The organism is Candidatus Flexifilum breve, from assembly GCF_016713355.1.
On record NZ_JADJPI010000039.1, the window covers coordinates 57,672 to 288,357 of the forward strand.

The window sequence follows — 230,686 nt, forward strand, 5'->3', positions numbered from 1 at the left end:
CACACCGCTCTCTGCGCCCTCTAGATTTTGGATACGAAGAATTTTTTGAGGAAACTTATTCTGACATGCATAGAAAGTCATTGACCGGGCAGCTCGGGCTGATCTCCATTTTGCTGCTGTTGATCATCATCTTCTCACTGCTTTCGCCGAACTTCCGCACCCTCAACAACCTCCGGAGCGTCCTGTCGAATTATTCGCACATTGCGATCATGGCGGTGGGCGTCGCCTTCCCCATCATCCTCGGCGAAATTGACTTGAGTGTCGGCGCGATTATGGGTCTGGTCGGCATGGTGCTGTTCAACCTGCTGCTCATTCATCAGCTCCCCGCGCCGCTGGCCATCGGAATTGGGCTGGGGATCGGGCTGGTCAACGGGCTGCTCATCAACCGCTTCAAGCTGCAAGCGTTCATCGCGACGCTCGCCACGCTGGTGGCCTATCGCGGCATCACCTACGGCATCTCCGGTCGGCAGTTGTTCCCCGAAACGACCGTGCAGGCGATCACCGACCCGCTTTATCTCGCGATTGACACCAAAATCGGCGTGCTCCCGTATGCCTTCATCTACCTGATCCTGCTCGTCGCAGTCACGCATGTGCTGCTGCACAATACCAAGCTCGGCATGCACATTTACGCGACCGGCGGCAACGAAACCGCCGCCCAACTGTCGGGGATCAACGTGCGCCGCGTGCGTCTGTTCGCCTATGCAGTCTCCGGACTGTGCAGCGCCCTCGCCGCGCTGATCATGACCTCGCGTATGCGCTCAACGCAGGAGAGCCTCGGCCTCTCGTTCGAACTCTCGGCGATCACTGCGGTCATCATCGGCGGCGTATCGCTGCGCGGCGGCATCGGAACGACGCTGGGCCCGGCACTCGGCGCATTTCTCGCGGGCACGCTCTATACCGGGTTGACCATGGTCGGCGTGACGACCTACGCCCAGCCCGTGATCGTCGGCATTGTGCTGCTGATCGCCGTCGCCTATGACAAGCTGTTAGCCACGCGTCAGCGCCAGCGCCAGCTAGAGCGAGGGGCGCAGCATGGCTGAGGTCAAACTGCAGGCGCAGGGACTGCATAAACGCTATGGCGCGATTCAAGTCTTAAGCGACATCAACCTCACGCTGTACGCCGGGCAAACGCATGCGCTGGTCGGCAGTAACGGCGCGGGCAAATCCACATTCGTCAAGATTCTCACGGGCGCGGTCGCGCCGGACAGCGGCAGTGTCATGCTCGACGGGCGCGCGCTGCCGCTCGGCGATCCGCAGGCCGCGCTCAAGGCGGGGATCGCCTGCATTTACCAGCATCCTCACCTGATCCCTGAACTCTCGGTGATGGATAACATCGTCATGGGACACCACCCGACGCGCAGATTCGGCTGGTTGGATCGGAAAGCCCAACGTAAAGCGGTAGGGGAACTGCTCGACAAGCACGATTTGCAGCTCAACCTCGAAACCCCGGTCGGGCTCTTGAGCTCGGTGCAGCAAAAAGAGGTGGAAATTGCCAAAGCGCTGTCGCTCGACGCGTCGGTTATCCTGATGGACGAGCCGACCGCCGCCCTCAGCCGCGCCGAAGTCGACAAGCTGTTTCGGTCGATCGATCAACTGTGCCAGCGTGGGGTCGCCGTGCTCTATATTTCGCACATTCTGGACGAAATCTTCCACATCGCGCAGCAGGTGACCGTCCTGCGCGATGGTCAGGTGAAGCTCTCGGCGGCCACCGCCAAGCTGACTAAAGCGAAACTGGTCGACGCGATGCTCGGACGCGAACTGATCGCCGTCGGGCAGCAGGCCGAAGCGCATGCCACCGCCAGCCGCCCGGTCGCCCTGGAATGCCGCGCTTTACACAAGCACAACGTCTTTTCCGACATCAATTTCAGCCTGCACAGCGGCGAAATCCTGTGCATTACCGGGCTGATCGGCGCGAAGCGCACCGAATTAATGCGCGCGATCTTCGGCGTTGACCCGGCGGACAGCGGCGAGATCCGCGTGTGGGATAAGCCCGTGCGCATTCGGCATCCGCTGGACGCGATTCGGCTCGGGATCGGCTTCGTCCCCGAAGATCGGCATCGCGACGGGCTGTTCCTCGATCTGTCGATTGGCGTGAACGCGATCATGTCGTCGCTCAAGCGCGTGACCAAGGCCGGGCTGCTCCTGCCGGGGACAATGCAGCGCCTCGTGCGCCAGCAAATCGCCAAGATGGAGATCATGCCGCCGCTGCCGCGGTATCCGGTGAAGCATCTGAGCGGGGGCAATCAACAGAAGGTGCAGTTGGGGCGCTGGCTGCTCGGGGATACCAAGATCCTCATCCTCGACGAGCCGACCATCGGCATCGACGTGGGCACCAAGGCGACGATTTATCGCCTGCTGCGCGAACTCGCGACCCAAGGCACGGCGGTGATCGTCGTGTCGTCGGATATGGAAGAAGTGCTGACGGTCGCGGATCGGATACTGGTCATGGCAAGTGGGCGCATCGTGGCGACCTTCGGGCGGCAGGACGTGACGCAGAGTCAGATTCTGGCAGCGGTCAGCGGTGAGGTGAGCTAGACGATGGATATCTCCACCCGCTCACTGACCTTCACCCCGGAACGCAAAGCCCGCCTCACCGACCTGGTGCGGCAGATCATCGGCAACTATGGCCTGCTGCTGATCATGCTGCTGCTGATGCTCGGCTTTTCGGTGTTCTACCCGGTCTTCTGGAGCCTGAGCAACCAGATCAACATCGTGTTCGCCGCCTCGCTCATCGGCATTATGGCGGTCTTCTCAACCTTCGTGATTCTGACCGGGGGCATCGACATCTCAGTCGGCTCGACCGTCGCCGTGTCCGGATTGGTCGCGGCCCTGCTCCTCGAAACAGGTCAGCCGCTGCAGACCGCGCTCCTCGGCGGTATCGGGGTGAGCGCCATCGTCGGGCTGGTCAACGGGGTCGCCATCGCTTATCTGGGTCTGCCGCCGATTGTCGTCACACTCGGCGCGCTTTCGATTGTGCGCGGAACCGGCCTCCTGATCGGTGGCAGCACGCTCCATCTCATCCGCGAACCCGCCGAGTTTCTGTTCATTGGCGGCGGGCGCATCGGTGGACTCCCCTTTCCGATTTTCATCTTCACCGCCGCGGCACTGCTCATGCTCTTCGTGCAGACGCGCACACACTTCGGCCTCTCGATCTATGCGGTCGGCGAGAACGAGCGCGCCGCGTCACTGTGCGGTTTACCGGTGCGTTTGGTCAAGCTGCTGGTCTACTTGTTGTCGAGTGTGGGCGCAGGCATCGCCGGGATTGTGCTGGCGGCGCAGGTCTCCACGGCGTCAGCCAACTACGGCAACGCGCTGGAACTCGACGTGATCGCGGCGATTGTCGTCGGCGGGACGAGTTTGCGCGGCGGGCGCGGATCGGTACATCGCTCGGTGTTCGGCGCGCTCTTGATCGCCGCGGTTAACAACGGCTTGAGCATTTTGAACGTTTCCACCGATCAACAGCTCATCGCCAAAGGCGTGATCATCGTCGCGGCGATTGTGCTGAATAACCGTCTGCAAAAGTGGTCAGAGACGCTTTAGGCTGCCGCACGATGGGATAAACCGCGTCCACCACCCCTAACAGGGGTAGGTTTTTCATGCTTCCCAATGGAACATGGGTTCCTTCGCCAAAGAACCGGTAGGGACGAGGCATGCCTCGTCCTATTTTTCTCAGGAGAGAGGAATCCACCCGTCATGTGTTCCCATAACTGGAGGAAGTCGAAGCCTTACGCGAAGCGGTTCTGGTTCGATTTTCGACCGAGGACGAGGCATGCCTCGTCCCTACAGTTAAAAACCTACCCCTGTTAGGTCCACCACCCCCGGCGCCTCCCCGAATTCAGGGAGAGGAGACAGAAAAGGCCGTTTTCTCCCCTCTCCCCGCTTGCGTGGGAGAGGGGTTGGGGGTGAGGCTGAGCGTTTCACGCATGGTGAGCTCGACTCAGCTCCACACCCTACTTGAGCGTGATTTTGAACGTGAAGGCGTGCACGCACGGCGGCGTCGATGGGGTGGCGATGTGCAGACCATCATCCGCTTGCGACCACGTCAGGCTTTCATCGGAGCCAAGCATGGTGATCGATAGAATCTGCTCGGCGGCGAGCGCGGATCCGGTTCGCAGCGACTGAATCACTGCGCTGTCGCCCGGCCAGCCGAGAGCGATGGCGTAGAGCGCGCCGTCACGAGCGGTGAAGCGAACATCCTGCGCGGTGAACGGTTTGTCCTCGTGTTCGCGCATGTGCCCACCGACGGTCGTGGGACCTTCACCAAAGGTGTGCCAGTGGCGCGTCCCGTAGATCGCCTCCCCGTTGATGTGCAGCCACTCCCCCAGTCCGAGTAAGCGCTCGCTGGCTTCCGCCGGGATCGTCCCATCCGGTTTGGGGCCGACGTTCAGCAGCAGATTGCCGTTCTTGCTGACAATATCGACCAGATCATGCACGAGGGTGGCCACCGACTTGAAGTGGTCATCCGCCACGTAGCACCACGACTTGTAGCTGACCGAGGTATCCGTCTGCCAGTAATCCGGGCGGATGGCGCTGAGCTTGCCGCGTTCCACATCGAGGAGCGCCGTGCCCACTGGGAACGCCTCCAGCTTGTACTGAAGCACAGGATCAGTCACATGGTTGTAGTAGTAGGCGGCGAACTTCTGCAGATACGGCTCAAAGACCGCCTGCTCAATCCACCAGTCGAACCAGAAGACCTGCGGCTGATACTTGTCGACCAATTCGCAGCAGCGCGCCAGCCATTCGTCGAGGAACTTGGCATTCGGGCGCGGACGCCAGTCCTGGCTCGTCCACTCCGCGGAGGTAAACGACGCATTCGGCGAGGCTTCGACCGCTGGCCCGTAGAAGGCGTCATACCGCGGATCTTGCACATCTGACGGGAACTTCTGCCCGCCATCGAAGAACCACCAGTGTTCAGCGCGGTGATTGGACACGCCGAAAGTCAGACCGTGGCGGCGCGCCGCGGCTGCCAGCTCCGCGACGACATCACGCTTCGGCCCCATCTGGGCGGCGTTCCACTCCGAAAACGCGGTGTCATACATCGCGAAGCCGTCGTGATGCTCGGCGACGGGCACGACATACTGCGCTCCCGCCCGCTTGAACAGATCAATCCACGCCTCGGGGTCGAAGTTTTCCGCCGTGAACATGGGGATGAAGTCTTTGTACCCGAACTGTGTATGCTCGCCCCACGCTGCCACATGATGCTGAAATTCCGCGCTGCCCTGTTGGTACATATTGCGGGCATACCATTCGTTGGCGAAGCCCGGCACCGAATACACACCCCAGTGGATGAAGATGCCCAATTTGGCTTCTTTAAACCACGGCGGCACTGCATACTGTGCGAGCGATTCCCAAGTGGGTTCAAACCGTGCATCGGCTGTCATGCTTTCCCTTTCACAAGTTGACTCAAGGTAGATGGCATCATCACTTGAACGTCGGTTATGGATGACTGTCGAGTCTGCATTTTGTCGCCCCTCTCCGCTGGCGTAGGTGAGATGCTCGGGAAGCAGGGGTGCAGGCCCAGACACACGTCGCTGTTCCATAACGCCCCTAGATTTAAGCGGATTTCGCGCCCGGCGCAAACAATCGGTTTGCGAGCCCCACCTCAAGACGATTCTCGCGTAGGGACGAGCTGAGCCCATGAGCCAGCCGCAGCTTGCTCACGATCAGCTACCAGTGTTTTGAACGAGCACCGCTGCCGGGTAAAATCGGAGCTCTCACTTCAGCCAAGGCCAGCGAGGATCAACATGCAGCGAATTGGCATCATCGGCGCAGGCGATTTTGGCATCCAGCATGCCCGCGCGCTCCAACAGGTCGCCGGGGCGGAACTGGTCGCGGCATCCCGGACGAATGAAACCGCGCTGGCCGACTTCGTAGCCGAATTCGGCGGACGCGGCTATGTCAATTACCGCGACCTGCTGGCCGATCCACGGGTGGACGCGGTGGTGATCGCTACACCGCACCATCACCACACCGAGATCGCGCTGGCGGCGGCGCGCGCGGGCAAGCACATCCTGCTCGAAAAGCCGATGGCGCCCACGCTGGCCGAATGCGACGCGATCATCGATGCGGCAGCGCAGGCGCGCGTCAAGCTGATGCTCGGGCACGTCAACCGCTTCACCCATCCGTACCGCATCGCCCAAGCGCTCATCGCGAGCGGCGAAGTAGGCGACGTTATTCACGGCCTCGCGACCATGCAGAAATTCTGGTTCGAGCCGAACCGCCGCGACTGGCATTTGGACCGGGCGCGGGGCGGCGGCGTGTGGCTGACCGTTGGCATTCACCCGCTGGATCGGCTGACATGGCTGATCGACAGCCCCATCAGTGCGGTGAGCGCGCGCTTCGGCACGCACTATCACGCCGATATGGCGGCGGATGACACGGGGATGGTCTTCGTACGGTACGCCAACGGCGCGGCGGGCACGATTGTCAGCACTGGCTATTCGGTCGGCGCGCCCAAGCACAGCACCGAACTGACCTGCACCAAAGGGATGCTCAACATCGATTACGCGACGGGCGTGCAGATTGGGCGCGAGGATCGCTGGCAGCTCGTGCCGGACTCCGTGCCGACGGGCAGTTGGATGGTCGAAGGGATCGCCAACGAATGGCGCGACTTCCTCCACGCGATCGCCACGGATACCGAACCGTCGGTTTCGGGCCCGGTGGCGCGGGCGATCATGCAGGCGGTGTTCGCGGCGGAAGCGTCATCCGCGGCCGGTCGCGAAATTCAGATCAGCGAGTTCACCGGATGAACACGTCTGACTACAGCGCCCACTGGGAACTAGCCGATTTCGACTGTCTGCACCTGTATTCCCGGACGCTTGACCTGCCGTCAACCGACTGGCGCGGCGGCTTCACGGTCGCGTTCTGGTTCTGGGCAGATAACACAGAGCGCACGCAGGTGATCCTCGAACACGCCGACGCGCCGCAAGCCTATCACCGCTGGGAGATCGTCCTGCGCGACGACTTCATCCACTTTCAGCACCCGGAATTGGATATGAGCGTCGCGTTCCGCGTGCTGGGCGACCGCTGGCACCACTTCGCCGTGAGCATCGATCCGTTGGGCGTCGTGCGCGCCGCGCTGGACGGGCAGATTGACACCTCGACGCTGGTCTTTCAACTCGACCCCTACACACGCATGGAGCGGCTGCGCGCGGGCGGCACCACCGATCCGGCGGGCGGGCACTGGGATCACACCTTTGGGCGCAATGGCAGCGGTCTGCTGGACGATGTGCGCGTGTATGCGCGCCCGCTGCTGGAAGCCGAGCTCGCCGATCTCGGCACACCCCCGGCGCAGGTGCTGTGGGCGACCATTGAAGCATCGGCGCTAACGGGCGAGGCTCCGTTCACGGTCCAGTTCGGCGCGCGGATCTCCACGGATCAAGCCACGCTGCTGTGGGACTTCGGCGACGGCGACCGGGCGACCGGGGCGGCTGTCACGCATACCTATACCTACGCGGGGGACTACAGCGTGCGCCTGTGGGTGATCGCGCCGGATCACAGTCAAACTACCGCCGAGCAGGTGGTTCATGTGACCGGGCAGGCGCATCCGCTGCGCTTTGTGCCCGTGTTCGTCAACGGGACGGAAGGCTATGCCTGCTACCGCATTCCGAGCATCGTCCGCGCGCTGAATGGCGATCTGCTGGCGTTTGCCGAAGCGCGGCTCGAATCGTGCAGCGACTCGACCGGGACGATTCAGATTGTCGGCAAGCGCAGCGCCAATGAGGGCGCGACCTGGTCGCCGCTGACCGTGGTCGCGGCGGTCGATGGCTATGTCAATATGAACGCCTCCCCGGTCGTCGGTGAAGTTCACGGGACGGGCAAAGTGGTGCTCGTGTTCCGGGCGGCCAGCCATTCCGAATGGGACATCGCGCGCGGAGTCGGGCTGAGCCGCGCTATGTGCGTGACCAGCGACGATCACGGCGTGACGTGGAGCGCCCCGCGGGACATCACAGCCGAGGTGCATAAGCCGTATCAACCCGACTATGCGGACGTGTGTCCCGCCGCCGCGCTGCCCGAAAACCAAGCGCACGACTGGCGCATCCAGATTCCGGCGCAGGGGCATGCGCTTCAACTCACACGCACGCCCCAGACTCGTGGACGCTTGTTTTTCGCGGGGAGCCTCACGCGCGGTGATCGGAGCGTGTTCGAGGCAGAGAATTACGCGTTCTGGAGCGACGATCTCGGCGCGACGTGGCAGATCGGCGGCATCATCCCGCGGCTCGGACTGAACGAAGCGATTGCTGCCGAGCTGGAGGACGGCGGCGTGCTGATCAACACGCGCTCGTACACCAACGGCGTATCCGACGGGCGGCGGGCGGTGACGCGCGCGCACTTCGACGCCGACGGCGCGATCCACTTTGGGGAGACGATACTCGATCAGACGCTGATCGACCCGGCGGTACAGGCGACCCTGCTGCGCTATTCGTGGAGCGATCACGGCGGCAAAAGTCGGCTGCTGTTCGCCAACCCCGCGCATGAACGCGCGCGCGTCAACCTGACCGTGCGCCTGAGCTATGACGAAGGCCACACCTGGACGTACAGCAAAGTCATTGAGCGCGGCGCATCCGCCTACAGCGATCTGGTAGTGACACGGAGCGGCGAAATCGGCGTGCTGTTTGAGCGCGGCAACACGGGCGGTCTGCATTTTGTGCGCTGCACGCTCGGCTGGCTCACCGACGAGGCGGACAGCGGCTAACCTCACCCTGCTTGCTGTGCAAGCGCTGAAGAGGCGGTCATTCAATCGAGGCACGAGGCCCTCTCGTTAGCGGGCGAGGCAAGCCGGTAAATGCGCAAAATACCGTGGAAATGGGTTACACGCTCTCCGTAGGGATGATTGCAGACGCGGACCACACACGCCCGGAGGGACACTCTCCGTGGAGGGCCCCAAACCCCCCTTCCCCTTCCCTTCTCCTCATTTCGGGGAGGGGCCGGGGGTGGGGTCAGTTACAGTGCCGCAAGTTCCGCGAAGTCGGTTTGATCCAGCGCGCGGCGCAGGGCGGCTTTGCCCTCGGCCGTCAGGGCGATAGCAGGCAGACGCGGCTCGCCGCAGTCTACGCCGATGATCCGCAGCGTTTCGCGCAGCGCCCCGTTGAAGCCGACCGAATACAGCGCCTTGGTCACAAGATTGGCCTTCTCCTGCATCGACTGGGCGGCGGCATAGTCCCCACGCCCGACCGCCTCGAAGATCGCGCGGTACGCGCCGGGAATGTAGTTGAGCGTCGAGCCGATGAAGCCGTGCACGCCCATCATGCGCGCGTAGACCGCCTGCTCGTCCATGCCCGAGAACGTGATCCAGCGCCCCGCGTTCATGTCCATGATGAGACGCATCTCGTACATGTTCGAACCCGTGTACTTGACGCCGTGCAGGTTAGGCACGTCGAGCAGTTCCTGCAGCACCGCGACCGGATTGATCGCCGGGTTGAGGATGTAGGAGAAAAACGGCGTTTCCGGCACAGCCGCGGCCAAACCTTTGTAATAGGCGACGACCGAGGCATGCGTGTTGTACATGGGCGGCATGATGCTGGCGATGCCCGCCGCGCCGTGATCGACGGCGTGCCGCGCCAGCAGTTTCGCTTCGTTAAGCGACATCGACGCGATATGCATGATCACGGGAATGCGCCCGTTGACCCGCTTGAGCACGGTTTCCGCCAGTAGTTGGCGTTCGGCAGCGGTCATGTAGATGCCCTCGCCGGTCGTGCCGCCAACATACAGCCCGTCGACACCTTTGCCGATCAAATACTCGACCAGCGCCTCGACGCCCGGCACGCTCACGCCGCCGTCGGCGGTGCTGGCCGTCACCAGCGCCGGATAAATCCCGCGAAATTCGGTCATGTGGAATCCCCTGTCTGGAAGTGAATATGGCCGGACGCGCCAATCGCATCCGTGCTGCCCGCGGCGGGCGTGCCGTCGAGCTGTTCGCGCAGGTAGTGCAGTTCGCTGCGGATGCCGCGCGCGGTGAACAGCGCGTCGCCGCGGTAGCTGATGAACGTGAAGCCGCGCCGTGCCCAACGCAGCGCCCAATCGACCGAACCGCTGATGAAGTGCATGCCCACGGCGATCTGGTGCGCTTGGCAGGTATCGATGATGTGTTCGACCGTCTGCTCAAACAGCGGATGCTCGTACTGTTCCGCGATGCCGTGCGACACGGTCAGGTCATGCGGGCCGATCAGGATCGCATCCACGCCCGGCACCTTGAGGATATCGGGTAAATTCCGCACCCCGGTCGGGCTTTCGATCATGATGATCAGGTTGACATCCGGGTTATAGTTTTCCAGATAGGTTTTTGTTTCGGGGTTGGGGAATTCGCCGCGTTCGACGGCTGCAGTCAGCGCCGCGCCTTTGAGCGGACGATACTTGATCGCGCCGACGATGGCGCGCACCTGCTCAACCGTTTCCACATACGGCACGATCACGCCGTGCGCCCCAGCATCCACGACCATCGCCGCCCGCGCCGCCGAAATCTCGGGAATGCGCACGAGCGGCGCGACCCCATTCCCCGCGTAGGCTTGAATCGCCCAGGCGATCGTTTCGCGGTTCACGGGGGCGTGTTCGCTCTCCAGCCACACGTAATCGAGTCCCACATCGGCAAAAAACTTGGGAAAGCGCGGCTGACCGTAGCCTTCCATGCAAATTCCGTACACGCGCTCTCCGGCGTGCAGTTTGGCGCGTAGTTCTCTTCCGCGCATGTTGCAATGTCCTCTGATCAGATGACCATGCGCGGATCCACTGCATCGCGCACGCCATCGCCAATAAAGTTGACTGACAGCACCGTGATCACCAGCATGATCGCGGGGGGAATCCACATCCACGGCATGTTCCGCAGAATGTCGAGGTTGCGGGCGGCTTCGAGCATGTTCCCCCAGCTCGGCGTCGGCGGGGGCACGCCCAGCCCAAGGAAACTCAGCCCGGCTTCGGTGAGAATCGCCGAACCGATGGCGAACGTCACCAGCGCGACCAGCGACCCGAACACGTTGGGCAGAATGTGTACGATGATGATGCGGCGGTCGCGGTAGCCGAGCGCGCGGCAGGCCAGAATGTACTCCTGCTCGCGGATGGACATGACCTGACTGCGCACGATGCGCGCCGTGCCCGTCCAGCTCAACCCGCCGATGATGAACACAATCGTCCACACGGTGCGCGGCAGCATGGCCGCCAGCGTGAGCATGATGATGATGCTCGGAAAGGTCATGAACACGTCGGTGATGCGCATAATCACCATGTCGACCCACCCACGATAGTAGCCGGAGATCGCGCCCAGCACCGTGCCGATCAACGTGGCGACGAGCGTCGCGCCGAAGCCGACCACGAGCGAGACCTGCCCGCCGTTGAGCAAGCGGCTCCACACGTCGCGCCCCACGCCATCCGTACCGAGCCAGTGCAGGTCGCTTGGGGGCGACGCCCGCGCCCGGAGATCAATCGCGTCGTAGCGGTAGCGTTCGATGAGCGGCGCGGCGATGGTCAGCAGCACGATGACGATCAGCACGATCAAAGCAACCACCGCCGGGCGGTTGCGCAAAAAGCGGCGCAGCGCGCGCTTATCGTCCCGGTGTTCGAGTTTGGCGCGATCTTCGTCAGTGACGAGGACGGCAATGGGCTGGCGGGTTTGGTCAGTCATAGCGAATCCTCGGGTCAGCGACGGCGTAGGCGAGATCGGTTACGAGATTGGCCACGAGCACGACCAGCGCGATCACGAGGTTCATGCCCATGAGCAGCGGCACATCGCGCCCATTGACGGCTTCGAGATACAGCGTACCCATCCCCGGCCAACTGAAGATCGTCTCGGTGAAGACCGCGCCGACCACCAGCGTGGGCAGGCTCAGACCGAACAGCGTGATCACGGGGAGCAGCGCATTGGGGAAGCCGTGTCCCCACGTGATGCGGTTTTCGCGCATACCTTTGCCGCGCGCGGTGCGCACATAGTCGGCGCGGATGACTTCGAGCATGGCGAAGCGGGTATAGCGCATGAAATTGGCAATCGGCGCAAGGCTCAACACGGCAGTGGGCAGCGCCAGATAATGCAGCGTCGTGAGCAGCGTCGGTTCGCGGTCCACCGGGCGCATGCCGCCCGCCGGGAACCACCCGAGTTTGATGGCGAAGACATACAGCACGATGATCCCGGCGACGAACGGCGGAATTGAGATGCCGAAGAACGAGACGCCCGTCAGCAGAAAATCCCACACAGAGTACTGGCGCAGCGCCGTGAACACGCCGAGCGCTACCCCAAGCGTCGCGCCGATGATCAGCGCCGTGCCCGCCAGCAGCACCGTCGCGCTCAGGCGTTGGACAATCGTCGCCGCGACGGGCTGACCGTTGGTATAGCGGTAGCCGAAGTCGCCTTGCAGCACGTTCCCCAGCCAGTTGACGTAGCGCACGGTCAGCGGTTGATCGAGCCCGAAACGCGCGCGAATGGCCGCTTCGGATTCATCGGTCATGTTGAGTTCGGGACGGATGAAATAGTCGGTGATGTCGCCCGGCGCGAGTTCGATCAGGCCGAAGATGATGATCGTGATGCTGATGAAGACGGGAATGCCGATCAGTACCCGGCGCAGAATATACTTTTGCATAACCCAAGCCCTCGGTTGGAACGGGCGGCGCGGATCAGGCCCGGGCGGGGGGGAAAGGCGGGGCCCCTTTGGAGACGGCGGCCGCAAGGAAGGCCCCCCCAAAACCGCTTTTCTGGGGGGGCCGCGTTTCGCCGCGCCCGCACCCCGCACCACCCGGTTTGTCACCCCCCCCCGGGGGGGACGGGGGGGGGGGGGGGGGGGGGGGGGGGGGTACTCCGGACGCCCGTGCCCCGCCGGAGCGGGGCACGGACAAACTCATCGTGATACGAACGTTATTCGCCGACCGACCACAGTTCAGCGTGATCGTTGTAGGGGCCGCCCGCCGGCGCGGGGAACCAGTAGAAGTCTTGCAGGCTGCTGGAAGCGACGCCGAAGCGGATCGCCGTCCACATGTAGCCTTCGGTCGCGTTGGCGTTCTGGTACGCGCAGATGTCCTGCAGCAGACCGACATAGGCTTCCGGGTCGCCTTCCACGCGCGCCTGCGCGAGCAGGGCGGTGAGTTCCGGGTATTCCGTGCCGCTCAGCGGCGCGCCGTCAGTCGTCGGCTGGCCGCCGACTTCGTAGAACGGGAAGGGGAAGTTGGCCATGCCTGCGGCGATCCCACGGTAGGAGATCGTCCAGCCTTCGCCGGTGTAGAAGTAGCTGTTGTAGGTGGGCACGTCCTGCTTGATCGGCGTGATGGTGATGCCGACATCGGCGAGGAACGCCTGAATCGCCGCCAGCGCGTCCGAGTGGAACTGGCTGTCGTAGTAGGTCACAACTTCAACGGGCTGGCTGGCATCAAAGCCCGCTTCGCCGAGGAGCTGACGCGCCATGTCGGGGTTGTAGGCGTAGTCGTTGAGACCTTCCGGGTACATGTTCGGGAACGCGCCGATGCACGGCACGACCTGCGCCGTCCCGCGCAGCACGGTTTCGGCAATCGCCTGACGGTCGATGGCATACAGGAAAGCCTGACGCACGCGGGCATCCGCAAAGCGCGCATCACGTTCGTTGAAGATCATGTAGTTGGTGACACCGGACGGGCCGGAGAACACCTGATAGCTCTCGTTACCTTCAAAGCCGAGCGCCACATCGCCGCTGGCATAGCTGAACTGGATTTCGCCCGCTTCCAACGCGAGGATCGCCGACGTTTCATCCGCGAAATAGCGGTTGATCAGCCGGTCGAGCTTGGGCTGGCCGCGCCAGTAGTTGGGGTTGGCCACCAGCGACCAGAATTGATCGCGCTGGAATTCTTCGTGCATGAACGGGCCAGTGCCGATCGCGTCGGTGAAGAACCATTCGGTCGTCTGGTAGTCGGCGGGGGCGAGGTCGGCCAGCGCGTGTTCCGGCAGAATCCACAGCAGCATCAGGTTGTAGGGCAAACGCGGATTCGCGGCGGTGAGCACGAATTCGACCGTGAGGTCATCGACCGCGCGCACTTCCGAGACCGTCGTCGGCGAAAGCTGGCTGAAGCCGGAGAACTGCGTCGCGGCGTCCGGGTTCACGGCGAGGTTGTACGAGAAGACGACATCGGCGGCGGTGAAGGGTTCGCCGTCATGCCAGGTCACGCCGTCGCGGAGGTTGAACGTCCACACGGTGTAATCGTCATTCGACGACCAGTCGGTGGCGAGTTCCGGTTCCGGCGCGCTGATGTCGCTATTCCACACCACCAGCGTCGACCAGATCTTCGACAGCCACGTGCGGCCAGCCGTATCCATATAGGGGCGCACACCCGGCGCGCCGCCGGGGCCAATATCAAACGCACCGATGAGCGTGTTACCGCTCGTGTCCTGCGCGAGGCTGACGGTCAACGGGATCGCCAGAACAAGCAAAAGGGCGACCAACACTAACTTCTTCCAAAGATTCATTGCTGCCTCCAAAACGTAAATAAAGCGTATGTTCAATCGATAAGGAGCCGACCTAGTGCGCCGCTCCTTCGATACACAAAATTTCCGGGATCAGCCGTTCCGCGACCGCGCGCACTCGCCCAGCCTCCGTCTCGTCGATCCAGCGATAGGGTAAGCGCAGCCGTGAACCGATATGCGCCCATCCGCCAATCACCGACAGGAACTTGTCGAGCGCGCCGTTCGGGTAGTGCTGCTCCGTGATGTACGGGATGATCTCGGCTTCCCAGAACTGCAGAATGCGGCGCTCAATATCCAGCGCCGCCGGAAGGTCAACGCGCATGAGGTCGTACCAGCGCTGCGCGCCGACCGGATGCAGACAGGCGACGTTGGAATACGCGCCCGCTCCACCCCGGCTGTAGCCAGTCGCCAGCAGATGCCCCGGCACGAACACCGAGAGATCACGCATATGGGCGCGCATCTCAGCGTACCACGCTTCATCGCCCGCGGGCACTTTGACGCCGACCAGCGCCGGAACCGCCCGTTTGAGCATGCCAAACTGCGCGGGTGTCAGGCGGCGTTTGGCGTGCGGCGGGTTGTACAGCACCAGCGGAATCGGATCAGCAGCAGCGGCGAACAACTGCAAGCACGTGATCATCTCGGCGTCCTGCACTGGAAACCAGTCGGGCAGAATCACCTGAAAGGCGCTCGGCTGGAAGGCTCGTGAGCGGCGAATGCGGTCGAGCGAAATCTGCATGCTCATATGGCTCGCGCCGATTTGGAACGGCAGCCCCGCCGCATTGCAGCGCGCCGCGACCAACTCGTGGATGCGGTCGAATTCAGCTTCCGTCTGCGTGTGGAATTCGCCCGCCGTGCCGTTGGTATACAGCCCGTTGACGCCCGCCGCGGTCAGGTAGACGACTTCCTCATCCAGTCGCGCATAGTCGATGCTCTCGTCGGCGTTGATCGGCAGCATGAGCGTGCACCAGTTGCCGACGATTTCGGAAGCGGTGAGCGGTTTCATGGGGCTTGCTCCTCCGCGTGCGCGGCCTTCATCAGGCGCAGGCGCTCTTTGATATCGCCGTAATGCGAGTTGAGCGCGCGGCGCACGGTATCGGCATCGCCTGTCCGCAGCGCATCAACAATCGCGGCGTGCGCGGCGGCGGTGCGCAGCGGGTTGCTGTCGGCAATATTGACCGTCCCCAACGCTTTGCGCAGCGTGCTCCAGAAAATATCTTGCAGTTGGAGCAGAATGGTATTGCCGAGCGGGCGGAAGAGTTCCATATGAAAAGCGCGGTCTTCTTCCACCAACGACTCGCCCTGTTCGGCGCGGCGGCGCATCTGCCCGACAATCGCATCGAGCGTCGCCAGTCGTTCGGGAGTCACATGTGGCAGGGCGAGATCGACCATGCCGCTTTCCAGCACTTCGCGCACTTGCAGCATGTCTTCCAGTTCGTTCAGGTCGAAGAGCACGCCGTAGGAGAGATTTTCGAGCAGCGGCTGCAGGGTAAAGCCTTTGACGTACAGGCCGCTCCCCCGCCGCACATCGAGGATGCCGAGAGAGGCGAGGGACTGCACGGCTTCGCGCACCGAGTTGCGGCTGACACCTAACTGCTGGCTGAGGGCATTTTCGGACGGCAGCTTCGCGCCGTCCTGCAAATGATTATCCAGAATGTACTGTTTGATCGCCTCCTGCACCTGATCATTGATCTGCGGCACAGCTTTAAGGCGCTGTAAGGGTTTTTGCACAGTCTAAACCTACATCCAAAACATATTTTGTTTCAGTATAGGCCAACTTGTAGGATATGTACACCGGATTTGTATAGTTTTGACCAACCCTCCCTCAGATTTGCCGTGCCAGCAGTCCCGCGCCGATCACGCCTTCGTGATTGCGGAGCGCGGCGGGCAAAATGGGCGTCTCGACCAGCGGCGGATAGACCTGCGCGCGAAAGGCGGCGCGCACGCTGTCGAAGTACAAAGCGCCGATGCGGGCAACGCCACCACCGATCACCACGACCGACGGACTCAGCACGTTGACCATGCTCGCCACACCGTAACCAAGCCATGCCCCGACGACGCGGATCGCCATCAGCGCGGCGGGATCTCCGGCCTGCGCGGCGGCGACGACCTGCTCGCCCGTGTTCAGCGGTGTGCGGCGGCGCGCTCATTGTATTCGGTGACGAGACAGCCCCCGCTGGCATAAGCTTCGAGACAGCCGTGCCGTCCACACGGACATAAGCGCCCGTCCCGTTCGACGGCAATGTGGCCGAGTTCAAGGCCGCTGCGGTCGTCGGCGTGATAGATCTTGCCATCCACGACGTAACCCCCGCCGATGCCCGTGCCGACCGTGACGCCGAGCACGGAGCGATAACCCCGCCCCGCGCCGATCAACGCTTCGGCGAGCGTCGCCGCCTGGCCATCGTTCTCCACCGCGACCGGGAGACCAAAACGCGCCGCCAGCGTGCCCCTGACATCCGTGCCGACCCAGTCGGGAATGGAGGCGGTCGCAAAACGAATCACACCCTGACGATCCACCACGCCACCCGTCGAGACGCCGATCGCGCTGGCGTTGGGAGCCGCTTGCAGCGCGCGTTCGACCGCGTCGCCAATGCGCTGCATGACCTGTGCGCCACCTGCTGCGGCCTCGGTCGGTACGCGTTCCTCGTAGATCAGCTCGGTTTCATTCGCCAGCGCGCCCACGGCGATCTTCGTACCGCCCACGTCCACGCCGATCACGACGCCGGACTGCGCCCGGTGATAGCTTTTCAGCGCCGTCACATACTGCTCGGTGATCCAGCGCGGCTTGGTGATCATGGAGCCGCACACGACCGCGAAACCACCCAGTTCCAGCACATGCCGCGCATGTTCCGGCGAGGCGATCCGCCCTTCGGCGATCACCGGGACACTGAGCGCCGTCGCCAGCCGCGCCAGTAGATCAAAATCCGGCTCGTCTTGCGCGGGGCTGTAGGCCGTGTAGCCGGAGAGTGTGGTCGCGACGATGTCCGCGCCCGCTTCGGCGGCGGCGATCCCCTCGTCATAGGTGGCAATGTCCGCCATGACCGCGACGCCAAGTTCCGCGCGGATGCGCCGGATGAGTTCGGCGGCAGGCAAGCGCCCCTCTTCCGCGCCGCGCCGTGTCGCGTCCACGGCGATGATGTCTGCGCCCGCCGCGACGATGGCGCGCGCCGCGTCGACGCTCGGCGTGATGCGAATGCCGAAGCCGGGTAAATCCTGCTTGTCGATACCGATCAACGGCAGGTCGGACAGCCGCTTGATCGCCGTGATGTCGGCGACCCCGTTGGCGCGCAGCCCCACCGCCCCGCCGATCTGCGCGGCCAGCGCCATGTGCGCCATCGCGTCGCTGCCGTACAAACCGTCGCCTGTACCTGCCTGACACGAGACGATCAGCCCGCCGCGCAGCCTGGCTACTACTGGATGCATATTTCCTCCTTGTGAGCGCACCTATGCGCAGTCCAGAAACTCCCGTTCAGCCGCCGACTCTAGCACGAGTTGCGCGTTTTGAAAGTACGCTCGCACCTCTGTGATTGTTCAATGATTACGCAGACCGCAGATCTACCCCTCCGCAAATCGGTCGACGTCCGCCTGAACTTAATGCCCGCCGATCCATGTGATCGGCTATACTAAAATCGGACTCAGGGGGATAGCAAACACATGCTCCGCATCTTCATCAACTATCGACGGCAGGACAGCGAAGGCTACGCGGGACGCCTGTTTGACCATCTGCTGCACCATCTGGAACGCGAGCAGGTGTTCATCGACGTGGACGATATTCCAGCCGGTGCCGATTTTGTCGACGCACTGGAAAAGGCGGTCGCCACCTGTGATGTGCTGCTCGCCGTAATCGGCCCGCAGTGGGCGACGATCACCGACGAGAGCGGCGCGCGGCGGATCCAGCAGTGGAACGACTTCGTGCGCATCGAAATCGCCAGCGCGCTGCGGCTAGGCAAATTCGTCGTGCCCGTGCTGGTTGGGCGTGCCCCCATGCCCGCTCCCGGTGACCTCCCTGACGATTTGCAGGCCTTAGCCCGCCGCAACGCGATTGCGCTCGGGCACCACAGTTTTGCCCGCGACGTCGAAAAGCTGGTCACGGCGATCAAAGAGGCCGTGCCCGCCAACGAGTCGTTTAAGCCGCGCCCCAATTCCGAGACGCTGCGCCAGAAAGACGAAGCGCTGCGCGCCGTCCGCGCCGAGGTGATCAACGCGCAGGCCTCGCCGCTGTATGCCTGCCGCATGGAAAACGGCTATTTTCCCGTCTTCGGCGAGGGCAACGCCGACGCAAATCTCATGTTCATCGGCGAAGCGCCCGGCAAGAACGAAGGTCGACAGGGACGTCCGTTCATCGGCCCGTCCGGCTCGGTGCTCGACGATATGCTCGCCGGGATCAATTTGAAGCGCGCCGACGTGTTCGTGACCAATCTACTGCTCGACTGCCCGCCGACCAAGCGCGAACCGACGCCCGAAGAGATCGCGTTCTACGTACCCTTCGTGGATCGCATCATCGACATCGTGCAGCCCGCCGTGATTGCGCCGCTCGGGCGCTTTGCGACCAGCTATATCCTCAAGAAGCTCGGCTTAAGCGAACACAAGGGCAAGATCGGCGAACTGCATGGGCGCTTGATCCGTGCCGCCATGCCCTACGGCGACATCCATGTTGTACCGCTCTATCACCCGGCGGTGGTGCTCTACAGCGCCAGCCAAAAAGAACTGCTGCGCAAGGATTTCGACAAGCTCAAAGTCTTCGTGTAGGTCAGAGGTGTTGGCAGGCGGGTGTTGGTTCTGATTTGAACCGAAGATGAAATCTCAGGGCAGGTAGTCATAGGCCTTAGGCCCTGAGCGCACACCCGCAGACGCGCTGGAGAGCGTGTCGGACGAAGCATGAGCGTATTTCACATTTGGTGAAAATCCTTAACCTCACCCTGCTTGCATGGGAGAAGAGGAGGCTTGGCAGGCACTGTTGGCTCCCCTCCCCGAATTCGATTCACGTCACGACACTTTTAAAGGTCGGGGAATCGGGGGCAAGATAGAACTCGAGATTTTGGGGGCGGGAGGAAATAAAACGGGCAACGAGTGCGTCCAAGCCGAAACGAAAGAGACTGAGGCGTTTTTGGCGGACGCTGAGGGAATAGAGGAAGTAGACTTGAGTGCCTTGGGTGAGCAACCAGAGGCAGGCACAAGCGAGCACGAGGAGCAGGCGGGCGGTCTGGCTCGGTAACCAGAAGCGCGAACGCTGCCAGTGACAGCCAGCGCTCTTCAAGTCACGAAAGCTGGCCTCATGATGAAAGCGGACCGCGTAGAGCTGTGGGGCGAAGTGCCTAAGCCGCGATCCGCCAGCACGACCGCGACCTGGTCGGCTGGGAGCAGGTGGACGAGTAACTGTTGCATGAGGGTGACTTGGCCTGCTTCCGCATAGTCTGTCGACCAGTAGGCACGCCAGACTAAGGGGATCGCGCACGCATAATAGGCGCCCCTCCATCATCACGCTCACGTGCTGGCTCAGTTTGGTCTCGTCGAGCAACACCAGTAACGGGGCTTTCCCGCACAAACACATCACCCTCCGCCTCGCCTCTAGACTCCGCTACAGTTTGAATATTGCGAGGCCGTCTTCCCTCAACCGACACACTCTAGGAACGCGCTTCTGCGTGTCCCTACAAAGACTCGATTGGTAAGAGTGTCGTCCTCAACCTCTAGGAGAGTGTGGGGAGTGAGGTTGGATGCAATTCCGCTTATTTCGGCAGCTTGCCGAACGCGCCGAGCGCCCGCCCCATAAACCGATGGAAGCCATCCGACGGCCGCCCGAACATCAGCGGGCACGCGCCCGCGATGACGCTCATCTTGTGCTCGACGGCATAATCGACCGCGCTCTGCGACACGCTCGTCCCCATACTGTGAATGCCGTTGTGCATCCACACGCGGGTGACGCCTGCATCGACACAGTCGCGTACAACCTGTTCGGCAGCCGCTTCCGGCGTCGCGATGACGATGCCGCCGACTTTGTCCGGAATATCCTTCACGCTGTGATAGCAGCGATCCCCTTCAACCTGATCCGCGTTCGGGTTAATCGCGTAGACGTGATAGCCCGACTCACGCAGTCGCTTATAGATGGCGTTCGCCGCGCCCGGTGACTTTTCGTTGCGCGACACCCCCGCGACGGCAATGTTCTCCTGCGCCAGAAAATCCGCCACTTTTTCCTTGAGATTGGCAGCCACAGTCTTCCCCCTTTTGTGAAACCCTTCTCAATGCGTTGTGATCTTATACGCAGAATGGGCCGCGCGGGTTGTCACCAGATCAGGGTGATTTTGGACGGAGAGGAGGATTGAACTGCAACCTCACCGTGTGGCTCACTGCCCCCCCCGGGGGGCGGGGGGGGGGGTTTCGAGAACCTACTTTAGTAGGTCAGCACCGACCGTCCCAACAGCTCGTCAATCTGGCGCATTTGGTCGGGCGCGAGCGGGCCGAAGCGCAGCGCGCCCGCGTTGTCGTCCACCTGCGTGACCGTGCGAATGCCCGGAATCGGCACAGTGACCGGACTGCGCGCCCAGATCCACGCCAGCGCGCCCTGCGCTAGGGTACGTCCGCCGCTCGTCAGAATGGCGCGCAAGTCCTCCAACCGATCAAACGCCGGGTTGAGGATGTTCTGCACTGCCCACGGATCGGTGCGCACATCATTGGGCGCGAACACCGTGTCTTTGGTGTATTTGCCGGTCAGGGCGCCGCGTGCCAGCGGCGAGCGGTTGACGCTGGCCAGCTTGAGCGTCTCGCACAGCGCGAGCATCTCTGGCGCATCGAGCACCACATTGAGATCGTGCTGCACGGCGACGCAGTGTTCCCCGGCGGCGAAGGCGCGCGCATTCTCGACCGAGTCGGTGCTCCAGCCGTAGTAGCGGATTTTCCCCTCGCGCACGAGCGCTTCCAACACGTCGAGCAGCGCGGGCGCGTGCTCCTTGGGGAAGTCCCACACATGCAGTTGATACAGGTCGATGGTATCCATTGCCAGATTGCGCAGGCTGCGTTCGCAAGCTGCCCGCACATTGGCGATGATCTGCTCCGCCGTCTCGAAGCGGATGGCGTGCTTGGCCGTTTCATCCACGTTGAAGCCGAACTTGGTGGCGATCACCACCTCGTCACGCTTGCTCGCCAGCGCCTTCCCGACGATGCGTTCGCTGTGCCCCGTGCCATAGGTCGCCGCCGTGTCGAAGAAGTTGATACCGCTGGCCAGCGCGTGCTGCACCGCGCGGATCGACTCGTTGTCGTCCACTTCGCCCCAACCCGCCTGAATGTCGAGGAACTGCCACGGGCCACCAATCGCCCAGCAGCCCATGCCCAGCGGCGAGACTTCAATGCCCGAATGTCCCAAAAGTCGCTTGTTCATCGTGCGCCTTTCTCGTGTAACTGATACAGACGCAACTCTACAACTTCGAGTACACTCTAAGTCAAGAGATCAATTTGGGAACGAGGTCAAAGATCATCCGATGGACATGATCAACGAAGTCGAGTTGCTCACGATTAGTCAGGTAGCGGACATCACCGGGCTCAGCGTGCACACCCTGCGCTATTACGAACGGGTCGGCTTGATCCACGCCATTGACCGCGCGGACAACACGCACCGCCGCTATTCCCGCGACGATATCGGCTGGATCGAGTTTTTGATGAAGCTGCGGGCGACGGGCATGACGATCACCGACATGCAGACGTATGCCGAACTCCAACGCGGCGGCGACGCGACCCTGCCGGAGCGCGTCGAGATGCTCAAGCAGCTGCAGCGCGACGTGGAGACGCACATCGCCGAATTGAACGCGCATCTGGGGTTAATTCGCTACAAGATCGAGTTTTACGGGGGCATCATCGCGGAGCATGGACTCGAGCCGCGGTGTGAGTAACCTCACCCCGTTTCGCTCCGCTCAACTGCCCCTCTCCATAGGGCGAGGGGCAAAAGCGTGTCAGTCTTTGTCCCTCTCCCCCCGGAGAGGGACGGCTTGCGCAGCAAGCAGGGTGAGGTTGCCGTTTATCTTTATCTTTAGAAGAACAGTTTCGCCAGCTTGAGCGCGCCCTGATTCCACGGCACGCGATGCGACACGCCTGACTGCCCTTCGAACTGGTGCAGATTGTCGAGATACCACTTGTAGTTGCGGATCAGCGCGTCCTTGTTGGAGTACTTCGGCTTATAACCGAGCTGCTTCTCCGCCTTTTCGATGCTCACGAACGAGTCTTTGCTGGCGGTCTCGTAGACCCACGCATACAGCGGTGACAGCTTGAGCGCTTCCAGCACCTTAAGCGCCAGAATCACCGGGCCAGCCGGGAACGGCACGATCTTCTTCTTGAAGCCCGCGTAATCCAGCACTGCCTGATAGTCCTCGCGCATGGTGGTGAAGTCTTTCGCGCCGATGTTAAACGTATCGTTGACCACGTTCTTGTCGAGCGTCATCGTCAGGTAGATGGCGTCGCACAGGTCTTCCACATCCAGCAGTTGATAGCGATTGTTGCCGCTGCCGATCATGGGGAAGCCGCGCCCGCTCTTCGCCCAGTCATAGAACAGCGCGAACACGCCGAGGCGTTCCGGCCCGATGAACGATTTCGGGCGGATGATCGGCACGACCAAGCCCTTCGCGCGGTAGCTTTCGCACACCTTCTCCGCGTCGATCTTCGCTTTGCCGTACGGCCCCACACCGACCATTTTGTCGGTTTCGAAGAGCGGGTGATGATCCGGCACGCCGTAGACCGCCGTCGACGAAATCTGAATCACACGCTCGACGCCGTGCTTGAGCGCGGATTCGAGGATGTTGCGGGTGCCATCGATGTCGGTCGAGAAGATGTCGGCTTCGCTGTACAGTGGGAGCGCCGCCGCCGTGTGCACAACCATGTTGACGCCCTGCATGGCGCGGTCCACCGCCGCCGTGTCGCGGATATCGCCCTTGATCTCGGTGATCTGGTCGCGTTCGGGATAGGTGAAATCAGCGATGTCCAGCGACACGACCTTGTAGCCGCGCGCCAGCAAATAGCGCGTCAGATTGATCCCCAGAAACCCGGCGCCGCCTGTGATGAGTACTGTTTGTGTCATGGTTACCTCGAAAGGAGTTGTCAGTTCACAGTCGTCAGTAGACAGTAAAAACCTGTCTTGACGATGACCTGTAAACTGTCGACTGTGAACTCAATATCGTTCCCACCCCGCGCCTTCGTGACCGAAGCGGAAGACGGTCGGGTGGCAGATTTCTGCGAGAATTTCCAGCGACTCCGCCAATCGTGGCGACGGTCGGCTGAAAAATTGATCAGCATCGGTAATGTACACCTGTTTGTCGCGAATAGCCCGTAAGGTTGCCCAACCGGGCTGCCTGGTCAGCGCGGGCAGGGCGGCGCGCGCCTCATCCAGCGAGTACCCGCACGCCACAATGACAATGCGATCCGGGTCGGCGGCCCACAGGTCATCCCAGTCGATCCAGAAGCTCGGCAGCCCGGCGCGTCCGAACAGGGTGACGCCACCTGCCATGGTGATCAGCTCGGGAACCCAGTTGCCGCAAATCATCAGCGGATCGACCCACTGGAGCGCCGCGACCGTCGGCTTGGGCTGAATCTCCGCCGCGCGGGTGTAAATATCTTTCAGGCGCGCGTCCGTTTGGAGCATGAGCGCCGCGCCGCGTTCCGGCACGCCGAGCACCCCGCTCACCCGTGTGATGTTCGCCAGCACAGCCGAAACTTCGTTTTGCTCAAGATTGATGAGCTGCGGCGCCGGTTTGAACGCGTCTGCCAACGCCATCTGAAGGGTATCTTCGCTGCCGGGCACCACCGTCGTCATGATCACATCGGGCGTCAGCGCCCGAGCCTGTTCCAGATCGACCAGATACACCGACGACAAATGGGTGTGCAGGGAAAACGGGGCATCCCTGGCGAGCGCGGCGGTCTTGGGCTGCGTGACCGCGGGCAAGCTCAGCACGGACTCCGGGTGATCACACCCGTGCGAGCGCCCAACTAACTGATCGCCGCAACCGAGCGCGCACACGATCTCAGTTGCTGCCGGAGTGAGCGTGAGGATGCGCATTTCGCCTCGCTGCCTATACCGACGATTCCGCGGTAGTGTAGTCCATCGGACGCGCGGCGGTCAAGATGAACCTGACTAGGCGGCGATGAACAAAGTGACCCCACCCCCGGCCCCTCCCCGAATTCAGGGAGGGGAGCCAACACCGCTCGCCGAACCGCATTTAGTTTTCGTAGAGACGCGATAAATCGCGTCCGCTGGCGAGCGGAAAGACTTTAAGGGGGTCTTTTAAACACCTTCAAGTCTCGCCCCTCATCGAATTCAGGAAGGGAGACGGAAAGAGACTGTTTACGCCCCTCTCCTCTAGGCGAGGGGTCGGGGGTGAGGATGTCTTACAACCGCACGACCTCCCAGAATTCGGTCAGGTCATTGAGCAGATAATCGGGGTTGCACGCGGCGATCTCCTGCGGCGACGGGCCGTACCCGGTCTTCACGCCGACCATCGTCGCGTTGATGACGCGCGCGCATGACGCATCCGCCGCCGTATCGCCGATCACCCACACATCGCGCGGAGCAAACCGATGTCCGGTCAGCTCCTCGGCGCGGGCGACCGCCAGTTCGGGCAGGTGATCGCGCTGCATGCGCTCGTTGCCATACGCGCCGACCACGAAATCCGCCGGGTCATAGCCCGCCGCCGCCAGCTTGACGCCCGCGCCCCGCTGCACATTCCCGGTGACGAGACCAAGCACCACATCGTCGCGCTGGCGCAGACGTTCGATCAGTTCCAACCCGCCGGGGCACGGCGCGACCGGATAATCGCCGATGATGTGCAGGATGTGCCGCCCCATCACCATATCGTAATTGGGCATGTGCCCGGCGATTTCATGCTCGCTTTTGCCGAGCGTTTCGACCAGCGTCAGCCAGTCGGTTTTGCCGCCAAAGGTGTGCGTATCCAGCGTGCCGGACGTGCCGAAGACTTCCAGCATGGCGAGGCGCGTCGCTTCACGCCCCGCGCCGCCCGTCCAGACCAGCGTGCCATCAATGTCAAAGAGGAGGAGTTTCATGGTGAGCTATCAGTTTACAGTTCACAGTTGACAGTTAAAACCAACCGACGGGCAGGCTGTGACACCAGTCGTTGGGGTCTTTACTGTAAACTGACAACTGTGAACTGACAACTTCTTTCCTTTCTACCAGCCCCATGTGCCGGGCGCGCCCTTAAACGGCCCCACCACATCGGAGGTGATCCACCCGCCGTAAAAGTCACCGGGCTGCGCCATGACGACTTCGCCGTTCACCGTGCATTCGTCGACGCGGGAGGCGTAGAACGCAATGTGATGGCGAATCGCTTCGTACCCGGGGCGCGGGTTCGCATAGCCCCACGCGGCATTCTCGCTCTCACGCTCACCCACCACCAGCGACCAGTAGGTCGCGCCGCCTTTGAATTCGCACACGGTCTGCAGCGGCGTGCGCCGCAAATACTCCATGCGGATATCGGCTTGCGGCAGGTAGTAGGTCGGCGGATGGCTGGTTTCGAGTACGCGATACGCGGCCTGCGTCTCGGCGATCACGATGCCGCCGAAGCTGACGCGGATCAGCTTAGTCGTCGGTTCGACGCGCGGCGGACGGGGATAATCCCACACCGATTCTTGTCCGGGCTGCGGAATTTGTCGTTGGGTTGGCATACGCTAAAGCTCGTTTTCATCTACTCCAGGTTGACAACTCCATTGTAGCGAAGCGGCCGCAGGCAGAATAGAGCCTGCACAGGCCAGACATGCCGTTACTGCGTTCTTTAAGGTTCGATTTAATCGGCATTTATACTTCACTCAAACGAAGCTCATATTTGCCACCTATTCTTATGCCCAGTGCATGGTACTACGGTAACGGTTGAGAACAGCTTTTAACGGTATTTAAGGAGTCAAGACATGCGTAAGTGGTTTATGTTGGTGGCGGTGATGGCAGTACTGGCGCTGGCGGTTGTGCCCGCGTTCGCGCAGAGCAACACGATTGTCGATATTGCGGTGGCGGATGGGCGCTTTGATACGCTCGTCGCGGCGGTGACGGCGGCGGGTCTGGCCGACACGCTGGCGAGCCCCGGCCCGTTCACGGTCTTCGCGCCGACGGATGCGGCGTTCGCGGCGCTCGGTGCGGACACGATCAACGCTCTACTCGCGGATCCGACAGGCGCGCTGACGGACATTCTGCTCTACCATGTGGTCGCGGGTGAAGTTCCGGCTTCGGCAGTCGTCGGTTTGACGAGCGCGGCCACGGTCAACGGCGCGTCGGTTAAGATTGCCGTGGAAGATGGCGGCGTCGTGCTGGATCGCTTCGCCAACGTGATCATCACCGACATTCAGGCGAGCAATGGCATCATCCACGTCATCGACGCGGTTATCCTGCCCCCGTCCTCGATTGACAGCGGCGCGCGTCTGCGTCAGATCACCGAAACCACGTGGGTTCAGGGCGGCGCGCTCGGCGATGGCATCACGGGTACGCAGTTGGCCGCTGGCCAGACCTTCTTCGTGACCGACTACGCGAATGGCGCGCTGCGTCTGCGCGACATCCCCGGTTGGGTGATTGCCGCCGATACGCAGGTCGTTCCGCTCAACTTCGGTCAGTAAGCTCAATTCCAATTCCACAACGCAGCGTTAAAAGTCGGGGCAGCAGTGCCCCGACTTTTTTGTGTGTTACTCGGCGTGCGTCGACGAACTCCAGGCGGCTTCCGTGTACTGCGCGGCAAAGGCGTCCGACGGTGGCACGATCTGAATGACGTCGATCAGCACGCCGTTCGGGTCGACGGTCGCAAAGTGTCGCTGACCGAACTCCTCGGTGATCAGCGCCCGCGCTAGGGGCAAGCCCGCCTGCTCGATGAGGCGCGCGTATTCCGCATCGACATCTGCTACTTCAAAGTTGAGCAGCAGCCCGGCCACCGGGGTCTGATACGCGCTGACGACGGTGGCATGATCGTGGGCCACAAACGCCAACTCATACCGTCCATCTGCCGATTTCAAACTGACGTACCAATCCGCCTCAAAGGTCACCTGAAAACCAAAGTGGGTCGTGTAGAAGTCCCGCGACTCGCGAAGCTGGCGGCTCATCAGCACGGGGTAAAAACTGTTGAGTTGCATCGGTTTCGCTCCTTGCGCTAAGATACATACATTGTGTATGTTTCTTACCCACATAATACATACAATCTGTATGTATGTCAACAAGGAAAGGCTCAAGGATGGTGACCAAAGCCGAGCAGCGCGCCGCAACCACCGCCCGCTTGATCGAAGTTGCGCGCGAACAGTTCACGACTCACGGGTACGCGGACGCCCCCACCGAGGACATCGTTCGGATCGCTGGCGTCACGCGGGGCGCGCTCTATCATCACTTTGGGAGTAAAGAGGGCTTATTTCACGCGGTGCTGGATGCGGTGCAGCACGATGTCGGGGAACGCGTCGAAGCCGCGGCGGGGCAGGTTGAGGGGACATGGGAGCAGTTGATCGCCGGGTGCGCGGCCTTCCTCGAAGCCAGCCGCGACCCGCAGGTACAGCGGATCATGTTGATCGATGCGCCCGCCGTGCTCGGTTGGGCGGCCTGGCGGGAACTCGACGCGCAGTACAGCATGAAGTCACTGGGTGAGGCGCTGGCGGCGCTGCAAGCGCAGGGGGAACTCGCGCCGCTCTCACTGGATGCGCTCACGCATCTGCTCTCCGGCGCGATGAATGAGGCGGCGTTATGGATCGCCCAGTCCGATCAACCCGCCGCGCTCGACGAAGCGGTGGCGGCGCTCCGCCACCTGCTCGCAGCACTGCGCCGTTAACTGCTCAACCGGGAGTCGCCGGGCGCAACCTGAATCACCGCGCCCCACGGCTGATAACGGCTGGCGAAGATATAGCGGTCAATCTCATTGCCGCTCGAGTCATTGATGATGCGCGTCACCTGCACATACGAGCCTTCCGCCGCCCAGTCGACCTGCAGTTCTTGTCCCGCGCCGAGGTCGCTGTTGGCGACGTACTGGGTCGCGGCAGGCGGCTGCACTTCGCTGACCTCCGTGCCTGCTTTGACCACCTGTCGACCGGGATTGGTGCTGTAGAAGCGGAATTCCACCATGTTGCTGCCGGGGTAAATCTGCGTTTCGATCAGCAGATGATAGGGGGTATCGTTGCGGAAGGTGAAATCGAGTTCACCGTAAGTTTCGCCCGCCGCGCGGTCCGGGATGTAGATCGCCGCGTCCATGCCCACGCCTTCGCCGCCAATCTCGTAGTAGCCGACGCGGTAGCCGTGCGCATGCCGCTCCTCGATCTGATAGCCGCCGTAGAAGGCCGCGCGGAAGGCCGTCGTACTCACCTGACACACGCCGCCGCCCACGCCGCGCACCGTACGGTCGCCGACGATCACAAAGCCTTCGACAAAGCCCGACTCGGGACTGATATCGCCGACGTAGCGATTGAACGAGAAGAGTTCGCCGGGGGCGATCACGAGGCCGTCGAAGCGCGAGGCCGCGAGGATGATGTTTTCGATGCGCGCCCGCGATGAACCGGTGTAATACGACTGCCCGGTCGAGACGAGCTGCGTGATGCCGAGTTCCGCCGCCGTGGTGTTGTTGCCGTAGCGCGGCGCTTCCTCATGGAAAGCCAGGCTGATCGTCCGGTTGCCCGAGCTGAAAATCGCGTCATGCAGGCGCTGGAGCGTGCCGTCCACATCAAGTGTGCGCCCATTAACCCCGGAGCGAATGACATCTAACTGCCCTGTCGAGACGTTGAAGTGGTAGCGCGCATCCTGCGGCTGGCTGATGAGACCGCGCGCGAGTTCCTCAAGGTACGGGCGGAAGGCGGCGACATCCACCTCGACGTCGTACGTCAGCAGCCCATTCGCATCCGCTACCGTATCGATGCGCAGCAGATTCTGGATCTGCGCGACGGTCGCCGTCCACGGGCCGAGCGCGCTGCCGTCCGCGGCGGTGGCGGTGAGCGTCACCGGGCCGGACAGCGCGATCTGTGCCCGGGTAGCCGCGGTTTCAGCGTCCAATGAGACGGGCACGGTCTCGTTGACCACCAGCGGAATCTCGCCGCCCGCGTCGAAATTCAGCACCGCGGCGTCGAGCCGATAGAGTGTCGAGCGCACATCGACCGCCTTCCCGGTTTCACCGGGCGTCGCGCTGATATTCGCGCCGTCAATGTGCAGCACCGCATCGCGCGCCGGGCGGTTGATCTCGGTGGCAATGCGGGCGACCTGCTGCGCGGCGGCATTCTGATCATAGCGAATGATCGGGGTGATCGTTTCACCGTTCAGCCAGTTGAACGCCTGATCGATCAGATTCACGGCGAAATTCCCGCCTCGCCCCGCCGAATACGCCTCGCCCACAGTCGCTTCCACGTCGAAATACACGCCAAGTTCGCCCGCGCGCGCCTGCCAGAACTGATCGCCATAGCGGAACGTGAACACGGCCTGCTCATCGTAAGTGAAACGGCCATCGAGCGCTTCCCGCGCCTGTTCCGGCGTCATCCCGCCGAGACTCACGCCGTAGGAATATACGCCGGGGTAGATGCGCCCCTGAAACGCGATCTCAAAGGCGACGATCAAGCCTACCACGGCGATGAACAACAAAATCGCGCCGCTGATGAACAGGATCGGCAGGCGAATCAGCCACGGATTGACGACCGGGGCCTCGTCGGGGTACGTGTCTACGCGATTCACGCGGAAATCTCCGTTATGGGACAACTTGCGCCTATTGTAGCAAAGATTCACGGCGTCCCTAAGCTAAAGTTTGCTGAAGGATTAGCCGCTGGGGGTGGGTCGGGGATCAACCTCACCCCCGCCCCTCTCCGGGCGAGAGAGGGGGGGTGAGGGAAGCCGCACCGGTGAAGTAGACCCTAACACGGGGGGGGGGGGGGAACAGGAGCGTCCATGTGCACACCCTGATCAGCAAACGACTTGTCGTGACAAAACAGGGGGCGACGAGGTTACTCGTCCTCGTGATCGCCGTTCACGCTGATCGGCGCGATTTCGACGGCATCCGTCCGCAGGGGTTCGAAGCGGGCGCGATATTCTTCGAGCTGCTGCTCTAGATCTACACGCGCCAGCGTCACCGTTTGATCCTTCTCGTGCAGCAAATCGCGCGGGACGCCGATCTGCTTGCTCACGAGGTAGTCGACCAGCGCATCGCTGAATGTACGACTGCTGGCCTGATCACCGTACACTTCTTTCACCTCACGCAGGTGATCGACCATCCACAGGTACAGATCGCCTTCCGTGCGCTTGGGCATATAGCGCATCATGTCGTACTTGCGAATCAGCGTGACAGCCGGGCGGTACACGTTGTCGTACCAGTCCGCCGCCGCTTCGTCGAGCGTGACCGGCTGACCGTCATGCCGCTCCTTGACCGCGCCATGCAGATAGATGTGCCCGAGCAAGTCGTCATAGCGCGACGTTTCGCTCAGCTCCATCGACTGGTGATGCGGGCGCGTGTACGGCAGGCGCGTGATATCCAGGAACTCCGCATACGCAGTTAGTTCGTCCAATTCCTGTTCAGAAATGCCCGGTTTGAGCGAAATCGACGTGGGCAGCTCAGTCACATGGGCTTGAATGTAGGTCGCACCCAACTGCTTCGCCACCGAGACGCGATGATTGCCATCGCGCACAAAGTACACATCGCCAACTTTGTACAGTTCGATGGGCGGCAACCCCATCATCCCGCTGGCGACCGCATACACGCGGCTCCAGCGTTCCTGCATCTTGTTTTTGCGGGGGAGAAACTTCGCCGTGAAGTCTTTGTATCGTCCAACGCTCCCCACCACCTGGTCCACCGGGACTTCTTGCAGCCCCTTATAGTATTCTTCGCGCAAGCGCAAACGCGCCCGAATTTCGTCAAAACTGAGCAGTTCGGCAGATTGCCCGCGCAGCAGCGCGAGCATGTCTTCCCAAAAGGCACCCATACGGGCGCTTTGAAACTTACTCACGCCTTCGAGAAAGTCGATCTCATTGATGTCATCCGGCATGGGCGAGAGCCTCCTTGTCGCTTCAGCCGTCGGTTCGTACTGTACAGGACTCTGTTTCGATCTACAATACGAACTCTACACAAGCATTGTACATGACAAATGGTGCATTTCTGTACAAGAGTGCTTAAGGTTAAGTAGCCGAGCTTAGAGTGTAATGAGTAACGTGGTTTATGGTGGCTGAAAACGCTCCCAAAACGCCTGTCTGACCGCGCTGCTCGTCGTTGTCGACTAAGGAGAGATGTTGTTGAACCGCATGATTGTGACGAATGATGATGGCGTCCAAGCGCCCGGCATTCTGGCACTGGCCACGGCCATGCGCCAGCTTGGCTCGGTGCAGGTGATCGCGCCATCCGTGAATCAGAGCGCCAGCGGCCACAAGAAGACGCTGTTTCAGGATATTCCCGCGAACGAGGTCGTGCTGGCCGACAAAACCAGCGCGATTGCCGTGGGCGGCTCACCCGCCGACTGCATCGCCATCGCCGCGCTCGGTCTGGTGGAATGGCCGCCGCGCGTGGTCGTCTCCGGCATCAACCGCGGCGCGAATATGGGGCAGGATGTCACCTACAGCGGCACGGTGACTGCCGCGCTCGAAGCGGCGATTCAGGGCGTGCCCGCCGTCGCCGTGTCGCTGGCCCAGCGGGATGCCGACCGGGTCGAAGATTACGCGGAAGCGGCGCGGATCGCCGTGATGGTGGTGCGCAAGGTGCTGGAGAAGGGTCTGCCGCCGCTGACAATCCTCAACCTGAACATTCCGCCGGTCAGCCCGGTCAAGGGGCTGCGCCTGACGCGGCAGGGCGTGCGCATCTACGCCGACGAACTGGCACGCGAGAACAACATCTATCGCATTGTTGGGCCGGAACCGGGCGGCAATTACGAGGAAGAAGGCACGGACCTGTGGGCGGTCAACAAGGGCTATGCCAGCCTCACGCCGATTCACCTTGACCTGACGGCGCATCGCTTTCTGGCCGATCTCGCGGCCTGGGACATCACGACAGACTAAACGGGTTGAGATTGCACCATCTTTATTTGTAGGCACACGCTTCTGCGTGTCCACGGACAGCGGACGCGATAAATCGCGTCCCTACGAAAACGAACTCACCTAGCCAGTGATGTTGGCTCCCCTCCCCGAATTTGAGGAGGGGCCGGGGGTGGGATCGATTATAAACAAAAACGCACTTACGCTTTAGTTTATTTGCCAAAAGGATCGCGCCATGTTCATCGAACGCCCCTATGCTCAACTCTACAGTGTCGCCTTTGGAAACAGCCCACGCACGCTCCTCGCCATTGGCGGATGGGCGGGCAGTTGGGAAGTGTGGACCGATACACTCGCCGATCTCAGCCCCACGTGGCGCACCATCGCTTATGATCATCGCGGCGCGGGCGCGAGCTCATGCGCGGTCGAATCGATCACGCTCGACAACCTCGTCGGCGACTTGTTCGCGATCATGGATGCCTATGGCCTTGACCGCTGCGTGCTGGCCGCGGAATCCGCGGGCGCGGTGACGGCGCTGCTCGCCGCGCTCCAGCACCCGGAGCGCGTGCAGGCGCTAGTGTTGGTCGATGGCCTATACTATCAGCCAAGTGATAGCAATTCACCGTTCGTCATGGGGCTGAAAACTCAGTTTGAGGCGACCATCGGCGCGTTTGTCGACAACTGCGTCACCGAGGCGCATGGCGCGATCTGGCGGCGCTGGGGACGGCAGATTCTCATGCGCTCAGAACCGGCGGCGGCGCTGCGCCTGTACGAATGCGCGCAGGAAGTCGATTTGCGTTCCCGACTGCGCAGCATCCAGACACCCACGCTGATCCTGCATGGCCGCGACGACCGGATTGTGCCGCTGGCCAGTTCGGAATGGCTGGCAATTCAGATGCCGAACAGCCATCTCGAAGTCATCGACGGGGCGGGACATGTGCCGACCGTGACGCGCCCGCACATTGTCGCCGACGCGATTAACCGCTATTTCGGGTAGGCTCGCGCGGATGCAGGGATTTGGGAAGGTTTTGGAGAACAGGCGTGCCCAGCGCCTGGCATCAACTGCATCTGGGGCGCGGGGGGGGGGCCGGGCCGCCCCCCCCCGCCCAGGGGGGGGCGGGAGGGCGGCGGGGGTTTGGGCGCGTTTGAATGCGGTTCGCAGCGCCATCGGCAGGGGCGGCGAAACTCTACCGCGTGGATTGACGCTCCCAGGGCGGCTTCTGTACTTGCTGACCTTTAGCATCAGCCAGCACGGGGGCAGTCGTACGTAATCTGCCCCCGCTTCCCCGCAATTACGGCTCGAACAATTTCCACAGGCGATTGGTGACCGCGCGCGTCTGCATGGCCCAACGGATCGCGATCAACGCGAGGATGAACACCAGCAGCACCACGCCCCATTCCCACGATGTGAGCGGCTTGAACGCGATGATATCCGGGAAGACGTAGGGCGCGATGATCGTCAGCGCGCAGGAAACCACGCCGTAGATGAACAGGCGCGGACGCTGCACAATGGTGCGCGGCTCAAACAGGTCGATGCCGTGCGTGTGCCACATCACGATCAGCCCGTAGAGCGTGAGGAAAACAAGCATCGTGCTGCGCGCTTCGAGTAGATCCTTCGAATTGCTCAGGTAGGTGAACGCGTAGACCGCCGCCATCGCCACCGCGCCAATCGAGCCGACCGTCACGACATAGTCGAGCACATCCCGGCGAAATTCCTTCATGTAGATCGGCTTGAGCACGCGCAGCGCCATGAACCCGGCGGGCAGGTTGATCACGCCGAAGGTCAGCCAACTAATCTGGATCGGGTTAATTGGGAACGGTAGCCCCATGAAGCCCGCGAAGATGAAGAAGATCATGCTGTAGAAGTTCTTCACGAGGAAGATGCGGCTCGTGCCGAAGATCGTCTGCGTGATGATGCGCCCTTCGTGGAAGGCGCGCGGCAGCGTCGTCATGGCGTTGTTGAGCAGCACGATATCCGCGACATCCTTGCTGATCTGAGCGCCGTCGTTCATGGCGATGGCCATGTGCGCCTCTTTGAGCGCGGGCACATCGTTGACGCCGTCGCCGACCATCGCGACGTATTCACCCTGCCGCTTGAGCGCGGCGATCAGCTTCTTCTTGGTATCCGGTTCGATGCGCGCGAACAGATCGCCTTCGGTGACCGCCGCTTCCAGTTCGGAGTCGGTCATCGCGTCCAACTGATCGCCCGTGAAGGCCTTGCGGATGGTCATCCCGGCTTCCCGCGCGATCTCCTTGACCGTTTCGAGGTTGTCGCCCGAAATGACCTTGAGCGCCACGCCTTCCTTGCGGAAATCTTCGAGCGTGGTCTGGATGTCCTCGCGGATTTCGTCGCTGAGCACGACCAGCGCCAGCGGTTCGCGGTCTTCCGATAAGCGTCCATCGGTCATCGGGTGCGTAGTCCGCGCCAGCGCCAGCACGCGCATGCCCTGCGTGGCTAACTGCGTCGCCTGTTCGAGCGCCCCCGCGTCGCGCAGCCGCAGCACGCGTTCGGGCGCGCCCATGATCAGCGTTTCGCTGGCAAATTCAATCGCGCCCCATTTGCGCGCCGACGTGAACGGGATCTCACGCGTTTTGACGAGTTCCGGCAGGAGCGGCACATCCCCGTTGAGGTGGTGCGCGACCGCTGCCGCCGTTCGGTTGAGATGCGACAGATTCGCGGTGTACAGCCGCAGGCGCTTGTCGATCTCCGCGCCGGAGAGGTTCGCCAGCGGCTGCACATGATGCACGCGCAGCTTATTCTTGGTGAGCGTGCCCGTCTTGTCGAAGCACAACGTGGTCACGTTGGCCATCGATTCGACGGCGTTGACGCGCTGCACCAGCGTCTGGAAGCGGCTGATGCTCACCGCGCCGATGGTCAGCGCGAGGATGGCGCTCAACATCAACCCCTGCGGGACGATGCTGGCGACGAACACCACCGCGTTGCGGAACGTCTCCAGATTGATCAGCGGTTGGGCTTGCAGCGTCCCCGCGATGAACAGCATGGGTGTCACCACCACCATGATCACCACAGAGATTTGCACGATATAGGAGAGGCGCTGCTGCGTGGGCGTGAGCACCATGCGGTAGGCTTTGGCCGTGCTGCTCAGGCGGTTGATCGTGCTGTCACGCCCGACCTGCGTCGCCTGCATCAGGCCGCTGCCCGCGATACAGAACGAGCCGGAAAAGACCTTGTCGTCTTTATCTTTGAGCACCGCATCCGATTCGCCCGTGAGCTGCGACTCGTCCATTTCGAGCGCGTCGCTCGATAGCACCACACCATCCACGACGAGACGGTCGCCCGGCTCAATTGGCAGCACGTCATCTTTGACGACCTTGCGGATGGGGACGGTGATCAGTTGGCCGTCACGCCACACACGCACTTCATGCGCCGCCAGCGCCGCGAGCTGATCCAGCTTGCGTTTGGCGCTGATCTCCTGAAACATGCCCAAAAAGGAGTTGGTGACCACGCTGAACCCGGCGAAAAACACGGTTGCGTAGTCGCGGAACACGAGCACGACGAGCAGCAGCGAAAATAAGACGATGTTGAAAACATTAAAGACATTATCCCGGACGATCTCGAAATACGAGCGCCCGACGCGCGCTTTAAAATCATTGCTTTCGCCCCGTTTGATGCGTTCTGCAACTTCAGGGGCGGTCAAACCGCGTGGCTGTAGCGACAAGTCCCCGCCTTTCCGTACCGATAAGTCCCGGCTATTGTACAGGAAATCGGCGCGCGCAATCAAACTTCCGCCTTGACGGTGGGGGCGAAAAGACTATAATTTTGAGTAGTTGAGACGGACTCCTAGCTCAATTGGCAGAGCAAATGACTCTTAATCAGCGGGTTCAGGGTTCGAGTCCCTGGGGGTTCACAAAAGCGACCACACGATTGTGTGGTCGCTTTTTTTTGTTTCTACGCCGAAAACCTCGTCCAGAATCCCTATTTGACACGATTAATTAGGCGCGTTAGGATCATAAATGCCTGTCGCGGGGGCGGCAACCCCTACAGGCTCTCCGACAAGCAGGGTCAGAGCAGCATGGATTCTATACCCATTCGCCGCACCTACAAATATCGTTTGTATTCCTCCAAGCGCGACAAGCATTTGCACGATCAGATCAACATCGCGGGCTTGATCTGGAATCACGCCTTAGCCCTGCAAAAACGCTACTATCGCCTCACCGGCAAGTACATCTTTGTCGAGCGCATGCGCGCCCACACGGGCAAACTGCGCATGAAAACCCAGCGCTTCGCCCACTGGAAACTGCTCGGTTCGCAAACGGTGCAGGATGTGTGCAACCGCCTCGACAAAGCTTATCAGCGGTTTTTCACGCGGCTCGCTAGCAGTCCACCCCACTTCAAAAAGGTGAAAAGCTACCGCTCCTTCACACTGACGCAGTACGGTTGGAAGCTGATCACCTCCAATCAGAATCAAGTTAAGCCGAACGGCAAGTACACCCGTGAACGCGGCGTGATCAAAATCGGCGACCGGACCTACAAGTTTGTGCAGCACCGCCCGCTGGGTGGCGAGATCAAGACCGTGACGGTCAAACGGGATGCAATGAACCGCCTGTGGCTGTGTTTCAGCGTGATCGAACGCATTGTGCTGCCCGACGGAGTCGGCTCGAGTCGCATCGGCGGCTTCGACTTCGGGCTGCGCACGTTCCTCACGGATGAGCAAGGGCGCGCGTGGATGCATCCTGAATTCTTTCGGCAGGCTTTAGGCCGGGTGCGCCGCTTGAACCGCAGTCTAGAGCGCAAGCAGGCGGACAGTCAGAATCGCAAAGTGGCGAAATGGCTGCTGGCGCGGGCGCATGAGCGGGTGGCGGATAAGCGGCAGGATTTTCATTTCAAGCTGGCGCACGCCCTGTGTGACGACTATGACGTGCTGGTGTTCGAGGATTTGAACCTGCGCGGCATGACAGCGCAGTGGGGACGCAAGGTAAATGATCTGGCGTTTGGCAAGTTCCTATACATTATGGAGCATGTCGCCAGAAAGCGCGGTAAGCAGGTCATCTACAGCGCGCGTTACGAACGCACGACGGGCAAATGCTCACAGTGCGGCCACGTACAAACCCTGACCCTAGATGATCGAACGTTTCACTGCGGTGCGTGTGATCTGGTCATTGACCGCGATCACAATGCGGCGCGGAATATTTTGCGCGCCGGGGCATCGGCGCATACTGGTTTAGGCGTAGTAAGACCCGCTTCGGCGGGCGGCGCTGCTTGACGCCAGCGGCTCTACCTGAAACGGTTGGGGCGTATGTCACTCAGCATGTTGAGGGTTGAGCGTATGTCACTCAATGGGTTCAGGATTAGAGGATATGTCACTCAGCGGGTTCAGGGTGCCTACAGGAACCACAAGAAAATCGTTACGAAGAACCCGCCTTCTGGCGGGTTTTTGCTTCTATTTTCACTATTCCGCTCGTGCCAGCCACGCGCGGACGTTGGCCTCATGGTCATCGTGGAAGTGTTCGAAGAACTCCCCCGGCGGGAAGCGCACGCCGCCGATCCGCACGCGGTAGTAGGCGTTGCCCGCCGCATCGTGATCCGCCTCAATCGGCACATCGGCGGGGAGGCGTTCGAGGACGGCGATCACCTGCTGCATCGTCTGGCGCGCTTCGTCGAGCACAGCCTGCGCCGCGCGCCCGTGATACGCCTCGAAAATCCACGCGTTGATCTCATCGCCAGCTTGAAGATGCGCCGGCCACGGTGGCGGCGGTTCGGGGTCGCCGCGCTGCGCGGCCTGCATGTACGCCGCCAACCGCCGATTCCAGCCGGTCATGTGGGCGACGAGGTCTTTCATCGACCACGGCCCGTTCACGCCCGGCTGCTCCATGCGTTCAACGCCAACCTGGGTCAGTAAGGCTTCCCACTGCTGCTGCTCGGTTTGCAGCCAGTGCACAAGCTCAGCTTTGTTCATGCCGTCCCCCCCAGCGTCGTCTACTCGTAATAGTCCGGTGCTTGCTTCAATCCCGCCCACTGCGCCATGTCATGACCGAAAATCACCAGCCCGATCTGCTCCCGGTCGACCAGATCCAGCAGTTTGAGCATGCTGGCGCGACCCGCTTCGCCGTTCGTATCGGTGCCCTCCTCCGGTTCGCCCCGGGTGAAGGCCCCGCCAAAGGGCACCGCGTCAATCGTCAATAAAATCGCGCCTGTTTTGGGCAGCCGCACCAGCACCGATTGATGTCCCGGCACATGGCCGCTCGTCTCAAACAGTTCCAGCCCCGGCAGCAATTCCGTGTCCCCGTCCACCAGCCGAATGCGTTCCAGCGGCTGATCCCATTGGGAGCGCAGCGCCGCAAAGCGCGGATTGGTCGCCGCGTCGGCATGATGCGCCCGCTGCACCACATACTGCGCCTTGGTGAAAGCCGCGTGTCGCCCGGCATGGTCGATATCATAGTGCGTCGAAATAACCGTCTGGATATCGTCCGGCTGTAAACCGAGGCGCGCCAACTGCTGGATCACGTCCTGACCGTTCACGAAATCTGCTTCATCCTCCGGCAGCACCTCGGGCAGCCCCGTGTCAATCAGAATGTTCTGGCCGTCCCCCGTTTGCACCAGATAGCACACAATCGGAATGTCATATTCCGGCATCGATCCCACCTGCATCAGATACAGACGCTGTGCGGCATTTTGGCTCATCTTACCCACCTTAAAACTAGACCAACCCTTGGATTACGACCCGGTAGGACTGCGCGACGCTGACCGCCTGCCGCTCACATCATCTCGATATACAGCCGGATTGTCACGTCGTCGCCTTCTTCAAGCTGCTCCGCTTTGCGCACGCTCACTTTGAGCGGCACGAGGTAGAGGCCATCTTTGGGGAACAGCGACGTTTTGAACTCCGTTTTGCCGATACGCCCCTGCACGGGAATCACCCCCCAGCCATACGTCACATGGTTGGCGATCTCCTTGATGTCGCGGCTTTCCGCTTCGGGAATGGTGACGAAGTAAAACGGCGACGGTCCACGCCAGTACCAGATGCTGCCGCTGAACTCAATTTCCATCGCTGCCCCTTTCGCTAAAATCGGATGCTGAAAGTGCCTGTCGCTTATGTGGATGTATAAACACCTCTCCCATACAAGCGGAAAGGGCGATGTTGCGTTGTCTCCCCTCCCTGAATTCGGGGAGGGGCCGGGGGTGGGGTCGGAATTTGATCGCTTTCAACGTCCCCATGTCCGCCGCCGCTCAGGCTCCCGCCAGGTTCTTGTCTTCCATTTCCCAGGAGTGATCCAGCGCGTGATACGCGGTATGCCGGATCAGGTAGCGCAGCGGCCATTTCGCCAGCTTACCGGCGGGCTTGCCCTGCGCGTGATAGTCGCGGATGGCGGTGCAGTACGCCGCACGATGCGCGGTCAGCCCCTCGTCGGTCAGCATCTCCGCGCCGGGGGTGAGCACGCCGATCATCTTCGCCCACTGCAGTTCAGCGTACAGCGTATGCCGGACGATGTCGTCGCGATCCTTCCCACCCCCGCGCGTCCCTTTCTGCATCTCGGCAGAGACGCGCGCGCGCACCATATCGAAAAACGACCAGCAGGCGCGCATCAGGGTCAGTTCGCGTTCCAATTCCTCGCTCGACATCGGCTGCTTGTCGATGCTGGAGAACGCAAACGAGATGCCCCAGAAATCCGTTGATCCCACACCGGGATAGTGCTCGACAATGTTCAGCGCGGTGTTTGCGGCAAACTCGCCATCCATGCCCGCCAGTGCTGCGATGGGCGCGTAGCGGGGGAGATAGGCTTGCAGCCGTTCCAGCGCGAGTTCCTCGGTCTTGGCGCCGCGCTCCAGGCCGGGCCAATCCTGTGCCACGGCGATCACTTTCTTGCCTTTCGGCCCGACTTCGATGGTCACGCGCAGTGGATTAGCCATGTTTGCTCCTTCTCCGGTCAAGCGGCGGCAGCCTGCTGGATCAGCGCTTTGAGCAGCGTGTAGTCGACTTCATCCTTTTCCCGAATCTTGATCGTCTTGCGGTCGCCCGTCTCTGACGATTCGAACAAGCCTTCCGGCGGTTGCAGCGCCTGCGCGTTAAAGATGGTGAAGCTCACCCAGCCCTTCGCCGGGCCGAGCACCGCCGCATATTTGCCGTTCTGGAGGAAGTGCGGCTTGCCGTATTGGATGCGCTCCTGCACCTCGGGGATCGCCTCATTGATGAGCGCGCGAATCCGGTTGCAGACATCAGCCTGCCACGGCTGCGCGAGCTTGCCAATGTAATCGGTGACTTCCTGATTCATCGATTCAGTCCTTGTCTATGCGGTTGTCCAGAGTAGATCATACTCATCGATACTAGCATAGAACTTTAGTTCTAACCATTACAATCGCGCAGCTCGTCGTGTAAGCAGCGGCGCTCATCCCAACCCTCAGTGATTTTCGCAGCCCCAAAGGTTAGATCTCCAACTTACAGAGGTTCCATTCTATGCGGCGATGTGTCACAATACAGGCGTGTCAGGCTGGCTTCAGTGTGACACGAACATCCTAACTCAGCAGACCTAAGATGACAGCATGTTGCGAATTCTGGTTAGCGGCGTAGCCGGCTTCATTGGCTCCAATCTCACGCAGGCGCTCCTCGAAAAGGGCTACGCCGTCGTCGGCGTAGACAACCTATCGCAAGGCGATCTCCTCAACATGGCGGCGTTCCGCGAACATCCACACTTCACCTTTGTGCAGGAGGATATTCGCAACGAGGCCGCGATGCTCCAGTGTGCGGAAGGCTGCACGGCCTTGGTGCATCTGGCGGCCTACAAAATTCCGCGCTACAGCGACGCGCTGGATACGCTGCATATCAATACGATTGGCACCGAATCCTTTCTCAAAGCAGCGGTTGAGCACAAGGCGAAAATGGTCGCCGCGTCCACATCGGATGTGTACGGCAAAAATCCGCAGGTTCCCTTCGATGAGAATTCGAACCTCGTCGTCGGCAACCCGGATGTGCGCCGCTGGGCGTATGCTATCTCCAAAATGTACGAAGAGCAGTTGATGTTCGCCTATCACGAGCGCTACGGCATCGATATTGTCCCCTTGCGCTTTTTCGGCGGCTACGGCCCCAACCAGAACCTGACGTGGTGGGGCGGCCCGCAGTCGGTGTTCATCAACATGGCGCTGGACAACGAAGAAATCCCCGTGCATGGGGACGGCCAGCAGACGCGCTCGTTCACCTATGTGAGCGACCACGTCAACGGCATCATCCGCGCGGTCGAACGTCCCGAAGCCAATAACAAGGTCTTCAACATTGGCGCGAACCGCGAGATCACGATTGAAGGCTTGGCGCGTTTGATCTGGGGATTGGTGCGCGGCCCGGAAGAGACCGCGCGTATCCGTTTCATCCCCTACGAGACGTTCGGCAAGTATGAGGACGTACAGCGCCGCATTCCCGACATTGCCCGCGCGCGCGAACTGCTCGGCTTCGAACCGCGGGTGGAGCTCGAAGAGGGCTTGCGCCGCACCATCCGCTGGCAGGTCGAACGCCGCCGCCAGCTCGGTATCAGCACGCCCGACCCGGTGAATGCCTAATGCCCAGCCTGTATATTGCCGTCCCCGTCCTGAACGAAGCGCCCAACCTCCCCCGGCTATTTGATTCATTCCGGCGGCTGGCCAGCGATCACAGCGCGCAGTTCAGCGTGCACATCCTGCTGGTCGACGATGGCAGCACGGACGGCACCGCCGACGTCGCGTGCCAACTGGCGGGCGATCTGGCGTTTAAAGTGCTGCGCCATGAGGTGAATTACGGGCCGGGGCGCGCCTTCCAAACCGTGTTCAGCTATCTTGCGGACAAGCTTCAACCGGGCGACTGGGTGCTCACAATGGAAGGCGATAATACGTCGCGTTACGAACTCGTGCGCACCATGTTTCGCCGCGCCATCGAAGAGGATTACGAGGTCGTGCTCGCCAGCCCGTACCTGTACGGCGGCGGCATCGTCCACACCTCATCCCTGCGCGTGTTGTTGAGTAAAGTGGCGAACACCTTCGTCAAGGAACTGCTCGGCATCAACGGTATCGTCACCGTCAGCTCGTTTTTCCGGCTGTACCGCGCATCGGCGCTCCAGCGCTTGCAGCAGCGCTACTCGCCGAGCATTCTGGAGACCAACGGTTTCGAATGCATGACGGAAATGGTCATCAAGATGATCAACCTCAACCTGTCTATCAGCGAGGTGCCGATGGTGCTGGACACCCAGCTCCGCATCGGCAAGAGCAAAATGAAAATCATGCGGACGATTCGCGGCTATTTGCGCCTCGCCCTGCAGTTACGCCGGTGGAAGGCACCGGAAATCCCCAAACCAGCGCTGACACGCATTTAGTTTCGTCCCACTGACTTGCTCAGGAAACGTCATGGCTCCTAACTCAGCACTTTCCATCACCCAGCGCGCTCGCTCAAAGGTCTTCATCCGTGCGCTGCTGATCACGCTGGTGGTGGTACTGCCACTGCTGATGCTGCTGATTATGGTGCGCCTCACTGCGCAGACCAATCTCAGCGGCGCGGTACCATGGCTGTCAGACGGGGTCATGAACTGGCATCAGGTCAAAACAGTTCATACCGTGGGGTTCAGCGGCGGGTATTACACTCTCAACGAAATCCCCGCGCAGGTTGATGTCCTGCGCTTCTACATGCATGGGCCAGTTTACCCGCTCTTGTACGGCCTGTTTGCGCTGGTCGCCGGCTGGGATTTGCCGATCGTCGTCTATGCGAACATAGTGCTGTTTGCTGTCGGGGTTCTGGTCGTGGTGCGCACTATTCCGTTCACCAATCGGCAGCTTGCGCTGCTGGCGCTGGTGACTGGCAGTTACTATCCGGTGATCCTCTTCTTGCCAACGGCTATGCAGGAAACCCTAAACGTCTTCGTCGGCCTCGTGTTGGCGGCGCTCTTTTACCACGCATTCCAGCGTCAAGCTGAGCTGCCCCTGACCGCGAAAATCGTGGGCGTCGGTTTTTTTGCCTTTGCCATCTTCACCCGTATGTCGTGGGGCTTACTGCTGCTGCCGTACCTGTATTTGATTCTGCCCCGATCCCGCGCCCGAATTCCGCTCGCGCTGCTGGGCACGCTGCTCATCGGCGGCAGCCTCGTCTTTATCATGGGACGCATCATCCCGGCCAACGACTATCACATGGTCTACCGGCTGCTCACCGCTTTGCGCGAAGATCCAGCCGGTGGCTTGGATCTACTCGTCGAAAATATCGTAATCAACCTCTCCCGTTACACCAGCTTGCACAAACCGCAGAGCGATATCGCTTTAACCATCGTGTTTTGGGCGGTGAGCGCCATGCTGCTGGCGATACTATGGAAGAATCGGCACGCACAGGCGGCGGATGCTGCCAATCCCCGGTTACAGATCGGTTTTCACCTCTACAACCTGTTCAGCGTGTTGATCCTCAGCTTGCTGCTGTATATTATGGGCACGTGGGGGGATTACCGGGTCATTTCCATACATCTGCTGCTTACGTTCGTGCTGCTGATCGCGTTGGGACAGGAGCGCTTGGTGACGGTCTATCTGGTCTTCAACCTCCTCTGCATCCCGCTGCTGCAGCCATCATTTCAAGAACTGCACGAGGCGCACTTCCCGCCAGAGCCGCGACCGGATATGACGACCCTCGAACCCTACCTCGTATTTGAGCCAAACCAAACGGATCCCTGGTGCAATTCGATTGCCGTCCAAGATATTCTGTTCGACAATCGAATTCTGACGGTTCCCGGTGGAATTGGCCTGAATCTAATTCAGCCCGGCGTCTTCACGGAGCTGTCCATCTTGCGCTCACGCTACCTGTGGCTAGCCCCGGATGCCTATGAGCGAGTCCGGCACGAAATGGGTGTAACGGAACTCACGCTGGCCGTCCCCGCAGAATTGAACCTACCCATCTACCTCAACCCGAATGCTGACTGTTAGGCGCAGGAGACAGCCATGAGTCGCTTACTCGGTGGGCGCGAACTCTTCATCGGTGAGATCCTCGACACGATTCCGCAGCGCGTCGCGCCTGGGCTGGTACTCGGTCCGATGCGCCAGGGTTGGCCAAGTTATCGCCTATTGGAACAGCACATCTTCGGCCTTAAGTGCTTGGTGGCGGATGCACGTGGCCCCTATGAAGATCGCGAATGCGTGCAGCAAATCTTCGAGCTGACGCTCGACGCTGACTACCCCCTCGCTGAATTGGAATCCCGCTATCTCACAAAAATTGAACCCGTCATCGGTCGCCCGATCAAGGCGAACCGCTATGCGACCCAAAGCGCCGCACAGGTGGCGTACAGCGCCGATTGGGACAGCGCCGATTTACGCGTGACGCTCTCGATCTACGGCGGACCGCGGGCAAGTCACGGCGGCATGGCAACGGCGGGGCTGTTCGTCAACCTGCGCGACGAGCTGCCGATTATGGCACGCTATGCGGCGGCGCTCAGCGCGCGCGAGTCCGCTCTGTGGGGGACACTCACCAGCCCGGATGTGCTGCACATCAGCCGACTGCAAACCAAGTTAACCCCCTTCTCGCTGCAACCGTGGGCGGTGCAGAGTGATCCCGTCCGTCGGAAAGCGCAAAAAGCGTTCTACAAACGCGATCTGCTGGAAACGCCGCCGTTGGTCTCACAGCGCCTCGCCGCCAACGAGGTCATGCTGTGGCGGCACAGCGCTCACCTCTTCGTCTCGACTCAATTCGACACGGTGCAGCTCGTGACTGGACAAACGACTCTGGAAGTCGTCAACATCCTTCCGGCGCGGGGCGGCGGCGGGTTGAGCGTGCACGTGGGCGAACTGCAAATCACTGACGTGCCGGGATCGCGTCCGCTCACGGAGCTGGTGGAGGCGATCCAAGCGGTGTGCGCCGTCCGTTACCGCTATCAGGAAACCTACGACGACTGAACCGTTCCCTGCGCCGACTTATTCCTCGAAAAGCATGTTAAACTAGAACATCTGTCCGCAAGCCGAGGAAGAGAAACGCATGCAGATGAAACTGGAGTTGGTGCCTGTTCCGGTGCGCGATCTGGAGCGCGCCAAAGCCTTCTATGCCGATGTACTGGGTTTCCACGTCGATCACGACACGACGATCAGCGCCGAGGTGCGCCTCATCCAGCTGACGCCGCCGGGTTCGGCGTGTTCAATTGTCATCAGTCAGGGCATCCCGAATCTCGACGAGATGACGCCGGGAACGATCAAGGCGCTGCATCTGGTCGTCAAAGATGTCAGCGCCGCCCGCGCCGAGTACCGCGCTAAAGGCATCGATGTCGGCGAAATCACGGATCATGGGCGCGGCGTGAAATCGGCGGGTTTCAGCGACCCGGATGGCAATTCATGGTTGTTTCAGGAAATGGCATGGCGTTCCGCCGAATTTGAGGGGACATGACCAAACTGCATCTCGATACGGACATCGGCGGCGACATGGACGATCTATGCGCGCTCGCCCTGCTGCTCAAACTGCCGGATGTGGAACTGACGGGCGTGACTACGGTCGCCGAGGAGCAAGGTCGACGCGCGGGCTATGTGCGCTATGTGCTCGACCTGATGGGACGCAGCGATGTAGCGTTTGCGGCGGGCGCGGATACCGCCGACGGTTACTACCGCTATCCCACACTCGGCTACCCGCCGGATGAAGTCAATTATCCCGAACCCGTGCCGCGCATTCCCGGTCACATCGACGCGGCGCTCGAGCTGCTCAAGCGGAGCATTGAACAAGGTGCGCTCATCGTCGCGATTGGACCGTTCACCAATCTGCGCCTGCTCGATGAGAAGTACCCCGGCATCCTACGCGACGCGCGCCTGTTCCTGATGGGCGTGTACGTCGACGATGTGCCGCCCGGCTACCCGGACTTCGCCCGCACCGACGACTGGAACGTGCAAGTCGATGTGCCGTCGGCGCTGCATGTGCTGGAACATGCCGAGCCAACCTGCATCCCGATCACCGTGACCGCGCAGACCGCCCTGCGCCGCGCTGATGTGCCGCGCTTGCGGTCAGCGGGCAGGCTCGGCGCGCTGCTGGCCCGGCAAGCCGACGCGTTCTGGGACGAGTGGCACAACGGCGAGAAATTCGCCAGCTTTGCCCATGTGCCCGCCGATATGATCAATTTCCATCACGACCCGCTCGCCTGCGCCATCGCGCTCGGATGGTCAGAGGGCGTGACCATAGAGCGCGTGCCGCTCACGTGGGCAGTGCGCGACACCTACCTCTACGAAACGCGTGATCCGCAGGGCAAACCGATCAACCTGGTGACGAGCGTGGACGGTGCGGCCTTCAACCGCTACTGGCTAGAGGTGATCTGCGGCGGCACATCGGGTAAAATCGGCTGAAAATACTCTCGCACAAAGGAATAAAGCCATGCTGGATTACAAAGCCCGCATCGACGATTTACAGGCGATCAGCGGCGTCGATGCCGTAATGCTCGTGCCGGGTTCGAACATGATCTATTTCACCGGGCTGGAATTTCACCTCTCCGAACGTCCGGTGGTCGCCATTTTCACCGCGGAGGGCTTGAGCATCATCATCCCACAGCTGGAACTGCAGAAGATCACCAAACGACCGGATCTCGAAGTCAACGCCTTCCCGTGGTCGGATACCGAAGGCCACATGGGCGCGTTCGCCAAAGCCATCCACGACCTCGGATTGACGGGCAAGCGCATCGGCATCGACGGCATGACCATGCGCGTCACCGAATGGATGAACTTCCAGAGCATCGACCCGACGCTGCAAGTCGTCCCGGTCGAACGCGAACTGATCAACATCCGCGCGCACAAGAAAGCCGACGAAGTCGAGTTGATGCGCGCGGCCATTCAGGCGAGCGAACGCGCGCTGGAACAACTGCTGCGCGAAGTCAAGCCGGGCATGACCGAGCGGCAGATCAGCGCGCGGTTGAGCGAACTCGTGCTCAGCGAAGGCTGCAATGGTCTCGCCTTTGACGCGCTCATCCAGACCGGACCGAACAGCGACAACCCGCACGGCTTTGTGACCGACCGCGCGCTGCAAGCGGGCGAATTCCTACTCATCGACTTCGGCGGCAGCATCGACGGCTATCCAGCCGACATCACGCGCACGTTCTGCATCGGTCAGCCGACCGCCGAAATGCAGAAGATCTACAACACGGTGCTGGCGGCCAATCTCGCGGCGCAGGCCGTCGCGAAGCCGGGCGTGCCGATGGGCGCGGTCGATCGGGCGGCGCGCGGCGTGATCGAAGCGGCGGGGTACGGGCCGTATTTCACGCATCGTACGGGGCATGGCCTTGGCCTCGGCGGGCACGAACCGATCCCGCAGATCGCCTCGAACATGGATGATCTGCTGGAGCCGGGCATGAGCTTCACGATTGAGCCGGGGATTTACGTGCCGGGCATGGGCGGCGTCCGCATTGAGGATAACGTCGTCATCACGGAGACGGGTCTCGACGTGCTGACGAGCTTCCCGCGGTCGCTGCAACTGCCGGGGTAAAGGTCAACCTCACCCGCGCCCTCTGCTTCAGGAGAGGGGCTTTTCTTGCTCCGCGTCCTGAATTCGGAGGCGTGGGGCCGTCGCCGGGTCGGATGCGGCGGACGCAATGAATTGCGTCCCTACGAAGATCACTTTGGCTTGGCAGGCCAATGTTGGCTCCCCTCCCCGAATTCGGGGAGGGGCCGGGGGTGGGGTCGGAATCTGACCTTTTTCAACACCCTCAAGCCTCTCGCCTACGTGTGTTTTCCCCGTATCGAACAGTCTGCATTAGCCAAAGCCCAAAGAGGCGGCCGCAATGAATTGCGTCCCTACGAAGATCACTTCAGCTTGGCAGGCGTTGCTGGCTCCCCTCCCTGAATTCGGATGGGGTGAGGTTACGCTTTACCCCGCGTGTTCGTCGTAGAATTTTTGCCATTCGGTGCGGAAGTCATCCCGCGGCTTGTTGACCACATGCGGCACGGAGGCGGGCAGCGTCCCCACTTCGACGGGCGGGAAGTGTTCGAGAGCCTTGCGCACGAAATAGATCATCTCACTGACTTGCAGCGCCGCATTCACCCAGTGCCCGAACCACGACAGCGCGAACAGCAGCGCGATCAACAGGGCGCGGACGGGCGTCGCCCACGGCAGCGAGGCGATGATCGAGCCGATGAAGGCCGGGATGAGGAACGAGCTGAGGATGTACGGCGCGTGGATGCGCGTCGTCAGGCGAATGGCGGTGATCGACTCGTCGCCTTCTAGGGTGGACACCTCACCGAAAACGGCGGCAGCGACGCCGGTACGACGGCGGCGACCGCCCCAGACCTGGCGCGTATCGCTGGTCAGGCGAAAGCCCGTCGCGCGCGGCTGAATGTAGTAGCGCCGCCCCTCCATGAACAGGTTGCGCAGGTGCAGGCGTTCCGTGCTGGGGCGCGCGGCTTCGATCAGCGTTTGCACCGATAGAGCGGGATCCGCGCGCACGACGACCGCCACGGGGCGATGCAGCACAAATGGATTCGCCAGCGGCCGCCACCGCGCGAACGGCCAACGGCGGCGGCGAACGGTCATCCGGCCTCCGGATAGAGCGCGCGGGTGGAGTCGACCAGCTCCGGCAGGTTGAGCGCGGTATACAGACGCACCGCTTCGTCGAGCGCGACGATGGCTTCATCGGTGCTGCGCAGTTCGAGATTAAGCGCGCCAAGCGAGCGGAGCAGATCGGCTTCGCTGCGCTGATCGCCGAGTTCGCGGACGATCTCCAAAGTACGGACGTAGTATTTGAGCCCGTTTTGCTGGTATTCGATCTGGTTGCGACGCGACCCGCCGCTGCGCCCTAACGCCGCATACAGATTGCCGATCACGCCGAGCCGCTGTGCCTGCATGCCTTTTTCGCCGAGGTCACGGTAGAGCAGCGCCGATTCTTCAAACAGGGGGATGGCGGCCTGAAACTGATGGAGCGCGACATTGCTGTTGCCGAGGTTGCCGAGCCGCACCGCCAGCCCGCGCTGATCAGCGAGCACCCGAGCGATGCTGACCGCTTCTTCGTGCAGGCGCACCGCGTCTTCCGGTTGGCGCATATCATCGTAGACGAGCCCGAGATTCGCCAACCAGATGCCGCGGCCGCGCTCATCGCCGACTTCGCGCGCCAGCGTCAGCGCCTGATTCAGATGCAGAATCGCCTCGTCAAAGCGCCCCATTTCGCGCAGGATGTTGCCCATATTGCCGAGCAGGCCATCCTCGGTCAAGCGGTCGCCATCGGCGCGAGCGCTCAACAGCGCGCGGTGAAAGGCTTGCAGCGCCTGTTCCATCAGGCCGAGGCGGTGGTAGATCAGGCCAAGGTTGCCAAGATGCCGCCCTTCGCCCGCGCGGTCGCCCGCCTCCCGCGCAAGATGCGCGGCGCTTTCCAGTCCCTGAATGGCGGTGGGATAATCGCCCGTTTGCAGCGCCAGGCGCACCTGACGAAGAACATTTTCACTCATGTTTTGCGAGGCGTACCAGACTGACGATCAGCGCAGTCAACACACCCGCGGCGATCAACCCGACCCACACCCACGCGAAATCGGTTGGCAGGGGGGGCAGCGGGGTTTCCGGCGCGTTGGGCTGCGGATCAAACCGGACGATGGTGAAACGGTCGCTGACTTCGGGGAGCGTCTTGGGCGAAATCGAGTCGCGCGCGCTCATCCGCGCCAGCATAGGATCATACACAAACGGCGCAGCGCGGCGAAACAGATGCAGCACGCGCAGCACCTCCCCCGCGTTGGTGACGACGGTCGCGCGCGCTTCGATGCGTTCCTTGCCGAGCTGCAGCGTCACTTCCGGCGACGCTAACAGATTTTGATACCAGTGGGGCTGTTCTCCCCAACCAGACATCACATAAATTTTGCTGCCGTGCCGCCGATATTCAATCGGCGTGTAGCGCGCCAACCCGGTGCGGCGGCCCACTGTGCCCAGCACCATGATGCGCGTCATGTTCAAGAATTCCCCAAGACCGGCGCGATACATCCATAATGGCATTTTCAGAAACACGCGCTGCACGCCCCGAGGATGAGGGATGAGCTGTCCGTTGATCATAACTTTGATAAAGACCTCGTTTCCTAGCCCTATCTTACTCTGATCTACGTTTGTGCGCACGGGTGGTTGCGCGGTTCGGCCCAGCAGTTTGCGCGCAGCGGGGCAAAGACGCCCAGCCAACCTTGATCATTCGGGATGCGCCCCTCATTCCAGTCCCCTCTCGCCGTTAAACGGGGTTCACAGCAGGGCAGTATTCATATTTCGAGACTGTCTTCCCTTAACGACACCTTGTAGGGACGCGCAGAAGCGCGTCCCTACACTAAGACGGTGTTTCTCGTAGGGACGCGATACGAGCGTGTTTAAAAAGGTCAGATTCCGCCCCCCCGGCCCCTCCCCGAATTCAGTTGACGGAGGGACAGTTTTAACATTGGGAGCCATTAAGGCACCCCGGGGGACGTAGGGACGGGCAAATGGCGCGCCGTTGCGGCGGCCCGTCCCCCATCCCCGATTGTTAAAACTGTCCTCTCCTCAACCGAATTCAGGGAGGGGAGCCAACATCACTCGCCAAGTCAAATTGGTTTTCGTAGGGACGCAATTCATTGCGTCCGCTGGACTAGAAACGAGCCAGACGCCCTGTTGGGCATCCCTACAGAAGACCATGCTCGCCGTAAGGGTTGCATTCCAGGCGCAAATTCGCCTATGATAGGCGCACGGACTTGGGAGAGATGACGATGCTCGTGCGCTGCCGCAGCCGCGGTTGATCTAATCACTCGCTAACCGCATATTTCCTCGCGATGCTGTGGGCAGACTGCCAACGGCATATTTTGATTCCCAACAGGAGACAATTGGATATGCTCAAGTTTCTCAGCCGCCGGCTGACGCGCCGCGTCGGCCTCTTTGTGTTCGTGCTGCTCGCCATCGAATTCGTCGACGAGGTGGCCTTTGGACTGGATCAAGCCGCCCTGCCGCTGATTCGCGACGCGCTCAACCTGAACTACGTGCAGATCGGCCTGCTGTTCACGATTCCGGGGTTGGTCGCCATGGTGATCGAGCCACTGTTCGGGCTGATCGCCGATGGTAAGGCGCGCCGCCGCCTGATTCTCGGTGGGGGCGTCGGCTTTGTCGCGGCGTTGGCGCTGACCGGATTCAGCACCGACTTCCTCATGCTGATCTTCGCCTTCTGCCTCTTCTACCCGTCGTCGGGCGCATTCGTCAGCCTGTCGCAGGCCGCGCTCATGGACACCGATCCCACCCGCCATGAGCAGAACATGGCGCGCTGGACGTTTGCGGGTGCGGTCGGCGTGTTCGTTGGGCCGCTGCTGCTCGGGGCGATCATGGGGACGACGGGCAATTGGCGCGACGCTTACTTCGCGGTGGCGATCATCGCGCTGGTGATCTGGTTCGCGGCAACGCGCTTCCCCTTCGCCAAATCAGCGCAGATCGCCGAACCGGAAGAGGCGGGCGTGCGCGCCAGTCTGCGCGAAGTGTGGCGGGCGATCCGCAACTGGAACATCATCCGCTGGCTGGTGCTGCTCGAATTCGCCGACCTGATGATGGACATCCTCAACGCCTATCTCGCGCTCTACTTCGTCGATGTGGTGCGCGCGGGCGAATCGAGCGCGGGCATTGCGGTGGCGGTGTGGGCGGGTGTCGGCTTGATCGGCGACCTGCTGCTCATCCCGCTGCTGGAACGCGTGCGCGGCCTCACCTATCTGCGCATCAGCGCCGCGCTCAACTTCATCCTCTACCCGGCGTTTCTGCTCGTGCCCGGCTTCATCCCCAAGCTGATCATCGTGGCGCTACTCGGTTTCACCAATGCGGGCTGGTACTCGATTTTGCAGGCGCAGCTCTACTCGGCGCTGCCGGGGCGCAGCGGTCTGGTCGTGACGATCAACAGCGTGACGAGCATCATTCATGACCTGCTGCCGCTCATGATCGGTGTGGTAGCGGAGGCGTTCGGCCTCGGGTCGGCGATGTGGTTGATGCTGCTCGGCCCCATTGCGCTGACGATTGGCATTCCACGCGGTCAGAAAACGCTGACCGCAGCAGCAGAAGAGAATGTGCAGTAAGCTGAGTGAACGTTTGGCGGCGGATCGCAGAGGCTGGCGTTCCGTCGCCAGCCAGCACCTCGGCTCAGAGTATATGAGGGAGAAACGATGGATATTCAGGCAGTCCGCGACCTGTTTGACTACAACTATTGGGCGAACCGCCACCTGCTGACGGTCGCCGCCCAGCTCACACCCGATCAATTCACGGCGCCATCCGCGCACAGTTGGGGCGGCGTTGAGGGTACGCTCGTGCACATCCTCGACACGGAAATGGGCTGGCGCGAACTGCTGTGCGGTCGCCCCGGCGCGCCGGAACTCAAACCTGCGGACTTTCCCACGGTCGACGCGCTCCAGCAAGGTTGGCAGGCCGACGAGCAGATCATGCGGGCGTATCTCGACGGTCTGAGCGACGCCGATCTGCAGGGCATCATCCGTTATCACACGAATACGGGCGCGCTCCGTGAACGCGTGTTGTGGCACTGCTTGTTCCATGTCGTGAATCACGGCATGCAGCATCGCAGTGAAGTCGCGTCTATGCTCACGGGCTACGGTCACTCGCCGGGCGATATTGACTTCACTGTCTTCTTGAACCAACGCGCCGGGTTGGAATAACGGGGATCTCACCCCCAGCCCCTCTCCCGTGGGAGAGGGGCTGGGGATGAGGTTAACCTACGCCTTCTTTTTCTCTTTGCGGGCGTACATGCGTTCCAGATACGGGATGATCTCCGGCGTCTTGCAGTCGGTTTGTCCGTGGTCGACATAGACCTTGCCGATCTGCCGCGCGAGGGCTTCGACGCGGGCGCGCAGCGTTTCGTTACGCGCACCGACGCAGATCAGGAAGTTGTTCATGTTGTAGCGCACGCGGTTTTTGGCTGTATGGATTTCGTTCTCCACGCGCTGCAAATACGGGTCGAAGAAACTGTCGGGCAGCGTCATATCGTTGAGCGCCAGATGATTGAGCAAGCCCCAACCCGCAGTTTCGATCCATTCGCCGTCCGCCGCCGTCCATTCGAGCATCTTGGGCATGATGAACTTGGTTTGCGCGACAACGCCCGCCAGATAATCGGTATCGGCGTAGTTGTTGAGAGCGCTCAGCCAGCGGTCAATCTGTTCCTCGGTGATCTGCGCCGGGTCGATGATCATGGTCGCCAGCGTGCGGGCGTCGTAGTTACCCGATTCCCACAACTTCACCGCCAGTGCGTGATCCTGCTTGATCTTCTTCTGCAAGGCTTTGAGATCGCTGGTCAGCACGCCGAAAAGTTCACCCTGGACGCCGTGCCGCATGTAAGTCTTGCGCGTCTGCGCAGTTCCCGCTTGTTCCAACGCTTGCATGACTTCCGCAAAGTTCATCGCTCACCTCACCACTCAAACTCCGTTTACGAAAATAGCGGCCTCACTCGAAGGTTGAGGCTTGACGGTATGGGCTGTCTTTTGGCATTTTGCGGACGCGATAAATCGCGTCCCTACGAAAACCAACTTACTTTGGCGGGTGATGTTGGCTCCCCTCCCTGAATTCGGAGGCGTGAGGCCGGGGGTGGGGTCGGGCCCTCATGCCTTAACCCCTTCCCAGCCCTTCGGAATGCGCTCGGTGTACGTGATCTGCTTGGCTTTGAGGAATGTGCCCAACTCCTCAATCGCGCCTTTGACCGCGCGCACAGTGGCCTTGTTTTTGGGTGCGTCCGCTTCAGCATACACGGCATTGATGCGCAGCGTTTGACTTTTCTTGTCGTAAGTCGGGTCGATGCGCCCGATGAAGCGGTCGCCGTGCAGAATCGGCAGCACGTAGTAGCCGTATTCGCGCTTATCGGCGGGCACGTAGATTTCGATGCGGTAGTAGAAGTTCCACAGTTCTTCGGTGCGCTTGCGGTCGCAGATCAAATTGTCGAATGGAGAGAGGAGCACCGTGCGCCCGCGGAAATCGCCATCCTCGACTGCGCCCAACAGCGGCAGATCGGCGGTGTGCACGTACCACGTCCGCTTGTCACCGTCGACCTTGACGCGCTGCACCAAACCGTCGGTTTCGAGATCAGCCAGCACGGCGGGTAGATCCGGGTAGCGCCCGCGAATGAAATGCACCTTGATCTGCTGCGGCGTGGCCGCACCGAGCGCGCGGATCGCCCGCTGCGCTGCCGCATACGTCACCTGCCGTTCATCCCATTCATCTTTGGGCGTCCATTCGGGCAAAAAGCGTTCGGTCAAATCCCACACCTTTTGACCGCCCTTGCGCCCCGCCACCATGATCGTGCCGGACGACCATAAAAAGTCGAGCATGCGGCTGACGTTGCGCCCGCTCGTCCACCCGCTCGACACCCAGCCTTCCGGATGCAAGCCATCCGCTTCGAGTTCACGCGAGAGACGCGCACCGTTTGCGGTGATATCTTTTAGGATGAAATCATGCAGCGCTTGATTCGTTTTCACCCACTGACGCACACTCTCTGACCAACCGTCGACGCCGGTACAGTAGTCGCGCATCCGCTTGTGATAGATGGGGAAGTCCTCGGTCAGCACAATCGAGGCGACGTGCGCCCAATATTCGAACAGCGCCCGGTCTTCCCACTGCAATTTGTCGAGGAGTTTGAGGTCATACGCGCCGACCCGGCTGAAGACCACCAGTGTATGCGAGCGCGCCACTGCGCTGATCGGGTCAAGCTGCAAGCAGCCGAGGTTGCGGGCGACGCCGAGAATGCCCTCGGCAGTGGCGGGGGGACGGTCAGCATCAAGGTGTTGGCGGCGGATCGCCAACCGCCGCACGGTTTCGGGCGTGATGGTACGCAGAGTCATACGGTGTCTCCGGCCTCACCTCAGCACCCCACCCCCGGCCCCTCCCCGAATTCAGGGAGGGGAGCCAGCCGACTCGCCATGCCGCCCCTCTCCCCGCTTGCGTGGGAGAGGGGTTGGGGGTGAGGGGTAATCCCCTCAAACTGCACCGGTGCACGCCCCAATCTCAGGACGCAAGAGGTGAGGCAAATTGTTTGGAAGCAATACGGAGAGGATATCAAAATTCGCACAAATGTGCAACTTTATTGATAGAGCGGAATCCGAAAGCCGAAGATACTCCCGACCTTATACACGCTGTTCCACACGAGGTCGCCGCGATGCCGCGCCACGATCTTGCGCACGAGGTACAGTCCGAGGCCGTTGCCCTCAATGCCGCGCGCTTCGCTCATTTTGATGCGGGAGAAGGGCTCAAAGAGGCGGGCTTGTTCGCCATCCGGCACACCGAAGCCGTTGTCCTCAATTTCGATCTGCCCGTACCCCTCGGTGATCAGCAGGCGCGCGCTGATGCGGCCCCGTTCCGGCGTGTACTTGATGGCGTTATCCAGTAGATTGTTGATCGCCTCGCGGAGCTGCCCCTGATCGCCCGTCACATACACCGGGTCGGCGGGAATGCTCAACGTAAGCTGCTGATTCTTGTCACGGCACTCGTCATAGTGCTCGTCAACGGCCGTCTGGAGCACCATCCCCAACGCGACGATATCCTCCGGCAGAGACGTGTCCGTCTCCAACCGTTCGACCGCGAGGATGTCCGCGGACATGCGATCAATGCGCCCGACGGACTTACGAATCGTGCGGACGGCGTTCCGATGATGCTCGGTCATGTACGGCTCAAGGTCTTGATTGAGCAGATCCATGTACGAGTAGATGATCGCCAGCGGGCTGCGCACATCATGCGCCACCACGCGGATCATGTCGGTTTTGAGCTGTTCAAGCGCGCTCAGTTCGTGATACAGCCGCTGGAGTTCGCCGAGCTGCCGCTGCGACTGCTCGTACAACCGGGCGTTCTCGGTCGCGCTGGCGCTGCGCGCCGCCAGCAGACTCGTAAACTCGAAGACTTGCGGTGTGAAATCATCCGGCGCGTCGGTTTCCATGTTGAGCAGACCGATGATTTTGTGATGGGCCAGCAGGGGCAGCACCATCTGCGCACGCGTTGACGGGATGACCGCCGCATACTCGGCATCGAGGCTGACATCCGGCACATATTCGGCGCTCGCCTGGCGCAGCGCCCGCGCGGGCACGCCGATCTCCGGCAGCAGCGGCAGTTCCGTGTAGCCACCAAACCCGCGGCTAAGCGTCACCTCTCCGTTGTCGTCCAAGAGGGCGATGCAGCCGGACTGGGCGCGGCTGACAATCTGCGCGGCATGCAGCGCGATCTGCAAAACCGAGTTCAATTCGAGCGCGTGATTCAGTTCAGCATCGACTTCCTGCAGGACAGCGAAGAAATCAATGCGCTGGTTAAGCAGCGCGAGCGCCGCGGAATCGCTCAGGGAGTCGTCGGGTTGGATGGCAGGGACGGGGGACGGCATACGGACTCTACTTGATACTAACCAAATTCCTACGCCGCGATCCTAACACGAAAGCCACCGGAAGTAATGTTCACAAATGTCTGAAGATTGTTAGGTTTTGCCGAAGGGCAGATTTAACCTCACCCCCGGCCCCTCTCCTAGAGGAGAGGGGAGAAAAGAGGCTTTTTCCGTCTCCCCTCCCTGAATTCGGGGAGGGGCTGGGGGTGGGGTCAGAATATCTGCGTACCGGACAACCCTGTTACGGGGTGAGGTTACTCAGCCAGCGCCGCGCAGCGAGCCGATGGCGTCGCACGCGGGGCACGAGCCGTCCGGTCGGATGATGGCGTAGCCGCCCTGCGGGTCACCATCAACGAAGCGCGTGAAGTTGACGTTGAACACAATGATCAGGCGCGTTTGCACGTCGCTGGTCTCCGCGGCGATCTGAATCGCGTCGCGCAGCCAGTCGGCCTGCTCCTGGACGCTCGTGTTTGCGCCCCACGCGAAGCCGCCCGGGAGTTCACCGTACCCATCCGGGGACAGGTAGCCCATTTCACTGAAGCAGAACTGGGTCGGCGTGCTGTTGAACGGGAACGAGGCGCGCTGGAGCATCAATGGGAAGTAGTACGTCGGGTAGTCGCCGCGCGGGTCGCCGCCCTGCTGGTTCGGCGGGATGATGCCTTCGTTGTAGTGAATGCCGATGCAGTCGGCGAAATTCGCTGCGCCCGCATTCGCCATGCCGAGGTAGTAGCGATCATCGTTCCACACGCGATCCAGCCCGAACGCGCCTTCCGCGCCCGTCGGCGAGGGCGCACCCGTCACCACGAGGATCGACGGATCGACGGCCTTGATCGCGTCATGCGCTTGGCGCAGCAGTTCGACATACTGGCGGGGATCGATCTGCCCCTGCGGCCATTCACGGTCGAGGTTCATTTCGTTCCACACCTGAATCGCGTCTGGCTGGAGCGCGGCGATGCGCCCGACGAAATCGGCGTACTGCGGATAGTAGGCATCGCCCTGCGCCGCAAGCTCGTCCTTCAGCCCCTTGATGCTGAGGAAGGCGAAGAAGCCCTGTTCATGCGACCAGTTGATGCGATCGCGCGCTACGTTGATCAGCGAGTCGTCGCCGATCACATAGGGGATCTGCCACTTCATCCACGTCATACCCGCCGCGCGCATGAGTTCGGCGGCGCTTTCGTCGAAGTCATCCATCTGCCCGCCGACCGGGATCGGCAGTTCGTTGACGACGTTCGGACGCGGGACAATCGTCGGCTCTTGCGGCTGCTGCGGTTCCACAACCTGTGGCTCGACAGTTGGTGCAGCGATGATCGGCGCGGTGCTGCCATCGAGGCGCACGAGCTGGTTGGCTACGCGCAGCGGCCCGACCACGTCAAACTGTTCGGTGAAATCGGTCAGAATCACGTGCAGGCGCAGGTTGTACACGCCATCCGGGACGACCGTCGTGTCCCACCGCGCGATCACGCTGCCCGTGACCGGGTTGCGCGACGGCAAGGTGATCGGCGTCCACAGCGCCGAGTCAACGGGCTGCGCGTAATCCGCGACTTCGAGATAGTAGCTTTGCAAGTTGGGCAGGTTGACCGTGCCGAACACATCGACCGCACCCGCGAGGTCATAGACCGCATACGGGAAATCAATGCTGACCGTCGCGTCTTGCGCGGCGACTGGCGCGACCATAATCAGCACCAGCAGCAGAATAAACCATCGACGCATATAAGCTCCTCAAGAAAAGTGAAGGACTCAGGACTGAGGGCCGAGGACTGAGTAAATTTCACTTGTCCTCTGACCCACTCAGTCCTCAGTCCTGTAGACTCAGTCCTAATGATTTACGGGCACGAACCCTTTTGCAGGACGTATTCGACCACGCGCTGCTGATCCGTTTCGTTGTTTTCCGGAATGGCGTTCGACGGGTCGATGATCAACGTGATGCGGTGGGTTTCGTTGTACCACGTGCTGACCGTCAGCGGCATGACGACGCGGAAGGTCTGGCCGGGCGACAGAATCGGGAAGCCGCCGATGGTCGTACCCTGCGTCGAGCCATCTGCCGCGCGGACATCGACGAGCGAGACCGTGCCGCTGGCGCTGCTGGCCGTCGAGCCGAGGTTCGCCACGTCAAAGCCGACGTTGAACGTCTGACCGCAGGTCGGCGTCGCCGGTTCGAGCACGACGATGCCCGCGACGAGGTTCGCGCTGCTGGTCGGCGTGGCCGTGAACGGAACCGGCGTCGGAACCGGGGTCGCAGGCGGCGGCGGAGGCTGCACGCGTGGCAGTCCGCCAACATTCCCGCTCACCGTGACGATGCTCGGTGCGACCCACCCGGTGCTGCCATTGGGCAGGCGGACGTTGTACCAGCCAGAGCCGGTGGTCGAAATGCCGACGATATCCAGCACCGTACCCTGCGTCAGCGTCACGATGATGTTGTAGTTCGTGCCATCGCCCTGCCGGACGTTGCCGGTCGGCGTGCTGATGGTGACGCGCGGCGTCGGGTCTTCGGTCGGGATTGCGGTTGGCTGCGGCGGGGTCGTCGGTTGGACAACCTGCGGTACGGGTGTGTTCGTCGGCAGCACCACCGGGGCGAACGGCGGCGGCGTGTTTTCGAGCCGCACCGGGCCGACCGCATCGGTGATCGCCGTGCCCCCGGTCACATTGACCGTCAAGCGCAGTTCATAGATGCCATCGGGAACCACCGAGGTATCCCACACGGCGAGCACATCATCCTGCACGGCAGCGGCATTCGGCAGCGAGGCCGGGAACCAGACTTCACGCCCCGCGGGGGGTTGGAGCTGCTCGTCCAACGGACGGAATTCAATGAAGAAGTTGGCCATATTGGGGACATTGGCCGACCCGCGAATTTCAAATTCACCACGCAGCACATAGACCGGCGGTGGCCACGTAATTTGCGCATTGGGGTTGTCTTGGGCTGGATCGCTTTGCGCGCTGATCGGGATACCGACCGCCGCAACGATCAGCGCCAGCACCAGCAAAAGCAGTCGCTTTTTCGTCATCACACAATAACCTCTCGTGCATAACCGTCACACTTTCCATTGTAGCGAATCTAACGGGAAAGTTGCGAACGCTTACCCCACGGGAGCTGTACGCTGCCTGAGCTTTTAGTCCCGTTGGAGCGCCCATGCGGTCAGGCGCAGCGCCACCAGCGTGATGAGGATCGGCGCGATCAGCGGGAGGATGGTCTCGACGAACAGGCGCAGCGCCGGGTCGAGCGGCAGCAGGCGCAGCAAGTTAAGGGCGAAGAAATAACCGCTGGCGAGCAGCACCGTGCCGACAATCGCGGGAATGCGCGCCCACAGCGTTGCGCCCATCAGCAGACCGAGCGCGCCGACCATGATCGGCTCCAGAAACACGCGAATCAACGCGGCGCACTGCGCAAGGATGAGCGCCCCGCGCATCAAAATCGGGTTGTCTTCCAGCGAGAACACGACATCATATTGGATGATGAGCAGCGGCATGCTGAACAGCACCACCGCCAACCAGATCAAGCCGAGGTTTTCGATTTGCCGCCAGATGACCGCGGCGAGTTTGCTGTAGAGCACCTGCATGAGCGGGCGCGGGATGATTAGCAGGAGGGGCAGCGTTTCGTTGCGGCGTTCGCTGACAATGCTCGTGGTGCTCATGATGGCGACGCTCGCCAGCACCTGCAAATAGATGAGCGCGGCGGCGGGCAGCAGCACCAACGACACGGTCACTGTGGGCATGAGCACGGTGAACAGCAGCGGCAGGACATACGACACGGCGACGAAGGCCGCTTGCAGCGTAAACAGGCGCACGATCAAGCCCAGGTCGGGCAGCAGCGTCTTCCAATAGGGGCCGAGATGTCGACGCACAATCGGATTGTTGCGCCGCGCCCATTCGGGATACTGCTGATCGATGTCGGTGTTCTGCACGATGATGGGGATACTTCGTGCCGCCTTGTCTCTCAGCACGCGCTGTGCCATATGCGCCCTTTCCGTTGCGTTCGTATCCATATAATAACCGCAAATGGGCACAAAAGTTCAAGTGGGTGATGAGCCGTTAGCGATTAGCGGTTAGCTCACAGCGAAAAACAGCGGACGGCGGGACGTGGCTGAAGGGTGTTGGAAGAGGCCAAAGTCCGATCCCATCCCCGAATTAAGTTGAGGACAGAACACTTTTAACAAGCGAACGCTTGTAGGGACGCGCTTCTGCGCGTCCGTGGTCAGCGGACGGCCAGAAAGCCGTCCCTACAGGGTATAAACACAGAGGACACCGCGATCATGATCGCGGTGTCCTCTGTGTTCGCTGTGGTTCGAATCTTTTCGTTACAGGCCGAGTTTGCTCTCGTAGAGTGTGCGGTGCTTGACCGCTTCGCCGAACACGGACACGCCCGCGTTGAACAGGATCAAGCCAACCAAGCCGAACAGGAACCACACCACCGTCGACTTGCGCCGCGATTTCAACACAATCGCCTGACCGATCACCGAAATGCCCGCGCCGATGAGCAGCAGCCCGCGCGGCGCGTTTTCGCTCCATTCCTGATAATGCTGATCCATATGCCCTCGCTCGGATAAGCCTCATTTCTAGCTCAAATCATAGCGAGTCTTGAACGTTTCCGCTATTCGTCACGCAGCGACTCGCTCTATCCCCTCACCCCCAGCCCCTCTCCCACGCAAGCGGGGAGAGGGGAGAAACACGCTTTTTCTGGCTCCCCTCCCTGAATTCGGGGAGGGGACGGGGGTGGGGTCAGATCTACCCTAGCCGCGCGGCGTCGAGGATGCCCGCGCTTGCGCCATTCAGCAGATGATCGACCGCGCGTTCCGCCACGCCCGACCCGAACGCCAGCCCGTGCCCCGTGAAGCCGACGGCAAAGCCGATGCGCGGCGAGCCGGGGATCGTGCCGATCAGCGGCAGGCCATCCACGCTGAAGCCCATGATCCCGCCCAGCGTCGATCGACCTTGGCGGTCACATCGGGGAACTTGGTGCGCAGGTAGTTGTCGAGGTACGCCTGCACCGGGTCGCTGATGCGATCTTCGCTGGTGCTTTCCAGTTCTTTGTACAGCTTGCGCCCGCCGCCGATCAAGAGGCGGTTGTCGAAGGTCATGCGGTAGTACATGTAGCCGTAATCGCTGTAGCCGCATACGGGCATGACGTTCTCGGTGAGCGGTTCGGTGACGAGACACTGCCCGCGCGTGGGGATCACTTTGCCGACGAAGTACGGGTGCACAAACTGCGAATAGGCATTTGTGCAGATCATGACATAGCGCGCCTGAAATATGAATTGGCGCGTGTGCACGGTCACACATTCCGCGCCCGTCTGTTCGACCTTGTAGACCTCGTTATTGTTGACGAGTTCCGCGCCGCTCGCCTTGAAGACCGTCCACACCAGTTCGTAGGGCTGCACGGCGGCATCCCACGGATGTTCGACCGCGCCGAAATAGCCGCGTTTGAGCGGATCATTCGCGTGATACACCACGTCGATGCCGTCGGCGTTGAGCGCGCGCGCCGCCGCTTCCAGTTCCTTGCCTTCCTCTTCAGATTCCGCCAGAAGCATTGAGCCGCAGTTGTCGAGGCGTACGTCACCCTGCTTGGCGAATTCCCGCCAGTACTTGTGCGTTTTGTCGGAGAGCGCCCATAGTTCGCGCGTGTTGGCATGACCGTACAGCTCAATCGCCCGGTGATAGTAGGTATCCGGCCCGGTGATCATGAACCCGGCGTTGCGGCTGCTTGCGCCGAGCGCCACATCGCGCATTTCGGTGATCACCACGCTGCGCCCGGCCTGCGCTGCGAAATACGCGGCGGCGCAGCCCGCCAGCCCCGCGCCGATCACGAGCACATCCACTTCGCGGATTGGTTGGGTATCTTCGGCCTGCCAGATCGAAACGGTCATAGAGAGTCCTTTAAATTCGCAAAGCGCTAATCATAACAAGGCGTTCTGGCGCATGGGGCAGCGAATCCGCAGATTGGGCATTGTTGAACTTTTCTGACCCATCTATAATCCCTCGCGTCCGAAATAGCGAGTAGAACCCTGTAGGTAACCCGCTGGTCCATTCCGGAGAGACTATTTGACTCTGTCACGTTTCAAGAAGTTTGTGTCGTACTACCGCCCCTACCGGGGGTGGCTGCTCATCGACGTGGCCTGCGCTTTCGTGGTCGCCCTCACCACGCTCCTGCTTCCCCTCGGCGCGCGCTACATCACCCAAAATGTTTTGGCCGAAACCACGCCCGACACCCTCAATCAGATTTACGCGATGGGGGTGGTGATGGTTGGTCTGGTCGCCCTGCACACGCTGAGCCAATACATCGTGGACTATCGCGGCCATTCAATGGGCGCGCTGATGGAACGCGATATGCGCGCCGAATTGTTCGATCACTACCAGAAGCTGTCGTTCAGCTTCTACGACGATCAGCGCACCGGGCAGTTGATGTCGCGTATCACCACGGACACCTTCTGGTTCTCGGAATTGTGTCACCACGGCCCGGAAGACTTCGTCATCTCGGTGCTCAAGTTCAGCGGCGCGTTCGTCATCCTCATCACCATCAACGTACCGCTTACCCTGCTCGTGTTCGCCTTCCTGCCGATCATGGCGGTGTACGCCTTCTACTTCAACAGCCGCATGAGCAAAGCCCTGCTCGCCAGTCGCGCGCGCATCGGCGATGTGAACGCACAGGTCGAAGATTCGCTGGCGGGCATGCGGGTGGTCAAGTCGTTCACCAACGAAGCCGTTGAACAGCGCAAATTTCGGCACGAAAATAATCGCTTTCTGGACAGCCGCCGCCTCGGCTATCGCAGCGAAGCCAACTATGACGCCGGGATGATTGGCTTCACGCACTTGCTGACCATCGCGGTGGTGGTCTTCGGCGCCGTGGCGATTGTCAATCGGTCGCTCGACTTAGCCGATCTGCTCACCTATACGCTGTGTGTCGGCATCCTTGTCGATCCGATCAAGCGGGCGATCAACTTCACGCACCTGTATCAGGAAGGCGCAACCGGCTTCACGCGCTTCATGGAGATCCTCGAAATCGAGCCGGATATTCAGGATGCGCCCAATGCGCGCGACCTGAAGCACGCGCGCGGCGACATCGAGTTTCGCAAGGTGAGCTTCAAATATCGCGCCGAGCATGAGGACGTGGTCAAAAACCTGTCGCTGACCATCCCGGCAGGCGAATACGTCGCGCTGGTGGGCACGTCCGGCGTCGGCAAGACGACGTTGTGCTCGCTCATTCCGCGCTTCTACGAGGTGACCTCCGGCGAGATTCTGCTCGATGGGATCAACATCAAGGATGTGAAGCTGCGTTCGCTACGCCAGCAGATCGGCGTGGTGCAGCAGGACGTGTATCTGTTCGCGGGGACGGTCGCGGAGAACATCCGCTACGGCAAACCGGACGCGACCTATGACGAGATCGTGATGGCGGCCAAACGCGCGAATGCCCACGACTTCATCATGGCGCTGCCCGACGGCTACGACACCGATATCGGACAGCGCGGCGTCAAACTCTCCGGCGGGCAAAAGCAGCGCCTGAGCATCGCGCGGGTGTTCCTCAAAGACCCGCCGATCCTCATCCTCGACGAAGCGACCAGTTCACTCGATTACGAGAGTGAACGTGCCGTCCAGACCTCGCTGGAGCAGTTAAGCGAGAACCGGACGACGCTCGTCATCGCGCACCGCCTGTCGACCGTGCGCCACGCGCATCGCATCCTCGTGCTGACCGCCGACGGCATCAGCGAGCAGGGCACGCACAACGAATTGATCGCGCGCGGGGGCAGCTATGCGCGGCTGTACAACCTGCAATTGGAGATTTGAGCGGCGTCCGGTAGATAATTTATACCGTAGGGGCGCACCTAGGTTATTCAGTCAGGCAGACACATGAGGTCTGCCCCTACAGAAACCCTGGCTGATCGAGCATTTAATCACTGGTTGCAAATTCAGAACCCGCGGCTCCGGAATTCGGGGGAGGGATAGAATCATATCCATCCGCGATTTTCACGCGTTCCTCCGGTACAATAACCCCCTAATTCGCATCTGCTTGAGGTTGATCATATGGATATTGACTACTCGTTTACCCGCCCGATTCCACCAGATGAACTGCATCGCCTGTTCGCGCAGGCCGAGTGGACACAGACGCGCACCACTGCCGAGATTCAGCACCTGCTGGCGCATTCGGTGTGCGTCGGCGCGTGGCGCGGCAACGAACTGGTGGGTTTTGCGCGCGCCGTCACCGACGACCTGTTCCGCGCCTTCATCGAAGACGTGATCGTCGACGAGGCGTTACGCGGACAGGGCATCGGCCTCGCCCTGATGCGGGCGCTGCTCGGTCGGTTGGCGCATGTGCAAGCGATCGCGCTGGACTGTGCCGATCAGCTCGCGGGCTATTACGCGCAGCTCGGCTTCGTCAAAGTCGGCCAAACGTGCATGCATATCTGGAAAGGCTTCGATTGGGCGCATTAAGCGGCGTGCGCGTGCTCGATTTCACGCGCGTGTTGGCGGGGCCGTTCTGCACCATGCTGCTTGGCGATCTCGGCGCGGACGTGATCAAAGTCGAAGACCCGCTGCGCGGCGACGAAACGCGCCAGTGGGGGCCGCCGTGGCTGGAACGCGACGGCCAGCGCTTCAGCGCCTACTACCTGAGCGTCAACCGCAACAAGCGCAGCCTCACACTTGATCTGAAGAACCCGCATGATCAGCAGATCGCGCGGGAACTGGTCAGGCACAGCGATGTGGTGGTCGAGAACTTCAAACCGGGCGGCATGGCGTCGTTCGGCTTGGGCTATGCGGACTTGCAGGCGATCAATCCGCGCCTGGTCTACGCCAGCGTCACCGGCTTTGGGCAGACCGGCCCGTACAGCAACCGCCCCGGCTATGATTTTGTCGTGCAGGCGATGAGCGGCCTCATGTCGATCACAGGCGAAATCGAGGGCGCGCCGCATAAGGTCGGCGTGGCGATCAGCGATGTGTTCGCCGGGCTGTTTGCGCATTCCGCCATCCTCGCCGCGCTGCTCCACGCTGAACGCACCGGCGCCGGGCAGCACCTCGACATCGCCTTACTCGATTCGCAGATCGCGGCGCTCGTCAATATCGCCAGCAATGCGCTTGTCTCAGGACAAACGCCGGGACGCTACGGCAACGCGCATCCGAGCATTGTCCCGTACCAGACGTTTCGCGCCGCCGATGGCGACTTCGCGCTGGCGGTGGGCAACGACGGGCAGTTCCGCCAGTTGTGCGCATTGATCGGGCGCGAGGAGTGGGGCAGCGATCCGCGTTTTGCGACCAATCCGGCGCGCGTCGCCAACCGTGTTGAACTGGTACGTTTGCTCAATGACGTGTTCGCCGGTGACACGGCGCGCGCGTGGGTAGAGCGCAGTCTCGCGGTCGGTATCCCCGCCGGGCCGATCAACACGGTGACCGACATTCTCGCTGATCCGCACGTTGAATCACGCGGGCTGATCCATGTGCTCGACGGTATCCCCATGATCGGGCATCCGGTCGGGTTCTCCGCCACACCAACCGAGATCCGCACGCCACCACCCGCGCACGGTCAGCACACCGCCGAAGTGCTGCGGGAGTTTGGCCTTACGCGGTAAGGCTGTCCCCTCTCCTCGTTCGTATGGCAGAGGGGCTAGACATGAAGTGTCGCTTAAATGGAGCCTCACGCCAGCGGACGCCATCAATTGCGTCCCTACACAACCTTTTTGGTTTGGTGAGACATGTTCTCTCCGTACCCTGAATTTGAAGGCGGATTCACCCCGGTTTTACCCTCAATTTTACCCATTATATTCGAACAAAATTTCTTGACTTTACACGAACATTCGTGCTATAATAAGCAAATCTGCTCGACCTCACAAAAGGATAAAGCACCATGATCATGCCCATCCTGTCGGTCAAGAATTTTGCTGTGTCCAAGAAGTTCTATACGGAAACGCTCGGCTTCAAACAGAGCGTGTCGATGAACGATGACAACGGGAACGAAGTCTTCGGCATTTTCGAACTCGGCAAAGCGGGCTTTGGCCTTGGCATAGATCCGGCAGGGCCGACGCCCGGCGCGACGGTGCAGTTCATGGTGTATGTCCCCGATTCGACCGACCTCGACCAGTACTACGCCGATGTCAAGGCGCGCGGCGGGGCAGCTGACGACCTCAAGACCGAATACTGGGGCGACCGCAAATTCGACATCAAAGACCCGGATGGCTACTGGATCACCCTGTGTAAAACGGTCAAACCGATGACGCAGGAAGAGGCGGCGGCCAACAACATCACGATGACGCCCGTCAACGGCTAATCAGCTCAGCGACTCAACCGGAGGACGCGAGCACTCGCGTCCTTTTTGTTTCCCCAATTAAACCGATCTCACAGTACAATACGGGCAAGGCTGGTTACAGGCTTACTGGATAGCAAGGGTGGTTGTCATGGGCGTAGCGATTAAACCCGAATTTCTGGAACGGATCCAAACAGCAGTCTATATGTGGTTCACCACCGTCCGCGCGGACGGCATGCCCCAACCGACTCCCGTGTGGTTTGTGTGGGAGGACGGCACGTTTCTAATTTACACGGGCGCAGAAGCGCAGAAATACCGCAATATCCTGGAACATCCGCAGGTCGCGTTGAGCTACAGTGCTACGCTGGATGCCGACGACTACCTTGTGATTATGGGCGAAGCGCACCCTGACCCGGCCGCGCCGCCCCCGCATCAAAACGCGCAGTATATGGCGAAATACGGGACGAGCATGCCTGAAATCGGCATGACGCCCGATGTCTTCGCCGGGACCTTCCCGGTGGCGATCCGCGTCACCCCGACATACGTCCGCGGCGAATAGCTACGGCGTCACCGTCAATTCAAGCGCGTTGGAATCGGCACCGCCCCACATGTAAGCGCCATCGGCCGCCGCAATTTCCCCGGAGGCGAACGCGCTCAACCTCGCGGTGCCGACGCTGACCGCACGTAACTGCACCACATCCCCGGTGACCCCTTCTTCAGGTACGACAAATTCAAACGGCGCCGCGCCCACCGGCTGACTCAGGCTCGGTGTGCCGCTGGCGTAGGGGATGAGCAGCGCCGCGCCCGGCGTGAGCGTGTAGCGATACTGCGGCATGCCGACGCGGAACGACTGCGCCCGCACCGTCACGATGTCACCCACCCGCACCGTCGATTGATCGGCAGTGAGCAGCACATATGGCTGATCTGCCGGGGTTGGCTCGGGTATAATCAGCGGCGCAACTCCGTCAAACAAACTGCACGCGCTCGTCAGGCACAGCACACACAGGAACAAGACTAAGTGACGCATCCCAGCCTCCCACCAGTGGACTCTCACCATAATACGTTTTTCGCCGGGATTTGGTTCCATCGGGAGGCGACAGATGCGCGTACGTGATCTCGGCATCGTGCCCGGTCAATTGCCTGCCGGGGAGTTCAATGCCATCACTGACGTGCCCGGCGTGCTGGTCGGGCATACGACGCTGATACAAGACGAAGTGGTGCGCACAGGCGTCACGGCGGTGCTGCCGCATGGCGATAATCTGTTTCGAGAGAAGGTCGCGGCAGGCGTCGCGACGATCAACGGTTTCGGCAAGGCAGTCGGCTTTGAGCAGATCCGCGAACTCGGCGTGATTGAAACGCCCATTCTGCTCACAAACACGCTCAATGTGGGCAAAGTCGCCGATGCGCTGATCGCCTACATGCTGCGTACCAATCCCGAGATTGGCCTGGCGACCGGATCGATCAACCCGGTGGTGGGCGAATGCAACGACCAGTTTCTCAACGATTTACGGGGGCGGCACGTGCAAGCCGAACACGTCTTTGCGGCGCTGGAGAGCGCGGCAGGCGGCGCAGTCGCGGAGGGGAATGTCGGCGCGGGGACCGGGACGCTGTGTTTCCAGTTCAAGGGTGGGATCGGCACGGCGTCACGGCGTGTGGACGCGTACACCGTCGGCGCGCTGGTGCAGACTAACTATGGTCAGCGCGCAGAACTGCTGTTCCTCGGCGCGCCGATGGGGCAGCAACTGCTCGATGAGGCACTGCCGCAGGTCGGCGGCGGTTCGATCATGATGATCATCGCGACCGATGCGCCGCTCGACGCCCGCCAGTTGACGCGCCTGGCCAATCGCTCCGCGTTTGCGCTCGGGCGAACCGGATCGGTCGGGCATCATGGCAGCGGTGACTTCGCTATCGCCTTCTCGACGACCAACCGCACGTCGCACACGCCCGCCGCACGGATTAACCCGCCGCTGGTGCGCGATGATGCGCTCGATCCGCTGTTTGCCGCCGTCGTGGAAAGCCTCGAAGAAGCGATCCTCAACGCGCTGCTCACCGCGGAAACCCTGACGGGTCGCAGCGGTAACACGGCGTTCGCGCTGCCGAAAGATCGGCTGGTGGAACTGCTCAAACGGTACGGGCGGCTCTAGCCGTTCAACGTCTCCCCCGTCCCCTCTCTTAAAGGAGAGGGGAAGAGTTCTTAAGTCCCCTCGCCCAAGGGCGAGGGGGATTTAGGGGTGGGGTTAGACAAACTGCCGATCCTGAAATGACTTCATGCTAGTCCTTGTTGTGCCCGCCTAGCGGATCGTCGGGTCGGCGATCCACACGTCGTTGGCGTAGCGCGACTCGCCTTCGATGACGAGGTTGGTCGTGTAGCCGTAGCGGAACTCATACACGTTCAGGCCGTTGTACTGCGAGATCACCGGCTTAACCGCGTTCGCGTTGTTGTCGAACACCTGCAGCACTGGTTCGCACCCGGTCGCGTTGACGGCGGGCTGCGCGCAGACTTCCAGCGCGACCTGCGCCGTGCGGGCTTGCAGGTTATCGAACACGTAGGTTACACGGATGTAGTTCCACGACACGAGCTGCTTGGTGGAGGCGATGGTCGCCGGGTCGGGCGTGGCAATCGGCGTCGTCTGGATGAGCACGCCAATCAGCGGGCCATACCCTGTCGGCGTGGGCGTCGGGCCGGGGCCGTTGCACCACAGCGCATCGCAGTAGGCGAGCGGTTCGCCATCGAGCGTCGGCAGGCTGCGGAACGTGATCTCCGGCAGTGTGGTGAAGCGATAATCGAGGTACACCGCGAAGTTATCGCCGCTCACGAACATCATATTGGACGCGCCGAAATTACGGTAGACCGCGCGGAACTCCGTGCCACCCGGCATGACGCCCATGTAGTCGAGCGCCGCATAGTCGAGGTAGGCGAACGCATAGTTCGACGTCGCCATCAGCCGCTGTTCCGCCGCCTGATCGACGATATCGAGCACCGGCGGGTTTTCGACCAGCGAATTCACGGCGATATCGACCTGCGCGCAGTAATCCGGCGCGGCGGGGTCAAGCTCGCCGAGCGAAATCTCGAAGGACGATTCGACGATGAACACCAGCGACCGCACCAGCGGTTGGCAGCGCTCCAGCGAATTGACGCCCTGCCAGCCCGTCGGACGGCGGTTGACGCCGTAGGTGGTATCCGCCAGCAGTTCGAGGTCGGCGCGCAGATTGAGGTACGAGGTCGCGGGCGAATTGGTCGTCGCGCCGATCCAGCCCGGCGGGCGGCTGCCGAGACCGAGCGTATTATCCGCCAGCAATTGGAGATCGAGCAGCACATCACCGACAAACGTGGGCGAGTTCAGGTCACGGCTGCCGATGTACCCGTTCGGGCGGGTGTTGAGGCCGAGCAGTTCGTCGGCAAGGCGTTCGAGATCGCCACGCACCGCGCCGAGCAGTTCAATCGGGTTGGGCAGGTTGCCGTTCGCGTCCGGTGTGCCGAACACGATGTTAACCAGCTCGTCTTCGATCTCCGCCTGCACCGCGCCGCAGTAGTTGATCGCCGACTCGGGCGTTTGCGCCTGCAAGCCATAGAAACTACTGAGCATGATCAGCGTGTTTTGCAGGGTTTGATCGCAGCGCAAGATGGGCGCGCCGCCGCGCCATTCCGCCGGGCGCGAGTCGCGCCCGAAGAAGGAGTCCGCCGCGAGTTCGAGGTCGTGGCGTACATTGCGGGCGATCACTTCGGGTACCGGCACGGTCGCGCCGATCCACGCATCTGGGCGGATGCTCGGGCCAAACACCGCATCGGCCAGTTGTTCGTTATCGAACCACAAATCCGAGACGATAGTCGGCGATTGCAGGTTGGTATTGCCCGTCCAGCTTTGCGGACGAATGCCAACGCCCAGCACCGCATCTGCCAGTACCTCAAGATCGGCACGCGCATCGAAGACGAGCAGTTCAAACGAGTTCGTTTGGGCCAGTGGCGCGGCACTCACCGACGCCGCGAACAGGCACAGGATCAGGGTAAACAATAAGCGTCGCATGGGCGCGTCCTTCTAAGTACACATCGCTGCGCTTTATTATATCCGCGCCCACACAGAGGACAATCTAGCCGTTAGTCATCCTTGGACGAAATACGTCGGCGTGACCGGGCGCGTGCCCAAACGGGTGACCGTCGACGCGCCCAAACCGACCGCGCTCAGCGCGCCAATGATCAGGACATCGGCCAACCAACCGAACGGCAGGATGACGAGCAGGGAGATACCAGCAGAGAGGACAAAACTGCCGATCACGGCGGCGACGAGCGGCGGCAGGCGATTTTTCGCCACGCGCTGCACGATCACATCGCCGACGACCAGCGCCAGCGTGACCAACCCGCACAGCATGAGCGCCACCAGCGCCACCAGCGCCACCAAGTAGACGGGCAGCAGGAGCAAACCGAGCGGCGGCACGACCGCCAGCAGCGTGATCAGCGCGAGCGTGAGCCCCACGCCGAGCGCATACAGCGCAATCCCTACGCCGAGGAAACGCGTCGGGCGGGCGCGCACCGCGTCTTCAATATGGCTGATCTGGCGTGGGAAGGCAGTCACGGCGATGGTGGCCAGCCCAACCAGTGTGATCACGGACAGCGAGAGCGAGAGCGACAGCCCGAGCGGGCTCCAGCTCACCGACAGGCCGCTCCCCGTACCATCACGCAGCGCGAGCAGCGGCTCAAACGGATGGAGCGCTTTGTCTTCCGGGCAAGGCGCCGCTGCGACGCCCTCCGGCAGCGTGATTTCATCCACGCAGGCCGTAATCAGACCCGCTTCCTGCGCCTGAGCGGTGAAAGCGGCGGTGGCGGCATTGACGAGGATATCCCCGTCGATGCGCCCCGCGACGAGCGCGTCCGACCCCATCAGGTTGACATCGCCGTCGACTACGCTCGACTCGTTCAGGCGAATTTGTTCGCCCAACACCGTGAGCTCACCCTCAACGCGACCATCGACGGTGATTTCGCTGCCGATCAGCGCCACATCGCCGTCAATGACCGCGCCGCTTTCCAACGCGATCACCCGGGCAACGACCACCAGATCGCCGTCAACCGCTTCGTCAAGGCGGTATTCGTCAGTGAACATGACATTGGTGCCGTCGATCAGCGTGGTCGGGTTGAGGAAGTTTCGCGCGAGCAGAGACAGCACGATCAACCCGATCACGACAGCGGCGAGGATGAGCAGATTGCGCCGAGTGTTCATCGCGTCTACTCCTGCTCCTTACGCCAGCCAAACCGCACCAACCAGAACAGCGCGATGGGAATGATCGCAACCATCACCACCGGCGCTTCCGGATACGTGTTGAGCACATCGCGCGCCCCTTGCACGAGCGCGTCCAGTGAATTCATGATGAGCGAGAGCAGCCCGGCGATCTGGTTGATCAGCGCGGTGAGCGCGCCCGCATTGCCGACCGCGTTGACGATCAGCCAGCCTAAGCCCGCCAGCAGCGGCGTCAGCACCAGTGTGACCAGCGCCAAACCGAGCGCCAGCGCCAAACCCGACGAGCGCATCAGATGTTCGGGCTGCAAACCTTCCGCCAGCTTCGCCATGATTTTGAGCGCCAAGCCCTGCGGGGCGCGTTCCATGGGCGCGGCGCGCAGCAGGCGGTCAACATGCTTCAGCTTCTGGAAATCAGCCGCTTCGTCGGGGTGGTCATCAATGCGCTGGTACAGCTCCTGGAGCGCTTCCGACTCCAGTTCGCCATCCAACGCTTCTTGCATTAGTCGTCGTCCTCGTTCGTTCGCCATTTACACGTTCTCCAATAGCGCCGTCAGCGGACCCGACGCCGTCTTCGGGTTGATCTTCTCGGCCAGAATCTGCCGAGCGCGGAACAGGCGGCTTTTTATGGCGCTTTCCGTCGTGTCGAGAATGTCCGCAATTTCGGTATACGAATAGTCATACCAATAGCGCAGCACGACGGCGGCGCGATATTCGGGGTTGAGTTCCTTGAGCAGCGCCTGAATTTCGCGGCTTTGCTCCCGCATGATCGATGCGAATTCCGGTTCGGGTTCCTCGCTGCTCAGGCTTAAGGCTGGCAGCGGATCATCCTCAATCGATAGCCACGTCATGCGGCGGCGGCGAATGCGGTCAATGCAGTGATTCGACGCAATCGTCAGCAGCCAGGTCTTGAACGAACGCGAGGGGTCGTACCGCTGGAGGTTGAGATAAGCGCGGAGAAACGTTTCCTGTGCGGCGTCTTCGGCTTCGCCCCGATCATTGAGCATCCGGTACGCCAGGTTGTACACCGAATCCTGATAGGTGTAGACCAGCTCCGCGAATGCATCCTGATCGCCTTCCAGCGCGGCATGTACCCATTCTAGGACAACCGGATCGGGCGTAGACAACTTGTTCTCTCCAATCGACGTCTTCCTCTCGCCTTGCGTGGCTACTTTCCTATACGCAGCGGGGCGGCGAAAGGTTGCGGCATTATACCGCTAAACAGTGTGCATGTGGATGCGTGACGGCGGTGCGTTGAACCTTCGGGGAAGGACGTGGGGTGCTTTAGGCGCTCATCTCTCGTGGATTCCCGAAGCCGCTCTGCTCAAGAACGAAAGACCAAATTACTGCTTAGGATAGCACGAACGATGGAGGCTTTATATCAGTCAAATGTCATAGGTGGTATATGAGATCAGATGGAGGCGACTGGGAGCGTTTGCAATAATCGGAGCAAATACGGGCGCAGGCTGTAACGCACCCCACCCGGCCCTCCCCAAAATTCAGGGGGGAGCCAACACCGCCCGCCAAGCCAAATAGTTTTCGTAGGGACGCGATAAATCGCGTCCGCTGGCGAATAGAAAGGCTTTAAGAGATGCTTTTTAAATCCCCTCTTGCCTCGCCAACTCAGGTGGAGAGGGATACGACTTGGCGTGCCATTGCCCCTCGCCTTCTGGAGAGGGGCGGTTGAGCGCAGCGAAACGGGGTGAGGTGAACTGACAAGCCTACAGCAAGCCCGCTTCGCGTTCGGCCTGCGTGAGCGCAAGATCGAAACGTTCCAGCCCCTGCTGCACCGTGTCGCGTTCGATCATGAGCGGCGGGCAGAAGCGGAGCGTATTCTCGCCCGCGCCGAGGATGAGCAGCCCGTTTTCCAGCGCGGCCTTCTCGACGGTGTTGCGCACGACCGCCGCCGGGGTGCGCTTCTCGTCGAGCACCAGCTCCGCGCCGATCATCAAACCCTTGCCGGCGACGCGCCCATGCTTGAGCGTCGGGTGATGCGAGCGCATCTCTTCGAGCGCTTCCATGATGTATTCGCCCTGCTCGACCGCGTTCTGCATGTAGCCCTGCTCGACCAGATCGAGCGTGACGAGCGCCGCCGCGCACGAGATCGGGTTGCCGCCGAAGGTTGAGCCGTGCGCGCCGGGCGGCCAGCTCATGACATGTTCTTTGGCGATGATCGCGCTGATCGGCATGCCGCTGGCAATGCCCTTAGCCGAGGTGACGATATCCGGCTCGACGCCGAAATGCTCAATCGCCCACCATTTGCCCGTGCGCCCGACGCCCGCCTGCACTTCGTCGGAGATCAGCAGAATGCCGTACTTATCGCAGATCGCCCGCAGTTCCTGCACAAAGCGCGGATCGGGCACGATATAGCCGCCTTCGCCCTGAATCGGTTCGAGGATGATCGCCGCGACCGAGTCGCCGGGCATGATCTTCTTGAAGACCACATCTTCAATATAGTTGGCGCACGTGCAGTGCGCTTCGCATTGACTCTGCTCGCGCCCATGCAGGCAGCGATACGGATTGTTGTACGGCACATGATGCACGCCGGGGATGAGCGGGAAGAAGCCGTTGCGCTGAACCACTTTGCTGGCCGTCAGCGAGAGCGCGCCGAGCGTGCGCCCATGGAACGCGCCGAAAAAGGCGATGATATTCTGGCGTTTGGTGTACCAGCGCGCCATTTTGATCGCCGCTTCGACGGCTTCCGCGCCGGAATTGCCTAAAAAGACCCGGGCATTTTCTTTAAACGGCGCAATCTGCGCGAGGCGTTCGGCGAGGCGCACCTGCACTTCGTAATAATAATCCGTCCCCGCGATGTGAATGAATTTTTGCGCCTGTTCGGTGATCGCCTGCACCACCTTGGGGTGACAATGGCCCGTCGAATTCACGGCGATGCCCGCCGCGAAGTCGATGTACTCGTTGCCATCCACATCCCAGACCTGCGCTCCCAGCCCACGCTCCATCACAAAGGGATAGCGCGGCACCATCGAGCCGGACATGGTTTGATCATCGCGCGCGATCAACGACTGCGCGATGGGTCCGGGGCGGGTGGACGTATTGATCGTCATAAGATTTCTCCAAAGCTATTCGGGGTAAAGCACCTTGTTACAGCAGCAGTAACGTGCGCCAAAGTCGCTCGATTCTACAGTAGATGAGCGCGTGTTCGCAAAGAACTTTGGTTATATAATCCAACGCGTTAACCGCCGCGACACAAGGGAAGCTCCATGAAAATTATCCTCATCGGCTTTGGCACAGTGGGTCAGGGCCTCGTGCAAATTCTCCGCGACAAACGCGCTGATCTGAAGGCACGCTACGGCTTCGAGCCGCAGGTCGTCGCCGTGGTGACTGGACGGCGCGGGTCGCTGTACAGCCCGACCGGGCTTGATCTGGACGCACTGCTCGGCGATTTCACTGCTTACCCGGATTCGTGGGAAGGGCTGGAACGCGGGTGGAGCGCGGAACGCATCATCCGCGAGAGCCACGCCGATGTGCTGGTCGAAGCCAGCCCGTCGAACCTCGAAACCGGTCAGCCCGCGCTCAACCTGTGCGAATTGGCGCTGCAAACGGGCAAACACGTCGTGCTGGCGAACAAAGGCCCGGTGGCGGTCGCCTACAACGACCTGATGAGCTTCGCCCAGAAAGCCCAGCGACAGGTGCTGTTCGAAGGCACGGTGATGGCAGGTACGCCGTCGATTCGCCTCGCCATGCAGGCGCTGCAGGGCTGCACCATCACATCGGCGCGCGGTATCCTCAACGGCACGACCAACTACATGCTCACGCAGATGGAAAGCGGCAAACCCTACGCCGAAGCGCTGGCCGAAGCGCAGGCGCTCGGTTACGCCGAAGCCGACCCGACTGCCGATGTCGAAGGCTGGGACGCGGCGGGCAAGGCGCGCATCCTCGCGCAGGCGCTCTTCGGGCGGAAGTTCCTCGCCTTGGACATGCATGTGCAGGGGATCAGCCACCTGACGCCCGCCGACATCGACGCGGCGAAAGCGGCAGGCGAGCGCTGGAAGCTGATCGCGCAGGTGACGCCGCAGGGTGCATCCGTGCAGCCACGCCGCATTCCGATCAGCCACCCGCTGGCGGGGGTGAGCGGCACGACCAACGCGGTCACCTATACGACCGATTTACTCGGTGACGTGACGCTGATCGGGGCGGGCGCGGGCAAGCTGCAAACGGGTTTCGCGCTGCTCTCCGATCTGCTGGCGATCCATCAGCTTGGAGATAGCCAAACGGTTAGAAATGGGCGTCGCTGGTAGCAAAGCGCCCCGCGCCCAAAAGGCCCAGGGGGGGGGGGGGGGGCGGCCCCCGCCCGAGGGGCGGGGCCCGAAGGGGGGGGGGGGGGGGGGGGGGGGGGGGGGGGGGGGGGCGGGGGGGGGGGGGGGGGGGGGAGGGGAGGGGGGGGGGGAGGGGGGGGGGGGGGGGGGCGGGGGGGGGGGGGGGGGGGGCGGGTGGGGGGGGGGGGGGGGGGGCCGGGGGCCGGGGCCCCGGGGCGGGCAGGGGGGCGGCCCCCGGGGGGGGGGGGAGGGGGGGGGGGGGGGGGGGGGGGGAAAAGGGGGGGGGGAGCGGAGCCTTTTGCGTGCGCCGGGGGGCGGGGGGGGGGGGGTTATTAATTCGGGGGGGGGGGGACAACACGGGCACGGGGGAAAAAACGGAGGGACCCCGGCGGGGGGGAGAAGGAAAAACGGAGGAGGGAGAGGGGGGGGGGAGGGGGGGGGGGGGGGGGGGGGGGGGGGGGGGGGGGGGGGGGGGGGGGGGGCCCCCCCCGGGGGGGCGGGGGGGGGCGGGGGGGGGGGGGGGGGGGGGGGGGGGGGGGGGGGGGGGGGGGGGGGGCGGGGGGGCGGGGGGGGCGGGGGGGGGGGGGGGGGGGGGGGGGGGGGGGGGGGGGGGGGGGGGGGGGGGGGGGGGGGGGGGGAGGGGGGGGGGGGGGGGGGGGGGGCGGGGGGGGCGGGGGCGGGGGGGCCGGGGGGGGGGGGGGGGGGGGGGGGGGGGGGGGGGGGGGCGGTGGGGGGGGCCGCCCGCCGGTCGTTGGGGGGGGGGGCCTTCGAGGGGTGACTCCGGGTCCGTATAGCGGCGCGGTGCGTTGAGGCGGCGCTCGTCGATTTACCGGAAATTCACGGAAAATTCCAACTTTCGCAGATCGAAAAAGGTTATATGATGAGAAAATAACGTGAGGCTCCACACCACGAAAATGCAAGTCTCGGAGAAACCGCATGCTCTCGCTGAACCAACGTAACCCGGACTCGGACGTCGCTGCCAAAGGGTTGATTATGGTAGTTGAGGACGATCTGAACCTGCTGGAAGGCATTCAGACCGTGCTTGAACTCGAACATTACGAGGTAATCAGCGTCGAGAATGGCAAGCAGGCGCTCGAAACCCTGCGGGCGTGCATGCGCCTGCCGGACCTGATCGTGTCGGACATCATGATGCCGCACATGAATGGGCTGGAACTGCTGCGCGAAGTGCGCAAAGAGCGCGCCTGGATTCGTATTCCGTTCATCTTCCTGACCGCGTTGAGCGAGAAACCGGATATTCACCGGGGCAAAATGCTCGGCGTGGACGATTACCTGACCAAACCGTTTGACGCGGAAGACCTGATCATCGCGGTCGATTCGCGCCTCAGCCGGCATCGCGCGCTCAACGATTTGCACCGCGGCGCGATGCGCGACCTCAAGAAGACGATCCTCACGATCCTCAATCACGAGTTCCGCACGCCGCTGACGTTCGTCGTCGCCTATTCGGAGATGCTCAACGACACGCAGAACTATTCGCTGAGCGGCGAAGACATGATGCTGTTTCTGCGCGGCGTCAGCGCGGGCGCGGCGCGTCTGCGGCGGCTGATCGAGAACTTCATCCATCTGGTCGAAATGGAAACTGGCGATGCCGAGCGCATGTACATGATGCGCCGCGCCCCGGTCATGAACATCAACGAACTGTTCAACGCGGCGATCCAGTCGGCGCGCCAGACGTCGGAATTCCCGCCAAACATCAACATTGAAGTCAACGAGCAGCTCCCGCCGTTTGTCGCCGATTCGCCCTATTTGCAGATGGCACTCATCCAACTCCTCGAAAACGCGATCAAGTTCTCGCCCAACGGTGCGCCGATCATTTTGGGCGCGCGCACGTTTGACGGCTACCTTGTGCTGTCCGTCGAAGATCACGGGCGCGGCATTGATCCGGCATACCACAAGGACATCTGGGAAATCTTCTACCAGCACGAACGCGATATCTACGAGAATCAGGGCGCGGGCGCGGGGCTGGCCATCGTTCAGGGCATCGCCCAATTGCACGGCGGGCGCGCCACTGTCGAAAGCGAACCCGGCAAGGGAAGCTGCTTCTCGATCTACCTGCCAATCATCTCTGTCAAAGTCGCAGCCTGTCGCTTAACGGACGCGGTTTCAAAGCGACCTAGCCGGTGTTGACCTTGGAACGCTGAAAACGCCCACCCACTGATGGTCGGCGGCCAAAATTCCCGGAGCGGCGGCGCGGCTAAACACGCTGCCATCCATTTTTGCAACCCCCGCACGCGTCCTGCGTATAGCAGTGCATGGACAAATGAAACTCGCTATACTAGACGAAATGTCTAGCTCATGGGGGAATTGGGATCAATGGCTCCTTCACTGATTGATAAGGTGAATACCCTGATCAACGCCAGCCTGCACGGTATGGTTGATCGGGCTTTGCAGCAAAATTCGGTCGCCGTGATGGATGAGTACATCCGTCAGGCCGAGAAAAATCTGGAAGCGCTCGAAGATTCGGCGGCCACGGTGGGTGGTACAGTGCGCACGCTGAAGCGCAAGTACGATGAATTTGCGGCCGCAGCCGAAAAGCTCGACCGAGATATCGACACGCTCATTCTCAAGGGCAAAAACGACCTCGCCGCCGCGGCGCAGGCTGAGCTGAACACCAAGCAGCAGCTCGCGCAGGACTACTACGAACAGTGGCAGCAGCAGGATCAGCAGTACAACGCCATGCTGGACATGCGCATGAAGCTGGAAGCGCGCCTGACCTCGATCCGGCAGGAGCGCGAACAACTGCGCTCGCTCATCGAACTGGCCGCTGCGAAGCAGGTCGCTACCAAGACGATCAAGAGCCTCGACGATCTGGCGAAGGTCGGCGATCAGGAAATCAGCAGCTTTGCGGAACAGGTGCGCAATCGCCTCGACACCGAAGATGCGCGGCTCGACATGGCGACGCAGAATCTGCGCGATCAGATTGACGATGCGGTGCGCGGCGGTGAAATCGACCGCCAGTTGGAAGAACGCCGCCGTCGTCTGCTCGGCGCGCAAGGTGGTTCGCAGCAAGCCGCCGAATAACTCGCGCGGTGAGTCCCGGCTTGACCGGAAGGATAGGCTATGTCTGAGCAATCAGTCCGCAGCCGCGTGACTGGCGCGGTGCTGCAGAACGCGATCTTGAGCTGGCAAACGGCACTCACGCTGATCGTGACAGCGGTGCTGTTCTTGTTTGTGCCGCTGCCCTTCGAATGGTGGGCGCAGTGGATGTGGCTGGTGGCCGGGGCGGCAGCGGAAATCGCGCTGATCGCGTCGAACCTCACCAACCCGGAAGCCGCCACCATTGCGCTCAACCGCGAATTCGAGGCCAAGTACGATCTCGGGCAGATTCGCAGCGTCGATGCGCGCCAGCGGTTGGAACGCGCGCTGGAATACCGTCGCAGCATGCTCACGCTGACCGAGCACCACGGTGGCGCCATGCGCACGCAGTTGCAGCAGACGGTCGCCGATGTCAACGACTGGATCGGGCACATGTACGATCTCGCGCTGCACATTGACTCGTTTAACGGCAACGATCTCGTACGGCGCGATCAGGCGGAGGTGCCGCGCAAACTGGCGCAAGCCAAGCGCGACCTAACCGCAACGGCGGACGCCGACCTTAAGCGCGATCTGGAAGAGCGCGTGCGGTCGCTGGAACTCCAGCAGGAGAACCTGCGCGAGACGGAGAACGGCATGAAGCGCGCCGAAATCCAGCTTGACAACACGCTGGCGTCGCTCGGCACGATTTACGCGCAGATGTCACGGCTTGGCACGAAGGAAGTGGATAGCTCGAAGGCGCAGCGCTTGCGGCTGGAGATTCAAGACGAGGTCACCGGGCTGCAGGACACCATCGACGCGCTGGAAGAGGTACAGGCTCAGCGCCTGCGCATGCGGTAAACAGAATTGCGTAATCATAACGGTAGGGGCGCAGCATGCTGCGCCCCTAGAATGACTTCTAGACTACCGAATTACCCGTTCATCCGTTCGCGTTCTTCGGGATGATAGCCATTGCTGGTCGGGGCTTGCGAGCGCCCACTGCTGAGATTGCTGCGGTGCTCCTGCACGATGTACTCCGGCACCACCGATTCAAACAGGCGCATGGCCGCGAGCACCAGGCCGATGTCATCCAACTGGCCGAGGCCGAGGACAAAATCCGGGATGAAGTCGAACGGCGACAACACGTAAATGATCGGCACGATCACAATTGCTTTTTGCCAGGCGGGAATGCGCTGGTCGAACATCAGCCGCCACGTAAGTTGAACCTGATTGAGAATCCCCTGAATCATTCGCTTACCCTATCTGTTCATGTGATTAGTAACAATTCTAGCACAGATTCGCCGCGCAACCATCAGTGCCTTGTGAGAGTTCGGGCTATACTAGGCAGTTAAAAGGCGAAAGTTAAAAGTCAGAAGCGGAACACGCTGCCTGACATTGGTCGCGGTCCCCAAATGAATCTAATTCGTACCGTTCCAGCAACCGACGAACCCTGACAAAGCTTCAATGAGGCGATCTATGCTGCGTCGGCTGATAGTGATTCTGACGATCTGCTTGTTCACCCTTCCGGCGGTGGCGCAAGAAGCGCTCAACCTGCCCGCCGATCTGTTCGTGCTGCTCAACGATGGGCGCATCGAGCGGTACGGCGTGGGCGCGGCGGGCGTGCGCACGGTCACCCCGGAGGGCGCGTACATCATCGATTTCGGGGTGGATGCCGCGGGCGAACGTCTCGCCTACCGCACCGAGGACGGCCTGTACATCACGCTGATCCCCGCGACGGACGTGCCGCTGGGCGATCCGATTCGTCTGGAAGCGGAGAGCGCCAGCGTGCCGTACTTCCGCGGCGCGGGCGAGACCATCGCTTGGTCACCGACCGGGGATGCGCTGGCCTACACCACGCTGACCGGGGCGAGAGTCTATTTTCAGGGCAGCGGCGGCTTCGTCGACCTGCTGGAAAGCCCCATGCTCAGCCTGAGCTGGTCGCCGGGTGGCACCTTCCTCGCCGCGCAAGCCGAGCAGAACGTGTGGTGGATCTATCGCCGCGATGGCAGCCTGGCCACGCTCACGAGCATCATCCCGTCGAGCATTGGTACGGCGTGGGTCAGCGACAGCGAATTGGTGTTTGCCCCGGCCGATGGCAGTCTGCGCGTGATGAATCTCGCGGCGGCCAATGCGCAAAGCATCCTGCTCGACGATACGATCCAGTATCGTCTCCCCTATTTGACTGATGAAGACGCGCTGGTGTTCTTCGCCCGCGATCCGGAAGTTCCGGAAGGCTACGGCGTGCTGATGCGCTTGCAGCGCGGCGCGACCGAAGTCGAAACGCTCGGGCAGGTGCCGGTCGCGCTGACCGGTCTGCGCTGGACGCCGGATGGTTCGCTGCTGGCGGCGTTTCAGGGCGGCGTGATCGCGCTCTACGACCCGATCACGGGGCTGGGCTTCCCGCTGCCGCTCCAAGGGGCGGTCGCGTATGGGTGGGGGCGCCCCGCGCCAGAAACTACCATCGCGCCCACGTTGATCCCGGGGCCGACGCAGGTGGTTGTTCCGCTCGCCGCGCCGACTGAGACACCCCTACCGCTGGCTACGGCGCCCGCTCCGGTCGCTGTAACCTCGACACCCGCGCCCGCCGTGCCCGTCACGGCGCTGGTCCTGTCATCCGATGGCTACTTCCTCTCGCCGGATTTCAACGGTACGCTGCAAGTGTGGCGCATGCCCGCTAACGGCGCTCCGCCCGGGCAATATACCGGGTCGCTGGATGATGTGGGCGAATACGCGATTGCGCCGAACGACGGTACGGTCGCCTATGTGGTGACGGGAGAGCTGTGGATTCAGCCCTTCAGCCGCGCCGCCCCCTACTACCTCACCGAGATCACCAGCTTCGCGCCGACCAACCTGACATTTAGCCCGGATGGGGCGCTGATCGCCTTTGCCGACGAGGAGCGCGGCATTTTCACTGTGCCGATGGATGGCAGCGAAGACCCGTCGCTACTGATCGTCAACGCGGCGGACACGATCTATCGGCGTCCGCAGTTTTCGCCGGATGGCTCACGCCTGCTGGTCGATATCTATCGTGGGGATCGCGTGTGGACGGGCGTGTTTGACCTGACGAGCAAGGCGCTGATCGAAGCGCCCGTGCCCGAGTCGGCGGAAGATACGCGGGCGGCGCGCGCGCTGGTTAGCCGATGGTCGCGCCTACAGCTACGCGGATGCGGCTGCGCCTTCGGGCGTGTCGGCGGGTTTCTATGTGTTCGATCCAGTCGCGGCGGGATCTGCGCCCGCGCAGTGGGTGCCGTTCGACTCGTCGATCAACGTGCGCGCGGCAGTCGAAGTGCTGCCAGGCGTCATCCGCGCGGTGATCGCACAGGCGGACGTGCTGCAAGTTGTCGACATCGACCTTTCTGGCGGCGGGCAGACGCCCGTGCTCGCGCTCGACGTACCGCTAAACGCGCCGCGCATCTCCCCGAATGGCCGTTTTGTCGCGGGCTACGAGAACATCACCGACCGCCTCGGCACGCTCACGATCATCGACCTGCAAAACGGTCGGCGCTACCAGCTCACCACGCCAGAAACCAGTACCGCCTATCAGTGGCGAGAAAGTTGACCAAAGCGCTGCGTTTCCAGCCACATGCAGGCGGACGCGATGAAGGGGGGGTCTTCCACTAACGGCGTCATCTGTCGGGAAGAGGTATGAGGCGATGTCACAATTAGTGAAAACACTCAACCTCACCTGCCGGCGGGGGTCCCTCCGGGGGAGGGGGCATGAACCGAGCACATTGGTCCTCTCTTTTAGGAGAGGGGTGAGGTTTTGTCTAAACACAAGGGCGCACAACCGTGCGCCCCTACATATCTCCGCATCCATTTCCCCTCTCCAGGTTAGGGGATGAGGTTAATTCTCCCGTATGGCCGCTTTGAGCACCCCGCCCAACCGCTTGATGCCTTCGACAATGCGTTCTTCCCGCGAATTGCTGAAGTTCAGGCGGAACGTGTTCTTGCCCGCGTCGCCGATGTAGAAGCCTTCGCCGGGCACAAACGCGACATCGTGCGTCAGCGCCTGCTTAAGCAGGTCGGTCGCGTCGAGATGCGCGGGCAGGGTCACCATGAGGAACAGACCGCCTTCGGGGCGTGTCCAGGTGACTTCCGCCGGGAAATATTCGTCCATCGTCTGGAGCATCAGGTCGCGGCGTTGACGGTAGACCTCCCGCAGATGGGCGATGTGCGCGTCGAGGAAGGCTTCGTCGCGCGCGACTTCGTAGGTGATCACCTGATTGAGCGTGCTCGTGTGCAGATCCGCGCCCTGCTTGACCTGCACCAGTTTGTCGATCACCGGGAAAGCCGCCGCCACCCAGCCAATGCGCAGACCCGGCGTCAGGATCTTCGAGAATGTGCCGCAGTAGATCACATTGCCGTCGGCGTTGGTTGCGCCGCGCACTTCGGCTTCCATTTGCAGCACGGAGGGCACTTTGTCGCCGCTGTAGCGCAGTTCGCCATAGGGATCATCTTCGATGAATGGCAGCCCATGTTCGACCAGAATGCGCGCGAGTTGGGCGCGGCGTGACTGCACCAGCGTCGTGCCCTGCGGATTCTGGAAGGTCGGAATGGCGTACATGACTTTGTGCGGTTCGGCGAGGAGCGTGGGCAGTTCGTCGACCAGCATGCCGTCGTTGTCGGTTGGCACGGCAGAGAAGCGCGGGTAGTACGATTTCCACGAGCTCATCATGCCGACGTAGGTCGGGTTTTCCACGACGACGCGGTCGCCTTCGTTGAGGAAGATGCGCGCCAGCATGTCAATCGCCTGCTGCGACCCGCTGGTGATGAGGATGTTGTCGGGGTGAATCTGGAAGTTGCCATGCGCCAGCCGCTTGGCGATCAAGCCGCGTAATTCGGGCATGCCTTCGCTCGTGCTGTACTGCAAGACTTCGCGTCCGCGCTCCGCCAGCACGACATCAGTCGCCTCGCGGATGCGATCCACGGGGAAGAGTTCGGGCGCGGGCAGCCCCCCCGCGAACGAAATCACTTCCGGCTTGGCCGTCAATTTGAGGATTTCGCGCACGGTCGAGCGTTTCATTTGTTTGGTACGTTCGGCAAACAGAGAATCCCAGTTCATCAATCCAATCCTTATCGGCACAGCAGTAAATGAAACCCGGATTTTGTAGGGACAAGGCCTGCCTTGTCCGCTTTGTCTGTCTCGGAAAAGTCAGGCCGAGGCAGGAGCGTCTATAAACCCCTCACCCCCAACCCCTCTCCCACGCAAGCGGGGAGAGGGGAGACATTGCGGGCAATGTTTGCTCCCCTCCCTGAATTCGGGGTGGGGTCGAAAAAGCCATAACCGGATGCCTGTTAGTTCTCGGAATCAGCATCCGTGGGGCGCTTCAAAAACAACGCGGAGCGGGTAACTTCGCACACCACGACATCATCCTGATTGCGGCCAATGTGCTTGAGCGTGACCACGCCGGTATCGGGGCGCGACTTGCTCTCGCGGCGCGACACGACGGTCGTCTCGACATAGATGGTATCACCGTGAAAGACGGGCGCGGGGTGACTTACGTTCTCGTAGCCGAGGTTGGCGATGATCGTCCCGATGGTCAGGTCGTTGACGCTGATGCCCACAACTAGACTCATCGTCAGCAAGCCATTGACGATCCGCTGCTTGAACTGCGTTTTGGCGGCAAAGTCTTCGTTGATGTGCAGCGGTTGGGTGTTCATCGTGAGGCTGGAAAACAGCACGTTATCGGCTTCGGTAATCGTGCGCGCCAACTCGTGCTTGATGATCATCCCCGGTTCAAGATCCTCGTAGTATTTCCCCGGCATGGGCAATTTCCCTTGATGCGACGCGATGCGGCGTTCGCTGGTCGATGGTAGGGACAGCCAGAAGGCTGTCCGCTTTACCGGACGCGCAGAAGCACGTCCCTACACTGCTGTAGCCGGGGCGAATCGATACCGCATAACGTCTGTATGCGTGAAGAGGGGGATTATAACGCACTGTCGGAAAACCAAAACCGCCCGATGTGAGGGGGGACACATCGAGCGGTTCTAGAGGGATGGGCATGTGAAGGGTCTATTTTACCCTAGCCCTTGAACTTGGCTGCTAACAGTAAGTCACGAGCCTCGCCTAGTTCGTCATCTCAATTCGACCAAGTTCAAATGAAACTGTCTCCAAGATAAGTTTCCCGGCTAAAGATCACATGAAGCAAAAGTGAGAACCGGGTGAGAGCAGTTTCATTGTCCCGGTGGCGCGACCACACCTACAGGCGCAACCGCACCGGGCGTCAGCGCCCAATTCGGATCGACGGTCGGCGGCGCGTTGAGGCACAGGTTCTGCGCGTTGGCATATTTGCCGTTCGCCGTGCCGCTGCTGAAGATATTCATCGCCTGTTGATACTGGCTGGCCGCGCTGCAGTAGTTGGTCTGCGCGAGGTACGAGTCGCCGATCAGTACGTACTGGTTATACAGGAGCTGCATGGCGTCGTCGTAGTAGCGCCCGCCCGCGCCCAGGCTAATTAGCTCTTGCAGCGTCGAAATCGCGACCGGGCTGCCGAGGCCAATCGCATTGCGCGCGCGCAGATACAATTCGGCGGCGTAGCGTTCATAGTCGAGGCCGGAGTCAATCTGGCCATATTCCTCCGCACGCCCGACCAGAATGTTGGCGGCGGCGGGTTGATTCGCGTTGTAGAGTTCGAGCGCGCGGTTTTGCAACGCCTGATTCAGCGCGCGGCGCACTTCGTCGCGCCGGAAGCTCGGATCCAGCCCGACGACCACGTCGAGCAGTTCAATCGCGTCTTCCCACAGCGATCCGTTCATGGCCGTCTCCGCCTGCTCGTAGAGCGCAGCGACATCAAAGCCGCTGTCGGAGTCCTCGACGGTAGCAATCGCCAGTTCGTTGGGCGCGGCTTCGGTCGTCGCTTCCGGCGTCGGCGAGGGTGTGGGCGTGGTCGTGGGCAGTGTGTTGAGATAGACGGCTGTCCCCGTCAGCGCCAGATTCGGGAGGTCGTTGTATTCGGGCGCGGATGTCGCCAGCCATTCGAGGCGCGTGCGCAGCAGCACCGTGTTGCCGGACGCGACATCGCCGGGAATGCGGTCGACTTGATCGCGGATGGCAGCGTCGCGCGTGCTCCGCACCAGCGTTTCCGCTTCGCGTTGACCGGACGTCCAGCCTGCCGCGCCCGCCAAGGCGACGATGGCGACCGCGAACACCACCAGCACCACCGAGATCAAGGCGTACATGCCGCAGCCGCTGGACGGGGGCGCGTCTTCGACATCATCGACGCTGATGGTGGGTTTCAGGGGAATGTCCTTGAGCGGCGAGCGGGGTTGGGTATCATCGTCAAGCTGAGGTGTATAGCTCATGCAAAAATCTCACGCTTCCATGGCAATTGACCCGTTTGCCGGGCACGCCGATTATACAGGACGCTATGAACAGATGATACCCTACGGTTACCCTACGAACAGCGGACTGATCCGTAGGGACGCGCAACGGCGCGTCCGCTGTTTTTACCCCACCCCGACCCCTCCCCCGAATTCAGGGAGGGAGCCAACACCGTTGGCTAAATTGAATTCGTTTTCGTAGGGGATGCGCGAATCGCGTCCGCGTGCCTAGAAATGCGACGGACGCCCCGTTGGGCGTCCCTACAAGGGCTCAATTGGTAAGTGTATTTCACTGTCAACCGAATATGGGAACGGCGCGAGGAAAAGCCCCTCTCCGCTCGGAGAGGGGTTGGGGTGAGGTGAACTGACCACTGTCAACTGTTCACTGACCTAAGAGCTGTGCGACGCGCTGGATGATGTGCTCTGCGACATTGGCTTTGCTCGCCAGTTCGAGCGCTTCCTGGCCGCCGCGCGCGTCGAGGATCACGACGCGGTTGGTGTCCACGTCGAAGCCCGCATCTTTCGCCGTGATGTCGTTCGCCACCAGCAGATCCAGCCCCTTGCGTTCCAGCTTTTCGCGCGCATGGGCGATCAAATCTTCGCTTTCCGCCGCGAAGCCGACCACCACGCGCGGGCGATGTAGATCGCGCCGCCGCTCTTTGACTGAGAGCAGAATGTCCGGGTTTTTCTCCAGATGCAGCGTGAGCGGATCGCTGCCGCTTGTCTTCTTGATCTTCTGGTCAGAGATGCTGCGCGGGCGGAAATCGGCGACTGCCGCCGCCATGATGAGCGCGTCTGCGCCCGCCTGATGGGTGAGCACCGTCTGCTGCATCTGGTATGCCGATTCGACCGGGATGACCTGCACGCCATACGGGGCAGTCAGCCCCCGCGCCGCGCTGATCAGCATGACTTCGGCGCCGGCATCGGCGGCGGCCTGCGCCAGCGCGTAACCCTGTTTGCCGCTCGAACGGTTGGTGATGAAGCGCACGGGATCGAGCGGTTCGCGCGTACCCCCCGCCGTGATCACGAGGTTCTTACCCTTGAGCGCGCCGCTGCGCCCCAAGCGGTGGCGGATCGCGCCGATGAGCTTGGGGGTTTCGGGGAAGCGTCCCACGCCCACCAGACCCGAGGCGAAGCGCCCGGTTTCCGGCTCGATCAGCGTGACGCCGCGTCCCTGCAAAATGGCGAGGTTCTCCTGCACGGCGAGGCTGGCGTACATGTGACCATCCATGGCCGGGGAGATCAAAATGGGGGCAGTCGTCGCGAGAGCCGTAATCGCGAGCAAATCATCGGCGAGACCGTGCGCGAGTTTGGCGAGGGTGTTGGCGGTCGCGGGCGCGACGATCAGGAGATCGGCGCTTTCGGCGAGGCCGACATGGGCGACATGCGTCGGCAGCGATCCACCGCCGGAGGTCCACATGCTCGTGTAGACCGGGCGTCCGGTCACCGCTTGAAACGTGAGCGGCGTGACGAACTGCTGCGCGGACTCGGTCATGATGACGTCGACCTGCACGCCGAGCTGCGTCAATTTGCTGGCGAGATCCACCGCTTTATAGCAGGCAATGCTGCCCGTCACGCCGAGAAGTAGGCGTTTACCGTCGAGCAGCGTAATGCGTTCGCTGTCCATGCGTGCTCCATCTGTGCAGAAGGATACGCATCGATTGTACCGCTACACGGTCGGATCGTCCGAGTCCAACTGCGCGCGCACCAGCCACGCCAGCGCGACGGCCAGCGCCGCGGCATCCCGCCACTCGTCTTGATCGAGGCGTTCGGGGTAGCGAGCACGCAGAATCTTGCCGACGATAGTGGACAAGTGAAACAGGGCTTCGCGGTTGAACGCGCTGAATTTGAGCGGGAGGCCATCGGGGTCGCGCATTTCGCGGCGCACAATGCGCAGCGTTTCGGCGTACAGTTCGGCGCTGAGCAGTTGGGTGATGTCGTCTTCGGAGAACAGCGGCGGGGCGTCGAGGCCGCTCAAATCGAGGTCATGGTTGATAAAATCGCTAAAACTCGTCAAGGAGTTGTCCGGCATTCCACACTCCAGTTATCTAGGGATATGGAGAGTTTACAATGGTTCACGCCGGACGTCAATTATAACTTCAGCGCCCGCGCCTGCCGCGCGAATGACCGCCAGCCGAGCACAATCGACACGGCAGGCAGCCAGATCACGCCGTAGGCGGCGAACAGGCTGACGAGGATCGAAATGCCGTCGGGATCGGTGCGTGGCAGCAAACAGCCGGTCATCACGCCGACGAAGAAAGCCACCGCCGGGAGAAGCCCGCCGGGCAGCCGCTGGGCGGGCAGGCGGTCGAGCAGCATGGCGCCTTTGACGCGCTTCTGAAACCAGAGGATCGCCGTGCTGAAGCCGACCAGCACGAGGCTGGTGATCGCCGCCACGCCGTCGATGCGCCCCTGCGCCGCGTGGAACAGGATCAGCGCCGCGCCGATGACACTGATGATCAGCCAGCCGAGCGGCGACAGGCGATAGTCGGTTGGGGGATCGGGCTGCTGTGCTAGCGCCGACAGCGCGAGGTACACGACCACGCCGACCGCAAACGTGCTGAGCGCGGTGATCAGCGGGGTTGGTTCGGCGGTGCCCCACAGCTCGACAGGCGACCAGCGTGCCCACACCCCCGCCGCTACTCCGACCAGCAGCGCGCCGCCGAGGTAGAAGAGCGAATTGCGCCCGCGCAGAAACGTGACCAGCGCGATCAAGCCGACGAGCGCGTGCGCGCCGAGCGCCCGCGTGAACAGCGTGCGCGGCATGTCGATCAGTGCGGTGGCGGGGTGAATGAACACCGCCGCCAGCAGCCCATAGATCCCGGCCAGCGTGAGCAGCGCGAACACATCGCGGGCGCGGAAGCGCGCCGCAAGGTCGAGCAGCAGCGCGCTGATGGCATAGTAGCCGGGCAGCGTCAGCCAGTCGAGTGGAGATAGGATCGGTGTCCACAGCAGCCCGGTCGAGCCGAACCACAGGAGCGCCGCCAGCAGCAGACGCTGCCGCACGAGGGGCGAGAACACGCCTTACTCCGGCTTGATGGCGACAACCTGCGAGACGTGTTCGGCTTCGCTGTTGCGCAGCACGCGCCAGTCGCCGAAGTAGCCTGCGAGTTCGCCCTGACCGAGCAGAAAGTCGCGTGGGGCGTCCGGGACGAGGTTGGCGCACCGGGTATTGAACGATTCGTAGATGATGCGCCCGCCCGGTTTGATTGCGCCGCGCAGCATCGGGAAGAGTTCGCGGCGCAGGAAGCGGACTACGCACACGACATCATAGGTGTTCGCATCCAGCTTCAGTTCGTCGATATCGACTTGAATAAAGTTGACATTGCGTAGGCCGCGTTCCACGGCTTGGTCCTGCGCCCGGGTGAGCGCCGTTCGGCTGATGTCCATCAGATCGACGACATAGTCCTGGGCCGCCAACCACAGCCCGTTCTGCCCCAGCCCGCATGCGAGATCCAGCGCGCGAAAGGTGCGCCCCATGCCGTGAATCGGCGGCACGTACTGAAAGAGCAGCGGATCTGGATACGGGTACGGAAAATTGGCGGTTTCGCGGTAGATAGCATCCCACCGCACACGATCTTTTGCGGACATTAATCCCTGCCTGCGTAAAGTGGAATAAAGGCAAGCGCGTTGGGGACGGCTTGCATGGCCTCGGCATCGCCGGGGTAGAGGTTCGCCTTCGGGTTGCGGCGGCGGCGTTCATGCAGCGCATATGCATCGCGCAGTGTGACGAAATCCGGCGTGGTGTCGAGCTGCAGACACGCCAGCACGCGGCGAATCTGCTGGCCGTTCGGCGTGCTCCAGTCGGTCGTTTTGAGGAGATCGCCTGCGTCGCCCGCCTCCGCGCCAACTTTGCCGAGCACAGTGGCGCTCATGCGGTTGAACAGCTTGCCGACCTGCCGCGGATCCAGCCCGCTGGCCATTTGGCGCACGTCGTCCGGCAGCGCGTCCAGCGGCACACCGCCCACGGAGTCGGTGCTGGTCGCGTCAAATGGCGCGGTGAGCGCCCGCTCGCTGCACGGGTAATCCGCCAAGGCGGTGACGGAATCGGCGAGCAAAGCATCGACATAGACCCGCAGTCCAGTTCCCTCCAGTGATGCTTCGATCACGCGGGGGAAAGCGGGCAGCGCGAACGTCAACGGCTTTTCCGCGATCACGCGCACCCAATCCCCCTGCGGTGGTGCAATGAATAACCGCACCGCATCCGGGTAGACGCGCCCCGGCATGAGACCGAACGCATTGAATTCAGTGTAACCAAGTTGGAGTAAACTGTCGCGTAAGCGGGTCGCAATGGTTGGCTGGTCGGTGTGATTGACGTATAGGTTATACCATGCGACCATCGCCGCTCCTAAAGCATCGTGAAAACATTATTGCAACATATACCATTTTAACTTGAGATCGCACACCAATACGTCCAATTGGTATCATCAGTGTGGATGAAGCGGTGTGCAGTTTGTAAGACTTCTCAGACAGATATGTTAACTGTAGTGCAGCTCGCAGGAAAAGGAAAGACGATGAAGATTTACACGAAAACGGGTGATGACGGGACGACCAGCCTGTTCTCTGGCGGGCGCGTGCCCAAACATCATCTACGCGTGGAAAGCTATGGCACGATCGACGAACTCAACTCCACGCTGGGGTTAGCGCGCGCGCAGCAGCCAACCGCGGGAACAGACGCTTATCTCGCCCGTATTCAGCATCAGTTGTTCAACCTCGGCGCGGACCTCGCCACCCCGCTTGACGCGCCTAACAGCTATGTCGTGCGCATGGACGCGGCGACTGTCGCCTGGCTGGAACAGGGCATCGACCAGATGACAGGCGAACTGCCACCGCTCACTTATTTCATCCTACCGGGGGGGACTGCCGCCGCCGCCGCGATTCACATGGGGCGGACGGTGTGCCGCCGCGCCGAGCGCGTGATCACAGCGCTGGTGGAACACGAACCCATCGGCGATCAGGTGCTGCCCTACGTCAATCGCCTGTCGGATTTTCTGTTCACGCTGGCGCGCTGGGAGAATCATCAGGTTGGCGGTACAGATGTGCGCTGGACGCCCTAAAAATGGCCTTGCGAAAGTTTTAGTGTAGGGGCAGACCTGTGTGTCTGCCCGGTTTCGGGCGCACACACAGGTGTGCCCCTACATCCGTTCGTGGATTTGTTTCGAGAACCTACTTTAGTACATGAGATACTTGCTAATCGATCTTCATCTCGCTGAAGCGCGCGGCGACCACCCCCGGCGGGGAATAGACCGTCACGAAAATTTCAACCTCGGCGGGCAGATCAAAGGCGTAATCGGTCGCAAGCGTGCGCCAATCCTTCGCGTCGACGCTGTACGCCAGCGTGTACAACGTGCCCGCCCGCGTCAAGCGGAAGTAAACATCGTCTTCGCCCTCTTCATAGGGCAGCCGCTCGATTTCGGTTGTCGTGCCCGCTTGCGTCGCGCTGACGACGATGTCGCCCCCCTCACGCACAATGCGCAGCCAGTGCGTGACGTCTTGCGCCGCGCGCACGCCGAGCCCTGCGCCGTTTTCCACCGCCAGCGGATCGAAATTCATCTTCACTTGCGCGGCGAAATCGCCTGCAGTGGCGTAGGCGAGCACGGGCGCAGTAGTGATCGCATCGCGCTGATCCGTCTGCGCGTCAGCGATCAGCGTGACGGTGTTCGCCGCGGCGTCGATGCTGTGCACGAGGCCGCCAGCGCTGCCCTGATACCATGTCCAAACTGAGCTAAACGTGTAAGGGTCGCCCGCCGCGCCGAAGGGGAGGTATTCCGAACCCAGCAGTTGGTAACCAGTCGCCAATTGGCGCACGGCCCGCTGGATGAACACGGGGCAATTCGTGTACTCTCCTACCCACGCGTCGATGTCCGCCGCCTGAGCAAAGGAGACAATCACCGCCTCGCGCGTACAGGGATCGTCCTGCGCGCGAAGCGGTGCCGCTGCGATAAGCAAACCGATGGTAAACAGCGCCAAATGTTTGAACATACCGCACCTCAAAAACTAGGAACCGAAGGTCGTTTAGTCTCCCGTCGCCGGTTCGCGCGCAGCGCGCACAACGTTGAGCATGTCGTCGACGCGGCTGAACTTCACGCGCGGGCGACCTGAAGCCGTCCCGTTGGCGACTTCGGCCTCATCCAGCTTCTGCCATTCGGCAAAGCTGATGAAATCGACGCCGCGTTCGCGCAGCACGCCTTCGACGGCCGCGCGGGAGGGCGCAGACGGCGTGAAGCTTGACCCCGCCTTGGCGTCTTCCAGCGCCTGATCAATCGTTTCCTGCGAATCGGGTTTGTTCGTGCCAATGATACCGGACGGGCCGCGCTTGATCCAACCTACGGCGTATTCGCCCACCGCCACTGACTTATCCGCGTTGAGGATGCGCCCCTTCACGTTGGGGATCACGCCGCCGCGTTCGTCAAACGGCACGCCGGGCAGCGCCACACCTTTGTAACCAATCGAGCGGAAGACCAGATCAATCGGCAGGGTGATCTTTTCGCTGGTCGCGCGCGGGCGCAGCGTCCCATCGTCGGCCTTGTACAGCTCGTTCTTGACCAGTTCAATCGCTTCGACGTTCTCCGTGCCAAACAACGCGGTCGGTGACAGCAGAAACAGCATGTGAATGCGCTTGCTCTTGCCCGCAGGCGTCTGCGTGGAATAGCGCATGAGCGTTTGCGTGTTGCGTTCCGCGTCGCGGTCGCCGCTGGTGAGCACGTATTCGCTGCTCAGCGGGTCGAGTTCGGCGGTTTCCGGCGACACGATCACATCGGCGTCGTGCAGTTCGCCGAGTTCTTTCAGTTCCGGGTTGGTGTACGCGGCTTGCGCCGGCCCGCGCCGACCAATGATGTAAATGTCCTTAACGTTACTCGCTTTGAGCGCTTCGAGCGCGTAATCGGCGATATCGGTTTTGACCAGCTCATCATAGGTGCTGGCAAGGATGCGCGCCACGTCCATGGCGACGTTGCCGTTGCCGATGACCGCGACCTTCTCTTTGGAGAGGTCAAACTGGAGTTCGCGGTAGTCGGGGTGCGCGTTGTACCAGCCGACGAATTCGGTCGCTGGGTGGCTGCCGAGCAAATCTTCACCGGGGATGCCCATGCGGCGGTCGGTTTGCGCGCCAACGCCGAACACCACCTGATGATAGTGCGCGCGCAGATCGTCAATCGTCAGGTCACGCCCGAATTCGACGTTGCCGTAGAAGTGGAAATTGGGGTTGGCCGCAATGCGATCATAGACCTTGGTGACCGTCTTGATCTTGGGATGATCTGGTGCGACGCCGCCCCGAACCAAGCCGTAAGGGGTCGGCAGACGCTCAAACATGTCGATCTCCACCGCGAGACCGCTCTTGAGGTAATGCTCGGCGGCGTAAAACGCCGACGGGCCCGATCCGATGATTGCTACGCGCAGAGGAGTCGCCGTTGTCCCCAGAGTCATGTCTATCTGTCTCTCATCAGCAAAAACACATGCCGCCCATTGTACCATTCTTCGCAATCTACAGACGTAGGAGGTGCAATTGATCAGGGGTGGGAGGTAATCATTGACGCGCGCGGAAAGAAAACGGGGTGCACAATGTGCACCCCGCCCGGAATTGATGTCGTTTCTGCAGCGTTACGAGGTGGTAGGCAGGTAGAACCCGAAGCTGCTGCCCTGCTTGTACACGCTCTTGAAGGTCACCTTGCCGCCGTGGCGCTCGATGATGTTCTTGACCAGATGCAGCCCCAGGCCTGTACCGCCGATCTTGTAGGTTTCGTCGGTGGGGACGCGGTAGAACGCCTGAAACAGCCGCTCCTGATCCGCTTCGGGGATGCCGTAGCCAGTATCGTTGACCTGAAACAGCAGGAAGTCGCCCTTATCGTGAATCTGCACGCTGACGCTGCCGCCCGCCGGAGTGTACTTGATCGCATTCGTGAGCAGGTTTTCGATGGCTTCGCGGAGCTGGCCGGGGTCGCCATTCAGGTTGTACGCGCGGCCTTCATCGGCACTAAAGGTGTAGCTAAGGTTGGCGATGTCCGCATGGTCGCGGTTGGTCTCAAACACTTCGTGCGCCAGCAGGCGGAAATTCACCGTCTGGTAGTTGTTGGCGGGATCGCCCGTGATGCGTTCCAGCGCGAGAATGTCTTTGATCAGGCTGAGCATCTTCTGGCCGCTGCGCAAAATCGAGGTGACGAATTCGCGGTGATGTTCCGCGAGTTCTTCGCCTTCTTCCAGCATGAGTTCGCTGTAGCCCATGACCAGCGCGAGCGGGTTGCGCAGGTCGTGCGCGGCGACGCGGATCATGTCCGATTTCACCTGCTCCAGTTCGACCAGCTTTTTGTTCATCGCGGCCATGTCCTGAAGCTGCTGCGCTTGCAGCAGCGCGATCTGCTGTTCCGCGCGGCGCTGCGCTTCATGCGCGTCGATCAGTTCGATCTCCGTCATCGCCGATGTGGCCAAGTCGGTCAGGGTGTCAATTTCCGCCTGTGTCCAGGTGCGCGGCTGATGATCAATCACGCATAATGAGCCGATGGCGATGCCGTCGGCAGTCACCAGCGGGATACCCGCGTAGGCAATCGCGTTCAGCTCACGGATGGCGAGGTTGTGCTGAACGAGCGGCTGTTCCCGCGTGTCGCTGATGATGAGCGGCGCGTTCGACCGCACGACATGCTGGCACAGGGAGTGCGACAGCGGCGTCTCACGCTGGCTGGCCCACGGTTCAGGCAGGCCGATCTGGCTTTTGAAGAACTGTCGGTCGTGGTCAAGGAGCGTCACGAGCGAAACCGGCGAATGCAGCAAGCGCGCTGCCAGCCGCGTCAGCCGATCAAACGAGGGATCGACCGGGCTATCAAGCAGGCACAGGCGCTTCAAAGCGGCAAGGCGAACAGAGTCGGTGCTGGAGAGTTGGGTGTCTGTGTACACTTCTGTAATATCTCGGACGTTCTTGACAAACATTACGACAGTATCATACACCGGTCGTAAGATTTATGACATAGATTTTTCGTGAATTTTGTACCTACGACTCGCGCAGGGGCAAAACTAAGTCTTTGCGAAAATCGGTCAGACTTAGCAATTCGCCGCTGTTGGTGATGTAGAACGTGTCCTCGATGCGCACGCCGAAGCCCTGCTCCGGGTAATACAGACCGGGCTCAATCGTGATCAGGTTGCCTGCGACCAGTTTATCCGGCGACAGATGGCCGATACCGGGGCGCTCGTGAATGTTCAGCCCAACGCCATGCCCGAGGCTGTGCACATAGCCGACGCTCGTGCCCGGCGTGCTGCGCCCGGTGGGATGCCCCGCCGCTTCAAAGTGATCGAGCACCGCTTCCTGCAGCTTTTTGGCTTCGATGCCGGGGCGGAAGGTCTCGACGGCGATGTCGAAGGCATCCATCACCTGCTGGTAAACCCGCTCGACTTCCGGCGACGCGTAGCCGATCGACCACGTGCGCGTCATGTCATGGTGGTAGCCGCCGCCCAACTGGCGCGGGAAAATGTCGAAGACAATGGCCTGCCCGAGCTGGAGCGCCATATCCGCTTCGCCACGGCTGTGTGGGAAGCCGCCATCGCGTCCCTGCGCGAAGATCATATCGGTGTCTTCGAGGTCACGGTCGAGCAGAGCGCGGCGCACAAAACGCTTCACGTCGCCAATGGTGAGCGCCGAGCCATCCGTCTTGACGACGGTTTCGCCCGCAGCCCGATGTCCGCTGATGAAATCCCACGTCGCGGCGACGACTTCGGTGGTACGCTTGGCCACCGAGCGGATGATGGTGAGTTCGGCCTCGTCTTTGGTGATGTAGGCTTCGTCGAAGAGCGTCATGCCCGTTTCGCCAACAAACTGATAAACGGGATAGGTTTCGCTCAACAGGCGCGTGAATTCGATCTGCGAGTGCAGGTTGCCCACGCCATAAATCCCCACGCGCCCGCTCGTGATGCCGAAGCGTTCCAGCATCGCCCCCCACAGCGCGATTCCGGCTTTCGTCGCGTCACCCTTCGCCTCGCTGACCATCTGCGCATAGCCGAGGTCGGAATAGGAGAAGACCTGTAGGCCGCTCTTGGCCGCTTCTTCCGTCTCCATGCCGTTGACGACCATCACCGCATCGCTGCCCTGCTTCTTGATGATGTAGCCACCGGTCACATGCGCGCCATTGGACAGATAGCTGCGCGGCGGGTTGTCGTGCGCTTCGCCGGTGACGACGATGGCCGTCAGGTGGCGCGCCGCCATCAGTTGATCGAGATCAGATTTCATGAGGGTTCTCTCTATCGCATCAGGGCGGGTGTTGATGGGGTGCAATGAACGCGGCACGACGCGGCGGGATCTACGCCTGCCGAGGCTGCTGCTTTCAACATCCGACTGCCGTTGAAAGCGCAGATTATAGCGTTGAATCTCCAATGTCGAGGAATCCGGTTTGCGCTGACCGCACCACAAAGGGCCAAACCCGGGGGGGGGGGGGGAGGGGGGGCCCGGCCGGGGGCGGAGCGCGCACAGAGGCGCCCCCCCCCCCGTTCGGGGGGGGGGTTCGGGAACACGCCGAAGAAAAGGGGGAACCAAAAAAAAAACGCCCCCCGGCAGGGGGGGGGGGGGGGCGGTTGGGGGGGGGGTCCTGGGCAAAGACCGGCTGTCCCCCAAAGGAAAAAGGGGGGGGGGGGGGAGGGGAGAGGGGCGGGAAAAAGGGGGACCCGCCGGGGTTGGGGGGGTGGGGGGGCGGGTTTTTGTGCGCCCCCCCCCAAAAAAAAAAAATTTTCCCGGAGGGGGTTGGCCCCCCCTGGGCCTTTTTTGTTGTTTTGGGCCCCGGGCCCAGGGACCCAACCCAAAACAGGTGGGGGCGGGGGGGGAAAAAAAACCGGGCCCCGCCCCGGGAGGCCGGGGGAGGGGGGGGGGGCGCGGGGGGGGGGGTGGGGGGGGGGGGGGGGGGGGGGGGGGGGGTGGGGGGGGGGGGGGGGGGCGGGGGGTAGGGGGGGGGGGGGGGGGGGGGGGGGGGGGGGGGGGGCGGGGGGGAGGGGGGGGGGGGGGGGGGGGGGGGGACCGCCCGCAGCAAGTCGTCGCCTTGCGTCGGGAGGATAGTCCGCGGATCAAACAGCACGCGCCCGTCCGCGATCCGCGCGATCACGGGAGGATCGGCGGCGCGGAGCTGCGCGGCGAACGCGTCCGCGTTGGGCGGCGTGAGCGCCAGCAGCGCGGTCGGCAGGGTCGCGCCGGGCAGACTCCCCCCGCCGACCATCGATCGCCTGTGATAACTTCGCCACCGAGCGTGTGCGCCCAGCTTTCCGCCGTCGCGCGCAGTTGATCGAGCGGCGCGGCGATCATCTGCCAGATCGGGATGTGCGTGAGCGCCTCGCCTTTGCGGTAGTGATCGAGTGTCGCCACCAGCGCGGCAATCGTCAGCTTGTCAGCGCGGACAGCGCGCGCCAGTGGATGCTGCTTCAACGCGGCGATCAACGGCGCTTTGCCCACGATGATCCCGGCTTGCGGTCCGCCGAGCAGCTTGTCGCCGCTGAAAGCGACCAGATCCGCGCCCGCCGCGAGACTTTCGGCGACCGTCGGCTCGTGTTCCAGTCCGTAGACCGCCGTATCGAGCAGTGCGCCGCTGCCGAGATCGTCCAGCAGCAGCAGGCCGCGCTCGTGCGCCAAGCCCGCCAGTTCAGCCAGCGGCGCAGACTCTACGAAGCCGATCTGGCTTGAAGTTGGAGGCATGCGCCCGCAGCAGCGCCGCCGTCGCCGGGGTGATGGCGCGTTCATAATCGCTCAGGCGCGTCTTATTGGTCGTGCCCACTTCGACCAACCGCGCGCCGCTCTGCGCCATCACGTCGGGGATGCGGAAACCGCCGCCGATTTCGACTAACTGCCCGCGCGAAATGATCACATCGCGATCTTTGGTCAGCGCCGTGAGCAGGAGCAGCACCGCCGCCGCGTTGTTATTGACCACAAGCGCCGCTTCCGCCCCGGTCAGCGTTGTGAGTGCGCGTTCCGGGTGCGTCAGGCGGCTGCCCCGCTTACCCGTCGCGAGGTCGAATTCAAGCGTGCTGTAGCCCGCCGCCACACCGATCATGGCGGCTTGCGCGGCCTCCGACAGCGGCGCGCGCCCCAAATTGGTGTGAATGATGATGCCCGTCGCGTTGATCACGGGGCGCAGCGACGGCGCAAACTGCGCATGCAGCGCGACCGCTACCGCATCGAGCAGGGCATCCGCGGTCAGCAATGGTGATGCACCGGAGCGCAGTTCCGCCCGCACGTGATCGAGCGCGCCGCGCAGCGCCTCCACCGTGGCGGCGCGTCCGTAGCGGGCGATGAGCGCCGTGCCGCCGGGTGCGGTAATCAATGCATCGACCGCGGGCAGCGCGCGAAAAGGGTTGTCTGTCATGGGTGAGTTACCTCTTAGTCGCCCCTCACCCCAACCCCTCTCCCACGCAAGCGAGGAGAGGGGCGGCTTGGCGAATACGTTTGGCTCCCCTCCCCGAATTCGGGGAGGGGCCGGGGGTGGGTGACTTTCATCTTACCGCTGATTGACAGGCCGCGCATTTGCTGCTATTCTAGTTAAAATGAACATGTTCACTAAAGCACAATGACTGACCTGACACCGAAAGCCCAGCACACCCGGGCGCTGATTCTCAAGACCGCGCTCGATCTTTTCGCCGAGAAAGGCTACGAAGCCACCACCATGCGCGACATCGCGCAGGCGGCGGGCGTCTCGCTCGGCCTCGCCTATCGCTATTTCGCCAGCAAGGAGTCGCTGCTGCTGGTGCTCTACGAGCAGATGTCGGAGGAGACGAGCGCCGCCGTCGCCGCACTGCCGCCCGCCACCATTGCTGACCGCTGGTTGGCGCTGATGACCGCTCGGCTCGAACAGGCCGCGCCGCATCGCGCATTGTTCGGCGTGCTGTTCGGCGTGATCATGACGCCGGGGACAAGCGCGGCGGTGCTCGGCGCAGAGGCGGCGAGTATGCGTGCCAAGGCCGAAGCGGCCTTCATCGATCTGGTCAACGGGGCGACGGACAAGCCGAAACCGGCGGTCGCGGAGGATCTCGGCAAGCTGCTCAACGCGCTGCACTTTGTGGTGATTCTGTTCTGGCTGCACGACAAATCGGAGGGGCAGGCATCGACACAAGCGCTGCTCAAATTCATTCACGGTTTCGCGCCCATGCTGCGCGTGAGCCTCAACCTGCCGCCGATGGCGGGAAATCTCAAGCGCTTCGTGCGCATCATCGACGGGGTCTTTGGATAGACCTGACTATGTGCCCCTCTCCCACGCAAGCGGAGAGAGGGGCGAAAGCGGCGAGCTAGCGGCGCGCTAGGATGCGCTCAGGTGTGTCTACAGACTGCAAATTGAAGATGGCTGAGCCATTTTCTTTTTTGCCCACAAAAATGAACATGTTCACTATAGGAGAAGAAACATCATGAAACACGCAGTGACCGGCGCTTTCGGCTATTCAGGCAGTTACATCACGCGGCACTTGCTGGCCGCGGGCGCGGACGTGCGCACGCTGACCAATTCACCGCGCAAAGCGGACTCGCCGAACATTCCGACCTACCCGCTGACTTTCGGCGACTCGCTGGTCGACTCGCTGTACGGCGTCGACGTGCTGTACAACACCTACTGGGTGCGCTTCAATCACCAAAAGTTCAATCATCAGTCAGCGGTCGAAAACACGCTCAAGCTGTTTGAAGCGGCGAAGATCGCGGGCGTCCGCCGCATCGTGCATGTGAGCATCACCAACCCGGATGAAAGTTCGCCGTTCGAGTATTTTCGCGGCAAAGGTGTGCTCGAACGCGCGCTGATCGCGAGCGGTCTATCCTACGCAATTTTGCGCCCAGCAGTGCTGTTTGGCGGTGAGGATGTGCTCATCAACAACATCGCGTGGCTGCTGCGGCATCTACCCGCCTTCGGCGTGTTCGGCGACGGCAGCTACCGCCTCCAACCGATCCACGTGGATGATATGGCGTGCCTCGCCGTTGAACAGGCGTACAACCGCGAGAAGGTGATCGTCAACGCCATCGGCCCGGAGACCTTCACGTATCTCCAGCTCGTCAAGACGCTGCGGGAGATCCTCGGCCTGCGCCGTCCGATCCTCCACGTGACGCCGGAGATCGGCTATCAGGCGGGCAAGGTGATCGGCGCGCTCATGGGCGATGTGACGATCACCCGCGAAGAGATCGGCGGGTTGATGGCGGATTTGCTGTGCGTCGACGCGCCGCCGACTGGATCGACGCGGCTCACCGACTGGGCGCGGACAAATCACGCCACGTTGGGTACACGGTACGCGAGCGAGTTGGCGCGGCGGTAAAAGCCGACCACACCCCGTTTCGCTGCGCTCAACTGCCCCTCTCCGGAAGGCGAGGGGCAAGGCCACAGGCGACAATCGACGAAATTGTCGGACGCACCGTTGCGCATCCCTTAGCAGGCGGGGTCATGATTTGTCCACGGGTAGTGGAGCGTCGCCTTATCTACAGAGGTGAAAGCTACTGCTCGTTGCCCATTTCGCGGGAGCGCAGGAAGACCTCGATCACGCCGAAGGCCAGCGCGAGGAAAAACATGATCGGCACGGTGAGCACGCGCGGAATTTGCAGCCATGCGCACGTCACGACGAAAATGCCGATCCACACGCTCTGGCGAACGATCACGCCGCCGGACGGGAGCGGGCGCGTGATCGGCGTGAGGCGGATGTTCAAATAGCGCACGAACGGCATGACCGTCCCGGTCACGGCGATGTGCAGCAGCACGAAGAACAGCCAGCGCTGCCCCACCCGGGGAATTTGCGTGGTGACGAGGGTATACAGACCGTACCAACCGACGATGATCATCAGGAGGGCGGCGAACAGCACGCCCGCATAATCGGGCGGAAGTTTGGTCGAGGGCGGTGATTGTTTCATAATGGTCATTATACCTGTGAGCGCAACTTGTGCTAACCTCGAAAACAGTGATATTGAATGTCCTCATCCCAGCGCCTCGCCCACACGAGCAGATCGGGGCATAACGGCGCGACTGCCGTCTCCCCTCCCTGAATTCGGGGAGGGGTCGGGGGTGGGGTCGGATACTTGAGTGCCTATGCTCCGACTTCTATTTCGCCTCAGCCTGTTGATCTTCGCGCTCACTGCCGTCATGCTCGCGCTCGCGCCGCTGGCCGCACCTCGTCCTGTCGATGCGACGCCCGCGTGGACGGCGTATGGCTTCGCGGCGTGCGAGCTTCCCTGCTGGGCGGGGATCACTGTGGGCGAAACCCCCTTCGCAGATACGGTCGCGCTCACCGCCGCCAGCGTCCCTGCCCTCACCTCGCATACGATTGCCGGGTCGCCCGTGTTTTTGTGGGGCACCGCCGATCCATACTATTTCAGCGGCTTGGTTTATCTGGGCGAAACAACCGTCGGGCGCGTAGAACTCAGCCTGAAGCTCCCCGCCGACTATCTGATCGCGCGCTTCGGACTGCCCGCGTGTGTGTTGAGCGGCCCGGATGTCAATCAGGCCGGGCATTTGAGCGCGATCTACTGGGGCGGCGCGGACTGGGTGGCGGCGGCGTTTGTCAACGGCAGCGCGAACGGACTGTTCGGCCCGGCGGCGACGATCTATGCGTTTTCGGTCTTTCGAGGGAACATGTCACCTTGTCCAAAAACAACAGCCCCGTGGCGCGGGGCTGCTGCATGGTGGCGATATACGGCGTGGATCGAGGAGCAGGCGGATTAGCGGCCTTCGATCATCCCCATCAGTTCCTGCGTTTCGCGGGACGGGTCAATGCCGAATTTGTCGTTGAGAATTTGCTTCAAACGACGATACTGCATCTTGGCATCATCGATCAGATTCATCTTAAAGTAAATGGTCATGACCTGACGATGGATGTCCTCACGTTCGGGCGTTTCTTTGAGCGCCCGCGTGTAGAAGCCGAGTGAGCGGTTTTCGTCGCCGCGCTTGGCGTAAATGCGGCCCATCTGAATGAGCGCCTGCGCGTACAACTGACGCAGCGTGTCACGGCGCTGCTGCACCCACGGCATTTCGACCGTTTGCAGGAAGGGCGCGCGGTACACGTCAATCGCGCGGTTGAGGAGCGCCATTTCTTCGCGTTCGCTGTTGGCAACGAGGGCTTTTTCGACCGTATCCTGAAAATCGCCGACATCGTAGTGGCGGACAAGCTTTTCGCTGGGCATGTAGAAGCCGGAATTGTACTGCGTCAATTCGTGATTGCCGCCATCCGGAATTTTCATACTGATACGTTCGGTGATTTTACGCTTAGTCACATGGAAGACGTTCGTCGCCTCTTTGACCGAGAGTTCCGGCCAGAAGGTTTCGAAGATTTCGTCGCGGGTGACCAGCGGGTGATCCATGAAGAAGAAGAACAAGTTTCTGGGCAGCGCGCCATCCCAGTTCGTGATCGGTTGGCCGTTCACGAGCGCGTGTCCACGACCAAAAGCGTAGACTTCGAGCTGTGGCTTAGGCATATTTTCCACCGTGAACATCAAATCATCCCGGCGCTGTTCCGTACCGAGCACGACGGCGTCACCGCGTGCGACCATGTCATACCACGGTTGGTACATCAGCAAGCGCGACGAGAACGCGATCTGCGCGTTCGGGGGCATGGCTCCAACCACCGCTTTAATAAACTGGTTGAAGTCGGCGTCCATCCCAATACGATCAAGTTCGTCGATGAAGAGGGTGGTGGGTTTGTCACTAAAGGCGGCGAGGTCGGCAGCGAACGCTTCCCCGAGGCGAGTGGGGTTTGAGCGATCGTCGAGGGCTTGCTGGAGGTTGGGGCCGAAGTTGGGGAGCACGGCTTTAAATTCCTCCAGAAGGCCACCTAACCAATCCACCAGGGTCTTCTGTTGTTCGGAAATTCTATAATATAGAAAGCCTTCTTTAGCATTTGACAAGAAATGCGTTAAGAATAAATTCCTATAGCTTGTCCATGGGTAGAGCAGGACGATCTTCTTACCTTCAGAACGCTGCCGGAAGGACTCGACGGATACGTTGGTTACCTGATGCACCAGCATTCTGAAACTCCACCCTTCCATAACCGCTGTTGTACCCATGTCGTTGTCCTAGTATGCAGTAGGGCTGGGCCAATTCCGCGAAACGATAACATTACTCCCCACTTGAGTATAATCCCTACGCTGTTCAAATCACAATGCTCAAACGTTAGAGATTATTAACAAAGGTGTATGTAAATACAAATGGAGCGACTATTATTTACATTTTCCCCAAGGATTGTAATATTTGAATGATAATAGTGAAAAACATTTGGTATGTCAATAATACGAATGGCTGATACTGTGGTTCGGCCCGGCGGTTAGGCCGTCACTGTTGCGCTCAAATGTACGGGACGCCTGCGCGCGCCTGAGGTCGAGCGCGCGCGATTCGTTTGTGATCAAAACCTGACAAAACGGCTTATCCTAAAAACGTATGAATGCTTGAGGCTGCAACAGTGAAACGCGTATCCTTAATTCTCTTGTGTTTACTGATGGCGGCAGTCCTGTTCTTGAGTCTCCCCCACAGCGCCAACTGGCTGCTGCGCGTGGATGTGCTGCTGATTTACGGCCTGCTGACCGCCGTCTCGCTCACCTTCGGGGTGGTGCTGGCCGATCGTCTGCAACTGAGCAGCGCTCATGTCGTCGGCATGCTCGCGTTCCTGTCGCTGCCCTTCGGCTTGATCGGTATGATGACATGGGCGCTGGGGTCGGGCGGCGTGCTCGCCGAAGTGATTCGCGTCGTGCGCGAGCGCCGCTCCGGAAGCCAAACATACCGCGCCCCGGCGCGCTGGTGGCGGGTGATCTTTACGGTAGCGCGGATCACCGTTCCCTTCTACTGCGCGGGCATCGTCTACCATGCAGTCGGTGGTACGCTGCCACTGAACGACTTGACGCCGACCTCGCTGCTGCCGCTGCTGATCTACAGTCTGTTGTACGTTGGGCTGTACATCGGCATCTACCTGACAGAAATCTGGTACGGCGGTCAACCGCTCGATAGCTTGCGGCAAATGCGCGCCGAAGTGCTCATCGCGCTGTTCCTGCCGATTCCGTTTGGGCTGCTCGGCTCAGGCGTCTACAACAACGGGTCTGATGTCTTGTTCAGCGTGTACATCACCGGATTTGCCGCGCTGCTCATCACTCCTTACGCGATCAGTCTGACGCAGCGGCGGCTGCGCACCCAGTTGGATAACTATCGTCAGCTCTCCTCGGCCAACCAAGCGCTGTACAACAGTCAGCGCCAGCGGGTGGCGCAGTTCAGCGCGCTCAACGAGGTGCTGATGCGCCTGAACGGTACGCTGTCGTTTGATGTCGTGCTCGAAACGATCACCGACTCGGCGCTCATGCTGTCGGGTGGCTCGGCGGTTTCCGTATACATGTACTGGGATGATGTCAAAGGCGCGCTGGCGCTCGTCCGCAGCAGTGGGTTGAGCCAGCGCTTCACCATCAATCCACCGGACCCGCTCATGAGCCAGGCGGCGAGCAAAGGGACGTCCGCGCCGATTGTCCCGCTGATCATCTCAGATGCGGGGCAGAGCGAACAGGCCGCCGCGCTCCGCGATCTGCTGCTCGACGAAGGCAAACGCGCGTGGATCGAGCTGCCGCTGCTGGTCGGCGGCGTGCTGGTTGGCGTGCTGGTGCTGTACTTCGACCAGCCCCACGAGTTCGCGCCTGAAACGATTGAAGTGCTGCGCACCTTCGCGAATCAGGTGGCGCAGGCGTTGAGCAACGCGCGGTTGTACGCTATCACCGACGAAGCGCTGGAACGGCGCGTCGGTCAACTGCTGGCGCTGGCGGCCATCGGTCACGAACTGACGGCGACTATCGACCTCAAGACGATCTGCAACCTCGTGCTGAATCACGCGCTCGATGCTACCCGCTCGACGATGGGACTGATGCAGTTGTTTGACGAGCACGACCAGACCGAACTGGTGGTCAAACGCGGCTACAACGCGGCGACGCTCGATGATCCCATGCCCTATCTGACGGGCATGGTCGGCGAAGTGCGGCGGCGCGGTGAGCCGATTCTCATCAGCAATGCGGAAGCCGACCCGCAGTATGCGCGGTTCGCGCTCTCGGCGCAGTCCCAGCTCACCGTCCCGGTGCTGCAAAATACCACGCTGCTCGGCGTGATTATGCTGCAAAACCCGCAGCCCGGCGCGTTCAGCACCGAAGACATCGATTTCATCATGCAGCTCGCGAATCAAGCGGTGATCGCGCTGGACAATGCGCGTCTGTTCCGCCGCACCATGGAAGCGCGTGACCGCCTCCAGTTGATCCTCAACAACGTGCAGGAAGCGATCATCCTGCTGGACAGCACAGGTACGATCACGCTGGCCAACCCGCGCGCCGATCTGCTCGGCTTCCAACCGGAAGCCCTGCTCGACAAGTCGGTGCTGACTTTGATGGAGGAAAACCCGAATTTTGCGACGGTGCTGGGCTACACCCCCCAGGAATTGACCGAACTGGTGCGGCATCTCACGGGCGGCGTGATGCCAGCGGACGAACCGACCAGCTACAGCCTCGAGTCGCGGTATCTCGCGCGGCAGGTGATTCCGATTACCGACGACGAAATGCGCGGGGCGCTGCTCGTGTTCTACGACGAAACGGAGCGCATCCACTTGGCGCAAACGCGCGAAGATGTTTCGCGCATGTTGATCCATGACCTGCGCAGCCCGCTCACCGCCGTGACGACCAGCCTTAAGCTGCTCAACGAACTGACACCCAAGGACAGCAACCTGCGCCCGCTGGTTGACTCCACCAGCGAATCCGGGCGGCGCGCGATTCGCAAAATCCTCCAGCGCGTCGACTCGCTGCTCGACGTGTCGCGCATGGAGTCGGACTTCCTCGCGCTGGATGTCGAGCCGACACCGCTCACGGCCGTCGTGCAGACGGCGCGCGAAGAGCTCGACCCGATTGCGCAGGAGATCAACGTCACCATTATCGCCGAACTCCCCGACGACCTGCCGCTCCTGAGCATTGACTCGGATAAGGTCGAGCGCGTGCTGCTGAACCTGATCGACAACGCGCTCAAGTTCAGCGGGGATGGCAGCGCAGTGACGATCCGCGCGCAGCACAACGGCGGACGCATGCTGCAAATCGACGTGATCGATCAAGGTCCCGGTGTGCCGGACGACTACAAAACGCGCTTGTTTGATCGCTTCGTGCAGGTCAAAGACCAGAAGGGGAAACGGCGCGGCAGCGGCCTCGGCCTGACCTTCTGCCGCCTCGTAATCGAAAACCACGGTGGGCGCATCTGGGTGTGGGATAACCCGGCGGGCGGGAGCATTTTCTCGTTCACCCTGCCCACGCTCAAAGAGAAAGACAAGACCAAAGAAGTGCAGAAGGCGTAAAAGCCGCTGCTCGACCGAAGTTCACCAGTGGACGTAGGGGCGCAGCTTAGCCTCTACGAAAACTGCTAATTCAGCGTTACCAGTTGCTTCCACAATCTTATGCTCGGCGATGAAAGAATTGCGCTATCATTGCGATAGTGTCAGTCAATCTCAAGGAGCTTAACTATGGAACCAGTGACGGGCATCATCATCATCTTTGTGGTGGTCATCATGGTTATGGGGTTCTTCGCCTTCCGCCTGCTCAAACCGGCAGCGGCGCAGCCCAGCCAGGATGAAGCGCAGTCCAAGTAACGGTCTTGCCGCAAGTCTAACCGTTGGAACTGGCCGCTCCGGCTGGTTGTCGATCTCTAATCAGTGGGATGAGGACAAACCTCATCCCACTTCCTCGGTCAACCCCAATTGATTCAGAATATGTGCCGCGCGAGCATCCCACGTGTAATGGGTCATGACCTCGCTGTACGCCTGATCGGCGAGCCGCTGGCGCAGCGCGAAGTCGTCGCGCAATTGGCGGATCGCCTCGGCCAGCGCGATCACATCGCTCGGCGGCGTGAGCAGCGCCGATGCGCCATCGGTCACGACTTCACGCGTGCTCGGCAAATCTGAGGCGACGATGGCGCGGCGGGCGGCCATGTATTCGAACAGCTTGAGTGGTGAGGCGTGATAGGCGAAATGCGGCGTGAAGGGAAACGGCATCGTACACACGTCGAAGGCGCGCAGGTACAGCGGAATCTGATCCGGCGCGACCTGCCCCGCGTACAGAAAATCGTCTTCGGGCAAACCAGCGGCGATCCAGCGGTCGCGGAGCTGCGCCGCGCGATCATCCGGCCCACCGACCAGCGCGATGGCCGTGCCGCCGACCTGCGCCAGCGCGTCGACCAGCGTGCCGACTCCCTTATCCATTTCCATGGTGTGCAGGCGTCCAACATAGCCGACGATGAAGCCTTCTGCGCGCCACCCGAGCTGCGCCCGTGCTGTCGATTTATTCGGCAGGTTGGCGAAGCGATCCCGGCGCACGCCATCATGCGCGACGTGCGCGGACTGCGCCCCACGTTCACGCAGATCGGCGGCGAGCTGCCCAGTGGTCGCGAACACATGCCCGACGCGGCGCACCGTCCAGCGCTGAAGGGTAGCCCCGACGCGCCCGCTCGCCAGTTGATGCGCCTCATAGGCCAACTTACGCCGCGGCTTGACGAGGCTCAACGACAGCAAAACCAGCGGATCGCGGCTGTAGTACACGTCTGCCGGGGTGAACAGCGCCCCGATCAGCGCGGAAAGCGTGAACGTGAGCAGTTGCAGCAGGAAAATTACCTGCGCCAGTCGATCCGACCGATTCGGCACGAGCGGCAGCAGATCGAGACAGGGCAAACGGCGCACGCGGAAGTTTCGGCGCACGCCGTAGTGCGCCCAGAGATCACGGACGCTCGCCAGCGCCGCCGTGTTGATGCGATTGGTCACCCACAGCGAGACATCCGCGCCCACCTCGGCGAACGCTTCGCAGTTCTGCATGATTTGCAGACCATGCGCCTTTTCGGTCGGCAGGCGGATATTGGCGATGTAGATCATGCGCGTCATTCGGCGCGCACCGGATGCAGCATCCATACATTCGGCTCAACGTAGACGGCGCAGTCGCGTTCGACATCCACCGGCACGGGGACAAGTGCGCCGGGCACGATATAGTCGCCGCTTTCGGGGAGGCGCAGCCCCGACCATGCCTCCCACTGCGCGATTGTGCCGGGGACGCGCATCGACTGCGGCGCCACCTTGACGATGCGCGCGCCTGCCCGCCAGTGAGCGCGCAGCCACGGATCAAACGGGGCGACCCCGTCGGTGTGCTTCCATGTGACGTAACGTTCCATCGGGGTGAGCGGGTAGCGGCTTTTGAGGTTGGGGCGCACGGGCGCGATCAACTGCCTGAAACCGTGCTGCCGCGCCAGATCGCGCATGGCGGCGATCACCTGGTGACTGATGCCCTGCCCCTGATGTGAGCGCGCGATGGTGATCGAGATGGCGCACAGCGTATTCGGCGTGATGCCCGCGTCTTTCCCGGTGAGCGCCGCTTCCAGCCCCCACGCCCACCCGCGATCGGGCAGGTCACCGCCGTCCCACGCGACCGGGACGCTGTAACCATGCGCGATGAGCGTGTCACTTTCGTACAGCCCGAACTGGAACGCGGGCAGTTCGTCCACCATGCGATCCCAGTAGCGGGCAGCGGTGTCGTCTTCCAGCATGAAAGACGCCCAACCGTCCTGCATGATCTGCCACTGCGCTGCGCCATCCATCGGGCGCACATCCGTTGGGAGAGCGCGATAGGGAGAACTCATCCTGCTTATCTCACAATCTGTTGGTACAGGGCTTCGTAGCGATCCGCGACAATCCCCCAACTGTAATGATCTTCAATCAGTTTGCGCCCATACGCGCCGAGCTGTGCCGCCAAGGCGTGATTATTCAGCAGGCGGATGATCGAGTCGACCACGGCGGCATCGCTGTCCGCGACCAGCACTTCGTGGCCGTCGCGCGCGTCGATCCCGTCAAGGCTGAGCGGTGAGGCGATCACCGGGCAAGCCATCGCCAACGCCTCCAGCACTTTGTTCTTGATGCCCGCGCCGAGCCGCAGCGGCGAGACGAATGCCGACGCCTTGGCGAGATACGGGCGAATATCGGGCACGCGCCCCGGCACGCTGACCGTGTCGCTGTTGAGCGCGCACATCTCCGGCGGCGGCTTGTTGCCGACCAACTGCACTTTCGCGTCAGGGATGACTTGGCGTACACGCGGGAGAATGTCAATGGCTAAGCGGATAGCCGCGTCGACGTTGGGCGCGTAGTCGAAGTTGCCCGTGAACAGGAGCGTCGCCGGGTCACGCGGCTGATCAGTCTGCGGCGTGAAATAGCTGAGGTCGATGCCGTTCGAGATGACCTCGACCGGGAGTTTGGGGTTCAGGCGCAGCAGTTCGTCGCGGTCGCGGTCGGCCACGACGACCGTCTTGGCATACGGCGTGAACATCCAGCGCTCAAATTCGCGGGCGACCTGCAGACGCAGCCACGTGCCCACATCGCCGTTTTTGGCGGCGAGACGGCTCAGGAACAGAGTGTAGCTTTCGTATGGCGTGATGAGCATGGGCAGCGGTTCAACCGCCCGCGCGAATTCATACACGTGAATGCCGCCGAACAAATGCGCGAGGTCGTAAGCATGCGCGTCAAAGGCGCGCTTGATCGCCCGCCACATGTCTGGCGACCACGCTTCCGCTTCGACTGCTGGAAAGCGCCCGACCGGGTTGGCGAGGCGGCGCAGGTAGCTGCCCACCCCGCGCGGCGATTCGGGAATGATGTGAATGTCGCGGAAATGCTCGGCGAACGGCGTGCAGTCCTGTTCGGGATCGCCAAAGGCCAGCAGGTCAATTTTGTGGCCGCGCGCCGCGAGTTCGCGGGCGAGATGGTAGACGATCAGCCGATCGCCGAGGTAAAGCGGGTACGGGGTGCAGCGCGATATGAGCAGAATCCGCATGTTGTTCTTCCTACTTAAAGCCGCGCCCCGTTTGACAGCGTCTAGCCCTTGTGAGGGAATCAGGGGTGCAGCCGTGTCTTACTGTCTATGACCGCCGTAAATCGATCCGCCATCGCCTGGGCGGAGAACCGCGCTTCAACCCGCGCGCGCCCCGCGAGGCCCATACGCGCCCGCAGCGCCGGATCGCGCAGCAGAGCGATCACCTGCCGCGCCAGCGCCGCCGCGTCACGCGGATCGACCAGATAGCCGGTTTCACCGTCGGCGACCGTTTCGGAGGGGCCGCCGCGCCGCGTGCTGACGACGGGCTTGCCCGACGCCATCGCCTCAAGGTTGACCATGCCGTAACTCTCAAAATCGGAGCTGCACACGACCACATCCGCCGCCGCGATGACACATTCGGCATCGGCGCGGAAGCCGAGGTAGATCAGGCGGTCGCGCAGGGCAGCGTCTGCGCGGGCAGTCTGCAGGATGCGCTGCTTGTAGGCGGTATCCGCCGCCGCGCCGTGCACGTTCTCCCCGGCAACGATGAAGCGGGCTTCGGGGATGGCCGCCGCGACGATGCGCGCCATGTCCTGAAAGGTATCGTGCCCCTTCACATCCTGAAAGCGCGCGATCAAGGCGACGAGCGGCGTGTCCGCGCGCACGCCCGCATCGGCGCGCACGTTGGCGCCGTCGCGTCCCGGCCGGAAACGCTCCGTGTCCACGCCCGGCGGCAGCACTTCGACCTGATCGGGCGGGAGAAAGGGCGGATCGCCGAGAAAACCCTCTTTGATCGCCCACGAGGCGGCGAAGGTGTGATCCGGCTGCGCGAAGAAGCCACGCTGCCACGCCTTCGGGTGAAACCACCAGCCCCAGCACGTCCACACCAGCGGCACACCGACGGCGTGGGCGGCGGGCAGCGTAAATGGCAGGCTGTGATAGTCGCTGTGCACGGCGTGGATACCCTGTTCGCGGATCAGGCGTTCGATGTGGCGCCGAATCGGGAACTGCGCGTAGAGCGCCGGGATGAAGTACACGCTTGCGCCGCGAAACGGGCGCATGTGCACCGGCCAACCGTGCGCGCGCCAACGTTCGGCCAGTTGTCCATCATGCGGGATGAGCAGGTGCGGCACAAAGCGTGCCGGGTCAAGGTGCTCGACCAGCGTCAGCAGCGACGTCTCGCCGCCGCCCAAGCCCACATACGTCGTGATGAACAGCAAATTCCGTCGTGACACAATGCCTCGTCATGAAAAAAGAAGGACTGAGGTGAAAGGACTGAGTGAAAATCAGGCCACCACAGCCCGGATTAGCCTGTATTTCTCAGTCCTCAGTCCTGCGCACTCAGTCCTTTGGTTCGCGTCAGTCTACCACTTCACAAATGTATAAGCTACGCCCGGAGATGCCCTCCGGGTCGCGCAGCACGACTTTGAAGCCGCTGCGTTCGACGGCGCGGCGGTACTGTTCGTCGGTGAACAGGCCGAGACGGTGCGTCTCGTCAAATGTGAAAATGCCATCGGCCACGGCGACCATATAGCGAAAGTCGAGGACCGACACCGTGCCTTCGATGCGCGAGACATTCATCCGCGCGATCTTGAGATCCGGCTCGTCGACGAAGCGGGCATGCACTGTATCCGGCACGTACTCCTCCGGCGAGAACCACGCTTCGAAAATCAAAATGCCGCCTTTGACGAGGTGCCGCCGGAAGGCTTCGGTGGCCAGCTGTAAACGCGCTTCCGTTTCGACATAGCCGATGGCGCTGAACAGGCAGGTGATCACATCAAATTGTTTGCCGAGGCTGAAGCTGGCTAAGTCGGCGTGGTAGAGGAGGAGGTCAGGCAGGCGATCATGCGCGATGGCGAGCATCTCCTCGTCGAGGTCAAAGCCCTGCGCGTTGTAGTAGCGGCGCAGGTAACGCAGGTGCTGCCCCGTGCCACACGCGGCATCCAGCAAACGCGAACCGACCGTCCGCTTATACCGCTGAATGAGTTCGTGAATGTAAGCGGATTCGCCCGCATAATCTTTAGAGGCATAAATGAGATCGTAAAATTCAGCAGATTTGGTGAACATCCGCGACTCCTCATTCGCTTCTGCTACTAGCTTAACATCATTACTTGACGGCCGGCATGCTTGATTCTGCGCGGCGGGCGGCGCTGCATCCCGATCAGCGCGACCCGGGTTGTTTCCATGCGGCTCGATCTGATATTATCCCGCGCATGAGACGATTTGCACTGTTTATGTGTCTAATTTTTACACTTGTCATGCGCGTCGGCGCCGCGCCCGGTTTCCCATCGGCGAATCCGCTGGCCGCGCCGCTCCTCGCGCTGGACGTGGCCGCGTCGGATCACCTCACGCTGTACGATGTGACCAACGACGCCTACCGCGATCTCACCTTCGGGCGAACGCTGCACCGCGTGTGGGGCTTCACACCAGACGGCTGCCGCCTGATCATCACCTTGGGGAATAATCCGGCGCGGCTGTATAGCGCCCGCCTCGACGGGGGCGATCTGCGCGAACTGGTGCAGTATACGGGGACATCATGGAGCGTGTGGGATGCGCACATGCAGCCCAACGGCGACCGCATCGCCTTCACGCTGATCGACACGGACGGGAACGGCGACCAGCGCCATCGCCTCGCGGTAGTGAGCGTCAACGGGGGTGAACCTGCGTTTTTGAGCGTCACGGGCGATGAACACACGCCGCGCTGGTCAGCGGACGGTCAGTGGATCGTGTATGTCTCGTATGAAACGTCGCCGGAAGGCAGCCGCGAAGCCGACCTGTGGATGGTCAGCGCGGACGGCGTCAACAAGTACCGCATGACCAATTTCAACGCGGGCAGTGTGAGCATGCCGCGTCCGTCACCCGATGGCGACCTGATCGGCTTTGTCTATTCGCCTTCGCCCAACAATGACCAGTTCTGGATGATCGGCGCGCAGCCCGACGCGCTGCCGACCCAGTTGAGTTACAACGCCGTGCTGGCGCTCGATTTGACGTGGCTCCCGGACAGCAGCGCCATGGTCGCCGCCGCGCGGGATATGCAGGGGATCGCAGAGAATCGGCTGTGGCGGATTCCGCTCGTGGGGAACGCGGACTCTGACGCGGCGCAGATCCCCGTCGATGCGGCGTTGAACTATCTCGACTATCCGCGCTTTGATCTGGGGTGGCTGGCGTTCCGCAGCGAGTATGGGCTGGAACTGCTGAACATGAATGACGGGGCGTGGCGCACGCTCGACAATGCCGCCAACACCCCGCCCGTGTGGAGTCCCGCCGGGTTCACGGGCGAAGCGGCCTGCCCGGCGTAAGAGTTAGCGGCGCTGGCGATACGCCCGCTCATCAAACTCGACCGCGTCCGCGCTATCATCGTCATCGCTGAACGCCAGGGAATCTTCGCGCTTGGGCTTCTCGGCATACCGATCGGCTTTGCGCTCCTGTTGCAGCGCACGGCGCACGGCGAAATCCAGCCACTCGGTGTAGATCAGCCACAGCGTGTGGCAGCCGACCGCCACCAACCAGACCATGCCCACCTGCCGGAAAAACGGATCGATGTTCCAGCTTCCGCCGAGCCACGCGCAGTAGATGATGAACAGTGTGAAATCGGCCAGCAGCAGCATGCGCCGCTGCCAGCGCCGCTTGACCTTCCGTTCGATCTGCGCTTCCCACTCGTGATCGCGTGTCATCAGCGGCGCTTCCGGTATTCGCGCTCTTCAAACTCCAACGCATCTTCCAATTCGCCGTCATCGTTCAGCGTCAGCCGCTGATCGCGCTTGGGTTTCTCGTGACGGATTTCGGCGAGTACGGTTTCGGCAATGGCGCGATAGTAGGCATTGCGTTCTTTCTCTAGGGCGCTGCGCACCGCGCGTTCCGCCCATTCCCAGTAGATGACCAACACGCTGTGAATGACAAACGCCATAAACCACAGGACGCCGACCACCGGGAAAAAGTCGCTGATGTAGGAGCGACCGCTGATCACGGTTCCATAAACGAACAGCAAGCCGAAATCGGCCACCAGCAGCATGCGCCTCTGAATGCGCCGCCGCACCTGCCGCTCAATCTCAATTTCTCGTTCCCGGTTATAGTCTGACATGCCTAATCCCCCGCTGGCTGTTACGTAAATTATACGCAGCAACGGTCGGTCGTCCGCGGGGGGGCGGGGGGGGGGGGCGGAACGGGCGACACGTGGTCTGCCCCTACATAGAAATTTTCTGGTGTTCTACTTTTGCGCACCGCGTGGTCTGAGTCCGGAATTTTGCTTTTTTGCTCAAAATCGAGCAATCTGTGTCAAATTTCTTTCCATACAACAAGGTCATTTCCATGTCTACCATTCGACTGCTCACCGAAGTGCCGGGACCGAAAAGCCGCGAAATGGCGGCTCGGCGCGAAGCCGCGACTCCGCGCGGCGCGTCGAAAGTCTCCGCGATCACGATTGAGCGCGCCGACGGCGCCGTGCTCACCGATGCCGACGGCAACACCCTGCTCGACTTTGCGGGCGGGATCGGTGTGCTGGCGGTCGGTCACTGCCCGCCGAACGTCGTCGCCGCGATCAAAGACCAGGCCGATAAGCTGATCCACTTCTGCGCGATCATGGGCACCTACGAACCCTACGTGCAGGTCGCGGAGATGCTCAATGCGGTCACGCCGGGGAACTTCCCCAAGAAGACCATCCTGCTCAACAGCGGCGCGGAAGCGCTGGAGACGGCGGTCAAAGTGGCGCGCAGCTACACCAACCGCTCCGCGATTATCGTGTTCGAAGGTGCATATCATGGGCGCACTAATCTCACGCTGTCGATGACGAGCAAATACGGCCTGTTCAAGAAAGGTTTCGGCCCGTTCGCGCCGGAGATCTACCGCCTGCCGTTCCCGAACCTGTACCGCCGCCCCGACGGCCTGAGCGAAGAGGCATTCGTCGACGACGCGATCAAGCGGCTGGAAAATGCCTTCATCGCGCAGGTCGATCCGAGCGCGGTCGCGGCGATTGTCATCGAGACGGTGCAAGGCGAAGGCGGGTTCATTCCCACGCCGCCGCGCTTCCTGCAGCGCATCCGCGAACTGTGCGATGAGCATGGTATCGTCATGGTGTCGGATGAAGTGCAGTGTGGTTTCGGGCGCACCGGGCGCATGTTCGCCGTCGAGCACTATGGCATCGTGCCGGATCTGATTTGCATGGCGAAGTCACTGGCCGCGGGCATGCCGCTCGCCGCCGTGACCGGGCGCGCCGAGATCATGGATGCCCCGCATCCGGGCGGCCTCGGTGGGACGTACAGCGGCAACCCGCTGGCCTGCGTCGCCGCCATCGAAGCGATCAAGATGATCAACGCGCCGGACTTCCTCGAACACGCGAACCATGTCGGCGTGCGCCTGCGCGAACGCCTGCTGCGCATGCAGGCCGAACTGCCGATCATCGGCGATGTACGCGGCCTCGGCCCCATGCTGCTGATCGAGTTCGTCAAAGACCGCGCGACGAAAGAACCCGCCACCGCCGAAACCCCGCTGATCGTCAACGAGGTGCTCAAGCGCGGCGTGGTGACGATTCGCGCGGGGTTGTACAGCAACTGCCTGCGCTTTCTGCCGCCGCTCAATATCACCGACGACCAGTTGGACGAAGGTCTAAACGCCATTGCCGACGCCATCCGCGCGGTGGTCAGCCAGCCGGTGGCGTAGAACAGTAACCTCACCCCGTTTCGCTGCGCTCAACCGCCCCTCTCCAGAGGGCGAGGGGCAAGACCGCCGTAGTTCAGGTCCCTCTCCGGGTGGAGAGGGACGGCTTGCGGAGCAAGCAGGGTGAGGTTGCGCCTTCCGCGTCCGCTGCAACACCAAATTTTGCGTAAATGCCCAATGCGACATTAATTGCTCTCGAATGGAACTCGGTGTAGACTGATCACAGATCCGTGTAGATAGAGAGCGAATCGTCGTGGTCGATAATGTCGTCCTCAGCGCCAGTCCTGCCAACATTCATGAATGTATTGAGCTTGCTCGTGAGCATGATTTGGGCATTGAAGTGATGGCGTTCGCGTTTCCGGCGGTGTTGGACGGCGACTGGCGGACGCTGACGGAGCAGTATCGCACGTGGCTCAAGCCGATCACCGGAGCGGTCACGCTGCACGGCCCGTTCATGGATATGGCGCCCGGCAGCCCGGACAAACAAATCATCGATGCGACGCTCAGCCGCTTCAAGCATGCGCTGCAGATCGCGCATGATCTCGACGCCGAGAAGATCGTCTTTCACGCGAACTTCCTCTCGCAGGTGCACTCTGAGGATTACCGCCTCGGCTGGACCAAACGAAATATCGATTTTTGGGGGCCACTCGCCTCCTACGCGGCGCTGCTCGGCGTGACCATCGTCATCGAGAACATGTGGGAATCCGACCCCTATTTGATCGCCGATGTACTCAAAGCGATTGATCACCCACGGCTGCGCGCCTGCCTCGATGTCGGGCATGCGCACCTGTATTCGCGCGTCCCCTTCGAAACGTGGGTGCGCGTCACCGCGCCCTACCTCGTGCATGCGCACATCAATAACAATGACGGCGAAGACGACGTGCATCGCGGTCTGCTCGATGGTGTGATGGACTACGGGCGTATTCTGCCGCTGCTGCGCGCCCTCCCTGAGCCCGCGACGTGGGTGCTGGAGATGGATCGCGTGGTCGATATGCGCGCCAGCCTGCCCCATTTCGATCTGCGCGTCTCTCAAGCCGAATAATCCCGCTGCCGCTCCGACGCCCGACTCACGGTGAGCCGGGCGTTTTTGTTGCCCCGCCGATCACGACAACGTTCGGGGTGGAGCACCTTAGCCACTTGACCAAGCCGAAAAATCACTCAGAAATCCGCGCCCCCTTGTCCCCTATCTACATTTAGAATCATATTAAGCTCCACATACGGTGAAGCGTTCAAGGGAGGTATTGTTATGTCGAAACGGTTTCTAGTGGTGTTGGCGGCGCTGCTGTTGGTGGTGGTTGCGCTGCCCCTGAGTGCGCAAGAAGTGACCCAAACCCCCGGCGGTGATCTGGGTAATACGGGGATGATGTCGGACGTGACACGCGTGCAGATCGGGCATTTTGCGCCGGATGCGCCGCCCGTGGTCGCCTATATCAACGGTCAGGCGGTGCTGGAAGCGCTCACTTACCCGGCGCTGACCGGGTGGCTGGAATTCCCCGGCACATCGCTCAATCTCACGTTCGTGCCGGAAGGTGCGCCGGAAGATCAGGCGGTGCTCGGCCCGGTGACCGTGAGCAACACGCTCGGCGGTTGGCTGACGCTGGTCGTGGCCGGTTCCGCGACGAATGGCACGCTCGGTCTGTACGCCATCAATCAACCGACAGGCAGTCTGGCACCGAACTGCGCGCGCGTGCTCGTCTTCCACGGAGTGGAGGGTGGCCCGACGGTCGATTTGCAGGATGCGGGCGGCATGTCGTTTGGCGCGAATCTCGCCTTCCCCGGTGGGATGATGGCCGGCGACATGCTGGCGACGCAGGAAGTCGGCGGTACGGCGGGCGGTCAGGCGGGCATGGCGACGATGAGCACGGCCTGTGCTATGACCGGTATGGACAGCGGCATGAGCGGCGGCGCGCAAGCCACCCAGGATCCCAGTCTGATGGGCACGCAGGAAGCGGGCGATACCAGCGGCCAGACGATGGGCAACATGATGATGACGGGCATGCGTGATTACTCGCAGGGTCAATCCCTCGCCTGCTCGTTGATCGCTACGCTCAACACAGGGGATCCAATGATGAGCGGTGACGCTCAGGCGACGCAGGACGCGATGGCGACCGCTGAACTCGGCGCAGCCGAAAGCCCTGTCGGCGCGGATGCCGGGTCAATGCTCGGCACGTACAACAACTGCGCCTACGTGATCGATGTGCCCGCGGGCGCGGGGACGTTCGGCGCGTATGCGGACGGCGGCCTGCTGGCCGACTTCGGCACAACCGAGTTCACGGCGAATACCTACACCTTCGTCGCGCTGATCGGCACGACGGATGCGCCGCAGGTGTTCACGTTCACGCTGCAAGGGGCGGATGTCGACACGCTGCTGGCGAATGAGCAGGAGCGGATGGGGCAGTCCGCTGGTATGGGCAGCGACGGTCAGGCCACGCAGGAAGCGGGCGGCTCGGGCTGATCGCGCTAAGAAGGTTAACGTCAGTTAGGGATAAGCTGCTTGTCAATCCATGCGCATCTGCACCCATATTGTGATCACCCGCCAAACCGCTCAGGACGAGGCATGCCTCGTCCCTACACAGACACACTTATCTGTCTCCCCTCCCCGAATTCGGGGAGGGGCCGGGGGGTGGGGTCGGATACACAGGGCAGTCACGCAAAATCATCGCCACTCGGCTGTTTTATCCCTAACTGACGTAAGGTTATCCTCTCTCTGTGTGTCGGGGCGCGCAATTTGTGCGCCCTGACGCCTGTCTAGCCACTCGGACGCCAGGCGGGCGCGGCATTGACCGCGCGGTCGAAGGTGAGGCGGCGCAGCGACCGTTCCCCGTTTAAGCCGACGACATACAGTTCGGACATGCCCTCGCGGTACGAGACAAAGGCCAACTGCTGACCATCCGGCGACCACACGGGCACATCGGCGTATTCGCGCCCGGTGCGCACCAGCAGCCGTTCGTTCCGGCGGCTGCTGTCGCTGATCCAGATGCCCCAGGCGCCCTCACGATGCGCCAGAAACGCGATCTGCTTGCCATCCGGCGAATACACGCGGCTGAAACTGCCCGGTTCAATTGCCAAATCGATCACCACGCCGATCGGCGGCAAGCCCCCACCCGCCACCTGTTCCATATTCGTGCCATCCACATTGATGGCGTAGATCACGCCATTGCCTTCGTGCAGCGCGAAGAACACCACCTGCTGGCCATCGGCGGACCACGCGGGATTGGTGTAGACGCCATCGTTGGGGGTGAGGCGGCGCACATTCCGCCCCGTGCGATCCATGAGGAAAATATCCGGGCGACCATCACGATCTGACATGAAGGCGATCAGCGTGCCATCCGGCGACCACGTGGGCGTAGCATCGTGCGCGTCGTGCTGCGTCAGGTTGCGCGCCAAACCCAACCGGACATCCAGCACATAAATATCGGAATTGACGTACTGATATGACATATAGGCGATTTCGGCGCGCGGCAGCGCATCACCGATCCCCTCCGCCGCCCCGATCAACAGGGCGCACAGGGCGGTGACGACTCCGCTGACGAGTAGAAAGCGGCGCAGCATCGGTTGTCTCCGCATATTTTGTGTATTCTACGCGGAAAATGATCGGAGGGTTCAGAAGCCCCCGCCAAACGCGCGCCAGCGTCCGGTCAGGCCGCCGAAGTCGTCGACCAGCAGCACAGTCTGCGCGCGCCCCGGCAGATAGATCGCGCGCCCATGCTCAAACGCGAGGATCGACACGGTATCGCCCGCTTCCGGCACGACCGCCCAACCAAGGGCGGCGCGCACGTCGAGATTGGTGCGCCACACTTTGCCAAAGCCGCGCACGGGTTCAAGTAAGCCCGCGGGCGGCACTTCGCCGAGGCTGTCCGGATCAACACCTGATGTCCACGTATCGGTGAACACGCGGAACGTCCCGTCATTCGCCAAACTGTAGATTTGCCCCGGTGTGCCCGCGAGGTAGACCATCAACCCGCGCTCAAACAACTGTGACGCGCCGCTGCTCTGGGTGGCGGCGATGCTCAACGGGCAGCCGATCTGACTTTGCAGCACCGGATCGACGGCGAGCACGCCGCTCAACGTGGCAGGCGGCGGAATCATGCAGATCACCGGAGTCGCCGCGCTGGTTGTGGGGACACCGACCGCGGCAGGCGTGCCGAAATCTGGAGGGAGAGCCACGATCACATTGCGTCCGGCGATCTGCGTCTGCTCGGCGATGTGAAAGGCGGTCAGCGTCGGCGCATTGTAGAGCTGATCCGGCGGGAGAATCGTCGTCCGCGCGGCCAGTTCGCCCAGCGAACCCATGCCAGAAAGCGGCATGGTCGGTGTGAAGGTCGTGGTGGGCGGCACGGTGTTCGTGTTGGTGATCGTCAGGCTGGGGGTGCGTGTGACCGTCGGCGTGTCCGTGCTCGTCAGCGACGGCTGCGGTGTCCATGTGGGGGACGGCGTCGCCGTCGCCGTTGGCGGTATCGTCGGTTCCGCCACCGTCGGCGGTACGGTCGGCGCAAGGGTATCGGTGGCCGTAGGCAGCACCGCGACTTCCAGCGTGGGTGGCGCCTCCGTGTCGGTGGGGAGCGCGGTGAGCGTCGGCAGCACCACCACGGTCGGCAGACCGGGCGCGGGCGTCGACTGGCAGGCGGCCAGCAGCAGAATCAGGCAGGTCAAGACAAGTTTACGCATCATGCGCGTGATTATAAACGCGAATCCGCTATACTCAACGGAACACCTTTGTCCTACCCCACCCACCGGATTGACCGGATAACTCACTTGTGTGGAGCGATTGTATGCCCGAAGCGAATGATGTTTTGCTGACGTTCATTCACATCACCGATACCCATATCAGCCCCGACCCGCGCTATAACGCCGCGGGTGGCAGTCACACGCCGCTGTTCGGCGCGAAGGCGCTGGTCAAGCGGTTGAACGCCCTGCCCTTCAAGGCAGATTTTGTACTGCATACCGGTGATGTGTGCTACGACCCCGACCCGACGGCTTATGCTGCGGCGCGCGACATCTTCGCCGAGCTCACGCTGCCGATCACCTACCTGAACGGCAACCACGACGACAAAGTGGCCTTGCAGCGCGTGCTGCTCGGGCGCGAACCACAGCAGCCCCGCTTCGATCAGGAATTCGAGGTCAACGGCGTGCAAATCGTGTGTCTCGACAGCCAGCACACAAGCAAAGAGGTCATTGGCGAGGTGACGGCGGAGCAATTACAGCGGCTGGAAGCTATCGCGCAGGCACATGATCCGCGCCCGCTGGTGGTGGCGACGCATCACAATGTGCTGCCCATCGGCGTGCCGTGGTGGGACGAGTTCATGGCGCTGGAGAACGGAGCCGACTTGCACCGCGCGCTGCTGCCCGCCCGGTCCCGCTTACGCGGCGTGTTTCACGGGCATGTGCATCAGGCGACGCAGACCTATCGCGACGGCATCGTCTACACGAGCGGTTTGAGTAGTTGGTATCAGATTCAGACCATGCCGGGGCAGGATCGCACCATTGAGGATCGCACGGCGCTGCCCGGTTTCAATGTGGTGACGGTCACGCGCACGCAGACCTTCATCCGCACGCACACCTATGTCGTGGAAATTGATATCGAGGGGTAGCGCCTCATCTTGCTGGCGGGTGAGGCAAGAGCGTATTTCACAATTGGTGAAGATGCTGAACCTCACCCCAACCCCTCTCCTAGAGGAGAGGGGAGACAGGCAAGTTTTTAAGTCCCCTCGCCCTTGGGAGAGGGGATTTAGGGGTGAGGTTAGACAAACTGCCGATTCTGAAATGACTTCAAGCCTCGCCCCTACAAATGCATCGTGAAATTCAGGTATCGACCGCTCAACCGTGGGGAGAGATGGCTGAGCGGAGCGAAACCGGATGAAGTTACCGCTTTACCACGCGTAGGCTTCAGGAGCCGTACCGCCGGGGCCGGGGAAGATTTCGTCGAGCGTCTTGAGCTGTTCCGGCGACAGCTTGATCGTCATGGCGTGCAGGCTGTCCTCAAGCTGACTGGACGTGCGCGGCCCGATGATCGGCGCGGTGACGGCGGGCTGATGCAGCAGCCAGGCGATCCCTACATCGGCGGGCTTTTCGCCAAGTTCCTTGCAGAACGCCTCGTATTTTTCGATCTTCGCGTGATGCTTCTCGATTTCCTTCTGCATGCGTTCACTGGCACGCCGCCCCGCCGCCTGCTTTTCCAGCACGCCGCCGAGCAAACCACCCGCCAGCGGGCTCCACGGAATCAGGCCGAGGCCGTAGTGCTGGCACGCCGGGATGACTTCCAGTTCAATCGTGCGGGCGTTGAGGTTGTAGAGGCTCTGTTCGCTGACGAGGCCGTAGAAGTGGCGGGCTTTGGCCGCTTCGTTGGCCTGCGCAATGTGCCAGCCCGCGAAATTGCTGCTGCCCACATACAGCACCTTACCCTGCTGCACGAGCACTTCCATCGCCTGCCAGATCTCATCCCACGGCGAGAGGCGGTCAATGTGGTGCATCTGATACAGGTCGATGTAATCGGTCTGCATGCGCTTGAGGCTGGCTTCGCACGCCTTGCGGATGTGCAGCGCGGACAAACGGCGCTCGTTCGGCCAGTCGCCCATATCGCCATAGACCTTGGTCGCGATCACGACTTTGTCGCGGCGACCGCCGCCCTGCGCCCACCAGCGCCCGATGATATTTTCGGTGACGCCTTCGCCCTTCTTCCAACCGTAGACATCGGCGGTATCGAAGAAGTTGATGCCCTGTTCGAGCGCTTCGTCCATAATCACGTACGAATCGGCTTCAGTGGTCTCCGGACCAAAATTCATTGTGCCGAGGCACAGACGACTCACCTTAAGGCCAGTACGACCGAGTTGTGTATATTCCATGTTGAAATGGCTCCTTGTATGAAACACCCTGCTGCTAGCTGCAAAGGCGCAATAGTAAACTGTGCATTCGATTTCAGACACAATTCTGACGCATCTGTAGTAAAATTGCATCTATTGGGAGTGAAGAGTTTCGATGCGGTATGCTGTCCGGCGACGTAGCGAGAAGGCGCTTGACTAGACGCGAAAACCGGGCGCACCAAGGCATATGGCAGACGGTGGTGCGATTCCACCCACTTCCACACACACGACCGGGCGATCACGTGATCGCCCGGTTTTGCTTTCTAACCTCACCCTGCCTGCTGCGCAAGCCGTCCCTCTCCGTGGGGAGAGGGACATGAGCCGATTTGCCTTTGCCCCTCGCCTCATGGAGAGGGGCAGTTGAGCGCAGCGAAACGGGGTGAGGTCAACTGAAGTTCGCTACGACTTGAAGTTGATCTTCTCGTTCTCGCCGCCTTCGTACTGCTGTCCCGTGACCACCGCCTTGAGGAAACCGACCAGCGTCACGAACTTGTTCGACGGCGCATCCCAGTATTCCGCTTTGTCGACGGCGACTTGCAGCAGCGCGATATCCGGCGTGTCGAGGCCGTCGGGGAACCATGCCTTATAGATCGTGTCCCAGTATTTCTCCATCGTCTGGCGGTCACGCACGAGCAGCGCGCGCCCGGAGACCGAAACAAAACGGTTGCTGCCGGGGTCAGCGTAGCTGACATTTACCTGCCGATCCTGCTGCACGTCCTGCACCTTGGGCGACCGACCGTAGGTGAAAAACCACAGGTAGTGCCCGTCGAAATCTTCCAACTGCGTGCCCATCGGGCGGCTGCGCAGCGATCCATTGTTCTCGTCGACCGTGGTGAGCATGGCGATTTTGATGTCCTTGATCAGTTCGCGGAACTTCTCGACATCGCTGTGACCGTTTTTATTTTCCATCGCTACCAATACCTCATCACCTAGTTTACGAAATTAAGTTTATAATAAAGTGATGGACCAAGGCAACGATATATCATCAAACATTCATGCATTACGGCCCGGTGTAGACCACGCGCCACACCGAGCCGTACACGTAATCGACCACAATCAGGTTGCCCGCCGGATCGAACGTGACATCGGATGGACGAATCAGCCCGGTCACGAAAGCGGACGGTACATACTCCGGTGACTCAGCCGCGCGCGGGTCGATGTGAACGACGCGCTGCCCACCCTCCACGCCATTCCACAGCGCGACAAACAGGTGATCGAACAGATTGACCGGGTAAGCGTTCCCGGTGTTGACCGCCACACCGCGCGGCAGGCTCATATTCGGCAGGCGGACGAGATCGGGCTGGGTGACGATGATCGCGGGCTTGATCCAGCACTCGGTGCAGCCATAATCCAGCCAGTACGGGAAGCCGAAATGCGCGTCCGCTGCCAACCGCAGTACGCGATTGCCCCCACCCGTGATCAGGCCGCTGTCCGCCGCGTACAACGTCCCAGCGCTCGCCAGCGCCACATCGACCGGGTTGCGGATGCCCTGCGCATAGACGCTGTATTCGCCCGTGTGCGGCTGAATGCGCAGCACCGCCGCCTCGAACGGCTGCATATTGATCACGCCTTCGGCGGAGCGCGTGCGGTTTTCCGCATGGTCGCTCAACGCACCAACGCCAAGATACAGATAGCCGTCCGCGCCGAAGGTCAGACCGTTGGGCTGGTTGTCGATCATCTGGTAGCAGCACGGCAAATCGGTAATCACGGGCGTGACCGCGCCGTCCGGGTCAACGCGCCATACGCCGCCGCCCGCATCCAGCGTCAGCCGCGCGCTGACGTAGAGTACATCTGTCCCCGGTTGGAAGGCGAGGCCATAGGGCGACACAAAATCGCCGGCATGGCGTTCGGTAGAACCGTCCGCGTTCATGACGTAAACCGCGCCGTTCCGCGTGCCATTTTCGAGCACCGTGGCGTACAGGCGACCGTCCGGCCCGTAAGTGATTTGGAGCGGCTGGCCGGGGAAGCGTCCAACCGCCTCCACCTGAAAGCCTGTCGGCACTTGCAGGCGTCGCGACCACCCAGCGAAATCATCGGCGCAGGGGAAATCATCGCACGACCAACCCGTGATATTGGCGAGCGCCGCCTCGGCCAGCGGGATCGCCGCGGGCGCGCCGAACGGCGCGGCGGGTGTGAGCGTCCACAGCGGCTGCGTCGGCACCGGCGTATGGGTCGGCGTTAGGGTCGGCGACGGCGTAATCGTCGCCGTCAACGTAGCGGTCGCCGTTGGGGTTGGCGTGATCGTCAGCGTGGGCGACGGCGTCAGCGTCGCGGTCGGGACGAGCGTCGGCGTCTCCGTGTAGATCGGCGCGCTGCTCGCTTGCACAATCGGCGTGGCGCGGAAGGTCGACTCGGTCGCCGGAGCGCAGGCGGCCATCAGCCAAAAACTCAACGCAAAGACGCAAAGACGCAGACACGCAAAGAATTTTGAGAACAAATACGCTCTCCTAAACAGCCAATCAATCTAGCGACACGCCTTTGCGCGTCCGATCATACAGACAGCCTTCTAGCTATCGCCACCTTCAGAAAATACGTGATTGTGTAGGGAAGCGGGTATTGAAAAGCAATCCCTAGAGCCCAACCACCCATGCGGACGCGATAAATCGCGTCCCTACGAAAACGAAATTGGTTCGGCGAGCGCTGTTGGCTCCCCCTGAATTCGGGGAGGGGCCGGGGGTGGGGTCAGAATCTGACCTCTTTATCACCCGCTTGCCTCACCCCTACATGTTTCGCGGTACAGGAATCAAAAACGCCTGCGATTATACACAGGCGTTTGGAAATACAGGTGGGGTCGCGATTACATCAGCGTGTTATACGTGCCGTAGCTGAACTTCTGGATGGCCTCGAAAGCGGCATCCTGCACGAGCGTGCTCTCATCCTGCAGCCGATCCGCCAGCGGTTCGACGGCGCGGCGGTCGCCCAGTTCAGCCAGCCCGACAATCGCGGCGCGCCGTACCCATTCGTTGGGGTCGTTCAGCGCGGCGAGCATGGCGTCGAACGCGGACACATCGCCAATGCGACCGAGGGCTTCGACAGCGACTTCGCGCAGCGTATCCCGATAATCGCCCGTCAGGCCGATCAGCGGCTCAATGGCGCGGGCGTCCTTCAGCCAGCCGAGCGCCTCCGCCGACGCGGTTTGCAGGGCTTCACTGGATCCGCCGAGCAAATCAATCAGCATGTGGACACGATCAGTCGCGCCCGCCTTGCCGAGCAGCCGAATCAGGTAGGCATGCTGCGCTTCGTCCATCGTCTGCGTATCGATCGCGTGCAGCACGCGGTCGACCACCGCCTGATCGCCGAACTGCACCAGTTCAAGCAGGCCCATGCGCAGGCGCAGGCCAATATTCAGTTTGAGCAGATCCCACACGCGGCTGTTGAAATCCGCGGTCAGCATGTTGACCATCGGCAGTGCCGCCTGTTCCGCGCGCAGCTTGATCAAGCCGGAGAACGCGGCGTACTGCACCTTCGCATTGGTGTCGGCCAGCAGTCCGATCAACGGATCAGCGGCCCGCCCATCACTGGACGCACCGAGCTTTTGCGCGGCTTCGTAGCGCACCGCGGGGTCGGTATGGCGGACATCAACGATCCATTGTTCGTACATGGTCACAACTCCACTTCACTGGCATTTGAGAGATTCTGGGGAACGTTAACAGTATACGACTCCCATATTAGAAGTCCAGTAACACTCTATCAGAATTCTACTTGAAATCTTCGGAATCGAGCAGAATGGTCGTCGGGCCGCTGTTATGAATTTCGACCTGCATCATTGCGCCGAACACCCCCTGTTCTACCCGCGTGATGCCTTCCGCGCGCAGCCGTTCCGCGAAGTAGTCGACCAGCGGGGAGGCAATATCCGGCGGCGCGGCATCGGTGAAACCGGGGCGGCGACCGCGGCGGGCATCGGCGTAGAGCGTGAACTGCGAGATCACCAGCACGCCGCCGTTTGTCTCCAGCGCGGAGAGGTTCATTTTACCCTGCGCGTCTTCGAAGACACGCAGATGCGCCGTCTTTTTGGCGAGCAGTTCGGCTTCGGCGCGGGTGTCGCCGTGCGTCACGCCGACCAGCGCTACATAGCCGTTGTCCACCGCGCCGACGATCTGCCCGTCCACCGTGACGCTGCCCTGCGAAACCCGCTGCAATACGACGCGCATGGATTGATATCCTCCTACTCGTAGCGCGCAACGCGTCTGTCGTCACCATGGGGAGCTGCGGACCCGTTGGGCGTCCCTACACAGTCACGGTCTTGGGTGTGAGTTTTGCGGTCTGATCTTACGCTTCCGGCGCGCTGACTGTCAACCGCACGGGGAAAAAATGGGTACTGGCAACCAATTCACAGGGATCACGAATATCGACTTTGCGGGGTGACAGCGGTGACGTACAATGGTGATCGAAGTGGAGAGTAAAAAGTTGATGGCTGGAAGCCTTTTCGATAACCGTTACCGATATGACTACATTTACCCGCGCGGCCGCTCCGGGGAGACGCTCCGCGCGGTTGACACGCAGGATGGCGAGCGCCCGGTCGTGATCAAGCGGCCCGCGCCGCAGGACGCGCCGCCGATTCGCTTTGGGCAGGAAGTGAGCATCCTCAACGAACGCAAGGCGCTCACCCGCCTGGCCGGGCATGCGGTGGTGACTGCACTGCTCGGCAGCGGGCAGTTCACGATTGGCGGTATGGCCCACCAATACATTGTGATGGAGCGCGCTCAAGGCGTGATCGTGGCCGATCACGTGCTGGAACTGGCCGGGCGCGGTGAACGCCTGCCCGAACTGGAAATGCTCGTCATCATCGACAGCCTGCTCGACCTGCTGTTCACCGCGCACGCGCATGACATCGTCTACAACGATGTGGATGCCAAGCACCTGTTCTGGGATCGCGACGCTTACCGCCTTAAAGTGATCGACTGGGGGAACGCCGTCTTCCTCGAAGGCGACGACGTGACCGCGCAGGGCATCAGCCGCCAGACCGATGTGTTTCAGGTCGGCGAACTCCTCTACTTCATCCTGACGGGCGGCGGACGGTTGGAATCGCCACGTGACGCGGGCGCCGAGTTCCGCGTGAACTTTGGGCACGACGCCGAGCACATCCATTCGCGCTTGGCGGCCATCATCAGCCGCGCCGCGCACCCAAGTCCGCGCCTGCGCTACGGCTCCATTGCCGAACTGCGCAAAGACCTCGCCGATTATCGTTCCCCGCTGGAACGCGAACGCAACAGCACGCTCGGGCGCGTCAACGAACGTCTGCGCCGCGACCTGAGCAAAGACGAGCTCAACGGCTCGCTGAAGATGCTCGACAACATCTTCGCCATTGATCCGGGCTATCCGCCCGCGCGGACGGCGCGCGAGGAAATCCTCAACCGCCTGAGCGATCTCGAAATCGACGCCGACCTCGACGCGGCGCGCATCTATCTCGAAAGCGGCAGTTGGGCGCGGGCGATCAGCGTGCTCGAAGAACTCGCGCCGCGCGCCCGCAACGAGAACGCCCGGCAGATCGCGCTGCTGCTCGACTGGGCGAAGCTGGCGCAAGAGGCCAATCTGCGCCCCACGCCGCACAGCGTGCTCGACGCGATTACGCTGCTGTTCGAGGGGCATATCGACCGCGCTGCCTACCGTCTGCTCACCGAAAATCAGGCGAACGACACGCTGCGCAATCTGCAATTGCAATTGGCCGAACGCATCTCCGCCCATCTGCCCGATATCCTGCTCCTGCGCCCCAACCTGTATCGTCTGGAAATTGCACTCGGTCAACTGGCGAGTGAAGGTATTCCGGTCGCCGAACCGCGCAGCTTCCTGACCGAGTTATACCGCCAGCTCGACCGCATCTCCGACCCGAACGACGCCAGCCTGATCCGCCTGCGCGACGGCTACAGTGCCGTCGTCGACCAGATCAACCGCCTCGGCGTGTTTCTGGAAAGCGTGCGCGAAGATCACGCGCTGCCGAATACCCGCCTGCCGCTCTCCGCGCTGACGCGCGCGCTCAATGCCAGCATGGCGCTGGCCGACTACATGCATGTGATCGGCAAGCAGGCGACCGGATCACCGCGCGACGCCCTCAGCGCCTTGGATTCCGCGCGCGCCATCGACCCAAGCAATCGCTCATGGGACGCGGTGCGCGGCATGCTCGGCGGGCTGTACGAACTGCTCGGCGTGTTCCAGCAGTACATCCCCAGCGCCGACGCCTCCGATCTCGAAAACTGGCTCAAGCAGACCGAAGCCCAGTTGGAACCGTACGTCGAGCGCCTGTTTGACGAGACGCTCGTCGGCATGGTGGTCGGCTTGCGACTGGCGGGGCAGTCGTGGCAGGCTTACGCCGACGCGGTCATTCAAGGCAACCGCTCCGCTGCGACGATGGCGCTCCAGCAGGCCACTGAATCGATCAGCACGGTCAGTCCGGCGCTCGCGGGTTGGCTCAACCAACTGCGCGCCATCATCAACAACGCCAGCTACATCGAGCGGAACGCGCTTTACGGCGCGCTCGGTCGGGCGCTGGCGGATGGCTGGGAGAACTTTGACCGCGGGCGTTTGCCGGAAGCCGAACGCCTCGGCATCACCGCTTATGAATCCGCGCGCAGCGACGCCGAACGATTCGCCGCCCGCCGCCTGCGTGATCTCTCTGAACTGCTGCGCGACTGGCTGGAACGCAGCGGCGTCGCCAGCCTCAAAGCCACTCAGACGATTCTCACCAAAGTCGAACTGCTGTACACGCCGGATGAGATCGGCGCGCGCGACAACTTCTCCGCGCAAATGCCGACCAAAGAGACGTTCATCAAGGCGATGACCAAGGGCTTGGTCGAAGTGTTCGCGCGCCAGAACACCGCCGCCAACCGTGTGCTGTTCGCCAATTACACCCTGTTCGGCGTGCTGGAAGCCTACGAAGATCACCTCGACGATGCGCGCTTCTGGCGCGATGCCGCCGTCAAGGCGCTCGGCGAATTCGGCGCGCGCCATCCGGCTACCAAAGCACTTGAAGACATGCTCGACCGCCGCCGCGATCTGATCGCCGCCGCCGAACTGCTCAACAGCATCAGCAGCCCGTACGCGCTGCCCGGTCTGGAAGCGTCACGCCGCGCGCTGGAAGAAAATCCGCAGGCGAAGTCGATTGCGCCCGCGGTTTACAGCCTGCGTGAGCTGGAAGCCGCCGCCCGTGACTGGTCAGATGGCGAGTTCCGCGCCGCGGGGATCAAACTGGAAAATGCCATCCGCGCCGTGGACGAAATCGAGACGACCGCGGGCATCACCCTGACCACCTACCGCGCCTTTTTGATGGAACTGCTGCAGGGCGCGGCGGATTTGCATGCCGCCGCCCGCAAAATGGTGAGCACCATCGAACGCCGCCCCGATGAGCCGGTCGATTTCATCCGGCACGCGCATCAGCAAATGGTGGAAAACACGTCACGGCTGCTCGGCGCGTCCTACGCGGCGACGCTGCGCACGTGGGCGGAGACTTACGAATCGTTCCTGTCGGTCTATACCGATCCGGCATCGCGCCGTTCGGCCAAGCTTTCCCGCTTCAACGATCAATTCCGCGCGTTGTTCATCGACCGCCACCCGGCCTATCCGCTGTATCGTCACTGGTACAGCGTGACCGAAGAAGCGCCGGAATTCCCCGCGCCGCCGACCAATGAACCGACGCCGCGCATCGCCGAAGAAGCCGATATCACCGTGCCCGATGAAGACGCGCAGAGTCGCCCACCTCGCGCCCCGCGCACCCCACGGTCGACGGCAACCGTCCCCGACGAGGAGGACGACGAACCGCGACCGCGCCGCCGGGGCCGTGCTGGCCTGATCATCGGCTTGGGCGTCGGGCTGCTGGTAGTGCTGGCGATCATCGTCGCGGCGAATGGCGGCGGGGGGATCACGGCGACGTTCACGCCAACACAGGGAACGCAGGTCGCCATCAACCCATTTGATTTAACCAGTACTTGTGAGGCGCTGACTGGATTAGAGGCGCGGTTCATGGGTGAGACGGAGACTCAACGCGCGGCGCTGGCGAATTCGCAGACCGCCAACGCGCCGCCAACCGAAACGCGCCCGCAGGTCGTCAACACGATTGCGCCGCGCGGCAGCGAAACCGCACTGCCCTCGCGCACGCCGTCGATCACGCCGACGTTCACCGCGAGCAGCACCTTCACGGCGACTTTCACGCTCACCGCGACCAATACGCCCCTGCCGACGAACACGCCGACGCGCACCGCTACCCCAACGCCGACGCTGCCCCCGCAGGGCTTGCAAGGCGAACAGGACGTGCTGCCCATCGCCGCCGAACTCGGCAGCCCGGAATTGTTCACGTTGGGGCAGGATGGCACGTACTATCGCATGGGAACGGGATCGCCGTCGAACAATGAAGTCTACACGCTGGCGCTCCCCGCCGAATTCCTCGACATTCGCTATGGTGGGAACCCCGCCGCGCGCATCAGCAGCGTGCAGGTGACCATCGAACTGGCGACGTGGAATCCGCCGCTGGTGCTGGACGATGACGTGTATTTCGGCGTGGTGCTCATGCCCGCCGACGATGCCGCACGCGCGGTCGGCGTGCAGTTGAACCTCGTGCAGGATGAGGTCTACAACATCGCACGGCGGGTCGGCAATCAGGTGAACGTCAACGCGCAGCGCGGCCTGAACGGCAACACCGCCCGCATCCGCCTCGAACGTGATGGTGATATGGTGGCGCTGTACGTCAACAACGAGCAGATCGGCGAACCGATTCCGCTGGCCGACGACAACGTGATCCCCGCCGTGTACGTCAAAGAAGGCGGCGTGGTCATTTATCTGCGCAGTTGGAGCATTACGCTAAGATAGCCCCAGTTAGGGATAACATCTCTCTGACCCGCCCCCTGTCAGGGGTGGATTCGTAATTGTAGGGACGAGGCATGCCTCGTCCTCGTGTGCTCCTACGATCACCACATGCCGTAAAGCACCTCTTTTGCTTACACAGGTAACCGATCTCTTGCCTAATCCAAAGGAGAAAGCAGGACGAGGCATGAGGGTGTTGAAAAAGGTCAGAGTCCGACCCCACCCCCGGCCCCTCCCCGAATTCGGGGAGGGGAGCCAGCAGCGCTTGCCAAGCCGAATACGTCTTCGTAGGGACGCATTCATTGCGTCCGCTAACGGAAGGCTTTAGGGATGCTTTTTAAACACCCTCATGCCTCGTCCCTACAGGTTCTCGACGAAAAAACCTATGTTCGATGGGGCAGCATGAGGTACCTACCTTGTAGCGCCTCCACCTGATCTACTTAGCGACGGTCGTGTGCGCCTTGTACCACTCAATTGTCTTGGTGAGACCGTCCCGATACGGCGTCGCCTCGACGCCGAACGTGCGCGTGAACTTGCTGCTGTCCACGATGAACGGCTTCTCGAATTCATACATCATCTCGATCATTTCGCGGGCCGGAGGGATGAACAGCCCGCCGATGCGCAGCATCAGCTTGCCCATCGCGCTGAACTTGGGCGGCACTCCCGCGATCTGCGCGGCCAATTCGATGATCTGGCGGGTGCTGAGCGCGGGCGCGTTAGGCACATGCCAAATCTCCCCGACCGCCCGCTCATCCCGACCGAGCAGCGCCAGCGCCTTACCGATATCTTCCATGTACGTGTAGGTGTGCGGCGCATCGGGATCCCCTGCGATCTGCGCCGCCTTGCCCGCCAGCAGCGGCTCGAACACGCGCTCGCCCAGCCCGGAGTCGCGCACACCCGCGCCGTAAAAATCCGAGGCGCGAGCGATGACCGCGCGCACAGCGCCGCGTTCGTGCGCTGCCATCAACTCCTGCGACATCTTCGCGCGCACCTGTCCCTTTTTGGTGTGCGCGTGGTACGGCAGGTCTTCGGTCAGCGGTCGATCCACGTCCCCGTAAGCGTAGACATTCTCCATGGCGACGAACTTGGCGCGGACAGCGGTCGCCGCCTTGAGGATCGCCGTGTGCATGGGCGGGAATTTCTCCGCCCACTGGTGATAGGGCGGATTGACGCAGAAATAGACCACGCTCGCGCCCTCGGCCAACTGCCGCGCCTGCAGCGGATCGGCGGCATCGCCCGCGCAGACTTCCACCCCCGCCGGGACCTGCGCCTTGCCGCTGCGATTGATGACGCGGACGCGCTCGCCCGCCGTGACGAGTTCATGAGCGGTCGCTTGCCCAACCGGGCCAGTTCCAAAAATGACGTGCAGATCAGAGGTTGCCATGTGAGTTGCTCCCTGCGCTCAGGCGCACTTAAGAGACCCCCGGTGCATCCGAGGGAATTCGTGAACGAATGGATTGGTTGTTAGTTCTGGTGCTCGCTGCCCCAATTCCGGGCAGGGGTCAAATTACTCGAAATTCTCCGGCAGCAGGTTCATGTCCTTGAGCATATGCCGCAGCTTGAGGCGGTAGTACGCCTCGACATCGCCGACGGTCGCCGGACTGTGCGCCAAAATGTGCAGCATGATCAGGCCGTACAGACGATGCCACACATCAATGGCGATACTCATGTGCCGGTAGGAGAGCGGCACGCCCTCGGTATGCACCAACGCCTCGAAGTGCGCGCGCATCGCCGGATCGTCGACTTCGTCCTCTGTGGGAACGGTCAGCACGCCTGCCTGATCCGCTTCGAACAGAATGCGGACGAACGGCACAAATGTGCGCTGCACAGCGGGCACCGTCTGGTCGCGTGGCGCGACATAACCGGGGATCGGTGTGCCGTAGATCAGTAGGAAGTCGGTCGGGTGCTCGACCGCCCACATCCGGTAGGCGTGGATCGCCGCGTACATGCGCTCAGCGTAGTGGTCTGGCGGCTGCGCTTGATCGGCGGCTTCGACGGCATCGGCCAGCGCGTTGAACGCGTCGACGATCAGGTCGGTGATCAGCGCGTCGCGGTCGGGGTAGTAGCGGTAGAGCGCCGGAGCGGTGATATCTAACTCGCGCGCAATCGCCCGCAGGGAGATCGACGCACTGCCCACCTCACGCATTTGCGATCGCGCCACCTCTTTGATGCGGTTGACGATCGCGACGCGCTTGCCGTCGTCGTCCGAGTCAACTTTGATTCGCGCCATCCGCTTACACCCTTAGTAAACACTGTATACTTTAAGTTTACGGCGTTTACTTTGATTGTCAAGCAGCAATTTTCGCAGGTGTTTGAAATCAGGATTAGCAGGGACAGCAACAGCGGCGGACGCGCAGTAGCGCGTCCCTACGAAGACCAACTTGGGGTGGCAAACGATGCTGTCTCCCCTCCCTGAATTCGGAGGCGTGGGGTCGGGGTGGGGTCAGCAGCGCCGGGGATTTACGCGGAGGTCACCTGATGCATCTGGATCAAATTCCCGCAGGTATCGTCGAACACGGCGACAATCGTCATGCCCATGTTCGTCGGCTCAATCGAGAACTGCACGCCCAAACGCTTGAGGCGCTCGTACTCCGCGTAGACGTCGTCCACCTCAAAGGTCGTGAAGGGGATGCCATCTCGCACCAGGTCTTCCTTGAGCGCCTTCATCGCGGGGTACTCCCCGTTCGGCTCCAGCAGCAGTTCGACGCCGTCCGGCGCATCCGGTGACACGACCGTCAGCCACTTCGCCTCGCCTAACGGGATATCGCGCTTCTTGATGAAGCCGAGTACCTCGGTGTAGAACTTGAGCGCCTTGTCCTGATCGACAACGGGCAGACTCGTCACTGTAATTCTCATGTGGATTTCCCTCTCCTCAACAGTTCGGTCGCTTTGGCACAGCCGAGTTCGCGAAACTCCCCCGGACTGATCCCGAAGTGCTTTTTGAAAGCTTTGGCAAAGGCCGCGTGCGAGTCGTAGCCCGCCGCCAACGCCACTTCGGTGATGTCTACCGCGCCCATGCGCAGCTTGCGCCCCGCGCGTTCCATCCGCACGCGCCGAACATAAGCCGGGGCGCTTTCGCCGGTGCAGCCCTGAAAAACGCGGTGAAAATGCGGGATCGAAAAGCCCGCGACTTCCGCCAGGACTTCACGGCTCAGCGCCTCGTCAAGATGCTCGTGGATATAGCGTTCGACGGCGCGGATTTGTTCGTGGTAGACGTTTACCATAGCGTCATCTTACTGCTGTAGAACGGGCGTTCAGTAGTCCAAATGTATCAAGTTCGCGGGCGATCACCGGTTCAGCCACGCGAGCGCCGCCGCGCCTACCGCCGTCACTTCGATTTGTGACCAGCCGAATCTGAGCTTTTCGAGCATGGGTGGATACACGCGCGTGGCCAGCGTCGTGCGCGCCCGCGTCAGCAGGCGGTCGCCGAGCACTTTGCCCATACCCCCGCCGATCAGAATCAACGCCGGATTGAACATCGCTACCGACCACGCCATGACCGTGCCGAGCGCATCGCCCGCCTCAGCAACCACCAGCCGCGCCAGCGGATCGCCAAGCTTATCGGCGGCCACAACCGCCGCCGTTGAGAGTGAGGAGCGGTGCAGGGGACTCTCCGGGAATGCAGCCAGATGTTCGCGCGCGCCTTCCAGCACGCCTTTGCCGGAGATGTACATTTCCGCACAGCCGCGTGTGCCGCAGCCGCACACCCGCCCATTCGGATCAATCGAGATATGCCCGACTTCCATCGCCATGCCCTGCGCGCCGCTGATCAGCTTGCCGCCGGACATCGCACCGCCGCCGAGCCCTGTGCCCACGGCGAGATACACAAAATCGCTGACACCCTGCGCCGCCCCGAACAGGTATTCGCCGAGCGCGGCGACATTGACATCGTTTTGCACCTGTACCGGGATATCAAATTTGAGGCCAGCGCGCACCCCCGCCGCCAGCGGCACATCCGTCCAGTTGAGGTTCACGGCGTTGAGGATGACGCCGTACTCGACATCAATCGCGCCGGGGGAGCCGATGCCCACGCCGACAACATGCCCGCTGACGAAACCGGAGGTCGCCTCAATGCCCTGCACAATCCGGTCGATGACCGCATCCGCGCCTTCCTGCGCCAGCGTCGGCAGCGTGTAGTCGGCCAGCACCTGCCCCTGCCGATCCACCGCCGCAAAGGCAATTTTCGTCCCACCCAAATCCACGCCGATGACAATGTCCTGACTCATTTGCGCAGCATTCCTCGATAAATACTCGGCGTTGAATCGGGAATTTCAATCGCGCCCACGGTCTGTTTGTACCAGTCAATCGGGCCAGCCGCGCCGATGATCGCATAGGCGTAGCCCGCCGCATACATATCATGCAGGCACACGAGCAGCAGCGCCTTGCCAATGCCCTTGCCGCGCTGCGCTTCGTCAACGCCCGTCGGGCCAAAATAGGCTTTGTACGAGGCATCCCAGCACGCGAACCCGACCAGCCGATTCTCGAAGGTCGCCAACCAGCACGAGACCGGGCTGCGGTTGAAGGCGACGTCCGTTTCGCTGGCCCAATGCGGTCCAAAGGTCGCGCCAACCCACTGGGTGACGATGTGCTTTTCCGGGGCAATCCCCCGGCGAATATCAACATTGTGTTCACGCACCCGCGCGAGATCCGGGCTGGCATCGGGCAGCGCATACAGCCTGACCAGTAAGTCTGTCATGCAAGTTCATCCTGTATCCAATTGTTAAGCCGCTGACTCTAGCGCGAAGGTGGGGTTTGAGCAATCAACCGCATCAACGGCGCGCCAACATCCGGTGACACCGCCATCCAGCATCAACCATTACAGAGTTTGTATCAAGCAGCATTTCGCGGTATGCTTATAGTCGGGAGTTCGTCCCCACATAGATTGCCCAAGATTACCTTCAGGATCAGATGAGTACACTTTCTGACAATATCCAGCGGATACAGGAAGAACTGCGCTTACATGATCGGGCGATGGCGTCATCAAGCTGCGGCATCACGATTGCCGACGCGCTCGATTCCGAGATGCCCCTGATTTACGTCAACGAAGCGTTCGAAGCCATCACGGGCTACCCCGTACCCGAGGTGGTCGGGCGCAACTGCCGCTTTCTGCAGCGCGACGACCGTGACCAACCGGGGCTCTATACCCTGCGCGCCGCGCTCCGGCAGGGCGAAAACTGCACGATCACGTTACGCAACTACAAGAAAGATGGCAGCCTGTTCTGGAACGAGCTGTTCACCTCGCCCATCTTCGACTCCGCCGGCAATCTGACGCATTTCGTCGGCATTCAGACCAATATCACCACGCGCAAAACCGCCGAAGAGCAGTTGGTGCAGCGCACCACCGAGCTGGAAACCACGCTGCGCGCACTACGCTCCACGCAAGCCATGCTTGTGCATTCCGAGAAGATGAACGCGCTCGGTCAGATGGTGGCGGGTGTCGCGCACGAGATCAACAATCCGATCTCGTTCGTCAACAGCAACCTGCACAGCCTGCGCCGTTCGCTCGATGACCTGTTCAGCGCGTATGGCAAGCTCGAAACGCTCATCCGCGCCGCCTCCCTGCCGGAGATGCTGGCCGCGGCGGAAGTCATTCGCAAAGACGGCGATCTCGACTTTTTGCAGGATGACACAGGCGATCTGCTCACCGCGTCGATGGAGGGGCTGGGGCGCGTCCGCCGCATTGTCGAAGCGCTGCGGACTTTCAGCCGCCTTGACGAGGCCGAACTCAAGGTGGTCAATCTGGCCGAAAACATCGAGAGCACGCTGTTGATCGCGCGGCTGGAGCTGCAAAACCGCATCGACGTTGAGACGCACCTCGACCATCTGCCCGCCATCAAGTGCTACCCGGCGGAGCTGAATCAGGTGTTCCTCAACCTGATCGTCAACGCGGCGCAGGCCATTCAGGGGCGCGGCAAGCTGACGATCAGCGGGGAAGACGAGCCGGAGCACATTGTGCTTAAATTCAGCGATACCGGGGTAGGCATGCCGCCAGAAGTTATGGCGCATTTGTTCGAGCCGTTCTTCACGACCAAACCCGTCGGTTCGGGCACCGGGCTGGGGCTGACTATCGCCTACAAAATCGTCGTTGACCGCCATAAAGGGACGATCAGCGCGGAATCAACCCCGGGGCTGGGCACGACGTTCACGCTGCGCCTGCCCAAAGATGTCGAAGCGTAATTTATCTGCTAAAGGATGTTGAGTGTGACCCAACCACTGCCGGAACGCGGCCAACTGCTGATCATCGACGACGAAGAAGAGATTCTCAAAGCGCTCTACCGCCAGTTCCGCCGGGAATATGATGTTTACACCGCCCCGAGCGCCGAGCAGGGCTACCGGTTGATGACCGAGAACCCGATTCAGGTCATCATCTCCGATCAGCGCATGCCGGGCATGAATGGCGCCGAATTCTTCGGCAAGATCAAGAACGAGTACCCGGACGCGATTCGTCTGCTGCTCACGGGGTATGCCGACATTCAGGCGGTGATCAGCGCGATCAATGATGGCAATATTTTCCGCTACATCGCCAAGCCGTGGGATCCGGTCGAACTGGATACGATTGTCCGCGAGGCCTTCGAGCGCTATCACCTGATCGTGCAGAACCGCAAGCTGCTCGAAGAACTGCAGGAGTCCAACACGCGGCTCGAACAGCGCGTCGCCGAGCGCACCGCCGAACTCGAAGAGATGAACGGGCGCTTGTTGACGCTCAATCAGCAAAAAGACAGCTTCCTCGGCATGGCGGCGCATGACCTGCGCACCCCGCTGACCGTGCTGCAAGGCTTCACCGACCTGCTCACGCACCCCTCCGCCCGCCCGGAAGACTTCAAAGAGTTCATCGTCATCATCCGTGAGACGATTCAGCAGATGCTGGTGCTGCTCGACGACCTGCTCGATATCACGGCGATTGAGGCGGGCAAGCTCACGCTGCGCCCCGAGACCGTGGCGATTGCGCCATTCATCGAGCGCATCTGCAAGCTCAGCTATCGCATTGGCGAGCAAAAGGGCATCCAACTCGTGACCGATGTCGCGCCAGATTTGCCGCCTATCACCTTTGACCCGCGCCGCATCGAACAAGTGCTCAACAACCTGCTGAGCAATGCCTTCAAGTTCTCGCACGGCGGCACGACCGTCACCGTGCAGGTGCGGACGCGCCCCGACGCGGTCGAATTCGCCGTGATCGATCAGGGGCAGGGCATCCGCGCCAACGAGATCGACATGGTGTTTGGGGAATTTCAGCGCGTTTCGACCAAGCCAACGGGCGACGAAGGCAGCACCGGCCTCGGCTTGTCGATCTGTCGCCGCATCGTGGATCTACACAACGGGCACATCGCCGTCGAAAGCGAAAGCGGCCAGGGCAGTCGTTTCTATTTCACGCTGCCGCTCACCTGACCAACGAGGCCTTACGGACGTAAGCTGGTGGTGATTGAGTTACTGCTCGGCATCGGCAAACATCGCCTGAGCCAAGCGATAAATACCGATGAAATCGGGTAGAGGATCATTCCACAGCGTCGGCACATGCAAACGAAACTTCGGCAGCAAGGGCGTGCTGTAAACACCGTCGGTATCCGGGTGTACTAAGTCATACAGACCGCGTTCATTCAGACGATAGAAGCGATGAAATTTGCGCTGCGGATCGAAGATCCAGTATTCGCGGACGCCAGCAGCTTGATATTCATCGACCTTTTCGACGTAATCGCGCTCGCCGCTTTCCGGTGACACGATCTCGACACACAGATCGGCAGCACCGTGCATGTAGGTTTCGGTTAACTGCCCGGGGTTGGTGTTGAGGACAACCTGAATATCCGGTTCACGTCGAGCCGGGATACTGTCGAGACGCATGACAAACGGCTGCTGAATCACGCGCCCGCCGCCGCTATTGAAGGCAAAATAGGCGTCGAGCAGCTTGGCGACAAAGGCAATCAGCAGCGTATGCAGCAGCGTCCCCGGCATATTCTTGATCAGCTCCCCGTTGACCCATTCAAAGTAGTGTTCAGCGTACTTCTCCATATAGTCATCAGCCGAGATATAAAGTTTCTCGTCCGCGCCCGGAATTGTGTGCTCAACCATCGTCGCTGCTCCATCCAACTTCAGCTTGATTATACCTTTATTCGCTAGGCTGCTTCGGCTCGACCTGCCGCAGATTTTCGTGGCGCGGCAAGATCTCGCCGGAGGCGGCGCGTAAGCGCAGCGTCACGATGGCGATCACGATCAGCGTGAGGTAGACGAGTCCCACGATCAGCATGACGCTCACACCGGGAATGATGCCGATGTGCGCGCGCTGCACCAGTTCGCCCCACGTTCCAATCGGCGTGGGGTACAATGAGAGCTTCGCGATCCACGCCAGCAGCAGCACCATATAGATCCACAGGTAATTGCGCCGCAGCCGCCGCCCAAACGCCTCCCACGCGGAAATCGGGAAGCGCGGCACCAGCAGACTCTTCGCCAGCTTATCTGACCATTCCGCGCGCGGCTTGAACGGCGGAATGAGCATCGCCGCGTAGAAATCCGTCTCAATCAGGCGGACGCGATAGCTCCACAGCTCGTAATAGCGGTAGCGCCGCGCCTCGATGAACAGAAACAGCGTGATCAGCACCGAATTCAGGATGATGATGCTGTGATTCGTGTACTGGTCGCTGAAGCCAAAGGTGATTGCCGCGCCGGTCGCCACGAGCGCCCAGTTCGTCGTCACGTCGAGACGGCTGCGCCAGGCATTCGCCCGCGCAATCTCTGCCCGGTAGAAGTGCACGAGCGCCGTATTGAATTCGGACGGTCGCAGCTTGTAACCGCGATACGTCCAGACCGAGAGCTCATTTGGTGAATCTTGCATGAGAACAATCATCCATATTTGTCATTTCTTTCGTTATTATAGCAAAGGTTGTCATTTGAATTGTTAGCATTTTCACGTATGATCATGTGATAAGGGAAAGTAGAAGTTCAATCACTATGGGCAAGGTCTCGCACGTATTCATCTGGCTGCTGCTCATGGCAGTCTTCAGCGTCCCCGTTACCGCTCTGGCGCAGGTCTGCACCGGGATTGTGCAGCAGGCACTAGAGGCGACCCATGCGCGGTGCGATGAACTGGGGACGAATCAGGCGTGTTATGGTCATGCGCGGCTGGAAGCTCAGCCGCAAGCCGGGCTGCCTGAATTCACATTTCAAGCGCCGGGCGACATCATCAACGTGACCGCGCTGCGCTCGCTGCGCCTGAGCGCGCTCGACGAACAGACGGGTATCTGGGGCGTCGCGCGGATGGCCGTACAGCCGAGCGCGCCGGATGTCGACCCCGGCGAACAGGTGACGTTTCTGCTGTTCGGGGATGTCGAAATTCAGAACTTGATCCCCCAACCCTCGGCAACCGCTGCCAGCGTGCTTTCACAGCTCAACGTGAATGTCCGCCGCGAGCCCTCGCTCGAAGCGTTTGTCACGCGGACGCTGGTCTCAGGGGAAGGTGTGGTGGCGCGCGGGCGCACAGAGGACAACCGCTGGCTGTATATCCAAACATCCGATGGAGAATACGGTTGGGTGAGCGCCCCGGCCATGCAGATCGAGGGCGGGATCGCTGCGGTCAATGCAATTGAACCGTGGACCACCAATTTTGGCCCTATGCAGGCGATTCGGCTGGAGACGGGCGAAGATGGCGTGCTGTGCGATGATATGCCGGAAAGCGGCGTGTTGATTCAGACGCCGGATGGCGTCGCCGAAGTCAGCCTGTGGATCAACGAGGTGAAGGTGCGCCTCGGCTCGACGGCCTACATCCGCGCCGGACGCAACCGCGAGATGCGCATCACCATGCTCGAAGGTCAGGCGCAGGTCGAAGCGCAGGGCGAAACGGTGACCGCGCCCGCCGGGACTGAGCTCACAATTCAGCTGGATCAAAATCTCGCGCCCGTCGCGCCGCCGAGCGTCCCGCAGCAGATTCAAGCGCCGGTCAACAACCTGCCCGTCCAGGACTTGGAACGCCCCGTGCCCACCCTCCTGCCGACGGTCGTGCTGCCGACGCCCACGCTCATTCCGACGCTAACGGAGACGCCGACCGCGCTCCCAACCCTCACACCGACCGATACGCCCACGATCACGCCAACGAATTCGCCGCTGCCCACCAACACGGACACGCCTACGCCCTCCCTGACTCCCAGCGATACGCCGCTGCCGCCGTCGGATACGCCCACGCCGACGACTGCCGCGTTCATTCCGCCAACGGCTACCCTGCTCGAACCATCCCCCGACCCGCCAACACAGGTGATCAGCTACCAGCCAGCTATGCAGGGTCGCCAGTTATCACGCACGCCGCCGGGGCGAGGTCGCCGGGGTAACAGCGGCGGGGACAACAGGCATGGTCGTGGGAGCGCGCACGAAGGCACAGGGGAGTAACTCGGTTCTCGAAAGTGGAATATGAACAAACGGGGCGCAGTGCGCCCCGTTTTTATGCGTTAGGACTCCGCCCCGCACGTGGGCGCGTACGGCTCAGCGCCAAAGTAGATCGTCCACTCGTCGGCGGTCAGGTTCCGCCCGGCAATAGTGCAGGCACGTTCCAGCAAGCCTGCCGTCTCCAAATTAATCGGGTCGATCCAACCGTTTTGCCCGGCGGCGTACAGCGTCAGCCCGTGGAAGGCGAGGTGATTCAGCCACCCGTCGCTGACCGGCAGCGGTTCGCCCAGCGCTAACCAGCGCTCTGTATCCCACAGCCGCAGCACACCCTGATGATCCGCGGTGGCGAGCACCCGTCCGTCGCCGCTGAACGCCGCGCCCGCGACCCAATCCGCATGCCCTTCCAGCCGATGCAGCGCCGTGCCCGTCGCAAACTGCCACACGATGACCGCGCCATCGCGCCCGGTCGAAATCACCGAGGCGCCGTCCGGACTAAAGGTCAGGCTCATCACGCCATCGCTGTGACCCGCCCATGTCTGCGGGGCAGCAGCGTCCGGTCGCCACAGGTCGATCACGCCACTGCGTTGACCAACCAGCACGGTCTGACTGTCCGGCGCGAACGTCACGCTGAGCGCGGCGCTCGGGTAGCGGCTGAGTTCCGCGCCGTCATCGACCGCGAAGACCGCCGCGCCGCCCCCACCCACCACGGCGATGCGCTGGCCGTCCGGGCTGTAGGCAATCTGCTGGATCACGTCGACATTCGGGTTGAAGTCGCTCAGGCGCGCGGTGGTCTGGGCATCCCACAGGCGGACGCGGCCATCATCCGCGCCCGTGGCGAGGACGGTTCCCGCCGGGTTGTAGCGCACCGCCGTCACCAGCCCCGCATATTCGCTGTCGATCACGCGGGGTTCCACAGCCTCCGGCGCGCCGACGTACACGAGGTTATCGATCCCGGCGGCGGCGGTCGCATCCGGCAGCAGGTCAAACGCCTGAATCGCGCCGACCTGACGCCCGGTCGCCGGTGCCGCCCGCCAGCGCAGCACATAGGCATCCTCACCCGCCGAATACAGCGTATCGCCGGCAAACAGCACACTCCACACCGCGCCGCGCTGCCCGCGCAGCACCTGACCGTCGCCCGTAGCGAGATCCCACAGGCGCACCGTGGTATCCGCGCTGCCGGATGCGAGACGCGAGCCGTGGGCGTTGAAGGCCAGCGCCCGAATCCAATTGGTGTGGCCGCGCAGCACCTGACCGTCCCCGGTCGCCACATCCCACAGGCGCACGGTGTTATCGGCGCTGCCCGACGCCAGCAGCGTTCCATCAGGCGAGAGCGCCAGTGCCAGCACCCAGTTGGTGTGCCCTTCCCAGATCCCGATCTCGTCCCCGGTTTCAAGATCCCACACGCGGATCACGTTGTCCGCCCCCGCCGAATACAGGCGCGAGCCATCCAGCGCGAAGGCCAAGCCCCACACCGTATCCGTGTGCCCACGCAGTTCGCGAAGCAATTCGCGGGTGTCAGTATCCCATAAGCGAATGACGCCATCGTCCCCGCCCGAGGCCAAAATTGCGTCATGCCACGCCAGCGCGCGCATCTCTGTATCTGTTCCAGTGTCAATGGTCACGCGCGCGCCCCGGTCAGCGCCAGCGAGCACCTGAATCACGCTCCCCGCGCCCGCCAGCGCGATCTGACTCGCGTTGCAGGCTACGGCGTTGATCGGCATGGCGACGGCGCGCACGGCGGCCGCACTAAGCGTCTCACCGCCCGCGTCCAGGACCTGCGCGACTCCGCCGCGTCCCGCGATGATAGTCTGCGTGCCGCACTGACTCAGCGCGCGTAAACTGCCCGCACCGGGGTACAGGAAGCCCTCCAAGAGCGGATTAGCCGTCAAGCGCGTGAACAGCGCGTTGCGGGCTTCGTACGTGTCGTGGACGGCCAGCGCTTCGACGCTCAGGAGCAGCGAGAGATCGACCTGTTCGGCAGCGCTTAAGCTGCCGGAGGCGAGTTCGCGCGATTTGGAGATGCGCGCTTCGCCTTCCGCCCGGCGCTGGCCGTCCACGGCGAAAATCGCGGAGAACACCGCGATCAGCGCGACCACCGCCAGCCCGGTAATGCCGATCTGCGTGCGCCGCCGCGCGCGCTGGCGCGCCGCCACACTATCGAGCACGTAGCTGCGCTCGGCCTCGGTCAGTGTGAGCGTGGCGCTCGTCAGCAGCGGCTCAAAGGCGACCAACCGCGATCCGGTCGCCAAGTAGCTGGGGTCGCGTTTGGCTTTGTCCCACTCCGCCGCCACCGCCGTCAACGCGCTGCGCTGCCGGAGTTCGCCTTGCGCCTCATCGATCCAATGCTTCAGCCGATCCCACGTGGCGATCAACGCCTCGTGCGCGACTTCGAGCGTCGGCGCGCGCGTTTTGGCATCGTAATCGAGCGTGAGCAGGCGGCTTTCCACATACCGTTTGACCATCGCCTCGCGACCGCGAATGTGGCCGAGTTCGCTCAACAGCACGCGCCGCCGCGTCAGCGTGAACGGATCGACCAGCCGCAGCAGCACCTCACGCGCCGCCGCCTGTTCGGTCGCATCCAGCCCCCCGTAGATCTCATCAGCGCGGCGCTGCAAAGCTCCGCTGATGCCGCCGCGTTCCTCATACACCTTCTTGGTGATCAGGTGGCCAATGCGCGCGTCGAACAATTCGCGCAGCGCATACTGGAGCAGCGGCAGCCCGCCCGGCTGATCGCGCACGTCTTCGATGATGCGCGCCACCAACCCCGGCTCATACTTAATCTGGTCGCGCTCGGCGGGCTTTTCGATAGCCTGCGTCATCTCGGCGATGCTCAGTGGCAAAATCACTTCGGTGTGCTCGGAAAGCAGCGGCGCGAAGTCGGGATAACTCAGCGGGCGGTCGTAGAAATCGGCGCGCAGCGTGAGCACAATATAGATGCACTCATCTTTGAGCGCCTTGAGCAGCGCGGCCAAAAACAGCTTGACATCGGCCCGCTGGGTGAACAATTCTTCAAATTGGTCGATCACCAGCACGAGGGTACTATTAGGCGGCAGACCTGCCCGCCATTCACCGTTTTCCAACTGCGCATAGCTGATGCGCCCGGTATTGACCCCCCGCAGCGCATCGTCGAGCGCGACGAACGCCGTGCCCGCCTTCATCACCGCGTAGAACCACGTTTCTGAGCCGGGGAGCGCCCCCATGCGCAAGCGGGGCAGCACCCCCGCCAGCACCGCGCTCGACTTGCCCGAACCGCTCGCGCCGATGATGGCGACGAAGTGGTCCGCGCCCAAGCGCAGCACGACCTTGTCGGCGAAAGCTTCGCGCCCGAAGAACTGATCGGCGTCGGCCTGATCGAAGGCTTGCAGCCCGCGATACGGATTTTTGACTTCCGGCGCTGGCGGCAGAATCCGCGTGGTGCTCTCCTGCTCCCCACTCGATAGGGTGATCTTGCCTACGGTGGTGATCTGGGGAATCGGCGCTTCGCCCACCACGCGGCGCAGTTCTTCGGCGAAGGTGAGCGGGTCTTTATAGCGATTCTCCGGCGAATAGGCGGTCGCCTTCCAGAGAATCGGGTTGATTTCGTAGGGGAGGTCGGGGCGTTCTTTTTGCACAGGCGGGAGCGGGTTTTGTTCCGGCAGTGCGCCTGTGAGCAGCTCATAGGTGATGATGCCGAGGCCGAACAAGTCGGTCTGCGGGCTGGCGATATCTTCGGTGAATTGTTCCGGCGCGGCATAGGCCGCGGTGCCGAAGCGTTCGCCCGTCGAGGGGAAACGCAGATCGCGCGCGATGTTGAAGTCGGCGAGATAGGCGTTGCCGAATTCGTCCAGGAGGATATTTTCGGGCTTCACGTCGCGGTGAATGACGTTGCGCAGGTGGGCAGCGTTGAGCGCCGCCGCCATCTGCCCGACAAGGCGCGCAACGCGGGTCGCTTCCAGTTTCGGCTGGTTCATGAGCACGCCGCGCAGATTGCCCCCGCGCAGGTAGCGCATCACCAGATACGCGCCGCCGGGGTCGCGCCAGTAATCGTAGAGCGGCACGATGTGCAGATGCTCCAACCGGGCGATCATCTGCGCTTCGATCTCAAAGCGGCGGATGAAATCGGGATGCGCGGCATATTCCGGCAGAATCACTTTGATGGCGACATCGCGTTCGAGTTCCGGCTGATACGCCTTGTAGACCGCGCCAAACCCGCCGATACCAATCTGCTCCGCGAGATCGTACCCTGCGATGTGTCCAGTCATGTCGTGATCACCGCCATTGTGAGAGCGCTGAACGCCAGCAGATGGAACGCCGCCAACAGACGATCAATGTGGACGACTTGTCCTAAGGCTGGAACATTCGGCGAAACGTGACTTAAATAGTCTAGCACCAAACGCAGTAGATCCGGCTGGAGCCGCACGCGCAGGTCCTCTCGCTCGATCAGGATGCGCTCGCGCGTTTCGCTTTCGCCCAGCCAGCTCAGCATTTCTTCCAGTTCATTCATCAGGCGCACCACATCTTCGTGCTGCGCGCGCCAGCGGGTCAGTTCCCGCTCGGCAAACTGCAGCGCTGCCCCCGCGCCAGTCAGACACACCTGCAATCGCCCGTTTTCGCTGCCGATCTGCTCAATAATGAGAGGATCATCGTGCTCCCGGATGGTATCCGCAACGAGTTGGAGTACAGCCAGCGCCGACAAAAACGGGGTGACGGTACGACTGAGGTAGTCCGGCGTCAGTAGATGCGGAGCGCGTGCGTCATCCAGAAACACACGGGTCACGAACACCTTCTTTCAAATTTCATTACGAGTACCGGATTATAACATGGAATCGATTCGCCACAGGTTTTTATGTTATCATCGCTCTAGAATACACCAGCGCTAGAGGAACTGTATGTCCGACATCATCGTTTCCGCGCTCAACAGCGCGGCTGACCGCCTCGACCAACCCACCGTGCATGAAGCCTATCAACAGTTGGCGCACGTCCTCGGCGTCGTCCTCACGGGGCAGCCGTTCGATGCGCAGCTCCCGCTCACGCCGACGCAGCTCGTGCTCATTCGGCATGCGCTCCAGCGGTTATCCCCCGCGCAAATGACCGTCATCAACAGCGCGGCGGAAGAACTCCAGGGCCGGGTGGGCGTGAACGTCACCGGCAATACGGTGATCACCAACTCGATTGGCACTGTGACCGGCGGCAGCGTCATGATGATCGGCATCAGCAACGGCGAACCGCCGTACATGCCAGCCGCGCCCACCCCTGCTCCCGCGCCGACCAAAGCGCAGGCCGCGCCGCCGTCGATTTCGGTCTCCCAGGTGCATGATGTATTCATCAGCTACAGCCGCAAAGATGCGCCGTCGGCCAAGCGCCTGTACGCCGATCTGCGCGCCGCCGGGTTGATCGTATGGATGGATAACGACGAACTCCAACCGGGGAATCCGTCGTGGCAAAAGGCCATTGAAAAGGCGATTCGCTCGTCGGGCTGTGTCGTCGCGCTGCTCACGCCCTCGGCGAAAGCCTCGGAATGGGTCGAGCGCGAGATTCACCTCGCCCAAACGCATCACATCCCGATTGTGCCACTGCTTTATTCCGGTGATGAAACCAACGCGCTGCCGCTCTCGCTGTTCAATATCCAGTGGACGCCGATGCGCACGCCGCGCGAACATCGCGCCAATCTCCAGAAAGTCGTGGCGGCGATCCGCGAGTTGAATGCCTGACCTGCACGTCGGAATTCTCGCGCCCGACCTGACGCATAAGCACGGTTGGGCGCACTACAGCCTCAGTCTGATCGAAGCGTTGCAGCGCGCGGGCGTGCGTTTGACCGTGGTCAGCGCGCACAACAGCCCGCGCCTCCCTGGTCTGGATCAACACTTGCTGCTGCCCTCCGTCGACCCGCTGGATCGCGGCATGTTGGCGCGTCTGGTGCGCAGTCTGCCGCAGGTGCAGGCCGCGCTCCGCCCCTGTACTATGATTCACGCGCACATCGAACCGTATGCGCCGCTGGCCGCGCTGATCGCTGGCCGGCGTCCGCTGATCATCACCGGGCACGGGAGCTATGTGCGGGCAGCTGCCCGCCGCTCCGCCGCGATCCGCGCGCTGTACGCGTGGGCGTTCCGCCGCGCGACGGTCGTGTGCGTCAGCCACTACACCAAACAGATCACCCGCGAAACGATCCCCGGCGTGCGCACACAGGTCATCACCAACGGAATCGACTTTGCCCGCTTCGGCGCGATTCAGCCGGAAGGCGGCGCGGTGCCCACCGTGTTGAGCGTGGGTGCGGTCAAAGCGCGCAAAGGTACGCTCGAACTGGTGCGCGCGCTGGCACAGGTCCGCGCAGCGATCCCGAACGTGCGCGGGCTGATCGTCGGGTCGCTGGACATGGAACCGGAGACGGTCGAACAGGTGCGCGCAGCCATCCGTGACCTCGGTTTAGCCGACACGGTCACGCTGACCGGGCGCATCTCCGATGCCGAACTGCTGCGCCTGTACGCCACCGCCGACGTGTTCGCGCTGCCCTCGGTCAATGTCGATTGGAAGTTTGAGGGTTACGGCCTGTCGCTGATCGAAGCGAGCGCCGCTGGCCTCCCGGTGATCGGATCGCTGGACTGCGGCGCAGAAGATGCCGTGCAGGACGGCGTGACCGGGCTGCTCGTCCCGCAGCGCGATGAAGCGGCGCTGGCGGCGGCGCTCGTCCGCCTGCTGACGGATCGCGAGCTGGCGGCGGCGTATGGCGCGGCGGGGCGCGCTTGGGCGGCCACCCAAACGTGGGATCACGCGGCGCAAGCCCTCCTCCGCCTGTACCAACGATAAAAACTCAACGCAAAGTCGCCAAGTAGCAAAAAGGACGCGATGCTATCGCGTCCCTTCGATTCCTTTGCGCCTTCACGTCTTGGCGTCTTGGCGTTGAGTCTTGTGCTTTTAGCTCTCGGCGCGGGCGACGAAGGTGATTTCCAGCGTCACATCCTCCGACACGTTGGCGACGCCGGGGGCGTTGGGGATGGTCAGCTCGTACAGGGCGCGCTGCACCACCGTCGACGCAGTGCCGCTAAGCTCCGTTTCGCTGACCGGGGTCACGCGCGCCGCAAACGTCACCCGGTTGGTGATGCTGCGCAGCGTGAAATCGCCCGTGATGTTGAACGTGAACGGTTCACCGATGGTCACCGAGGCGGGCAGGTCGCTCAATTCGATGTTGCTGAATTCGGCGAATTCGAACTGATCCTGATCGGACTGGAGAATAGCGCGGCGAATGGCGCGGTTCCGCATATCCGAGTCGGTTGCCAGCGTGCGCACGTTGATGCGGATCGTGCCGATCTGCGTGGCAGCGGGGTTGGCGAGGTCGACGAGGAGCTGCCCCGCGACCTGATCCGTGATGCCAACCACGTTGGTCGGATTCCCCATCAGCACTTCGCTGAGCGCGAACGACACCTGCGATTCTTCCGGCACAATGTTGAAGATCACACCACCACTGGTCGCGGCGGCCGCTTCCGCCGTCGCTTCATCCGTAGCGGACGCCTCAACGGTCGACACCGCGGCCTCGGTCGTCGGAACGGGGGTATTCACAGCCAGCGTCGGCGCGCTGATCACTTCGCTCGCCACGCCCGATTCTCCACCAAAGAAGGCATACAAACCAACTGCAACGGCGGCGATGACGAGGACAGCGGCAATAATCAGAATTCGGGTTCGATTTCCCATAACGTTACTCCCATATCAGTTCTTCTGCGTAGGACAACGATAGGATATAGGCAAATAGATTGTTTCTGGACAGACCTTCAGGATACTCTCAGGGAAATACCGAGAAAGTGTAAAACTGCACAAGTTCTGAACACAGGGTTTTAAAAAGCCTGTTGCGGACAAGTCTGGACTGGACTCCGCTGCCTCACACCAGTTTATTCTCCCACTCGATCCCAAAGTCAGCGCGCAGCACGGTGAACATCCAGTCGACAGATATCCCGTGCGGTCTTTACGCTTGCGCTCCAGCAAGGCAGCGAACAACGCCCGCAGTGATGTGCCGCGCACGTGCAGTGCCTGATCGAGGTCGGCGAGTGGGGCGAGCGAGCCGAAGACGCCGCCCGGTTGGATTTTCTCGGCGAACGCTTCCGCTGGTGCGCCGAGCAATTCCAGCGCGAACTGTTCGCTAAAATACAAGTTCAACGCCTCGCCGATTAAGCGGCGGTCGGAGCGCGGGCAGTCGGGCGCGGGATACAAAGTCGACTTGTAGCGCCCGCTCCAGGCGGCAGTCGTGTAGAAGTGGAGGAGCTCGTGCAGCAGACCGCTGACCAGAAAAGCGCGATAGGTCGAATAGCCGTACTTGGCGAGTTCGGCGGGGGCATCTGCCCCATACGCGACGATCTCGTTGAGCACGTTTTCGCCGGTCGCGAACGTGTTTCCGCCCTTTGCGCCAGATAACCCTCTGGAGCACGCAGCAGCAAAACATCGATCTGCTCCAAACCGCTGTACGGCGCGAGGTTCGTCTCCAGCCACTCGAGCCAGCGGCGTGCGCTGTCGATGAGGAACGGCAGATCAGGGGATGTTGTGCCGTGCTGCGTCAGCCAGCGGAACGTAACGTGCTTCTCTTTGCCCTCATACACACTGATTTCTGGCTCACGCCGCGGGCAGCAGTAACAGAAGAACCCGTCAAGCTTGGCGGGATGTGCGCCGCCCGTGCTCAGGCTGCTAAATGCTTGCCAACCGTCTGGCATGTCGATGATTTGGAAGTCCACGTGTAAATCATCGGCAATCTGAGGGAGATCAGTCGGGTAGGGGATCGCGCCTGTTCCGAGAAACACTTCCTCCGCATTGATAAACGGCACGAATAACTCGCCGACAGGCGGCTGGCCCCACACGCCCAACACTCGCGTGGCTAGACGGCTACACCGCAGATGATGCAAGAGTCCGGGCCTTCAATGGCTGAAGCTGCGTCGCTCATCTGAATGGGCAGTGGTTTTCCGTCCGCTTCCGCTGTTAAGTCGTTCACCTGCGCCAGACCAGCCAGTGCTGCCAACTCAAACGTGGTGACGCCGGGACGATCCCACACGAGGGCGCAATCCAACCGTCGATCCAGATAGTGCTGCAAGCTCACGGTGATGGCGAGGCGCATGGCGCGCTTCATCGCCAAGCTGTGTCTGCGCTTCCTGATCGCGTCGACCCTCCCTGGAGACTGGTCCGCCAGACAGGATTCGCGTTGGTAAGTTCATCGTCAAGCTATGCCCTGATAGCGGTGGTGCTGCCCAAACCCTTCGGCTCGCTGGGGTGTGCCAGCGGCAAAAAGTAATTGGGCAGAAGCTGAGTTTATCCCGGCGCAATTTTCTCAAGCTGTCCGGCGCAACCGCTCTCGCAGCGGGCGTCAGCCCGGAGATGGCCGCGCTCTGGCGCGCGCCGACTCCACACACAGCGGCGCAAACAACTGACCCGGTGCTGCACCTGCTCAACCGGATCTCGTATGGCGTACGCCCGGAAGCCTACGAGCGCGCGCAGCAGATCGGCTATGAAGCGTATCTCGACGAGCAGTTGAACCCGGAAAGCATCGACGACAGCGACACGCAAACGCGCTTGCAGTGGTATCCCATCCTCAACATGGATCGGCGCACGGGCTACGGCGTGAGCGAACGCTATGGCCGCTCGTATCGCGCGCTGCTGGACGGCACGGTGATCCGCGCAACCTACAGCCAACGGCAGTTATTCGAGCGCGTCGTCGAATTCTGGACGGATCACTTCAACATCGCGGAGAACGGCGACTACAACGTCGATCTGATCATCCTGCACCGCGACGTGATCCGGCGGCATGCCTTCGGCAATTTCCGCGACCTGCTGCTCGGCGTGGCGCGCAGCCCGGCCATGCTCTACTACCTCGACAACTACCTCAATGTCGCGGAACACCCGAACGAGAACTACGCCCGCGAACTGCTGGAACTGCACACGCTCGGCGTGGATGGCGGCTACACCGAAGATGATGTGAAAGAGGTCGCGCGCCATCAACGTGGCGGCTTGCACAACCGGCACGGCCGATCAGCTTGACTTGGATCCGATGGCTGCACGACACCGAACAGAAAATGGTGCTCGGGCACAAAATTCCCGCGGGGCGCGGCATCGAAGACGCGCTGCATGTGCTCGGTTTGCTGGCGGTGCACCCTCGTCGGGCTTCATCGCATAATTCTGGTTGCGCTTCGTGAGCGACGACCCGCCCGCGAGTCTGGTCGACAGTACCGCGCTGCAATTCATCGTCAACAACGGCGAAATCGCGCCGGTGCTGCGCCATATCTTCACCTCGCAGGAATTTCTGGCGGCGGCAGGGCAAAAGCTGCGCCGCCCCTACGAATTCTTCATCGGCGCGCTGCGGGCGACCGACACGCAAATGCCGTTCTGGCGCATGATCGAGCTGCTGCAAGACCTCGCGCAGCTTCCTTACGGCTGGCATCCGCCGGATGGCTACCCGGATGTGGCGGGCGCGTGGATGAACAGCAATGGCGGTGCGCGTCTGGAATATCGCCATGACGCGAACAATTGCAGCGTGAGGGTTGCCTACAACGACCGCGCACTTGTTGGAGCGATGACGCCAAACCACGCCGACCAGAACTGGTCGACGCGTAGGCCCGGCAGGTGTTCGGCACGCGCGTTCCCGCCGGCGTGACTTCGACTACGAGGACGGCCTGGACAAACTGGCGCTGGATGAACACATGCTGGCGACGAAAACTCCCACCCTGTTCGGATTAATGCTGGCATCGCCCTGACTTTCTCAGTGGCGGCCCGCAGGCGCGGGAGTTGATCTGACCCCCAAGGCCCTATCCCACAGCGGGAGGAGAGGAGGCGTAGCGAACCGTGTTGGCTCCCCTCCCTGAATTCGGGGAGGGGCCGGGGGTGGGGTCGGCACATCGCTGCTTGCTCGAAAGGATAACGATGATTTCTCGACGCGATTTCATGAAAACCTCGGGCGTGCTCGGCGTGAGCAAGGCGCTCTTTCCCTCGTGGATGCCGCGCCTCGCCTTCCGCCCGCCCCAGCAAACCGGGCGCGGCGACGTGCTCGTCGCGATCTTTCTGCGCGGCGGCATCGACGGCTTGAGCGCGGTCGTGCCCTTTGGCGAAGGCGCGAACTACTACGATCCGCGCCCATCGCTGGCCGTGCCGGAACCCGGCAATGGCGCGAACGCCGCCATCGACCTGAACGGCTATTTCGGGCTGCATCCGGCGCTCGCCCCGCTCGCCGACCTGTACCGCGCAGGTGAGCTGCTCGTCGTCCATGCAACCGGATCCATTGATCCCAGCCGTTCGCATTTCGACGCCATGCAGTTCATGGAGTACGGCACGCCGGGTGTCAAGACGACGGGTACGGGCTGGATCGGGCGGCACTTGCAGTCGACGGCGTGGGAGAACGAGTCCCCATTCCGCGCGGTCGGCATGGGCGCGATGGTGCCGAATTCGCTGCGCGGGGGCATTCCGGCGCTCTCACTGCGCTCGATTGCCGATTTCCACCTGCGCGGGCGCGAAGATGAACTCGCGCAAGCCCAGCAGATGCTCTCGCGCCTGTACAGCATCGACGCGCCGACCGGGGCGCTCGACTCGCAGGCGCGGTTGGTGTTCGAAACCGTCGATCTGCTCAAAGCGATCAATGCGGGCGGCTATACCCCAGCCAACGACGCCGCCTATCCCGGCGATAACGAAGGTTTCGGCCTCGGGCTGCGGCAAATCGCCCAACTGATCAAGGCGGATGTCGGGCTCGAAGTCGCGTGCGTTGATGTAGGCGGCTGGGATACCCACGAAAATCAGGGTACGACCAATGGCTACTTCAACGCCCTGCTGACCACGCTCGGTCAGGGGCTGGCCGCCTTCCGCGCCGACCTCGGCGACCGTCTGCGTGACGTAACTATCGTCACCATGAGCGAATTCGGGCGGCGCGTAGAAGAGAATGCCAGCGCGGGCACGGATCACGGGCATGGGAACTTCATGTTTGTGCTCGGCGGCGGGGCGCGCGGTGGACAGGTCTTCACGCAGGGCTTCTCGCTCGCGCCCGAAACCCTGAACGATGGCGATCTCGAAATCACGACCGATTACCGCGATGTGCTCGCGGAAGTCGTCGGTCAGCGGTTGCTCAACCCAGCACTCGATCAGGTGTTCCCGAATCACAGCGTCACATCGCTGGGGCTGGTCAACCCGCGGTAGCGTGCGGCTCGTCGGCAGCCCCCGCACCCCCAACCCCTCTCCCACGCAAGCGGGGAGAGGGGAGAAAGCGAGCTTTTCTGTCTCCCCTTCCTGAATTCGGGAAGGGGCTACAGTTCGATACGAGGGAAAGAAGGGTAGGGGCGAGGCAAGCCTCGCCGCTACAGATTTACGCCTGAAAATCAAATACCGCCTCCGTCCAGGATTCGTGGACGGGGTGGGTCGGAGACTGCGATACAGAGGACTCCCGCCGGCACAAATTGGCAGGGATCATTTGCATAAAGATTAGTGACTTTCGGCTTCATCCCTTAAGTTTGCTCGCATCGGAGCGGTTGTATGCTAGGGATGAAGCGAACGCTTAGACAAGCCGACGCGGGCGACCGCGTGGTTTCAGGAGATCGATCATGAAACGCATTGTCATGCTGCTCGCTGTAATACTGCTGTGTGCTCTCCCCCTCGCCGCGCAGGATGATGCGCAGCGCGTTATCGACCGGGTGGCGCAGCTCCCCGAATGGGTCGATTGGCTGGCGCAGTATCCGGGGTCGTTTGGTCAGGCCAACGACGACGACAGCGACGGGGTGTGGTACGTCGAGTTCTACGCCGAAGAGTGGTCGGAATGGCTCGGGTATGCGAATGTGGTGCTGGAGACAGGTGAAATTGTCGACAGCTTCATCCCCGCGCCGCTCTCCGCCGAAGAATTCCAGCGTGGGCAAGATCGCGTGCTGCCGCTGGTGCTCAACGACGCAGAGATCCTTGCCGTGCTCGGCGACACGCTGTTGTGGGATCACTACATCGACTTCAACCGTTACGACCGCCGCTGGGAAGTCACGTTCTACCGCGGTGTGCAGGCGGTGCAGGCCGTCATCCAGTTCGACGAGGCGGCGAATGAGTTTGCGATTGAGGAAATCCGCGACCCGAACGCGCTCGAAGAACAGGATCAGCGCGAAGCGTGGCGCGACGAAGCCATCAGCCTCGCGTATTCCGGCGAGGGCGCGGGCGAAGCGCTCAACGGGCGCGACGACTGGACAACCTACACCGAAAATCTGCGTCCCGGCATCTGGAGCGTGTCATTTGTGGCCGGGGAAACCGAATTGTACTTTGCACTGATTAACGTCGATACCGACGAAGTATTGGAAACACTGCGACCGTGAACATTCCGTTTCGAACCGGCGTCAACCTGCGGGAATTTGCGTACTATGGGACATCCTCCGTACCGTATACGCGCCTCGAATTACAAGCCGCTCAGCTCACCGAGTTGAGCGGCTTCGGTGTCCAGTTAATCCGCTTGTTTGGCGCGTGCCAGCGCTTGACCGTTGACCAGAACATCGCGCGTCTCAAAGCGGCGCTCGACCTCATCCAGCGGGCGGGCATGCAGGCGATCATCGCGCTCGGCGATGCATTTGGCTCCGAGTGGATCATCCCCGGCGAGAGTCACTATCACACGGCGACCGGGTCGCACCTGCACAAGAACTACTTCCTCAACCGCCTGTACCAGAAGACTTATATCCCCTATATCCAGCGCGTCGCAGCGGCGTTGGCCGGGCATCCCGCCCTGCTGCTGTGGGAACTCGGCAACGAATTCGCCATCCACCCGCAGCCCGCTTACGCGACGGACGAACGCGCCTTCTACAACTTCGCCGCCGAAGCCAGCGCCGCGCTCAAGCAGATCACGCCGCTGACGCTCGTCAGTACCGGGATCATCAACAGCAATCAGATCACCGTACCCGCGACGCGCGCTGCCGCTTCCCGCCGCCTGTACAGCCTGCCCACCATCGACGCCGTGTCGATCCACTTTTACGCTGAAGATGGCGAAACCGAGTATGCGACGCTCGATATTCAGATCGGGCGCGAACTCGGCAAGCCGTTCTATGTCGGCGAAATGGGCGGGTCGATCACGCGCAACCCGGATCGCACCGCGTACTATGCCAACGAGTTCAAACGCTGGCGCAGTGCGGGCGCATTCACGATTATGCCGTGGGCGTTCGACACCTCGCCGTGGAATGTCGGTGTGAGCGACTTATACGCCTTCGCGCGCATTCACCGCGACTACAACGGCCTCAAGGCGGTGGTGGGCAGCCATGCGACCAACGCCCCCGCCTATCGCCCCACGCCGACCGGAACCAAGCGCTATCAGGTCGTGCTCGGACCGCTCAGCGTGCGGACGGAACCCGCGATCACTGCCAAGCGGCTCGATCTATTGGCGAATGGCACGTGCATCGACGTCGATCCGGCGTCACGCACGGAAAAGGGCGGCTATGTGTGGTGGCGGCACTTCGGCAAGCAGCAGTGGTCCGCTGAGAAGCGCCTGCTCGATAACGTGGATTACATGCGCGAAGTCGCCGTCGCGGTGAAGTAGCTGTCAGTTGACAGTTTTCAGTTGACAGTTCACAGTTTGGCGGCTGCCCCAACCTCACCCCTAAATCAGATCGCCAAAGAATTGCAGGAATTGTAGGGACGCCCAACGAGGCGTCCGCAAATCAAACGGCCCTTTTCAATCCCCTCATGCCTGCTCACCCAGCGCGCTCGGGAGATCGTGACCTGTCTTGAATTTTCTCGGGTTGGCAGATCTCACAACTTATTTGGGCTGGAATCAAGATACAATCAATCACGGTGCATAGTAGAATGAATGGTAATAAAACCTTTATTTGAATGAGTTCATCAAACATGTCGAGTGGTTTTATATAAATCTCTAGACTAATCCGGTCTTAGAAAACTGAATCAGCGTTACAATCAGAATTAGTGAACCAGAAGCGCTACCGCTCCGACCAGCAAGTCTGGAAACACTGGGTGTCAGAAGAGACAGGCTATGAATGATCATCATCCCGTCGATGCGGATACATCACTTCTGCAAGATGGGGCGCTCGCGCCAACGCGTACCGAACAACGCTACCGCGCTATCGTCGAAGACCAGACTGAGCTGGTCTGTCGCTACGATCCCAATCTCAATCTCACCTTCGGCAACCGAGCCTACTGCAAATCCTTCGGGCTCACGCCTGACGAACTGATCGGCAAATCGATTCTGAGCAAAATCCCGCCCGAAGAACGCGAAGCGGGCATTGCCCACATTCGCGCGCTCACTCAGACGAACCCGGTGGCGATCAGCATGCACCATTCGCTGCAAGCGGATGGCAGCCTGCGCTGGGTGGAATGGAAAGACCGGGCAATCTTCGATGAAGGCGGGCAGATCGTGGAATATCAGGCGGTCGGGCGCGACATCACCGAGCAGAAACGCGCCGAAACCGAACTGCTCGAAACGCAGGAGCGCATGCGTCTGTTCATCGAACACGCGCCCGCCGCGATTGCAATGCTTGATACGGATATGCGCTATGTTGCGGTCAGCCGCCGCTGGCTGAGCGATTATCGCCTCGGCGATGAGAACATCATCGGACGTTCTCATTACGACGTCTTCCCGGAAATCCCGGAACGCTGGCGCAATATCCATCAGCGCTGTCTGAAGGGCGCGGTTGAAATGAGCGACGCCGACCGCTTCCCGCGCCTCGATGGTTCACACGATTGGGTGCGCTGGGAAATTCGCCCGTGGCGCCACACCGATGGGCGCATCGGCGGCATTCTGCTCTTCTCCGAAGTGATCACGGACCGCGTCAATGCGCGCAACGACCTGGAAGAAGCGTATGATGCGCTGGAACGCCGCGTCACCGAACGCACCATCGAATTGGAACGCGCGAAAGAGCGGCTGGAAGCCATTTTCAATCACAGCGGCGATGGGATTCTGCTGGTCGATGTGCAGCAGGGTATCCAGCAGTCGAACGACACGTTCAACCGGATGCTGGATCTCGGGGAGCGCAGCGCGCTCGGTTTGAGCCTGCTGACCTGGGTGCATCCGGACGATATGGCACGTATCAACGCCAGCCTGAGCGACGCCGCCAGCGCACAGCACCCGCAGGGCGTAGAAGCGCGCCTCCGCCGCAGTGACGGCACCTTCATTGAAGTCGAAATCAGCATCGCGCCCATCAATCGCTCGGTCTATTCGGTGACGAATCTCGTGTGCATCATTCGCGATATCACCGAGCGTAAACAGGCGGAAACGACGCTCAAGCTGATGCTTGAACAAGAGAAAGAACTGGTCGAACTGAAGACGCGCTTTGTCTCAACCGCGTCGCATGAGTTCCGCACGCCCCTCGCCGCAATCCTCGCCGCGACCGAATCGCTCAGCCTCTACCGACACCGCATGTCCGATGAGCAAATCAGCGAACGATTGACGCGTATCGGGCAGCAGGTCGGGTTCTTACAGTCGATCATGGAAGATGTGCTCCAGCTTTCCAGCTTTCAGGCGCGGAAAATGGAGTGCCGCCCGGTCGTCGGGGATGTAGCGCGCCTGTGTCGAGATTTGGTCGAGGAATTCGACGCGCAGGCTGAGCATCAGGGGCGCATCCGCTGTGACTGTCCCGACACCGCGGTGCCGGTCGCCTATGACCCGCGCCTGCTGCGCCAAGCGGTCAGCAATTTGCTGCACAACGCGCTCAAATATTCCGCCGGGGAACAACCAGTCGATTTACAGCTCAGTCACGACGAGCAGGCGATTCGCATCTGCGTGCGTGACGCGGGAATCGGGATTCCGCCGGATGATATTAAGCACATTTTTGAACCGTTTCATCGGGCGGACAACGTTGGCTCGATTTCCGGGACAGGCCTCGGCTTGAGCATTACCAAGCAGGCCATTGACCTGCACAACGGCACGATCACGGTGGAGAGCGAAGTCGGCAAAGGCACCAGCTTCACCGTCACGTTCCCGCGCGAACCTGAGCGCTACAGCGCCCACGATGCGCTGTAAGTACCGACGGGTGCTACGCCTTGATCGGCACGCGCACGGTGAATGTCGTCCCAACGCCCACCTGCGAGGCTACCGACAGCGAGCCTTTATGTAAGGTCACCGCCTGTTTCGCGATGCTCAACCCCAGGCCCGTCCCGGAGATCGTGCCGACATTCGCCGCGCGGTGGAACGGCTCAAACAGCCGTTTGAGATCGTCTGCCGGGATGCCGATGCCCTGATCGCTGATCTTGAGGATGAGCTCATCCTCATCGCGATCCAGCTCAACGCGCACCTGTTTCTCCGAGTATTTAAGCCCGTTGTGCACGAGATTGGTGACCACCTGCCGGAGGAGGCGCGCATCGAACTGCGCGGTCGGCTCGGCGAGCGGTGTGCTGAAGACCAGCCGATCATGATAGTCGGGCTGGCTGTTGAATTCATCGACAATCGCCTGGCACAGCGCGCCCAAGTCCCCATCCGTGAGCTTGAAGTCGGCATACCCCGCCTCCATTTTGGTCAACTGCAGCACGTCTTCCATGATGTTGCGCATATGCAGCACCTGAGCGCGTATGCGTTCCAGCCGGTTAGCGATCTGTTCGTCGTCCATGCGCTGGCGGTACAGGCTGAGCGATTCGGTCGCAGCGAGGATCGCCGCGAGCGGCGTGCGGAATTCATGCGAAGTCGTGGACACGAAGCGCGCTCGCAGCTCGCTGAGCTCTTTTTCGCGCGCCAACGCCTGTTTGAGCGCTTTTTCGGCGGCGGCCCGCTGAGTCATATCGAGCACATGCAGCATCATCACGGACGACGACTGGATCTCGATATAGCTCAATTGGATATCCGCCGGGAAGCGCGTGCCATTTTTGCGCCGTCCGACCAGCGCCATAACATTCAGGCGTTCGCGCTCGTCGTCAGCGCCAGCAATCACAGGCGAAAGTGGGAGATCGGTCTCGTCCAGCGCCTGCGGCATGATGATTTCCAGCGGTTGGCCGAGCATCTCGGCGCGTGAATAGCCGAACATGTCCTCAGCCGCCTGGTTGACCAGCGCGATCATGCCCAACGTATCGCTGATGATCGTCGCGACCGGCGCGGCTTCAAGGAGCAAGCGGAACTCTTCCTCACTGGCCCGCAGCGCATCTTCGACCTGCCGGCGCACCAGCGAGGCCGACACATAGATGCCATACTGCGCCAGAATCTCGATCTGCGTGGGCGTGACCGGACGCCGATGAATGTAGTTATCAGCCACCAACCAACCGAGCACCCGGTCACCCGACCACAGCGCTACGGTGAGGTTCCAGCCATAGCCAACGACGTCCTCCTTGTGATACAGCGGCGCATTGTCATTAAAGTGAAAGCGTTCCGGCTTGATCATCGACGTATACATGCCGCCGTCCGGTCGAATGAGAAACCGGATATACTTTTCCGCCTGAATATTGCCCACGTCATCGGTGCCGTAAACGCCCTGCGCCATGTTGGCCGCCTGGTCGTAGAGGAAAATACCGACGCGATCCATGCCGAGGCGTGTCAGCCCCATCTCGACCACCGCGCGATAAAACTCGTCGAGCGTTTCGACCTTGGTCAGCTCAATGCTGATGGCATGCAGCACCTGCAAATTCTGCTGCAGCTCCTGTTCTTCATCCAGTTTCTGCTGCAGCGTCATTTCAGCGCGTTTGCGCTCGGTGATATCGACCCCGACGGCCTGCACGCCCGTAATGGTGCCGTGATCATCGTAGAGGGCGACATCTGTCCAGTACTGCCAGTATTTCTGGCCATCCGCGCCCGAAAATTCGTATTCGTGCACGCTGGCTCCACCATTGCGCAGCAAATCCAGAGCGTGCAGGCGCACCGCGTCCCGCTCCCGCTCCGGGATCAGGGGCAAAAAGCTCTGGCCGACCAGATCACGCGGCAGTTGGTCAAAGCGCCGAGCGTAGGCGTCGTTGACGAACGTCAGCTTCAAGTCGGTATCGTAGCGGCAAATCAATTCCGTCTGCGTCTGGACGACATTCAGGTAGCGCGCTTCACTGGCGCGCAGCGCGGCTTCGGTGCGCTTGCGCGCCGTGACATCGCGAATGATGATGACGAGCTGCGCCAGCTCGCTCTCATCGCCGGAGACCGGGGCGTAGCTGATCTCCACATCGTGACTGAGACCGCCCGGACGCTGCAGCACGGCCTCGACCTGCTGCGGTTGGCGCGTTTGGGCGACTTGCAGCTTGAGCGCGCGCAGCCGGACGACCGTTTCTGGCGCAAAAATGTGTTCGAGCCGGAACGTCGCATAGTCGGCGGGCGTGATGTTGAGCAGCGCTTCGCCGGCGGGGTTCGCGGCCTGAATGCCGTGCACTGGATCCAGCAGCAGCACGCCGTCGCTGATCGTCTCAAAGATCGTTTCCAGCCGATGCTTGATTTGGTTGAGCTCGGCCGTCCGCTCGTCGACGCGTTGCTCAAGCGTCGCCGCCGCCTCGCGCAGCGCCGCCTCTGCCTGTTTGCGGGCGGTGATGTCACGGCCCATGGTGTTGACCGTGAGCGGGTGCCCCTCAGCATCGTAATTGACCCAGATCCGCTGAAACTGCCAGTGGATGCTGCCATCGGGGAAGACAAGGCGGCGTTCCAATTCGACAGATCCCTTGTCAAACAAATCGTCACGCTGCCGGATCACCAACGCCAGATCATCGGGGTGGACAACCGTTTTGTAGAAATCGGGATCGCTGAGATAGCGCTCAACCGGGTAGCCGAAGACTTGTTCAAACGACCGGCTAGCGAAAATCAGCTTTCCATCCGGGGTGACACTCATAAACGCATCTTCGACGCTGTCGAGAATGTCGCGTAGGTAGTTGCGCTGCATTTCCAGCTCCGCTTTGACGGCGTCGAGCTGCTGCGTATCCGTGCTGGGCCCCGGCGGTGGAGTGGGAGGCAGGTTGTCGGTCATCGGCTTCATAGAATTCATTCTGTTGTTCGCCACTTGGAACGAGGGTTGGGGCTGAGAAATCATCATGTGCGTTTAGCTAACGTGTTTAATCTCAATATAACTCAATTCTCATTAATTGTTCGTAGATATCCGTAAACTAACGTCGGGGGGCGGGGGGGGGGGGGGGGGGGGGGGGGGGGGGGGGGGGGGGGGGGGGGGGGGAAGGGGGGGGGGGGGGGGGGGGGGGGGGGGGGGGGAGGGGGGGGGGGGGGGGGGGGGGGGGGGGGAGGAGCGGGGGGCGGGGGGCGCGGGGCGCGGGGCGGGGGGGGGGCTTCGTGTTAAGTCCGGCCTCAACCTAAAGGGGGGAGACACCGGACTTTTTAATCTCCCGGGGGGGGGAGTGAGTTGCAAAGTGCCGAGCGAAAGACCTCAGCCGTCAGCCGGGGGCAGAAGTCCCACAACGTCACTGGGCGGGGTTCCCCCGGCAAATTTCGCGTATACTCTAGAACAGGCGAGCGAGATCCGGTCGCGACCGTACGTGTGAGGAGGAACTAAGCATGTGTCGAAATATCAAGCCGCTGTACAACTTTGAGCCGCCCGTCACCGAGGACGAGATTCAGGCGGCGGCGCTGCAATTCGTGCGCAAGATCAGCGGTTTCAACCAACCCTCGAAGGTCAACGCCGACGCCTTCAACGCTGCGGTTGTCGAAGTCGCCGCCGCGGCGAGCAAACTGCTCGGCGCGCTGGAAACGGCCGCGCCGCCCAAAACCCGCGAAGTCGAGGCCGAGCGCGCGCGCATTCGCAGCGCGAAACGCTTTCCCAGATCCGCCGATGCCAACTAAGGAGATACAGTCGTTATGGCCGTGACCTTCACCACCACCGTTCAGCAGGCCGAAGGCGTGAACGCGACCGGCCTGCCTGTGCCCGCCGACGTGGTCGCCGCGCTCGGTTCACATAAGCGTCCGCCCGTCGTCGTCACGATCAAGGGCTACAACTATCGCAGCACGGTCGCCGCGTATGGCGACGTGTTCATGCTCCCGCTAGCGGCTGAGCATCGCACGGCGGCGGGCGTTCAGGCAGGCGATACGGTCGAAGTGACGCTGGAACTGGACACCGAACCACGCACCGTCGAGGTGCCTGCCGATCTAGCGGCGGCACTGGCCGCTCAGCCCGGCGCAGCTGAAGCGTTTGCCGCGCTCGCGCCGTCCAAGCGCAAAGAGTTCGTGCGGCAGGTCAACGAGGCGAAAGCAGCGGAGACGCGCGAACGGCGCATCGCCGGGATCGTCGCGAAGGTCGCGCCGTAGAGCGTCATCCCGTTGCGCTGCGCTCAACCGCCCCTCTCCCACTGGAGAGGGGCAAAGATCCGTTCGTGAGGCTGAGAAATGTACGGCTTTACGCAGGATGCGCGACGAACGTTCGTCGCGCAAAATCTTCGATGCTGTCGAGCTTCACGTTGAAGACTTGGCGCCAATGCTTCATGTCGATGGAGCTCTCATAGGTCTCCATGCCCCACATCAGCGCGTTGAAAATGTCAGGCAGCAGGGGCAGCGGCGTCCCGATGGGTACATACTGCACCGGGATTTGGCGCTTCGTGGCGTGCGCGACCATCTGCACAATCTCCGTCCACGAGGCGCGCGTGGAGCCAATCGGGATCATCTGGTTGATCGCTTTGGGGTTGCCGATGGCCTTGACGGCAATCTCGGCGATGTTGTCCACGGCGATGAAGTGGTGATGGTGATTGCCATGCCCGACGAGCGTGACAGCCTGACCGGCTTGCAGGGGAATGCCCACAACCGCGCCGATCCACACTTCCATGAAGACGGCGGGCTGCAAAATCGTATACGGAACGCCGCTGGCTTTGAGATACTCTTCGACTTCCGCTTTGACGCGCATCAGTTCGGCGGGCGCGTCCTTCGTTGACCCGTACGCCGAGGTATAGATGAACTGTTTGGCGCCAGCGGCTTTGGCCGCATCGATCAGGTTTTTCGTCCCCTGCAGATCGACCGACTGGAAGTCGCCGCCATCAAAAAAGCGGGCAATCGCCGTGGTGATGACGACATCCACCCCGGCACACGCCGCATCCAACGATTCCCGGTTGCGCAGATCACCTTTGACGGCCTCTGCGCCCTGATCAATCCAAGTCTGTGCTGCCGGATTATCCCGCTGCAAAATGCGCACAGGCTGGGCTGTTGCGAGCAACCGGCGCGTGATCGCGCCGCCGAGCAAACCGGTTGAGCCGACGACCAGAATCATATTGAACTAGTCCTTTCGCATGAACCGTTTCCCCAAGCCCTAGTACGTACTACATCTTTGATTGTACTCCCGAATTGGGCGGCCTTGGCTGCTCGAGCGACGCGGCTCGCGCTTACGACCGTTTGCGCCAGTAGTGGAGGATCGTCCCGCCATCGATGCCGGGGATCGGAGCCAGTGCGCCGACCGACATCAGCAGACTTTCGAACAGGCCGAGCCGAAACAACCACGCGAGCACATCGTTGAGGTGGGCGGTGGCCAACACCAGCACCAGAAAGATCACAGCGCAGATGCCGCTGGCTATCGGGCCGCCGAGCGCGCGGCGAATATGCACGCTGGCAGGCAGCTTCGGTTCGGTCTTCGGGTACAGCGACATCGCGAGGATGCCCAGCATACCGATCCGGACGCCGAGCATCGGGTAGCCCGTGCGCTGCGCCAGGTAGGCGTGACCGAGGTGGTGGATCATCTCCAGTGACCAATGCAGCACGGTGCCGAGCAGCGCGCCGATCAGCACCATGTCGACGGTGAAGTTGAGCACGCTCGACAGGATGAGGAACAGGATGGCGAAGATCGCCAGTGAACCGAGCAGCGTGGGCACAGGCAGAATCTCGATGTCCCAACGGTAAAACGGACGGGTAGGAGTCGTGTTCATGGTTGTCCTCAAGGCTAGGCGAAGGCTGACCTGATTCTAGCGCGTCTGCTAATCGGCGCTATTCATCGAGTTGTAACGTAAGCCACGGCGGAATCTGCTAGAGTGAAGGCATGCGGCTGTATAGGAGTGATTTATGTTCGAATGCATCCGATCCCTGCTCTACCGGCTGCCGCTGGTGGAACACTTAGGCATCCAACTGCTGATCGGCCTGCTTATCAGTCTGGCGTGCCTCGGCGTGTTCGCCGCCATCGCCGATGAGGTGCGCGAACAGGAACTGCTGGTGCGCATTGACACGGAAGTCGCCAATGAACTGCACGCGCAGGCCACGCCGAGCTCCATTCAGTTCTACCGTCTTGTGAGCTGGATCGGCATGGAGGGGTTGTGGATCATGGGGGGCGGGCTGGGCCTCTACTTTCTGCTGCGCCGGCAGTGGCTGCATCTGGCGATCTGGATCGCCGCGCTGATTGGCGGGACGCTGCTCAACAATGTGCTCAAGCTGATCTTCGCCCGCGCGCGCCCAGTCTTCGCCGACCCGTTCGTGATCGAGCGCAACTTCAGCTTTCCGAGCGGGCACGCCATGATGTCGCTGATCGGCTTTGGTCTGCTGACCTACTTCGCGTGGTCGCTCTTGCGGACTTCCATTGGCCGGATTATCCTCGTGTTCGCAGCGCTGATGCTGATTCTGCTGGTCGGCATCAGCCGCATGACGCTGGGCGTCCATTATCTCTCCGATGTGGTCGCCGGATTCGCGGCGGGCGGCGTGTGGTTGGCCGTCTGCCTCACCGCGCTGAACACGATCCAACGCCGGAAACGGGCGGGTGATCCTGCCGCACAGGAGCAGACTGGCCTTGCTGAAGCTCCCTGAAATTCAGGCTTTGACCACCCTTTCGCGTGATGGTTGGCTGTTGTTCGCCACGCGGATGGTGCGGCTCTTCGCATATGGTTTCCTCGCCGTCGTACTCGGCTTGTATCTGGCCGAAGTCGGCCTCAGTGATCCCCAGATCGGCCTCGTGTTGAGCCTCACGCTCCTCGGCGACGCGCTCATTTCACTGCCGATCACCATCATTGCAGATCGGGTTGGGCGGCGGCGTATGTTGATGATCGGCGCAGGCTTAATGATCTTCGCGGGTCTCGTCTTCGCGCTGACCGACAACGTCGCCCTGCTGACAATCACGGCTATCATCGGCGTAATGAGCCCGAGCGGCAATGAAGTCGGCCCGTTCCTCGCCATTGAGCAAGCGGCGCTCCCGCAAACCACCACCGACAAGCAGCGGACGCAGGTGTTCGCGTGGTACAGCCTCGTCGGTTCACTGATGACCGGGCTCGGTTCACTGGTCGGCGGATCGCTGGCGCAGGGACTGCAAGCCAGCGGCTCGACCCCCTTGGAAAGTTACCGCGCGGTGATTATCGGCTATGCGCTGCTCGGCGGCGCACTGCTGCTGATCTTCGGGCGTATGTCACCCGCCGTCGAAGTCGCGGAGGTCAAACCCGCGCCGACGCTCAGCAGCCTGTTCGGGCTGCACAAGTCACGCCAGATCGTATTTCGGCTGTCGCTGTTGTTCATGCTCGACGCGTTCGCGGGTGGGTTCATCGTGCAGAGTCTGGTCGCGCTGTGGTTCAACCGCCGCTTCGGGGTAGATACAGCGGTCATTGGCTCGATCTTCCTCGGCGCAAATCTGTTCGCGGGCTTATCGGCGCTGGCGGCGGCGCGGGTGGCCGCGCGCTACGGGCTGATCAACACGATGGTGTTCACGCACGCCCCTTCGAATCTACTGCTGATCCTCGTGCCGCTCATGCCGACGCTGCCGCTGGCGGTGCTGGTCCTGCTCGTCCGCTTCAGCATCTCGCAGATGGACGTGCCCACCCGCCAATCGTATACGGTCGCCGTGGTTGACCCGAGCGAACGATCGGCGGCGAACGGCGTCACCAGTATCGCGCGCTCGGTCGGCGCATCCTTCTCGCCGGGGTTGACCGGCGCTTTGTTCAACCTCGGCGGGATCTGGTTGAGCGCGCCCTTCTTCCTCGCGGGTGGGCTAAAACTGGTCTATGATTTTTTGCTCTACCGCAACATGAAGGCGATCAAGCCGCCGGAAGAACGGGAACAACGGGCGTAAGCCAACCTCACCCCGTTTCGCTCCGCTCAACTGCCCCTCTCCATTGGGCGAGGGGCATGGGCATGTCGAGGCGTGTCCCTCTCCCCACGGAGAGGGACGGCTTGCGCAGCAAGCAGGGTGAGGTAACTGTCATCCCCCGAAAATCAAGCAAAAGTTTGGTGTTTGTCTCCGACTTTCGCTGGACGCCGTCGAACATCCTTTGCCAGACAATAAGGACAATGACTATCGATCGGCCTAGAGGGGAACATCATGAACCGCCGACGCAGTGTTGTGCTCATGCTGGTATTGATCGCTTTATTGGCGTTTGCCGGAACGGCTTCGGCGCAGGATAACGACGGTGACGGCTTACCCAATGGACAGGATCGCTGTCCGGCGCAGGCCGGGCCGCGCACCAATGGTGGCTGTCCGCTGCCCACCACCAGTGTCCCACCGCAGGATCGCGACTCCGATGGTGTGCAGGATTTCGTCGATGCCTGCCCGGATCAAGCGGGGACGGGCTTCAGCAATGGCTGCCCAACGGGCATTCAACCGATTGACATCGCGCCGACCCAGCGCCGCAGGTCGTGATGGTGTGGGACTCGATGGATGTGTGCATGGTCGGCGTGCCGTTGACGGCGACTGGTAATGTCAACGTGCGCGAACAACCGACGACCAGCGCGAACATCCTCGGTCAGCTTACCCCCGGCTCCCAGTGGGAACCCTGGCTGCGCGACTACGACGAGAATAATCAGGTATGGTTTGATGGCGCGCCCTCGCCGGGTGGTTATGGGTGGGTATCCGGCGAAGTTGTGATCACCAACGGCCAGTGTGTGTATCTGCCGCAGGTCATTCATGTGGATGCGTCGGACAATGGCCAGTCCATCGATGTGAAGTTCGACCCCAGCATCATCCCGCCGGAAATCATCGACGAAGACGGCGACGGCTGGAACTTCGGCGACCTGTTCGACGAATTCGACGTGGTGATCATCGACTGGGAGGATTTCGAGGTATTCCCGCAGCCCGATATCACGCTCACCCCGCACCCGCAGCCGCCCCAGCCTGCGCCGACTCCCGGTGGTCACGTGCGTGTGTTCGACGGCAGCCACTTAATCATCAACTTCCTGAACGGCGATGGCTCGGTGATCCCGACTGACCAAAAGATTCTGATCGGCGCACACCGCCAAGCCGATGGAGAGACGTGTCTGGAAGTTGGCGGCGGGCTGTGCATGGATTACGGCTTGCTCCTCCCGGCGGTCAATGAAGCTGATCCGCCGAGCGAAAGCCCGCTGTGTACACCGGATCAACTGGCGCGCGGCCTGGATTTGATCAGCGCCGGGGACGGTACACAGGGCATTTTGATCGGCTTGCTGCTGCCCGCCGTGCAGAAGGTTCGCGAGGCCGCCTCGCGCGCACAAATGGGCGACGGCAGCGTCATCCCCGGTGAAGACGTTATGCAGGATTTCCATTTCCGGTCGCTGAGTGCGCTTCTGACCGACCCGCCCGACCCGGATCATCCGCAGTGCGGCGTGGTCATCGTAACGCCCGGCGCAGAGGGCGCGGTCGGCATCCTGATCGGACTGGATGTGCTGCTGCTGCCCGCGGTGTAATGAGTGAGGTCTGATGCAACGGACGCAATGAATTGCGTCCCTACGAAATCTGTTTCGCTTTCGCCCCTCTCCGCTCGGAGAGGGGTTGGGGGTGAGGTTAGGCTACACCACCGCTGTTTGCGGTCGATTGGGGCGGCGCGGCGGGCGCAGGCGTTTGATCAGCTTGCCGACCAGCGGCCCGATCACCATGATGACCGCCGCCGCTGCCGCGATGAACCAGAAGTCGAACAGCACGCCGTCAAACGCGTTCCAGTTGAGCGTGATCGCGTCGTCAATGCCGCGGCCTTCGCGGCCAAAGCCTTCCGGACGTTCGCCCCGGCGAAAACCTTCCGGTGCGGCAATACCGCCCGTGCTACCCTGCGCCGCGTCACCCGTGGGCGGGTTGAAGCCTTCGGGTCGTTCCTCGCGTTCAAACCGTTCGCGCCCAAACCCACCAAACTGATTGCCCGTCAACCCTGCGAACACGGCGAACGGGTTGCGCAGATCGCCGGTCTGCGCGAGCGCAACACCACTTATGACGACCAGCGCGATGAACGCGATCTTGATGATCCACGTGCGGCGGTTCGATCTACGCGCCATGCGCTTCCTCCCGTCGGGGCGCGCCGAACTTCGGCAGCGTGAGCAGATACTTCTTGCCGAACGTCGCGATCCACTTCCAATGCATGCCGATATGTGCCGCGATGATCACGAGGCTGAGTTCGGCGGACAGGATGTGCCACTGCTGCCACGGCAAATTCCGCCCGACGCCCTGCAAATTCAGACCGAGCGTGCGCGAGATGATCAAGCCGCTGACGACGAGCACGAGCGCATCGATGAACAGCAGCCAGTTGAGCAGGTAATTGAGGCGCGACTCCTGCAGGAGGTTGCGGAAGAGCGTCTTGGTGACGCCCCAAATCCAGTCCCAGTGCAGGAGAAGGTGCAGCGCGAAAATGAGCGTGAACGCCAGCCCGATCAGCTCGTGCAGGCGCAGCCCGGTGAAACGAAATTCGAGATCGACGACGAAGCCGACCACGAACAGGATGTCGAGGAAGAAGTTGACCTTGGTCTTGTTGATTTTCATGAACTACTTCGCTGTCAAGGCGGGATGATAATAGGTTGAGGCAAGCGCCAAGACGGCAGCGATGCCCAAAATGCCCGGCGCAAGCAGCGGGTTCGCGCCGCCTAACGCGTCGAGAAACACCTCGCCGATGGTGGCATTCGGGCGAATTTCCAGCTCAAAGGCAAAGTTACCCGTCACGTGATAGTACAGCCCCAACAGGCTGACCAGCCCCATACCGAGCATGACGAGGCGCATAGCCTGTAACGTCCAGCGTTGGGGGCGGACAATCGCCGCCCCCAACGCCAGCAACGCGATCACACACATGACAATCGGGATGTACTGCTCGGTTGCCTGAAAGTGTTCGATGACGAGCAGTTCGCCCAACGTTCCCACCACCATGAACGCTGCCAGCCCGAGCAGCAGCCGCCGCAGCCGTTCGACAATGATTTCCGCGCTCATGTTATGCGTTCCCTCTGCCCAGTGTGTGATCCATGATTATTGGCTCAGGTAGTTCGCAGCGTACTGCACCTGCGCCGCCGACAATGTGCCGCCCAACGCTGCGAGGAACGCATCATTCGAAGCAAACGGCCGCGTCGCGATCAGAGCGTTCGCCGCCGCTTCGTCCACGCCGGGAATCTGCATGAGCGTGGCGGCGTCGGCGTTGTTGACGTCAATCGGGACGTACACATACTGTTCCCATTCGGCGGTCTGCGTATCGCCGACGTACTTGCTGATCTCGCGGCGGAACTGCTGAATGCTCACATACGGGCGGTATTCAAGGAATTCGCGCACCATGCGGTTCGGGAAATTCGGGATCGTCGCGGAGAAATCATCCCCCGACGCCGTATTCAGGTTGAGCAGCGTAAACGCGACCACGGCTTCCGCTTCCGTGCTCACCGCTGCATTCGCGGGGTTCGCTTGTTCACTGACCACGGTCAGGTCGTTGTCGAAGTCCGCGACGGTCGCGACCGGGTAATACGGACCTTCGGTCTGTTCCGGCGTGAGGGTCAATGTGCCCGCTGCGCCGAGGCTGACGATGATGTCTTTCGCGGCCAGTTGAAAGGTCAGGCCATTGGTGTCCGTGACTTCGGCGGGTTCGAGGATCATTAAAACGGCGTCAGCACCCGCCTGCGCGAACCACTGATCGCTCGCGGCGCTGTCATCGCCCGCAAAATAGAACTGCGTGGTCAGCACTTCGGCATCATCCACAAACACCTTGACATGAATGTGCAGCGGTCGCCCGATGCCCTCTTCTTTCGGCACGACGGTGCGAAACGTGTAGAAGCCGTCCGCGTCGGTCACATACGCGCCGAAGTGCTGGAAATTCGCGTCGATGTTGGTCGCATCGACGTTGGGGTGAGCGTACACGCTGTTATCATCCGTCTGCCAGATTTCGACACGTGCGCCTTCGACCGGAGCCCCGTTCGCATCGAGCACATGCCCGGTGAGCACGAGCACCGTGCCCGCTGCTTCGACCGGATCACTGTACACTGGTATGATCGCCGTCGTCATTTCCTGCGCGCTCACCGCGCTAACGGCCAGCGCCGCCAGCACACAAGCGGACATCATCCGCACCATTGACTGTTTCATGGAACTCCCATTACTCCTCTGATCATCGGTTGTGGCACAATTGCAACACCTTTACTCTAAAACAGGCTGGCCAGAAATGCTTTATCGAAGCATCAAATTACCTTAAATCGACCTTAAATTTGCCCACCGCTGCGCGTTTCTGATGGGATACTGAAGCTATACCGAAGGATAACTTGCCATGCCGACTGTCCTCCTCATCGAAGATGACCGCCTGATCGCCGAGCCAATTGCCCGGGCGCTCAAACTGCAAAACTACACCGTGCTCACGGCGACCAACGGCGCGGCGGGTCTTGAAATGGCGCTGACCGCTCAACCTGACCTCGTGATTCTGGACATCATGCTGCCGGAAATGAACGGCTGGGATGTGTGCAAAGGCATCCGCCAGAAGAGCGTCGTGCCGATTTTGATGCTCACCGCCCTGAGCGAAGAGATCGACCGTGTGCTCGGCCTCGAACTCGGCGCGGACGACTACCTGAGCAAGCCGTTCAGCACGCGCGAACTCATGGCGCGCATCAAGGCGCTGCTGCGGCGCGTCGAATTCGACACGGCGCGCACTGCGCAGAACGAACAGATCGAATTCGCGGACATCATGATCGATCTGAACCGCCGCCAGATCTTCAAAAGCGGCAAAGAAGTCGCGCTGCGCTTCAAAGAATTCGAGCTGCTGTCGCTGCTGCTGCTCAAAGCGGGCGATGTGGTCACGCGGGCGGAGATTTTCGATAAGGTGTGGGGCACAGACTGGCTCGGCGATATGCGCACGCTCGACGTCCATATCCGCTGGTTACGCGAAAAGCTGGAAGACGACCCGAGTGACCCGCGCCTCATCCAGACCGTGCGCGGCGTCGGCTATCGCCTCGTGACCGGCAAACCCACATGAAATTGACGAGCATTCGCGCGCGGCTGTTATTCGGATCGGTGGGCGTGTTGTGCGCCGGGTTCATCGTGCTGATGGTGATCGCCGGGGCGCAGATTTCGTCGGCAGCACGCGCTGACTTCGAGTACCGCCTGCAGAACGAAATCCAGTTGATCGCGCAGGGCATCCGCTCCGAACTACGGCAGGACGATAGGCTGACCGACGACGAACAGGCCGCTTTGATCGCGGAATATGAAGGTCGCACCCATGGTGAGATCACCCTGTATACGCTGGATATGGATGGTGGCAGTCCACGGCGGTGGCAGTGGGGCGGGGGACCGCGTCGCTCATTCCGGGACGCGCCGGAAATGGAAACGGCTCTGCGCGGCGACACGATTGTCGTGGAGCGGAACAATGAGCAGGGCAATCCCGCGCTGTATACCGCCGCTGGCATCAATTCACAGCCGCCTGTGCTCGTGCAGTTGAGCGTGCCGCTCGCCAATCTGCAGACCGTGATCTTCGAGCGTTGGGCGCTGCTGTGGCTGCTGTTCGGCGCAGTGCTCGTCGCTGCGGTGATCGCCTCCGTGCTGCTCGCCCGCTCGATCATCCGCCCGCTGACCGCGCTCAAGCAGTCGGCGCACCAACTGGCGGCGGGCGATTTCTCCAGCCGGGTCGAGTACACCCGCGACGACGAGATCGGCGAGGTGGCGCACGCCTTCAATGAGATGGCGCATCAGGTCGAAAGCATGCTGGAAGAACAGCGGGCTTTCGCCGCCAACACCTCGCACGAACTGCGCACGCCGCTGACGACCATTCGCCTGCGCTCGGAGGCGCTGCGCTATGAAGAGGGCGTGGATGCGGGCACACTCAAGCAGTACATCTCCGAGATTGACGACGAAGCCCAGCGCATGGGCACGCTGATCGAAGACTTGACCGTGCTGGCGCGCTTCGACGCCGGACGCGCCGAACTCGGCAGCGACGCGATTGACTTCGCGCTGCTGGCGGCCAGCTTGCAGCGGCGCATTCAGCCGCACGCCGACGCCAAACGCATCGGTTTGGTCGTCAACGTGCCAGCGGGATTACCGCCCGTACGCGCCAGCCTCAATCACCTGACGGTGGTGTTCCGCAACCTGCTCGACAACGCGATCAAGTACACGCCCGAAGGCGGCGTGGTCACGTGGACGGCGCGCACGGAGGATGGCGGCATTTGCAGCATAATCAGCGACACCGGGCGCGGCGTCGAACCGGAGCAGATCCCCAAGCTGTTCGAACGCTTCTACCGCGTCGACAAAGCGCGATCACGCGAGATTCCGGGGTCGGGACTCGGCCTCGCCATCGTCAAATCGATCATCGATGCCTACGGCGCGACGATCCGCATCGAGAGCGCGGGTAAAGACCGGGGTACAGCCGTCACGGTGTGGTGGAAAGGTCAAACAAACGGGTTATAATGGGTCAAAACGGATTTTAGAGAGGGTATTAGGGGGACCGGCACACTCGAACTGGAAAGTGCATGCATCAGATTCACGCTCACTCGTCTTTGACCTCGTTGTTCGCCGTCTCTCACCTCACTTTTGTCGTCGACGCCATGCAAGCGGGCAACAGCCCCGCGCGCATCTGGGTCGATGATTTGGATGCCCCACGCAGCGCCTTTATCTGGGATACCACCCACTGCCTGTATGCAGGTGGTGATGCCAGCAATCCAGCATTCAATGACTGGCTGCGCGGTTTCATCGCCGACACGTATTTACCGACGCTGGAGCGCGAACAGCTCGGTGGGTTCAAACTCACGCTGGCGTCGCCAAACTGGGAAGAGCCACTGCGCGCCGCCTTTCACCCACTGGAATTATCGAAGTATCCGCGCGTGTGCTATCGCCTCAACCCGGCGCTGATTCCGCCTGTGCCGGAACTCCCGCCCGGTTACAGCTTGCGTCCCATCACCCGCGAACTGCTGACGGCTGCCGATGAGCCCGGGGTCGCCGACCTGATCGAAGAAATCGAGCTGTGCTGGCCGACGCGCGACCGCTTTTTTGAGCGGGGCTTCGGCTGGGTGCTGTACAGCGATGCGGACGGCATCGTGTGCCGCTGCACCGCCGAGTACGCCAGCCCGGGTCAGATTGGCGTGGGCATTGCAACGCGCGAATCACATCAGGGACGCGGCTTCGCCACCGCGACCGCGCGCCAGTTCGCGCAGCACGCGGCGCAGTTGGGTTTACGCACGCATTGGGACGCGTGGACGCGCAACGTGCCGTCATGGCGCGTCGCCGAGAAAGCGGGCTTTGAGAAGGTCAGCGACTATGACGTGTTGTTCTGGGGGGGAGAATAGCCTCCCCTCCCAGCACAGAGGGTTTCGGGTAACGCCGATAAAAAAGGACGAGGCATGCCTCGTCCCTACAGACGCCATTCTATTCCCTCTCCCGTGGGAGAGGGCTAGGGTGAGGTTAAATTACGACCCGCCCGTGACGCTGACCGTCTCGGCGAGCTCAATGGACAGAGCGCTGATCTGGGCCTGCCGCGCGAGGTCAATCGCTTCGGCGAGGATGCGCGCTGCTTCCTGCGGGCTGTGGAAGCCCGTGCTGTTCTCCGACGAGACGAAGTCCCAGCGCATCTGCGCGCCGCGGTGCAGAGTCCGCGCGTCGAGGAGCTGCTCGTCGGTCGCGCCACCCGCCATGGCCGCGCTGATGGCATCCATCGCGGCGAGGATCGCGACTTCGGTATCATCCACCAGCCCCGCGGTCGTCGTCTGGATAGCGACCACCCGCGAGATCAGTTCGTCCTCGTCGACGTTGTGGCACGTTTGGCAGGCCGCGCTGACGTTGGTCAGTGGGCTGCGCAGCCAGTGATCGCTGTACTTGACGCTGCCGACGCGGGTATAGGGCATGTGGCAGTCGGCGCACGCGACACCCGCGCGGGAGTGAATGCCGGAGCTGTACATTTCGAATTCCGGATGCTGCATCTTGAGCAGCGGCGACCCGGTTTCCGGGTTCGTCCAGTCGATGTGGCCGACTTCCTGATAATAGGTTTCGATGTTGTCGATGGAGAGGCCGTTCGCCCACGGGAAGGTGAGCACCTTGTCTTCGCCCGCGAAATAATATTCGACGTGGCACTGCGCGCACACGTAGGTACGCATTTCCTGCTGTGTGGCTTCCGCAACATCAATACCACGGGCCGCCATCGCGTTGATGAAGGCCGGACGGGTGATCGTGAGTTCCATCGTTTCCGGGTCATGGCAGTCGTGGCACGAGCTGCCGGTGTGCAGGTTCGCGCTCAGGTCGTTGTAGGGCGTGTGATTGAATTCTTCCCAGCCCATTTCGGCGATCAGCAGAGGGGCTTCAGCGGAGTGGCAGTTGGCGCACGCGCCGGGCTGCTGGCGCTGGAGCACGCGCTCCGATTCACGCTGGTCGATCAGCGCGTAGGCGTGGCCGCGTTCCTCGTTGTATTCAATCGAAAAGGCGTAGCCCGCATACAGGCGCAGCAGATTCGGATTGGCTTCGAGGTGGCTGAACGGTTCCGAACCACCAAAGGTCGTGCGCCCGTAGTTTTCCGCCGTGCGCTGGAACATCTCATACTGCACGGGGAAGTTTTGCCCCCACACCGCCGGATCAAGTTCATCCGCGCCGATTTCGACGATGCGCAGCGGTGACTGCCGCGCTTCGTTTTGCCGTTCGTTGATGTTCAACAGCAGCGCGGCCACGCCGACGGTGAGCAGGACCGCCCCGATGAACACGAAGGCGTAGAGTAAGGCTTGACGTGATCTCTTCATGAGCAGTTTTCCTCTTTATTGCGTGTTGCGATTCTGATGACCGGGATTGCCGTGGCATTCAACACAGCGCCGCTCTTGATCCGCATGCATGCCGTACACGTTGCTGATCAGCGTGGCGTGGCAGTGAATGCAGTTCTCTTGCGCGATATCCGCGTTGAAGTCCGTGATCTGGATCACTTCCGGATAGTTTCCGGTCGTGAACGCCAAACTATGGTTGAAACCGTTGATCCCCTTGACCACCCATTTCCCGACCGGATCGTGCGGGGTGTGGCAGTCGTTGCACGTCGCGAAGTTTCGATGGCTGGATGTTTGCCAGGCTTCGTATTCGTCGCGCATGATGTGGCAGTTGACGCACGTCTCGGGGTCGTTGGAAAGATACGACGTGCCGCGGGCATACACAAACGTGAAGCTGCCCAGCCCGACCAGCACCCCGAGTACTATCATCAACAAGCCGCCGAGCAGCAGTGAACGAGCGCTGCCGAGTCGCCGCATAGCATTACCTCCCTCTAGCCGTGACAGCGGTTCTACGCTTACATTAGCACGAGGTGAGAAGTAGAAAATTGATCCAGATCAAGTTTGCGGGGAGTTTCCCACCTGCCCGAATCCCCTCGCCCGAAGGCTCAGGAAAATCCAAGGCAGGCGTCGATCAGCCGGGGTAACGCAGATAGAGTGCGAAGGTGTGAATGTGGAGGTTAGGAAAGCTCAGCGACTACCTGCAGCGCGGCTAGATCGCAGATTTCCAGCCGCTTATGGGAGCAGATCAGCCAACCCTGTTTTTCCCACTGTGTCAGCGTGCGATTAATCGTTTCGACCGTTGTCCCACTGAACTCGGCGAGATCCCGCTGCGTGAGCGGCACATCGATCAAGAGATTGCCATCCAGCGGTTTGCCGAATTTCTCGCACATTTTAAGCAGTGTCAGGGCGAGGCGGCGGTCGACCCGTTTGGTCGCCATATGCCGGACGCGGTCATGCCCTTCGTGGACATGCGCGGTGAGGAGGTCGATGATCGTAAGCGCCAACTCCGGGTAATCGAGCATCAACGCGCGGGCGTCCTGCCCGTCAATGCCGATGAGCGTACTTTCCTGAATGGCTTCGATCTGTGTGGGATGGGGATAACTACCGGAGATCGCCAGCAGCCCAAAGACATCGCCGACCCCGTACACCTTGAGGGCGACGCATTGTCCGTCTTCCGTATACTGGAGGAGGCGCATCCCACCCGACTGTAAGATGTAAAACGAATGGATGTAGTCACCCTGATACAGCAGTACTTCACCCGCCTTGAGCGTGAGGGTGCGTGCAACGCTCAGCATGGCGCTGAGGATCGTGCTGTCCAGATGTTGAAAGGCGGAAATTTGGGGCAGTTGAGCCGGAATACCGCTGCGAATCAAGGTGGACGCTCCGATGGTCTAGGACTGACGCCCACTATAGAAGATCGCGGCGCAGCGTCCTAGTGACGATGCGCCGCGAAAACTCAACTGGATGTCACTACCGCAGGAACGCTTCGAGCAAGCCGCCGTCCACGCTGAAAACCTGCCCGGTCGTCTTGCTGAAGGCGTCCGTGCTGATGAGGTACGCGACTTCCGCCTGATCCGCCGGGGTGATCGGCAGCTTGGTCAGCGTGCGCTGCGCGTAGAAATCCGCCAGCTTGGCGCGCAGCGCTTCGGTGCTTTCGTCTTCGCTGTGCGCGATGTTGTATTTGACCAGCGAGCTGATCACGCGGTCGCGCGGGAACATGGTGCTGCCATCGACCACCGTTGCGGGTGCGAGGCCGTTGACGCGCACCAGCGGCGCGAGTTCGACCGCGAGTTCGCGCACGAGGTGATTGGCCGCTGCTTTGCTCGTGTCGTAAGCCAGCGAGCCCTTCTTGGCGACCGCCGCGTTGACGCTGGTCGTCAGTACCAGCGTGCCGCGCAGCTTCTGCGCTTCCCACACGGCGCGCGCTTCGTCGGCGACGATGTAACCGCCGAGCACATTCACGTCGAAGGTGAAGCGCCACTTGTCGTCGGTGATGTGCCCGGTCTTATCCGGCGATACGAACACACCCGCCGTGACGATGATGTTGTCGATGCCACCGTAGGCCAGCACGACGCTGTCGAGCAGGGCGCGCACGCTCTCGCGGTTGGTGATGTTCACCGCGCAGGCGATGGCCGGTCCCGAACCGGACAGCCCCGTCCCCGCCACGCCGATGCCGACGCCGTAGATCTTCAGCAGTTCGTCGGCGGTGGCCTGCGCCGCGTCGCCGTTGAGGTCGGCGCACACGACATGCGCGCCTTCTTTGGCGACCCGGTGCGCGACCGCGTGCCCGATGCCGCTGCCCGCGCCGATCACGATGACGACGCTGCGTTCAAACGGCTTTTCCGGCGGCATGCGCTTGAGCTTGGCTTCTTCGAGCAGCCAGTATTCGATGTCAAAGGCTTCCTGACGCGGCAGCGCGACGTATTCGCCGACGGCTTCCGCGCCGCGCATAACTTCCACGGCGCAGTTGTAGAATTCGGCGGTGACGCGGCTTTCGCTCTTGTTCTTGCCCCACGCGATCATGCCGAGGCCGGGGATGAGGATCACCGTCGGGTTCGGGTCGCGCATGGCGGGCGAATTCGGGTGCTTGCACGCGGCATGATAGGCGGCGTAGTCGGCGCGATACTGCGCCAATCCGCCGTTCAGCTTGGCGACCAGCGCGGCGGCGTCTTCGACCTGCGGGTTCCAATCGACGTACAGCGGCTTGATCTTCGTGCGCAGGAAGTGATCCGGGCAGCTCGTACCGAGTTCGGCGAGGCGGGCGGCGTCGTGGCTGTTGACGAATTCGAGGATCGTCGGGTCGCTCTGCACCGTGCCGATGAAGCGGTTGTACTGCGACACCAGCCCACGCAGCGTGGGGAGCAAATCGATCAGGCGGCGTTCCGCATCAGCCAGCGGTTCGTACTTCGCGCCGCCGAAGGTCGCCGCGCCTTTGTCATGCGCTTCAAGGTAGCGCGCCGCCTTCTCGATCAGCGTGAGCGACAATTCGTAGCATTCCTTGTCGTCGTTCGCCCAGTTGATCAGACCGTGCCCGCCCAGGATAATGCCCTTGAGGTTCGGGTTCTGACGAATCGTTTCCTGCAGCAGCAGGCCGAGTTCAAAGCCGGGACGCTGCCATTCGACCCACGCGACTTCGTCGCCCCAGATTTCGCTGACCAGTTCGCGACCGTTGCTGCAGGCGGCGATGGCGATCACCGCGTTGGGGTGGGTGTGGTCGACGTGATCGAACGGGATGAAGGCATGCAGCGGCGTATCAATGGAAGTGGCGCGCGGGTTGAGGTTGAACACGGTGTGCGTGTACATGTCGACCATAGCGTCTTCCATCGGCGTCTTGACGCCTTTGACGTCCGCCGCGGCGTAGATGCCCTGCAGCGCCATCAGCTTGTCCATGTACAGCGACGCAAAGTTCGCCTTCTTGGAGGTGCGCAGGTCGCCGCCGGAACCCTTCACCCACATCACGCGGACGGGTTCGCCCGTGAGCGGGTCGGGCAGCGTGACCTTGCTCGACGTGTTGCCGCCGCCCGTGTTGGTGATGCGCTGGTCGGTGCCCAGAATATTGGACCGATAGACGAGACGCTCGACAGGATCGAGGGCGTTGGCGCGGGCCTCGTCCCACAGATAGTTGACATGGCGATAGTCGCCCGGGTTATACAATTGCATGGGTATCCTCACTAAGTGCTCGCAATTGGCGTGAATCCAACAAGAAGGTTCTTTTGATGATGGGCATTCGGATGACAATTGCCCGAAAATAGCATCAATCGATGCAAAACGCAAGTTTGTGAAAGAAAAGGCAATCTTCTATCACGCTAGATCGAAGGCCAAACGCGCAGAACGGAGTCCACCTTGGTCGCCTCAACGCTCGTCGGGATGTGCTGTTGACACGATCTGACGATACACCGGATAATCGAGATAATCGGTGTGAGGTATGGTTCAGGTGCGTCACGTGCCCGCCTTATGGTTTTCGCATAGAGTCGCCCTTGTGGCTGGATTCGCTGCCACGCTCTTGGGCGGAATCGCGCTTATAGGTTGGTACTTGGATATCCCCCTGCTGCGGTCGCTGGGCATGCAGTTCTCGCCGCTGTCGCCGAATGCATCGGCCAGTTTTGTGCTGGCTGGCATCGCCTACTGGGCGACGGTCAACAGCCGGGCGCCGCTGGCGCGGGGGCTGGGCGGCATCATCAGCAGCATTGCCCTGCTGACGCTCATTGAAAACCTGTTCGGGGTCAACCTGAGCATTGATACGCTGCTGATTCCCGTCAACCATCCCGCTTACCTGCATCCCGACCGCATGAGCGTCGTCACCGCGCTGAATATGCTGCTCCTCGGGACGGTGCTCGTCCGCGGCCTCGGGCGCGCCTCGCGCGTGAACGCCACCTGCATGCTGCTCATTCTCGCAAGCAGTTGGGTCGGGCTGCTGGGGCTGGTCTACAACGTCACCTCACTTTACAGCCTGCCGATCTTTCAAAGCTTTTCCATTCTCTCAGCGTTCACCTTCATGGTGCTGGTGGTGGGCTACTTTTATTCGCAGCCCAGTCCCTTCCTGACCGTCTTGCGCTCGAAGACCAGCGCCGGCCTCACCGGGCGGCGACTGCTTCCGCTGGCGATGATCGCCCCGCTGACCTTCGGTTGGCTGATGTCGGAACTCACCCGTAACGGCGTTGTCGACACCGCGATGGGCGTGGCCGTGATCGTCATGCTCACGTCTGGGCTGTTCGTGCTCGTGATCAACGTGACGATGCGGATTCAGTATGATGAAGAACTGCTGCGCCAAGCCGCCGCCCACGACGCACTGGAATTCGCGCTGCACCGCGAACGCAACCGCCTGCTCAATGAATTTGTCACCAATACGCTGCACGATTTACGCACGCCGCTCAGTTCGATTGGCACGAGCGCTTACATCGCCGGGCGCATCGAGGATGCGGCAAAGCGCGGGGAACGCCTTGAGCACATTCAGACGGAAGTGCGGCAGATCGGCAAGCTGCTCGATCAGTTTGCGGAGATGGTGCGCCTGAATCAGATGGAGGGCGTCGTCCTCACTCCATTAGCGCTCAATCCCATCGTCGTACGAGCCGCGGCGGAATATCAGGTGCTGGCAGAACGCAAGGGCGTGCGCGTCGTCACCGAGGTCTTCCCCGGTGAGCTGGTCGCCCCGGTCAGCGATTTACTGCTGCAAACCGCGCTGATACAGGTGCTGAATAACGCGGTGCGCTATACGCCGTCCGGCGGGCTGATCACCCTACGCACGCACTGCCGGGAGACGCACGCGCTGATCGAAATTGCCGATACGGGCGAAGGGATTCCGGCGGCGGCGCTCCAGCGCGTGTTCGATGTGCAGTACAAAGGCAACACCGCGCGCACCGCCGATGGCAGCACGGGCGGCATCGGCCTCTCGATGGTCAAACGCATCCTCGAACTGCATCACGGGCGTGTCGACATCACCAGCATCGTCGGGCAGGGGACGACAGTCAGTTTGATCATCCCGATTCACACCCCGCCGAGCTAAACACGCGGCTTCAACCAACGCTCCGCCCGCAGCAGGTAGAGCAGCGCGCACAGCCCCGTCAGCCCGCTGATGATCGCCCCCACGCCGAGCAGCGGCGTCGTAAACTCGAATTCGACCGTCGGCGCGCTGTGCGGCGGCACGACCACACCGATCAACTGCCCGACCGACTCCAGCGGCGCAGGCTGACCATCTAGCCGCACCACCCACCCCGGCCACGCGACATCCTGCACGACCAGCACCAGCGGCTCGTCGGTCGGGTTGTCAATGGGGATGGTGATCCGACCGGGCACCCACGTATAGGCGTCGATGCGTGTGGTCAGTGGGGTGAGGGCGGGGAAACGGCGGTCAGCCAGCAGATCGGGCAGCGGGTGACTCACCAAATCAGCATAGGGGATGGTGAACACATAGCCGAGCGCGTTTGGGTTGCGCCATGCACACGGCACACCGTCCATGAGTGGACTTCCGGGCTCCGGCGTCCAGCCGCGACCGCCGAACAACTCGCGTTCCTTCGCAAAATACAGAATCGCCCAGTCTGGCGCGGCCTCGCTGAGATCGGCATTGTAGAGCGTCGGCGCCAAACCAAGCGGATCGTAGTCGGCGGAGATATTGCTGAGCCGGATGCCCGTCCGCAGGAAGGCGCTGGCGTTGCTGTAATCGAGCGCCCACACGCTGATGAAAGGCGCGTCATCGTTGGCTTGAATCCAGTCGAGACAGGCGTTCATCTCTGCCGATTCAGGTTCGACAAACCCGGCGCGGACGCGCGTGGTCACTGTCTCCCACGCGGCGACCAACGTGAGCAGGATCACCAGCGCGCCGATGGCCGCGCCGAGGAGTCCGCGCACCCAAACGCGGACTGCGCCGCTCGTGAGACTCGCCGCCTGCGCCTCAGGATCGATGCGCTTCCACAGGCGATCCACGGCCAACGCGGCGAAGACCGCCGCCCAAAACGAGGTGAGCGTCAGCATGCGGTTAACCCCGCGCCAGCGCCCCATGATGGCGGTATGCTCGCGCAGCCAACCGATGAGCGGGTTGGTCGCCGTGCCCCATGTGGTGAAGAAGATCAGCAGGAAGCCGCCCGCCACCCACACGCGCCAGTGCGCGCCGAACAATTTGCGCTCGCCGGGGAGTGTGCGCTCCAGTACCGGAAACAGGATGAACACGACGAAGCCATACCACGCGGGCATGGTGTAGAGGTAGTAGTTTTCACTACGCACCCCCGCACTGAGGACGATCTCTTCCGAGGTGAACAACTGCGCCAGCACGCGCAGCGGATCGGCGTAATCGCCCCACCCCGGCTCGGCCAGATGGCGACCAATATAGCCGGAGGTGAGCAGCGTCGGCAGCAGCGTGACCGCTGCCAAGCCGATAGTCAGCAGCAGAGCCAAGCCAAGCCGCCGCGCGATCACCCGGTCAAGGCGGAACGACCGCCCCGCCGCCGGATCACGCTGCACAAGGTAGATGCCGCCGATGCTCAACGCCATAATCAACGCGGGCAGCGTGTAATAGACGTTGCCGCCGAAAAACACCAGCGTGATCCACACAGCCAGCAGCACCACCGGGCGGCGGCTCTCACGAAACTTGACCAGCGCCACCGCCGCCGCGGCCACCCACGGTAGATAGCTCTGTGTGATGCCCAGTTGAAAGAAACCCTCCGCCAGCGAAGCATGCTGCGGGCCTTTCACCGCGAACAGCAAACCGAGCAGCAGGCGCGCGGCCACGCCAAAGCCGAGCACACGCGCCAGATACCACCCGCCCCACCCGGCGATCACCGCGGACAGCACGATGCTGATCTTGAGGCCATTCGGGTAACCCACGATCAGGCTGGGCAGCGTTTGAAACGGGTTGAGCAGGAAGGCCACGGTGTTGTCGACGGTGGGTTCGCCGTGGTTGAAGTAGGGCTGCCAGAGCGGCAGGGTGCCCCGGTCGCGCAGACTATCGGCGGCGAACTGCGCCGACCCGGTCAGCCACTGCGCTTCCCACCCGCTGATGGTCAGCGTAGCGTCAAAATTGAGGTAGGCGCGCAGACCATAGATCGCGAAGGCGGCGATCAAGATCAGCTCGAACAGGCTTTGGCGCAGCCGCAGGGCAGGCAGGGAGGTCACGGTAGTCTTTCCAGTTGATCAGGCAGCATACTCCCCCTACTGTACCGCCAGTTGCGCCGCTCTGCACGATCAGGAAATGCCCTGAGCGGCAGCTTTGAACCCCTCTGGACTCACGTGAATAGCTGGTGTACACTGATCGTCTTGCATAACGAAGTTTGCTACGGAAACTAATGAACGACAGCAATCACGATCATTTCAAATCAGACCGCATGGCGACGTGGATCAAGAGCGCCTGGCTGCCGCAGCACCCGACAGCGATCACGGTGTGGACCTCGGTGGCCGTTGTCAGCGAGACGGTGGTCGAGCGGATTGATCGAAGCATGTCGTTTGCGGGGTATCGCTTCACGGCCAGCGAAGCCCTCGACTGTCCCGTCGTCGCCAATATCCGCCAATTGGATGATCGCAGCTTTGTGTGGCGGCAAACGGGCGCGTTCATCTATCACTTCAACCCGGAAGCGGGCGGCGACGTGATCGACGTGCTGGTGCTGTGCGCGCAAATCCACGAAGTCGGCTGGAGTTTCGTTGTGCTGGCCGCGCTGCCGGAACACTTCAAAAAGGGCTGGACGGCCTTCGTCGAAGAGGCGAATCGGCTGGACGAAGCCTACGATCAGCATGACCGCGTGATCGTCATCGGCGGGCGGCAGAATTCGTTTGTGCCCACGGTTGACTGGGACGAGATCGTGCTGCCAAGCGCGCTCAAAACCGATCTGCTTAACGATGTGGACGCTTTCTTCAAGAAGGGCGTGAGCATCTACCTGAAGCTCAACCTCAAGCCGTTCCGCAAGCTGCTGCTGGCGGGCGTGCCGGGGACGGGCAAGACGATGCTGTGCAACGCGCTCGCCAAGTGGGCGATCAGCGAAGGCTATCTGGTGATTTACATCTCCAGCGCGCGCAAGACGAGCAACGAAGAGGAATACACGACCTCGTTCAGCAAGATCGAACGAGCGCTCGAAGCCGCGGCCTCGTCCAGCGTCCCCACGCTGATTCTGCTCGAAGAGCTCGACGCCTACCTGCACGAAGACGAGAAGGCGCTCGTGCTCAACGTGCTCGACGGCTCGGAAGCGCCGCTCAACACCAAAGGCACGCTGCTGGTTTCGACGACCAACTACCCGGAAGCGATCGACGAGCGCGTGCTCAAGCGGCCGGGGCGGTTGGATCGCGTGTTCATCATCCCCGAAGTCAAGACGGATATGGACGCGGTCGAGATGCTCAAGCGCTACCTCGGCGCCATGTGGAACGACGAGTTCAAGCAGTTCGCGCACGAGCTGGTCGGTTACCCCGGCGCGTTCATCCGCGAAGTGGCCATCTACGCGCTGACGCAGGTCGCGCAGGATGACCTGCCGGAACTGCCGCCCGCCCTGCTCGAAAAGTCGTTCAAGGCGCTCAAGGCGCAAATCGACGCGCGCGACAATTTCCTCAAGCAGCGCTCGTTCGGCCTCGGCGATCCGCTGCGGTCAGCAAACGGGAGCTAACCCTCGTTAAGATGCTTGTCGTAGGGGCGCACGGCCGTGCGCCCCTACAGGAAAGAATCTTCCCCACACGCAAGGAAAACCAAGATGGAACTGGAAGCCTTTCGCCGCTGGACGCAGCGCCTCATCGATAACCTGAAACAGGATGAGCGCGTACTCGGTTTGGTGATGCTGGGATCAGCCGCGGAGATCCGCCGTATTCCGGATGCATGGTCAGATCACGACTTCTTCGTCATCACGCGGCCCGGCGTGCAGGAAGCCATGCGGGTGAACCTCGACTGGCTGCCCGACGCCGAGCAGATCGTGCTCTCTCCGCGCGAAACCGAGCACGGCCTCAAAGTGCTGTTCGCTGACGGGCATGTGATCGAGTTCGCCGTGTTTGATCTGGAAGAAGTTCACCGCGCGCGCGTCAACGATTACCGTATATTGTTCGAACCCGCCGACGGCGCGATCAGCGCATTGGTGCGTCAATCTGAGGAGCGTGATGCGTCCGCGCCGCCCTTTGATCACGGGCGCGAAGCCGAACTGCTGCTGTCACTGGTAGTGATTGGGAGTGGACGGGTCGCGCGTGGGGAAGTGCTGGTTGGGTCGCGCTTCATCAAGGACTTCGCGCTCTCGGCGTATTTGCGGATGCTGGCGCATCAGGTTGCGCCCGCGCCGGGCTCGATTCCCGACAACCTCGATCCGTTCCGCCGCGTCGAACAGTGCTACCCGCAGATCGCGCCGCGCATCCATGCGCTGCTGCTGCTGCCCCCGCTCGATGCGGCCACCGCGCTGGTCGATCTGGCGGTGAGCACGCTGCATTCGCTGCCAGCGGCGGCGCTGCCCGTCGTGCGCAGCGAAATCGAGCGGGCGAAAAACTACAACGGGTAGATGTTGATCCCGAGCGCAGTCGCAATGGCGACCAGCAGCGGGGCAATAAGCAGGGCGGGGAGGAAGTTGGCGATGCGCGGCTGCTTGATGTCGAGCAGGATGAGCGACAAACCGATCAGCATCAGGCCGCCAACACCCGTCATCTCGTTGATCATCGGGTCGGTCATCACCTGCCCGATCTGGCTGCCGATCAGCGCGAGGCCGCCCTGCACCACCAGCACGGTGATCGCGCTGAAGCCCACGCCAATCCCCAGGCTGGACGCAAATGCCAGCGCGCCGAACCCGTCCAGCGTGCTCTTGATCGCCAACTGCTGAAAGCCGAGCGCCAAGCCCATGCCATCCTGCATCGAGCCGACGAACGTCAGCGGGCCGATGCAGAAGACGAGGCTGGCCGTCACGAAGCCGTTGATGAAGCGCACGCGGTCTTTAGCATCCGACGTGTGTCCCCCCGCCCGGGTTTGCAGCCACGCGCCGAGCTTCTCAAAGGCCACGTCGAGGCGCAGCAGTTCGCCGATGATCGCGCCGATCACCAGACTGAGCAGCGGAATGATGATGTTGCCGCTCGCGCCCGCGTTGCTGATGCCCACATACAGGGTCACGAGGCCTAAGCCCGTGATGACGGTTTGCTGAATGCGTTCCGGTAAGCGATTGCCGATCAGCAGGCCGAGCGCCGTACCGATCAGCACCGTGATGATGTTGAGGATGGTTCCGCCCAAGAGTTACCGCCAGTTTTCGAGGTTGAGGTTGAGGCCGCTAAAGTCTTTGGTGTTGTCGGTCACGAGGATGGCGTTTCTGAAATAGACCACATTATTCATCCTCAAAACCAAGATCGCGTTCCGGAAACACGACCCGATTTTCCCGCAGAAACGCATCAAATTCAGCCCACCATTCATCATCGCCCGGCTCGTGTTCCAACGAATCCAGTACTTCCATGATCCGTGTGATTTGCGACTTTTCCTGATTTTCAACCTGTTCGTACTGTTCACTAGGAATCAGAATGTATTCTTTTCCTTCCAGATCGTGAACGATGATCGCCCCTTTAGGCAGGTTTACGGTATCCGTCATGGTTCACCTCGCTCAAACTCAGGCTGAAGCAAAGCATACAACAGCAAATCGTGATAGTCACCCCAGTCCCAGTACTGTTCGCGCAGCCGCCCCTCAAACTTAAAGCCGAGCTTCTCCAGCACGCGCATCGACCCGGGGTTATCCGCGCTCACGTCCGCTTCGACGCGGTGCAGCTTCATGTGGTCGAAGCCGAAGCGAATGATCGCCCGCAGCGCCTCGGTCATGATGCCCTGTCCCCAGTGGGACTGCGCGAGATCATAGCCGATGGACGCCCGCTCGTCTTTGCGAATCCAATAGTTGTAACCACACATGCCGATCACCCACGCGGGATCATCTTTGAGGGTGATTCCCCAGCGCAGTTCATAGAGATCGGGGTAGTTCCATTTGATGTTGCGGATCAGTTCGCGGGCTTGCTCGACATCCGTGTATGGGGCACCGATGTTGTGGCGCGTCACCTCGATGTCACCACGAATCATGAACACGGCGTCTGTATCGGTTTCCAGCAGTTCCCGCAGAATCAGCCGCGGCGTTTCCAGCGTCGGGAACGTTTTGAAGTCGTAGTCGGGCTGGATCAACGTAAGCGGCGCTCCTTGCTGCCGTTGCCGAGCCGCTCCCGCGTTGCGCCGAGGGGTTTGCCGCCGATCTCGCCGCGCAGCATCGCCTCGTAGAAGGCCTCATCATAGCTGCGCGTTTTGACCACGACGGGCATCGGCACAGCATGCCCCATGATGATCGCCTGCTGCTTAGTATCCAAGCGCGAGAGCACTTCGCGCAAGCCCGCCGCCCCGCTGATCCCGGTCAAGACAGCGTTGATGTCGCGTTCGTTGTCGAGCAGCGCCGTCACGCGTGTCCCCACCTGACTCAACACTTCCTCGTCAATCCCGCTCGGGCGCTGATCGACAATCAGCAGCGTGACGTTGTACTTACGCATCTCACGCGCGATGATGCCAAACGTCGTCTGGCTGGCGATCTTCGGGTCGAGGAACTTGTGCGCTTCTTCAATCGTGATCAGAAGCTGCGGCGGTTCCATTGAGGCGTCACCCATTGCCCGCTCGACCTTGTCGATGTACAGGCTGTGAATGCGGCGCGTCAAATAGTTGGCGACCAACATGTACGCTTCCAACGAATTGCCATAGCGCCCGAATTCGAGCACGACGCTGCGCCCGCCTTCCAGCAGCTTGACGATCTGCGCGACGCTGTCGCCTGGTGACTGCGGCACGAGAAACTGCCAGCGTTCGAAACGCTGCAAACGCCGCTGTAAACCGACAAACGTCCCGGAGCGGATCGGCGTCGTCTGCTCGATTTCGTCAATATCTTCGTTATTCGCGTTGATCGTCCGCTCGATCCAGCGTTCACCCCAGCGCTTGGCGACGGTGCGCGCCGCGTCGAGCATGGCGTCGGTCAAGCCCATCGTTTCGCGCAGCGCTTCGATGTCTTCCGGCTCGACCTCGTCATAGCCGAGCTTGACCTCAAAGTCGACCTTCGCATTGCGCTTGAGCGACGATTCGGGATCGAGCGTGCAAATGCTCACCTTGTCGTTAAATAACTGCTTCAAGCCCTTGACGCGCGGGCCGCCTTCGTTGGTCGCTTCCCAGCCGTAGTCGTTGTGCATGTCGAAGATCAAATTGACCGCTGCGCCTCCGACCGAGCGTTCGACCAGCTTCTTCAGGTTGAGGTTGATCTGCGTTTCTTCCAGTTCGAGCGGCGCGCCGACGTTGAAATTCATGCCCTCTTCTTCGCCGAAAACCGCGTTCACGTCTTCGACCGTGGCATTCATCACGCGCATGAAGTGACCGGGGATCGTCTTGACCGGCTTGGGTTTGGGGTGACTTTCGGTATCGTCAATCGAGAGCATGGGCTGTGCGTGGATTTTGCCATACGCCGCCGTGCCGATATAGATCGCTTCGAAGAACGGGTCGCTGATGTCCGGCGGCGCATTCTGAATGTCCGGGTTGCTGCTGTCCAACACGACATCGGTGATCATGCAAAAGAAGCGCCGCTGATGCCCATGGACGACGATGTAGCGCCCAACAGCCAGTTCTTCCACCGACTGACCGCTGTCCAACTTGATCACCAGCCCCTTGCTCAATGAGCCGCTGACGACCACCCCGAGCCGCGCCTCGCTGTCCAGCAGGCTGACGCGTCCGGTTCTTGGGAACATCTGTTCTAAATCAGTGGAACTATTGGATAGAGACATATGCACACCAACCTATACATTTTAGCCTGTTGGGGATGGTTGTATTATACCATGAATCGGCGCACAATGGGATGAATTGAGCGAGTGAGGAGGCATCATGAGCGCGTTGCCCCAAAAGAGTTTCGTCGAGATGACCGAGGAAGAGTACTTGGCATTTGAGCGCGCTAGTCAGTTCAAGCACGAGTTTCGCAATGGTGAAGTGATCGCGATGGTGGGAGCAAGTGAACGCCATACACTGATCGCTGGTAGTACCCATTATTCCCTGTACGGACAGCTTCGTGATCGTCCAATTAAGGTCTATCTAGAGACGATGCGAGTCAAAATCCGGGCAGTAAAAGTAAATACCTATCCAGACATCAGTGTCATCTGCGGCGAGCCTCAATTCGCTGACAGGGAGTTTGATACGCTAATCAATCCCACCCTCATTATCGAAGTATTGTCACCATCCACGGAAACCTATGATCGCGGCAGGAAATTTTCCTATTATCGCGCGTTAGGCTCGCTGCAAGAGTACGTCCTGATCAGCCAAGACAGCCCGCACATTGAACGCTATATCCGTCAAAATCATGATGGTTGGCTGTTGACTGAAGCACAAGGCTTGGAAGCATCCATCGAACTCACTTCGATTGACTGCACCCTAAACCTAGCCGAAGTCTATGAGCAGATCGATTTCACCGATACAGAGCCTTAAGTGCTTCGCGTTTCCGTAAGTTCGCCCGAAAATCCGTGTTGTCGCTGAACTGATCGATGCTGCCGATGAGCGGCTGCTGCGCGATGTGTTTGACCTCGGGATCGGTGATCACCTTGATCAGTGCATCCGCGAAACGGTCACCATGAATCACGTTGAACGGGCGACCATGATAACGCGTCACATCCGTTGGCAGCGGATCGGTCACGCCGAGCGCGTTGTGCAGTTTGGCGATCGTCTCATAAGCGTGGCACAGATGCGCCTCGCGCTGCTGCCAGTGCTGCGCCGAGAGCGCCCGGTGAAAGATCGGCGTGAGGGTCGGCGCGCACGTCAGCCGCGCAAACCCTGTACCGTACCATTTGGGATACGGCGCATAAACCTTCTCCATCAGAAAGCACAGGAACATCAGATCGCGGATGAGGCGCGCAGTGATCACCCGTGAGCCGAGTTCGTCGCCGACTTCACCGCCGCGACCGACAAATGCCTCTTCCTGACCGATGCGCGCCCACCCCGCCGCCAGTAGATACAACCAGACATCGTGCGGAAAATAGGCCAACTGCTGGCGCACGCGCTCCACAGCGCCGAGCCCACTGTACCAGACGCCGCCCGCCGTGAGCACGCGCAGATTCTGCTGCGGGAAAGTGAGCCAGTCGGTGACGTCGAGCGGCGTCACGCCATCCCACTCCAGCGCCTCCTGCAAGAAGTCGCTCAGCGTGCGAATCGAATTGAAATGCGCGACTTCCCCGGCTGTGCGTCCCTCGTCGAAGTGGAGCACCCACGGTTCGCCCGCGTCCGGCGTCATGCTGGTGGCATAGCCGCGAAACCGATGCGGCAGTTCGCGCCTCAGCGCGGCGTCCATCTCTGGCGCACAGCGTGTGTGATCGGCCTCACTCAGAAACAACATGACCCGGCAGCCCCAATGATGATCAGTCGAGCGAGCGGTGTCGAAGCCCAACACCTCTGAGCCGGAACCGATCAGCGCGGCATCGTAGCGGAGATCGGGAAAGTGTGCGTCGAGAATCGGCTTGACGGCTTCCAGATAGTACAAACGGGAGAGCTCAAGACCTTGTATAAATTGCGCCATACGCCATCTTCCCTAAGACTCGGTATAATGTCACCGGACTCCAATAATTAAACTGAGGAAATAGAATGTCGAACGAACGCTTGCAAGAACTGCGCGGGCAAGTTGACGTCATCAACATGCAGATTTTAGAGCTCCTTTCGAAACGTGCCAGCATCGTCACGGAAATCGGGAAGTTGCACACGTCGATGGGGAACGAACATTACGATCCCGAACGCGAAGCGCACATGCTGCAGGCGTTGGAGCAAGCGAACAAGGGGCCGTTCAGCAACGAGACGATCAAGGCGCTGTTCCGCGAAATCTTTCGCGCGTCGCTGGCGATGGAAGAACAGCAGGCGCGTGCCAAAATCCGCGTGCAGCGGAAGTCGAAAGACGAACGCACGGTCATCACGCTGCCCAACGGCGCGGAATTCGGCAGCGGTACGTTCCAGGTCGTCGCCGGACCGTGTGCGGTCGAAAGCTTTGAGCAGGTCGACGAAGTGGCGAAAGCGTTGGCGGCGCGCGGCGTCAAGCTGATGCGCGGCATGGCCTACAAACCGCGCACGTCGCCCTACGAATTCCAGGGCTTAGGCGAACCCGGCCTGCAAATCGCGCGGCAGGTGGCCGACAAATACGGCATGGCCATTTGCAGCGAAATTATGGATCAGAGCCAGATCCCGATGTTCCTCGACTACGTGGATGTGTTGTGGGTGGGCGCGCGCAACATGCAGAACAGCTTCCTGCTCCGGGCGCTCGGCAAGGTCAACAAGCCGATCATCCTGAAGCGCGGGGCGGGCGCGACCCTCGAAGAATTCCTCTACTCGGCGGAATACATCGTGAGCAGCGGCAACCCCAACGTCATGCTGATCGAGCGCGGCATCCGCACCTTCGAAAAGTGGACGCGTAACACGCTCGACATTGGCGGCGTGACCGTGCTCAAGCTGGAGACGCATCTCCCGGTGATTGTCGATATTTCGCATTCGGCGGGGCGGCGCGACATCGCCAATCCGCTGGCGCGCGTGGCACGGGCGAGCGGCGCGGATGCGCTCATGGTCGAAGTGCACCCGAATCCCCCGGTGGCGATGAGCGATGCCAAGCAGCAGCTCACGATCCCCGAATTCAATTCGATGATGGACGAAGTCATGCAGATGGCGTAAGTCTGAGGCCGGAGGACGTTCAAGAGACCATCTGAACATTCGCAATTTCTCGCGTAGGGGCAAGGCGCGCCTTGCCCCTACAGAAGCGAAAACCGTGCGTTATTCGAATGGTTTCTCAAACCCCTCATCCCTACAGTGGGGTCGGTAGCAGCGGACGCAATGAATTGCGTCCCTACAAAAAACGATTTTTCTCTCAGGGCACGCGGCTACACCGCGGCAACCAAAAAACAAACCCATAGTCTTGCGCCTACTTCTTCGTCGTGCCCCCGAGTAAATCCCCCAACCCCAGACCGTCGATAAACTGCTGCGCGAAACCAAACGCACCCGCTGACATGGCGAACGAGAACAGCACCGTCACGATAATGAATACGGCGACACACCCGAAAATACGATTCGACGTGCTGGCCGTGCGCATGAGCACTGCTTCCTCCGGGCGTTCTGGATCGTAGAAGACCTCGATCAGCGCGCCGGTCGGGTACTGATCGACGATCTTCTGCGCGGGGCCGGTCCAGCTCGTGCCCCAGTCCGCACCAAAGCGCACGCGGTTGCTCTCCAGGCGCCGTCCGTTCACCATGTACTCGTACACCACCACCGGGTAGAACGCCGTCGTCGTGCCGCTGCCGCTGCGACTGCGCCGCCGGTCGACGTAGGACATGAGCACGCGCCCCTGCGTCGCCTGCCAGTTTTTGCTGGCGCGGACTTTGCCGCCCGCCCGCAGCGCCATCACCACGAAGACCAGCGCAATGATGATGAAGGGTGTAATCACCAGCGCGGGAATAGCGATACTGGTGAAATTCGGGTCATTCAGCAGTTCGTTGATCGTATCCACTGAAGTTACCTCCGCGTTTACTTCTTGGTCGTGCCGCCGAGCAAATCTCCCAAGCCCAGCCCATTGATGAACTGCTCCGCGAAACCGAACGCACCAAAGGTCATCACGAGCGTGCACAGCACCGAACCAATAATCACGATGGCGATAAACACAAACATGAGGTTCGCCGTGCGCGCTGTGCGCTGCAAAACGGCCTCGGTCGGGTCATTCGGGTTATAGAAGACTTCGACCATCGCGCCGGGCGGGTACTGATCGACGACTTTTTGCGCGGGGCTCGTCCAACCAAAGCCAACATCGCTGCCGAAGCGCACCCGGTTGCTCTGCAAGCGTCGCCCATTCACCATGTACTCGTAGAGCACCACTGGATAGTAAGCGGTCGTCGTACCGCCGCGACTGCTGCGACTCCGGCGCATTTCGATGTCTGAGGCGAGCACACGTCCGGAAGTCGACGGCCAGTTCTTGCTCGCTCGCACTTTGCCGCCCGCCCGCACGACAATGAACAGAAAGACCAGCCCGACGATCAGAAAGGGAATCGACACCAGCAGCGCGATCCCGCCGCCCATCAGGTTCATGTTGTTAAAGAGCTGCGTGATGAAATCCATGCAACGGCCCCCCATATCTCGATGAAAGTTTTACTATATAGAGATTTGAAAATTATCGCTGGATTTCATATTACGAACACGATCATCAGGCGTTAATCTGGTACTGATGTCATAGTCAGCTTGGGGAATTAAGGTAGAAACATCGAGACAAATCGGGGGGAGAGTGCACCATGGCCATTGAACTGTACTGGGACAACGACGAACGGACAGTCATGCTCTGCGAAATCCGCGGCGACTGGACGTGGGAGCAGATGTACGAGACGCTCGGCAAGATCAAGAAGGTGACCGAAAAGGCCACCAGCGTGATCGCCGCGATTATCGACATCAGCGACGGCGCGAGCATCCCCGGCGGTTCGATTCTCACCCCGGCGGCGTTTGACCATGCCAAGAATATGCTCAAGATGGGCGAAAATGGCACCGGCCCCATGGTGATCGTCGGCGCCAGCCCAGTGATCAAGACCGCCTACAAAATGTTCACCGGCATGGCACAGGGCAAGGCGCTGAGCAAGATCGCCTTCACCGATACGACCGATCAAGCGCGCGCGCACCTCACCGAGTATTACCCCACGCGCGTCACCGCATAAAGACGAAATAATTCAACCACAGAGAACACAGAGAACACGGGGAAAAGTTCAAACTATCTCTCCGTGCTCTTAGCGTTCTCTGCGATTCAAATCTCTGCTTTTACTGCTCGGCATTTTCGGAGTCGTGTAGAGTGGGCTGCTTGGCGCTCTCATGCAGGTAGGTGAGCAGTTGTTCGCGCGCCGCTTCGACCATGCGCGCTTCCACCTGCGCCAGCGTCTCACGCGGGATGTGCACCCACAATTCACGTTCGGCGCGCTCGTGATCAAGCATGAGGGCGCGCAGTTCGTCCGGCGTCATCCCGACGCGCGGCGCGATGATGTCGAAAGTTTTGCTGTAGCCATTCGGCTTGACCTGATCGTACATCAGGTCGCCCCACTCGCGCAGCGCGGGCGCGGGCAAAAACGGCAGCCAGTCCCCCGGCGTCGACTCGTGCATGGCCGACCATGAGCGCTCATCCAGTAAGCCAAGATCGCGCTCATCCATACCGATCAGCATGACATGCAGCATCAAAAAGCGCTGCTGCTGAGTCCCCCACTGCCCGTGACCAAAATGGGCGGCGAGCATCTCCATCGTCCACACCTCATCCAGCGTCAGGTGAAAAACGTACCCCGCCAGAAATGCGCGGTGCTCGGCGTCACTTGCCAGCCACAACCGCGGATAACGCATAAGCATCACGCGCCACGGCGTCACCGTGATCGGCTCATCGTAACTGTAAAAGTGCGTATCAGCACGGCGCAGTTTGGCGAGAAAGTGGCCATCAGCGACCACGCTGCCCAGCAGATAAGCGCGCTGGTGTTCGTTGAGGAACTGGCGAGTGGCCTCAGGGATCAGCGGGTCGGTGAGCGCGGCTTGCGCGGCGTATAAATGGGTAAAGGGTGTGGGCATACGACCTTACCAGATGAGTTTAATCAACGCGGAATGATCTAACCTCACCCGCGCCAGCGGAGAAGGGTGACATGGCGAGTGTTGTTGGCTCCCCTCCCTGAATTCGGGGAGGGGCTGGGGGTGGGGTCGATAGAGACGCGACGACATCACGGGCTCGGTTCGGAACAGCTCGGCAGTTCCGACGGATTGCGCGTCCAGTCGCGCCCGTAGAATTCAAGATATTCGGACAGATGCGCGCGCCAATATTCGTCGTCGTGCTCACCGACCGGGTGAATCACGTAGGTATGGGCGATCCCCCGCGAACTCAGGCGGCTGGAGAACAATTGCAGTTCCGTGCCTGCCGGGTCCGCCGCGCCGTTGTCGATGTACATGGCGAGATTCGCATCGGTCAGGAACGGCGTGTTGAGCGCCAGCTCCAGCGGGTTGAAGGCGGGCGGCGCGTTATTCGCGTCAAATGAGGCGCTGTGACCGCCAGCACGCCCGAACACATCCGGGTGGCGCATGGCGATGCTGAACGCCCAGAAGCCGCCGCGCGAAATGCCGCCGATCGCCCGTTGATCGCGGGTGTTGATCGTGCAGAAGTCGCGCTCCACCGCCGGGAGCAGTTCATCCATGAGCACCGTCTCGTACGACGGATCCGGCAGGAAGCTGTTGTCCGCGCCGATACGACCGTAGTCCGGCATGACGAGGATCATCGGCGGGAGCGCGTTCAGGCGAATCCCCTGATCCATCGCCTCGACCACACCAAGTGACGGCCATTCGCGCTCGTCCTGCTGTAAGCCGTGCAGCAAATACACGACCGGGTAGCGTTTCCCCGTTTCGAGGTAACACGGCGGCATATAGACCTGATACGGCAGAGTCGCCCCCGCGGTTTCGCTGCGGAAGTCGTCGAACGCGATCACCTGCCCCCCGTCCTGCGTACAGGGCAGCGCAGTCGGCGGCGGCGTGTTGGTCGGCGTCGAGGTGGGCGGCGGTGTTTCCGTCGGCGGGCGCGTGGCGGTGGGAATCGGCGTGTTCGACGCTTCGGGCGTCACGATGATCACCTGCGGCGTTGGCGTCGGGATCGGCGCGAGTGGATCACAGGCGACAATTAGGAGCAGTACGAGTAGAATAAGCAGGTATCGTGTCATGGTTTTGATTATACCGAAAGGCCCTTGATGACGCTTGATATTCGCGCTTTCCTGTTTGATCTGGACGGGGTGATCACGGACACCGCCGAATTCCATTATCTCTCGTGGAAACGCTTGTGTGAAGAAGAAGGCATCCCGTTCACGCGGGAAGATAACGATCAACTGCGCGGGGTATCCCGCCGCGAAAGCCTCAACCGCATCCTCAAAGCTCGCGCGATTGACGAAGCGACCGCGCAGGCGTGGATGGATCGCAAACAGGGCTACTATCTGCAATATCTCGACACCATCACGCCCGACATGGCGCTGCCGGGGGTGCGTGATCTGCTGCTCGAAGCCAAGAGTCTTGGGATTAAACGGGCGGTCGCCTCGGCGAGCAAAAACGCCAAGCCCGCGCTCGAAAAGCTGGAACTGATCGACCTGTTTGACGCTATTGGCGACGGTTACAGTGTCGTGCACACCAAGCCCGCGCCCGACCTGTTCATCTGGACGGCGGGGCGGCTCGACATTACGCCGACGCAGGGTATTGTGTTTGAGGATGCCGAAGCGGGCATCGACGCCGCGCTCAAGGGCGGCTTCTGGACCATCGGTTTAGGATCGGCGGATGTGAGCCGCGCGCATGTGCGCTTGCCGAACCTCGCCGGGGCGCGCGTCGGGGATTTGCTGGCGAAACTGAGTGAACCTAGCCTGACGTAACCGCCCCGCACGACTCGCGCACGACGAGGCGCGGCGGCAGGAGGATGTGCCGCTCAAATTCCGGCACGTCCTTCAGCACACAGCCGAGCATGCCGATCAATTCCTGCGCGATCATCGCCAAGGGCTGCTGCATCGTCGTCAGCGCGGGGCGAATGTACTGCGTCATGGGCGCATCATCGAAGCCCACCACCGACAAATCATGCCCAACGCGAATTCCGCGCCGCTCGGCCTCATTGATGACGCCAATCGCCATCAAATCGCTGCTGGCGATGATCGCCGTCGGCGGGTCAGGCAGCGTCAGCCAGTAGTCGAGCGCCTCACAGCCGGTGGTGTCACTGTGTTCGCCGCGCACCACATATTCCGGGCGCAGCTCCAAGCCCGCGCGCCGCAAGCCATCGACATACCCGGCATAGCGATAGTCACCGGAGAGCGAACCTTCTTCCCACACGACCGCCGCGATTTTGCGATGCCCAAGGCCGGCCAGATAATCCACGGCATCGGCCACGCCGCGCTGACCATCGACATCCACCCAGTTGAAATCCCACTCGGGATTCGCGCGCCCAAACGAGACAAACGGGAAGCTCTTGTCCATCAGGAATTTGACGCGTGGATCGTCATAGGTGGTACTGCCAACCACGAACGCATCGACGCGTCCCGTGCGGATCAATTCATCGTAGACGGGAATCGGATCGGTGACGGGGAACGTGAAGGTGAGGATATGGTAGCCCGCCGATTCAGCGGCGCGCGCCAGCGAATAGGTGAAGTGTTCCAGCACCGGGTTAACCATATCCGCCGGAACTTCGTGCCACGCATAGCCGATCAGCAGGGTCTGGTTGGAGCGCAGATTGCGGGCGGTGACGTTAGGGCGGTAGCCCGTCTTGCGCACCGCCGACCACACCCGGCGGCGGGTGTCTTCGCTCACCGAGTCGGATTTATCATTGAGGACGTACGAGACGGTCGCGATCGAAACGCCAGCTTCTTTAGCGACATCTTTAATAGTAGTCATGGGTTCTCAAACATTACGGCGGTCAGGTCGACTCTCAATATAACTCCAAAAGATGACAAATGGAATTGAGCCGAAAACTCCCACACCGGGTACATAGCCGACGAACTAAAATCGGTTGCCGAAAGTGTAGGGGCAGACCTATGTGTCTGCCCAATACCGGGCGCACACGTAGGTGCGCCCCTACAGTTGGCTGGCTTTCGAGCCCGGCGCAGCAGACGCCCAGATGCATATCACTACCCGGGAAGGACAATGAATGAGTCGAGCGAGCCATTGAGCGACACATCAAAAATCGGCGTAGAACGACTGCTCCGAGGCTTCATCCGGTTCCGGTGGAGGCTGCTGAATGCCCGCCGCCCATAGGCGATCCTGCACGGCGGCATTCGCCAGCACGGCGACCGCCCCGCCGCTCAACAGCAGCAGGATGGGCGGCACCAGCAAGCCGAGCACGCCAAACACCGTCGCCACCAGCACGATGACCAGCGAAAAGCCGGGGTTTTGCAGCAGCATCACGACGGCATTACGAAACGCGCCGATGAAGGTCGGCTTATCCATCGCGAAGTAGAGCGGATAGGCGAACAACTGTAGGGCGAACCACGTCAGCAGCACAATGATCCACGAGATGCGCAGCGCCAGCGCCAGCAGTCCCGGCGAATTCCAGAACAACAGCAGATTGGTGCCATTCACATAGATCACGGCGAGATTGATGAGCGCCAGCGGAATCCCCTTGCGCCACAGTGCGCGGAAGGTGCTCCAGAACTCGTCCATGGTCACGCCGGGCTGCCGCGGGATCAGGTAGCCGAGGCGAATGAGAGCCATCCATGCGGCGGTGGAGGTCACCAGCGGCAGCGCCAGCAGCAACCAGAGGACATTGCCCCACACGTATAGGTGACTTTGATGATTGAGGCGCTTCACCGCGCGCGCTACGACTTTGAATCCCGCGATCATACTGTGTAATCCTGGACTGCTCACCCCGGCTTGGCGGCGGTTGTCTCATCCCCATTCGTGACTGTTCACCTTCAGGCCGGTTCCAACAGCGTAGGGCGCGTTTCCCCTCTCCCGACAGGGAGGAAAAGGTCCCGGTTGCCGAAAAAAAAAGGACGATAGAAGGCCTACATTCCCTTTCAGCCCCGAGTAACTCACGCCTTCGACGAAGTAGCGCTGGAAGGCGAAGAAGATCACCGCCATCGGGAGCGTCGTAATCACCGCGCCCGCCAAAATCAGGTCGAACTGGAGATCCTGCCCGGAACCGCGCAGGATCGTCAAGCCCATCGGCAGATTATACAGTTCCGTCTTCGTGCCGACGATGATCAAAGCGTCCATGAAATTGTTCCACTGCCCCTGAAAGCTGAAGATCGTCAGGGCGACCAGCGCGGGCGTGGCCATCGGCAGGACAATGCGGAAGAACGTGGTGAAGCGACTCGCGCCGTCGACCGATGCCGCCTCTTCGATCTCTTTCGGGATGCTCTCGAAGAACTGCTTCATGAGCAGAATGCCGAAGGCGTCGGCGCCGAGCACGAAGAAGTAGCCCCAATAGGTGTTGAGCAGCCCCATCTGCTTGAGCATGAGGAAGCGCGGAATGAGCAGCACCACGCCGGGGATCATCAGCGTGCCGAGGACAATGAAGAAGAGTACGCGGTTGCCGGGGAACTTGAAGCGCGCCAGCGCATAGCCCGCCATCGAGTCGAACACGAGACGCAGCACGGTCACCACCACCGAGTAAATTACGGTGTTGAGGAACCAGCGCGGCAGCCCATCGCCCTCACTGAAAATGCGATCATAGCCGCTGGTCGTCGGGCGGAAGGTCGCGCCGCTGACCTGTTCGTCCGCGCTCAGGCGGTCAACGCTGCCATCCGCGGCCGTCCCCTGACACTGCACCCCCGGCAGCACGGGGATAAAGGCCGCCGGATACGCGCTGATCGCGGGTTCGCATTTGAACGAACTCGCCACGGTCATGACGAAAGGCGCGATCTCGATGAAGGCGAAGAAGATGAGCAGCGCATAGCCGACGATCACGAGCACGCGCCGCCAGACAAAGCGGGTTTCGCCCTTCGGCGCGGGGACATTGGCACTGATAGTGGTCATAGAGGTCTCCTTGTGCGCCTAGACATCCGAGCGGTCGCCGCCGACGAAGCGGCGCTGCAAAATCGTCGCGATGAAGATGATCACGAACAGGGTGATGGCGACGGCGGTCGCGCGCCCCATGTTCGGGTCGGTCTCAAACGCCTGATCGTAGACGAGATAGGCGATACTCATCGTCGTCTCGCGCGTGACGTTGGACTGGAGGATGTAGATCTGGTCGAACACCTGAAACGTCCCGATCAAGCCGAGCGTAACGACAAAGAACGTGGTCGGTTTGAGCAGCGGCAGCGTGATTTTACGGAACGTCTGCCACGCCGTCGCGCCGTCGACCTGCGCCGCCTCATATACCTGACTGGGGATATTTTGCAACGCCGCCAGATACACCACCATCATCGTGCCGATGGTCGTCCAGATGGCGAGGATCATGATCGTGAACATGGCGACCGACGGCCCACTCAGCCACTCCCACAGCGAAATCCGGAAGATCTCCGTGTCGCGCAGGAACGGGACACTGTCAGCCGTGATGCCGAAGATTCCGACAATGTTATGGAGTACCCCGCTGTTATCGGTGATCCACGAGACATCCCGAAAGCCGGGGATGATCAGGCGCAGCGCCCCATTGACCGGCCCGGTATTCGAGAACATGAACAGAAAAATCATCGACACGACGATGGACGAAGTGATCGACGGGAAATAGAAGGCCGTACGGAAGAAACTGCGCCCGCGCAGCCAGCGCTGGTTGACGATCACCGCCAGCACGAGGGCAATCGCGGTCTGCGTGGGGATGACGCCGAGCGCGTAGTAAAAAGTGTTTTTGAAGGCGTTATAAAAGTCACTCACGCGGCGACCGCTGATGAGCAGACGTTCGTAATTTTGCAGGCCGACAAAGTCATACGCGCCCGGGTTGGTGAGCGGCGTGCGCCCGTTCCAGTCGGTGAGGCTGAAGTACCCGGCGACGAACAGCGGCACGATCAAAAAGAGCACCAGAATGAGCAAGGCGGGAAACATAAACCCGATGCCCGCTACTGCTTCCTGCCGCTGCGCGTTCGGTTGGGTTTTTGTTTGCTGCTGGGGAGAGGCTGCGGCGGTCGTTGTGGTCATCGCTATCCCTCGTTATCTATATGGAGAGCGGGCGCGTCGCTGCATGTGATCGGGCGCGCCCGGTGGTACAACCGTGTACGCGAGGGGCGCCTCGGGGAGAAGCGCCCACCCACCGCACGTCGAAGATCGTTACTGTTCGGCCTGAATTTCGTTCCAGACTTCCGCAACCGCGTCGAGCGCATCCTGCGCCGTCTGATTGCCCGCCAGCACGTCCGTCGTCGCTTCGCCGAAGGACGTGTTGAAGTCACCAAAGCCGAGCGGGAAGACCGGGGCGACCGCGTAATCAGCGGCGCTCACGAACGGCTGGAATTCTTCACCGCGGGTGGCCAACCACGCTTCGCCACTGCTGGCGCGCGCCGGCATGACACCGAAACCAGCTTCCGCGACGCTCGCCGCGCCTTCTGTGCCGGTCAGGAAGTTGACCAGCGCCCACGCTTCTTCCGGATGTTCCGTGTTCGCGCCGACCGCCCAACCTTCGGTGAAGGTCAGTGAACCATTCATGCCCGCTTCGCTGCCGGGGATTTCCGTGACACCCCAGTTGACATCCGGGAACTGTTCCTGCAGGTAGCCGATGGCCCAGTTGCCTTCAATCGTCATACCAGCAAGACCCTTGCCAAACGCTTCACCGTTCCAGCCGGCGCCGCCGATGTCGCTCGGCAGAGCGCCGATGCCATCACGCACGAAGCTGCTGTAGAAGTCGAGCGCCGCGACGCCCGCTTCGCTGTTGACACCGCTCGAACCGTCTTCATTGGCGATGACGCCGCCATTGCCGTAGAAGAAGGCCAACCAACGGTTGATGTCCGCCGCCGCGCTGAAGCCCGTCACGCCTTCCTGACCGAGACCCGCAATCGCTTCGGCGGCAGCATACATATCCTGCCATGTCCAATCGGCCGTCGGATATTCCACGCCCGCCGCATCGAACAGATCCTTGTTGTAGAACAGCGCCAAGGTCGAGAAGTCCTTCGGCACCGCGTAGACTTCGCCGTCCACCGTGAACGCCTGCAGCAGACCGGGGTAGATGTCTTCCGGCGCTTCGATGGCGTCGCCCGCGGGCATCAGCACGCCGCTGTCGACATACGACGGCACGTCAAACTGACCGACCGTGAACACGTCAGGATAATCGCCGCTGGCCAGCGCCGCCTGAATCTGCGTGCCGTAGTCCGGCGCGATCAGCAGATTAACGTCAATGTTCGGGTTGGCTTCTTCAAACGCCGCGATCTGCGTTTCTTTGAACTGATTTTCCACATCCGACGACGACCCCGTCCAGACTTCCAGGGTGACCTGATCCTGCGCGGAGACCGCGCCCGCCAGCACGAGCAGAGCTGCCAGTGCGACCAACATAAAGGATTTACGCATGAGCAATACCTCCATTAAAGAGACAGAAACTCGCAAAACCACCTCATCGGAGCGATGAGGAGACTAGCGCGGGGTTTTTGACGGTAAACGTCTGTTTCTCACCCCGGTAGTACACTGTGAAAGTGACCGACCGCCAGTGTTCCGGCAGGCGGGGATCGACGGCGGGTTGGCCCGCCGCATCGATATGCAGGCCGCAGAAGCCGAAGACAATCGCCTGCCACACGCCGCCGCAGGCCGCCGCATGGATGCCGTCGCGCACGTTGCCCTTGTTGTCGTGCAGGTCGATGTGCACGGCGTGGTCAAACAGCTCGTAGGCCGTGTCGATCAGGCCGAGCCGCGCCGCAGTCCAGGCGTGCATAGCCGGGCTGAGTGACGAACCGTGATCGCAGCGCGGATAGTAGGTGTTCCAGTTGTTCAGCATGACTTCGCGCACGCTGAAACCCTCCGGCACGCCGATGTGTTCGCCGAGCAGCGCCATCAGCATGACGACATCCGCCTGCTTGATGACCTGCGTCTGGATGGTACGCGCATGTCCGAGCATGGCCTGCACGCTGCCGATGCGCGGCGTGTAGTGCGGCACGGGGATGTATTCCATGTCGAAAAAGCCGGGGAACTGCACATGAATTCCCTCGTTCGTGTCGAAGGGGAGGTACATGCGCTGCGTGATATCCAGCCACAGCGCGAGGCGTTCCGGCGTCAGCTTGAGCGCCTCAACCAGCCGCTGATGATCGGCGGGGGCGTGGGCCTTGAGCCAATCGAGCACGGCGAAGGCCGTCTGCAAGTGCCACACGACCATGCGGTTGACGAACACGCTGTTGTCGATGTTTTCGTGATATTCATCCGGGCCGATCTGCTGTGAGATCTCGAAGCGCCCGTTTTTCTCTTCGACGCGGCTGCCCCAGAAGACCGCCGTATCGAGGATCATCTCCGCGCCGTACTGGGTCAGGAACTCGTCGTCGCCCGTCCAGCGCCAATACTTCTCAATCGCGTAGGCGATATCCGTCGAGATGTGCTGCTCACTGTCGCCCGTCCAGATGCGGATCTTCGTGCCGTCCGGCTGCGGGTCCGACCACTGGGGCGTGGTTTCTTCGCCCGTGTCGGTGCTTTCCCACGGGTACATCGCGCCGTCGTAGCCATTGGCCTGCGCCTTGTGCCGCGCCCCCGGCAGGTTGTGATAGCGGTACATCAGCAGATTGCGCGCCAGCTTGGGCTGCGTGAGCAGCAGCGGCGGCACGCAGAAGAGTTCGGTGTCCCAGAAGACATGCCCCTTATAGCCGAGGCCGGAGAGCGTTTTCGCGCCGATGCTCACACGCTCGTCAAGGCGCGGCGCGGGGATCAGAATGTGATAGGTCGTGAAGCGCAGCGCCCGCTGGGCTTCTTCGTCGCCGTCGATGTGGATGTCGGACGTTTCCCAGTACTTCGCCCACTCGGCCTCGTGGCGAGCGCGGAGTTCTTCATAGCCGACTGAGGCGGCCTCGGCAATTTTGCCCTGCGCCGTCTCCAGCGGGCTCAGCGCGTCGCGGCTGGTGTAGATGCTGCTGAACTTATCCAGCACCACCCAGTCTTCCTGCGCCAGATCGAACGAGGTGACGGTATACGGACGCTTCTCGGTGCTGCCCGTTTGAATGCGGTGCGGGCTGACCAGACGCGAGGCCACGCCGACGATGTACTTCGACTGCTGCGTCTTGAGCTCCACGCCAATGGTATCGCCGCGGTCGTCGAGCGTGAACTCCGGCAGGTAGTGGGGCACCCCGGCGTTGGTCACATCGGCGTCAATGGCGCTCTCCACACGAATGTGCGCGTTCCCATCAACCGCGGTGATGCGCACGCGCTGCGCCAGCACATGAATGTCGTGCAGGCTGGCAAAGCGTTCAAATTCAAGGCGGACGATGTTGCCCGACGGCGCGCGGAACAGGACTTCGCGCGTCAGCACGCCCCGGCGCATGTTCAGCGCGCGGCGGTAGCCCAGCACGATGCCTTCCGGCGGGCGCATGAAATCAGTCGTTTTCGTGATCAGCTTGAACGGCGCGCCGTCGATGTAAATGTTGATCGGCAGCCAGTTCGGGACGTTCACCAGTTCGGGAACGAGCATCCCCGGCGCGTGATCGTACACGCCGTGGACGAGGGTAACAGGGGTATCCCCGGGATAGCCTTCTTCAAAAGCGCCGCGCGTTCCCAGATAGCCATTGCCGATGGTGAACAAGGTTTCGTAATGGAGCAGTTCATCGGGACTGAAATCGAGTTCGACAATTTCCCATAAACGGTCGTGCATCGGGAGGTCTCCTGTGTGATTGTACATCAAAAATGCGTCATGGAGACTTTAACTTAAACGTTTAAACTTAACCACAAGTTATCCCGCATCACGAAGGGAGTCAAGCAGGATTAGGCAGAATGCATAATCTTTCGCGTAACTTAAACCTTTAAGTTTCCAAATAACGCTCAAAGAGTCATAGTTAAAGGTTTTGAAATGCTGGATATTTGTTGTTTGCCACCTTCCCTCACTCTGCGCTAAACTGAGGCTGTAATAGAATCTCCATTTGGTATATTCCCCACTTCATGAGGATTTGGTATGCCCAATGAAACCGTCCTTAATGGACGCTATCGTCTCGTCGCTCAACATGGATCAGGCGGGATGTCCGTAATCTATAAGGCAATCGATCAGGCGTTGGGACGTACAGTCGCAATCAAGATTCTGCGTCCGAGTTTGACAAATGACCCTGCCTTTCTCGCGCGCTTTCGCAATGAAGCACGAAGCGTCGCCAACCTTGCCCATGAAAATATTGTTACCATTTTTGATGTAGGCAGTGATGGCCTCACCCATTACATTGTGATGGAATTTGTTGAAGGTAATGACCTCAAGCGCATCATCAAGACAGATGGAGCTTTACCCATTGAGCGTGTGCTAAAGTTAGGGATTCAGATTTGCGCAGGTATTGGGTTTTCTCACCGCTCAGGGCTAGTGCATGCGGATGTCAAGCCACAAAACATTCTCATCACACGTAATGACACAGTCAAAGTCCTTGATTTCGGTATTGCACAAGCGTTCACTGATACCCAACCACATGGGAAACAAACCGCCGTCTGGGGAAGTCCGCATTATTTCGCACCCGAACAAGCCCAAGGTGAGACTCCAACTCCGGCATCGGACGTGTATTCTATTGGTATAGTCCTGTTCGAAATGCTCACCGGACGTCTACCATATTCGGGAAGTAATCAGCAAGAATTGGGTTTGGCACACATCCGTTCAACTATCCCATTACTCTCCGAGATCGATCCCAATTTACCCGAAGACCTTACTAAAATTGTCCACAAAGTGATGAGCAAAGAACCTAAAGCTCGTTATTGGACAGCGGATCAACTTGGGCAAGTTCTAAGGAGCTATCGTGACCGAGAAACGCAACCTGCCATCATATCGTCAGTTAGAAGCATGCCTCCGCCTCCGCTCGGTATGCGAGTGCCTCCTCAACCGCCAAAAGACAATCTACTCGCTTTGGAGTTCTTCGATCTCTACGGACAAAAACCACACCCACCGACCAAAATATTCATCAGCTACAAAAGCGAAGATCGTCCACTGGTCGAAGGGCTCGCTGGGATGCTCAGTTCGTTTGGGCACGATGTTTGGTACGACAAAAAACTCAAAGGCGGTCAGGATTGGTGGGATGAAATTTGCCGTAACATCCGTGAACGATCAATTATGTTAACTGCCGTTTCTCCAAGTTATTTGACTTCCAAAGCGTGTCGATTGGAATATGAATATGCCTATGCCCTAAGAAGACGTGTACTGCCACTCGAGATCCGCGTCCTCGGGAGCGATGTTCGCAAACTCCCAGTGCAACTTCAACGCAAACAGGTCGTCCGTTGGTTACGCGGAGACTCAGCCGAACTGGTTGCTCTGAACGATGCTTTTGGAAACCTAGAGACTGAGCAATCTCTCCCTGACCCACTGCCGATGCAACCGGAAGCTCCAATAAGTGAGTTGAGTAAGGTCAATGATGTGGTCGACTTAGGGGCAATTGGTGACCTTACGTATCAGATGGGATTGATCGGCGTGCTGCGTGTGCATCTTGCCAGTACTAGAGCCGACGACCAAGCCTTCGCTCGTGAAATCCTTAGCAAACTGCAACACCAAGCAGATCTTAAACTGCCAGTTGCTCGTGAGATCGAGGCGCTTGTCGCCGCATACGACCGAAAATCATCCAACTTTCTGAAGCGCATCTTTAAGCGAAATGACCGCTAACAATGGTAGATTTCCAAAATTACCCCTTGTCAAGCGAGCGGAGCGATGATAATCTATAGACATGTTGCGGGTGTAATTCAGCGGTAGAATGCTTCCTTGCCAAGGAAGATGTCGTGAGTTCGAATCTCATCGCCCGCTCAACCAAACTCCGGTCACACGACCGGAGTTTTTGTTTTCTTAAGCGGTTAGCCGTTAGCGATTAGCCTTTGGCTAAAAGCTCACTGCTAATCGCTTTTTTTGCGCACTTCCTGCTCCCACGGTTTCTTGGATGTCCCCGTGTAGCCGATCTCCCGCATCCGCTCGATCTCCAGCCGTTCGAGCGTGTCGGCGAGCGCGGCATAGTCGCTCTGCGGAATGCGCCGACTCACCCCGCGTTCGTCGCGGTACACATAGCCGATCCCCGCACACCAGCGGCACTCGATCTCGCCGCCTTCGTCTTCATCGTCAACCCAACCATAGCCATCACAGGCCGCACAGCGCACAACCACATTGTCACTCATTGAAAGCCTTTCTCAAGGACTGAGGGCTAAGGACTGAGGACTGAGTGACAAGCTTGCATCTCGATAGCACTCGACCATATCCTTGAGCGCGGCGCGCCTCAGTCCTTTCACCTCAGTCCTGTTTTTTTACCCGCCCGTATTCCCTTCCGGGATTTGCAGCGGCTCGTAGGCCGTCTCTGCCCACCACCACGGATACGGCGCGGTATAGGCATTGAAATACGCGTCGAGGAGACGGCGCACGATGGGCGCGGCAGTTTCCGAACCCTCACGCCCATACTCAACCATCGCCGCGACCGCCACCTGCGGATTATCAGCGGGCGCGTAGGCGACAAACCAGCCGTTCGGTTCGATGCGCCCGGTCTGCGCTGTGCCCGTCTTGGCGCACACGCTGTACGGTGCGATACCCGTGCCCGTATCGTCGTCAAATACGAACCAGGCCGTGCCGATCGGCTGCCCGGTCGTCGTGCCGACCGTCGCCTGCGTGGTGACGGCGCACATTCCCTCGCGGATGAGGGCGAGCGTTTCCGCGCTCAGATTCATCTCTCCAGCGGCTTGCGGCTGTCCCTGAAAGCTGACGTTATCGCCTGCGCCGACCTGCTGCACGACATACGGTGTGTAGAGCGTGCCGCCGTTGGCGATGCCCGCCACCATGCGCGCCATCTGCAAAATCGTGACCTGCGTGTCCGACTGGCCAATAGCCACCGAAATCGCCACATCGGTCGAATTAATCACGGCGAGCTGCCCGGCTGCCTCCGGCACGGATGGATCATAGACCAGCCCGGTCGGGCGCCCCAAGCCCATACGCCGCGAGTAATTGCCTAACGTCGAAAAGCCATCCGGCGTGCGCGTGAGCAGCGCGCCCATCTGATAGAAGAACGGATTGCACGAGGCGGTCAGCGCCTGGCTCATGGTGATTTCGCCCGTGTCAAAGCGGCGCTCTTCCGGCTCCCAGTTGCGCCAGTCATAGCGCACCGGACGCGAGTCGCCGTATTCCGCGCCCTGCCATTCCATCCCACAGTAGAACAGGTCGCTGGGACGCCACGTGTGTTCTTCCGAGGCCGCCGCCAGCGTGATGATCTTAAACGTTGAGCCGGGCGGATACTGATCCTGATACACGCGGTTGGCGAATGGACGGCGTGCATCCGATTGCAGCAAGCCAATTTCCTCGCCCACCAGCAGCGTCGGCGTATCCGGGTTGAAGATGCCGGGGTCAAACGTCGGGTAGCTGGCCATCGCCAGCACGGCGCCCGTGTTCACATCCAGCATGACGATCCCCGCGCCCGGTGAGTGCGCGTCGCCCGCCCAGTTACCCGCCGCCTCGTTGTAGGCATCGGAAAGCGCTTGCGCGGCGGCGCGCTGCAAGTTGTAGTCGAGGGTGAGCGTGACGGGCTGCGGCGCGACGCTCGTCGTGCCCGCCAGCGCGCGAATCGTCAGGCCGCCCGGCTCAATGATTTGCAGCACGCGCTCGGCGCTGCCCGCGAGCGCTTCTTCGTGCAGCGCTTCGATGCCCGTCAAGCCGACCAGGCTGTCGGCGTTGTAGCCACGTTCCGGGTTGACCTCTAACTGCGCGGCGGAGATTTGCCCGACGTAGCCGATCACATGCGAGGCGATGCCGTGACCCGCGTAACGGCGCGTCGTGCGCGAATCCGTGCGGATGTTGCACGCGCTGAGCAGGCTCTCCTGCGCGTTGGTGTAATCGGCGGGGTCGATATCGCCGACGTAGAAGATCGTTTCGGGGTTAGCGCGGCGGGCGTCGACCTCAGCTTGCAAATCGGCGCGGTTCTTGCGCAGCACCGACGCCAATAGGTCAACACAGGCAACCTCGTCGAACATTTCGCTCAACGCCACGTACAGGCTGATGACCTCCGTATCCTGCTCGACAAACGCGATGCCGTTGCGGTCGTAGATGTTGCCACGCGGTTGGCTCACCGCCGCCGAGGTCAGGCGCGTGCCGGGGGCGTAACCCTCGAAAATGTCCATCTGCGTCCACGCGATGCGCCACTGGTTATTCGGCGCTTTGACCACGCGCATCATGCGCCCCGGATCGGTGATGGTGCCGAAGATCGATGAGGTGATCGTCAGATCGTAGCGCACCGTCGCGCTGACGCCCTGCTCGGCGCTTGCACCGAGCGTATAGCTCAGGTTCTGTGTGCCGATGGCGGTATCCGCATTCTCGTAGGTCGTCTCAAAGACTGAATACGAGGTCAGCCCCTGCGAATTGCTGCTCAACAGCGCGTACATCGCCTGATAGTCGCGCGCGTTCCACGCGTCGAGGAAGCTGCGCACGGGGTCCTGCGGCGCGCCCGCCAATTGGATGAGCGGCGCAGCGCCGCCCGTGCCATCGGGCAACGTCACCGTACCGCACGCCGTCAGCACAGCGAGCAGCGCGAACACGCTGAAGCGCAAAAAAGCTCTGGTCACAGTCAAACTCAACCTCTCCCGTTACGCCGAACCCGCGCCAGGCCGTACTTCTGGTCTGTTCAACCTCACCCCGTTTCGCTGCGCTCAACTGCCCCTCTCCCAAGGGCGAGGGGCAAAAACGGCACAACCAGCAGAGTGAAGTCTAGGCCAGTCGAAGCAACTCTACCGCGGCGGCGCAGCGGAATCTTGATCGATGGCGGCTACTATAGCAACGGCGGTCACGCCGCGTCCAGAATCAAAAACGCCCGCACGGGGCGGGCGTCAGGGAAGCGTAGGCTAACGGCTAGAGCACGTCGTTCTTGGGCTTGTCGTCGCCGCGCTTCGGGAAGTCGAAGTCGTCGCGGCGCTTGGTCTCCGGGCGCAGACCCAACCGGTCGCCGAAGAGCATGTACGCGCCGAGCGCGATCAGCAGGAGCGGCAGCCAGTTCCCGCCGAAGATCGGCAGGCCGAAGAAGACGCCAATCGCCAGCACAATCAACGCGTTGTGATCCGACGACCATGGTTTACCCTCGGTGACCGTGCGGATGAGCATCGACAGACCGATGACGAACATGATGCCCGGCCACCAGTATCCCGTGATAAACAGAATCGCCAAGCCGATTAGGAAACTGCCACCGAAGATTTGTTCGGAACGTTGCTTGCTGTTCATCGAAGTTATCCCCCAACTTCTGTTTGACTTTACAAACATCTATACGCGCTAACCAAAATAAAGTTGCATCTGGTCTCCGAAATTTTGACAGTGTGGCATAATTAATCCATGTGACGAAAAGAGACGACTAATGAAAGCTAAAGATCGCCGCATACCCCGACGCAAACATCCCCGTGAGCCGCAGAGCACCTCCACCCTCAGCGGCTTGATCGACATTAGTCGCGTGATCAGCTATAAGCTCGATGATTCGGCGTTGTGGGACACGGTTTACGATCACCTGGCGGCGAATTTCGAGACCTCGTCGTTCTATATTGGCATTTATGACCCGGAGCACGACCTCGTTAATTTGCCGCTCGTGGGCGAAAACGGCCTGCGTGTGGATCACGAACCGATCCCGCTGTGCGGCCTCTCGCGCGCGGTCTTTTTGCATGGCATTGAGTTTTATTTCCGCGATCTCGACGAAGAATGGGAGCGGATCGAATCGCTCGGCATTCAGCTCGATGAGCGCGAACCCGGGCAGCCGGCCAGCTCGTGGATCGGCGTGCCGATTCGCAACCGCCAGAACGAAGTGGTCGGTGTGATCAGCGCGCAGAACTACATGCCGGACAGCTTCACCGACGCCGACATCACCGTGCTCATGGGCTATGCCGCTATGCTCGCGCTGATGTACGACAACCTGCGCCTCGTGCAGTTGGAGCGCGAACGCCGCTTGATCGCCGCCTCGCTGATGGAAATCGCCCAGGTGGTGAGCAGCGCGGCCAACTATGACGATGTGCTCGACCGCATCCTCGACCAGATTCACCGTTTGATCGACTACGACAGCGCGAGCATCCTGCTCGAATCGGCGGGGATAGACAGCGATAAGCTGATCGTGTGCGCGACGCACGATCCCGAGCTGTTCGTCAAAGGTCTAGAAATTCAACTCACCGAACAGAAGCCGATTGGACAGGCGTACCTGTCACAGCAGCCCGTCGTGATCGACGATGCCGCGCCGTATCGGGGGGGCATCTTCAGCCGCGCGCGCTCGTGGCTGATCGCGCCGATGGTGGTGCAGGATCGTGTGATCGGCATCATCATGATCGGCAAGCGCACCCTGCGCGCCTACTCCCAGCACGACGCCAGCACGATCTTCGCGCTGGCGCGGCAGGCGGGCATCGCCGTGGAAAACGCGCGCATGCACGCGCAGGCGCAGGCCAACGTCGAAGTTTATCAGCAGCGCGCGCGCCGTCTCGCGTCGATTCACGAGATCGCCACCGTCATTACCTCATCGCTCGACAAAGACGAAGTGCTCAACGCGACCGCGCGCCTGCTGCAGGAATTGTTCGGCGTGGATCACTGCGGCATCATCCTGCTGGAGTCGGTCGAAAATGGCGAGAAACCGGAACATGGGACGCTGGTCGCCGAATATCCCAAGCGCGATCACGTCGGGCTGCGCTTATCACTGGACGGCAACACGGTGATGGAACGCCTCGGCGAACGCGGCACCGCGCTGGCGGTAGATGATGTCGCCACCGCGGACATCGACGAGCACACGCGCGGACTGCTGACGAATATCGGCACGCGCTCGGTGATGCTCGCCCCGCTCATCGCCCGCGATCAACTGATCGGCAGCATCGGCCTCGACATGTTCTCCCGCGCGCGCAAGTTCACCGAAGAAGAACGTGAAACGCTTATGACAATTGCCGGGCAGGCGGCGATGGCCGTGGTCAATGCCTCACTCTACACCGAAGCGCTGGAGGCCAACCGCCTCAAGAGCATGTTCCTCGCCACAATCAGCCATGAACTGCGCACGCCGCTCAACGCGATCAACGGGTACAGCGAACTGCTGCTCTCCGGCATTTATGGCGACCTGAACAATGATCAGGTCGACCGGGTGGAGCGCGTCAACCGCAGCGGCAAGCATCTGCTCACGCTGATCAACGATCTGCTGGATCTCACGAAGATTGAAGCGGGCGAAGCGCCGTTCAACCCGGTGCCAACGCGCATTTCATACATCATCAAAGAAGTGCTGGATGAAGTCGCGCCGCGCGCCGAAGCCAAACACCTCAGCATCTGCGTCGACGTGACGCCGGAAGAGCGTCCGGTCGCCGCCGACCCGCAGTATCTCCGGCAGATCCTCGTCAACTTGTTGGATAACGCGGTCAAGTTCACGCATGAGGGTTTGATCTGCGTGAATGTTCTCCCGACCCAGTTGGTGACAGCAGGTCAGGCCGAGGCGGCGTTTGCCATTCACGTCAAGGACTCCGGCATTGGCATCGACCCCGCTGACCACAAGATCATCTTCGACAGCTTCCGCCAGGTCGATGGCTCGACGCGCCGCGAGTACGGCGGCACCGGGCTCGGGTTGGCGATCACTAAGCGGCTCGTCGAACTGCAAAGCGGCACGATTCGCGTGGAAAGCGCCCGCGGTCAAGGCAGCACGTTTATCGTCACGCTGCCCGCGCATCCCGAGAAGTAACGCCGCGCAGCGACGCGGACGAACGGCTGGAAGGTCGGGTACGAACGAGATTCTGTATGCGGTAAATTGCCCCATAGAGGTTGTAGGGGCGCACCTGCGTGTGCGCCCTCAGCCGGGCAGACACATAGGTCTGCCCCTACGGCTTGAGCGATTTAGCAGATGGAGCGCTAATACGAATACAACGGCGGCGGGTTGTCGCGCGTAAGCTCGATCCACGCGCGCTGGTAGCGAGCGAGCCGCTCCGCGTCTTTCTCTGCGACGACCGGATTCGCCCGGCGCAGATCCATGTTGTCGAGCAAATCGGCCAGCTTGACCGCCCGCGCCAGCGGATTCGGCTTGAGGCGCTGGATGAATTCCTCGTAGGTCTCGTCGTCGCGCCGCGTGATGGCATCGACCGCCGCGATGATTGTCTCGGAGTAGCCGAGCGCCCGCAGATCGTCCAGCGTGTGATCGGAGTCTTCGATGGTGTCGTGCAGAATCGCCACAAAGCGCGCGTCGTCGGAGGTCATGCGCAGCATGACGCGCAGCGGATGCAGGATGTACGGATTGCCCGCTTTGTCGACCTGCCCGCGGTGCACCTCCGTCGCCCAGATGATCGCCTCTTCGATGGTTGGCATGCTGTGTTTCTCCTCAGGTTGAGACCACATCCCATTTCTAGTATAGCGCTTGACCGACCCCGCTTTCAGGGCTATTATATAAGCAGTGACTAATATATTGATACGTGGTATCAACCATGCAACACACCTACAAAATCGGCGGCATGGACTGCCTGCACTGCGCCCAAACGGTCGAAAAGGGCGTGAGCAGCTTGCAGGGCGTGACGCAGGTCGAAGTGAACCTCAACACCGCGACGCTGAAGTTTGCGGGCAGCATCGCGGAGAACGTGCTGCGCGAACGAGTCGAAGCTTTGGGATATAAGCTGGAAATCCCAACCTCAGAGCGGTATATCCCAACCCCCGGCGGCGTGATCGGCTTCGCGCGCTTCCTGCTCAAGGGCGACACCAGCCGTTTCGCGCTGGCGGGCGGCGCGTTCCTGCTGCTCGGCGCGCTGCTGAGCGTCCTGCAGGTGAGCGAGACGCTCACGAACGTCGTCTTTCTGCTGGCGACCGGGATCGCGCTGTATCCGCTGGCGCGTTCCGGGATCAACAACCTGCTCATCAACCGCGACTTCAACATCAACATGCTGATGACCATTGCGGCGGTCGGCGCGGCGCTGATCGGCGAGACGGCGGAGGCGGCCACCGTCGTCTTCCTATTCACCATCGGCGAGTCGCTGGAAGGCTACACCAGCGAACGCGCCCGTGAGAGCATTCGCTCGCTGATGACGCTCGTGCCGCCGACGGCGATCCGCCTGACGGACAACCAACAAACGGTTGTGCCCGTCGACGAACTGCAGATCGGCGACACTATTCTGATCAAGCCGGGCGAACGCCTGCCCATGGACGGCGTGATTCTGGCGGGCGAATCCAGCCTCGACCAAGCGCCCGTCACCGGGGAGAGCGTCCCTGTGTACAAGACGGTCGGCGCAGAGGTCTACGCCGGGACGATCAATGGGAGCGGCGCGCTCGACATGCAGGTGACGCGCCGCGCGGCGGATAACACCATCGCGCGGATCATCCGCATGGTGGAAGAAGCGCAGAGTGTGCGCGCGCCGAGCCAAACGCTGGTGGATCGCTTCGCGCGGGTGTACACGCCTGCGGTGGTGCTGGTCGCGCTGGTGATCGCGCTCGCGCCGCCGCTGCTGTTCAACGCGCCGTTCCTCGACCCCGGCGATGGCACGCACGGTTGGTTGTACCGCGCGCTCTCCCTGCTGGTGATCGCCTGCCCGTGCGCGCTGGTGATCAGCACGCCCGTGACGGTCATCACGGCGATCACGGCGGCGGCACGGCGTGGTGTGCTCATCAAGGGCGGCGCGCATCTGGAGATGTTGGGCAAGGTCAAAGCGGTCGCCTTCGACAAAACCGGCACACTCACGCGCGGTCAGCCGAGCGTCACCGCGACGCACGCGCTCGACTGTGAGACGGGTGCAGAGTGTCCCCGCTGCGATGATGTGCTGGCGCTGGCCAATGCGGTCGAAACCAAGAGCGCGCATCCACTGGCGCGCGCCGTAGTCGATGCGGCGGCACAACGCGGCGTCGCGACGGCCTACGCCCCCGCCGAAGCGGTCGCCTCGCTGGCGGGACGCGGCGTGCAGGGGCGCGTGGACGGCAAGCTGATCACGGTGGGCAGCCATGCGCTGTTCGATGCGCAGTACCCGCATGATCCGGCACTGTGCGCCGAAGTGGCCGCCGTCGAAGGGCGCGGTCAAACGACCATGCTCATCGCCGAGGATCAGCGCGTGCGCGGTTACATCAGCGTGGAAGATACGCCCCGACCGGAAAGCGCCGCCGTACTGCGCGATCTGCGCGCGCTCGGCCAACACACGATCATGCTCACCGGGGACAATGCCGCCGTCGCCCGCGCCATTGCGGACAAAATCGGCGTGGAGGACGTACGCGCCGATCTGCTGCCCGAAGACAAGGTCGCGGCAGTGGGGGATCTGCTGGCAAAATACGAAACGGTCGCCATGATCGGCGATGGCATCAACGATACGCCCGCCTTAGCGCGCGCCTCGGTCGGCGTGGCGATGGGCGGCGCGGGCAGCGCGCAGGCGCTCGAAACGGCCGATGTCGCGCTGATGGGCGACGACCTGACCGGGCTGCCGTTCGTGCTGCGGCTGGCGCGGTTCGCGCGCCGTTTGATCGTGCAGAATATCGCCGCCAGCGTGGGGATCAAGATCGCGTTTGTGCTGCTGGCGCTGTTCGGCGCGACCTCGCTGTGGCTGGCGATCCTCGCGGATGTCGGCATGCTGCTCGTCGTCACGTTGAACGGGATGCGTCCGCTGCGCTATAAAGCGTAATTCAACCTCATTTTCCAGCGCGGGGGGGGGGGGGGAAAGGGGGAGGGACAAGCCCTCCCCTCACCTTCCTGTGAGGGGCTGATTAGAACCGCACGCCCCGAAACAGTCTCAGGGAACGACGAAGGGCCGCCACGACACGCTGCCGACTGAGCTCCTTACTTGGCCTGCAATTTACACTGATTTTACAGACAGCCGATCTAGCCAGCGCAACATTACAGAGGTAGACTATCCGAGTGTTATGACAAGTCTACCCACTGGAATCCCTTATGGATCGAATTGCTACCGCCAGCAACCTGCTGATCGATGCGCAGCCGGAAGGCTGGCGTTTGCTGTTGAATGGGTCAAGTGACCGCACGCTGCTCGAGGCCCGCCGTGGCGCACCGATCCGATATGCGGAGATCTTTGGCACGCGGCGCAAACTGCCGCTGGAGGGTCACCTCCCCGTCGAAAGCATTGACCGGGTAGTGCTCGGCTGGTCGGTGAAAGATCAGGCGTGGCATCTCGGGTTCGTGCTGCTCCCGCCCATCGCGGACGAACGCGGCAGCCGCTGGTGCGAACTCGCGCACTGGATCGACCCAACGCGGAAGGAGTTTCAGGCGACGGCGACGGCTGCTGGCGAGGCGCTCGGCGCGCAGATTGGCCGCCCGTTCGCGCTCATTCCGCCGGTCGCGGAAGCGGTGCCCATGCCCCCGCTCCCATTCCACTTCGATCTGTGGACGTTCCAGCAAAGCGCCGAAGGCCAATACGAATTCGTCCGCGCCGCTAAGTGGGCGCGCAGCAACCTGCTGCGCGCGGCGTGGTATCTGCTGTGGATGGTGGCCTTCCTCGTGCTAGCGGTCACCAGCGTGACCAGCGGCATAGCCTATCCGCGACCGGAACTGCTCGTCCCGGCGGGCTTTGTCTGCGCGGTCGTGCTGTTTGGCATGGCGGTCGGGTTGGTCGTCCGCACCCTGCTCCGCCCCAACCGCATCGTCGTCGACAAGCAGGGCGTGCGCTGGCTGCGCGGGCGGTCTGTAACCAAAACGATCCCTGTCGACACCGTGCAAAGCGTCTACGTATCGCATGTGGTGAGCGGTGCCAAACGCCGCAAGCGTCCGGATGGCGAAGTGAGTGCCGATCCGCGCGCGGTGCACTACGGCGAACTCAACCTCGATCTGCGTAACGAACGCTTTCAGGTGGTGCTGACGCATGGCACCAGCGAAGAACGGGTCAGCGGCGAGGGTGAAGACAATGCGCTCGTCCCGCTGAATCACGGCAACCGCCGCACACAACTACAAGCGGCCGGCCTGCTGATCGCCGATCTATTCAACCTGCCCGCACATTACGATCAGCGGCGGCGCTAACGCGGCAATTGAGCGTAGTTAAGGACGCCCCGGTGGCGTCCTTTTTGTTTCTAAGAAGCCATTTGAAAATGTGTTGTTTTCGCTTCGGTAGGGGCAAGGCGCGCCTTGCCCCTACGAGAGATATTGCGAATATTCAGATGGTCTCTAAGGATTTCGTCCAATAAGAGCCTGCAAATCGATCCGTATCTGATCCTGCTGCTCATCCCTTGGCCCTCGTCTGTTTGATCCATAACGCACGTTAAGTCATGGAAAAGTCAATTAACGTTCGTGGATTCCCCTTGATTCGGTTTGAAAATGGGTATAGGCTCATGCGTACTGTTAAACTATCCGATGAATAACACATGGCCAACGAACGACCCCTCATCCTTTTCACCAACGACGACGGTATTGAGTCGCCCGGTCTGTGGGCGGCAGTAGAAGCCTTCCACGGTCTCGGCGAGCTGCTGGTCGCCGCGCCAAAGACGCAGCAGTCCGGCACTGGGCGCAGCATGCCGCTCGCCAGCGAAGGCCGCATCCATACGGAAGAACGCGTTGTGCGCGGCGAAAAACTGACGGTCTACGCCGTCGAAGGCACGCCCGCGCAGTCCGTGCAGCACGGCGTGATCGAACTAGCGCCGCGCCTGCCCTCGCTGATCGTGTCCGGCATCAACTATGGCGACAACACCGGCAACGGCGTGACCATCTCCGGCACGGTGGGCGCCTGTCTGGAAGGCGCGAGCTTCGGCATTCCGTCGCTGGCGGTCTCGCAGCAGACGCACCATGACCTGCACCTCACCTACTCGACCGATGTCGATTTCAGAGCGGCGGCCTTTTTCGCGGCCAAGTTCGGTCAATGGCTGCTGAGCAACGCGCGCCCGGACGATGTCGATCTGCTCAAGCTGGATGTGCCCATCGGCGCGACGCCGGAAACGCCGTGGAAAGTCACGCGCCTCTCCCGCCGCCGCGTCTACTGGCCGACCCGCCCGGAGCGCGTCGCGTTGAGCGATGTGGGGCGCATGGGCTATCACCTCAACTCGGATCCGTCCGAAGCCGAACCCGACTCTGACGTGTACGTGCTGATGCACGAAAAGCAGGTGTCGATCACGCCGATGAGCCTCGACATGAGCTCGCGCACCGACCTGTACCGTCTGCGCCAGATCATCACGGGTGATGAAGCCTACCCGCAGACCGCGCCGAGCAAGAAGAAGCCGCTCAAGAAAGAGCCCGCCGCTGGCGATTAGTCGCTGAACAGGTGGAAGTGCAATAGCGGCACGTCCTGATGCTCGCCACCGTTCGTGATCAACCGGTAGTTGACGATGTTCAATTCGCGGATCAGGCGCTGCGCGGTCGTGAACACTTCCACGACAAACTCCTGATCCTGCGGCGTGATGGCGAGCAGATCGGCAATCGAGCGCTTGGGCACGATCAGAATGTGCACGCGATAGCTCGGTACGGGGTGGTGAAACGCGATCAGTTTCTCCGACTCGTACAGCCGGTCGACGGGGATGAGCCAACTCATATGGGCAAAACTCCAGCCGATGAAAAATCGGGCGATAGGCGAACGCGCCAGTCGAAATAAAAACCGTTTCAAGATATGATCGTCCTTTATGACGATGCGACGTGTACTCTTCATTGTACTCATCTTGCTTGCGTACCAGCTTACGGAGGCGCAGGCCTTTATTAATGTGACGGGGCGGCTGGATAACGGCACCCCGCGCTTGGTCTATCCGTTTGATGGCCTGCGCGGGGACGTGATCAGCGTGCGGCTGACCGTCACCAGCGGCAACCTCGACCCGATCCTCACCATTCTGGACAGCAATGGCACGGTGATCGCCACGCGCGATGATGTTCCCGGCGGCGGCGGGCGGGATCTCATCCTCGACTCGATTCGGATTAGCGCGAGCAGCCGCTACAGCGTGATCGTCAGCCGCTTTGGCGACAGTCTCGGCACGACCAGCGGGGAATTCACGCTCACCGTCGAGCGCATCGGCGTGAGTTCGGCGGCGGGCAGCGCGCTGCGCTATGGCGATTCGATCTACAACGAGGTTACCAACGCCGACCCGATTGTCTACTACAGCTTCCGCGGGCGCGCGGGCGACGTGGTCAGCGTGCAGATGCGCCGCGCCACGGGTGATCTCGACTCGGCGCTGCAAATCCTCAACAGCCGCGGCGAAGTCCTCGCCGAAAACGACGACAGCCCCGGTTCGGTCGATGCCAGCATCACCGGGCTGATTCTGCGCGCCGACGACATCTACGTGATCGTCGCCACGCGCTACGGACAAGCGTCCGGCACGAGCCGCGGCGCGTTCGTGCTCACGCTCGACGCCGAATCAGAGAGCGGGTTGGGCAGCCGCCTCGACTTCCCAATCCCGATCACGCCGGGCACACCCTGCCACCGGGACGATCAGCCGCCAGTACTACCAGCGCTTCTATGCGTTCAGCGGGCGCGCCGGGCAGAGCGTAAGTATCCGCATGAGCCGCGCCAGCGACGATCTCGACACCTTCATCGCGCTGATCACGCCGGACGGACGCGAACTCGTCAGCGATGACGACAGCGGCGGCGGGCAAAACTCGCTCATCGACAATTTCACCCTCCCCGGCGATGGTACCTATCTGGTCATCGCCACGCGCTTTCAGCGACAGGGCGGCACGACGACCGGGGACTTCACACTAGAAGTGACGCTGCGCTGATCAATTTCACTCCGGCGCATCGCTGTTGGAGGAATTTTCCGGCAGTTTATGAGTTAAGCAGTTCGGCGAGAAAGGCGGCGGCGCGCTGGCGGTGCGCCTCTGCGCCCGCCGCCGTCAGCATTTCGACGGCTTTCTCGGTGCAGCGGCGCGCCCAGGTGAGCAGACCTTTGTCGCGATACAGCACGGCTTCGCGCAGGAACCCCTGCGTCGCCAAGCGCCACAGGAGCGGCGCCCGCGCGATGATCATGGGATCAATGGCCTGTTCCAGCCGCCGCCAATCCGCTTCCGCGTCGTGACCGCTCGCCGAAAACGCGCTCACGCGCAGCAGGGCGAGATACGCAGCGTTGGTGTGCAGCGGGTAAACCTGCCGCACGGTGATGCCGAGCATCAGGTTGGCATGGCCGCGCGCATGGCTGAACTCCTGACGCTCAATGTGCACACTCGTCATCGCATCCCGCGCCATGCTCATCATTTCGACGCGGCGCACGGGTTGAATGCTCAGCACTTCCGGCGTTTCCCAGCGGTCGATGAGCGCGCGCGCGTAGCTTTCAGCCGCCGGATAATCATACAAATCGGCGGTGGTGATGGCGAGGTAGGCATAGGTAAGATACAGACGGGCGCTGTTTTCCGGATTGACCGAAGCCGCCTTGAGCCGGGGCAAAAATCCTTCGAGAAGCGCCCGCGCCGCTGACAGTTCGCGCTGCATCAACCGGGTAACACCTTGATTGAGCTGGAAGGTCAGCCAGCGTGCCTCGTTAGCGTAGGCCGTCGCGCGTTCAACGCCCGCGGTGAATTCGTGATAGGCGCGTTCCAGTTCGCCGAAGACGAGGTAGGTCAGCCCGTAGTTGTTGAGCGCGTAGAGTTCGAGATCGGCATCCCCGAGATCGCGCGCTTGGTCGCGGATCGCGGCCAGTAAGTCGCGGTCACGCTCTAGGTTGACTGTGTTCATCGTCAGGATGCGGAAACGAATTTCTTCAAGATGCTGCCGGAGGATAGTGCTCTGGTAGTTGGGAGCGGCACCGCTCATAGTAAGACCACGATTGTGAGAAAACTCATAGTAACACCATAGATTTTACGCCCTGCGCTGTACCCGCGCTACCGACCTGTCCGCTGTCCGCCATGCATCTATATGAGGAAAAAGTCACATTTCAGCCTGTGGTGAGCCGATTTGGTGTGGCATCCCGATGAAGTCAAATCCCGCGCAGTGCACAGAAAAGCCCTTCTCCAAAGGAAAAGGGCTGCCACACGCCGAACAATCAATGCGCAATTGGCCGGTGCTCTACAAAATCTGCGAGAGGAACAGTTTGGTGCGCGGGTGCTGCGGATTCACGAAGAAGTGCTCCGGCGTACCCGTTTCGACAATCCGTCCCTGATCAAAGAACAGCACGCGATCGGCAACTTCCCGCGCGAAGCCCATTTCGTGGGTCACACACAGCATGGTCATGCCGCTCAACGCCAGTTCCTTCATCACGTCCAGCACCTCTTTGATCATTTCCGGGTCGAGCGCCGAGGTCGGCTCGTCGAACAGCATGATCTTCGGTTCCATCGCCAGCGCCCGCGCGATGGCGACGCGCTGCTGCTGCCCACCGGAAAGCTGACCGGGGTACTTCTCCGCCTGTTCGGGAATGCCGACGCGGGTGAGGAGTTCGCGCGCTTTGGCTTCCGCCTTGTCGCGCGACCAGCGGCGCACCTGAATCGGCGCGAGCGTGATATTTTGCAGGACGGTCAAATGCGGGAACAGGTTGAACTGCTGGAACACCATGCCGATTTCGCGGCGAATGGCGGCGATATTGCGCACATCGTGGCTCAACTCGATGTTGTCCACGACGATTTTGCCTTCCTGATGTTCCTCAAGGCGGTTGATGCAGCGGATAAAAGTCGATTTACCGCTGCCGGACGGCCCAATGATGACGACTACCTCTTGCGGTAGAACGTCCACGTTCACATCGCGCAGCACGTGGAATTCGCCAAACCATTTGTTGACGCCTTCGCACTTGATGATCGGGTCGCGGACGACGGTTGCTTCCTCGGTCATGAGACTTATACCCTTCTCGCTGCGCCGGAACCGCTGGCTTCGAGGCGGCGGCTTAAGGCGGCCATGATGTAGCAGAACGCAAAGTAGATGATGGAAATGAAGATGTAGACTTCGCGGCGCAAACCGAGGAATTCGGTCTGCGCGACGGTGGCCTGCGAGATGCCCGCGAGATCGACGAGGCCGACGATAGCCACCAGCGATGTATCTTTGAAGAGCGAGATGAACTGCCCGACCAGCGCCGGGATCACCAGGCGCAGCGCCTGCGGCAGCGTGACGAACAGCGTCACCTGCCAGCCCGCCAGGCCGAGCGCTTTCGCCGCCTCTTCCTGTCCGGGCGGGATAGCCTGCAAGCCGCCGCGCACGTTCTCCGCGAGGTAGGCCGCGCTGAACAGCGTGATGCCGACCATCGCGCGGAAGACGTTATCGACTTCCGCCAACTGCGGGTTGACGAGCGGGACGAGCAATTGCGCCATGAACAGCACGGTGATCAGCGGGACGCCGCGCACAAATTCGATGTAGAGGGTGCAGGCGGTGCTGACGACAGGCAGTTTGCTGCGCCGTCCCAGTGCCAGCAGCACGCCGAGCGGGAACGACGCGATGATGCCGACCATCGACAGCATGACGGTGAGCAGCAGCCCGCCCCAGCGCCGCGTATCGGTCAGCGGCAAAATCGGGTTGAGGCCGTAGGTCAGCACGAACATGAGCACGGGGAGCGCCAGCAGCAGCCACCACGCGATGCGCTGCGCGACGGCGCGCGAACTGCGCTGTTTGGTGCTGGCAGGCGCGGAGCGGTTGATCAGGCCGAGGGCGATGTAGCCGACCGCCCCGGCGATCACAATCCACAACAGCGCCTCATTGATCAGGTCGAGGAACGGGCCAAGGTACAGTACCAGATAATCGTTGAAGGTGCGGTCACCGCGATACTGATTGTCGATGATGATCATCATCGGCACATCGCGCCCCTCGATTTGCGGGCGGATTTCCTCGGTAATGAAACCGTCGGTCATGCGGACGTACTGCTGATAGCGCCCGGCGGAATTGATCACGTTGCCCGCTTCATCCAGCTCTTCCAAGCGCGAAAAATCGCGCTGGAGATGCGGGTAAATGCCGTGTGTTTCCAGCAGACCGATGCCATCGCCCGTCGTTTCGAGGATGTACCAACCGCTGTCGGGCAGCGTCACCGTCGCCGCGGTGCCATCGGGCGCGAGTTCGCCTTCGAGGATCGGTTCGAAGGTCGTGCCCCGCAGCACCCGATAGCTGATCGGCGTCTGGTTGAGCGCCAGCGTTTCGGCAATCGGCTCCGGGACGACAAGCCGTCCCAGTTCGGTTTCCAGCGCCGCCCGCTGATTAGCGGTGAGCGTGCGGAAGTTCGGCGTGTCTTCGGCCAACTGCGCATTGATCACGGCGATGCGATCAATGTTGGTCAGCCGATTTTCAGCCGAGGCGCGCAGCAGGTTCGCCGCTACATCGCCGAAGCTGTGCAGCGTGCGCAGCGCTTCATCGCTGGTCGTCAGGTCGGTCGCCAGCCGCAGCGACACTGTTTCGCCCGCCTGCGCGATGAAACCGACGTTGGGGAGCGGCGTTTCGGTTGACGAACCGGATTGCAGTTCGGTCGAGCCTGCTGTGAGGTAGGTCGGCGGCACTACGCCGACCGCGCGAATCGCAACCGGAATGACGAACGCGAGTGCCACGATCACCACGATGATGAGCGCGAAGAAGCGCGTGATGCGCCCCCACGCGGCTAACGCCGCGCCAATCGTGAAGGCGATCAGCAGCATGGTGAGCTGCACACGCCATTCCGCGTCGGCTTGATAGCGCCCGAGCATAAACTGGCGCATATTGAAAATCACTGCGTACCAGTTGGCCTGTGTGATCACCCAGTTGATGAACGAGACGATCACCGCGACAATCAGCGCGCCGACGAGCACCGTCAGCACGGAATTCATCACAGAGCTGAACAGGTTATTGCGCAGCCACGCCAGCGGCCCGGCGGTCAGCATGGGCGGCGGTTTGATCGGCGGCTCCTGATAGAGCACCACCGTTTGCGTAATGCGGGGGTCAGTCGTCGTCGCCATCGGGTTACCTCGTCACAATCTGGAAACGACGGTTGGCGCGTTCCGCCAGCGCCGCAATCGTCAAGCTGATCAACAAGTAGGTGATCATCACCATGACCATGCCCGTCACCGACTGCCCGGATTGATTCATGATGGTCGTGGTGATCTGGAACAGGTCAGCATAGGCGACGGCGATGGCGAGGCTGGAGTTCTTCGCGAGATTGAGGTACTGGTTGCCAAGCGGCGGAATGATCACACGCAGGGCTTGCGGCAAAATCACAAGCCGGAGCACATCGCCCCCGCTCAACCCGAGCGCGCGCGCCGCTTCGACCTGCCCGGGCGGCACGGCGAGGATGCCCGCGCGCACGATTTCGGCGATGAAGACCGCCGTGTAGATCGTCAGCGCGAGGAACAGCGCCGTGTATTCCGGCAGAATTTGCAGCCCCTGCGTGAAGCGGAAGTTGTTCTTTTGCGGCAGCTTGAGCAGCAGCGGCGTCCCGGCGTAGACCGCCTCTTCTTCCGCCGTGATCAGGCCGTCGGCCTGCGCCTGTTCGATGGGGACAATCGTCGTCTGTCCGTCCGCGTTGGTGAGGGTGACGGTCGTCGCGGCGGGTTCACTGCTCACGATCAACCACCCGACGACGGTCAGCGCCACAATCGCGATCACCGCGTAGAGCAGGCGGGGATACGCGCGTCCGGTCGCTTCTTTGAGGCGTCCGAGGTACACCCACATGATGAAGGCCAGCACCACGCCAATCGTGATGAACGCCGCCCAGTCGGCGAAGCGCGCGGTGGGCAGCAGTTCGGGGAAAGCCAGACCACGAATATTCAGATAGATCCACGGTTGAATTTCAAAGCGGAACGCCGCATTCCACACCAACCCGAAGCGCGCGCCGATCTCCGCGAGGATGATCACCGCGCCCGCCGCCCACCAGATCGGGCGGCGCAGATGACTGCGCTGCGGCGGCAAATTGCGCGTATAGTTCCACACGGCATACGCGCCGATCAGGTAGACGATCCAGCGCAGTGGGATACTCCCGTAGCCTTCCGGCGGCAGTGAGATGCTCTGCTGGAAAGCAGGCAAACTGAGCATGACCACGAAGTACCACACAAAGAGCTGAATCAACAGCGGGGTATTGCGCAGCACTTCGACGATGGTTTTGGAGCTGTTGCGCAGCAGCCAGTTGCGGCTGAGCAGAAAAATGCCGAGGAAAATGCCGATCACGGTGGAGACAACCAACCCGGCGATCACCACGCGCAGCGTGTTGATGAAACCGATGGTATAGGCGTCCCAGTAGCTGCGGTCGGATGAATACCAGGCGGGCGCTTCGCCGATGTCGAACCCGGCGCGATCCTGTAAGAAGCGTAAGTTAGGCGTAATATTTTTGTCGGCGAGCGCGGTAAAAATACTGGTCATTAAACCGTAGAGCGCCGCAATAATGACGATGGCAAAAATGATCTGCCCGATGATGGACAAAACACGGGTGTCGCGGAGGATGTTGCTAGGGGATCGGGATACTGCCATCGGTGTGCCGCTCTCCATGAACCAAGATAGCGTGGCTGTTTACGGGTCAGGGCATAGCGTCGCCATGCCCTGACCAAACAGATTACCTATGATCGTGGTGGGGCAGATTTCTATCCCCTCACCCCCAACCCCTCTCCCACGCAAGCGGGGAGAGAGGCGGTTCTGCGAACAATGTTGGCTCCCCTCCCTGAATTCGGGGAGGGGCCGGGGGTGGGGTTAGATCAACCTTAGTCAATCCGCCCTACCGACCAGCCTCACCCAAGCTATGGGTGCTGCTCTTTAACGGAACGGCGGCGAATACTGGAGGCCGCCTTCCGTCCAGAGGGCGTTCAGGCCGCGTTCCAGACCGAAGGGGGTGTCCGCGCCGAGGTGGCGTTCGAAGACTTCGCCGTAGTTGCCGACCTGCGTGATGACGGCGACCATGAAGTCGTTCGGGATGCCGTACAGCGACCCGGCGGCGTTGTCGCCCTGACCGAGGAAGCGCTGGATTTCCGGAATCTCGCTGCCGACGAAATCGCCGACGTTGGCGCTGGTGATACCGAATTCTTCCGCCTGAATCATGCCGTAGACCACCCACATGACGATGTCGGCGAACTGCGGGTCAGATTGGGGCGACAGCGGAGCGAGGGGTTCCTTGCTCAGCGTGATTTCGAGAATGGTGTGTGAACCGGGGTCTTCCGAGGTCGCGCGATACGCCGCCAGACCGCTCTTGTCGGTCGTGAAAGCGTCGCAGCGGCCGCTCAGGTAGCCTTCCCACGTCGCCGCGGCATCCGCGAAGACCTGCGGTTCATAGCTCAGGCCGCGCTGGCTGAACGCATCAGCGAGGTTGAGTTCGGTGGTCGTACCGCTCTGCACGCAGATCGATGCGCCTTCCAGCCCTTCAATTTCGGTGATGCCCGTGTCCGTGCGCACCATCAGACCCTGACCGTCGTAGAAGGTCACCGGGCCAAAGGTCGCGCCCCACACCGCTTCGCGGCTGAGCGTCATGGTGGTGTTGCGGGACATCAGGTCAATTTCGCCCGACTGAATGGCAGCCTGGCGTTCGCCCGCCTGCAGCGGACGGTAGGTCACAGCATTGGCATCGCCCAGGATGGCGGCGGCCACGGCACGGCAGAATTCAACGTCGAAACCTTCGTATTCACCCGCATCGTTGAGCGTGGCGAACCCGGCGAGGCTGGTGTTGACACCGCAGATGACTTCACCGCGATCGAGGATCGCCTGGGTAATCGGGCCAACGACGACCGGTTGGGCGTCTTGGGCGACAACCGCCAGCGCCCCACTGAGGACGATGGTGACCGCCAGGGCGATCAAAGAAAACCGCTTGAACATGTCTCTCTCCTAACAATATTCACTCAGCACACCATCCCGGTGACGGGACGTTAAAACTGTCGATCAGTCTAACGAACGCTGTATTTATTGTCAAACAGACATTTCAACGGATTTCGGAACAGATAATTTGTGCATTCCTTCACATTAGTTGAGGATGTATCGAGAATCTGAGCAACTTCTCGTGAGGTAAGCAAAAGATTGTATTAAGAATGAATAGGAGTAACATCCGTACTAGATAGGTGGAATCCTTCACGTCTATCCATACCGCTCTTGCGTTAAAATAAGTGGGTAGAAACTAGGCAACTTCCGAGAGTGTGGCGATGCCTGCATTAAACGAAACCTTTGAGATGTATGTTAGTCTGCGCAATCGTGGGCAAGAAGCCACGACGGCGCTTCAGACCCTGCGGTTTCAGATCGAAATATTAGATGCGGAATCCCGGGCTGAGCTGGTGCGGCGCGTGCGCGAATGGGAATCGGAACGCCAGTCCGCCATGACCAGCACCAACGCCGCCAAGAGCACGCCGAGTGTAGTGAAGCCGATTGCGCCGCCTCCCGTGAAGCCCGTCGCCCCACCGCCCCAGCAAATGATCAACTGCCCGCAGTGCGGCAAGCCCAACCCGACCAACGAAGTCTTTTGCTATAGCTGCGGGTATTTTCTCAAACAGGATGCCAGTTTTCACGACACCGTGCGCCTGTCTGACCCGGATAATCGGACGAGCCGCGGCGACTACTTCGGCCCGAATTCCACACTCGTCCTGCTGATTGTCGCCACCAACCAATCGTTCAAAATCCGCCCGCAGAACTTCAAGCATGAGATTGTCGTCGGACGCGGCGATGGCGCGACCATGCGCCCGGATGTCGACCTGAGCGAACACGGCGCGGGCGATCAAGGCGTGTCGCGGCTGCACATGTCGCTGACCTACAACGGCAAAATGAACACGCTCTCGGTGTCAGATATGCGCAGCGCGAACGGCACGTTCATCAACGGACAGCGCCTGTACCCGCAGGAAGTGCGTGTGCTCCGGCATGGCGACGAACTGCGGTTGGGACGCATGGTGCTGCGCACCTATTACTATCACCCGGAGAGCAACCCGGTCGGCGGCGGCAACCCCACGCCGTAATCCGAATGCAACGGACAAGCAAACAGGCGACCCTGCAGGTCGCCTGTTTTGTTTTGGCGTTAACGAGCGCCCGGTCTGAAGTAGGTTCTCAAAAAAATTCACGAACGGCTGTCGGGGCGCACCTGCGTGTGCGCCTACAACCGAGCCGACACATCGGTCTGCCACTACACAACAACATTCGGCAGCAGAATATACCCTCAGCCCCCAGAAATGTGGGGATACTGTGCCAGGGCAGCAACTTTCCAGAATCCCGCTGCGTATATAGGCATGTATCGACATTGAGGGGGAAGCAGCACTACCATGAGCAGTTACGATTTCGAAAAACCGAAAAATGGCCGCAGCTATGTGTATGAGACCGAAGAACTCGCGGGCTTGGGCGAACGTCTGATCGCATTGATCATTGACGGCGTTATCCTCGGCATCATCGGCGGCGTGTTGTTCTCTGGTCTGCGCGAAGGCACTCTGAGCAGCATCATCACGTTCCTGATCGGCATCACCTACAACTGGTATTTCCTGACGCAGCAGAATGGCCAGACTATTGGCAAGCATGTGATGGGCATTCGCGTCGTCAAAATCAACGACCGCCCGCTGGAAACCGCCGACGTGATCGTGCGCTATGTCGGCTACTACATCAACTCGTTCCTGTTCGGCCTCGGCTGGATCTGGGCGGCGTTCGACAACCGCAAGCAGGGCTGGCACGACAAGCTCGCTTCGACGCTCGTCGTCAAGGCGTAACCGCAGCGCGACAAATAACTTCAGGGCGACCAGCACGGTCGCCCTTTTTGTTGCCCCGCAGCCGGAATTTGCGCCCGAATGTGGATTGATCTATAGTTCGGAATTAGCACAAATGGTCGCATGCAAAGGGGACTGGATTATGCCGCATCCATTGGTCGTTCAACTCCGTTTCACCCGCAGCGAATTCCAGCGCGCGCTCAAAGGCGTCACTGCCGAAGAAGCCTGCCGCCGCTTCGAACCGATGAACTGCATCAGCTGGATGGTGGGGCATCTGGCGTGGCAGGAACAGCGCTATTGGCTCACGCAGGGACAGGGAATCACCCCTGTGCCGGAAGTCAACAAGTTCGGTTATGGGCAACCTACCAGCACGCCGCCGCTCAAAGAGATGTGGGCCGCGTGGAAAACTGTTACCGAAGCGGCGGATCCGTGGCTGGACACACTCGATGATGCGGCGCTGCTCACCTTCAGCCTGATCGGTAAGCCGCCCAAGCCTAGCTCGGAGAGCATCGGCACGCGCTTGCTGCGTACGACCTATCACTACTGGTTTCACACGGGCGAATCGCAGGCCATCCGCCAGATGTTGGGGCACTCGAAGCTGCCCACGTTCGTCGGCGACATCGGCGGCAAAGCGCCGTATAGCATGACCGAATAGCGCGTCATCGAAACCATAACTCAGCTGTTGAAACAGCGCACAAATACCCAAGTGACAAGTTTTTGTAGGGACAAGGCATGCCTTGTCCTCTTTGTTTTTCTCGAGAGTGAACAAAGAGGACGAGGCATGCCTCGTCCCTACAACAGTACCGCTTCTGTCTCCCCTCCCTGAATTCGGGGAGGGGACGGGGTGGGGTGATTGCTGTTACCCCATCGGCTGGCGGATGATCGTCTTGAGCTTGTCGAGCGCGCTCTTGTTCGGGTCGCCGAGATAGATCTCGTGGTGTTTGCCCGTGCGCTGCTTGCCCTGCGCGGCGATGAATTCGTGCAGACGCTGGATCGTCGGGCCTTCCGCGTCATATGGACCGAGGTGCAGAATCTGCGCGCACAGCCCTTCGTGATACGTCTCCAGACGCAGCAAATCCAGCGCGGGCAGCGCCTTCTTCTTCGCGACTTCGGGTTTGATCGCTGCGAACACGTCGGGCGTCACCACGTCCGGCTGCAGGATCATCATCGTCCAGAGGTACGCGTCTTTGTCGGCTTGCAGGAAGGCATCCATGTCGTCCGCCCACCACAAGCCTTCGAGCGGCATCACGCCATAGTCGAGGCCGCGCGTCTTCTTGAAGTGGAATTTGAGCGTATAGGACACGCTGTACAAGGCTTCAACCGCGGCTTTGTAGCTCGGCGCGGTGTTCGGGTTACCGCGCCCGTCGATCATCAGGAAGGTGAGCGGCGGCACATCGACAAGTTGGGCTGCTTTGGCAGACGGTTTGAGATAGGCGGCATACTGCTGTCTGAGATCGAGTTTGAGCATGGGGGACCTCCTGCTGCGTTGCACAATCACCAAAACGCCGACCCGTTTGGCCATTGCCAGTGCGCTCCGGTTACATCAACCATACACTCTCCAGCCGCTAGAGAGTCAAGTGACCAAGATCCCCGCGTTGGATTTGTCCATTGCGACCAATTGGCAGAGGTAGTGGTTTCTCTATACAATAGTCAAAATCTGTTACAAACCGAACGTTTGGTAAAAATAGCTATATGGCCACTCAAGAGATGCGCGCCGCGCCGCGCGGAAAATCCCCCTAGCGATTCAGGCCGCTATCGTACGGTGTTCGTGTCGCTCCTGCTCGTGGTGCTGCTGGCGCTCGTGTGGGAAGGCGCGAAAGCGTTCGGTTCGTCGGTGGGCTACACGCTGAATATTGGCGGTACGCCCCTCGACCTGACGATTTTCAACGATACGCAGCTCCCGCATCTCGGCGATATCTTCGGCTCGTTCACCGAACCGGCGCAGCGCAATGGCGCGCCGCTCTACCAGATGTTGTTCGAATCCGGGCTGTTCACGCTGTGGGCGGCGCTGCGCGGCTTCCTCATGGGCGGGCTGATCGGCTTCGTGCTGGCGATTTTGTTCGCACATTCCATGCTGCTTCAGCGCGGCCTGCTGCCGTACGTGATCGCCTCGCAGACGGTGCCGATTCTGGCGGTCGCGCCGATGGTCGTCATCTGGATGGGGCGCATGGGGGCAACCGAATGGTCGGTGCCCATGATCGCCGCTTACCTGACGTTCTTCCCGGTCACGATCTACACCCTGCGCGGCCTCACGTCCGTTCCAGCGACCGCGCTCGAACTCATGCAGACCTACGCGGCCAGCCGCCGCGAAATCCTCTTCAAGCTGCGCTTGCCCAACGCGCTCCCGCAGATCTTCACCGCGCTCAAAATCTCCGCGACGGCCAGCGTGGTCGGCGCGATCATCGGCGAACTGCCGTCCGGCATTCAGAGCGGTTTGGGGATCGCCATCCTCAACTTCGCCCGCTACTACAACCAGTCGCCGCCGCGCCTGTGGGCGACGATTCTCGCCGCGGGGCTCCTCGGCATTTTCTTCTTCACCGTGATCGCGGTGATCGAACGGTTCGTCGTGCGCTGGAAACCGGAAGTGAGTGAGTAGTTCAGTTCACGGTCGTCAGTTTACAGTGGACAGTAAGGACAAAAACATG

At 61.4% G+C, this 230,686-nt stretch carries 208 protein-coding genes, 2 tRNA genes and 1 pseudogene (1 of these 211 running past the window's edge); 86 read left to right on the forward strand and 125 right to left on the reverse strand.

Features of this window, described 5'->3' with window-relative positions:
• The first annotated feature begins 65 nt into the window (after positions 1-65).
• Genes IPK17_RS36650 through IPK17_RS36660 form a run of 3 tightly spaced genes read left to right on the forward strand, consistent with a single transcriptional unit; the run spans position 66 to position 3,540 of the window.
• Complete coding sequence (locus IPK17_RS36650) at positions 66-1,040, forward strand: ABC transporter permease (RefSeq protein ID WP_343422699.1); 975 nt, start codon at positions 66-68, stop codon at positions 1,038-1,040.
• Entirely contained in the window at positions 1,033-2,535 is a 1,503-nt protein-coding gene (locus IPK17_RS36655) for a sugar ABC transporter ATP-binding protein (RefSeq protein ID WP_343422700.1), read from the forward strand. Before IPK17_RS36650 ends, IPK17_RS36655 begins: the two co-directional genes overlap by 8 nt.
• Before the next feature lie 3 nt (positions 2,536-2,538).
• Positions 2,539-3,540 carry an ABC transporter permease gene (locus tag IPK17_RS36660; protein ID WP_343422701.1) on the forward strand — a complete coding sequence of 334 codons (1,002 nt, stop codon included), beginning with the start codon at positions 2,539-2,541 and terminating at the stop codon, positions 3,538-3,540.
• A 410-nt stretch (positions 3,541-3,950) separates the two neighbouring features.
• On the opposite strand, the gene IPK17_RS36665 is transcribed toward IPK17_RS36660, so the two are convergent.
• The gene (locus tag IPK17_RS36665; protein ID WP_502749877.1) at positions 3,951-5,639 is read right to left on the reverse strand and encodes an alpha-L-fucosidase; all 1,689 of its coding nucleotides are present in this window, start codon (positions 5,637-5,639) and stop codon (positions 3,951-3,953) included.
• Positions 5,640-5,744: 105 nt separating this feature from the next.
• Between IPK17_RS36665 and IPK17_RS36670 the strand changes: the two genes are divergently transcribed.
• On the forward strand, positions 5,745-6,749 hold the full coding sequence (locus IPK17_RS36670; protein WP_343422703.1) for a Gfo/Idh/MocA family protein: 1,005 nt from the start codon (positions 5,745-5,747) through the stop codon (positions 6,747-6,749).
• Positions 6,746-8,695, forward strand: coding sequence for an exo-alpha-sialidase (locus tag IPK17_RS36675; RefSeq protein WP_343422704.1), 1,950 nt, complete (start codon positions 6,746-6,748; stop codon positions 8,693-8,695). The genes IPK17_RS36670 and IPK17_RS36675 overlap by 4 nt, the downstream gene beginning before the upstream one ends.
• A gap of 248 nt (positions 8,696-8,943) precedes the next feature.
• Here IPK17_RS36675 and IPK17_RS36680 read toward each other — a convergent pair whose 3' ends face one another.
• The 9 genes from IPK17_RS36680 to IPK17_RS36720 all read right to left on the reverse strand — a co-directional run bounded on the left by IPK17_RS36680 (position 8,944) and on the right by IPK17_RS36720 (position 17,827).
• Positions 8,944-9,831 (reverse strand): dihydrodipicolinate synthase family protein, encoded by an 888-nt coding sequence (locus tag IPK17_RS36680; RefSeq protein WP_343422705.1) that lies wholly within the window; start codon positions 9,829-9,831, stop codon positions 8,944-8,946.
• Positions 9,828-10,685: an HpcH/HpaI aldolase family protein gene (locus IPK17_RS36685; protein WP_343422706.1), complete on the reverse strand. Its 858-nt coding sequence runs from the start codon at positions 10,683-10,685 to the stop codon at positions 9,828-9,830. Before IPK17_RS36685 ends, IPK17_RS36680 begins: the two co-directional genes overlap by 4 nt.
• 17 nt (positions 10,686-10,702) lie before the next feature.
• Positions 10,703-11,614 (reverse strand): oligopeptide ABC transporter permease, encoded by a 912-nt coding sequence (gene opp4C, locus IPK17_RS36690; protein WP_343422707.1) that lies wholly within the window; start codon positions 11,612-11,614, stop codon positions 10,703-10,705.
• Entirely contained in the window at positions 11,607-12,563 is a 957-nt protein-coding gene (locus IPK17_RS36695) for an ABC transporter permease (protein WP_343422708.1), read from the reverse strand. Before IPK17_RS36695 ends, opp4C begins: the two co-directional genes overlap by 8 nt.
• Before the next feature lie 272 nt (positions 12,564-12,835).
• Positions 12,836-14,410, reverse strand: coding sequence for an ABC transporter substrate-binding protein (locus IPK17_RS36700; protein WP_343422709.1), 1,575 nt, complete (start codon positions 14,408-14,410; stop codon positions 12,836-12,838).
• Positions 14,411-14,462: 52 nt separating this feature from the next.
• Positions 14,463-15,410 carry a dihydrodipicolinate synthase family protein gene (locus tag IPK17_RS36705; RefSeq protein WP_343422710.1) on the reverse strand — a complete coding sequence of 316 codons (948 nt, stop codon included), beginning with the start codon at positions 15,408-15,410 and terminating at the stop codon, positions 14,463-14,465.
• Entirely contained in the window at positions 15,407-16,135 is a 729-nt protein-coding gene (locus IPK17_RS36710; protein ID WP_343422711.1) for a FadR/GntR family transcriptional regulator, read from the reverse strand. The genes IPK17_RS36705 and IPK17_RS36710 overlap by 4 nt, the downstream gene beginning before the upstream one ends.
• Before the next feature lie 94 nt (positions 16,136-16,229).
• The gene (locus IPK17_RS36715; RefSeq protein WP_343422932.1) at positions 16,230-16,532 is read right to left on the reverse strand and encodes an ROK family protein; all 303 of its coding nucleotides are present in this window, start codon (positions 16,530-16,532) and stop codon (positions 16,230-16,232) included.
• Positions 16,529-17,827 (reverse strand): putative N-acetylmannosamine-6-phosphate 2-epimerase, encoded by a 1,299-nt coding sequence (locus tag IPK17_RS36720; protein WP_343422712.1) that lies wholly within the window; start codon positions 17,825-17,827, stop codon positions 16,529-16,531. Before IPK17_RS36720 ends, IPK17_RS36715 begins: the two co-directional genes overlap by 4 nt.
• Positions 17,828-18,058: 231 nt before the next feature.
• Here IPK17_RS36720 and IPK17_RS36725 point away from each other — a divergent pair, with 231 nt between their 5' ends.
• Complete coding sequence (locus IPK17_RS36725) at positions 18,059-19,153, forward strand: uracil-DNA glycosylase family protein (protein ID WP_343422713.1); 1,095 nt, start codon at positions 18,059-18,061, stop codon at positions 19,151-19,153.
• Between the two features lie 977 nt (positions 19,154-20,130).
• Here the strand turns inward: IPK17_RS36725 and IPK17_RS36730 are convergent.
• Both IPK17_RS36730 and IPK17_RS36735 read right to left on the reverse strand, forming a co-directional pair.
• Positions 20,131-20,613: a CoA-binding protein gene (locus tag IPK17_RS36730; protein ID WP_343422714.1), complete on the reverse strand. Its 483-nt coding sequence runs from the start codon at positions 20,611-20,613 to the stop codon at positions 20,131-20,133.
• Positions 20,614-20,792: 179 nt separating this feature from the next.
• Positions 20,793-21,776, reverse strand: coding sequence for an aldo/keto reductase (locus IPK17_RS36735; RefSeq protein ID WP_343422715.1), 984 nt, complete (start codon positions 21,774-21,776; stop codon positions 20,793-20,795).
• A gap of 100 nt (positions 21,777-21,876) precedes the next feature.
• Here IPK17_RS36735 and IPK17_RS36740 point away from each other — a divergent pair, with 100 nt between their 5' ends.
• Positions 21,877-22,284: a MerR family transcriptional regulator gene (locus IPK17_RS36740; protein WP_343422716.1), complete on the forward strand. Its 408-nt coding sequence runs from the start codon at positions 21,877-21,879 to the stop codon at positions 22,282-22,284.
• A gap of 137 nt (positions 22,285-22,421) precedes the next feature.
• On the opposite strand, the gene IPK17_RS36745 is transcribed toward IPK17_RS36740, so the two are convergent.
• From IPK17_RS36745 to IPK17_RS36760, 4 genes are all read right to left on the reverse strand, one after another.
• Positions 22,422-23,462, reverse strand: a complete 1,041-nt coding sequence (locus tag IPK17_RS36745; protein ID WP_343422717.1) for an NAD-dependent epimerase/dehydratase family protein — start codon at positions 23,460-23,462, stop codon at positions 22,422-22,424.
• Positions 23,463-23,552: 90 nt separating this feature from the next.
• Positions 23,553-24,437, reverse strand: coding sequence for an ABC transporter substrate-binding protein (locus IPK17_RS36750; protein WP_343422718.1), 885 nt, complete (start codon positions 24,435-24,437; stop codon positions 23,553-23,555).
• Positions 24,438-24,766: 329 nt separating this feature from the next.
• A complete protein-coding gene (locus tag IPK17_RS36755) occupies positions 24,767-25,438 on the reverse strand; it encodes an HAD family hydrolase (protein ID WP_343422719.1) in 672 nt (223 codons plus the stop codon).
• 123 nt (positions 25,439-25,561) lie between these two features.
• Positions 25,562-26,056, reverse strand: coding sequence for a DUF427 domain-containing protein (locus IPK17_RS36760; RefSeq protein WP_343422720.1), 495 nt, complete (start codon positions 26,054-26,056; stop codon positions 25,562-25,564).
• Between the two features lie 240 nt (positions 26,057-26,296).
• On the opposite strand from IPK17_RS36760, the gene IPK17_RS36765 reads away from it, so the two are divergent.
• On the forward strand, positions 26,297-26,992 hold the full coding sequence (locus tag IPK17_RS36765) for a fasciclin domain-containing protein (RefSeq protein ID WP_343422721.1): 696 nt from the start codon (positions 26,297-26,299) through the stop codon (positions 26,990-26,992).
• 66 nt (positions 26,993-27,058) lie between these two features.
• Here IPK17_RS36765 and IPK17_RS36770 read toward each other — a convergent pair whose 3' ends face one another.
• The gene (locus tag IPK17_RS36770; RefSeq protein WP_343422722.1) at positions 27,059-27,499 is read right to left on the reverse strand and encodes a VOC family protein; all 441 of its coding nucleotides are present in this window, start codon (positions 27,497-27,499) and stop codon (positions 27,059-27,061) included.
• Positions 27,500-27,597: 98 nt separating this feature from the next.
• Here IPK17_RS36770 and IPK17_RS36775 point away from each other — a divergent pair, with 98 nt between their 5' ends.
• Positions 27,598-28,179, forward strand: a complete 582-nt coding sequence (locus IPK17_RS36775) for a TetR/AcrR family transcriptional regulator (protein ID WP_343422723.1) — start codon at positions 27,598-27,600, stop codon at positions 28,177-28,179.
• Here IPK17_RS36775 and IPK17_RS36780 read toward each other — a convergent pair.
• Together IPK17_RS36780 and IPK17_RS36785 are read right to left on the reverse strand one after the other, a co-directional pair.
• Positions 28,176-30,056, reverse strand: coding sequence for a VanW family protein (locus tag IPK17_RS36780; protein WP_343422724.1), 1,881 nt, complete (start codon positions 30,054-30,056; stop codon positions 28,176-28,178). The genes IPK17_RS36775 and IPK17_RS36780 overlap by 4 nt on opposite strands.
• A gap of 266 nt (positions 30,057-30,322) precedes the next feature.
• The gene (locus IPK17_RS36785) at positions 30,323-31,357 is read right to left on the reverse strand and encodes a hypothetical protein (RefSeq protein ID WP_343422725.1); all 1,035 of its coding nucleotides are present in this window, start codon (positions 31,355-31,357) and stop codon (positions 30,323-30,325) included.
• A 253-nt stretch (positions 31,358-31,610) separates the two neighbouring features.
• On the opposite strand from IPK17_RS36785, the gene surE (IPK17_RS36790) reads away from it, so the two are divergent.
• Together surE (IPK17_RS36790) and IPK17_RS36795 are read left to right on the forward strand one after the other, a co-directional pair.
• Positions 31,611-32,357, forward strand: a complete 747-nt coding sequence (surE, locus tag IPK17_RS36790; protein WP_343422933.1) for a 5'/3'-nucleotidase SurE — start codon at positions 31,611-31,613, stop codon at positions 32,355-32,357.
• Between the two features lie 211 nt (positions 32,358-32,568).
• Positions 32,569-33,327 carry an alpha/beta fold hydrolase gene (locus tag IPK17_RS36795; protein ID WP_343422726.1) on the forward strand — a complete coding sequence of 253 codons (759 nt, stop codon included), beginning with the start codon at positions 32,569-32,571 and terminating at the stop codon, positions 33,325-33,327.
• 295 nt (positions 33,328-33,622) lie between these two features.
• On the opposite strand, the gene IPK17_RS36800 is transcribed toward IPK17_RS36795, so the two are convergent.
• Entirely contained in the window at positions 33,623-36,010 is a 2,388-nt protein-coding gene (locus IPK17_RS36800; RefSeq protein WP_343422727.1) for an HAD-IC family P-type ATPase, read from the reverse strand.
• A gap of 116 nt (positions 36,011-36,126) precedes the next feature.
• Between IPK17_RS36800 and IPK17_RS36805 the strand changes: the two genes are divergently transcribed.
• Positions 36,127-36,199 (forward strand) — tRNA-Lys (locus IPK17_RS36805).
• A gap of 165 nt (positions 36,200-36,364) precedes the next feature.
• Complete coding sequence (locus tag IPK17_RS36810; RefSeq protein WP_343422728.1) at positions 36,365-37,555, forward strand: RNA-guided endonuclease InsQ/TnpB family protein; 1,191 nt, start codon at positions 36,365-36,367, stop codon at positions 37,553-37,555.
• Between the two features lie 186 nt (positions 37,556-37,741).
• On the opposite strand, the gene IPK17_RS36815 is transcribed toward IPK17_RS36810, so the two are convergent.
• From IPK17_RS36815 to IPK17_RS36835, 5 genes are all read right to left on the reverse strand, one after another.
• Positions 37,742-38,248: a ClbS/DfsB family four-helix bundle protein gene (locus IPK17_RS36815; protein WP_343422729.1), complete on the reverse strand. Its 507-nt coding sequence runs from the start codon at positions 38,246-38,248 to the stop codon at positions 37,742-37,744.
• 20 nt (positions 38,249-38,268) lie between these two features.
• Positions 38,269-38,973, reverse strand: a complete 705-nt coding sequence (locus tag IPK17_RS36820) for an N-acyl homoserine lactonase family protein (protein ID WP_343422730.1) — start codon at positions 38,971-38,973, stop codon at positions 38,269-38,271.
• Between the two features lie 74 nt (positions 38,974-39,047).
• The gene (locus IPK17_RS36825; protein WP_343422731.1) at positions 39,048-39,338 is read right to left on the reverse strand and encodes a DUF1905 domain-containing protein; all 291 of its coding nucleotides are present in this window, start codon (positions 39,336-39,338) and stop codon (positions 39,048-39,050) included.
• 181 nt (positions 39,339-39,519) lie between these two features.
• A complete protein-coding gene (locus IPK17_RS36830) occupies positions 39,520-40,200 on the reverse strand; it encodes a hypothetical protein (RefSeq protein WP_343422732.1) in 681 nt (226 codons plus the stop codon).
• Between the two features lie 17 nt (positions 40,201-40,217).
• Entirely contained in the window at positions 40,218-40,562 is a 345-nt protein-coding gene (locus IPK17_RS36835; RefSeq protein WP_343422733.1) for a DUF1801 domain-containing protein, read from the reverse strand.
• Between the two features lie 268 nt (positions 40,563-40,830).
• Here IPK17_RS36835 and IPK17_RS36840 point away from each other — a divergent pair, with 268 nt between their 5' ends.
• The 7 genes from IPK17_RS36840 to IPK17_RS36870 all read left to right on the forward strand — a co-directional run bounded on the left by IPK17_RS36840 (position 40,831) and on the right by IPK17_RS36870 (position 47,719).
• Complete coding sequence (locus tag IPK17_RS36840; protein WP_343422734.1) at positions 40,831-41,838, forward strand: NAD-dependent epimerase/dehydratase family protein; 1,008 nt, start codon at positions 40,831-40,833, stop codon at positions 41,836-41,838.
• On the forward strand, positions 41,838-42,623 hold the full coding sequence (locus IPK17_RS36845) for a glycosyltransferase family 2 protein (RefSeq protein WP_343422735.1): 786 nt from the start codon (positions 41,838-41,840) through the stop codon (positions 42,621-42,623). The genes IPK17_RS36840 and IPK17_RS36845 overlap by 1 nt, the downstream gene beginning before the upstream one ends.
• 31 nt (positions 42,624-42,654) lie before the next feature.
• On the forward strand, positions 42,655-44,205 hold the full coding sequence (locus tag IPK17_RS36850) for a hypothetical protein (RefSeq protein WP_343422736.1): 1,551 nt from the start codon (positions 42,655-42,657) through the stop codon (positions 44,203-44,205).
• Positions 44,206-44,220: 15 nt separating this feature from the next.
• A complete protein-coding gene (locus IPK17_RS36855; protein WP_343422737.1) occupies positions 44,221-45,168 on the forward strand; it encodes a hypothetical protein in 948 nt (315 codons plus the stop codon).
• A gap of 79 nt (positions 45,169-45,247) precedes the next feature.
• Entirely contained in the window at positions 45,248-45,649 is a 402-nt protein-coding gene (locus IPK17_RS36860; RefSeq protein ID WP_343422738.1) for a VOC family protein, read from the forward strand.
• Positions 45,646-46,590 (forward strand): nucleoside hydrolase, encoded by a 945-nt coding sequence (locus tag IPK17_RS36865; protein ID WP_343422739.1) that lies wholly within the window; start codon positions 45,646-45,648, stop codon positions 46,588-46,590. The genes IPK17_RS36860 and IPK17_RS36865 overlap by 4 nt, the downstream gene beginning before the upstream one ends.
• Positions 46,591-46,618: 28 nt before the next feature.
• Positions 46,619-47,719, forward strand: coding sequence for a M24 family metallopeptidase (locus tag IPK17_RS36870; RefSeq protein ID WP_343422740.1), 1,101 nt, complete (start codon positions 46,619-46,621; stop codon positions 47,717-47,719).
• Positions 47,720-48,100: 381 nt separating this feature from the next.
• Here IPK17_RS36870 and IPK17_RS36875 read toward each other — a convergent pair whose 3' ends face one another.
• The 3 genes from IPK17_RS36875 to IPK17_RS36885 are packed head-to-tail and all read right to left on the reverse strand — an operon-like array spanning position 48,101 to position 50,263.
• Positions 48,101-48,763 (reverse strand): hypothetical protein, encoded by a 663-nt coding sequence (locus IPK17_RS36875; RefSeq protein WP_343422741.1) that lies wholly within the window; start codon positions 48,761-48,763, stop codon positions 48,101-48,103.
• The gene (locus tag IPK17_RS36880; RefSeq protein WP_343422742.1) at positions 48,760-49,671 is read right to left on the reverse strand and encodes a tetratricopeptide repeat protein; all 912 of its coding nucleotides are present in this window, start codon (positions 49,669-49,671) and stop codon (positions 48,760-48,762) included. The genes IPK17_RS36875 and IPK17_RS36880 overlap by 4 nt, the downstream gene beginning before the upstream one ends.
• Positions 49,664-50,263, reverse strand: a complete 600-nt coding sequence (locus IPK17_RS36885) for a nitroreductase family deazaflavin-dependent oxidoreductase (protein ID WP_343422743.1) — start codon at positions 50,261-50,263, stop codon at positions 49,664-49,666. The genes IPK17_RS36880 and IPK17_RS36885 overlap by 8 nt, the downstream gene beginning before the upstream one ends.
• Before the next feature lie 791 nt (positions 50,264-51,054).
• On the opposite strand from IPK17_RS36885, the gene IPK17_RS36890 reads away from it, so the two are divergent.
• Positions 51,055-52,272 carry an MFS transporter gene (locus tag IPK17_RS36890; RefSeq protein ID WP_343422744.1) on the forward strand — a complete coding sequence of 406 codons (1,218 nt, stop codon included), beginning with the start codon at positions 51,055-51,057 and terminating at the stop codon, positions 52,270-52,272.
• Between the two features lie 87 nt (positions 52,273-52,359).
• A complete protein-coding gene (locus IPK17_RS36895; protein ID WP_343422745.1) occupies positions 52,360-52,863 on the forward strand; it encodes a DinB family protein in 504 nt (167 codons plus the stop codon).
• Between the two features lie 57 nt (positions 52,864-52,920).
• On the opposite strand, the gene IPK17_RS36900 is transcribed toward IPK17_RS36895, so the two are convergent.
• The 9 genes from IPK17_RS36900 to IPK17_RS36940 form a co-directional block, all read right to left on the reverse strand.
• The gene (locus tag IPK17_RS36900; RefSeq protein WP_343422746.1) at positions 52,921-53,601 is read right to left on the reverse strand and encodes a DNA alkylation repair protein; all 681 of its coding nucleotides are present in this window, start codon (positions 53,599-53,601) and stop codon (positions 52,921-52,923) included.
• 198 nt (positions 53,602-53,799) lie between these two features.
• The gene (locus tag IPK17_RS36905) at positions 53,800-55,032 is read right to left on the reverse strand and encodes a winged helix-turn-helix domain-containing protein (protein ID WP_343422747.1); all 1,233 of its coding nucleotides are present in this window, start codon (positions 55,030-55,032) and stop codon (positions 53,800-53,802) included.
• Between the two features lie 239 nt (positions 55,033-55,271).
• Positions 55,272-56,555: a GAF domain-containing sensor histidine kinase gene (locus IPK17_RS36910; RefSeq protein WP_343422748.1), complete on the reverse strand. Its 1,284-nt coding sequence runs from the start codon at positions 56,553-56,555 to the stop codon at positions 55,272-55,274.
• Between the two features lie 255 nt (positions 56,556-56,810).
• A complete protein-coding gene (locus tag IPK17_RS36915) occupies positions 56,811-58,262 on the reverse strand; it encodes a glycoside hydrolase family protein (RefSeq protein WP_343422749.1) in 1,452 nt (483 codons plus the stop codon).
• A 113-nt stretch (positions 58,263-58,375) separates the two neighbouring features.
• Positions 58,376-59,554, reverse strand: a complete 1,179-nt coding sequence (locus IPK17_RS36920) for an SH3 domain-containing protein (protein WP_343422750.1) — start codon at positions 59,552-59,554, stop codon at positions 58,376-58,378.
• 105 nt (positions 59,555-59,659) lie between these two features.
• Entirely contained in the window at positions 59,660-60,502 is an 843-nt protein-coding gene (locus IPK17_RS36925; protein WP_343422751.1) for a hypothetical protein, read from the reverse strand.
• A gap of 342 nt (positions 60,503-60,844) precedes the next feature.
• Positions 60,845-61,075: a hypothetical protein gene (locus IPK17_RS36930; RefSeq protein WP_343422752.1), complete on the reverse strand. Its 231-nt coding sequence runs from the start codon at positions 61,073-61,075 to the stop codon at positions 60,845-60,847.
• Positions 61,076-61,271: 196 nt separating this feature from the next.
• Positions 61,272-61,454 (reverse strand): hypothetical protein, encoded by a 183-nt coding sequence (locus IPK17_RS36935; protein WP_343422753.1) that lies wholly within the window; start codon positions 61,452-61,454, stop codon positions 61,272-61,274.
• Complete coding sequence (locus tag IPK17_RS36940) at positions 61,424-62,410, reverse strand: NAD(P)/FAD-dependent oxidoreductase (RefSeq protein ID WP_343422754.1); 987 nt, start codon at positions 62,408-62,410, stop codon at positions 61,424-61,426. Before IPK17_RS36940 ends, IPK17_RS36935 begins: the two co-directional genes overlap by 31 nt.
• 175 nt (positions 62,411-62,585) lie before the next feature.
• Between IPK17_RS36940 and IPK17_RS36945 the strand changes: the two genes are divergently transcribed.
• The 5 genes from IPK17_RS36945 to IPK17_RS36965 all read left to right on the forward strand — a co-directional run bounded on the left by IPK17_RS36945 (position 62,586) and on the right by IPK17_RS36965 (position 67,333).
• Positions 62,586-64,325, forward strand: coding sequence for an ABC transporter ATP-binding protein (locus IPK17_RS36945; RefSeq protein ID WP_343422755.1), 1,740 nt, complete (start codon positions 62,586-62,588; stop codon positions 64,323-64,325).
• Positions 64,326-64,562: 237 nt separating this feature from the next.
• On the forward strand, positions 64,563-64,970 hold the full coding sequence (locus tag IPK17_RS36950; RefSeq protein ID WP_343422756.1) for a GNAT family N-acetyltransferase: 408 nt from the start codon (positions 64,563-64,565) through the stop codon (positions 64,968-64,970).
• Positions 64,958-66,103 (forward strand): CaiB/BaiF CoA transferase family protein, encoded by a 1,146-nt coding sequence (locus IPK17_RS36955; protein ID WP_343422757.1) that lies wholly within the window; start codon positions 64,958-64,960, stop codon positions 66,101-66,103. Before IPK17_RS36950 ends, IPK17_RS36955 begins: the two co-directional genes overlap by 13 nt.
• Positions 66,104-66,378: 275 nt before the next feature.
• The gene (locus IPK17_RS36960; protein ID WP_343422758.1) at positions 66,379-66,798 is read left to right on the forward strand and encodes a VOC family protein; all 420 of its coding nucleotides are present in this window, start codon (positions 66,379-66,381) and stop codon (positions 66,796-66,798) included.
• Between the two features lie 127 nt (positions 66,799-66,925).
• On the forward strand, positions 66,926-67,333 hold the full coding sequence (locus IPK17_RS36965) for a pyridoxamine 5'-phosphate oxidase family protein (RefSeq protein WP_343422759.1): 408 nt from the start codon (positions 66,926-66,928) through the stop codon (positions 67,331-67,333).
• Here the strand turns inward: IPK17_RS36965 and IPK17_RS36970 are convergent, their stop codons facing one another.
• Entirely contained in the window at positions 67,334-67,801 is a 468-nt protein-coding gene (locus IPK17_RS36970; protein ID WP_343422760.1) for a hypothetical protein, read from the reverse strand. It lies immediately after the preceding gene.
• Positions 67,802-67,874: 73 nt separating this feature from the next.
• Between IPK17_RS36970 and IPK17_RS36975 the strand changes: the two genes are divergently transcribed.
• Entirely contained in the window at positions 67,875-68,918 is a 1,044-nt protein-coding gene (locus IPK17_RS36975) for a DmpA family aminopeptidase (RefSeq protein WP_343422761.1), read from the forward strand.
• A gap of 147 nt (positions 68,919-69,065) precedes the next feature.
• Here IPK17_RS36975 and IPK17_RS36980 read toward each other — a convergent pair whose 3' ends face one another.
• The 5 genes from IPK17_RS36980 to IPK17_RS37000 all read right to left on the reverse strand — a co-directional run bounded on the left by IPK17_RS36980 (position 69,066) and on the right by IPK17_RS37000 (position 75,067).
• Positions 69,066-70,799: a hypothetical protein gene (locus IPK17_RS36980; protein WP_343422762.1), complete on the reverse strand. Its 1,734-nt coding sequence runs from the start codon at positions 70,797-70,799 to the stop codon at positions 69,066-69,068.
• 75 nt (positions 70,800-70,874) lie between these two features.
• Entirely contained in the window at positions 70,875-71,987 is a 1,113-nt protein-coding gene (locus IPK17_RS36985) for a polymer-forming cytoskeletal protein (protein ID WP_343422763.1), read from the reverse strand.
• Positions 71,988-71,992: 5 nt separating this feature from the next.
• A complete protein-coding gene (locus tag IPK17_RS36990) occupies positions 71,993-72,532 on the reverse strand; it encodes an anti-sigma factor family protein (protein ID WP_343422764.1) in 540 nt (179 codons plus the stop codon).
• Positions 72,533-73,129, reverse strand: a complete 597-nt coding sequence (locus IPK17_RS36995; protein WP_343422765.1) for an RNA polymerase sigma factor — start codon at positions 73,127-73,129, stop codon at positions 72,533-72,535.
• Positions 73,130-73,723: 594 nt separating this feature from the next.
• Entirely contained in the window at positions 73,724-75,067 is a 1,344-nt protein-coding gene (locus IPK17_RS37000) for an acetyl ornithine aminotransferase family protein (RefSeq protein WP_343422766.1), read from the reverse strand.
• A 156-nt stretch (positions 75,068-75,223) separates the two neighbouring features.
• On the opposite strand from IPK17_RS37000, the gene IPK17_RS37005 reads away from it, so the two are divergent.
• The 4 genes from IPK17_RS37005 (at position 75,224) to IPK17_RS37020 (ending at position 80,170) form a co-directional block, all read left to right on the forward strand.
• Complete coding sequence (locus IPK17_RS37005; RefSeq protein WP_343422767.1) at positions 75,224-76,261, forward strand: homoserine dehydrogenase; 1,038 nt, start codon at positions 75,224-75,226, stop codon at positions 76,259-76,261.
• A 954-nt stretch (positions 76,262-77,215) separates the two neighbouring features.
• Positions 77,216-78,424 (forward strand): hybrid sensor histidine kinase/response regulator, encoded by a 1,209-nt coding sequence (locus tag IPK17_RS37010; RefSeq protein WP_343422768.1) that lies wholly within the window; start codon positions 77,216-77,218, stop codon positions 78,422-78,424.
• A gap of 186 nt (positions 78,425-78,610) precedes the next feature.
• Positions 78,611-79,318 (forward strand): PspA/IM30 family protein, encoded by a 708-nt coding sequence (locus IPK17_RS37015; RefSeq protein ID WP_343422769.1) that lies wholly within the window; start codon positions 78,611-78,613, stop codon positions 79,316-79,318.
• 39 nt (positions 79,319-79,357) lie between these two features.
• Positions 79,358-80,170, forward strand: coding sequence for a hypothetical protein (locus tag IPK17_RS37020; RefSeq protein WP_343422770.1), 813 nt, complete (start codon positions 79,358-79,360; stop codon positions 80,168-80,170).
• Between the two features lie 71 nt (positions 80,171-80,241).
• On the opposite strand, the gene IPK17_RS37025 is transcribed toward IPK17_RS37020, so the two are convergent.
• Positions 80,242-80,559 (reverse strand): YkvA family protein, encoded by a 318-nt coding sequence (locus tag IPK17_RS37025; protein ID WP_343422771.1) that lies wholly within the window; start codon positions 80,557-80,559, stop codon positions 80,242-80,244.
• A gap of 226 nt (positions 80,560-80,785) precedes the next feature.
• On the opposite strand from IPK17_RS37025, the gene IPK17_RS37030 reads away from it, so the two are divergent.
• Complete coding sequence (locus IPK17_RS37030; protein WP_343422772.1) at positions 80,786-82,930, forward strand: hypothetical protein; 2,145 nt, start codon at positions 80,786-80,788, stop codon at positions 82,928-82,930.
• Between the two features lie 223 nt (positions 82,931-83,153).
• Here IPK17_RS37030 and IPK17_RS37035 read toward each other — a convergent pair whose 3' ends face one another.
• The 8 genes from IPK17_RS37035 to IPK17_RS37070 form a co-directional block, all read right to left on the reverse strand.
• Positions 83,154-84,371, reverse strand: coding sequence for an aminotransferase-like domain-containing protein (locus tag IPK17_RS37035; RefSeq protein WP_343422773.1), 1,218 nt, complete (start codon positions 84,369-84,371; stop codon positions 83,154-83,156).
• A gap of 233 nt (positions 84,372-84,604) precedes the next feature.
• Positions 84,605-85,075: a MaoC family dehydratase gene (locus tag IPK17_RS37040; RefSeq protein WP_343422774.1), complete on the reverse strand. Its 471-nt coding sequence runs from the start codon at positions 85,073-85,075 to the stop codon at positions 84,605-84,607.
• 408 nt (positions 85,076-85,483) lie between these two features.
• On the reverse strand, positions 85,484-86,611 hold the full coding sequence (locus IPK17_RS37045) for an outer membrane protein assembly factor BamD (protein ID WP_343422775.1): 1,128 nt from the start codon (positions 86,609-86,611) through the stop codon (positions 85,484-85,486).
• A 400-nt stretch (positions 86,612-87,011) separates the two neighbouring features.
• Complete coding sequence (gene coaBC, locus IPK17_RS37050; RefSeq protein WP_343422776.1) at positions 87,012-88,256, reverse strand: bifunctional phosphopantothenoylcysteine decarboxylase/phosphopantothenate--cysteine ligase CoaBC; 1,245 nt, start codon at positions 88,254-88,256, stop codon at positions 87,012-87,014.
• A gap of 42 nt (positions 88,257-88,298) precedes the next feature.
• Positions 88,299-88,661, reverse strand: a complete 363-nt coding sequence (locus tag IPK17_RS37055) for a hypothetical protein (protein ID WP_343422777.1) — start codon at positions 88,659-88,661, stop codon at positions 88,299-88,301.
• 59 nt (positions 88,662-88,720) lie between these two features.
• Positions 88,721-89,650: a hypothetical protein gene (locus IPK17_RS37060; RefSeq protein ID WP_343422778.1), complete on the reverse strand. Its 930-nt coding sequence runs from the start codon at positions 89,648-89,650 to the stop codon at positions 88,721-88,723.
• 3 nt (positions 89,651-89,653) lie between these two features.
• Positions 89,654-90,220: a class I SAM-dependent methyltransferase gene (locus IPK17_RS37065; protein WP_343422779.1), complete on the reverse strand. Its 567-nt coding sequence runs from the start codon at positions 90,218-90,220 to the stop codon at positions 89,654-89,656.
• Entirely contained in the window at positions 90,220-90,969 is a 750-nt protein-coding gene (locus IPK17_RS37070) for a hypothetical protein (protein ID WP_343422780.1), read from the reverse strand. The genes IPK17_RS37065 and IPK17_RS37070 overlap by 1 nt, the downstream gene beginning before the upstream one ends.
• Positions 90,970-91,143: 174 nt before the next feature.
• On the opposite strand from IPK17_RS37070, the gene IPK17_RS37075 reads away from it, so the two are divergent.
• On the forward strand, positions 91,144-91,686 hold the full coding sequence (locus tag IPK17_RS37075; protein ID WP_343422781.1) for a cob(I)yrinic acid a,c-diamide adenosyltransferase: 543 nt from the start codon (positions 91,144-91,146) through the stop codon (positions 91,684-91,686).
• Between the two features lie 133 nt (positions 91,687-91,819).
• On the opposite strand, the gene IPK17_RS37080 is transcribed toward IPK17_RS37075, so the two are convergent.
• From IPK17_RS37080 to selA, 6 genes and pseudogenes are all read right to left on the reverse strand, one after another.
• Complete coding sequence (locus IPK17_RS37080) at positions 91,820-92,611, reverse strand: beta-xylosidase family glycoside hydrolase (protein ID WP_343422782.1); 792 nt, start codon at positions 92,609-92,611, stop codon at positions 91,820-91,822.
• Between the two features lie 33 nt (positions 92,612-92,644).
• On the reverse strand, positions 92,645-94,054 hold the full coding sequence (locus tag IPK17_RS37085) for an FAD-dependent oxidoreductase (RefSeq protein WP_343422783.1): 1,410 nt from the start codon (positions 94,052-94,054) through the stop codon (positions 92,645-92,647).
• Positions 94,055-94,228: 174 nt separating this feature from the next.
• The gene (locus IPK17_RS37090) at positions 94,229-95,515 is read right to left on the reverse strand and encodes a GAF domain-containing sensor histidine kinase (protein WP_343422784.1); all 1,287 of its coding nucleotides are present in this window, start codon (positions 95,513-95,515) and stop codon (positions 94,229-94,231) included.
• Positions 95,516-95,609: 94 nt separating this feature from the next.
• Positions 95,610-96,839 (reverse strand): M24 family metallopeptidase, encoded by a 1,230-nt coding sequence (locus tag IPK17_RS37095; RefSeq protein WP_343422785.1) that lies wholly within the window; start codon positions 96,837-96,839, stop codon positions 95,610-95,612.
• Between the two features lie 124 nt (positions 96,840-96,963).
• A pseudogene (locus IPK17_RS37100) lies at positions 96,964-98,330 on the reverse strand (aminotransferase class V-fold PLP-dependent enzyme).
• Positions 98,233-98,952, reverse strand: a complete 720-nt coding sequence (selA, locus tag IPK17_RS37110; protein WP_343422786.1) for an L-seryl-tRNA(Sec) selenium transferase — start codon at positions 98,950-98,952, stop codon at positions 98,233-98,235. The pseudogene IPK17_RS37100 and the gene selA overlap by 98 nt, the downstream one beginning before the upstream one ends.
• Positions 98,953-99,153: 201 nt before the next feature.
• Between selA and IPK17_RS37115 the strand changes: the two genes are divergently transcribed.
• Both IPK17_RS37115 and IPK17_RS37120 read left to right on the forward strand, forming a co-directional pair.
• Positions 99,154-99,813, forward strand: coding sequence for a TetR/AcrR family transcriptional regulator (locus IPK17_RS37115; protein WP_343422787.1), 660 nt, complete (start codon positions 99,154-99,156; stop codon positions 99,811-99,813).
• A 172-nt stretch (positions 99,814-99,985) separates the two neighbouring features.
• Positions 99,986-100,873 carry an SDR family oxidoreductase gene (locus tag IPK17_RS37120; protein ID WP_343422788.1) on the forward strand — a complete coding sequence of 296 codons (888 nt, stop codon included), beginning with the start codon at positions 99,986-99,988 and terminating at the stop codon, positions 100,871-100,873.
• 175 nt (positions 100,874-101,048) lie between these two features.
• On the opposite strand, the gene IPK17_RS37125 is transcribed toward IPK17_RS37120, so the two are convergent.
• A complete protein-coding gene (locus IPK17_RS37125; protein WP_343422789.1) occupies positions 101,049-101,459 on the reverse strand; it encodes a hypothetical protein in 411 nt (136 codons plus the stop codon).
• Positions 101,460-101,634: 175 nt separating this feature from the next.
• Between IPK17_RS37125 and IPK17_RS37130 the strand changes: the two genes are divergently transcribed.
• Entirely contained in the window at positions 101,635-102,267 is a 633-nt protein-coding gene (locus IPK17_RS37130) for a hypothetical protein (protein ID WP_343422790.1), read from the forward strand.
• Here IPK17_RS37130 and IPK17_RS37135 read toward each other — a convergent pair.
• Complete coding sequence (locus IPK17_RS37135; RefSeq protein WP_343422791.1) at positions 102,264-103,346, reverse strand: bacterial transcriptional activator domain-containing protein; 1,083 nt, start codon at positions 103,344-103,346, stop codon at positions 102,264-102,266. The genes IPK17_RS37130 and IPK17_RS37135 overlap by 4 nt on opposite strands.
• A 686-nt stretch (positions 103,347-104,032) precedes the next feature.
• Between IPK17_RS37135 and IPK17_RS37140 the strand changes: the two genes are divergently transcribed.
• Together IPK17_RS37140 and IPK17_RS37145 are read left to right on the forward strand one after the other, a co-directional pair.
• On the forward strand, positions 104,033-106,891 hold the full coding sequence (locus IPK17_RS37140; protein WP_343422792.1) for a sensor histidine kinase: 2,859 nt from the start codon (positions 104,033-104,035) through the stop codon (positions 106,889-106,891).
• 165 nt (positions 106,892-107,056) lie between these two features.
• Positions 107,057-107,182 (forward strand): hypothetical protein, encoded by a 126-nt coding sequence (locus IPK17_RS37145; protein ID WP_343422793.1) that lies wholly within the window; start codon positions 107,057-107,059, stop codon positions 107,180-107,182.
• Between the two features lie 81 nt (positions 107,183-107,263).
• Here IPK17_RS37145 and IPK17_RS37150 read toward each other — a convergent pair whose 3' ends face one another.
• The 5 genes from IPK17_RS37150 to IPK17_RS37170 form a co-directional block, all read right to left on the reverse strand.
• Positions 107,264-108,490: a glycosyltransferase family 4 protein gene (locus IPK17_RS37150; protein WP_343422794.1), complete on the reverse strand. Its 1,227-nt coding sequence runs from the start codon at positions 108,488-108,490 to the stop codon at positions 107,264-107,266.
• A complete protein-coding gene (locus tag IPK17_RS37155) occupies positions 108,460-109,212 on the reverse strand; it encodes a GNAT family N-acetyltransferase (protein ID WP_343422795.1) in 753 nt (250 codons plus the stop codon). The genes IPK17_RS37150 and IPK17_RS37155 overlap by 31 nt, the downstream gene beginning before the upstream one ends.
• Positions 109,213-109,217: 5 nt before the next feature.
• A complete protein-coding gene (locus IPK17_RS37160; protein WP_343422796.1) occupies positions 109,218-110,393 on the reverse strand; it encodes a glycosyltransferase family 4 protein in 1,176 nt (391 codons plus the stop codon).
• Between the two features lie 59 nt (positions 110,394-110,452).
• On the reverse strand, positions 110,453-111,607 hold the full coding sequence (locus IPK17_RS37165; RefSeq protein WP_343422797.1) for a glycosyltransferase family 4 protein: 1,155 nt from the start codon (positions 111,605-111,607) through the stop codon (positions 110,453-110,455).
• Between the two features lie 124 nt (positions 111,608-111,731).
• Positions 111,732-112,439, reverse strand: coding sequence for a class I SAM-dependent DNA methyltransferase (locus IPK17_RS37170; protein ID WP_343422798.1), 708 nt, complete (start codon positions 112,437-112,439; stop codon positions 111,732-111,734).
• Positions 112,440-112,606: 167 nt separating this feature from the next.
• Between IPK17_RS37170 and IPK17_RS37175 the strand changes: the two genes are divergently transcribed.
• The gene (locus IPK17_RS37175; RefSeq protein WP_343422799.1) at positions 112,607-113,671 is read left to right on the forward strand and encodes a TolB family protein; all 1,065 of its coding nucleotides are present in this window, start codon (positions 112,607-112,609) and stop codon (positions 113,669-113,671) included.
• Positions 113,672-113,674: 3 nt separating this feature from the next.
• On the opposite strand, the gene IPK17_RS37180 is transcribed toward IPK17_RS37175, so the two are convergent.
• Both IPK17_RS37180 and IPK17_RS37185 read right to left on the reverse strand, forming a co-directional pair.
• Entirely contained in the window at positions 113,675-114,046 is a 372-nt protein-coding gene (locus tag IPK17_RS37180; RefSeq protein ID WP_343422800.1) for a hypothetical protein, read from the reverse strand.
• Positions 114,046-114,453, reverse strand: coding sequence for a hypothetical protein (locus IPK17_RS37185; RefSeq protein ID WP_343422801.1), 408 nt, complete (start codon positions 114,451-114,453; stop codon positions 114,046-114,048). Before IPK17_RS37185 ends, IPK17_RS37180 begins: the two co-directional genes overlap by 1 nt.
• 227 nt (positions 114,454-114,680) lie before the next feature.
• Between IPK17_RS37185 and gabT the strand changes: the two genes are divergently transcribed.
• The 3 genes from gabT to IPK17_RS37200 all read left to right on the forward strand — a co-directional run bounded on the left by gabT (position 114,681) and on the right by IPK17_RS37200 (position 118,479).
• Positions 114,681-116,027 carry a 4-aminobutyrate--2-oxoglutarate transaminase gene (gene gabT / locus IPK17_RS37190; RefSeq protein ID WP_343422802.1) on the forward strand — a complete coding sequence of 449 codons (1,347 nt, stop codon included), beginning with the start codon at positions 114,681-114,683 and terminating at the stop codon, positions 116,025-116,027.
• A 250-nt stretch (positions 116,028-116,277) separates the two neighbouring features.
• A complete protein-coding gene (locus IPK17_RS37195; RefSeq protein ID WP_343422803.1) occupies positions 116,278-117,066 on the forward strand; it encodes a sugar phosphate isomerase/epimerase family protein in 789 nt (262 codons plus the stop codon).
• A 204-nt stretch (positions 117,067-117,270) separates the two neighbouring features.
• A complete protein-coding gene (locus IPK17_RS37200; RefSeq protein ID WP_343422804.1) occupies positions 117,271-118,479 on the forward strand; it encodes a DUF4397 domain-containing protein in 1,209 nt (402 codons plus the stop codon).
• 293 nt (positions 118,480-118,772) lie between these two features.
• On the opposite strand, the gene IPK17_RS37205 is transcribed toward IPK17_RS37200, so the two are convergent.
• Both IPK17_RS37205 and IPK17_RS37210 read right to left on the reverse strand, forming a co-directional pair.
• Positions 118,773-119,576 (reverse strand): TolB family protein, encoded by an 804-nt coding sequence (locus tag IPK17_RS37205; protein WP_343422805.1) that lies wholly within the window; start codon positions 119,574-119,576, stop codon positions 118,773-118,775.
• Positions 119,577-119,627: 51 nt separating this feature from the next.
• Positions 119,628-120,695, reverse strand: a complete 1,068-nt coding sequence (locus IPK17_RS37210; protein ID WP_343422806.1) for a hypothetical protein — start codon at positions 120,693-120,695, stop codon at positions 119,628-119,630.
• Positions 120,696-120,796: 101 nt separating this feature from the next.
• On the opposite strand from IPK17_RS37210, the gene IPK17_RS37215 reads away from it, so the two are divergent.
• Positions 120,797-121,615 carry a metallophosphoesterase family protein gene (locus IPK17_RS37215; RefSeq protein ID WP_343422807.1) on the forward strand — a complete coding sequence of 273 codons (819 nt, stop codon included), beginning with the start codon at positions 120,797-120,799 and terminating at the stop codon, positions 121,613-121,615.
• A gap of 279 nt (positions 121,616-121,894) precedes the next feature.
• Here the strand turns inward: IPK17_RS37215 and IPK17_RS37220 are convergent, their stop codons facing one another.
• From IPK17_RS37220 to dtd, 5 genes are all read right to left on the reverse strand, one after another.
• A complete protein-coding gene (locus IPK17_RS37220) occupies positions 121,895-122,866 on the reverse strand; it encodes an aldo/keto reductase (RefSeq protein ID WP_343422808.1) in 972 nt (323 codons plus the stop codon).
• Positions 122,867-123,283: 417 nt separating this feature from the next.
• A complete protein-coding gene (locus tag IPK17_RS37225; RefSeq protein ID WP_343422809.1) occupies positions 123,284-123,793 on the reverse strand; it encodes a pyridoxamine 5'-phosphate oxidase family protein in 510 nt (169 codons plus the stop codon).
• 91 nt (positions 123,794-123,884) lie between these two features.
• Positions 123,885-125,261 carry a PQQ-dependent sugar dehydrogenase gene (locus IPK17_RS37230; protein ID WP_343422810.1) on the reverse strand — a complete coding sequence of 459 codons (1,377 nt, stop codon included), beginning with the start codon at positions 125,259-125,261 and terminating at the stop codon, positions 123,885-123,887.
• A gap of 420 nt (positions 125,262-125,681) precedes the next feature.
• On the reverse strand, positions 125,682-126,485 hold the full coding sequence (locus IPK17_RS37235; RefSeq protein WP_343422811.1) for a HEAT repeat domain-containing protein: 804 nt from the start codon (positions 126,483-126,485) through the stop codon (positions 125,682-125,684).
• A gap of 97 nt (positions 126,486-126,582) precedes the next feature.
• Positions 126,583-127,035, reverse strand: coding sequence for a D-aminoacyl-tRNA deacylase (gene dtd, locus IPK17_RS37240; RefSeq protein ID WP_343422812.1), 453 nt, complete (start codon positions 127,033-127,035; stop codon positions 126,583-126,585).
• 259 nt (positions 127,036-127,294) lie between these two features.
• Here dtd and IPK17_RS37245 point away from each other — a divergent pair, with 259 nt between their 5' ends.
• The gene (locus IPK17_RS37245; RefSeq protein WP_343422813.1) at positions 127,295-131,680 is read left to right on the forward strand and encodes a serine/threonine-protein kinase; all 4,386 of its coding nucleotides are present in this window, start codon (positions 127,295-127,297) and stop codon (positions 131,678-131,680) included.
• Between the two features lie 430 nt (positions 131,681-132,110).
• On the opposite strand, the gene IPK17_RS37250 is transcribed toward IPK17_RS37245, so the two are convergent.
• The 6 genes from IPK17_RS37250 to IPK17_RS37275 form a co-directional block, all read right to left on the reverse strand.
• Positions 132,111-133,058, reverse strand: a complete 948-nt coding sequence (locus IPK17_RS37250) for an NAD-dependent epimerase/dehydratase family protein (protein WP_343422814.1) — start codon at positions 133,056-133,058, stop codon at positions 132,111-132,113.
• A 123-nt stretch (positions 133,059-133,181) separates the two neighbouring features.
• Positions 133,182-133,904 (reverse strand): TetR/AcrR family transcriptional regulator, encoded by a 723-nt coding sequence (locus tag IPK17_RS37255; protein ID WP_343422815.1) that lies wholly within the window; start codon positions 133,902-133,904, stop codon positions 133,182-133,184.
• A gap of 230 nt (positions 133,905-134,134) precedes the next feature.
• Positions 134,135-134,530 carry a VOC family protein gene (locus tag IPK17_RS37260; RefSeq protein ID WP_343422816.1) on the reverse strand — a complete coding sequence of 132 codons (396 nt, stop codon included), beginning with the start codon at positions 134,528-134,530 and terminating at the stop codon, positions 134,135-134,137.
• Entirely contained in the window at positions 134,527-134,898 is a 372-nt protein-coding gene (locus IPK17_RS37265) for a helix-turn-helix domain-containing protein (protein ID WP_343422817.1), read from the reverse strand. Before IPK17_RS37265 ends, IPK17_RS37260 begins: the two co-directional genes overlap by 4 nt.
• Before the next feature lie 63 nt (positions 134,899-134,961).
• Positions 134,962-135,900, reverse strand: a complete 939-nt coding sequence (locus IPK17_RS37270) for an ROK family protein (RefSeq protein WP_343422818.1) — start codon at positions 135,898-135,900, stop codon at positions 134,962-134,964.
• Positions 135,897-136,370 (reverse strand): GNAT family N-acetyltransferase, encoded by a 474-nt coding sequence (locus IPK17_RS37275; RefSeq protein WP_343422819.1) that lies wholly within the window; start codon positions 136,368-136,370, stop codon positions 135,897-135,899. The genes IPK17_RS37270 and IPK17_RS37275 overlap by 4 nt, the downstream gene beginning before the upstream one ends.
• Positions 136,371-136,582: 212 nt before the next feature.
• Between IPK17_RS37275 and IPK17_RS37280 the strand changes: the two genes are divergently transcribed.
• Both IPK17_RS37280 and IPK17_RS37285 read left to right on the forward strand, forming a co-directional pair.
• Entirely contained in the window at positions 136,583-137,851 is a 1,269-nt protein-coding gene (locus IPK17_RS37280; protein WP_343422820.1) for a PAS domain-containing sensor histidine kinase, read from the forward strand.
• 24 nt (positions 137,852-137,875) lie between these two features.
• Positions 137,876-139,060, forward strand: coding sequence for an ATP-binding protein (locus IPK17_RS37285; RefSeq protein ID WP_343422821.1), 1,185 nt, complete (start codon positions 137,876-137,878; stop codon positions 139,058-139,060).
• Between the two features lie 39 nt (positions 139,061-139,099).
• Here the strand turns inward: IPK17_RS37285 and IPK17_RS37290 are convergent, their stop codons facing one another.
• Both IPK17_RS37290 and IPK17_RS37295 read right to left on the reverse strand, forming a co-directional pair.
• Complete coding sequence (locus IPK17_RS37290) at positions 139,100-139,738, reverse strand: Uma2 family endonuclease (RefSeq protein WP_343422822.1); 639 nt, start codon at positions 139,736-139,738, stop codon at positions 139,100-139,102.
• Between the two features lie 37 nt (positions 139,739-139,775).
• On the reverse strand, positions 139,776-140,498 hold the full coding sequence (locus tag IPK17_RS37295; protein WP_343422823.1) for a DUF2270 domain-containing protein: 723 nt from the start codon (positions 140,496-140,498) through the stop codon (positions 139,776-139,778).
• Between the two features lie 116 nt (positions 140,499-140,614).
• On the opposite strand from IPK17_RS37295, the gene IPK17_RS37300 reads away from it, so the two are divergent.
• The gene (locus IPK17_RS37300; protein ID WP_343422824.1) at positions 140,615-142,042 is read left to right on the forward strand and encodes an SH3 domain-containing protein; all 1,428 of its coding nucleotides are present in this window, start codon (positions 140,615-140,617) and stop codon (positions 142,040-142,042) included.
• A 59-nt stretch (positions 142,043-142,101) separates the two neighbouring features.
• Here the strand turns inward: IPK17_RS37300 and IPK17_RS37305 are convergent, their stop codons facing one another.
• Positions 142,102-146,280, reverse strand: coding sequence for an nSTAND1 domain-containing NTPase (locus IPK17_RS37305; protein ID WP_343422825.1), 4,179 nt, complete (start codon positions 146,278-146,280; stop codon positions 142,102-142,104).
• Complete coding sequence (locus IPK17_RS37310; RefSeq protein WP_343422826.1) at positions 146,277-146,795, reverse strand: hypothetical protein; 519 nt, start codon at positions 146,793-146,795, stop codon at positions 146,277-146,279. Before IPK17_RS37310 ends, IPK17_RS37305 begins: the two co-directional genes overlap by 4 nt.
• A gap of 112 nt (positions 146,796-146,907) precedes the next feature.
• On the opposite strand from IPK17_RS37310, the gene IPK17_RS37315 reads away from it, so the two are divergent.
• Together IPK17_RS37315 and IPK17_RS37320 are read left to right on the forward strand one after the other, a co-directional pair.
• Complete coding sequence (locus IPK17_RS37315; RefSeq protein ID WP_343422827.1) at positions 146,908-147,729, forward strand: toll/interleukin-1 receptor domain-containing protein; 822 nt, start codon at positions 146,908-146,910, stop codon at positions 147,727-147,729.
• Positions 147,722-148,822 carry a glycosyltransferase family 4 protein gene (locus IPK17_RS37320; RefSeq protein WP_343422828.1) on the forward strand — a complete coding sequence of 367 codons (1,101 nt, stop codon included), beginning with the start codon at positions 147,722-147,724 and terminating at the stop codon, positions 148,820-148,822. The genes IPK17_RS37315 and IPK17_RS37320 overlap by 8 nt, the downstream gene beginning before the upstream one ends.
• 108 nt (positions 148,823-148,930) lie before the next feature.
• Here IPK17_RS37320 and IPK17_RS37325 read toward each other — a convergent pair whose 3' ends face one another.
• From IPK17_RS37325 to IPK17_RS37335, 3 genes are all read right to left on the reverse strand, one after another.
• Positions 148,931-149,704, reverse strand: coding sequence for a YceI family protein (locus tag IPK17_RS37325; protein WP_343422829.1), 774 nt, complete (start codon positions 149,702-149,704; stop codon positions 148,931-148,933).
• A 15-nt stretch (positions 149,705-149,719) separates the two neighbouring features.
• Positions 149,720-150,373 carry a hypothetical protein gene (locus tag IPK17_RS37330; protein WP_343422830.1) on the reverse strand — a complete coding sequence of 218 codons (654 nt, stop codon included), beginning with the start codon at positions 150,371-150,373 and terminating at the stop codon, positions 149,720-149,722.
• Positions 150,374-150,872: 499 nt separating this feature from the next.
• A complete protein-coding gene (locus IPK17_RS37335; RefSeq protein WP_343422831.1) occupies positions 150,873-151,127 on the reverse strand; it encodes a hypothetical protein in 255 nt (84 codons plus the stop codon).
• A 134-nt stretch (positions 151,128-151,261) separates the two neighbouring features.
• Between IPK17_RS37335 and IPK17_RS37340 the strand changes: the two genes are divergently transcribed.
• The 7 genes from IPK17_RS37340 to IPK17_RS37370 all read left to right on the forward strand — a co-directional run bounded on the left by IPK17_RS37340 (position 151,262) and on the right by IPK17_RS37370 (position 158,954).
• Positions 151,262-152,026 carry a DUF1800 family protein gene (locus IPK17_RS37340; protein ID WP_343422832.1) on the forward strand — a complete coding sequence of 255 codons (765 nt, stop codon included), beginning with the start codon at positions 151,262-151,264 and terminating at the stop codon, positions 152,024-152,026.
• Positions 152,023-152,181 carry a hypothetical protein gene (locus tag IPK17_RS37345; RefSeq protein WP_343422833.1) on the forward strand — a complete coding sequence of 53 codons (159 nt, stop codon included), beginning with the start codon at positions 152,023-152,025 and terminating at the stop codon, positions 152,179-152,181. Before IPK17_RS37340 ends, IPK17_RS37345 begins: the two co-directional genes overlap by 4 nt.
• Positions 152,178-152,639: a DUF1800 family protein gene (locus IPK17_RS37350; RefSeq protein WP_343422834.1), complete on the forward strand. Its 462-nt coding sequence runs from the start codon at positions 152,178-152,180 to the stop codon at positions 152,637-152,639. Before IPK17_RS37345 ends, IPK17_RS37350 begins: the two co-directional genes overlap by 4 nt.
• 266 nt (positions 152,640-152,905) lie before the next feature.
• Positions 152,906-154,165, forward strand: a complete 1,260-nt coding sequence (locus IPK17_RS37355) for a DUF1501 domain-containing protein (protein WP_343422835.1) — start codon at positions 152,906-152,908, stop codon at positions 154,163-154,165.
• 401 nt (positions 154,166-154,566) lie between these two features.
• On the forward strand, positions 154,567-155,313 hold the full coding sequence (locus IPK17_RS37360) for a hypothetical protein (protein WP_343422836.1): 747 nt from the start codon (positions 154,567-154,569) through the stop codon (positions 155,311-155,313).
• On the forward strand, positions 155,310-156,518 hold the full coding sequence (locus IPK17_RS37365) for a cellulase family glycosylhydrolase (RefSeq protein ID WP_343422837.1): 1,209 nt from the start codon (positions 155,310-155,312) through the stop codon (positions 156,516-156,518). Before IPK17_RS37360 ends, IPK17_RS37365 begins: the two co-directional genes overlap by 4 nt.
• 450 nt (positions 156,519-156,968) lie before the next feature.
• Positions 156,969-158,954, forward strand: a complete 1,986-nt coding sequence (locus tag IPK17_RS37370; protein WP_343422838.1) for a sensor histidine kinase — start codon at positions 156,969-156,971, stop codon at positions 158,952-158,954.
• 13 nt (positions 158,955-158,967) lie between these two features.
• On the opposite strand, the gene IPK17_RS37375 is transcribed toward IPK17_RS37370, so the two are convergent.
• Entirely contained in the window at positions 158,968-161,859 is a 2,892-nt protein-coding gene (locus IPK17_RS37375; RefSeq protein ID WP_343422839.1) for a PAS domain S-box protein, read from the reverse strand.
• Between the two features lie 527 nt (positions 161,860-162,386).
• Between IPK17_RS37375 and IPK17_RS37380 the strand changes: the two genes are divergently transcribed.
• Together IPK17_RS37380 and IPK17_RS37385 are read left to right on the forward strand one after the other, a co-directional pair.
• Positions 162,387-162,671 carry a DUF2277 domain-containing protein gene (locus IPK17_RS37380; protein WP_343422840.1) on the forward strand — a complete coding sequence of 95 codons (285 nt, stop codon included), beginning with the start codon at positions 162,387-162,389 and terminating at the stop codon, positions 162,669-162,671.
• 15 nt (positions 162,672-162,686) lie between these two features.
• Positions 162,687-163,133 carry a YdeI/OmpD-associated family protein gene (locus IPK17_RS37385; protein WP_343422841.1) on the forward strand — a complete coding sequence of 149 codons (447 nt, stop codon included), beginning with the start codon at positions 162,687-162,689 and terminating at the stop codon, positions 163,131-163,133.
• Positions 163,134-163,221: 88 nt separating this feature from the next.
• On the opposite strand, the gene IPK17_RS37390 is transcribed toward IPK17_RS37385, so the two are convergent.
• Together IPK17_RS37390 and IPK17_RS37395 are read right to left on the reverse strand one after the other, a co-directional pair.
• Positions 163,222-164,082 (reverse strand): SDR family oxidoreductase, encoded by an 861-nt coding sequence (locus IPK17_RS37390; RefSeq protein ID WP_343422842.1) that lies wholly within the window; start codon positions 164,080-164,082, stop codon positions 163,222-163,224.
• A 112-nt stretch (positions 164,083-164,194) separates the two neighbouring features.
• A complete protein-coding gene (locus IPK17_RS37395) occupies positions 164,195-164,731 on the reverse strand; it encodes a hypothetical protein (RefSeq protein ID WP_343422843.1) in 537 nt (178 codons plus the stop codon).
• A 133-nt stretch (positions 164,732-164,864) separates the two neighbouring features.
• On the opposite strand from IPK17_RS37395, the gene IPK17_RS37400 reads away from it, so the two are divergent.
• From IPK17_RS37400 to IPK17_RS37415, 4 genes are all read left to right on the forward strand, one after another.
• A complete protein-coding gene (locus IPK17_RS37400) occupies positions 164,865-165,596 on the forward strand; it encodes a phosphatase PAP2 family protein (protein ID WP_343422844.1) in 732 nt (243 codons plus the stop codon).
• Positions 165,580-166,845: an MFS transporter gene (locus IPK17_RS37405; protein ID WP_343422845.1), complete on the forward strand. Its 1,266-nt coding sequence runs from the start codon at positions 165,580-165,582 to the stop codon at positions 166,843-166,845. The genes IPK17_RS37400 and IPK17_RS37405 overlap by 17 nt, the downstream gene beginning before the upstream one ends.
• A gap of 249 nt (positions 166,846-167,094) precedes the next feature.
• Positions 167,095-167,412: a thrombospondin type 3 repeat-containing protein gene (locus tag IPK17_RS37410; RefSeq protein ID WP_343422846.1), complete on the forward strand. Its 318-nt coding sequence runs from the start codon at positions 167,095-167,097 to the stop codon at positions 167,410-167,412.
• Between the two features lie 14 nt (positions 167,413-167,426).
• Complete coding sequence (locus tag IPK17_RS37415; protein ID WP_343422847.1) at positions 167,427-168,431, forward strand: SH3 domain-containing protein; 1,005 nt, start codon at positions 167,427-167,429, stop codon at positions 168,429-168,431.
• Positions 168,432-168,533: 102 nt separating this feature from the next.
• Here IPK17_RS37415 and IPK17_RS37420 read toward each other — a convergent pair whose 3' ends face one another.
• From IPK17_RS37420 to IPK17_RS37435, 4 genes are read right to left on the reverse strand one after another with little or no spacing between them, the layout of a single operon-like run.
• On the reverse strand, positions 168,534-169,010 hold the full coding sequence (locus tag IPK17_RS37420; protein WP_343422848.1) for a hypothetical protein: 477 nt from the start codon (positions 169,008-169,010) through the stop codon (positions 168,534-168,536).
• Positions 169,000-169,491 carry a DUF4405 domain-containing protein gene (locus IPK17_RS37425; RefSeq protein ID WP_343422849.1) on the reverse strand — a complete coding sequence of 164 codons (492 nt, stop codon included), beginning with the start codon at positions 169,489-169,491 and terminating at the stop codon, positions 169,000-169,002. The genes IPK17_RS37420 and IPK17_RS37425 overlap by 11 nt, the downstream gene beginning before the upstream one ends.
• A 3-nt stretch (positions 169,492-169,494) precedes the next feature.
• The gene (locus tag IPK17_RS37430) at positions 169,495-169,929 is read right to left on the reverse strand and encodes a hypothetical protein (protein WP_343422850.1); all 435 of its coding nucleotides are present in this window, start codon (positions 169,927-169,929) and stop codon (positions 169,495-169,497) included.
• A 36-nt stretch (positions 169,930-169,965) separates the two neighbouring features.
• Positions 169,966-171,060 (reverse strand): dioxygenase family protein, encoded by a 1,095-nt coding sequence (locus IPK17_RS37435; protein WP_343422851.1) that lies wholly within the window; start codon positions 171,058-171,060, stop codon positions 169,966-169,968.
• Positions 171,061-171,238: 178 nt separating this feature from the next.
• On the opposite strand from IPK17_RS37435, the gene IPK17_RS37440 reads away from it, so the two are divergent.
• The 3 genes from IPK17_RS37440 (at position 171,239) to IPK17_RS37450 (ending at position 174,236) form a co-directional block, all read left to right on the forward strand.
• The gene (locus IPK17_RS37440; protein ID WP_343422852.1) at positions 171,239-171,937 is read left to right on the forward strand and encodes a response regulator transcription factor; all 699 of its coding nucleotides are present in this window, start codon (positions 171,239-171,241) and stop codon (positions 171,935-171,937) included.
• Positions 171,934-173,361, forward strand: a complete 1,428-nt coding sequence (locus IPK17_RS37445) for a sensor histidine kinase (protein WP_343422853.1) — start codon at positions 171,934-171,936, stop codon at positions 173,359-173,361. The genes IPK17_RS37440 and IPK17_RS37445 overlap by 4 nt, the downstream gene beginning before the upstream one ends.
• 62 nt (positions 173,362-173,423) lie before the next feature.
• Entirely contained in the window at positions 173,424-174,236 is an 813-nt protein-coding gene (locus IPK17_RS37450; RefSeq protein ID WP_343422854.1) for a GNAT family N-acetyltransferase, read from the forward strand.
• A gap of 120 nt (positions 174,237-174,356) precedes the next feature.
• Here the strand turns inward: IPK17_RS37450 and IPK17_RS37455 are convergent, their stop codons facing one another.
• From IPK17_RS37455 to IPK17_RS37470, 4 genes are all read right to left on the reverse strand, one after another.
• Positions 174,357-175,673: an ammonia-forming cytochrome c nitrite reductase subunit c552 gene (locus tag IPK17_RS37455; RefSeq protein ID WP_343422855.1), complete on the reverse strand. Its 1,317-nt coding sequence runs from the start codon at positions 175,671-175,673 to the stop codon at positions 174,357-174,359.
• 15 nt (positions 175,674-175,688) lie between these two features.
• Positions 175,689-176,165 (reverse strand): cytochrome c nitrite reductase small subunit, encoded by a 477-nt coding sequence (gene nrfH, locus IPK17_RS37460; RefSeq protein ID WP_343422856.1) that lies wholly within the window; start codon positions 176,163-176,165, stop codon positions 175,689-175,691.
• A gap of 200 nt (positions 176,166-176,365) precedes the next feature.
• Positions 176,366-177,061, reverse strand: coding sequence for a Crp/Fnr family transcriptional regulator (locus IPK17_RS37465; protein WP_343422857.1), 696 nt, complete (start codon positions 177,059-177,061; stop codon positions 176,366-176,368).
• Positions 177,062-177,158: 97 nt separating this feature from the next.
• Positions 177,159-179,348 carry a bifunctional rhamnulose-1-phosphate aldolase/short-chain dehydrogenase gene (locus IPK17_RS37470; RefSeq protein ID WP_343422858.1) on the reverse strand — a complete coding sequence of 730 codons (2,190 nt, stop codon included), beginning with the start codon at positions 179,346-179,348 and terminating at the stop codon, positions 177,159-177,161.
• Between the two features lie 319 nt (positions 179,349-179,667).
• Here IPK17_RS37470 and IPK17_RS37475 point away from each other — a divergent pair, with 319 nt between their 5' ends.
• Positions 179,668-181,191: a sensor histidine kinase gene (locus IPK17_RS37475; protein WP_343422859.1), complete on the forward strand. Its 1,524-nt coding sequence runs from the start codon at positions 179,668-179,670 to the stop codon at positions 181,189-181,191.
• On the opposite strand, the gene IPK17_RS37480 is transcribed toward IPK17_RS37475, so the two are convergent.
• The gene (locus tag IPK17_RS37480; RefSeq protein WP_343422860.1) at positions 181,188-183,293 is read right to left on the reverse strand and encodes a hypothetical protein; all 2,106 of its coding nucleotides are present in this window, start codon (positions 183,291-183,293) and stop codon (positions 181,188-181,190) included. The genes IPK17_RS37475 and IPK17_RS37480 overlap by 4 nt on opposite strands.
• Positions 183,294-183,463: 170 nt before the next feature.
• Between IPK17_RS37480 and IPK17_RS37485 the strand changes: the two genes are divergently transcribed.
• The gene (locus IPK17_RS37485) at positions 183,464-184,765 is read left to right on the forward strand and encodes an AAA family ATPase (RefSeq protein ID WP_343422861.1); all 1,302 of its coding nucleotides are present in this window, start codon (positions 183,464-183,466) and stop codon (positions 184,763-184,765) included.
• 84 nt (positions 184,766-184,849) lie between these two features.
• Positions 184,850-185,635: a hypothetical protein gene (locus IPK17_RS37490; protein ID WP_343422862.1), complete on the forward strand. Its 786-nt coding sequence runs from the start codon at positions 184,850-184,852 to the stop codon at positions 185,633-185,635.
• Here the strand turns inward: IPK17_RS37490 and IPK17_RS37495 are convergent.
• From IPK17_RS37495 to IPK17_RS37510, 4 genes are all read right to left on the reverse strand, one after another.
• Complete coding sequence (locus tag IPK17_RS37495) at positions 185,623-186,351, reverse strand: DUF554 domain-containing protein (RefSeq protein ID WP_343422863.1); 729 nt, start codon at positions 186,349-186,351, stop codon at positions 185,623-185,625. The two genes, IPK17_RS37490 and IPK17_RS37495, sit on opposite strands and share 13 nt — an antisense overlap.
• Positions 186,352-186,442: 91 nt before the next feature.
• Positions 186,443-186,700, reverse strand: a complete 258-nt coding sequence (locus IPK17_RS37500) for a hypothetical protein (protein ID WP_343422864.1) — start codon at positions 186,698-186,700, stop codon at positions 186,443-186,445.
• A complete protein-coding gene (locus tag IPK17_RS37505) occupies positions 186,697-187,275 on the reverse strand; it encodes a GNAT family N-acetyltransferase (protein ID WP_343422865.1) in 579 nt (192 codons plus the stop codon). The genes IPK17_RS37500 and IPK17_RS37505 overlap by 4 nt, the downstream gene beginning before the upstream one ends.
• Positions 187,272-188,861 (reverse strand): ATP-binding protein, encoded by a 1,590-nt coding sequence (locus tag IPK17_RS37510; protein ID WP_343422866.1) that lies wholly within the window; start codon positions 188,859-188,861, stop codon positions 187,272-187,274. The genes IPK17_RS37505 and IPK17_RS37510 overlap by 4 nt, the downstream gene beginning before the upstream one ends.
• Positions 188,862-188,994: 133 nt before the next feature.
• Here IPK17_RS37510 and IPK17_RS37515 point away from each other — a divergent pair, with 133 nt between their 5' ends.
• Positions 188,995-189,588 carry a Uma2 family endonuclease gene (locus IPK17_RS37515; RefSeq protein WP_343422867.1) on the forward strand — a complete coding sequence of 198 codons (594 nt, stop codon included), beginning with the start codon at positions 188,995-188,997 and terminating at the stop codon, positions 189,586-189,588.
• Here the strand turns inward: IPK17_RS37515 and IPK17_RS37520 are convergent.
• Positions 189,569-190,669: a DUF4037 domain-containing protein gene (locus IPK17_RS37520; protein WP_343422868.1), complete on the reverse strand. Its 1,101-nt coding sequence runs from the start codon at positions 190,667-190,669 to the stop codon at positions 189,569-189,571. The two genes, IPK17_RS37515 and IPK17_RS37520, sit on opposite strands and share 20 nt — an antisense overlap.
• 65 nt (positions 190,670-190,734) lie before the next feature.
• On the opposite strand from IPK17_RS37520, the gene IPK17_RS37525 reads away from it, so the two are divergent.
• Positions 190,735-191,802: a bifunctional 3-deoxy-7-phosphoheptulonate synthase/chorismate mutase gene (locus IPK17_RS37525; RefSeq protein WP_343422869.1), complete on the forward strand. Its 1,068-nt coding sequence runs from the start codon at positions 190,735-190,737 to the stop codon at positions 191,800-191,802.
• A gap of 247 nt (positions 191,803-192,049) precedes the next feature.
• On the opposite strand, the gene IPK17_RS37530 is transcribed toward IPK17_RS37525, so the two are convergent.
• Positions 192,050-192,631: a DUF3592 domain-containing protein gene (locus tag IPK17_RS37530; RefSeq protein ID WP_343422870.1), complete on the reverse strand. Its 582-nt coding sequence runs from the start codon at positions 192,629-192,631 to the stop codon at positions 192,050-192,052.
• Positions 192,632-192,648: 17 nt separating this feature from the next.
• A complete protein-coding gene (locus IPK17_RS37535) occupies positions 192,649-193,233 on the reverse strand; it encodes a DUF3592 domain-containing protein (RefSeq protein ID WP_343422871.1) in 585 nt (194 codons plus the stop codon).
• A 170-nt stretch (positions 193,234-193,403) separates the two neighbouring features.
• Here IPK17_RS37535 and IPK17_RS37540 point away from each other — a divergent pair, with 170 nt between their 5' ends.
• Positions 193,404-193,817, forward strand: coding sequence for a hypothetical protein (locus tag IPK17_RS37540; RefSeq protein ID WP_343422872.1), 414 nt, complete (start codon positions 193,404-193,406; stop codon positions 193,815-193,817).
• A gap of 100 nt (positions 193,818-193,917) precedes the next feature.
• Here the strand turns inward: IPK17_RS37540 and IPK17_RS37545 are convergent, their stop codons facing one another.
• Positions 193,918-194,703: a hypothetical protein gene (locus tag IPK17_RS37545; RefSeq protein ID WP_343422873.1), complete on the reverse strand. Its 786-nt coding sequence runs from the start codon at positions 194,701-194,703 to the stop codon at positions 193,918-193,920.
• Positions 194,704-194,849: 146 nt separating this feature from the next.
• The gene (locus tag IPK17_RS37550; RefSeq protein WP_343422874.1) at positions 194,850-195,833 is read right to left on the reverse strand and encodes an alpha/beta hydrolase; all 984 of its coding nucleotides are present in this window, start codon (positions 195,831-195,833) and stop codon (positions 194,850-194,852) included.
• Positions 195,834-195,860: 27 nt separating this feature from the next.
• On the opposite strand from IPK17_RS37550, the gene pgmB reads away from it, so the two are divergent.
• Positions 195,861-196,526, forward strand: a complete 666-nt coding sequence (gene pgmB, locus IPK17_RS37555; protein ID WP_343422875.1) for a beta-phosphoglucomutase — start codon at positions 195,861-195,863, stop codon at positions 196,524-196,526.
• On the opposite strand, the gene IPK17_RS37560 is transcribed toward pgmB, so the two are convergent.
• The 6 genes from IPK17_RS37560 to IPK17_RS37585 all read right to left on the reverse strand — a co-directional run bounded on the left by IPK17_RS37560 (position 196,513) and on the right by IPK17_RS37585 (position 204,340).
• On the reverse strand, positions 196,513-197,532 hold the full coding sequence (locus IPK17_RS37560) for a LacI family DNA-binding transcriptional regulator (RefSeq protein WP_343422876.1): 1,020 nt from the start codon (positions 197,530-197,532) through the stop codon (positions 196,513-196,515). The genes pgmB and IPK17_RS37560 overlap by 14 nt on opposite strands.
• 282 nt (positions 197,533-197,814) lie before the next feature.
• Positions 197,815-198,477 carry a hypothetical protein gene (locus tag IPK17_RS37565; RefSeq protein WP_343422877.1) on the reverse strand — a complete coding sequence of 221 codons (663 nt, stop codon included), beginning with the start codon at positions 198,475-198,477 and terminating at the stop codon, positions 197,815-197,817.
• Between the two features lie 45 nt (positions 198,478-198,522).
• Positions 198,523-199,614 (reverse strand): carbohydrate ABC transporter permease, encoded by a 1,092-nt coding sequence (locus IPK17_RS37570; RefSeq protein WP_343422878.1) that lies wholly within the window; start codon positions 199,612-199,614, stop codon positions 198,523-198,525.
• Between the two features lie 18 nt (positions 199,615-199,632).
• Complete coding sequence (locus tag IPK17_RS37575; protein ID WP_343422879.1) at positions 199,633-200,712, reverse strand: carbohydrate ABC transporter permease; 1,080 nt, start codon at positions 200,710-200,712, stop codon at positions 199,633-199,635.
• A gap of 129 nt (positions 200,713-200,841) precedes the next feature.
• Positions 200,842-202,068 (reverse strand): ABC transporter substrate-binding protein, encoded by a 1,227-nt coding sequence (locus tag IPK17_RS37580; RefSeq protein ID WP_343422880.1) that lies wholly within the window; start codon positions 202,066-202,068, stop codon positions 200,842-200,844.
• Between the two features lie 43 nt (positions 202,069-202,111).
• On the reverse strand, positions 202,112-204,340 hold the full coding sequence (locus IPK17_RS37585; RefSeq protein WP_343422881.1) for a glycoside hydrolase family 65 protein: 2,229 nt from the start codon (positions 204,338-204,340) through the stop codon (positions 202,112-202,114).
• A 297-nt stretch (positions 204,341-204,637) separates the two neighbouring features.
• Here IPK17_RS37585 and IPK17_RS37590 point away from each other — a divergent pair, with 297 nt between their 5' ends.
• Complete coding sequence (locus tag IPK17_RS37590) at positions 204,638-206,305, forward strand: protein kinase domain-containing protein (RefSeq protein ID WP_343422882.1); 1,668 nt, start codon at positions 204,638-204,640, stop codon at positions 206,303-206,305.
• Positions 206,306-206,371: 66 nt separating this feature from the next.
• Positions 206,372-206,443 (forward strand) — tRNA-Gly (locus IPK17_RS37595).
• Positions 206,444-206,529: 86 nt separating this feature from the next.
• Here IPK17_RS37595 and IPK17_RS37600 read toward each other — a convergent pair.
• The 3 genes from IPK17_RS37600 to IPK17_RS37610 form a co-directional block, all read right to left on the reverse strand.
• Positions 206,530-206,805: a hypothetical protein gene (locus IPK17_RS37600; protein ID WP_343422883.1), complete on the reverse strand. Its 276-nt coding sequence runs from the start codon at positions 206,803-206,805 to the stop codon at positions 206,530-206,532.
• Positions 206,806-206,931: 126 nt separating this feature from the next.
• Positions 206,932-209,226, reverse strand: coding sequence for a penicillin-binding transpeptidase domain-containing protein (locus IPK17_RS37605; RefSeq protein WP_343422884.1), 2,295 nt, complete (start codon positions 209,224-209,226; stop codon positions 206,932-206,934).
• A 283-nt stretch (positions 209,227-209,509) separates the two neighbouring features.
• Positions 209,510-209,875, reverse strand: coding sequence for a hypothetical protein (locus IPK17_RS37610; RefSeq protein ID WP_343422885.1), 366 nt, complete (start codon positions 209,873-209,875; stop codon positions 209,510-209,512).
• Between the two features lie 130 nt (positions 209,876-210,005).
• Here IPK17_RS37610 and IPK17_RS37615 point away from each other — a divergent pair, with 130 nt between their 5' ends.
• Positions 210,006-212,333 carry a sensor histidine kinase gene (locus tag IPK17_RS37615; protein ID WP_343422886.1) on the forward strand — a complete coding sequence of 776 codons (2,328 nt, stop codon included), beginning with the start codon at positions 210,006-210,008 and terminating at the stop codon, positions 212,331-212,333.
• Between the two features lie 167 nt (positions 212,334-212,500).
• Here IPK17_RS37615 and IPK17_RS37620 read toward each other — a convergent pair whose 3' ends face one another.
• Positions 212,501-212,950 carry a GTP pyrophosphokinase gene (locus IPK17_RS37620; RefSeq protein WP_343422887.1) on the reverse strand — a complete coding sequence of 150 codons (450 nt, stop codon included), beginning with the start codon at positions 212,948-212,950 and terminating at the stop codon, positions 212,501-212,503.
• Positions 212,951-213,066: 116 nt separating this feature from the next.
• On the opposite strand from IPK17_RS37620, the gene IPK17_RS37625 reads away from it, so the two are divergent.
• From IPK17_RS37625 to surE (IPK17_RS37635), 3 genes are all read left to right on the forward strand, one after another.
• Positions 213,067-215,232: a heavy metal translocating P-type ATPase gene (locus tag IPK17_RS37625; protein WP_343422888.1), complete on the forward strand. Its 2,166-nt coding sequence runs from the start codon at positions 213,067-213,069 to the stop codon at positions 215,230-215,232.
• A gap of 266 nt (positions 215,233-215,498) precedes the next feature.
• A complete protein-coding gene (locus IPK17_RS37630; protein WP_343422889.1) occupies positions 215,499-216,575 on the forward strand; it encodes a hypothetical protein in 1,077 nt (358 codons plus the stop codon).
• 341 nt (positions 216,576-216,916) lie between these two features.
• Positions 216,917-217,795, forward strand: a complete 879-nt coding sequence (gene surE, locus IPK17_RS37635; RefSeq protein WP_343422890.1) for a 5'/3'-nucleotidase SurE — start codon at positions 216,917-216,919, stop codon at positions 217,793-217,795.
• Here surE (IPK17_RS37635) and IPK17_RS37640 read toward each other — a convergent pair.
• Entirely contained in the window at positions 217,792-218,145 is a 354-nt protein-coding gene (locus IPK17_RS37640; protein WP_343422891.1) for an HIT domain-containing protein, read from the reverse strand. The two genes, surE (IPK17_RS37635) and IPK17_RS37640, sit on opposite strands and share 4 nt — an antisense overlap.
• 16 nt (positions 218,146-218,161) lie before the next feature.
• Here IPK17_RS37640 and IPK17_RS37645 point away from each other — a divergent pair, with 16 nt between their 5' ends.
• Both IPK17_RS37645 and IPK17_RS37650 read left to right on the forward strand, forming a co-directional pair.
• Positions 218,162-219,103: a PPC domain-containing protein gene (locus tag IPK17_RS37645; protein WP_343422892.1), complete on the forward strand. Its 942-nt coding sequence runs from the start codon at positions 218,162-218,164 to the stop codon at positions 219,101-219,103.
• Entirely contained in the window at positions 219,027-219,245 is a 219-nt protein-coding gene (locus tag IPK17_RS37650) for a hypothetical protein (RefSeq protein WP_343422893.1), read from the forward strand. Before IPK17_RS37645 ends, IPK17_RS37650 begins: the two co-directional genes overlap by 77 nt.
• Before the next feature lie 46 nt (positions 219,246-219,291).
• Here IPK17_RS37650 and IPK17_RS37655 read toward each other — a convergent pair whose 3' ends face one another.
• From IPK17_RS37655 to IPK17_RS37675, 5 genes are all read right to left on the reverse strand, one after another.
• Positions 219,292-220,272 carry a hypothetical protein gene (locus IPK17_RS37655; RefSeq protein WP_343422894.1) on the reverse strand — a complete coding sequence of 327 codons (981 nt, stop codon included), beginning with the start codon at positions 220,270-220,272 and terminating at the stop codon, positions 219,292-219,294.
• A gap of 252 nt (positions 220,273-220,524) precedes the next feature.
• Positions 220,525-221,280 carry an amino acid ABC transporter ATP-binding protein gene (locus tag IPK17_RS37660; RefSeq protein WP_343422895.1) on the reverse strand — a complete coding sequence of 252 codons (756 nt, stop codon included), beginning with the start codon at positions 221,278-221,280 and terminating at the stop codon, positions 220,525-220,527.
• 5 nt (positions 221,281-221,285) lie between these two features.
• Entirely contained in the window at positions 221,286-223,355 is a 2,070-nt protein-coding gene (locus tag IPK17_RS37665) for an amino acid ABC transporter permease (RefSeq protein ID WP_343422896.1), read from the reverse strand.
• A 4-nt stretch (positions 223,356-223,359) separates the two neighbouring features.
• Positions 223,360-224,859 (reverse strand): amino acid ABC transporter permease, encoded by a 1,500-nt coding sequence (locus IPK17_RS37670; RefSeq protein WP_343422897.1) that lies wholly within the window; start codon positions 224,857-224,859, stop codon positions 223,360-223,362.
• A gap of 279 nt (positions 224,860-225,138) precedes the next feature.
• Entirely contained in the window at positions 225,139-226,188 is a 1,050-nt protein-coding gene (locus tag IPK17_RS37675; protein ID WP_343422898.1) for an amino acid ABC transporter substrate-binding protein, read from the reverse strand.
• Between the two features lie 320 nt (positions 226,189-226,508).
• Between IPK17_RS37675 and IPK17_RS37680 the strand changes: the two genes are divergently transcribed.
• The 3 genes from IPK17_RS37680 to IPK17_RS37690 all read left to right on the forward strand — a co-directional run bounded on the left by IPK17_RS37680 (position 226,509) and on the right by IPK17_RS37690 (position 228,696).
• Positions 226,509-227,309 (forward strand): FHA domain-containing protein, encoded by an 801-nt coding sequence (locus IPK17_RS37680; protein ID WP_343422899.1) that lies wholly within the window; start codon positions 226,509-226,511, stop codon positions 227,307-227,309.
• Positions 227,310-227,609: 300 nt separating this feature from the next.
• The gene (locus tag IPK17_RS37685) at positions 227,610-228,044 is read left to right on the forward strand and encodes an RDD family protein (RefSeq protein WP_343422900.1); all 435 of its coding nucleotides are present in this window, start codon (positions 227,610-227,612) and stop codon (positions 228,042-228,044) included.
• Positions 228,045-228,183: 139 nt separating this feature from the next.
• Complete coding sequence (locus IPK17_RS37690) at positions 228,184-228,696, forward strand: DinB family protein (protein ID WP_343422901.1); 513 nt, start codon at positions 228,184-228,186, stop codon at positions 228,694-228,696.
• Positions 228,697-228,900: 204 nt separating this feature from the next.
• Here IPK17_RS37690 and IPK17_RS37695 read toward each other — a convergent pair whose 3' ends face one another.
• Positions 228,901-229,509, reverse strand: coding sequence for a GyrI-like domain-containing protein (locus IPK17_RS37695; protein WP_343422902.1), 609 nt, complete (start codon positions 229,507-229,509; stop codon positions 228,901-228,903).
• Positions 229,510-229,809: 300 nt separating this feature from the next.
• On the opposite strand from IPK17_RS37695, the gene IPK17_RS37700 reads away from it, so the two are divergent.
• Positions 229,810-230,637 carry an ABC transporter permease gene (locus IPK17_RS37700; RefSeq protein ID WP_343422903.1) on the forward strand — a complete coding sequence of 276 codons (828 nt, stop codon included), beginning with the start codon at positions 229,810-229,812 and terminating at the stop codon, positions 230,635-230,637.
• A 46-nt stretch (positions 230,638-230,683) separates the two neighbouring features.
• Positions 230,684-230,686: the 5' portion of a hypothetical protein gene (locus IPK17_RS37705; RefSeq protein ID WP_343422904.1), read on the forward strand. It continues 225 nt past the right edge of the window; the window shows 3 of its 228 coding nt (coding positions 1-3); its start codon is at positions 230,684-230,686; its stop codon lies beyond the right edge, outside the window.

Bases quoted from the DNA above. Each gene is read 5' to 3' on its own strand.
- IPK17_RS36915 (WP_343422749.1), bottom strand. From the start codon at position 58,262: ATGCGTCGATGGTTTATTCTGCTGCTGGTGCTGATTATGGTCGCGCCA.
- IPK17_RS36970 (WP_343422760.1), bottom strand. From the start codon at position 67,801: ATGCGTCACTTAGTCTTGTTCCTGTGTGTGCTGTGCCTGACGAGCGCG.
- IPK17_RS37075 (WP_343422781.1), top strand. From the start codon at position 91,144: ATGAAGATTTACACGAAAACGGGTGATGACGGGACGACCAGCCTGTTC.
- IPK17_RS36665 (WP_502749877.1), bottom strand. From the start codon at position 5,639: ATGGGCTCAGCTCGTCCCTACGCGAGAATCGTCTTGAGGTGGGGCTCG.
- IPK17_RS36650 (WP_343422699.1), top strand. From the start codon at position 66: ATGCATAGAAAGTCATTGACCGGGCAGCTCGGGCTGATCTCCATTTTG.
- IPK17_RS37450 (WP_343422854.1), top strand. From the start codon at position 173,424: ATGCATCAGATTCACGCTCACTCGTCTTTGACCTCGTTGTTCGCCGTC.
- IPK17_RS37690 (WP_343422901.1), top strand. From the start codon at position 228,184: ATGCCGCATCCATTGGTCGTTCAACTCCGTTTCACCCGCAGCGAATTC.
- IPK17_RS36875 (WP_343422741.1), bottom strand. From the start codon at position 48,763: ATGACCGTTCGCCGCCGCCGTTGGCCGTTCGCGCGGTGGCGGCCGCTG.
- IPK17_RS37565 (WP_343422877.1), bottom strand. From the start codon at position 198,477: ATGATCGCGGGATTCAAAGTCGTAGCGCGCGCGGTGAAGCGCCTCAAT.
- IPK17_RS37440 (WP_343422852.1), top strand. From the start codon at position 171,239: ATGCCGACTGTCCTCCTCATCGAAGATGACCGCCTGATCGCCGAGCCA.
- IPK17_RS37550 (WP_343422874.1), bottom strand. From the start codon at position 195,833: ATGACACGATACCTGCTTATTCTACTCGTACTGCTCCTAATTGTCGCC.
- IPK17_RS37485 (WP_343422861.1), top strand. From the start codon at position 183,464: ATGAACGACAGCAATCACGATCATTTCAAATCAGACCGCATGGCGACG.
- IPK17_RS37520 (WP_343422868.1), bottom strand. From the start codon at position 190,669: ATGGCGCAATTTATACAAGGTCTTGAGCTCTCCCGTTTGTACTATCTG.
- IPK17_RS37025 (WP_343422771.1), bottom strand. From the start codon at position 80,559: ATGATTCAGGGGATTCTCAATCAGGTTCAACTTACGTGGCGGCTGATG.
- IPK17_RS37045 (WP_343422775.1), bottom strand. From the start codon at position 86,611: ATGAGCTATACACCTCAGCTTGACGATGATACCCAACCCCGCTCGCCG.
- IPK17_RS36895 (WP_343422745.1), top strand. From the start codon at position 52,360: ATGGATATTCAGGCAGTCCGCGACCTGTTTGACTACAACTATTGGGCG.
- IPK17_RS36890 (WP_343422744.1), top strand. From the start codon at position 51,055: ATGCTCAAGTTTCTCAGCCGCCGGCTGACGCGCCGCGTCGGCCTCTTT.
- IPK17_RS37425 (WP_343422849.1), bottom strand. From the start codon at position 169,491: ATGAAAATCAACAAGACCAAGGTCAACTTCTTCCTCGACATCCTGTTC.
- IPK17_RS37005 (WP_343422767.1), top strand. From the start codon at position 75,224: ATGAAAATTATCCTCATCGGCTTTGGCACAGTGGGTCAGGGCCTCGTG.
- IPK17_RS37030 (WP_343422772.1), top strand. From the start codon at position 80,786: ATGCTGCGTCGGCTGATAGTGATTCTGACGATCTGCTTGTTCACCCTT.
- IPK17_RS36760 (WP_343422720.1), bottom strand. From the start codon at position 26,056: ATGCCAACCCAACGACAAATTCCGCAGCCCGGACAAGAATCGGTGTGG.
- IPK17_RS37160 (WP_343422796.1), bottom strand. From the start codon at position 110,393: ATGCGGATTCTGCTCATATCGCGCTGCACCCCGTACCCGCTTTACCTC.
- IPK17_RS37020 (WP_343422770.1), top strand. From the start codon at position 79,358: ATGTCTGAGCAATCAGTCCGCAGCCGCGTGACTGGCGCGGTGCTGCAG.
- IPK17_RS37015 (WP_343422769.1), top strand. From the start codon at position 78,611: ATGGCTCCTTCACTGATTGATAAGGTGAATACCCTGATCAACGCCAGC.
- IPK17_RS36810 (WP_343422728.1), top strand. From the start codon at position 36,365: ATGGATTCTATACCCATTCGCCGCACCTACAAATATCGTTTGTATTCC.
- IPK17_RS36975 (WP_343422761.1), top strand. From the start codon at position 67,875: ATGCGCGTACGTGATCTCGGCATCGTGCCCGGTCAATTGCCTGCCGGG.
- IPK17_RS36770 (WP_343422722.1), bottom strand. From the start codon at position 27,499: ATGCAACTCAACAGTTTTTACCCCGTGCTGATGAGCCGCCAGCTTCGC.
- IPK17_RS37220 (WP_343422808.1), bottom strand. From the start codon at position 122,866: ATGGAATATACACAACTCGGTCGTACTGGCCTTAAGGTGAGTCGTCTG.
- IPK17_RS36925 (WP_343422751.1), bottom strand. From the start codon at position 60,502: ATGGCACAGCGCGTGCTGAGAGACAAGGCGGCACGAAGTATCCCCATC.
- IPK17_RS36775 (WP_343422723.1), top strand. From the start codon at position 27,598: ATGGTGACCAAAGCCGAGCAGCGCGCCGCAACCACCGCCCGCTTGATC.
- IPK17_RS36685 (WP_343422706.1), bottom strand. From the start codon at position 10,685: ATGCGCGGAAGAGAACTACGCGCCAAACTGCACGCCGGAGAGCGCGTG.
- IPK17_RS37435 (WP_343422851.1), bottom strand. From the start codon at position 171,060: ATGAAACAGTCAATGGTGCGGATGATGTCCGCTTGTGTGCTGGCGGCG.
- IPK17_RS37040 (WP_343422774.1), bottom strand. From the start codon at position 85,075: ATGCCGGGGAAATACTACGAGGATCTTGAACCGGGGATGATCATCAAG.
- IPK17_RS36825 (WP_343422731.1), bottom strand. From the start codon at position 39,338: ATGGAAATTGAGTTCAGCGGCAGCATCTGGTACTGGCGTGGACCGTCG.
- IPK17_RS37560 (WP_343422876.1), bottom strand. From the start codon at position 197,532: ATGACTACTATTAAAGATGTCGCTAAAGAAGCTGGCGTTTCGATCGCG.
- IPK17_RS37185 (WP_343422801.1), bottom strand. From the start codon at position 114,453: ATGTCAGACTATAACCGGGAACGAGAAATTGAGATTGAGCGGCAGGTG.
- IPK17_RS37510 (WP_343422866.1), bottom strand. From the start codon at position 188,861: ATGTTCCCAAGAACCGGACGCGTCAGCCTGCTGGACAGCGAGGCGCGG.
- IPK17_RS37620 (WP_343422887.1), bottom strand. From the start codon at position 212,950: ATGCCAACCATCGAAGAGGCGATCATCTGGGCGACGGAGGTGCACCGC.
- IPK17_RS36720 (WP_343422712.1), bottom strand. From the start codon at position 17,827: ATGCATCCAGTAGTAGCCAGGCTGCGCGGCGGGCTGATCGTCTCGTGT.
- coaBC (WP_343422776.1), bottom strand. From the start codon at position 88,256: ATGGACAGCGAACGCATTACGCTGCTCGACGGTAAACGCCTACTTCTC.
- IPK17_RS37600 (WP_343422883.1), bottom strand. From the start codon at position 206,805: ATGAGTGACAATGTGGTTGTGCGCTGTGCGGCCTGTGATGGCTATGGT.
- IPK17_RS37000 (WP_343422766.1), bottom strand. From the start codon at position 75,067: ATGACGATCAATACGTCCACCCGCCCCGGACCCATCGCGCAGTCGTTG.
- selA (WP_343422786.1), bottom strand. From the start codon at position 98,952: ATGACAGACAACCCTTTTCGCGCGCTGCCCGCGGTCGATGCATTGATT.
- IPK17_RS37660 (WP_343422895.1), bottom strand. From the start codon at position 221,280: ATGACCGAGGAAGCAACCGTCGTCCGCGACCCGATCATCAAGTGCGAA.
- IPK17_RS37225 (WP_343422809.1), bottom strand. From the start codon at position 123,793: ATGGAAAATAAAAACGGTCACAGCGATGTCGAGAAGTTCCGCGAACTG.
- IPK17_RS37305 (WP_343422825.1), bottom strand. From the start codon at position 146,280: ATGACTGGACACATCGCAGGGTACGATCTCGCGGAGCAGATTGGTATC.
- IPK17_RS36820 (WP_343422730.1), bottom strand. From the start codon at position 38,973: ATGAGCCAAAATGCCGCACAGCGTCTGTATCTGATGCAGGTGGGATCG.
- IPK17_RS37175 (WP_343422799.1), top strand. From the start codon at position 112,607: ATGTGTCTAATTTTTACACTTGTCATGCGCGTCGGCGCCGCGCCCGGT.
- IPK17_RS37035 (WP_343422773.1), bottom strand. From the start codon at position 84,371: ATGAACTGGGATTCTCTGTTTGCCGAACGTACCAAACAAATGAAACGC.
- IPK17_RS37270 (WP_343422818.1), bottom strand. From the start codon at position 135,900: ATGAGTCAGGACATTGTCATCGGCGTGGATTTGGGTGGGACGAAAATT.
- IPK17_RS37675 (WP_343422898.1), bottom strand. From the start codon at position 226,188: ATGTTCAAGCGGTTTTCTTTGATCGCCCTGGCGGTCACCATCGTCCTC.
- pgmB (WP_343422875.1), top strand. From the start codon at position 195,861: ATGACGCTTGATATTCGCGCTTTCCTGTTTGATCTGGACGGGGTGATC.
- IPK17_RS37410 (WP_343422846.1), top strand. From the start codon at position 167,095: ATGAACCGCCGACGCAGTGTTGTGCTCATGCTGGTATTGATCGCTTTA.
- IPK17_RS36795 (WP_343422726.1), top strand. From the start codon at position 32,569: ATGTTCATCGAACGCCCCTATGCTCAACTCTACAGTGTCGCCTTTGGA.
- IPK17_RS37080 (WP_343422782.1), bottom strand. From the start codon at position 92,611: ATGTTCAAACATTTGGCGCTGTTTACCATCGGTTTGCTTATCGCAGCG.
- IPK17_RS37265 (WP_343422817.1), bottom strand. From the start codon at position 134,898: ATGGTAAACGTCTACCACGAACAAATCCGCGCCGTCGAACGCTATATC.
- IPK17_RS37130 (WP_343422790.1), top strand. From the start codon at position 101,635: ATGCTCCGACTTCTATTTCGCCTCAGCCTGTTGATCTTCGCGCTCACT.
- IPK17_RS37430 (WP_343422850.1), bottom strand. From the start codon at position 169,929: ATGAGCGCGGAAATCATTGTCGAACGGCTGCGGCGGCTGCTGCTCGGG.
- IPK17_RS37155 (WP_343422795.1), bottom strand. From the start codon at position 109,212: ATGAGTTCTCCCTATCGCGCTCTCCCAACGGATGTGCGCCCGATGGAT.
- IPK17_RS37455 (WP_343422855.1), bottom strand. From the start codon at position 175,673: ATGAAGAGATCACGTCAAGCCTTACTCTACGCCTTCGTGTTCATCGGG.
- IPK17_RS36675 (WP_343422704.1), top strand. From the start codon at position 6,746: ATGAACACGTCTGACTACAGCGCCCACTGGGAACTAGCCGATTTCGAC.
- IPK17_RS37320 (WP_343422828.1), top strand. From the start codon at position 147,722: ATGCCTGACCTGCACGTCGGAATTCTCGCGCCCGACCTGACGCATAAG.
- IPK17_RS37260 (WP_343422816.1), bottom strand. From the start codon at position 134,530: ATGAGAATTACAGTGACGAGTCTGCCCGTTGTCGATCAGGACAAGGCG.
- IPK17_RS37210 (WP_343422806.1), bottom strand. From the start codon at position 120,695: ATGATGCGTAAACTTGTCTTGACCTGCCTGATTCTGCTGCTGGCCGCC.
- IPK17_RS36865 (WP_343422739.1), top strand. From the start codon at position 45,646: ATGACCAAACTGCATCTCGATACGGACATCGGCGGCGACATGGACGAT.
- IPK17_RS37205 (WP_343422805.1), bottom strand. From the start codon at position 119,576: ATGCTGCGCCGCTTTCTACTCGTCAGCGGAGTCGTCACCGCCCTGTGC.
- IPK17_RS37300 (WP_343422824.1), top strand. From the start codon at position 140,615: ATGGGCAAGGTCTCGCACGTATTCATCTGGCTGCTGCTCATGGCAGTC.
- IPK17_RS37615 (WP_343422886.1), top strand. From the start codon at position 210,006: ATGAAAGCTAAAGATCGCCGCATACCCCGACGCAAACATCCCCGTGAG.
- IPK17_RS37125 (WP_343422789.1), bottom strand. From the start codon at position 101,459: ATGAAACAATCACCGCCCTCGACCAAACTTCCGCCCGATTATGCGGGC.
- IPK17_RS37665 (WP_343422896.1), bottom strand. From the start codon at position 223,355: ATGGCGACGACGACTGACCCCCGCATTACGCAAACGGTGGTGCTCTAT.
- IPK17_RS36660 (WP_343422701.1), top strand. From the start codon at position 2,539: ATGGATATCTCCACCCGCTCACTGACCTTCACCCCGGAACGCAAAGCC.
- IPK17_RS37065 (WP_343422779.1), bottom strand. From the start codon at position 90,220: ATGTCCGCAAAAGATCGTGTGCGGTGGGATGCTATCTACCGCGAAACC.
- IPK17_RS36935 (WP_343422753.1), bottom strand. From the start codon at position 61,454: ATGGGCTTCAGCGTGGATGGCCTGCCGCTGATCGGCACGATCCCCGGC.
- IPK17_RS37625 (WP_343422888.1), top strand. From the start codon at position 213,067: ATGCAACACACCTACAAAATCGGCGGCATGGACTGCCTGCACTGCGCC.
- IPK17_RS36855 (WP_343422737.1), top strand. From the start codon at position 44,221: ATGAGTCGCTTACTCGGTGGGCGCGAACTCTTCATCGGTGAGATCCTC.
- IPK17_RS37140 (WP_343422792.1), top strand. From the start codon at position 104,033: ATGGCGGCAGTCCTGTTCTTGAGTCTCCCCCACAGCGCCAACTGGCTG.
- IPK17_RS36700 (WP_343422709.1), bottom strand. From the start codon at position 14,410: ATGAATCTTTGGAAGAAGTTAGTGTTGGTCGCCCTTTTGCTTGTTCTG.
- IPK17_RS36885 (WP_343422743.1), bottom strand. From the start codon at position 50,263: ATGATCAACGGACAGCTCATCCCTCATCCTCGGGGCGTGCAGCGCGTG.
- IPK17_RS36860 (WP_343422738.1), top strand. From the start codon at position 45,248: ATGCAGATGAAACTGGAGTTGGTGCCTGTTCCGGTGCGCGATCTGGAG.
- IPK17_RS37370 (WP_343422838.1), top strand. From the start codon at position 156,969: ATGAATGATCATCATCCCGTCGATGCGGATACATCACTTCTGCAAGAT.
- IPK17_RS36900 (WP_343422746.1), bottom strand. From the start codon at position 53,601: ATGAACTTTGCGGAAGTCATGCAAGCGTTGGAACAAGCGGGAACTGCG.
- IPK17_RS36980 (WP_343422762.1), bottom strand. From the start codon at position 70,799: ATGCGACGCTTATTGTTTACCCTGATCCTGTGCCTGTTCGCGGCGTCG.
- surE (WP_343422933.1), top strand. From the start codon at position 31,611: ATGATTGTGACGAATGATGATGGCGTCCAAGCGCCCGGCATTCTGGCA.
- IPK17_RS36680 (WP_343422705.1), bottom strand. From the start codon at position 9,831: ATGACCGAATTTCGCGGGATTTATCCGGCGCTGGTGACGGCCAGCACC.
- IPK17_RS36930 (WP_343422752.1), bottom strand. From the start codon at position 61,075: ATGGATCAGCATTATCAGGAATGGAGCGAAAACGCGCCGCGCGGGCTG.
- IPK17_RS37115 (WP_343422787.1), top strand. From the start codon at position 99,154: ATGACTGACCTGACACCGAAAGCCCAGCACACCCGGGCGCTGATTCTC.
- IPK17_RS36725 (WP_343422713.1), top strand. From the start codon at position 18,059: ATGCTCCGCATCTTCATCAACTATCGACGGCAGGACAGCGAAGGCTAC.
- IPK17_RS37490 (WP_343422862.1), top strand. From the start codon at position 184,850: ATGGAACTGGAAGCCTTTCGCCGCTGGACGCAGCGCCTCATCGATAAC.
- IPK17_RS36705 (WP_343422710.1), bottom strand. From the start codon at position 15,410: ATGAAACCGCTCACCGCTTCCGAAATCGTCGGCAACTGGTGCACGCTC.
- IPK17_RS36830 (WP_343422732.1), bottom strand. From the start codon at position 40,200: ATGGCTAATCCACTGCGCGTGACCATCGAAGTCGGGCCGAAAGGCAAG.
- IPK17_RS37655 (WP_343422894.1), bottom strand. From the start codon at position 220,272: ATGAGCGGTGCCGCTCCCAACTACCAGAGCACTATCCTCCGGCAGCAT.
- IPK17_RS37590 (WP_343422882.1), top strand. From the start codon at position 204,638: ATGCCCAATGAAACCGTCCTTAATGGACGCTATCGTCTCGTCGCTCAA.
- opp4C (WP_343422707.1), bottom strand. From the start codon at position 11,614: ATGACTGACCAAACCCGCCAGCCCATTGCCGTCCTCGTCACTGACGAA.
- IPK17_RS36870 (WP_343422740.1), top strand. From the start codon at position 46,619: ATGCTGGATTACAAAGCCCGCATCGACGATTTACAGGCGATCAGCGGC.
- IPK17_RS37245 (WP_343422813.1), top strand. From the start codon at position 127,295: ATGGCTGGAAGCCTTTTCGATAACCGTTACCGATATGACTACATTTAC.
- IPK17_RS36835 (WP_343422733.1), bottom strand. From the start codon at position 40,562: ATGAATCAGGAAGTCACCGATTACATTGGCAAGCTCGCGCAGCCGTGG.
- IPK17_RS36905 (WP_343422747.1), bottom strand. From the start codon at position 55,032: ATGACTCTGCGTACCATCACGCCCGAAACCGTGCGGCGGTTGGCGATC.
- IPK17_RS37390 (WP_343422842.1), bottom strand. From the start codon at position 164,082: ATGATTCTGGTCGTCGGCTCAACCGGTTTGCTCGGCGGCGCGATCACG.
- dtd (WP_343422812.1), bottom strand. From the start codon at position 127,035: ATGCGCGTCGTATTGCAGCGGGTTTCGCAGGGCAGCGTCACGGTGGAC.
- IPK17_RS37580 (WP_343422880.1), bottom strand. From the start codon at position 202,068: ATGCGTAAATCCTTTATGTTGGTCGCACTGGCAGCTCTGCTCGTGCTG.
- gabT (WP_343422802.1), top strand. From the start codon at position 114,681: ATGTCTACCATTCGACTGCTCACCGAAGTGCCGGGACCGAAAAGCCGC.
- IPK17_RS37650 (WP_343422893.1), top strand. From the start codon at position 219,027: ATGAGCCGCGCCAGCGACGATCTCGACACCTTCATCGCGCTGATCACG.
- IPK17_RS37315 (WP_343422827.1), top strand. From the start codon at position 146,908: ATGTCCGACATCATCGTTTCCGCGCTCAACAGCGCGGCTGACCGCCTC.
- surE (WP_343422890.1), top strand. From the start codon at position 216,917: ATGGCCAACGAACGACCCCTCATCCTTTTCACCAACGACGACGGTATT.
- IPK17_RS37290 (WP_343422822.1), bottom strand. From the start codon at position 139,738: ATGGTTGAGCACACAATTCCGGGCGCGGACGAGAAACTTTATATCTCG.
- IPK17_RS36740 (WP_343422716.1), top strand. From the start codon at position 21,877: ATGGACATGATCAACGAAGTCGAGTTGCTCACGATTAGTCAGGTAGCG.
- IPK17_RS37470 (WP_343422858.1), bottom strand. From the start codon at position 179,348: ATGCAATTGTATAACCCGGGCGACTATCGCCATGTCAACTATCTGTGG.
- IPK17_RS37170 (WP_343422798.1), bottom strand. From the start codon at position 112,439: ATGTTCACCAAATCTGCTGAATTTTACGATCTCATTTATGCCTCTAAA.
- IPK17_RS37180 (WP_343422800.1), bottom strand. From the start codon at position 114,046: ATGACACGCGATCACGAGTGGGAAGCGCAGATCGAACGGAAGGTCAAG.
- IPK17_RS37570 (WP_343422878.1), bottom strand. From the start codon at position 199,614: ATGACCACTATCAGTGCCAATGTCCCCGCGCCGAAGGGCGAAACCCGC.
- IPK17_RS36815 (WP_343422729.1), bottom strand. From the start codon at position 38,248: ATGAACAAAGCTGAGCTTGTGCACTGGCTGCAAACCGAGCAGCAGCAG.
- IPK17_RS37200 (WP_343422804.1), top strand. From the start codon at position 117,271: ATGTCGAAACGGTTTCTAGTGGTGTTGGCGGCGCTGCTGTTGGTGGTG.
- IPK17_RS36965 (WP_343422759.1), top strand. From the start codon at position 66,926: ATGGGCGTAGCGATTAAACCCGAATTTCTGGAACGGATCCAAACAGCA.
- IPK17_RS36765 (WP_343422721.1), top strand. From the start codon at position 26,297: ATGCGTAAGTGGTTTATGTTGGTGGCGGTGATGGCAGTACTGGCGCTG.
- IPK17_RS37375 (WP_343422839.1), bottom strand. From the start codon at position 161,859: ATGAAGCCGATGACCGACAACCTGCCTCCCACTCCACCGCCGGGGCCC.
- IPK17_RS36990 (WP_343422764.1), bottom strand. From the start codon at position 72,532: ATGGCGAACGAACGAGGACGACGACTAATGCAAGAAGCGTTGGATGGC.
- IPK17_RS36755 (WP_343422719.1), bottom strand. From the start codon at position 25,438: ATGAAACTCCTCCTCTTTGACATTGATGGCACGCTGGTCTGGACGGGC.
- IPK17_RS37585 (WP_343422881.1), bottom strand. From the start codon at position 204,340: ATGCACGACCGTTTATGGGAAATTGTCGAACTCGATTTCAGTCCCGAT.
- IPK17_RS36750 (WP_343422718.1), bottom strand. From the start codon at position 24,437: ATGCGCATCCTCACGCTCACTCCGGCAGCAACTGAGATCGTGTGCGCG.
- IPK17_RS37255 (WP_343422815.1), bottom strand. From the start codon at position 133,904: ATGGCGCGAATCAAAGTTGACTCGGACGACGACGGCAAGCGCGTCGCG.
- IPK17_RS37395 (WP_343422843.1), bottom strand. From the start codon at position 164,731: ATGAACACGACTCCTACCCGTCCGTTTTACCGTTGGGACATCGAGATT.
- IPK17_RS37095 (WP_343422785.1), bottom strand. From the start codon at position 96,839: ATGAAATCTGATCTCGATCAACTGATGGCGGCGCGCCACCTGACGGCC.
- IPK17_RS37415 (WP_343422847.1), top strand. From the start codon at position 167,427: ATGGATGTGTGCATGGTCGGCGTGCCGTTGACGGCGACTGGTAATGTC.
- IPK17_RS37010 (WP_343422768.1), top strand. From the start codon at position 77,216: ATGCTCTCGCTGAACCAACGTAACCCGGACTCGGACGTCGCTGCCAAA.
- IPK17_RS36670 (WP_343422703.1), top strand. From the start codon at position 5,745: ATGCAGCGAATTGGCATCATCGGCGCAGGCGATTTTGGCATCCAGCAT.
- IPK17_RS37145 (WP_343422793.1), top strand. From the start codon at position 107,057: ATGGAACCAGTGACGGGCATCATCATCATCTTTGTGGTGGTCATCATG.
- IPK17_RS36785 (WP_343422725.1), bottom strand. From the start codon at position 31,357: ATGCCGGATGACATCAATGAGATCGACTTTCTCGAAGGCGTGAGTAAG.
- IPK17_RS37235 (WP_343422811.1), bottom strand. From the start codon at position 126,485: ATGTACGAACAATGGATCGTTGATGTCCGCCATACCGACCCCGCGGTG.
- IPK17_RS37355 (WP_343422835.1), top strand. From the start codon at position 152,906: ATGATTTCTCGACGCGATTTCATGAAAACCTCGGGCGTGCTCGGCGTG.
- IPK17_RS37250 (WP_343422814.1), bottom strand. From the start codon at position 133,058: ATGGCAACCTCTGATCTGCACGTCATTTTTGGAACTGGCCCGGTTGGG.
- IPK17_RS37055 (WP_343422777.1), bottom strand. From the start codon at position 88,661: ATGCCGGACAACTCCTTGACGAGTTTTAGCGATTTTATCAACCATGAC.
- IPK17_RS36655 (WP_343422700.1), top strand. From the start codon at position 1,033: ATGGCTGAGGTCAAACTGCAGGCGCAGGGACTGCATAAACGCTATGGC.
- IPK17_RS36940 (WP_343422754.1), bottom strand. From the start codon at position 62,410: ATGACCGTTTCGATCTGGCAGGCCGAAGATACCCAACCAATCCGCGAA.
- IPK17_RS37420 (WP_343422848.1), bottom strand. From the start codon at position 169,010: ATGGCGCGTAGATCGAACCGCCGCACGTGGATCATCAAGATCGCGTTC.
- IPK17_RS37400 (WP_343422844.1), top strand. From the start codon at position 164,865: ATGTTCGAATGCATCCGATCCCTGCTCTACCGGCTGCCGCTGGTGGAA.
- IPK17_RS37085 (WP_343422783.1), bottom strand. From the start codon at position 94,054: ATGACTCTGGGGACAACGGCGACTCCTCTGCGCGTAGCAATCATCGGA.
- IPK17_RS37150 (WP_343422794.1), bottom strand. From the start codon at position 108,490: ATGGATGCTGCATCCGGTGCGCGCCGAATGACGCGCATGATCTACATC.
- IPK17_RS37685 (WP_343422900.1), top strand. From the start codon at position 227,610: ATGAGCAGTTACGATTTCGAAAAACCGAAAAATGGCCGCAGCTATGTG.
- nrfH (WP_343422856.1), bottom strand. From the start codon at position 176,165: ATGCGGCGACTCGGCAGCGCTCGTTCACTGCTGCTCGGCGGCTTGTTG.
- IPK17_RS36735 (WP_343422715.1), bottom strand. From the start codon at position 21,776: ATGAACAAGCGACTTTTGGGACATTCGGGCATTGAAGTCTCGCCGCTG.
- IPK17_RS37215 (WP_343422807.1), top strand. From the start codon at position 120,797: ATGCCCGAAGCGAATGATGTTTTGCTGACGTTCATTCACATCACCGAT.
- IPK17_RS37380 (WP_343422840.1), top strand. From the start codon at position 162,387: ATGTGTCGAAATATCAAGCCGCTGTACAACTTTGAGCCGCCCGTCACC.
- IPK17_RS37500 (WP_343422864.1), bottom strand. From the start codon at position 186,700: ATGACGGATACCGTAAACCTGCCTAAAGGGGCGATCATCGTTCACGAT.
- IPK17_RS36745 (WP_343422717.1), bottom strand. From the start codon at position 23,462: ATGACACAAACAGTACTCATCACAGGCGGCGCCGGGTTTCTGGGGATC.
- IPK17_RS37230 (WP_343422810.1), bottom strand. From the start codon at position 125,261: ATGGCCGCCTGCGCTCCGGCGACCGAGTCGACCTTCCGCGCCACGCCG.
- IPK17_RS36950 (WP_343422756.1), top strand. From the start codon at position 64,563: ATGGATATTGACTACTCGTTTACCCGCCCGATTCCACCAGATGAACTG.
- IPK17_RS36960 (WP_343422758.1), top strand. From the start codon at position 66,379: ATGATCATGCCCATCCTGTCGGTCAAGAATTTTGCTGTGTCCAAGAAG.
- IPK17_RS37695 (WP_343422902.1), bottom strand. From the start codon at position 229,509: ATGCTCAAACTCGATCTCAGACAGCAGTATGCCGCCTATCTCAAACCG.
- IPK17_RS37680 (WP_343422899.1), top strand. From the start codon at position 226,509: ATGCCTGCATTAAACGAAACCTTTGAGATGTATGTTAGTCTGCGCAAT.
- IPK17_RS37275 (WP_343422819.1), bottom strand. From the start codon at position 136,370: ATGACAGACTTACTGGTCAGGCTGTATGCGCTGCCCGATGCCAGCCCG.
- IPK17_RS37525 (WP_343422869.1), top strand. From the start codon at position 190,735: ATGTCGAACGAACGCTTGCAAGAACTGCGCGGGCAAGTTGACGTCATC.
- IPK17_RS36880 (WP_343422742.1), bottom strand. From the start codon at position 49,671: ATGAGTGAAAATGTTCTTCGTCAGGTGCGCCTGGCGCTGCAAACGGGC.
- IPK17_RS36840 (WP_343422734.1), top strand. From the start codon at position 40,831: ATGTTGCGAATTCTGGTTAGCGGCGTAGCCGGCTTCATTGGCTCCAAT.
- IPK17_RS37515 (WP_343422867.1), top strand. From the start codon at position 188,995: ATGAGCGCGTTGCCCCAAAAGAGTTTCGTCGAGATGACCGAGGAAGAG.
- IPK17_RS37630 (WP_343422889.1), top strand. From the start codon at position 215,499: ATGGATCGAATTGCTACCGCCAGCAACCTGCTGATCGATGCGCAGCCG.
- IPK17_RS37385 (WP_343422841.1), top strand. From the start codon at position 162,687: ATGGCCGTGACCTTCACCACCACCGTTCAGCAGGCCGAAGGCGTGAAC.
- IPK17_RS37445 (WP_343422853.1), top strand. From the start codon at position 171,934: ATGAAATTGACGAGCATTCGCGCGCGGCTGTTATTCGGATCGGTGGGC.
- IPK17_RS37280 (WP_343422820.1), top strand. From the start codon at position 136,583: ATGAGTACACTTTCTGACAATATCCAGCGGATACAGGAAGAACTGCGC.
- IPK17_RS37670 (WP_343422897.1), bottom strand. From the start codon at position 224,859: ATGGCAGTATCCCGATCCCCTAGCAACATCCTCCGCGACACCCGTGTT.
- IPK17_RS36845 (WP_343422735.1), top strand. From the start codon at position 41,838: ATGCCCAGCCTGTATATTGCCGTCCCCGTCCTGAACGAAGCGCCCAAC.
- IPK17_RS36850 (WP_343422736.1), top strand. From the start codon at position 42,655: ATGGCTCCTAACTCAGCACTTTCCATCACCCAGCGCGCTCGCTCAAAG.
- IPK17_RS37575 (WP_343422879.1), bottom strand. From the start codon at position 200,712: ATGACCACAACGACCGCCGCAGCCTCTCCCCAGCAGCAAACAAAAACC.
- IPK17_RS36695 (WP_343422708.1), bottom strand. From the start codon at position 12,563: ATGCAAAAGTATATTCTGCGCCGGGTACTGATCGGCATTCCCGTCTTC.
- IPK17_RS36920 (WP_343422750.1), bottom strand. From the start codon at position 59,554: ATGACGAAAAAGCGACTGCTTTTGCTGGTGCTGGCGCTGATCGTTGCG.
- IPK17_RS37295 (WP_343422823.1), bottom strand. From the start codon at position 140,498: ATGCAAGATTCACCAAATGAGCTCTCGGTCTGGACGTATCGCGGTTAC.
- IPK17_RS37610 (WP_343422885.1), bottom strand. From the start codon at position 209,875: ATGAACAGCAAGCAACGTTCCGAACAAATCTTCGGTGGCAGTTTCCTA.
- IPK17_RS36985 (WP_343422763.1), bottom strand. From the start codon at position 71,987: ATGAACACTCGGCGCAATCTGCTCATCCTCGCCGCTGTCGTGATCGGG.
- IPK17_RS37360 (WP_343422836.1), top strand. From the start codon at position 154,567: ATGAAACGCATTGTCATGCTGCTCGCTGTAATACTGCTGTGTGCTCTC.
- IPK17_RS37540 (WP_343422872.1), top strand. From the start codon at position 193,404: ATGGCCATTGAACTGTACTGGGACAACGACGAACGGACAGTCATGCTC.
- IPK17_RS36910 (WP_343422748.1), bottom strand. From the start codon at position 56,555: ATGCCGTCCCCCGTCCCTGCCATCCAACCCGACGACTCCCTGAGCGAT.
- IPK17_RS37535 (WP_343422871.1), bottom strand. From the start codon at position 193,233: ATGGATTTCATCACGCAGCTCTTTAACAACATGAACCTGATGGGCGGC.
- IPK17_RS37120 (WP_343422788.1), top strand. From the start codon at position 99,986: ATGAAACACGCAGTGACCGGCGCTTTCGGCTATTCAGGCAGTTACATC.
- IPK17_RS37545 (WP_343422873.1), bottom strand. From the start codon at position 194,703: ATGCCCACACCCTTTACCCATTTATACGCCGCGCAAGCCGCGCTCACC.
- IPK17_RS37325 (WP_343422829.1), bottom strand. From the start codon at position 149,704: ATGGGAAATCGAACCCGAATTCTGATTATTGCCGCTGTCCTCGTCATC.
- IPK17_RS37070 (WP_343422780.1), bottom strand. From the start codon at position 90,969: ATGGTCGCATGGTATAACCTATACGTCAATCACACCGACCAGCCAACC.
- IPK17_RS37645 (WP_343422892.1), top strand. From the start codon at position 218,162: ATGACGATGCGACGTGTACTCTTCATTGTACTCATCTTGCTTGCGTAC.